General features: G+C 70.5%; 176 protein-coding genes and 1 tRNA gene (1 of these 177 cut by a window edge). 83 read left to right on the plus strand and 94 right to left on the minus strand.

The window, feature by feature from the left end:
- The 10 genes from RUR49_RS16650 to RUR49_RS16695 all read right to left on the minus strand — a co-directional run.
- Window positions 1-708: the 5' portion of an esterase-like activity of phytase family protein gene (locus RUR49_RS16650; RefSeq protein ID WP_409147508.1), read on the minus strand. It extends 675 nt beyond the left edge of the window; the window shows 708 of its 1383 coding nt (coding positions 1-708); its start codon is at window positions 706-708; its stop codon lies beyond the left edge, outside the window.
- Between the two features lie 151 nt (window positions 709-859).
- Window positions 860-1813 (minus strand): dicarboxylate transporter/tellurite-resistance protein TehA, encoded by a 954-nt coding sequence (locus tag RUR49_RS16655; protein ID WP_409147509.1) that lies wholly within the window; start codon window positions 1811-1813, stop codon window positions 860-862.
- 180 nt (window positions 1814-1993) lie between these two features.
- Window positions 1994-3394, minus strand: coding sequence for an adenosylhomocysteinase (gene ahcY, locus RUR49_RS16660; protein WP_409147510.1), 1401 nt, complete (start codon window positions 3392-3394; stop codon window positions 1994-1996).
- A gap of 222 nt (window positions 3395-3616) precedes the next feature.
- Window positions 3617-4684, minus strand: a complete 1068-nt coding sequence (locus tag RUR49_RS16665) for an ABC transporter ATP-binding protein (RefSeq protein ID WP_409147511.1) — start codon at window positions 4682-4684, stop codon at window positions 3617-3619.
- Window positions 4685-4757: 73 nt separating this feature from the next.
- The gene (locus tag RUR49_RS16670; RefSeq protein WP_409147512.1) at window positions 4758-5861 is read right to left on the minus strand and encodes an ABC transporter ATP-binding protein; all 1104 of its coding nucleotides are present in this window, start codon (window positions 5859-5861) and stop codon (window positions 4758-4760) included.
- Window positions 5858-6088, minus strand: a complete 231-nt coding sequence (locus RUR49_RS16675) for a hypothetical protein (RefSeq protein ID WP_409147513.1) — start codon at window positions 6086-6088, stop codon at window positions 5858-5860. Before RUR49_RS16675 ends, RUR49_RS16670 begins: the two co-directional genes overlap by 4 nt.
- Entirely contained in the window at window positions 6085-7044 is a 960-nt protein-coding gene (locus RUR49_RS16680) for a carbohydrate ABC transporter permease (RefSeq protein ID WP_409147514.1), read from the minus strand. Before RUR49_RS16680 ends, RUR49_RS16675 begins: the two co-directional genes overlap by 4 nt.
- A gap of 1 nt (window position 7045) precedes the next feature.
- Window positions 7046-7936 carry a carbohydrate ABC transporter permease gene (locus tag RUR49_RS16685; protein ID WP_409147691.1) on the minus strand — a complete coding sequence of 297 codons (891 nt, stop codon included), beginning with the start codon at window positions 7934-7936 and terminating at the stop codon, window positions 7046-7048.
- Between the two features lie 125 nt (window positions 7937-8061).
- Window positions 8062-9372, minus strand: coding sequence for an ABC transporter substrate-binding protein (locus tag RUR49_RS16690; protein WP_409147515.1), 1311 nt, complete (start codon window positions 9370-9372; stop codon window positions 8062-8064).
- Between the two features lie 328 nt (window positions 9373-9700).
- A complete protein-coding gene (locus RUR49_RS16695) occupies window positions 9701-10348 on the minus strand; it encodes a TetR/AcrR family transcriptional regulator (RefSeq protein ID WP_409147516.1) in 648 nt (215 codons plus the stop codon).
- A 132-nt stretch (window positions 10349-10480) separates the two neighbouring features.
- Here RUR49_RS16695 and RUR49_RS16700 point away from each other — a divergent pair, with 132 nt between their 5' ends.
- Genes RUR49_RS16700 through RUR49_RS16710 form a run of 3 tightly spaced genes read left to right on the plus strand, consistent with a single transcriptional unit; the run spans window position 10481 to window position 12978 of the window.
- A complete protein-coding gene (locus tag RUR49_RS16700) occupies window positions 10481-11680 on the plus strand; it encodes a Tm-1-like ATP-binding domain-containing protein (RefSeq protein WP_409147517.1) in 1200 nt (399 codons plus the stop codon).
- A gap of 6 nt (window positions 11681-11686) precedes the next feature.
- Complete coding sequence (locus tag RUR49_RS16705) at window positions 11687-12529, plus strand: phosphoenolpyruvate hydrolase family protein (protein WP_409147518.1); 843 nt, start codon at window positions 11687-11689, stop codon at window positions 12527-12529.
- A gap of 26 nt (window positions 12530-12555) precedes the next feature.
- The gene (locus tag RUR49_RS16710; protein WP_409147519.1) at window positions 12556-12978 is read left to right on the plus strand and encodes a cupin domain-containing protein; all 423 of its coding nucleotides are present in this window, start codon (window positions 12556-12558) and stop codon (window positions 12976-12978) included.
- 21 nt (window positions 12979-12999) lie between these two features.
- Here RUR49_RS16710 and RUR49_RS16715 read toward each other — a convergent pair whose 3' ends face one another.
- From RUR49_RS16715 to RUR49_RS16725, 3 genes are all read right to left on the minus strand, one after another.
- Window positions 13000-14160 carry a M24 family metallopeptidase gene (locus RUR49_RS16715; protein ID WP_409147692.1) on the minus strand — a complete coding sequence of 387 codons (1161 nt, stop codon included), beginning with the start codon at window positions 14158-14160 and terminating at the stop codon, window positions 13000-13002.
- Between the two features lie 220 nt (window positions 14161-14380).
- Window positions 14381-14968: a DJ-1/PfpI family protein gene (locus tag RUR49_RS16720; RefSeq protein WP_409147520.1), complete on the minus strand. Its 588-nt coding sequence runs from the start codon at window positions 14966-14968 to the stop codon at window positions 14381-14383.
- 121 nt (window positions 14969-15089) lie between these two features.
- Window positions 15090-15749, minus strand: coding sequence for a GntR family transcriptional regulator (locus RUR49_RS16725; protein ID WP_409147521.1), 660 nt, complete (start codon window positions 15747-15749; stop codon window positions 15090-15092).
- 138 nt (window positions 15750-15887) lie between these two features.
- Between RUR49_RS16725 and RUR49_RS16730 the strand changes: the two genes are divergently transcribed.
- The 3 genes from RUR49_RS16730 to RUR49_RS16740 are packed head-to-tail and all read left to right on the plus strand — an operon-like array spanning window position 15888 to window position 19049.
- On the plus strand, window positions 15888-16907 hold the full coding sequence (locus RUR49_RS16730; RefSeq protein ID WP_409147522.1) for an Ldh family oxidoreductase: 1020 nt from the start codon (window positions 15888-15890) through the stop codon (window positions 16905-16907).
- 54 nt (window positions 16908-16961) lie between these two features.
- The gene (locus tag RUR49_RS16735) at window positions 16962-18185 is read left to right on the plus strand and encodes an iron-containing alcohol dehydrogenase (RefSeq protein WP_409147523.1); all 1224 of its coding nucleotides are present in this window, start codon (window positions 16962-16964) and stop codon (window positions 18183-18185) included.
- 18 nt (window positions 18186-18203) lie between these two features.
- On the plus strand, window positions 18204-19049 hold the full coding sequence (locus tag RUR49_RS16740; protein WP_409147524.1) for an alpha/beta hydrolase: 846 nt from the start codon (window positions 18204-18206) through the stop codon (window positions 19047-19049).
- Between the two features lie 28 nt (window positions 19050-19077).
- Here RUR49_RS16740 and RUR49_RS16745 read toward each other — a convergent pair whose 3' ends face one another.
- Together RUR49_RS16745 and RUR49_RS16750 are read right to left on the minus strand one after the other, a co-directional pair.
- Entirely contained in the window at window positions 19078-19764 is a 687-nt protein-coding gene (locus RUR49_RS16745; protein ID WP_409147525.1) for an EAL domain-containing protein, read from the minus strand.
- A 157-nt stretch (window positions 19765-19921) separates the two neighbouring features.
- On the minus strand, window positions 19922-20767 hold the full coding sequence (locus RUR49_RS16750; protein WP_409147526.1) for a sugar phosphate isomerase/epimerase family protein: 846 nt from the start codon (window positions 20765-20767) through the stop codon (window positions 19922-19924).
- A gap of 395 nt (window positions 20768-21162) precedes the next feature.
- On the opposite strand from RUR49_RS16750, the gene RUR49_RS16755 reads away from it, so the two are divergent.
- The 4 genes from RUR49_RS16755 to RUR49_RS16770 all read left to right on the plus strand — a co-directional run bounded on the left by RUR49_RS16755 (window position 21163) and on the right by RUR49_RS16770 (window position 25083).
- Complete coding sequence (locus tag RUR49_RS16755; protein ID WP_409147527.1) at window positions 21163-22050, plus strand: sugar phosphate isomerase/epimerase family protein; 888 nt, start codon at window positions 21163-21165, stop codon at window positions 22048-22050.
- Between the two features lie 128 nt (window positions 22051-22178).
- A complete protein-coding gene (locus RUR49_RS16760; RefSeq protein WP_409147528.1) occupies window positions 22179-23348 on the plus strand; it encodes a mandelate racemase/muconate lactonizing enzyme family protein in 1170 nt (389 codons plus the stop codon).
- A 3-nt stretch (window positions 23349-23351) separates the two neighbouring features.
- Window positions 23352-24098, plus strand: a complete 747-nt coding sequence (locus RUR49_RS16765) for a FadR/GntR family transcriptional regulator (protein WP_409147529.1) — start codon at window positions 23352-23354, stop codon at window positions 24096-24098.
- A gap of 4 nt (window positions 24099-24102) precedes the next feature.
- Window positions 24103-25083 carry a hydroxyacid dehydrogenase gene (locus RUR49_RS16770; RefSeq protein ID WP_409147530.1) on the plus strand — a complete coding sequence of 327 codons (981 nt, stop codon included), beginning with the start codon at window positions 24103-24105 and terminating at the stop codon, window positions 25081-25083.
- 115 nt (window positions 25084-25198) lie between these two features.
- Here the strand turns inward: RUR49_RS16770 and RUR49_RS16775 are convergent, their stop codons facing one another.
- Window positions 25199-25660 (minus strand): DUF302 domain-containing protein, encoded by a 462-nt coding sequence (locus RUR49_RS16775; RefSeq protein ID WP_409147531.1) that lies wholly within the window; start codon window positions 25658-25660, stop codon window positions 25199-25201.
- A gap of 355 nt (window positions 25661-26015) precedes the next feature.
- On the opposite strand from RUR49_RS16775, the gene RUR49_RS16780 reads away from it, so the two are divergent.
- On the plus strand, window positions 26016-26489 hold the full coding sequence (locus RUR49_RS16780; RefSeq protein ID WP_409147532.1) for an OsmC family protein: 474 nt from the start codon (window positions 26016-26018) through the stop codon (window positions 26487-26489).
- 309 nt (window positions 26490-26798) lie between these two features.
- On the opposite strand, the gene RUR49_RS16785 is transcribed toward RUR49_RS16780, so the two are convergent.
- From RUR49_RS16785 to hemC, 5 genes are all read right to left on the minus strand, one after another.
- Window positions 26799-26874, minus strand: a tRNA-Thr gene (locus tag RUR49_RS16785).
- Between the two features lie 211 nt (window positions 26875-27085).
- Complete coding sequence (locus tag RUR49_RS16790; RefSeq protein ID WP_409147533.1) at window positions 27086-29113, minus strand: heme biosynthesis HemY N-terminal domain-containing protein; 2028 nt, start codon at window positions 29111-29113, stop codon at window positions 27086-27088.
- A 97-nt stretch (window positions 29114-29210) separates the two neighbouring features.
- Complete coding sequence (locus tag RUR49_RS16795) at window positions 29211-31097, minus strand: hypothetical protein (protein ID WP_409147534.1); 1887 nt, start codon at window positions 31095-31097, stop codon at window positions 29211-29213.
- A gap of 113 nt (window positions 31098-31210) precedes the next feature.
- Window positions 31211-31954: a uroporphyrinogen-III synthase gene (locus tag RUR49_RS16800; RefSeq protein ID WP_409147535.1), complete on the minus strand. Its 744-nt coding sequence runs from the start codon at window positions 31952-31954 to the stop codon at window positions 31211-31213.
- A 9-nt stretch (window positions 31955-31963) separates the two neighbouring features.
- A complete protein-coding gene (hemC, locus tag RUR49_RS16805) occupies window positions 31964-32920 on the minus strand; it encodes a hydroxymethylbilane synthase (protein WP_409147536.1) in 957 nt (318 codons plus the stop codon).
- 124 nt (window positions 32921-33044) lie between these two features.
- Between hemC and tsaD the strand changes: the two genes are divergently transcribed.
- The 3 genes from tsaD (at window position 33045) to leuB (ending at window position 36448) form a co-directional block, all read left to right on the plus strand.
- Complete coding sequence (gene tsaD, locus RUR49_RS16810; RefSeq protein WP_409147537.1) at window positions 33045-34121, plus strand: tRNA (adenosine(37)-N6)-threonylcarbamoyltransferase complex transferase subunit TsaD; 1077 nt, start codon at window positions 33045-33047, stop codon at window positions 34119-34121.
- A 13-nt stretch (window positions 34122-34134) separates the two neighbouring features.
- The gene (locus RUR49_RS16815; RefSeq protein ID WP_409147538.1) at window positions 34135-35151 is read left to right on the plus strand and encodes an NAD(P)H-dependent glycerol-3-phosphate dehydrogenase; all 1017 of its coding nucleotides are present in this window, start codon (window positions 34135-34137) and stop codon (window positions 35149-35151) included.
- 181 nt (window positions 35152-35332) lie between these two features.
- Window positions 35333-36448: a 3-isopropylmalate dehydrogenase gene (leuB, locus tag RUR49_RS16820; RefSeq protein ID WP_409147539.1), complete on the plus strand. Its 1116-nt coding sequence runs from the start codon at window positions 35333-35335 to the stop codon at window positions 36446-36448.
- A 313-nt stretch (window positions 36449-36761) separates the two neighbouring features.
- On the opposite strand, the gene RUR49_RS16825 is transcribed toward leuB, so the two are convergent.
- Window positions 36762-39953, minus strand: a complete 3192-nt coding sequence (locus RUR49_RS16825; protein ID WP_409147540.1) for an efflux RND transporter permease subunit — start codon at window positions 39951-39953, stop codon at window positions 36762-36764.
- 3 nt (window positions 39954-39956) lie between these two features.
- Entirely contained in the window at window positions 39957-41348 is a 1392-nt protein-coding gene (locus RUR49_RS16830; protein ID WP_409147541.1) for an efflux RND transporter periplasmic adaptor subunit, read from the minus strand.
- A gap of 282 nt (window positions 41349-41630) precedes the next feature.
- On the opposite strand from RUR49_RS16830, the gene pcaF reads away from it, so the two are divergent.
- The 3 genes from pcaF (at window position 41631) to RUR49_RS16845 (ending at window position 45299) form a co-directional block, all read left to right on the plus strand.
- Window positions 41631-42833 (plus strand): 3-oxoadipyl-CoA thiolase, encoded by a 1203-nt coding sequence (pcaF, locus tag RUR49_RS16835; RefSeq protein ID WP_409147542.1) that lies wholly within the window; start codon window positions 41631-41633, stop codon window positions 42831-42833.
- A 142-nt stretch (window positions 42834-42975) separates the two neighbouring features.
- On the plus strand, window positions 42976-43779 hold the full coding sequence (locus tag RUR49_RS16840; RefSeq protein ID WP_409147543.1) for a thermonuclease family protein: 804 nt from the start codon (window positions 42976-42978) through the stop codon (window positions 43777-43779).
- Between the two features lie 101 nt (window positions 43780-43880).
- Window positions 43881-45299: a M48 family metalloprotease gene (locus RUR49_RS16845; protein WP_409147693.1), complete on the plus strand. Its 1419-nt coding sequence runs from the start codon at window positions 43881-43883 to the stop codon at window positions 45297-45299.
- Window positions 45300-45314: 15 nt separating this feature from the next.
- Here the strand turns inward: RUR49_RS16845 and phnF are convergent, their stop codons facing one another.
- Window positions 45315-46079, minus strand: a complete 765-nt coding sequence (gene phnF, locus RUR49_RS16850) for a phosphonate metabolism transcriptional regulator PhnF (protein WP_409147544.1) — start codon at window positions 46077-46079, stop codon at window positions 45315-45317.
- Window positions 46080-46296: 217 nt separating this feature from the next.
- On the opposite strand from phnF, the gene RUR49_RS16855 reads away from it, so the two are divergent.
- The 3 genes from RUR49_RS16855 (at window position 46297) to RUR49_RS16865 (ending at window position 49106) form a co-directional block, all read left to right on the plus strand.
- Window positions 46297-47142, plus strand: a complete 846-nt coding sequence (locus tag RUR49_RS16855) for an EamA family transporter (RefSeq protein ID WP_409147545.1) — start codon at window positions 46297-46299, stop codon at window positions 47140-47142.
- 105 nt (window positions 47143-47247) lie between these two features.
- The gene (locus RUR49_RS16860) at window positions 47248-47970 is read left to right on the plus strand and encodes a DUF1045 domain-containing protein (protein ID WP_409147546.1); all 723 of its coding nucleotides are present in this window, start codon (window positions 47248-47250) and stop codon (window positions 47968-47970) included.
- Window positions 47967-49106 (plus strand): alpha-D-ribose 1-methylphosphonate 5-triphosphate diphosphatase, encoded by a 1140-nt coding sequence (locus RUR49_RS16865; protein ID WP_409147694.1) that lies wholly within the window; start codon window positions 47967-47969, stop codon window positions 49104-49106. The genes RUR49_RS16860 and RUR49_RS16865 overlap by 4 nt, the downstream gene beginning before the upstream one ends.
- Window positions 49107-49110: 4 nt before the next feature.
- Here the strand turns inward: RUR49_RS16865 and RUR49_RS16870 are convergent, their stop codons facing one another.
- Window positions 49111-50061 (minus strand): site-specific tyrosine recombinase XerD, encoded by a 951-nt coding sequence (locus tag RUR49_RS16870; protein WP_409147547.1) that lies wholly within the window; start codon window positions 50059-50061, stop codon window positions 49111-49113.
- A gap of 146 nt (window positions 50062-50207) precedes the next feature.
- On the opposite strand from RUR49_RS16870, the gene RUR49_RS16875 reads away from it, so the two are divergent.
- Complete coding sequence (locus RUR49_RS16875) at window positions 50208-50378, plus strand: hypothetical protein (RefSeq protein ID WP_409147548.1); 171 nt, start codon at window positions 50208-50210, stop codon at window positions 50376-50378.
- 239 nt (window positions 50379-50617) lie between these two features.
- Window positions 50618-51196, plus strand: coding sequence for a hypothetical protein (locus tag RUR49_RS16880; RefSeq protein ID WP_409147549.1), 579 nt, complete (start codon window positions 50618-50620; stop codon window positions 51194-51196).
- A 35-nt stretch (window positions 51197-51231) separates the two neighbouring features.
- Here RUR49_RS16880 and RUR49_RS16885 read toward each other — a convergent pair whose 3' ends face one another.
- From RUR49_RS16885 to RUR49_RS16900, 4 genes are all read right to left on the minus strand, one after another.
- Window positions 51232-51747, minus strand: a complete 516-nt coding sequence (locus RUR49_RS16885; RefSeq protein ID WP_409147550.1) for a GcrA family cell cycle regulator — start codon at window positions 51745-51747, stop codon at window positions 51232-51234.
- Window positions 51748-51981: 234 nt separating this feature from the next.
- A complete protein-coding gene (locus tag RUR49_RS16890) occupies window positions 51982-52293 on the minus strand; it encodes an RNA-binding S4 domain-containing protein (protein ID WP_409147551.1) in 312 nt (103 codons plus the stop codon).
- Window positions 52294-52337: 44 nt separating this feature from the next.
- Window positions 52338-55910: a helicase-related protein gene (locus tag RUR49_RS16895; RefSeq protein WP_409147552.1), complete on the minus strand. Its 3573-nt coding sequence runs from the start codon at window positions 55908-55910 to the stop codon at window positions 52338-52340.
- Window positions 55911-56344: 434 nt separating this feature from the next.
- Window positions 56345-57163, minus strand: a complete 819-nt coding sequence (locus tag RUR49_RS16900) for a DUF3108 domain-containing protein (protein WP_409147553.1) — start codon at window positions 57161-57163, stop codon at window positions 56345-56347.
- Window positions 57164-57521: 358 nt separating this feature from the next.
- Here RUR49_RS16900 and RUR49_RS16905 point away from each other — a divergent pair, with 358 nt between their 5' ends.
- The 13 genes from RUR49_RS16905 (at window position 57522) to RUR49_RS16965 (ending at window position 66765) form a co-directional block, all read left to right on the plus strand.
- Complete coding sequence (locus RUR49_RS16905; protein WP_409147554.1) at window positions 57522-58397, plus strand: urease accessory protein UreD; 876 nt, start codon at window positions 57522-57524, stop codon at window positions 58395-58397.
- Window positions 58398-58518: 121 nt separating this feature from the next.
- Window positions 58519-58821, plus strand: a complete 303-nt coding sequence (locus RUR49_RS16910) for an urease subunit gamma (protein ID WP_409147555.1) — start codon at window positions 58519-58521, stop codon at window positions 58819-58821.
- A 59-nt stretch (window positions 58822-58880) separates the two neighbouring features.
- On the plus strand, window positions 58881-59756 hold the full coding sequence (locus tag RUR49_RS16915; protein ID WP_409147556.1) for a hypothetical protein: 876 nt from the start codon (window positions 58881-58883) through the stop codon (window positions 59754-59756).
- A 103-nt stretch (window positions 59757-59859) separates the two neighbouring features.
- Window positions 59860-60111 carry a DUF1272 domain-containing protein gene (locus RUR49_RS16920; protein WP_409147557.1) on the plus strand — a complete coding sequence of 84 codons (252 nt, stop codon included), beginning with the start codon at window positions 59860-59862 and terminating at the stop codon, window positions 60109-60111.
- A 36-nt stretch (window positions 60112-60147) separates the two neighbouring features.
- The gene (locus RUR49_RS16925) at window positions 60148-60453 is read left to right on the plus strand and encodes an urease subunit beta (protein WP_409147558.1); all 306 of its coding nucleotides are present in this window, start codon (window positions 60148-60150) and stop codon (window positions 60451-60453) included.
- A gap of 62 nt (window positions 60454-60515) precedes the next feature.
- Entirely contained in the window at window positions 60516-60785 is a 270-nt protein-coding gene (locus RUR49_RS16930; protein ID WP_409147559.1) for an AbrB/MazE/SpoVT family DNA-binding domain-containing protein, read from the plus strand.
- Window positions 60786-60797: 12 nt separating this feature from the next.
- Complete coding sequence (locus RUR49_RS16935; RefSeq protein WP_409147560.1) at window positions 60798-61196, plus strand: PIN domain-containing protein; 399 nt, start codon at window positions 60798-60800, stop codon at window positions 61194-61196.
- A gap of 13 nt (window positions 61197-61209) precedes the next feature.
- The gene (gene ureC, locus RUR49_RS16940; protein WP_409147561.1) at window positions 61210-62922 is read left to right on the plus strand and encodes an urease subunit alpha; all 1713 of its coding nucleotides are present in this window, start codon (window positions 61210-61212) and stop codon (window positions 62920-62922) included.
- A gap of 73 nt (window positions 62923-62995) precedes the next feature.
- Window positions 62996-63799, plus strand: coding sequence for an AbiJ-NTD4 domain-containing protein (locus RUR49_RS16945; protein WP_409147562.1), 804 nt, complete (start codon window positions 62996-62998; stop codon window positions 63797-63799).
- A gap of 17 nt (window positions 63800-63816) precedes the next feature.
- Window positions 63817-64527: an urease accessory protein UreE gene (locus RUR49_RS16950; protein WP_409147563.1), complete on the plus strand. Its 711-nt coding sequence runs from the start codon at window positions 63817-63819 to the stop codon at window positions 64525-64527.
- The gene (locus RUR49_RS16955) at window positions 64511-65335 is read left to right on the plus strand and encodes an urease accessory protein UreF (RefSeq protein ID WP_409147564.1); all 825 of its coding nucleotides are present in this window, start codon (window positions 64511-64513) and stop codon (window positions 65333-65335) included. The genes RUR49_RS16950 and RUR49_RS16955 overlap by 17 nt, the downstream gene beginning before the upstream one ends.
- Window positions 65336-65376: 41 nt before the next feature.
- Window positions 65377-65988 (plus strand): urease accessory protein UreG, encoded by a 612-nt coding sequence (gene ureG, locus RUR49_RS16960; protein ID WP_409147695.1) that lies wholly within the window; start codon window positions 65377-65379, stop codon window positions 65986-65988.
- Between the two features lie 45 nt (window positions 65989-66033).
- Window positions 66034-66765 (plus strand): hypothetical protein, encoded by a 732-nt coding sequence (locus tag RUR49_RS16965; RefSeq protein ID WP_409147565.1) that lies wholly within the window; start codon window positions 66034-66036, stop codon window positions 66763-66765.
- Window positions 66766-66799: 34 nt separating this feature from the next.
- Here RUR49_RS16965 and RUR49_RS16970 read toward each other — a convergent pair whose 3' ends face one another.
- Window positions 66800-67321 carry a MarR family winged helix-turn-helix transcriptional regulator gene (locus RUR49_RS16970; protein ID WP_409147566.1) on the minus strand — a complete coding sequence of 174 codons (522 nt, stop codon included), beginning with the start codon at window positions 67319-67321 and terminating at the stop codon, window positions 66800-66802.
- 167 nt (window positions 67322-67488) lie between these two features.
- On the opposite strand from RUR49_RS16970, the gene RUR49_RS16975 reads away from it, so the two are divergent.
- A complete protein-coding gene (locus tag RUR49_RS16975) occupies window positions 67489-67908 on the plus strand; it encodes an organic hydroperoxide resistance protein (RefSeq protein ID WP_409147567.1) in 420 nt (139 codons plus the stop codon).
- 114 nt (window positions 67909-68022) lie between these two features.
- On the opposite strand, the gene RUR49_RS16980 is transcribed toward RUR49_RS16975, so the two are convergent.
- From RUR49_RS16980 to RUR49_RS17000, 5 genes are all read right to left on the minus strand, one after another.
- A complete protein-coding gene (locus RUR49_RS16980) occupies window positions 68023-68958 on the minus strand; it encodes an ABC transporter substrate-binding protein (RefSeq protein WP_409147568.1) in 936 nt (311 codons plus the stop codon).
- A 115-nt stretch (window positions 68959-69073) separates the two neighbouring features.
- Complete coding sequence (locus RUR49_RS16985; RefSeq protein WP_409147696.1) at window positions 69074-70078, minus strand: ABC transporter permease subunit; 1005 nt, start codon at window positions 70076-70078, stop codon at window positions 69074-69076.
- A 59-nt stretch (window positions 70079-70137) separates the two neighbouring features.
- Window positions 70138-71703 carry a sugar ABC transporter ATP-binding protein gene (locus RUR49_RS16990; RefSeq protein ID WP_409147569.1) on the minus strand — a complete coding sequence of 522 codons (1566 nt, stop codon included), beginning with the start codon at window positions 71701-71703 and terminating at the stop codon, window positions 70138-70140.
- Window positions 71700-73199 carry an FGGY-family carbohydrate kinase gene (locus RUR49_RS16995; RefSeq protein WP_409147570.1) on the minus strand — a complete coding sequence of 500 codons (1500 nt, stop codon included), beginning with the start codon at window positions 73197-73199 and terminating at the stop codon, window positions 71700-71702. Before RUR49_RS16995 ends, RUR49_RS16990 begins: the two co-directional genes overlap by 4 nt.
- Window positions 73200-73278: 79 nt before the next feature.
- Window positions 73279-74055: a class I fructose-bisphosphate aldolase gene (locus tag RUR49_RS17000; protein WP_409147571.1), complete on the minus strand. Its 777-nt coding sequence runs from the start codon at window positions 74053-74055 to the stop codon at window positions 73279-73281.
- Between the two features lie 221 nt (window positions 74056-74276).
- Here RUR49_RS17000 and RUR49_RS17005 point away from each other — a divergent pair, with 221 nt between their 5' ends.
- Window positions 74277-75116, plus strand: a complete 840-nt coding sequence (locus tag RUR49_RS17005) for a DeoR/GlpR family DNA-binding transcription regulator (protein ID WP_409147572.1) — start codon at window positions 74277-74279, stop codon at window positions 75114-75116.
- A 185-nt stretch (window positions 75117-75301) separates the two neighbouring features.
- Here RUR49_RS17005 and RUR49_RS17010 read toward each other — a convergent pair whose 3' ends face one another.
- The 3 genes from RUR49_RS17010 to RUR49_RS17020 are packed head-to-tail and all read right to left on the minus strand — an operon-like array spanning window position 75302 to window position 76613.
- Complete coding sequence (locus RUR49_RS17010; RefSeq protein ID WP_409147573.1) at window positions 75302-75631, minus strand: type II toxin-antitoxin system HicB family antitoxin; 330 nt, start codon at window positions 75629-75631, stop codon at window positions 75302-75304.
- Complete coding sequence (locus RUR49_RS17015) at window positions 75628-75888, minus strand: type II toxin-antitoxin system HicA family toxin (protein WP_409147574.1); 261 nt, start codon at window positions 75886-75888, stop codon at window positions 75628-75630. Before RUR49_RS17015 ends, RUR49_RS17010 begins: the two co-directional genes overlap by 4 nt.
- A gap of 35 nt (window positions 75889-75923) precedes the next feature.
- A complete protein-coding gene (locus RUR49_RS17020) occupies window positions 75924-76613 on the minus strand; it encodes a D-lyxose/D-mannose family sugar isomerase (RefSeq protein ID WP_409147575.1) in 690 nt (229 codons plus the stop codon).
- A gap of 145 nt (window positions 76614-76758) precedes the next feature.
- Between RUR49_RS17020 and RUR49_RS17025 the strand changes: the two genes are divergently transcribed.
- Window positions 76759-77607 carry a sulfotransferase gene (locus RUR49_RS17025; RefSeq protein WP_409147576.1) on the plus strand — a complete coding sequence of 283 codons (849 nt, stop codon included), beginning with the start codon at window positions 76759-76761 and terminating at the stop codon, window positions 77605-77607.
- Here RUR49_RS17025 and aguB read toward each other — a convergent pair.
- The 6 genes from aguB to RUR49_RS17055 form a co-directional block, all read right to left on the minus strand.
- Window positions 77574-78461 carry an N-carbamoylputrescine amidase gene (aguB, locus tag RUR49_RS17030; RefSeq protein ID WP_409147577.1) on the minus strand — a complete coding sequence of 296 codons (888 nt, stop codon included), beginning with the start codon at window positions 78459-78461 and terminating at the stop codon, window positions 77574-77576. The genes RUR49_RS17025 and aguB overlap by 34 nt on opposite strands.
- Window positions 78461-79492, minus strand: a complete 1032-nt coding sequence (locus RUR49_RS17035; RefSeq protein ID WP_409147578.1) for a histone deacetylase family protein — start codon at window positions 79490-79492, stop codon at window positions 78461-78463. Before RUR49_RS17035 ends, aguB begins: the two co-directional genes overlap by 1 nt.
- Window positions 79493-79618: 126 nt before the next feature.
- Window positions 79619-80668, minus strand: coding sequence for an extracellular solute-binding protein (locus RUR49_RS17040; RefSeq protein ID WP_409147579.1), 1050 nt, complete (start codon window positions 80666-80668; stop codon window positions 79619-79621).
- A 98-nt stretch (window positions 80669-80766) separates the two neighbouring features.
- Window positions 80767-81579: an ABC transporter permease gene (locus tag RUR49_RS17045; protein ID WP_409147580.1), complete on the minus strand. Its 813-nt coding sequence runs from the start codon at window positions 81577-81579 to the stop codon at window positions 80767-80769.
- Entirely contained in the window at window positions 81576-82457 is an 882-nt protein-coding gene (locus RUR49_RS17050; protein WP_409147581.1) for an ABC transporter permease, read from the minus strand. Before RUR49_RS17050 ends, RUR49_RS17045 begins: the two co-directional genes overlap by 4 nt.
- A gap of 31 nt (window positions 82458-82488) precedes the next feature.
- Window positions 82489-83568 (minus strand): ABC transporter ATP-binding protein, encoded by a 1080-nt coding sequence (locus RUR49_RS17055; RefSeq protein WP_409147582.1) that lies wholly within the window; start codon window positions 83566-83568, stop codon window positions 82489-82491.
- 397 nt (window positions 83569-83965) lie between these two features.
- Here RUR49_RS17055 and RUR49_RS17060 point away from each other — a divergent pair, with 397 nt between their 5' ends.
- Window positions 83966-85588, plus strand: coding sequence for a peptide chain release factor 3 (locus RUR49_RS17060; protein ID WP_409147583.1), 1623 nt, complete (start codon window positions 83966-83968; stop codon window positions 85586-85588).
- A 33-nt stretch (window positions 85589-85621) separates the two neighbouring features.
- On the opposite strand, the gene RUR49_RS17065 is transcribed toward RUR49_RS17060, so the two are convergent.
- A complete protein-coding gene (locus tag RUR49_RS17065; protein WP_409147584.1) occupies window positions 85622-86512 on the minus strand; it encodes an alpha/beta hydrolase in 891 nt (296 codons plus the stop codon).
- Window positions 86513-86742: 230 nt separating this feature from the next.
- Between RUR49_RS17065 and RUR49_RS17070 the strand changes: the two genes are divergently transcribed.
- A complete protein-coding gene (locus tag RUR49_RS17070) occupies window positions 86743-87210 on the plus strand; it encodes a thermonuclease family protein (RefSeq protein ID WP_409147585.1) in 468 nt (155 codons plus the stop codon).
- Between the two features lie 37 nt (window positions 87211-87247).
- Here RUR49_RS17070 and RUR49_RS17075 read toward each other — a convergent pair whose 3' ends face one another.
- Entirely contained in the window at window positions 87248-88879 is a 1632-nt protein-coding gene (locus RUR49_RS17075) for a Na/Pi cotransporter family protein (protein WP_409147586.1), read from the minus strand.
- Window positions 88880-89052: 173 nt separating this feature from the next.
- On the opposite strand from RUR49_RS17075, the gene RUR49_RS17080 reads away from it, so the two are divergent.
- Window positions 89053-89391, plus strand: coding sequence for a hypothetical protein (locus RUR49_RS17080; protein ID WP_409147587.1), 339 nt, complete (start codon window positions 89053-89055; stop codon window positions 89389-89391).
- Between the two features lie 78 nt (window positions 89392-89469).
- Window positions 89470-90984, plus strand: coding sequence for a hypothetical protein (locus RUR49_RS17085; RefSeq protein WP_409147588.1), 1515 nt, complete (start codon window positions 89470-89472; stop codon window positions 90982-90984).
- Between the two features lie 482 nt (window positions 90985-91466).
- On the opposite strand, the gene acs is transcribed toward RUR49_RS17085, so the two are convergent.
- On the minus strand, window positions 91467-93413 hold the full coding sequence (acs, locus tag RUR49_RS17090) for an acetate--CoA ligase (protein WP_409147589.1): 1947 nt from the start codon (window positions 93411-93413) through the stop codon (window positions 91467-91469).
- A 239-nt stretch (window positions 93414-93652) separates the two neighbouring features.
- Between acs and RUR49_RS17095 the strand changes: the two genes are divergently transcribed.
- Window positions 93653-93952, plus strand: a complete 300-nt coding sequence (locus tag RUR49_RS17095; RefSeq protein ID WP_409147590.1) for a BrnT family toxin — start codon at window positions 93653-93655, stop codon at window positions 93950-93952.
- 25 nt (window positions 93953-93977) lie between these two features.
- A complete protein-coding gene (locus RUR49_RS17100) occupies window positions 93978-94196 on the plus strand; it encodes a BrnA antitoxin family protein (RefSeq protein WP_409147591.1) in 219 nt (72 codons plus the stop codon).
- 28 nt (window positions 94197-94224) lie between these two features.
- On the opposite strand, the gene RUR49_RS17105 is transcribed toward RUR49_RS17100, so the two are convergent.
- On the minus strand, window positions 94225-95049 hold the full coding sequence (locus tag RUR49_RS17105; RefSeq protein WP_409147592.1) for an alpha/beta fold hydrolase: 825 nt from the start codon (window positions 95047-95049) through the stop codon (window positions 94225-94227).
- 209 nt (window positions 95050-95258) lie between these two features.
- Between RUR49_RS17105 and RUR49_RS17110 the strand changes: the two genes are divergently transcribed.
- Window positions 95259-95948 carry a hypothetical protein gene (locus tag RUR49_RS17110; RefSeq protein WP_409147593.1) on the plus strand — a complete coding sequence of 230 codons (690 nt, stop codon included), beginning with the start codon at window positions 95259-95261 and terminating at the stop codon, window positions 95946-95948.
- Window positions 95949-96079: 131 nt separating this feature from the next.
- Here the strand turns inward: RUR49_RS17110 and RUR49_RS17115 are convergent, their stop codons facing one another.
- Entirely contained in the window at window positions 96080-96676 is a 597-nt protein-coding gene (locus tag RUR49_RS17115) for a hypothetical protein (protein WP_409147594.1), read from the minus strand.
- A gap of 504 nt (window positions 96677-97180) precedes the next feature.
- Between RUR49_RS17115 and RUR49_RS17120 the strand changes: the two genes are divergently transcribed.
- The 6 genes from RUR49_RS17120 to RUR49_RS17145 all read left to right on the plus strand — a co-directional run bounded on the left by RUR49_RS17120 (window position 97181) and on the right by RUR49_RS17145 (window position 103807).
- Window positions 97181-98452, plus strand: coding sequence for an aspartate aminotransferase family protein (locus RUR49_RS17120; RefSeq protein ID WP_409147595.1), 1272 nt, complete (start codon window positions 97181-97183; stop codon window positions 98450-98452).
- Window positions 98449-99402, plus strand: a complete 954-nt coding sequence (gene argF, locus RUR49_RS17125; protein ID WP_409147596.1) for an ornithine carbamoyltransferase — start codon at window positions 98449-98451, stop codon at window positions 99400-99402. The genes RUR49_RS17120 and argF overlap by 4 nt, the downstream gene beginning before the upstream one ends.
- Window positions 99403-99424: 22 nt before the next feature.
- Window positions 99425-100438, plus strand: a complete 1014-nt coding sequence (locus tag RUR49_RS17130) for an Hsp33 family molecular chaperone (protein WP_409147697.1) — start codon at window positions 99425-99427, stop codon at window positions 100436-100438.
- Between the two features lie 92 nt (window positions 100439-100530).
- Window positions 100531-101817 (plus strand): efflux RND transporter periplasmic adaptor subunit, encoded by a 1287-nt coding sequence (locus tag RUR49_RS17135; RefSeq protein WP_409147597.1) that lies wholly within the window; start codon window positions 100531-100533, stop codon window positions 101815-101817.
- Window positions 101818-101825: 8 nt separating this feature from the next.
- The gene (locus tag RUR49_RS17140) at window positions 101826-102593 is read left to right on the plus strand and encodes an ABC transporter ATP-binding protein (RefSeq protein WP_409147598.1); all 768 of its coding nucleotides are present in this window, start codon (window positions 101826-101828) and stop codon (window positions 102591-102593) included.
- Entirely contained in the window at window positions 102590-103807 is a 1218-nt protein-coding gene (locus RUR49_RS17145) for an ABC transporter permease (RefSeq protein WP_409147599.1), read from the plus strand. The genes RUR49_RS17140 and RUR49_RS17145 overlap by 4 nt, the downstream gene beginning before the upstream one ends.
- 17 nt (window positions 103808-103824) lie before the next feature.
- On the opposite strand, the gene RUR49_RS17150 is transcribed toward RUR49_RS17145, so the two are convergent.
- The 3 genes from RUR49_RS17150 to RUR49_RS17160 form a co-directional block, all read right to left on the minus strand.
- Window positions 103825-104124 (minus strand): type II toxin-antitoxin system RelE/ParE family toxin, encoded by a 300-nt coding sequence (locus tag RUR49_RS17150; protein ID WP_409147600.1) that lies wholly within the window; start codon window positions 104122-104124, stop codon window positions 103825-103827.
- 4 nt (window positions 104125-104128) lie between these two features.
- On the minus strand, window positions 104129-104404 hold the full coding sequence (locus RUR49_RS17155; protein WP_409147601.1) for a type II toxin-antitoxin system ParD family antitoxin: 276 nt from the start codon (window positions 104402-104404) through the stop codon (window positions 104129-104131).
- 87 nt (window positions 104405-104491) lie between these two features.
- Window positions 104492-105127: an alpha/beta family hydrolase gene (locus RUR49_RS17160; protein ID WP_409147602.1), complete on the minus strand. Its 636-nt coding sequence runs from the start codon at window positions 105125-105127 to the stop codon at window positions 104492-104494.
- Window positions 105128-105588: 461 nt separating this feature from the next.
- On the opposite strand from RUR49_RS17160, the gene RUR49_RS17165 reads away from it, so the two are divergent.
- Both RUR49_RS17165 and RUR49_RS17170 read left to right on the plus strand, forming a co-directional pair.
- A complete protein-coding gene (locus tag RUR49_RS17165) occupies window positions 105589-107580 on the plus strand; it encodes a glycosyltransferase family 2 protein (protein ID WP_409147603.1) in 1992 nt (663 codons plus the stop codon).
- Entirely contained in the window at window positions 107577-108107 is a 531-nt protein-coding gene (locus RUR49_RS17170) for a hypothetical protein (protein ID WP_409147604.1), read from the plus strand. The genes RUR49_RS17165 and RUR49_RS17170 overlap by 4 nt, the downstream gene beginning before the upstream one ends.
- 43 nt (window positions 108108-108150) lie before the next feature.
- Here the strand turns inward: RUR49_RS17170 and RUR49_RS17175 are convergent, their stop codons facing one another.
- Together RUR49_RS17175 and RUR49_RS17180 are read right to left on the minus strand one after the other, a co-directional pair.
- A complete protein-coding gene (locus tag RUR49_RS17175; RefSeq protein ID WP_409147605.1) occupies window positions 108151-108996 on the minus strand; it encodes a c-type cytochrome in 846 nt (281 codons plus the stop codon).
- A gap of 108 nt (window positions 108997-109104) precedes the next feature.
- Window positions 109105-110526, minus strand: coding sequence for a cation diffusion facilitator family transporter (locus tag RUR49_RS17180; protein WP_409147606.1), 1422 nt, complete (start codon window positions 110524-110526; stop codon window positions 109105-109107).
- A gap of 210 nt (window positions 110527-110736) precedes the next feature.
- On the opposite strand from RUR49_RS17180, the gene RUR49_RS17185 reads away from it, so the two are divergent.
- Both RUR49_RS17185 and RUR49_RS17190 read left to right on the plus strand, forming a co-directional pair.
- Complete coding sequence (locus RUR49_RS17185) at window positions 110737-113082, plus strand: mechanosensitive ion channel family protein (protein WP_409147607.1); 2346 nt, start codon at window positions 110737-110739, stop codon at window positions 113080-113082.
- Between the two features lie 155 nt (window positions 113083-113237).
- Window positions 113238-114443 carry a porin gene (locus RUR49_RS17190; protein WP_409147608.1) on the plus strand — a complete coding sequence of 402 codons (1206 nt, stop codon included), beginning with the start codon at window positions 113238-113240 and terminating at the stop codon, window positions 114441-114443.
- 232 nt (window positions 114444-114675) lie between these two features.
- Here RUR49_RS17190 and serA read toward each other — a convergent pair whose 3' ends face one another.
- The 6 genes from serA to htpX form a co-directional block, all read right to left on the minus strand.
- Window positions 114676-116262, minus strand: a complete 1587-nt coding sequence (gene serA, locus RUR49_RS17195) for a phosphoglycerate dehydrogenase (RefSeq protein WP_409147609.1) — start codon at window positions 116260-116262, stop codon at window positions 114676-114678.
- 205 nt (window positions 116263-116467) lie between these two features.
- Window positions 116468-117640, minus strand: a complete 1173-nt coding sequence (locus RUR49_RS17200; protein WP_409147610.1) for a phosphoserine transaminase — start codon at window positions 117638-117640, stop codon at window positions 116468-116470.
- 79 nt (window positions 117641-117719) lie between these two features.
- Window positions 117720-119354 carry a bifunctional phosphoribosylaminoimidazolecarboxamide formyltransferase/IMP cyclohydrolase gene (purH, locus tag RUR49_RS17205; protein WP_409147611.1) on the minus strand — a complete coding sequence of 545 codons (1635 nt, stop codon included), beginning with the start codon at window positions 119352-119354 and terminating at the stop codon, window positions 117720-117722.
- A gap of 133 nt (window positions 119355-119487) precedes the next feature.
- Window positions 119488-121221 carry a heparinase II/III family protein gene (locus RUR49_RS17210; RefSeq protein ID WP_409147612.1) on the minus strand — a complete coding sequence of 578 codons (1734 nt, stop codon included), beginning with the start codon at window positions 121219-121221 and terminating at the stop codon, window positions 119488-119490.
- 198 nt (window positions 121222-121419) lie between these two features.
- Window positions 121420-122814, minus strand: coding sequence for an RsmB/NOP family class I SAM-dependent RNA methyltransferase (locus tag RUR49_RS17215; protein WP_409147613.1), 1395 nt, complete (start codon window positions 122812-122814; stop codon window positions 121420-121422).
- The gene (gene htpX, locus RUR49_RS17220; RefSeq protein WP_409147614.1) at window positions 122811-123848 is read right to left on the minus strand and encodes a zinc metalloprotease HtpX; all 1038 of its coding nucleotides are present in this window, start codon (window positions 123846-123848) and stop codon (window positions 122811-122813) included. Before htpX ends, RUR49_RS17215 begins: the two co-directional genes overlap by 4 nt.
- 156 nt (window positions 123849-124004) lie before the next feature.
- On the opposite strand from htpX, the gene RUR49_RS17225 reads away from it, so the two are divergent.
- Window positions 124005-124232: a DUF1674 domain-containing protein gene (locus RUR49_RS17225; protein WP_409147615.1), complete on the plus strand. Its 228-nt coding sequence runs from the start codon at window positions 124005-124007 to the stop codon at window positions 124230-124232.
- A gap of 134 nt (window positions 124233-124366) precedes the next feature.
- Window positions 124367-125254 (plus strand): LysR substrate-binding domain-containing protein, encoded by an 888-nt coding sequence (locus RUR49_RS17230; RefSeq protein WP_409147616.1) that lies wholly within the window; start codon window positions 124367-124369, stop codon window positions 125252-125254.
- Window positions 125255-125257: 3 nt separating this feature from the next.
- On the opposite strand, the gene RUR49_RS17235 is transcribed toward RUR49_RS17230, so the two are convergent.
- From RUR49_RS17235 to RUR49_RS17250, 4 genes are all read right to left on the minus strand, one after another.
- Complete coding sequence (locus RUR49_RS17235; RefSeq protein WP_409147617.1) at window positions 125258-126487, minus strand: aspartate aminotransferase family protein; 1230 nt, start codon at window positions 126485-126487, stop codon at window positions 125258-125260.
- Window positions 126488-126495: 8 nt separating this feature from the next.
- On the minus strand, window positions 126496-127782 hold the full coding sequence (locus RUR49_RS17240) for a TRAP transporter large permease (RefSeq protein WP_409147618.1): 1287 nt from the start codon (window positions 127780-127782) through the stop codon (window positions 126496-126498).
- Window positions 127779-128297, minus strand: coding sequence for a TRAP transporter small permease (locus tag RUR49_RS17245; protein ID WP_409147619.1), 519 nt, complete (start codon window positions 128295-128297; stop codon window positions 127779-127781). The genes RUR49_RS17240 and RUR49_RS17245 overlap by 4 nt, the downstream gene beginning before the upstream one ends.
- A 122-nt stretch (window positions 128298-128419) precedes the next feature.
- Window positions 128420-129415 (minus strand): TRAP transporter substrate-binding protein, encoded by a 996-nt coding sequence (locus tag RUR49_RS17250; RefSeq protein ID WP_409147620.1) that lies wholly within the window; start codon window positions 129413-129415, stop codon window positions 128420-128422.
- Between the two features lie 203 nt (window positions 129416-129618).
- Here RUR49_RS17250 and RUR49_RS17255 point away from each other — a divergent pair, with 203 nt between their 5' ends.
- The 6 genes from RUR49_RS17255 (at window position 129619) to RUR49_RS17280 (ending at window position 134988) form a co-directional block, all read left to right on the plus strand.
- Window positions 129619-130329 carry a hypothetical protein gene (locus RUR49_RS17255; RefSeq protein WP_409147621.1) on the plus strand — a complete coding sequence of 237 codons (711 nt, stop codon included), beginning with the start codon at window positions 129619-129621 and terminating at the stop codon, window positions 130327-130329.
- A 130-nt stretch (window positions 130330-130459) separates the two neighbouring features.
- Window positions 130460-131179 carry a hypothetical protein gene (locus tag RUR49_RS17260; RefSeq protein ID WP_409147622.1) on the plus strand — a complete coding sequence of 240 codons (720 nt, stop codon included), beginning with the start codon at window positions 130460-130462 and terminating at the stop codon, window positions 131177-131179.
- A gap of 383 nt (window positions 131180-131562) precedes the next feature.
- Entirely contained in the window at window positions 131563-132036 is a 474-nt protein-coding gene (locus tag RUR49_RS17265) for a TRAP transporter small permease subunit (protein WP_409147698.1), read from the plus strand.
- Window positions 132033-133358 (plus strand): TRAP transporter large permease subunit, encoded by a 1326-nt coding sequence (locus tag RUR49_RS17270; protein ID WP_409147623.1) that lies wholly within the window; start codon window positions 132033-132035, stop codon window positions 133356-133358. The genes RUR49_RS17265 and RUR49_RS17270 overlap by 4 nt, the downstream gene beginning before the upstream one ends.
- 84 nt (window positions 133359-133442) lie before the next feature.
- The gene (locus RUR49_RS17275; protein WP_409147624.1) at window positions 133443-134510 is read left to right on the plus strand and encodes a TRAP transporter substrate-binding protein; all 1068 of its coding nucleotides are present in this window, start codon (window positions 133443-133445) and stop codon (window positions 134508-134510) included.
- Window positions 134511-134673: 163 nt separating this feature from the next.
- Window positions 134674-134988 carry a hypothetical protein gene (locus RUR49_RS17280; RefSeq protein ID WP_409147625.1) on the plus strand — a complete coding sequence of 105 codons (315 nt, stop codon included), beginning with the start codon at window positions 134674-134676 and terminating at the stop codon, window positions 134986-134988.
- Between the two features lie 96 nt (window positions 134989-135084).
- On the opposite strand, the gene lepA is transcribed toward RUR49_RS17280, so the two are convergent.
- On the minus strand, window positions 135085-136890 hold the full coding sequence (gene lepA / locus RUR49_RS17285; protein ID WP_409147626.1) for a translation elongation factor 4: 1806 nt from the start codon (window positions 136888-136890) through the stop codon (window positions 135085-135087).
- 196 nt (window positions 136891-137086) lie between these two features.
- Here lepA and panB point away from each other — a divergent pair, with 196 nt between their 5' ends.
- Both panB and panC read left to right on the plus strand, forming a co-directional pair.
- On the plus strand, window positions 137087-137920 hold the full coding sequence (panB, locus tag RUR49_RS17290) for a 3-methyl-2-oxobutanoate hydroxymethyltransferase (protein ID WP_409147627.1): 834 nt from the start codon (window positions 137087-137089) through the stop codon (window positions 137918-137920).
- A gap of 14 nt (window positions 137921-137934) precedes the next feature.
- Window positions 137935-138768, plus strand: a complete 834-nt coding sequence (gene panC / locus RUR49_RS17295; RefSeq protein ID WP_409147628.1) for a pantoate--beta-alanine ligase — start codon at window positions 137935-137937, stop codon at window positions 138766-138768.
- 43 nt (window positions 138769-138811) lie between these two features.
- Here panC and RUR49_RS17300 read toward each other — a convergent pair whose 3' ends face one another.
- From RUR49_RS17300 to dapB, 3 genes are read right to left on the minus strand one after another with little or no spacing between them, the layout of a single operon-like run.
- Entirely contained in the window at window positions 138812-139357 is a 546-nt protein-coding gene (locus tag RUR49_RS17300) for a GNAT family N-acetyltransferase (RefSeq protein ID WP_409147629.1), read from the minus strand.
- A gap of 31 nt (window positions 139358-139388) precedes the next feature.
- Window positions 139389-140009 carry a 2,3-bisphosphoglycerate-dependent phosphoglycerate mutase gene (locus RUR49_RS17305; RefSeq protein WP_409147630.1) on the minus strand — a complete coding sequence of 207 codons (621 nt, stop codon included), beginning with the start codon at window positions 140007-140009 and terminating at the stop codon, window positions 139389-139391.
- 30 nt (window positions 140010-140039) lie between these two features.
- Entirely contained in the window at window positions 140040-140843 is an 804-nt protein-coding gene (dapB, locus tag RUR49_RS17310; RefSeq protein WP_409147699.1) for a 4-hydroxy-tetrahydrodipicolinate reductase, read from the minus strand.
- Between the two features lie 138 nt (window positions 140844-140981).
- Between dapB and RUR49_RS17315 the strand changes: the two genes are divergently transcribed.
- From RUR49_RS17315 to RUR49_RS17325, 3 genes are all read left to right on the plus strand, one after another.
- Complete coding sequence (locus RUR49_RS17315) at window positions 140982-141224, plus strand: CopG family ribbon-helix-helix protein (protein ID WP_409147631.1); 243 nt, start codon at window positions 140982-140984, stop codon at window positions 141222-141224.
- Entirely contained in the window at window positions 141221-141505 is a 285-nt protein-coding gene (locus tag RUR49_RS17320) for a type II toxin-antitoxin system RelE/ParE family toxin (protein WP_409147632.1), read from the plus strand. The genes RUR49_RS17315 and RUR49_RS17320 overlap by 4 nt, the downstream gene beginning before the upstream one ends.
- A gap of 68 nt (window positions 141506-141573) precedes the next feature.
- Window positions 141574-141909 (plus strand): MliC family protein, encoded by a 336-nt coding sequence (locus RUR49_RS17325; RefSeq protein WP_409147633.1) that lies wholly within the window; start codon window positions 141574-141576, stop codon window positions 141907-141909.
- A gap of 157 nt (window positions 141910-142066) precedes the next feature.
- Here the strand turns inward: RUR49_RS17325 and RUR49_RS17330 are convergent, their stop codons facing one another.
- The 4 genes from RUR49_RS17330 to mutS form a co-directional block, all read right to left on the minus strand.
- On the minus strand, window positions 142067-142360 hold the full coding sequence (locus RUR49_RS17330) for a DUF1330 domain-containing protein (protein ID WP_409147634.1): 294 nt from the start codon (window positions 142358-142360) through the stop codon (window positions 142067-142069).
- 44 nt (window positions 142361-142404) lie between these two features.
- Window positions 142405-142857: a hypothetical protein gene (locus RUR49_RS17335; RefSeq protein WP_409147635.1), complete on the minus strand. Its 453-nt coding sequence runs from the start codon at window positions 142855-142857 to the stop codon at window positions 142405-142407.
- 2 nt (window positions 142858-142859) lie between these two features.
- A complete protein-coding gene (locus RUR49_RS17340; RefSeq protein ID WP_409147636.1) occupies window positions 142860-143219 on the minus strand; it encodes a type II toxin-antitoxin system death-on-curing family toxin in 360 nt (119 codons plus the stop codon).
- Between the two features lie 104 nt (window positions 143220-143323).
- Window positions 143324-146065 (minus strand): DNA mismatch repair protein MutS, encoded by a 2742-nt coding sequence (gene mutS, locus RUR49_RS17345; RefSeq protein WP_409147637.1) that lies wholly within the window; start codon window positions 146063-146065, stop codon window positions 143324-143326.
- Window positions 146066-146203: 138 nt separating this feature from the next.
- Here mutS and RUR49_RS17350 point away from each other — a divergent pair, with 138 nt between their 5' ends.
- Window positions 146204-148483: an NADP-dependent malic enzyme gene (locus RUR49_RS17350; protein ID WP_409147638.1), complete on the plus strand. Its 2280-nt coding sequence runs from the start codon at window positions 146204-146206 to the stop codon at window positions 148481-148483.
- A 93-nt stretch (window positions 148484-148576) separates the two neighbouring features.
- Here the strand turns inward: RUR49_RS17350 and dps are convergent, their stop codons facing one another.
- The 3 genes from dps to RUR49_RS17365 form a co-directional block, all read right to left on the minus strand.
- Window positions 148577-149059 carry a DNA starvation/stationary phase protection protein Dps gene (gene dps, locus RUR49_RS17355; RefSeq protein ID WP_409147639.1) on the minus strand — a complete coding sequence of 161 codons (483 nt, stop codon included), beginning with the start codon at window positions 149057-149059 and terminating at the stop codon, window positions 148577-148579.
- 173 nt (window positions 149060-149232) lie between these two features.
- Window positions 149233-149895 (minus strand): FMN-binding negative transcriptional regulator, encoded by a 663-nt coding sequence (locus RUR49_RS17360; RefSeq protein WP_409147640.1) that lies wholly within the window; start codon window positions 149893-149895, stop codon window positions 149233-149235.
- 379 nt (window positions 149896-150274) lie between these two features.
- On the minus strand, window positions 150275-150592 hold the full coding sequence (locus RUR49_RS17365; protein WP_409147641.1) for a DUF1127 domain-containing protein: 318 nt from the start codon (window positions 150590-150592) through the stop codon (window positions 150275-150277).
- 85 nt (window positions 150593-150677) lie between these two features.
- Between RUR49_RS17365 and RUR49_RS17370 the strand changes: the two genes are divergently transcribed.
- A complete protein-coding gene (locus RUR49_RS17370) occupies window positions 150678-151373 on the plus strand; it encodes an ArsR/SmtB family transcription factor (protein ID WP_409147642.1) in 696 nt (231 codons plus the stop codon).
- Between the two features lie 81 nt (window positions 151374-151454).
- Here the strand turns inward: RUR49_RS17370 and RUR49_RS17375 are convergent, their stop codons facing one another.
- Entirely contained in the window at window positions 151455-152378 is a 924-nt protein-coding gene (locus tag RUR49_RS17375) for a manganese catalase family protein (RefSeq protein WP_409147643.1), read from the minus strand.
- 232 nt (window positions 152379-152610) lie between these two features.
- Between RUR49_RS17375 and hisB the strand changes: the two genes are divergently transcribed.
- Genes hisB through hisA form a run of 4 tightly spaced genes read left to right on the plus strand, consistent with a single transcriptional unit; the run spans window position 152611 to window position 155114 of the window.
- Window positions 152611-153204 (plus strand): imidazoleglycerol-phosphate dehydratase HisB, encoded by a 594-nt coding sequence (gene hisB, locus RUR49_RS17380; RefSeq protein WP_409147644.1) that lies wholly within the window; start codon window positions 152611-152613, stop codon window positions 153202-153204.
- 19 nt (window positions 153205-153223) lie between these two features.
- Window positions 153224-153730 (plus strand): DUF2628 domain-containing protein, encoded by a 507-nt coding sequence (locus tag RUR49_RS17385; protein ID WP_409147645.1) that lies wholly within the window; start codon window positions 153224-153226, stop codon window positions 153728-153730.
- Window positions 153727-154377 (plus strand): imidazole glycerol phosphate synthase subunit HisH, encoded by a 651-nt coding sequence (hisH, locus tag RUR49_RS17390; RefSeq protein ID WP_409147646.1) that lies wholly within the window; start codon window positions 153727-153729, stop codon window positions 154375-154377. The genes RUR49_RS17385 and hisH overlap by 4 nt, the downstream gene beginning before the upstream one ends.
- Window positions 154374-155114, plus strand: a complete 741-nt coding sequence (gene hisA / locus RUR49_RS17395; protein ID WP_409147647.1) for a 1-(5-phosphoribosyl)-5-[(5-phosphoribosylamino)methylideneamino]imidazole-4-carboxamide isomerase — start codon at window positions 154374-154376, stop codon at window positions 155112-155114. Before hisH ends, hisA begins: the two co-directional genes overlap by 4 nt.
- 10 nt (window positions 155115-155124) lie before the next feature.
- Here hisA and RUR49_RS17400 read toward each other — a convergent pair whose 3' ends face one another.
- The 5 genes from RUR49_RS17400 to RUR49_RS17420 form a co-directional block, all read right to left on the minus strand.
- Entirely contained in the window at window positions 155125-155478 is a 354-nt protein-coding gene (locus RUR49_RS17400) for a DUF6717 family protein (protein ID WP_409147648.1), read from the minus strand.
- Window positions 155479-155563: 85 nt separating this feature from the next.
- Complete coding sequence (locus RUR49_RS17405; protein WP_409147649.1) at window positions 155564-156940, minus strand: sugar porter family MFS transporter; 1377 nt, start codon at window positions 156938-156940, stop codon at window positions 155564-155566.
- Window positions 156937-158445: a nitrilase-related carbon-nitrogen hydrolase gene (locus tag RUR49_RS17410; RefSeq protein ID WP_409147650.1), complete on the minus strand. Its 1509-nt coding sequence runs from the start codon at window positions 158443-158445 to the stop codon at window positions 156937-156939. Before RUR49_RS17410 ends, RUR49_RS17405 begins: the two co-directional genes overlap by 4 nt.
- 100 nt (window positions 158446-158545) lie before the next feature.
- The gene (locus RUR49_RS17415; protein WP_409147651.1) at window positions 158546-159499 is read right to left on the minus strand and encodes a hypothetical protein; all 954 of its coding nucleotides are present in this window, start codon (window positions 159497-159499) and stop codon (window positions 158546-158548) included.
- A 91-nt stretch (window positions 159500-159590) separates the two neighbouring features.
- The gene (locus RUR49_RS17420) at window positions 159591-160382 is read right to left on the minus strand and encodes a DeoR/GlpR family DNA-binding transcription regulator (RefSeq protein ID WP_409147652.1); all 792 of its coding nucleotides are present in this window, start codon (window positions 160380-160382) and stop codon (window positions 159591-159593) included.
- 134 nt (window positions 160383-160516) lie between these two features.
- On the opposite strand from RUR49_RS17420, the gene RUR49_RS17425 reads away from it, so the two are divergent.
- From RUR49_RS17425 to RUR49_RS17455, 7 genes are all read left to right on the plus strand, one after another.
- Complete coding sequence (locus tag RUR49_RS17425; RefSeq protein ID WP_409147653.1) at window positions 160517-161797, plus strand: aspartate aminotransferase family protein; 1281 nt, start codon at window positions 160517-160519, stop codon at window positions 161795-161797.
- Between the two features lie 23 nt (window positions 161798-161820).
- Window positions 161821-163350 (plus strand): aldehyde dehydrogenase family protein, encoded by a 1530-nt coding sequence (locus RUR49_RS17430; RefSeq protein WP_409147654.1) that lies wholly within the window; start codon window positions 161821-161823, stop codon window positions 163348-163350.
- Between the two features lie 5 nt (window positions 163351-163355).
- The gene (locus tag RUR49_RS17435) at window positions 163356-163973 is read left to right on the plus strand and encodes a BMC domain-containing protein (RefSeq protein WP_409147655.1); all 618 of its coding nucleotides are present in this window, start codon (window positions 163356-163358) and stop codon (window positions 163971-163973) included.
- Window positions 163970-164452: a hypothetical protein gene (locus RUR49_RS17440; RefSeq protein WP_409147656.1), complete on the plus strand. Its 483-nt coding sequence runs from the start codon at window positions 163970-163972 to the stop codon at window positions 164450-164452. The genes RUR49_RS17435 and RUR49_RS17440 overlap by 4 nt, the downstream gene beginning before the upstream one ends.
- On the plus strand, window positions 164452-164703 hold the full coding sequence (locus RUR49_RS17445; protein ID WP_409147657.1) for a EutN/CcmL family microcompartment protein: 252 nt from the start codon (window positions 164452-164454) through the stop codon (window positions 164701-164703). Before RUR49_RS17440 ends, RUR49_RS17445 begins: the two co-directional genes overlap by 1 nt.
- An 84-nt stretch (window positions 164704-164787) precedes the next feature.
- Window positions 164788-165075, plus strand: a complete 288-nt coding sequence (locus RUR49_RS17450) for a BMC domain-containing protein (RefSeq protein WP_409147658.1) — start codon at window positions 164788-164790, stop codon at window positions 165073-165075.
- A 103-nt stretch (window positions 165076-165178) separates the two neighbouring features.
- Complete coding sequence (locus RUR49_RS17455; protein WP_409147659.1) at window positions 165179-165886, plus strand: microcompartment protein; 708 nt, start codon at window positions 165179-165181, stop codon at window positions 165884-165886.
- A gap of 7 nt (window positions 165887-165893) precedes the next feature.
- On the opposite strand, the gene RUR49_RS17460 is transcribed toward RUR49_RS17455, so the two are convergent.
- The 6 genes from RUR49_RS17460 to RUR49_RS17485 all read right to left on the minus strand — a co-directional run bounded on the left by RUR49_RS17460 (window position 165894) and on the right by RUR49_RS17485 (window position 170674).
- Window positions 165894-166211 carry a type II toxin-antitoxin system RelE/ParE family toxin gene (locus RUR49_RS17460; protein ID WP_409147660.1) on the minus strand — a complete coding sequence of 106 codons (318 nt, stop codon included), beginning with the start codon at window positions 166209-166211 and terminating at the stop codon, window positions 165894-165896.
- The gene (locus RUR49_RS17465) at window positions 166199-166450 is read right to left on the minus strand and encodes a CopG family ribbon-helix-helix protein (protein WP_409147661.1); all 252 of its coding nucleotides are present in this window, start codon (window positions 166448-166450) and stop codon (window positions 166199-166201) included. Before RUR49_RS17465 ends, RUR49_RS17460 begins: the two co-directional genes overlap by 13 nt.
- A 72-nt stretch (window positions 166451-166522) precedes the next feature.
- Window positions 166523-167329 carry an ABC transporter permease gene (locus RUR49_RS17470; protein WP_409147662.1) on the minus strand — a complete coding sequence of 269 codons (807 nt, stop codon included), beginning with the start codon at window positions 167327-167329 and terminating at the stop codon, window positions 166523-166525.
- A gap of 1 nt (window position 167330) precedes the next feature.
- On the minus strand, window positions 167331-168245 hold the full coding sequence (locus RUR49_RS17475; RefSeq protein WP_409147663.1) for an ABC transporter permease: 915 nt from the start codon (window positions 168243-168245) through the stop codon (window positions 167331-167333).
- Window position 168246: 1 nt separating this feature from the next.
- Window positions 168247-169347, minus strand: a complete 1101-nt coding sequence (locus tag RUR49_RS17480; RefSeq protein WP_409147664.1) for an ABC transporter ATP-binding protein — start codon at window positions 169345-169347, stop codon at window positions 168247-168249.
- 181 nt (window positions 169348-169528) lie between these two features.
- Window positions 169529-170674, minus strand: coding sequence for a PotD/PotF family extracellular solute-binding protein (locus RUR49_RS17485; RefSeq protein ID WP_409147665.1), 1146 nt, complete (start codon window positions 170672-170674; stop codon window positions 169529-169531).
- A gap of 288 nt (window positions 170675-170962) precedes the next feature.
- On the opposite strand from RUR49_RS17485, the gene RUR49_RS17490 reads away from it, so the two are divergent.
- Both RUR49_RS17490 and fabG read left to right on the plus strand, forming a co-directional pair.
- Window positions 170963-171970, plus strand: a complete 1008-nt coding sequence (locus RUR49_RS17490; protein ID WP_409147666.1) for a phosphotransferase enzyme family protein — start codon at window positions 170963-170965, stop codon at window positions 171968-171970.
- A 76-nt stretch (window positions 171971-172046) separates the two neighbouring features.
- The gene (gene fabG, locus RUR49_RS17495; RefSeq protein WP_409147667.1) at window positions 172047-172835 is read left to right on the plus strand and encodes a 3-oxoacyl-ACP reductase FabG; all 789 of its coding nucleotides are present in this window, start codon (window positions 172047-172049) and stop codon (window positions 172833-172835) included.
- Between the two features lie 75 nt (window positions 172836-172910).
- On the opposite strand, the gene paaE is transcribed toward fabG, so the two are convergent.
- From paaE to RUR49_RS17530, 7 genes are all read right to left on the minus strand, one after another.
- On the minus strand, window positions 172911-173996 hold the full coding sequence (gene paaE, locus RUR49_RS17500) for a 1,2-phenylacetyl-CoA epoxidase subunit PaaE (protein WP_409147668.1): 1086 nt from the start codon (window positions 173994-173996) through the stop codon (window positions 172911-172913).
- Between the two features lie 56 nt (window positions 173997-174052).
- On the minus strand, window positions 174053-174601 hold the full coding sequence (paaD, locus tag RUR49_RS17505) for a 1,2-phenylacetyl-CoA epoxidase subunit PaaD (protein ID WP_409147669.1): 549 nt from the start codon (window positions 174599-174601) through the stop codon (window positions 174053-174055).
- Window positions 174601-175377: a 1,2-phenylacetyl-CoA epoxidase subunit PaaC gene (paaC, locus tag RUR49_RS17510; protein ID WP_409147670.1), complete on the minus strand. Its 777-nt coding sequence runs from the start codon at window positions 175375-175377 to the stop codon at window positions 174601-174603. The genes paaD and paaC overlap by 1 nt, the downstream gene beginning before the upstream one ends.
- Window positions 175378-175469: 92 nt before the next feature.
- Complete coding sequence (paaB, locus tag RUR49_RS17515) at window positions 175470-175757, minus strand: 1,2-phenylacetyl-CoA epoxidase subunit PaaB (protein WP_409147671.1); 288 nt, start codon at window positions 175755-175757, stop codon at window positions 175470-175472.
- A 384-nt stretch (window positions 175758-176141) separates the two neighbouring features.
- Window positions 176142-177149: a 1,2-phenylacetyl-CoA epoxidase subunit PaaA gene (gene paaA, locus RUR49_RS17520; RefSeq protein WP_409147672.1), complete on the minus strand. Its 1008-nt coding sequence runs from the start codon at window positions 177147-177149 to the stop codon at window positions 176142-176144.
- Between the two features lie 394 nt (window positions 177150-177543).
- On the minus strand, window positions 177544-178473 hold the full coding sequence (gene paaX / locus RUR49_RS17525) for a phenylacetic acid degradation operon negative regulatory protein PaaX (protein WP_409147673.1): 930 nt from the start codon (window positions 178471-178473) through the stop codon (window positions 177544-177546).
- A 244-nt stretch (window positions 178474-178717) separates the two neighbouring features.
- Window positions 178718-179188 carry an Lrp/AsnC family transcriptional regulator gene (locus RUR49_RS17530; protein ID WP_409147674.1) on the minus strand — a complete coding sequence of 157 codons (471 nt, stop codon included), beginning with the start codon at window positions 179186-179188 and terminating at the stop codon, window positions 178718-178720.
- Window positions 179189-179485 lie beyond the last annotated feature (297 nt).

The following is a 179485-nucleotide window of genomic DNA, read 5'->3' on the forward strand; positions in this document are numbered from 1 at the left end:
AGCGGGGTGGTCGGGCGAGCGCACCGCGACGCCGTCGACCATCGTCTCGTGGAAGGCCTTCGCGCGGCCGTCACGGCCGAACTCGACGAGGAAGGGGCCGAACTCGTCACCGACGAAGAACGAGTCGCCGACCGGCTGGATCGACTCGACGTCGAGGTCGGCGCCGGTGAGGTAGCGGCTGTCGCTGCTCTCGGTGGCGATGCGGTAGGGGAGGACCTTGTCGGGATCGGAGAGGAAGATCGTCTCCTCGATCGTCACAGAGCCGGCGTCCCAGTCCGGGCGCAGGCGGTGGACGATCAGCATGGCATCGGGCGAGTTCGCCTTGGCGCCGAAGCCGTTGTCCTGAATCACCCAGTAGGAGCCGTCGCCGGCCGGCTTGATGCCGGAGAAGCCCTGCACCGGCTGGCCATCGAAGGGCGTTGCCATGCCGGTCAGGCGCGGTGCGTCCTTCGACGACAGGAAGCTCGAGCCCGGCACGCTGCCGACGGCATCGACGCGGCGGGCGTCGGGCGCGGTGTACTTGCCGGAGATCGCGAGGTCGGCGGGGGCGTCCGCCGGCGGCGCGACGAAGGTGGCGGCGGGCAGCACCGCGTGCCCGGCGAGCGTCGCGGGGAACGTGTCGTCGGCCAGAGCGGGGGCAATGCCGGCGGGGGCGGCAAAAATGGCAATGGCCAGCGCGGACGCCAGCGTTCGAACGATCGAGGTCATCGGCGGGTCTCCCAGGAGCGGATGCCGGCGGGGGCTGCCGGTCGGCCGCTTATGGGGACGGGAGACGACGCTCGTGTCTCGGTTGCGCGACGCGTCCGTGACGGTGGGGCGGGGCGGAACGGGGGGCGGCCGCGCGCGCCGTTGTCCCGGATCAGCGCGGCTGTGGCGCGGGCACCAACCGGCCCTGCGCGAGCCGCAGCAGCGTTGCGGCCGACAGGGCCGCGATCGAAACGTTGGCGAGGACGAAGAGGGCAATGGCGATCCAGTCCACCACCCCCGGTGCGCCGCGGCCGACGAGCAGGATCGCCGAGAGAGGCGCCGCCGTCAGCCCGAAGGAGAACGCCCACCAGCTCGGGGCGAAGCCGTTCGCCGCCACCCACGGCAGCAGGCGGGCGATGACCAGCATCAGCATCAGGCCGTAGCCGAGGAGCGCGTAGTCGAACGGCCCGGGCGTTCCTGAGCTGACGGCGAGCCAGGCGACGAGGCCGACCACCGGCGGGGCGAGCTGGATGCCGATCAGCGGCCGGATCGCCGGCGCCATCGGCTCGTGGCTGAAGAAGCGGGCCCAGATTGTGGATTCGATCGCGAGCCAGGAGAGCATGCCGGCGCCGAAGAACATCAGCCCGACCTCGGGAAGCCGCATGGCGCCCAGCGCGATGGTGGCGGCGAAGTTGCCGGCGACGAGCGGCAGATAGAGCACCGGCGTGATCATCGGCGCAGGCAGGGTGCCGAGCCAGAGGCCGCCGACCCGCCAGGCGATGTAGACGACGTGGCCGGCGAGACCGACCGCCAGCAGCGTCCAGGCAAGCGCCTCGCTGTAGGGCCTGACGGCGCCGACCATCAGCAGTGTCGCGACGAAGACGAGCCCGACGAAGCAGCACTGCACGGGGTGCTCGAGCTCGGCCTTCACGGCCTCGAAATTGGCGATGCAGCGGGCGATGAAGCTGATGGCGAGGATCCCCCAGACGAGGGCGGCGAGCCCGAGCACGACCTCGCCGATCAGCGGCGGAACGCCCCAGACGGTGGCGGCGGCGCGCCAGCCGGCGCCGAGGCCGGCGAGCCCGAGGACGATCGCGAACAGGGACGACGGCAACCGGGTCAGCATCGGCGAGCTCCACCAGGCACGGGAGACGCGAGGCTTACGACACCCGGTGGCCGTCGACAAAGGGCTGTCTGCGGCGAAGGTCGGTCGAGACGATGGCGGTGTCGGAAACGGCGAGGGGCGGCCCAAGGCCGCCCCTCTGTCTGGTGTCCGGCCTCGGCCGGAGAGCTCGGGTCCGCTCGCTCAGTACTTGTAAAGCTCGGACTTGAACGGGCCGGACTGCGAGACGCCGATGTAGGCGGCCTGCTCGTCCGAGAGCTTGGTCAGGCTGGCGCCGAGCTTGGCGAGGTGCAGGCGCGCGACCTTCTCGTCGAGGTGCTTCGGCAGCACGTAGACCTTGTTCTCGTACTGACCGGGGTTGGTCCACAGCTCGATCTGGGCGAGCGTCTGGTTGGTGAACGACGCCGACATCACGAAGCTCGGATGGCCGGTGGCGTTGCCGAGGTTCACCAGCCGGCCCTGGGAGAGCAGGATCATCCGGTTGCCGGCGGGGAACTCGATCAGGTCGACCTGCGGCTTGACGTTCTTCGACTTGAAGTTCTTCAGGCCGGCGACCTGAATCTCGTTGTCGAAGTGGCCGATGTTGCAGACGATCGCCATGTCCTTCATGGCGCGCATGTGATCGACGGTGATGACGTCCTTGTTGCCGGTGGCGGTGACGAAGATGTCGGCGGTGCCGACGACCTCCTCGAGCGTCTTCACGTCGTAGCCGTCCATCGCCGCCTGCAGGGCGCAGATCGGGTCGATCTCGGTGACGACAACGCGCGCGCCGGCGCCGGCGAGCGACTGCGCCGAGCCCTTGCCGACGTCGCCATAGCCGCAGACGACGGCAACCTTGCCGGCCATCATCACGTCGGTGCCGCGGCGGATCGCGTCGACCAGGCTCTCACGGCAGCCGTATCGGTTGTCGAACTTCGACTTCGTCACGGAATCGTTGACGTTGATCGCCGGGAACGGCAGCTCGCCCTTCTTCTGCAGCTCGTAGAGGCGGTGCACGCCCGTCGTCGTCTCCTCGGAGACGCCGCGGATGTTCGCCTTCACCTTCGAATACCAGCCGGGGTTCTTGGCGAGGCGGGCCTTGATGGTGGCGTAGAAGAACTCCTCTTCCTCGTTCTTCGGATTGTCGAGAACGGAGGGATCGGTCTCGGCCTTGGAGCCGATGAGGACGAGCATCGTCGCGTCGCCGCCGTCGTCGAGGATCATGTTGGCGGTTTCGCCATTGCCCCAGTCAAACAGCCGGTCGGTGTAGTTCCAGTATTCCTCGAGCGTCTCGCCCTTGACGGCGAACACCGGGATGCCGCGGGCGGCGATCGCGGCAGCGGCGTGGTCCTGGGTGGAGTAGATGTTGCACGACGCCCAGCGGACCTCGGCGCCGAGCTCGACCAGCGTCTCGATGAGCGCGGCGGTCTGGATCGTCATGTGCAGGGAGCCGGCGATGCGGGCGCCCTTCAGCGGCTTCGAGGGCCCGTACTCCTCGCGGGTGGCCATCAGGCCGGGCATCTCGGTCTCGGCGATGTCGAGCTCGGTGCGGCCCCAGTCGGCGAGGGAAATGTCCTTGACGACATAATCGGTGAAGGTGGTCATCGGCGGCTCCGCAAACGGCTCTGGCGAACGCGGCGCGGCGCTCCGGCGGGCCCGCACGACAAGGCGCACGGCACCGCCGCGGCGTCCGCCGCAACGTGGCGCGGTTATAGGCGCCCCGGCGGATCGCTTCAATAAGGATATAACGATTTCTTTATATCAGAATGGAGCGAAGCCGTTCCATTCCAACGTCCCGGTGCGGCGGAGGCCGGTTTTCCGAGGCTCTCAGGCCGCCGAGAGGTTCCGTCCCGAGGTGCGGTCGAACAGGATGATCTTCTCGGGATTCCACGAGAAGCCGACGCTCTCGTCGATGCGCGGATGCTGGGTGGCGGGTGCCGTCAGCCGCACGAAGGCGTCGCCGGTGGCGAGCGTGACGATCTTCTCGACGCCGTGGTCCTCGATGTCGTGGACGCGCGCCTTGGCCGGCGCCTCAGGATCGAGCCGGAGGTGCTCCGGGCGGACGCCGAAGGTCACGGGACGGCCCTCGTGGGCGGCCGCGACGGAGATCGGCAGCGAGAAGCCGGCCTCGGTGACCGCCGCACCGTCGCGGACGGCACCGTCGAGGAGGTTCATCGGCGGCGACCCGACGGAGCGCGCGACGAAGGTGTTGGTCGGCCGGGCGTAGATCTCCGAGGGCGTGCCGACCTGCACGAGGCGGCCGCGATCGAGCACGCCGATGCGGTCGCCCATCGACATCGCCTCGACCTGGTCGTGGGTGACGAACAGGAAGGTGGCGCCAAGCGTGATCTGCAGGCGCTTCAGTTCGGTGCGCAGCGCCTCGCGCAGCTTGGCGTCGAGCGCCGACAAGGGCTCGTCCATCAGGAAGACGCGGGGCTTGCGGACGATGGCGCGGCCGATCGAGACGCGCTGCATCTCGCCGCCCGACAGACGGTCGGTCTTGCGCTCGAGCAGGTGCTCGATGCGCAGCGTGCGGGCGACGCGCTCGACCCGCTCCTGGATCTCGGCCGGAGGGACGCGGCGGATCTTCGACTTCAGCGGGAACTCGAGGTTCTCCCGCACGGTGTAGCGCGGGTAGAGCGAGTACTGCTGCAGCACCAGCGCGACGTCGCGCTCGGCGGCACCCCAGCCGCCGACATCGACGCCGTCGATCAGCACGGTGCCGTCGTCCGGTTTCTCGAGACCGGCGACGATCCGCAGGGTCGTCGTCTTGCCGGCGCCGGTCTCGCCGAGCAGCACGAAGAACTGGCCGTCGGCGATCTCGAGGTCGAGGTTCTTCAGGGCGGCCTTGCCGCCGAAGGTCTTGGTGACGTTCCTGAGCTCGATGTGCGCCATGACTAACGGAACTCCCGGCGAACGGACGGTGCGGGGACGGCCGGCGCCGGCGACCTCCGGCGGTGGTCCGCGATCACAGTCTCACCCCGAGCGACTGGCCGCTGGCGGTGTCGAAGAAGTGCGCCTGCGCCGGGTCGATGCGGGCGTGCACGCGCTCGCCCGCCGCCGGCACGAAGCCGGCCGACGTCCGCGCCCTCAGCATCGCCTCGCCCACCTTGAGGTCGACGATGTCGTAGGAGCCGAGCGGCTCGATCAGGTGCACCTCGACCGGGACGTAGCCGTCGCGGGCCTCGCGGGAGACGAGCACGCCCTCCGGCCTTATGCCCATGGCGAGACCGCCGTTGGCGTGGCCGTTGAGGCGGCCGAGGAGCTCGCGCGGGAAGGCGAAGCCGGGGGTGGCCGGATCGACGGCGACGCTGACGGCACCGCCCTCGTCGCGCACCGCGGCGGGCGAGACGTTCATCACCGGGCTGCCGACGAACTGCGCGACGAACAGGTTCTGCGGCCGCGAGTAGACCTCCTCCGGGGAGCCCACCTGCTGCAGCACGCCCTCGTGCATGATGACGATGCGGTCGGCGAGGCTCATCGCCTCCACCTGGTCGTGGGTGACGTAGATGGTGGTCGACCCCTGCTTGAGGTGGAGCCGCTTGATCTCGGCGCGCATCTCCTCGCGCAGCTTGGCGTCGAGCGCGCCGATCGGCTCGTCCATCAGCATCGCCTTCGGCTGGCGTACCAGGGCGCGGCCGATGGCGACGCGCTGCATGTCGCCGCCCGACAGTGCCGAAGGGCGGCGATCGAGCAGGTCGGTGATGCGCAGCACCCGCGCGATCTCGCGCACCGAGGTGTCGATCTCGGTCTTCGCCATGCGCGTGGCACGCAGCGGGAAGGCGATGTTCTCGTAGACCGTCATGTGCGGGTAGAGCGAGAACGACTGGAACACCATGGCGATGTCGCGGTCGGAGCACTTCAGGTGCTGCACCGGCTTGCCGTCGATGAGGATGTCACCCTCGTCGATGGTCTCGAGCCCGGCGATGGCGCGCAGCGTCGTCGTCTTGCCGCAGCCGGACTGGCCGAGCATGACGATGAACTCGTTGGGTGCGATGGTGAGGTTCAGGTCCTTGATGACCTGAACGGGGCCGAACCACTTCTGGATGCCCCGAAGCACGATCTCGGTCATCCGTGGCCTCCCTCGCGTGCCGCGTGGCCTTCGCCCTCGGCGTCCGGCCGCGGCGGCGGCGGGATCTTGATGGTGATCATGAAGCCGACGAGCCCGATCAGGATCAAAGTCACCCCGTAGCGGTGCAGGAAGAAGTTCCAGGGCTGGCAGAGCGCGATGATCCCGAAGATCATCAGGCCCTGCATCGCCGGATGCAGGAAGCGGTGGTTGAACGCCCGGAAGCTCATTTGCGGATCGCTCCGAAGCTCATGCCCCGCAGCAGGTGGCGGCGCAGCAGGAAGGTGAAGATCGCCACCGGCAGCAGGAAGAGGAAGGTTCCGGCCGCGATCACCGTCCAGTCCGGCAGGCCCGAACCGACCTGGCTCGGGATGAAGGGCGGCGCCGTCTGGGCGTCGCGCCGCGTCATGATCAGGGCGAAGACGTACTCGTTCCAGGCGGTGATGAAGCAGAACACGGCGGTTGCGGCGATGCCCGTCGCCGCCTCCGGCAGCACCACCTTGAAGAAGGCCTCCATGCGGGTGTAGCCGTCGACGAGCGCCGCCTCCTCGTATTCCTTCGGGATCTCGTCGATGAAGCCCTTCATCAGCCAGACCGAGAAGGACAGGTTGAAGGCGGTGTAGAGGATGATCAGCCCGATGTGCGTGTCGTTCAGCCCGAACGTCCGGTACATCAGGAACATCGGGATGGCGACCACCACCGGTGGAAGCATGCGTGTCGACAGGATGAAGAACAGCCAGTCGCTTTCGCCCTTCACCTTGAATCTCGAGAATCCGTAGGCGGTGAAGGTGCCCATGCCGACGGCGAGGACCGTCGAGATGATCGCGACGATCAGCGAGTTCATGAATCGGTCGGGATAGCCCGAGAGCTGCACCTCGCCCTTGCCGTCGCGCACGACCTTCTCGCCGCCGTCGAAGACGAGGCGCTCCCACCACGGGGCGGCGGCATATTCCTCCGGCGTCGGCTGCTCGCGCAGCTGCGAGCGGCGCAGCATCAGCTTCACGAACGGCGAGATTTCCGGCGTGAAGACGATCGTCGGCGGCACCGTCGTCGCCAGGTTGCGCGGCTTGAAGGAGGTCGAGACGATCCAGTAGATCGGCGCCAGGAAGATCATCGTCACGATCAGGACCGAGACGATGGCGAGCCTGTTGAGCGTCCGCTCGCCCGTTGTCTGAACGGCGGCCATCTCAGCGCTCCTTCACTTTGTTCAGGTACTTCACGTAGATATTGGTGATGGCGATGACCATGATCAGCATGATGTAGGCGAGCGCGCAGCTTAAGCCCGTCTGCCATTCCTGGAACGCCATCTTGTAGAGGCGGATCGAGATCACCTCCGTCGTCGGCTGGCTCGTCAGGATGTAGGCGAGGTCGAAGGTCTTGAACGCCTCCATGGTGCGGAAGATGATCGCGATCATCAGGATCGGCGCGACCAGCGGCAGCGTGATGCGGAAGAAGGTGTAGAGCGGCCCGGCCCGATCGATTGCCGCCGCCTCGTAGAGATGCTTCGGCACCGCCGACAGCCCGGCGAGCGAGAGCAGCATGACAAAGGGCGACCACATCCAGATATCGGTCAGCGCGACGGCGTAGAGGGCGACGTCGGGGTTCGACAGCCACTCGAAGCGGCCGAGGCCGAGGGCATAGTTGATGATGCCGAACGACGGGTCGTAGAGCAGCTTCCAGAACAGCCCGACCACCGCCATCGACAGCATCATCGGCAACAGCAGCAGCGTGGTGATCAGCCCCTTGAAGGGGATCTCGCGGTTGAGCAGCATCGCCACGCCGAACCCGACGATGACCTGGCCGGTGACCGAGACGATCACGTACTTCGCCGTGATGGCGAAGTTGTTCCAGATGAACGGGTCGTTGAGGAGCGTCCGGTAGTTCTCGAGGCCGACGAAGTTCCAGGAGGCGTTGGTCGAGGCCCGGAAGTCCGTGAAGGAGTAGCCGAGAGAGTAGAGCAACGGGAAGATGTTGAAGACGATCAGGAAGACGATCGTCGGAATGATGAACAGGTTCCGGATGGCGAGGTCGCTCATGCCCCGCCGCGCCGCCCGCGAGTGCGGATCGAGCGTCGTCATCGTCAAAGTCGTCAAAACCCTGCTCCTCCCAGAGCGCCCGATGCCCGCCGGTTCCGGTGCGACGTCGTGCAAGCCGCTACGGGGGGGCGGCGCAAGGCCGTCCCCCCGCAAGGGTCAGTTCCGCCTTACTGGAAGCGGTTGTACTTCTTGAAGGTGGTGTTCCAGTCGCCCGCGAGGTTGTCGAGGGCTTCCTTCGCCGTACCCTGGCCAGCCGTCACGTAGGGATAGACGCGCTGGTTCATCTGGATGAGCAGCTCGGCATATTCCGGCGTCGCCCAGAAGTCCTTCACCTTGAACATCGTCTCGTAGAAGGCCTTGTTGTAGGGCGTCGCCTCCTGGAACTCGGCGCTCTCGAGAACCGCCGTGTTGCAGGTGTAGCCCCCGAGCTCGGCCCAGCGCTTCTGCGTCGAGTCCTTGACGAACCACTCGAGGAACTTGAAGGCCTCTTCCTGGTTCTCCGAATAGGAGACGATCGAGATGCCCTGGCCACCGAGCGCGGCGAACTGGGCGCCGGTCGGCCCCGCCGGGTTGGCGAAGAAGCCGGTGGACTTGGCGTTCGGGTTCGACGCCTCATTCACCAGGGCGGGGAAGAAGGCGAAGTAGTTCATGCTCATCGCCGCCAGGTTCTCGGTGATCGCCTGGTTGTTCTCGACGAAGAAGGCCTTGGCCCAGCCCGGCGGCGTGAAGCCGTAGAGCTCGCGATACATCTCCAGCGCCGCGATGTTCTCGGGCGAGTTGATGATGCCGTCGACCTTGTAGGTGACGTAGTCGCCGAGCTCGCCGCCATAGGAGAAGATGGCATTCTCGACGCCCATCACCAGGCCGTCATACGAGTTGTCGGTGTAGATGGCGATGCCGTAGCGGCCCTGGTCCGGGCGGTGGAAGAACTCGGCGATGTCGCGCATCTCGGCCCAAGTCTTCGGCGGGGCGAGATCGTAGCCGTACTTCGCCTTGAAGGCTTCCATCTCCTTCGGGTCCTCGAACCAGTCCTTGCGATAGGACCAGCCGACGGCGTCACCCTCAGCCGGGATCGACCAGTATTTGCCGGAGTTGGAGGGGTATTCGGAATAGTACTTGACGGTGGCGGGCGCCATCGTCTCGTTCAGCTTGTGCTTGTTGAAGAAGTCGGTGAGGTCGACATAGTGCCCGGCCTCGGAGGCGGCGCCGATCCACTGTGAGTCGCCGACGACCATGTCGTAAGCGGAGCCGCGGGCGTTGAACTCGGTGAACGCCTTGGTCTGGAAGTCGGCCCACGGGGTGGTCTCGACCGTGACCTTCACGCCGGTCTCGGCCTCGTACTCGTTCGCCAGCTCCTGCAGGTAGTTGGCCGGATCCCACTCCGCCCAGAAGATCGTCAGCTCCTGCGCCGACGCGCTCCCGACGAAGCCGAGCAGCGATGCCCCCGCTATCAGTCCCTTCAGAAATCCTTGCGCCATCATGTGTCCTCCCACTGTTTCTGTTTTTTCGTTCGGGCCTGCCGGCGAAAGCGCCCGGCCCGACGAAGCTTGCCACCCGAATGCAGCCTGCGTCGCCTCCCGCGCCGCTTCAGGACGTTGCCTGAAGGCAGAACTCGCTCCCTAAACTGGTAGTACCAATCAACGGCCTCCGTCAAGTCTCAACTCACGGGTGGATCCGCTTTCCATCAAGAATTCAGGCAAGTAACGCCGCGTATTTGATGGAAAAACCTCAGGACGCCCATCCGCAAGGCCGCCGATCCAGCTCGGCCGCCGCAGCGGGCAAAGCGGCCCTCAGGGAAGAATTGGTCTAGCCAGATGGACCTTTCTCCCGCTCGGCGACGGCGGCGCGGACGAGCGTTGCGGCGGCCCAGGTCGCCACCTCCGCCGCCGCCCCGCCGTCGAGGTTCCACATGTCCTTCAGCACCACCAGCGCCTCGACGCCGAAGATCAGCGACAGCGCCTGGGCGAGGCGGTCGATCTCGGCCGGCGGCAGTTCCCCCTGAAGGGGACGCAGCGCCTCGCGCAGCAGCACGATGCGGTGGCCGCGCCGGAACGGCGGCACCGCCGGTGGCGTCCCGGCCCGGTGCTGCGCCCACTCGTCCAGCGAGAGCTTCAGCGCCGCCTTGAAGGTCGCCTCGAAGGCCTCGAGGCGCGGCAGCGATGTGCGCAACAGGTCCGCGACGCGCTCGGCCGCATCGTCCGAGGCGGAGCTCCAGTCGAGGATCGGCCCGAGCGCCTCGTCGACCACCGCCTCGACCAGCGCCGCCTGGCTCGGAAAGTAGCGGTAGGCGGTGGCGCGCGACACCTCGGCCGCCTCCGCCACCTCGCTCACCGAGGGGATGGCGCCGGCCTGCATCAGCCGGCTCGCCGTCGCCAGCATGAGGCGGCGCGTGCGCGCCTTTGGCCCGCGCTCGCGGACCCCGGCATCGGCGCTCGATTGACCTGAGACGACCATATCAATACGATACTGTCGTCTCATGCGTGCTGACAAGGGCCGACTTGGTGGGTTGCGCCGACTTGGCCGGGCGCGCCGGAATGGACGGGACGGGGCACGGGCACCAGGCCGGAAGCCCCGCGGGGAGGGACGGTGCGGCGCGTCTACGTCGTCGGAACCCACGACACCAAGGCCGAGGAACTGGCCTTTCTCGCCGACCTCGTGGCTGCCGCAGGGCTGCCCGTGGTGCGGGTGGATGTCGGCACGCGGCCGCTCACGGGCGATGCCGTCGATGTCACCGCGGCCGAGGTCGCCGCCCACCATCCGGACGGCGCCGGCGCCGTGCTCGGCCTCGACGACCGCGGCACGGCGGTCGCCGCCATGACCGAGGCCTTCGCCCGCTTCGTCGCGAACCGCGACGACATCGGCGCGATCGTCGGCCTCGGTGGCGGCGGCGGCACGGCGATCGTCACCGCCGGCATGCGTCGCCTGCCCTACGGCGTGCCGAAGCTGATGGTCTCGACGCTCGCCTCCGGCGACGTCTCCCCTTACGTCGACATCTCCGACATCCTCTTCATGCCGGCGGTCACCGACATGGCCGGCCTCAATGGCCTGAGCCGCGTCATCCTGCACAACGCCGCCCAGGCGATCGCCGGGATGGCGCGTCACCCGGCTCCTGCGCGAGCCGGCAAGCCGTCGATCGGCCTGACGATGTTCGGCGTGACGACGGCCTGCGTCACGGCGATCGTCGAGCGGCTCGGCGCCGACTACGACTGCATGGTCTTCCACGCCACCGGCACCGGCGGCCGCTCGATGGAGAAGCTCGCCGACAGCGGGCTCCTCACCGGGGTCATCGACATCACCACCACCGAGGTGTGCGACCTGCTGCTGGGCGGCGTGCTGCCGGCGACCGAGGACCGCTTCGGCGCGATCGCTCGCACGCGCCTTCCCTATGTCGGCTCCGTCGGTGCGCTCGACATGGTGAACTTCTGGGCCCCCGACACCGTGCCCGCCGTCTTCCGCGACCGCACCCTCTACCGCCACAACCCCAACGTCACGCTGATGCGCACGACTGCCGAGGAGTGCCGTCGCATCGGCGCCTGGATCGGCGAGCGCCTCAACGCCTGCGATGGCGAGGTGCGCTTCCTCATTCCGGAGAAGGGCGTCTCGTCGCTCGATATCGACGGCGGCGCGTTCTTCGACCCGCAAGCCGACGCCGTGCTGTTCTCCGCCCTGGAGGACACCGTCCGCCAGACCGAGCGGCGCCGCATCGTGCGGCTGCCGCTGCACATCAACGACCCCGCCTTCGCCGCCGCCGCGGCGACCACTTTCCTCGACATCTCGCAACGGTGAGCCACGATGCCCGCGATCCCCCGCCAGGACCTTCTCGACCGCTTCCGCGCCCTGATCGCCGAGGGGCGGCCGATCATCGGCGGCGGCGCCGGCACCGGCCTCTCCGCCAAGTCGGAGGAGGCCGGCGGCATCGACCTCATCGTCATCTACAACTCCGGCCGCTATCGCATGGCCGGGCGCGGCTCCGCCGCCGGCCTGCTCGCCTACGGCAACGCCAATGAGATCGTGAAGGAGATGGCGGTCGAGGTGCTGCCGGTGGTGAAGCGCACGCCGGTGCTCGCCGGCGTCAACGGCACCGACCCGTTCGTGCTGATGCCGCAGTTCCTCGCCGAGCTGAAGGCGATGGGCTTCTCCGGCGTGCAGAACTTCCCGACCATCGGCCTCTTCGACGGCACCATGCGCCAGAGCTTCGAGGAGACCGGCATGGGCTACGGGCTCGAGGTCGACATGATCGCCACCGCCCATGGCCTCGACATGCTGACCACCCCCTACGTCTTCAATCCCGATGAGGCCGTCGCCATGACCAAGGCCGGCGCCGACATCGTCGTCGCCCACATGGGCGTCACCACCGGCGGCACGATCGGTGCCTCCTCGGCGAAGACGCTGGAGAGCTGCGTCACCGAGATCGACGCCATCGCGGCGGCGGCCCGCAGCGTCCGCGCGGACGTCATCGTGCTCTGCCACGGCGGCCCGATCGCCATGCCCGAGGACGCCCGCTTCATCCTGGAACACTGCGACGGCGTGCACGGCTTCTACGGCGCGAGCTCGATGGAGCGGCTGCCGGCGGAGGCGGCGATCCGCGACCAGACCGCCCACTTCAAGTCCCTCGCGCTGAAGACGCGCGCCTGAGACCCCGAGCGACGGAGATCCTGACGATGGCGAAGGCTGGTGACGCGTATTTCGCATTTCCGCACCAGGTTGAGGCGTTCGGCTTCGACTGGGGTCGGCTGGCTCTGACGGTCGGCCCGGACGTGAACGGGGCCGGGCGCTTCTCGGGTGGCGTCGTCGACGTCGCGCCGGGGATGGGCCATGCCCGCCACAACCACCCCGGCGCCGAGGAGATCATCTTCGTCGTCTCCGGCACCGGCGAGCAGATGGTGGAGGACGACGAGGGCCGTCCGATCACCCGCGACGTCGGTCCGGGCTGCACGATCTATGTTCCCGAGAGCCGCTACCACGCGACCCTCAACACCGGCCCGGGGCCGATGCGGCTGTTCGTCGTCTACTCGCCGGCCGGGCCGGAGCTCGCGCTCCGCGACCTGCCGGACTTCCGCATCATCCCGCCCGAGGCGGGCTGACGCGGACCTGCTCGAACCGGTTCAGGCGGTGCCGCCGCGGTTCCAGCCGCGGCCGGCCTCGCCGAACATCTCATAGCCGTCGGCGGTGACGGCCAGCGTGTCCTCGAGCTTGATGAAGCCCCGCGTCGGGTGGAGCATCGTCGTCTCCACCGACAGCACCATGCCGGCCTGCAGAGGGTGAGCCGCGTCGACGCCTTCGTAGGTGACCGGGTGGTTGGTCATCAGGAACGGCGCCTCGTGGCTGATCAGTCCCATGCCGTGGGCGAAGAAGTCGGTGAAGGCCGCGACCTTTGAGGCCTTCAGGACGCCCTCCGCGTGGGCGATGACGTCGCCGCCGAGGGTGCCGGCGCGGATCTTCGAGAAGGCCGCCTGCTGCACCGCCTCGACCTCGGCGAGCAGATCCTGAAGCTCCGCGTCCGGCTCGCCGAGCACGCCCATCCGACAGAGATCGCCGATGTAGCCGTGGAAGTTGCCGCCGGAATCGATCGACAGCACCTCGCCCGGCTGCCACGCCTGCGGTGACGCGGCGCGGTTGTGGCTCGCCCCCAGCGTCAGCAGGCAATACTCGAACTGCAGCCCGCGGTTGGTCTCCTCGCGCCGCAGCCGCTCGATGATGTCGGTCTTGGTGGAGCCTTCGCGCGCACCGGCGATCGTCGCCATCATCGCCTCGGTGATGAGCTCCGAGGCGGACTTCAGCAGCGCCAGTTCCGCCGGTGTCTTCACCGCCCGAAGTCGTTCGAGCGTGTGGGTGGCGTCGACGAAGGCCGCGCCCTCCAGGCGCTCGGAGAGCATGCGGTAGGCGTCGAGCGGCAGGAAGCCGGGCTCGATGCCGATGCGGGCGCCAGCCTTGCCGAGCTTCGCCACGTGGTCGGCGGCGCGGGTGGCCGCGTCGGTCGATCCCCACGTCTCGGCGTGCACCGCCGGCGTCCAGAACGGCCGGTTGTGATGCTCGCCGCCCTCCATGCGGTTGGCGACGAAGGCGGAATTCTCCGGCTTGCCGCGCTCGTAGACGACGACCGGCAGGTAGCGGCTGTGGCCGATCGCATCCATCGCCGAGAAGAAGATGAACCGGTAGCCGCCGAGCAGATACTGGGTGTTGTGCTTGGAGGTGGCGAGCAGGACGTCGATGCCGGCCGCGTCCATCAGCGCGTCGAGGCGGTCCGTGTCGAACGGAACCGGGATCGCCGCACCCTGCGATGCCGCCCCTGCCTGAGATGGCACGTGCTTCACGTGGGATCCTCCCTCTGATGACCGCGAGGCTTACGCCCTCTTGAGGCGACGCCTTCTCTGGTCGGACCAGTTAGGCACAACGCTGGCGGGTCGTCCAGCGCGGGCGGCAGGGCGATCGGCCCGCCCGCCGGCCGTCATCGGAGGGCGCCGGACCGGCGCCCTCCGACGTTCGTCAGGTGTGCCTGATCTCGGTGCCGAGCACCTTCAGGCACTCGCGCATGAAGGCCGCCAGGGCCGTCCAGCCCTTGGCCGAAACCATCGTGCCGTCGACGAGGGCCTCGGTCGGCGACAGGTCGACATAGGCGCCGCCGGCGAGCCGGACCTCGGGCTCGCAGGCGCCGAGCGCGCCGACCCGCTTGCCCTTCACGACGCCATCGACGGCAATCAGGATCTGCACGCCGTGGCAGATCGTGAAGATCGGCTTGTTCGCCTCGTGGAAGTGCCGGACGATCGCCTGGATGCGCTTGTCGGTGCGGATGTACTCCGGCCCGCGCCCGCCGGCGCAGTAGACGGCGTCATACTGCTCGGGCTTCACCTCCGAGAATGACTTGTTGATGACGAAGTCGTGCCCGAGCTTCTCGGTATAGGTCTGATGGCCCTCGAAGTCGTGCAGCGACGTCTTCAGGATGTCGCCGGCGTTCTTGTCGGGGCAGATGACGTGGACGGTATGGCCGACGGCCTCCATGCCCTGCTGGAAGACGAAGATCTCGTATTCCTCGGTGAAGTCGCCCGTCAGCATGAGGATCTTCTTGCCAGGCATCGAACGGTTCCTTCCCAAACTGTCGCTCTAGAGCGTTACGCGTTGTCGTTGCCCCGCGGCGGGGGATCGTGATGCACCGGCCGGGGCCGGCGGGTCGTCGGGGCGGCGGCGGGCGCCGCCGTCAGAGGTCGAAGGCCGGCAGCAGCCGCTGACGTGAGCGGGCGATGTGGTCGTGCATGGCGGCCTTGGCGGCGGCGCCGTCGGCGCTCGTGAAGGCATCCAGCAGCGCCTGGTGCTCCGTCAGCGCCTCCTCGGTGACGCGGGCGTGGAACATCAGCCGGAAGATGTGGAAGTGCGTGTGCTGGTGGGCCAGCGTGTGGCGGATCAGCTCGTTGCCGGCGAACTCCAGAATGCGGTCGTGGAAGACGGCGTCCTGGCGGGCGAAGGCCGAGTAGCGGCGGCGGGCGTCCTCGTCGCTGCCGCCCGACATCATGTCGGCAAGGTCGCGCAGGGCCTCGAGCCGCTCGCCCGTCATCGCCTCGGCGGCACGGCGGGCGCTGTCGGGCTCGAGCAGCAGGCGCAGCTCGTAGAGCTCGTCGAACTGCCGCCGTGAGATCTGCGGGGCGGCGCTGTAGCCGATCAGGTGGGTCTTCACCACCAGCCCCTCGCCCTCGAGGCGACCGAGCGCCTCGCGGATCGGGGTGTGCGAGACCTGCAGCTCGCGGACGAGATTGTCGACGGTGATGCGGGCGCCGGGCGCGATCTTCAGGCCCATCAACTGGGCGAGGAGCGCCTCGTACACCTTCTCCGCCAACCCGTTATGGCGCTGGATTGCCGTCATGTCCGCGCGGCGGTCCTCGAATTTCGGGGCTGCTCGGCTGTCACTTCGCATGGCCGCCCCTTGACAGGTCAGACAGCTAGCACGATGCTCCGCGCCAATCAATACGATATCCTATACGATCCGATATTGGGTAGGGCGATGCGGATATCCAGTCCCGAGGCACTCGATCTCGCCGCCCTGCTGCTGCGCCAGCGCGGCGTTCCGCCAGCGCACGCCGACCTGCAGGCGGCCGTGCTCGTCGGCGCCGAGCGGAAGGGTCACCCGTCGCACGGCCTGCAGCGGCTGCCCCGCCTGCTCCTGCGCATCGAGCGCGGGCTGATCGACCCGGCGGCGGAGGGCGCGTTCGTCTGGCGCGCCGCCGCCTTCCTCTCAGGCGACGGCGAGAACGGCCTCGGGCCGGTGGTGGGGGAAAAGGCGATCGGGCTGCTGGCCGAACGCATCGGCGAAACCGGCATCGCCGTCGCTGCGGTCCGCAACGCCAACCACCTCGGCATGCTCGCCCACTATGTCGAGACGATCGCCGCGCACGGCTGCATCGGCCTCGCGCTGTCCTCCAGCGAAGCGCTGGTTCACCCGCACGGCGGCACGCGGGCGCTGCTCGGCACCAACCCGGTCGCCGTCGCCGTGCCTGTCGCAGATGCGCCGCCGTTCGTCGTCGACCTCGCCACCAGCGTCGTCTCGATGGGCAAGGTCCATCACTACGCCGCCACCGGCGCGCCGCTCGAGCCCGGCTGGGCGAAGGACGCGGACGGCCGGCCGACCACCGATGCGACGCAGGCAAAGGCCGGCGCCATCGCCCCCTTCGGCGGCGCCAAGGGCTACGCGCTCGGCCTCGCCTTCGAGCTGCTGGTGGCGGCGCTCGCCGACAGCGTGCTCGCCCCCGACGTCGCCGGCACGCTCGACGCCGAGCGGCCCTGCAACAAGGGCGACGTCTTCATCATGATCGACGCGGCACGCTCGCCCGGCGTCGCGCAGCGGCTCGCCGCCTACCTCGACGTCCTTCGCGCCAGCCCGCCCGAGACGGCCGGCGTGCCCGTCTCCGTCCCCGGCGACGGCGCCCGCCGCCGCGCCGAACGGGCCGACCAGGACGGCTTCGAGATCGCCCCCGCTTTGCTCGCCACGTTGCACGACCTGTCGCGGGCCGGCTGTCCGGCCTGACGCCTTCCAGAAACGACTGCACCTCAAACCGCAGCACGCGCGAGGACCCAGCCGATGAGCCTGTTCGCCGCCCTCCGGCTTCCCCGCGAGATCCTCTTCGGTGCCGGCCAGTCCGACGCCGTCGGTACCGTCACCGCCCGCCACGGCAAGCGGGCGCTCGTCTGCACCGACGCCCGCTTCGCCGGCACGGACGCCTTCGCGCGCATGATCGGAGCCCTGGAGTCCGCCTCCCTCACCGTCTCCGTCTTCGACGCGGTCGAGCCGGACGTGCCGACCGGTAATGTCGCCGCCAGCGTCGCGCACGCCCGCGGCTTCGCGCCGGACGTCGTCGTCGGCATCGGCGGCGGCTCGTGCCTCGACATGGCGAAGTGCACCGCGCTCCTCGTCCGCCACGGCGGCACGCTCGGTGACTACTACGGCGAGTTCCGCGTCCCCGGCCCGACGCTACCGGTCGTCGCCGTGCCGACCACCGCCGGCACCGGCGCCGAGGTCACCCCCGTCGCCGTCGTCTCCGACGAGAGCCGCACCCTGAAGGTCGGCATCTCCAGCCCGTGGCTGATCCCCGTCGCCGCGATCTGCGACCCGGACCTGACGATGACCTGCCCGCGCGGGCTGACGGCGATCGCCGGGGCGGACGCGCTCACCCACGCCATCGAGGCCTACACGGCGGTGCGCCGCGACGCCGACGCGGCGCTGCCGCAGAGCCGCGTCTTCGTCGGCAAGAGCGCCCTCAGCGACCACTTCGCGCTGCTCGCCATCCGCCTCCTCGGCGCCAGCCTGGAGCGCGCCTGCGCGGACGGGTCGGATGCGGCGGCGCGCGCCGACGTGATGCTGGGAGCGCTCGCCGCCGGCTGCGCCTTCGGCACCGCCGGCACCGGCGCGGCGCACGCCGTGCAGTACCCGGTCGGCGCCGTCACCGGCACGCCGCACGGCCTCGGCGTCGCGGCGATGCTGCCCTTCGTGATGGCCTACAACCGGCCGGCGGCGCTGTCCGAGTTCGCCGACATCGCCGACTGCCTCGGCCTGTCGCCCTCCGACGGCTCCCCTGAGGGCAGGGCCGAGGCCGCGATCGCCGAGGTCGCGCGGCTGTTTTCGGCGATCGGCATTCCCGCCGACCTGAAGGCGCTCGGCCTGCCGGCGGACCGCCTCGACTGGACGGCCGAGCAGGCGAGTGGCATCGACCGGCTGGTGAAGAACAACGCCCGCCCGATCGACCCCGCCGAGATGCGCCGCCTGGTCGGCGCCGCCTATGAGGGGCGCCTGTCGGCCGTCGGCTGAACGAGAGAGACCGAGCCGTTGACCACGGACCCCTTCCGCACCCGCGACCACGTCGCCGACTTCGACGATAAGATCGTCGCCTACCGCGACCGCAGCGCGGCGACGCGGGCGCGGCTGCGCACCGTAACGGTGCGCACCGGCGACGCCGAGGGCGAGGCGCTCGACCTGTTCTTCCCCGGCCCCGACACCCACGCAGGGGCGGGTGATGCGGCCCGGCCGGTGCACCTGTTCATCCACGGCGGCTACTGGCGGATGTTCTCGAAGGACGACTTCTCCTTCGTCGCCGACACCGTCACCGCGGCCGGCGCCATCGCCGCCGTGCTCGACTACGCGCTGATGCCGGCGGTGCGGCTTTCCGACATCGTCGGCCAGGTGCGGCGGGCGCGGCGGTGGATCGCCGACACCATCGCAGACCACGGCGGCGACCCGGCCCGCGTCACCGTCTCCGGCCACTCGGCCGGCGCGCATCTGGCGACCTTCCTGCTCACCGCCGACCAGCCGGACCCGGTCGCCGGTGCGCTCCTTCTCGGCGGCCTCTACGACCTCCGCCCGCTGCAGTCGTCCTTCCTAGAGCCCCTGATCGGCCTCACCGACGACGAGGTCGCGACGCTCTCGCCGATCGACCACCGCCACAGCCCGGCCACCCGCGTGCGGGTGCTGTGGGGCGCCCGCGAGACGCCGCCGTTCCACGAGCAGGGGAGGGCCTTTGCTGGCCACCTTCGAGATCAGGGCGCGGATGTGGTCGCCGTGGCCCTCGCCGACGCCGATCACATGAGCAGCGCCCTCGATCTCGGCTCGCCGGAGACAGAGGCAGGTCGCCACCTCGTCGCGCTGATCGAAGGGGAGGGGGACCGTCAACCCTGACGGGCCGCGACCCTGCGGCGGACCGTTTCTACGGCCAGTCCGGCTCGGCGAGGGCGGCGAAGGCGGGCTTCGCGAACAGGTAGCCCTGCATCAGCCGCACGCCGAGATCGCGCAGGCAGCGGTACTCGCCGACAGTCTCGACGCCCTCGCAGATCACCGCGATCTCGAGATCGTGCAGCATCCGCAGCACGTTCGCGACGATCGCCCGCCGCGCCCGGTCGCGGTCGACGTCGCGCACGAGGTCCATGTCGATCTTGACGAAGTCCGGCTGGAACCGGGCGAGCAGCCGCAGGCCCGAATAGCCGGAGCCGAAGTCGTCGATCGCCGTCTTGAAGCCGATCGCCCGGTAGGCGTTGAGGATGCCGAGCAGGTGCGCGGTGTCGACGCGCTCGGTCTCGGTGAACTCGAACAGGATGTTCTGCAGCGGAAAATTTGCCCGCCCGGCGGCGAGCAGCGTCTGGCGGATGCAGGCGCGCGGCTCGTAGACGGCGTTGGGCAGGAAGTTGATCGACAGCAGCGCGCCGTCGTCGGCGAGGCCGAGGCCGGCGGCGAGATCGATCGCCGTCGTCCGGCAGAGCTGGTCGAAGGCATAGCGGCTGTCGTCGGAGATCTGCGACAGCACGAAGCCGGCGCCCTCGCCCGCCGCGCCGCGCACCAGCGCCTCCTGGGCGAGGACCTTGCGTTCCACCACGTCGATGATCGGCTGGAAGGCCATCGAAATCGGCTGCTCGAACCGGGCACCGTCCCGGCACGCCTGACACCCACTCGCCATTCGCTCGAAACTTTCCGATCGCTCCTTCCACCCGCCACTCTTGGTACTGCCTGGGCTTGCTTGCGCCAAGATGCCCAACGAGCGGCTGTCCGCCGCCCCGTCAGGCGTCGAGGTGCGCCCGGATGTGTCGGTATCCGTCGCGGTAGACCGCTTCCGGGCTCTCCGACAGGTCGCGCCAGATCTTCGCCGCTGCGGCGAGGTCGGGCAGGGCGCGGCCGAAGGCCTCGATGGTCAGCCAGTCGTCGTAGCCGCTGGCGTGGATGGCGGCGAACGTCTCCGCCCACGGGATGTTGCCGCGCCCCGGTACGCCGCGGTCGTTCTCGGAAATGTGGATGTGGACGATGTCGGGCAGGTTGCGGGTGAAGGCGCCGATCGGATCGGCTTCCTCGATGTTGGCGTGGAAGGTGTCGTACATCGCCCGGATGTGCGGGTGGCCGATCTCGGCGAGGTGCTCCGACAGCCCGTCCATGGTGTTGACGAGGTAGCACTCGAAGCGGTTGAGGGCCTCCAGCCCGACCGTCACCCCGCGCGCCGCGGCGTGGTCGCCGATGGCGCGCTGCACGTCGACCGAGCGGGCGAACTCCTCGGCCGTCGGCCCGGTGCCGGAGAAGTGGCCGAGGGTGGAGTGCAGCGGCCCGCACAACGTCTTCGCGCCGAGCGCCGCGGCGCAGTCGATCACCCGGCGCATATAGGCGACGCCTGCCGCCCGCGTGGCCGCATCGGCGCCGATGAGGTTGTTGGTCGGATCGCCCATGGCCGACACCGCGGTCCGCTCCAGGCCGATCTCGTCGAGGAGGTCTGCCGTGCGGCGATAGTCGTCGGGGCTGCCCTCGAAGATCGGGATCTCGACGCCGTCGAAGCCGGTCGCCTTGAGGTCGCGCAGGATCGCCTCGTGATCCCGCGTCACCCGCGTCGTCCACAGGAACATGCACATGCCGATCTTCATGGCGGCTTTCCTCCCCGTGCCCCGCAGTCCGGCATCGTGCCGGCTGCGCCGCGCGCCGCCGGTTATCCGGTCGCTGCGGAAGCGTGAGCCAACCCGGTGAGAACGCGGGACGGCCCGTCGCATCTGGTATGACCAAATGGACAGGAGGGGTCAACGGGGATGCAGACTGCTAGTCGCTGGCAAGGCACGGAAAACTGCGATAAATTGTTTTAAATCAATGTCGTGATGCAGCAACGGGTCATCCCGTCCGCCCGCCTTGCACCATGATCACGAATGGGCTAGAGCTTCCACCAACGGGTTTGGTCGCACCAGTTGACCGTCGCGTTCGCGACCAGAAAAACCATCCGACGGCCTGCGGGCCCACCCACGATCGGTTCTCGGGAGGAATCGGGCAGATGCATCTTTCCACGCACAACTGGATGCGGGCGGAACCGCTCGAGATGACGCTGAAGCGCATCAAGAAGTTCGGCTACGAGTCGATCGAGATTTCCGGCGAGCCCGCCCAGTATGACGTGAAGACCACCCGCGCGCTGCTGAAGGAGCACGGCATCCGCTGCTGGGGCGCCGTGACGCTGACGCTCGGCGAGCGCAACCTCGCCGCCCGGGACGAGGGCCAGCGGGCGCGCTCGGTCGACTATGTGAAGAGCGTCATCACCATGGTCTCCGAGCTCGAGGGCGAGATCATCACCCTCGTGCCGGCCACCGTCGGCAAGGTCGTTCCCGACGGCACCGAGGAGGAAGAGTGGAAGTGGGTGGTCGAGGCCACCAAGGAGTGCTTCGCCCACGGCAAGGCGAAAGGCGTCAAGATCGCCGTCGAGCCGCTCAACCGCTTCGAGACCTACCTGTTCAACCGCTGCGCCCAGGCGCTGGCGCTCGCCGACGCGGTGTCGCCGGAGTGCGGCGTCTGCCTCGACGCCTTCCACCTCAACATCGAGGAGGAGGACATGTACGAGGCGATCCGGCTCGCCGGGAAGCGCCTGTTCGACTTCCACGTCGCCGACAACAACCGCTTCGCCGCCGGCCTCGGCCATTTCGACTGGGCGAAGATCGTCGGCACGCTGAAGGAGATCGGCTACGACGGCGCGCTGACGAACGAGTTCGTCGCCCCCGTCGACCGCACCCCGGCGGCCAAGTATCCGCACATGGTCGAGCGCAACCCGGTCGACATCCCGCCCGAGCAGCTGAAGTTCATCCAGGACCACGGCTCGAGCCTGCTCACCGAGGAGTTCTACTCCGACCAGATGCGCATCACCGCCGAGACGATCCTGCCGCTCATCCGGTAGGCCGCGGGAACGACTTTGGGGGAAGCGACTGGGCGGGAACGACTGGGGCAGGACCGCGACCATGCAGGCAACAGCCACCGACCACCGCCGCGCCGGACTCCCGGCGCGGGCCACGCGCGGGCTCTGAGATGCGCATCACCTCGGTCCAGGCATGGTGGGTCCGCATCCCCATCGAGGCGAGCCGCCAGCACCGCAGCGACTTCGGCCGACTCACCACCTTCGACGCGGCGATCCTGCGCATCGAGACCGACGACGGCCTCGTCGGCTGGGGCGAGGGCAAGAACGCTGCCGGCAGCGCCGGCACCTATGCGGCACTCGTCCACATGCTCAACCACGAGGTCGCGCCGCGCCTGATCGGGCGCGATCCCGCCGACATCGTGCAGATCTGGGAGATGCTCTACAACGGCGTGCGGTCCGAGACGGCCGCGCTCTCCGGCCACGCGATGCCGGAACTGTCGCGCCGCGGCCTCTCGGTGGCGGCGATCAGCGCCGTCGACATCGCCCTCTGGGACATCCTCGGCAAGTCGCTCGGCCAGCCGGTCTGGCGCCTGCTCGGCGGCCGCAAGGCCGACCGCCTGCCGGCCTACGCCTCCGGCGGCTGGGCCCCGGCCGAGACGATCGGCGAGCAGCTGAAGTCCTACATCGCCGCCGGCGGCTTCCGCTCGGTGAAGATGCGCGTCGGCGCCATGGACGGCGCGCCGCACGTCTCCGCTGCCCGCGTCAAGGCTGCCCGTGCCGCGCTCGGGCCGGACGTCGAGCTGATGGTCGACGCCCACGGCACCTACACCGTCGCCGGCGCCAAGCGCTTCCTGCACCTCGTCGCCGACTGCGACCTGGCCTGGTTCGAGGAGCCGGTGATCGCCGACGACAAGGCCGGCATGGCCGAGGTGCGCGCCGCCGGCTGCGTGCCGATCGCCGCGGGCGAGTCCGAGGCGACGCGCTTCGCCTTCCGCGATCTCGCGTTGCTGAAGGCGGTCGACGTCTTCCAGCCCGACCCCGCCTTCTGTGGCGGCATCACCGAGGCGATGCGCATCGGCGCGCTGGCGAGCGCCTTCAACCTCCGGCTCTCACCCCATCTCTGGGCCGGTGCGCCTTGCTTCTTCGCGGGCCTGCATGTATGCGCGGCCTCTCCGGCGAGCTTCGTGATCGAGTACTCGCTGGGCGCCAATCCCATGATCCACGACCTTGTCGAGGACGATGTTTCGGCGAAGGACGGCATGATCGCCATCCCGGACGGGCCCGGCCTCGGCTTCACCATCGCGGAGAGCTTCCTGGAGGCGCACGCGCAGAGGAGCTGAGCCATGAAGGAGAACAACCTCCTGCCGGACCTCGCCGCGTATCTCTACGCGCAGTCGACGTCCGAGAGCGGCCGGCTTCCCTCCGAGCGGGAGCTCGCGGAGCACTTTTCCGTCAGCCGTGGCCAGATCCGCGAGGTGCTGGCGATCCTCGAGGCGATGCGCATCGTCGAGCGGCGCGCCAAGTCCGGCATCTACCTCACCACCAACCAGGCGAGCGTCGAGGCGATGGCGCTGTTCGCCCGTGCCGGCGTGCCGCTCGATCCGATCCAGATCTACGAGACGGTGGAGCTGCGCAAGATCCACGAGATCAAGGCGGCCGAGCTCGCCTGCTCGCGCGCCACCGAGGACAACTACGAGCGGCTGCGGGAGATCCTGCGCCTGTCGGAACAAAGGCTTGCCGCCGGCGAGGGCCTGGCGCGCCAGGACCGCGACTTCCACCTCGAGATCGTCCGCGCCACCCAGAACAGCGTCTTCCACAAGGTCTGCAGCGTCTACTACATGATGGGCGAGCACCGCCTGCCGGTCTATTTCGGCGACCTCGATCGCTCGCGGCGCAGCCACGCCGAGCACGTGCAGATCTTCGAGGCGCTGCTGCGCCGCGACGGCAACCTCGCCCAGGCGCTGATGAGCGCCCACCTGCAGGGGGCGGAGAGCTACTGGAAGGGTCTGATCGGCTCGGCGCAGGCCGAGGCCGCGGCGGCCGCAGCGGCGGCCACGCCGGTGGCGGCCCCGGCGCTGGCGCGGGCCTGAACCGATGCCGCGCATCCTCTCGACCCACGCGCTGCACCCCCGCGCCGCGGCCATGCTGCAGGGCGCCGGCGACCTCGTCGTGGCGAGCGCGCCCGACCCCGAGACGCTGCGTCGTGAGGGGCGCGACGCCGACATCATCATCGTCCGTGCGCCGCTGCCCGAAGCGCTGTTCGCCGAGGCGCCCCACCTCCGGGCGGCGATCCGCCACGGCGCCGGGCTCGACATGATCCCGATCGAGGCGGCGACCCGCGCCGGCGTGCTCGTCGCGAACGTCCCGGCGGTGAACGCCATCACGGTGGCGGAGCACGTCTTCCTGGTGACGCTGGCGCTGCTGCGGCGCTTCCGGCAGGTCGACGGTGACCTGCGGTCTCGCGGCTGGGCCGCCGGCCGCGCCCACGCCGATCACGGCCGCGACCTCGCCGGCCGCACCTTGGGCATCGTCGGCATGGGCGCCGTCGGCCGCGCCATCGCCCGCATCGCGCAGCACGGCTTCGGGCTCGACGTGGCGGCCTTCACGCGAACGCCGGCAAACGTGCCGGAGGGGGTGCGGGCGCTCGACCTCGACGCGCTCGTTTCGACCGCCGACGTGCTGGTGCTGTGCTGCCCGCTGACCCCCGAAACGCGCGGCCTGATCGGCCCCGAGCGCATCGCAGCAATGAAGCCCGGGGCGCTCCTCGTCAACGTCGCCCGCGGCCCGGTCGTCGACGAGGCCGCGCTCGTCGCGGCGCTGCAGGCCGGCCGCATCGGCGGCGCCGCCCTCGACGTCTTCGACACCCAGCCGCTGCCGAACGACCACCCGCTGCTGTCGCTCGAAAACGTCGTGCTGACACCGCACATGGCCGGCATCACCGAGGACTCGATGATGCGCATGGGCGCCGGCGCGGCCGAGGAGGCGATCCGCATCCTCGCGGGCCGGCTGCCGCTGAACCTCCGCAACCCCGAGGTCGAGGCGCGCTACCGCCAGCGCTGGCCGGCGCCGGCTTAAAATCTGCCACGGCAGTGCTGCCCCCTCTTCGCGTCCGCGAGCCGGCGCCTCCGGGATCTGCGCCCGTCGTGACCCACCGCCCACCCAGGCGCCGGGCCGGCCGCGACGGCCGCCCCTACTGCAGGGCGCGGGCGGCGATCGCGGCGAAGATGATGTCGAGTTCGGTCGCCACCGCGGCGAGCTCGGCGCCGCCTTCGTCGGCGTAAGGCGCGAACACGAAGGACGGCGTCTTGTAGGAGAGCGTCGAGCTGCCGTCCGGTCGCTCGGTCACGTAGAAGCGGATCGGCGCCTCGATCATCGCCGCCTCGCTTGCTTGCAGCGCGCGGATCGCGAAGTCCGGCCGGAAGACGCCGACGACGCGATTGCCGGGTAGGGTCACGCCCCGGGCCGCGGCGGCCTCCGTCGGACCGGCCTCCGTGACGACGCCCATCTTCTCTGCGGCCACCGCCGCCTTCAGATCGGCGAGTAGGACCGAATAGCTCTTCGGGCTGTTGGCGACGAACCAGCCCGGCCGTGGCTCGAGGGCGAAGGCGGCGGTCGTGACGAGGATCATGGCGAGGGCGACCAGCATGGGCATTGATCTCTCCTGCAATCTGTAGCGGGCGCAAGGCCCGGAGTCCCGCGGCCTCGATCCGCCGCCGCCCGCTTGGGCAGCATACGGCCGATCGCGCCAGCGACCGACCGACGCCAGCGGCCTTCTCCACGAGCTGGGCGAGCACGACCACCCACACCGCCCGCCGGTCGGCAGGCTCCGATTGTCTTTTAGAGCGATTGCTCTAGAAAAGACCGCGGTCACCGACGGTGGAACGATGGGTTTGCGCCGGGGCGCCGACCCCGGGTCCGGGCGCGCTCCCGCGAGCCCCCCGGTTCGCCGTCAGAGGCCGCCCGCGAGCGCGAACGCGCCGTCGAGATCAACAGGAGAGGAAACCACCATGGCAGCCGTCCGCATGAAGACGACCGTCACCCAGCGCCTCGAGGCGACCTGCCCGACCCATTCGCGTACGGAGATCGCCGTGCGCGACGTCACGTCGGTCATCGACGAGCCCCTGGAGCGTCACGGCACCAACCTCGGGCCGACGCCGACGGAGACGCTGATCTGCGCCCTCGTCGCCTGCACCAACGTCATCGGCCACAAGTGCGCCGCCAAGCACGGCGTCGACTTCGCGGCAATGACCATCGGCGCGGAGTGGCAGCTCGACCGGCGCGGCACCCAGTTGATGGAGGAGGTGGACGTCCCCTTCATCAAGATCCGCCTCACCATCGACGTCACCACCGACGCGGACGAGGAGGCGATCGAGAAGGTGAAGGCGGACCTGCACCGCTTCTGCCCCCTCGCCAAGGTGGTGCGGGCCGCCGGCACGGAGCTGGAAGAAGTCTGGACCGTGCACCGCCCGACGGGTGGGTGACCGGTTCAAGGCGCAGGTGATCTGCGGGCAGTCGCAGTGCGGGCGACGGCTGGAGCGGTGGCCGTCATGAGGCCGGACGAGCTCGCCCCGGGGGAGGGCGCCGCCAATCCAAGGCGGCGACCGTCCGGGCTCGGAGCGCCACCCGGCACGCGGCGCGTCCGCTTCGATCACATCGCGGGGCGTCGCCACGAACCCGGGTCCTGTGGCCCGTGACCGAGACGAGTGCTGCGGGGCGCGCGACCAGAAGGGCGAGCACCATCTGCGGTGCTCGGACGCGTCATTCGGGGATGAGGAAAATCCGGGAAGGGGTGGTGCCGCTTACAGGACTCGAACCTGTGACCCCATCATTACGAATGATGTGCTCTACCAACTGAGCTAAAGCGGCTTAACCATCACGGCCCCACCTCACCCTATCGGGCGAATGTGGCCGCAGCGGGCGCAGGCGCCCGCTCGACGCGGGTGAGATACAGGCTCGCGCCCGCCCGCGCAAGTCTCCGTCCGAATGGATCGGGCCCCGGGCAGGCTTCGACGCCCGCGCGTTCCAGGGCTACCGCCGGCCGCCCGATGGCCCGGCGGATCGTATCCGACCCGGCCGCTCAGAACAGCCGGACCTTCGGGCGGGCGGTGGTGGTGTCGTCCTCGGCGGTCACCGGCCCGGGATCGTCCGGGGAGTGGGCGAGGGGAAACTCCACCAGCCGTGGCCCCTGGCGGGGATCGGCGGGCGCAACCGGGCTCGGCTCGCGATCGCGCGCCCAGTAGGGCTTGCCCGGATCGCCGGGAGGGGCGCCGTCAGGGGAGGACGGCATCACCAGCACCTCGCGGGCGGCCGGCGCAGCCTCCGTCGTCGACCCGCCCGTCGCCCGGCCCGTCGCTGGCTCGCTGCCGCCGGCGATAGCGGCGGCCGGCGGGGAGGGTGCGGCAGGACCGGCGCCACTTGTCCCGGCGTTCGCGGTTGCCGCGCTCCCGTCCGTCTCCTGGCCGGCGAGGGCGGTATGGCCGTGGGGACGTGACCAGAAGGGCTTGCCGGCCGCCGCATCCGACGGCGTCGACGCGGGCGTCACTGCAGGCTCGATCGCGGGGGTGGCGACGGCAGCCGCCATCGGCGGTAGAGGCGACGGCGCGGCGACTGGCGCCGGAGCGGACGCGCTCATGATGCCACGCGGCGCCGGGGTGCTGCTGGCTGCGCCCGTCGACGTGGTGGCCGGGGCGCCACGACCGGCCGTCGGCTCCGCCACGGGGGCCGCCGGCGCGGTGGTGGCGGCGAGGATCGGCGGCGGCTCCGGAGCGGGCTCCGGCGGGGCGAACAGCGCCTCGTCGACCAGCGGCCCGGTGCTGCTGCCGATCGCCTCGATCGGCACCTTCCATTCGAAGGCGTCGAGGCGACCGGTCGCCGGCGACACCGGCGCCCAGTGCTCTGAGGTGACGCCGTCGGCGGTCCACACCGGATCGCGCGGGGCGCGAACGGCGCGCGACAGCCACTCGCGAACCCGGCCGCGGTCGCCGTGCTCGGCCTCCTCGAGATCGGCCATCAAGAGGCAGGCGCGCTGGCTCGGCCGCTCGGCGAGCACGGCGCGCAGTTCCTCCCGCGCCGCCTCGAACTCGCGCGCGTCGATGGCGGCGCGCGCCACCGCGAGCCGGCCCTCGGCGTCGCCGGGCTTGAGGGCGGACAGCGCCCGCATGCGCTTCAGCCGGTCGCGCCCAGCCTCGCCGGGTCGCACCAGGGAATAGGCCTCGGCGAGCTCGGGATGCGGCGCCCGACGCCACGTCGCCTCGATCACCTTGGTTGCCCTGCGCGGATCGTTGAGGCGGGCGAGCACCCGGCCGGCGACGCCGGCGGCGGGCACGAGGTCACTCGCGAGGCCGTGGGCCTCCAGCGCCAGCGCCCGCGCCCGCTCGGGGGCGGCGGCCTCGAGCTCGAGCGCCCGGGCGGTCAGCAGCACGGCCTTCATCCGCTTCGCCGTCGGCTTGTCGACGAGGCCGTTGTGGGCGTTCTTGTCGAGGATGGCGATGGCGCCTTCCCAGTCACGGACGGCGGCGGCGTGCTCGAAGCGGGCGCGGCCGGCCCACGGCAGGCCGGGGGCGATCGTCGCCGCCTCCTCGGCATAGTGCCAGGCAGCGTCCGGCTCGCCGGCGCGCACCGCCTCGACATAGAGCCCGTGCAGGCCGAGCGCCCGGGTCTCCGGGTCCTGCAGCATCGCCTCGAAGGCCGCTCGGGCGGCGGCGCTGTCGCCCGTCAGCTGCGCCGTCTGCGCCTCCAGGAAGCGCGTCGCCGGGTCGCGCGGCAGCAGGCGGCGCGCCTCGGTCATGTAGCGGCGGGCAAGCTTGGCGTCGCCGGCGCCGACGGCGACGAGGCCGCGCGACAGTGCCGTGTGACCCTTGTTCTCGCGACGGCGGCCGAGATAGCGGCGGAACAGCGACGGCGCACGGAAGAGGCCGCGCAGGAACGCCCACACCACCAGCGTCGCGGCCAGCAGCGCCAAGAGCGCCACGGCGGCCACCATCAGCGAGGTGTCGAGCCGCCAGCCCTGCCAGTCGATCGTCACCGTGCCCGGCCGGTCGGCGAGCCAGGCGGCGCCGACCGCGACGGCAAAGACCACGGCGAAATAGACGAGAATGCGGATCATCGGCGGCGTTCCGGTCTGGCGGTCGAGAGGGCGAGGGACCTCGACGCGAAGGGTAGCGACGGCACTGGCAGTATCGGCAGAAGTTCGGGCGCGGCGGTCACTCCGTCGCTCCGTTCAGGCGGGCGAGCACCGTCGCCTCGACGCGGGCGAAGGCCGCCTCGGCGGCGATGCGCTCGGCGAGGCCGGTGCCGAAGCGGGGCGCGGCGGCGCGCACCGGCTCGGGCAGCGCGGAGAACGCCGCCTCGGCGGCGGCGAGATCGCCGGCAGCGAGCGCGGTCGTCACCGCCTCGATGCCGAGGGCCACCGGATCGCCGGAGTCGACGCTCGTCGGCCGGATCGACACGAGCGACTGCGCGCCCGAGAGCAGCGCGTCGAGGGGACCGGCCTCGGCCGGCGCGGCTGGTGTCGGGGCGGTTGCGGCGAGCATCGCCGGCTTCTCGAGCGCCAGCATCGCCGCGAGCGCGGCGCGGGTCGGGACGCCGGTCTCGGCCGTCGGCGACAGCGCCGCGACGTCCTCAGAGCCCTCAAGCCGCGGCGTCAGCGCGGCGAGCTCCGCCGCATAGGGCCGGCCCGCCTCCAGCGCCTCGCCGAGCCTGAGGGTCGCAAACGCGACCGCGGCGGGTCCGCGCGCCTGCTCGGCTGGATCGGTCGCTTCCAGCGTGCCGAGCCGCTCACCCAGAGCGGCAACGGCGGCGGTGGCCGCGTCGCGGGCGCCGTCGAGCGCCGTCAGCTGTTCGCCGATCGTGGCAAGCTGCTGCTCGAGGGCGTCGAGGCGACCATCGAGGCGGTCGTCGAGGGCGGCGAGCTGTTCGCCGGCGGTGCGGTCGACCGTGGCGATGCGCTCGCCGAGCTGGGTGTCGAGGGCGCCGACGCGCTCATCGAGTGCGGAGAGCGCCGCCGGGTCGGCGGTGGGGGCCGCGGCCGGCGCGGCGGCGAGCTTCTCGACCTCGCTGGTGAGACCGGTCAGGCGGTCACCCAGGGCCGCGACGCTCGCCTGCAGGTTGGCGGCGTCGGCGGAGCCTGCGCCCGGAATCGCGGCGGACACCTGCTCCTCGAGCGCCGAGAGACGCTCGGACAGCGCCGCCTCGTCGGTCGGCGGCACGGCGGCGGCGGCGAGGGCGTCGACGCGCGTGCTGAGCTCACTCACCGCCTCGCGCAGCGCGGCGGCGGCGTCCGGGTCGGACGCGGGGGCGGCGGATACGGCGGCCGACAGGGCGTCGACGCGGGCGGCGAGCTCGTCGGCGCCGGCGTCCGTCGACCGCGGCAGCGGCACGATGCCGTAGTGGGTGACGGCCAGCGCCCCGCCGAGCCCGACGACGCCACCGATCAGCGCCGCCGCGACCAGTCCGCCGACACCGACGCCACGACGCGACGCGGCGGCGGTCGGCGGGACGGTGGTGGAAGCGCCGGTGGAGGACGCCCCGGTCGACGACTTGGCGCCCGCCGGCGTCCCGGCGTCCGGCGTCTTGGTGTCCACAGACGTCTTCGTGTCCGAGACCAACTTGCTGTCGATCGACGCCTTGGTGTCCGCAGCCGATTTCCCGTCGGCTGTCGGTTTGCCGTCTGCAGCCGTCTTCATCTCACCCGACGCCTTGGTCGGCGGGACGGCGGTCGCGGTGGAGGCGGGCTTCGAGCCGGGGGGCGCAGACGGACCTGGAGACGCGGCCGCGCCCGTGGTCGCGCCGGAGGCGCCCGGCGGCGGTGTCGTCGCCGGCTTGTCGGTGGTGGCCGCGGCCTCGGGCTTGCCGGCCACGCCGCCGGTAGGCTTGCCGTCGGGTGGCACGGCCGGGCCGCCCTTGGAGGTTGCGGCGGGCGGCGACACCGTCGCCTCTGCCGGAGGGGCGCCGGCCGGGTCCTTCGCCGCTCCGGGCGCACCGGCCGGGCCGGTCGCCGGCACCTCGGTCGCCGTGAGCTCGATGGTCGGGGGGCGGGCGCCGCCGGTGCGCTTGTCGGTCCGCCCGTTGCCGTCGCCGGTCGCTGCCATGTCGTCGCCGTCCTCCAGATCGGCCCCGCCCGTCGCGGGCGGAACCGATGATCTCGGGGCTTTATACACGCTGGGACCCCCGGGCGGCGACCGGACGGATCGCCACCCTCGTGTCACACCTCGCGGGGAACCCCCTGCAACAACGCGAATAGCGCGTTTTCGTTCGGTTCTGCGGCGGCGCAAAGATCGCGCACGCCCGCGGCGGCGAGCGGCGCCAGCACCGCCTTGGAGAGGCCGAGGCACGGCAGAGCCGCCAGCGCATCGGCGAGACCGTCCGCCGCAGCCGCGGCCACGAGCGCCACCGCGGTCCGTTCCGAATAGACCAGCGCCGCATCGAGGTCGCCCGCCGCCAGCGCCGCGGCGGCGGGGGCGCTGAGCCGCGTCGCCGGCACCGCCTCGTAGACGACGATGGTGGAGACGGAGTAGCCCGCCATCGCGAGGTCGCCGGCGAGGTCGCCCGCCCTGACCGCCCCGCCGAGATGAAGGATCGCCCCGTCGCCCGGACGGACATACTGGCGGATCAGCCGCACGAGATCCCCGACAGCACCGTCGGCCGACAGCACCTGTTCGAAGCCGGCCGCCCGCGCCGCCTCGGCGGTTGCGGCGCCGACGGTGAAGACGGGAACGGCGAACAGGGCCTGGAGATCGGGACGGACCCGCGCCAGCGCCGCCGTCGCCTCCACCGCCGTGCGGCTCGTCAGCGCCAGCGCGGCGGCATCGTCGAAGCCGATGTGGACGTCGGCGCGCGGCTCGACCCGCAGCATCGGCGACAGCACCGGCGCGTGGCCGAGCGCCGCCAGCGCCGCCGCGGTGCCGGCGGCGTGCGGCTGCGGTCGGGTGACGAGTAGCCGCGCCACGGCCGGCGCTCAGTCCGGATCGAAGAAGCCGGCGCCGGCGCGCGCCTTCAGCTCGGCACCGGCCGACGCACCGAGGGCGACGGCGTCGGCAATCGGCGCCTCGACGCGGATCGCGTGGGTGGCGCTGCCGTCCGGCCTGAGGATCAGGCCGGAAAACGCGACTTGGCCGTCGGCCACCGTCGCGTGGCCGGCGATCGGCGTGCGGCATGAGCCATCGAGGGCATCGAGGAAGGCGCGCTCGCAGGCGAGCGCCACGGCGGTGTTGTCGTCGAGGATGGCGGCGAGGCGGGCGCGCAGCGCCGTGGCATCGGTGCGGGTCTCCACCGCGATCGCCCCCTGGCCGACGGCCGGCGGGAAATCGTCGAGCGACAGGATCTCGGTCGCGACATGGGCGGCGTCGAGGCGCTTCAGCCCGGCGAGCGCCAGCAGCGTCGCGTCGACCTCGCCGCGCTCGAGCTTGGCGAGACGGGTCTGGACGTTGCCGCGGAAGCTGACGACCGAGAGGTCTGGCCGGAGGTGGCGCACCAGCGCGCCGCGCCGGAGCGAGGCCGTGCCGACGACGGCGCCGGCGGGCAGTTCCGCCAGCGTCGGGGCGGTGCGGCCGACGAGCACGTCGCGGACGTCCTCGCGCGGCAGGTAGCCGGTGAGGATCAGGCCGTCCGGCAGCTTCGTCGGCATGTCCTTCGCCGAATGCACCGCAAGGTCGAGGGTGCCGTCGAGGAGCCCCGCCTCGATCTCCTCGGTGAACAGCCCCTTGCCGCCGATCTCGGAGAGCGGCCGGTCGAGGATGCGGTCGCCGGCGGTGGAGACGACGACAATCTCGTGCGTCTCCTCCGGCACGCCCTCGGCGGCGGCCAGCAGGGCGCGGACCATGTGGGCCTGGGCGAGCGCGAGGCGGCTGCCGCGCGTGCCGATGCGCAGCGGCCGGGTCTGGACATCGGTCGAATGGGTTCGCGTCGATTGCACGGTGCGTCCCGCGTCTGCTAGTCCGCTCGACGGAGCGGCCCTCCCGTCCGCATCCCTATCGGCGGGCGCCGGGCCTGTCCATCCGCCGTGACGCGGGAAAGTGTCCGAACGCTGGAGGCCGCCTTTGATCGTGCTCGGCATCGAGACGAGCTGCGACGAGACCGCCGCCGCCGTGGTGCGCCGCGAGGCCGACGGCCACGGCGCCATCCTGTCGAGCCTCGTGCGCGCCCAACTCGCCGAGCACGCCCCCTATGGCGGCGTCGTGCCGGAGATCGCGGCGCGCGCCCACATCGCCGTGCTCGACCGGCTGATCGCCCAAGCGATGGCGGAGGCGGGCGTCGGCTTCGACGCGCTCGCCGGCGTCGCCGTCACCAGCGGTCCCGGCCTCGTCGGCGGCCTCGTCGTCGGCGCCACGACAGGCAAGGCGGTGGCGCTGGCGGCGGGCAAACCCTTCGTCGCCGTCAATCACCTCGAGGCCCACGCGCTGACGGCGCGGCTGACGGACGGAGTGACGTTTCCCTACCTCGCGCTGCTCGTCTCCGGCGGCCACACGCAACTCCTCGAGGTGCGCGGCGTCGGCGACTATGTCCGCCTCGGCACCACCATCGATGACGCGCTCGGCGAGGCCTTCGACAAGACGGCGAAGCTGCTCGGCCTGCCCTATCCGGGCGGACCGGCGGTGGAACGCGCGGCAGCCTCAGGGAACCCCGCTCGCTTCGCGCTGCCGTTGCCGCTGCACGACCGGCCGGGCCTCGATTTCTCCTTCGCCGGTCTGAAGACGGCGGTGCGGCTTGCCGCCGAGCGCGCCGCGCCGCTGTCGCCACAGGACGTCGCCGACCTCTGCGCCTCGTTCCAGGCGACGGTGGCGGCGATCGTCGGCCGGCGGGCGGAGCGGGCGCTTACGGGCTTCCGGGAGCGCCGGCCAGGCACGCCGCCGGTGCTGGTGGTGGCCGGCGGCGTGGCGGCGAATGGCGCGATCCGGGCTGCGCTGTCGGCGGCGGCCGCCAAGTCCGGTGCCCGCCTCGTCGCGGCGCCGCTGGCGCTCTGCGGCGACAACGCCGCGATGGTCGCCTGGGCCGGTGCGGAACGGCTGGCGCTCGGGCTGACCGACGCGCTCGACGCGCCGATCCGGCCGCGCTGGCCGCTCGACGCCAACGCCGCCCCGATGCACGGCGGCGGCCGCCTCGGAGCCCGCGCATGAGGGGCGACGCCCGATGATCGACGCCCGCGAGATCGCCGGCGAGCCGGTGCTGACGATCGACCGTGTCACTGTCGTCGGCGGTGGCGCCTGGGGCACGGCGCTGGCGCTGGCCGCCGCCCGCGCCGGCCGCGACACGGTGCTCGTCGTGCGCGACGCCGCCGTCGCCGAGGCGATCAACACCCGACGCGAGAACCCGGCGCGCCTGCCGGGCCTCGTCCTCGACCCGCCGATCCACGCCACGACGGACCTCGCCACCATCGCCGGGGCCGACGCCGTCATCCTCGCCGTGCCGGCGCAGGCGACCCGCTCTGCTGCCGAGGTGCTGGCGCCGTTCCTCTCACCCGGCACCCCGGTGGTGCTCGCCGCCAAGGGCATCGAGCGGGCGAGCGGCGCGCTCCTCGCCGACGTGCTGGCGGAAGCCGCGCCCGGCGCGGTGGCGGCGGTGCTGTCGGGGCCGAGCTTCGCCGTCGACGTGGCGCGCGGGCTGCCGACGGCCGTCACCATCGCCTGCGCCGACGGCGCCATCGCCGACGCGCTCGCTGCCGCGCTCGCGAGCCTCGCCTTCCGCCCCTACGCCTCCACCGACGTCGTCGGCGTCGAGGTCGGCGGCGCGCTGAAGAACGTGCTCGCCATCGCCTGCGGCATCGTCGTCGGCCGCGGCCTCGGAGCGAGTGCCCAGGCGGCGCTGACGGCGCGCGCCTTCGCCGAGATGGGCCGCCTCGCCGCGGCCCTCGGCGGCCGGCCCGAGACGGTCACCGGCCTCTCCGGCCTCGGCGACCTCGTGCTCACCGCCTCGAGCCGGCAGTCGCGCAACTTCTCCTGCGGCATCGCCCTCGGCGAGGGCCGTCCGCTCTCCGACCACGGGCCGCTGGTGGAGGGCGCCCTGACGGCCCCGGTCGCCGCGGCGCTGGCCACCACGCTCGGCGTCGAGCTGCCGATCACCGCGGCGGTGGCGGCAGTGGTGGAGGGGCGGCTGTCGATCGACGCCGCCATCGAGGGGCTGCTCGCCCGCCCCCTGAAGCGCGAGTGAACGCGGGCTCGCGACACCCGACATCGCTGCCCGTCCGGGCTCGCGTGGGCGTCCCGGCGTGCCGTGTACACACGGCCTTGCGCGTCCGCGAGCCAGGGGCTACCGCTGCCGGCCTATCCATCCAAGAGGCAGCGGCTGCCGCTGCCGACCGATCATCCACCGAGCCTGCGGAGTGACGAGAATGGCGACCCACAAGCTGCTGCTGCTTCCCGGCGACGGCATCGGCACCGAGATCATGGCCTCGGCGCGCCAGGTGATCGCCTGGTTCGACGCGCGGCTGGGTGCCGGCACCTTCGCCCTCGAGGAGGACGTCGTCGGCGGCGCCGCCTACGACGCCCACGGCAAGGCGATCAGCGAAGCGGCGATGGACAAGGCGATGGCCACCGACGCCGTGCTGTTCGGCGCCGTCGGCGGCCCGAAGTGGGACGGCGTGCCCTATGACGCGCGCCCCGAGGCGGGCCTGCTGCGCCTGCGCAAGGACCTCGCGCTGTTCGCCAACCTGCGCCCGGCGATCTGCTACCCGGCGCTCGCCGACGCCTCCTCGCTGAAGCGCGAGATCGTCGAGGGCTTGGACATCCTGATCGTCCGCGAGCTCACCGGCGGCGTCTATTTCGGCGAGCCGAAGGAGATCCGCGATCTCGGCAACGGCCAGAAGCGCGGCATCGACACGCAAGTCTACGACACCTACGAGATCGAGCGCATCGTCCGCGTCGCCTGCGACCTCGCCCGCACGCGGGGCAAGAAGGTGACGTCGTCGGAGAAGCGCAACGTCATGAAGTCGGGCGTGCTGTGGAACGAGGTCGCGACCCGCGTCGGCCGCGACGAGTATCCCGACATCACCCTCGATCACATGCTCGCCGACAACTGCGGCATGCAGCTCGTCCGCTGGCCGAAGCAGTTCGACGTCATCGTCTGCGACAACCTGTTCGGCGACATGCTGTCCGACATCGCGGCGATGCTGACGGGCTCGCTCGGCATGCTGCCGTCGGCCTCGCTCGGAGCGCCGGACACCCGCACCGGCCGCCGCAAGGCGATGTACGAGCCGGTGCACGGCTCGGCGCCCGACATCGCCGGCACGGGGGCGGCCAACCCGATCGCGATGATCGCGTCCTTCGGCATGGCGCTGCGCTATTCGTTCGGTCTGGTGGCGGAAGCCGACCTCCTCGACAAGGCGATCGCCGCGGCGCTGGAGACGGGCGCCCGCACCCGCGACATCGGCGGTGGCGGCGCGACCCTCGTCGGCACCGACGGCATGACGGCGGCGATCCTCAAGGCGCTGGACGAGCTGTCGGCGTAAGGGGCAGGGGCCTCGCGTCGGGCACCACGCGTCCCTCCCCTGCCAGGGGGAGGGACAGACCGCGAAGCGGTCAGGGTGGGGCCTGTCAAATCCAAACGCAGGTTCGTCTTGGGATTGACGGGCCCCCACCTGCCGCGCCTGACGGCGCGGCTGTCCTCCCCCCTGGCAGGGGGAGGACACGTCGGCGAACGCTGAAGCGCCGCACGCCGCGCTTCCAGCGCGGCGCCCCCTCCGGCCGGCTGCGCCGGCCACCTCCCCCACAAGGGGGGAGGGGAAGGAGCCTCCCCCCTGTCAGGGGAGGGACCCGTCACAGTCAGTGCGCCGGCACCGGAGCCGCCCCGCCGTGCCCTGCGGCCGGCGGCTCGTCCTCGTTCTTGCCGTGGCGCATGCCCTCGTCGGGGATGCCGAAGGTCTTGTCGCCCATCCACTGGAACAGCACGTAGAGCCCGGGGATGACGATGATCCCGAAGATGGTGGCGAACGTCATGCCACCGATCACCGTCATGCCGAGATGGATGCGCGAGTTGGCGCCGGCGCCGGTCGCCAAAGCGAGCGGCAACAGGCCGATGATGAAGGCGAGCGCCGTCATCAGCACGGCGCGGAAGCGCATGTGCGCGCCCGCGATCGCCGCGTCGTAGCGCGTTCGTCCCGCCTCGCGCTGTTCCTTGGCGAACTCGACGATCAGGATGGCGTTCTTCGCGGCGAGGCCGATCAGGAGCACCAGTCCGATCTGCGCGTAGAGGTCGCTCGGCAGGCCCGTCACCGTCAGCGTGATGACGGCACCGAGGATCGCCACCAGCACCGACAGCATCACCGCGAACGGGATCATCCAGCTCTCGTACTGGGCGACCAGGAACAGGTAGCCGAACAGCACCGCGAGGGCGAAGATCATGCCGATGTTCCCGGCCGCCGCCACCTCCTGGTAGGTCATCGACGACCATTCGTAGGTGTAGCCGGCCGGCAGCACCTTCGCCGAGAGCTCCTTCATCGCCGCGATGGTGTCGCCCGAGGAGTAGCCGGGAGCCGGGCTGCCGGTGATCTGCGCCGCCGGGAACAGGTTGTAGCTGTAGACGACGTCGGAGCCGACGGTGGTGGTGACGGTGGCCAACGTCGACAGCGGCACCATTTCGTTGTTGCTGTTGGCGACGTAGAGACGCCCGATGTCGTCGATGGCGTTGCGGTACTGCTGGTCGGCCTCGATGTAGACCTGATAGGTCTGGTTGTTCAGGTTGAAGTTGTTGATGAACAGCGACCCCAGCATGGCCTGCATGATCTGGAAGACGTTGCTCACCGGCACGCCGAGGCTCTGGGCCTTGGTGCGGTCGAGGTCGAAATAGAGGCGCGGCACCGAGGCGGAGAAGGTCGAGAAGGCACGCGAGATGCGCGGGTCCTGATTGGCGGCGACGACGAGGCCGCCGAGGACCGCCGCGAGCTCCTGGCCCGACTGGCCGCCGATCGCCTCGAGGCGATAGTCGAAGCCGTTGGCCTGGCCGACGCCGGGGATCGGCGGCGGCCCGAACGGCAGCAGGTTCGCCTCCGGGATCGTCTGGAAGCCGCCATAGAGCGTGCGGGCGATGCCGTTCGCCCACAGGTTCCGCGTCGGCCGCTCGTCCCACGGCTTCAGCACGAGAATGCCGAAGCCCGAACTCGCCGCCGGGGCGCTGGTCAGCATCGAGTAGCCGGAGATGCCGATGACGTTGTCGATGCCGTCGGTCTTCAGGGCGATGTCGGTGACGTCGGTGATCACCTTCTGGGTGCGCGGCAGCGCCGCGCCGGGCGACAGCGAGGCGTCGACGAACAGCACGCCCTGGTCCTCGTCCGGCAGGAAGCCGGTCTGCAGGCGGTCGAACAGCACGCCGGTGGCGCCACCGACCGCGATGATGATGATCAGCGCCACCAGCGACCGCCGGGCGATCAGCCCGACGAGGCCGACATAGCCGTTGCGCGTCTTGTTCAGCCCGGTATTGAACCAGGCGAACGGTCCGCGCGTGTGCTCCTTCGGCTTGCGCAGGATGAGCGAGCAGAGCGTCGGCGACAGAGACAGCGCGTTGATCGCCGAGATCGCCACCGCGGCGGTGATCGTCACGGCGAACTGCCTGTAGAGCTCGCCGGTGATGCCGGGCAGGAAGGCGACCGGGCCGAACACGGCGAACAGCACGAGCGTCGTCGAGATGATCGGGCCGGTGACCTGCTCCATCGCCTTCAGCGAGGCCTCGCGGGGACCGAGCCCCTCTTCCTCCATGACGCGCTGGACGTTCTCGACGACGACGATGGCGTCGTCGACGACGAGGCCGATGGCGAGCACGATGGCGAAGAGGTCGATCGTGTTGAGCGAGAACCCGGCGGCCGAGAGCACGACGAACACGCCGATCAGCGACACCGGGATGGTGACCGCCGGCACGATCGTCGCCCGCCAGTCCTGCAGGAAGATGAACACGACGATCATCACGATGATCGCCGCTTCGACCAGGGTGTGGATGATCTCCTCGATCGAGGCCGACACGAACAGGGTCGAGTCGTAGATCACCTCAGCCTCGACGTCGGCCGGGAAGCGCGACTTCAGCTCCTCCAGCGTCCTGCGGACCTCGGCGGCGACGGAGAGCGCGTTGGCGTCCGTCGACTGGTAGATGCCGAGGGTGACGGAGGGCTTGTTGTTGAGGGTCGAGGTCTGTGTGTAGACCTGCGCCCCGAGTTCGACCCGGCCGAGATCCTTCACCCGCACGACGGCCCCGTCGTCGCCAGTGCGCACGATGATGTTGCCGAACTCCTCGGTGGTCTTGAGGCGGCCGAGCGTCTCGATCGTGTACTGGAACACCTGGTCGTCGCCGATCGGCGGGCCACCGATCTGGCCGACGGCGGCCTGGATGTTCTGGCTCTGGATGGCGTTGGTGATCTCGTCGATGGTGATGCCGAGCGCCGTCAGCCGGTCCGGCACCAGCCAGATGCGCATCGCGTAGTTCAGCTGGCCGAAGATCGTCGTCGAGCCGACACCCTCGAGGCGGGCGATCGGGTTCTGGATATTGACCGTCGTGAAGTTCGACAGGAAGACCGGGTCGTAGGTGCTGTCCGGCGAGGAGATGGCGACGGCGAGCAAGAGGTTCGTCGACTGCTGCTGCGTCGTCAGGCCCTGCGTGATCACCTCGCTCGGCAGCTGCGATTCCGCCTGCGAAACGCGGTTCTGCACGTTGACCTGGTTGATGTCCGGGTCGGTGCCGATGGCGAACGAGACCTGCAGGGTGTAGGTGCCCGAGGAGGTCGAGGTCGAGGACATGTAGAGCATGTTCTCGACGCCGTTGACCTGCTGCTCGATCGGGCTCGCGACCGTCTCGAAGATCGTCTCGGCGTCGGCGCCCGGATAGGTGGCCGACACCTGCACCACCGGCGGGGCGATGTTCGGATACTGCGCCACCGGCATCGAATAGAGCGCAAGCGCCCCGGCGATGGTGATGACGATCGAGATGACCGCGGAGAGCCGCGGCCGTGCGATGAAGGTCGCGGAGAGCATGGCTCAGTTCCCCGGCTGGGTGGCGGGCTGAGCGGTCCCGGTCGCGGGTGTTGCGGGCGGCGCGGCCGCCGGCGCGGGCGTGGTGGATGCCGGGGCAGCCGGTGCCGTCGTCCCGGAGGAGGCGGGCGCCGCAGCGGCGGGGGCAGCCGCCGCCGGCGTGAGCGTCGGCACGCTACCGGCGGTCTGGTTCGCCGGCATCTGGCGGGGGTCGACGACCATGCCGGGGCGCACCTTCTGGACGCCCTCGACGATGATCACCTGGCCCTCGGTGAGGCCGCCGGTGACGACGTAGTTGGTGCCGGTCTGGGCGCCGGTGGTGAGACGCGTCTGCTGCGCGCGGTTCTGCGCGTCGACGGTCAGGACGTACTGGCCGTCCTTGTCCTCGAGCACGGCGGCGATCGGCACCACCAGCGATTCCTGCTTGGTGTCCTGCTGCACCGAGACGGTGACGAAGCCGCCGGGCAGCAGCAGCTCGTTCGGATTGGGGAAGTCGGCATAGATCGGCAGGGTGCCGGTCGTCTGCGAGATCTGGTTGCCGATGAAGGCGATCTTGCCGGGGTGATCGTAGGACTTGCCGTTGGAGAGCAGCAGCGTCGGCGTGAACGTCTGGTGCGCCTGGCCCGGCTGCAGGCGGGCGGCCTGGATCTGCTCGGCGACCTCGGTGTACTGCGCCTCGGAGATCGAGAAGACCACCCGCATCGGGTCCATCTGGACGACGGTGGCGAGCGTGCCTGTGGCGGTGTTGACGAGGTTGCCCTGGGTGACGTTGGTGTCGCCGATGCGCCCGTCGATAGTGGAGGCGATGTCGGTGTAGGAGAGGTTCAGCTTCGCCGTCTCGATCTGGGCGTTCGCCTGGGCGATCGAGGCCTTGGCGGATTCGACGTCGGCGGCGGCCTTGTCGCGCTGCGCCTGCGCGGTGTCCTGCACCGCCTGGCTGACGGCGCCGGACTTCACCAGCGCGATCTGCCGGTCGAGGGTGAGCTGTGCCTCCGCGAGCGAGGCGTTGGCCCCGGCGAGCTGGGCGTTGGCGGCGGCGAGCTGGCCGTTCGCCTGGTCGAGCTGCGCCTGGAAGGGCGCCTTCTCGATCGTGTAGAGCGCCTCGTTCGCCTTGACGTGCGAGCCTTCCTGGAAGAGCACGCCGGTGAGGAACCCCTCGACGCGCGCCACCAGGTTCAGCGTCTGGATCGCCTGGATGCGGCCGACATACTGGAAGCTCTGGGTGACGTCCTGCCGCGTCACGGGGGCGACGATCACTGCCGGCGGTGGCGGGGTCGCGGCCGTCTGGGCGAGGGCGGGACCAGTCGACAGGGCGAGGCCCGCCGTCAGGAGCCCGAAGCAGACCATACCGAATTCGAATGGCCGCCGCTGGCGCCGTCCACGGACACTATGAAACACCGGCGAACCCTCCCCGCGGTCATCGCCTCCGTGATAGCCAAGCGCGAAGCGAAAGGGAATTGCCTGATCGCGCGAAGCCCGCCGCCGCTCCGGATGACACCGCCTTGTGTTCGCGCGGTCACGGTGGTGCTGAAGCAACGCCGCGGCCGCTGGCGGGGAGCGATTGAGCCGTGGGCGCCCGTGCGCTATGAGACTTTCAACGTCGAACGACCGTTCGGTCAATGAATGGTGCGACACAGCTTCCGCGCCGACGGGCGACGGGGCGCATCCGGAGGACAGTTCATGCGCGAGGCATACATCGTCGACTTCGTCCGCACGCCGATCGGCCGGTTCGGCGGCGCGCTCTCCGGCGTACGCACCGACGATCTCGCCGCCGTGCCGATCCGCGCCCTGCGCGAGCGCCATCCCGGTATCGACTGGGCGGGTGTCGACGAGGTGATCTACGGCTGCGCCAACCAGGCCGGCGAGGACAACCGCAACGTCGCCCGCATGGCGGCCCTGCTCGCCGGGCTCCCGGTCGAGGTGCCCGGCACGACGGTCAACCGCCTCTGCGGCTCGGGGATGGACGCGGTCGCCATCGCCGCCCGCCAGATCAAGTGCGGCGAGGCCGAGCTCATCATCGCCGGCGGCGTCGAGTCGATGTCGCGGGCGCCGTTCGTGATGCCGAAGGCCGACACCGCCTTCTCGCGCCACGCCGAGATCCACGACACGACGATCGGCTGGCGCTTCGTCAACCCGTTGATGAAGAAGCTCTACGGCGTCGATTCGATGCCCGAGACCGGCGAAAACGTCGCCGAGGACTTCCAGGTGTCGCGGGCCGACCAGGACGCCTTCGCGCTGCGCTCGCAGCAGCGCGCCGGCGCCGCACAGGCCTCCGGCCGCCTCGCCGAGGAGATCGTCCCGGTCACCATCTCGGGCCGCAAGGGCGACACCGTCGTCGCGGTGGACGAGCACCCGCGGGCATCCACGACGCTGGAGCAACTCGCCAAGCTGCCGACGCCGTTCCGCGCCGGCGGCACGGTGACGGCCGGCAACGCCTCCGGCGTCAACGACGGTGCCGCGGCGCTGCTGATCGCCTCGCCGGAGGCGGTGGCGCGCTACGGCCTGACGCCGATCGCCAGGGTCTCCGGCGCCGCCACCGCCGGTGTCGCACCGCGCATTATGGGCATCGGTCCGGCGCCGGCGACGCTGAAGCTCGTCGAGCGGCTCGGCATCAAGGTGTCCGACTTCGACGTCGTCGAGCTCAACGAGGCCTTCGCCAGCCAGGGCCTCGCGGTGCTGCGTCAGCTCGGCCTCCCCGACGACGGCGAGCACGTCAACCCGAACGGCGGTGCCATCGCCCTCGGCCACCCGCTCGGCGCTTCCGGCGCCCGCATCGTCGGCACGGCGGCGCTGGAAATGCGCGCCCGCAACGGCAAGCGGGCGCTCGCGACCATGTGCATCGGCGTCGGCCAGGGCATCGCGCTCGCCATCGAGCGCGCCTGAGACGCGGTCGCGCTGGCGATCGAGCGCGCCTGAGACCGCGGCACGCCGAACGTCGTCGCTCGTCGCCCCGCCAAGCGGCCGCTTTCGGGCCAGCCCCCGCGGCTGTAACATGGCCGCCGAGCGTCCGATCGGAGGAGCGCCGGTGCCGCGCTTGTGGGGCGTCGTCGGGGCGATGTCTGCCTTTGTGGCCGGGCTCGGCCTCGCGCCCGCCGCTGCCGCTCCCGTTTCGATCTGCGTGCCGCCGGCAGGACCGATCGCCGCCGTCTCGGACGTTGCCGCGCCGTTCGAGTTGCGGCTCGCCGACGGCACCCTTGTCCGTGTCGCCGCCGTCGGCCTCGCCGCCCCGGGTGAAGGCGAGGCGGCCTCCGCCGCGGCCCTGCGCGACCTCGTCTCGCACGGCCCGGTGCGTCTCGACGCCGCTCCCCCGCAGTTCGATCGCTACGGCCGCCGGGTCACCCGCGTCGCCTTGGCCGACGGCACGGACCTCGCCGAGCGCCTGCTTGCGGCGGGCGTGGCGCTCGTCGGACCCGCCCCGCGCGACGCTGCCGACGGCCCCTGCCGGGCCCGCCTGCTCGCCGCAGAGGCGGCGGCCCGTGTCGCCCGGCGCGGCCTGTGGGCAGACGGGACGCTCGCCCTCGAGGCCGCCGCCGACCCCCTCATCATCACCCGCGCGGGTCGCTACGCGATCGTCGAGGGCCGGGTCGTCAGCCTCGGGAAAGCCGGACGGACGCGCTATCTCAACTTCGGGAGGCGGTGGAGCCTTGATTTCACCGCGACGATCGCCGAAAGCGAAGGGGCTTGGCCGCGCGGCTGGGGAATCGGCCCGGTCGCGCTGGAAGGATCCCGCGTACGCGTGCGCGGCTGGCTCGAAGCGGACGATGGCGGTCTCGTGCGGCTCGGCCGCCCGGAAGATCTCGAGCGTCCGGACGGGCCGGCGCCGCGATGAGGACGAGTGAGCGTCGAGTGAGGGACGTCGTCTCTTGGGTCGCCGGAGAGGCGTGCCGTCCAGCCGGCTGGCTGACGGCGGCGGCGCGTCGGCTCGCCTTGATGACGGCGCTCGCGCTGGCCGGCTGCGCCGGCAGCCAGGATCTGGCCCAGCCGACGATCTCGACCCCCGTCACCGCCGATCCCACCGCCGCCCCCCCCGCCGACGTGACGCTCGGCGCCCGCGAGCACCCGCGGCTGGTGATGGCCTATGGCGGCGTCTATTCAGACCCGAAGGCGGAGCGCGCCGTGGCGCGCGTCGTCGGCCGGCTGGTCGCCGCCTCCGACGACCCGTCGCGCACCTACCGCATCACCATCCTGAATTCCCCGGCGATCAACGCCTTCGCCCTGCCCGGCGGCTATCTCTACGTGACCCGCGGCCTGCTGGCGCTCGCCGACGACGCCTCCGAGCTCGCCGCCGTTCTCGCCCACGAGATGGCACACGTCACGGCGAACCACGCCATCGCCCGCCAGCGCCGCGCCGAGGCGGCCGCCGTGGTCAACCGCGTCGCCGCCACCGTCGTCGGCGACCCGACGGTGGCCCGCGAGACGATGGCGACCACGCAGATGTCGCTCGCCCGCTTCAGCCAGACGCAGGAGCTCGAGGCGGACCAGATCGGCGTGCGCACGCTCGCCCGCGCCGGCTTCGATCCCTTCGCCGCGGCGCGCTTCCTCGAGGCGATGTCGCGCTTCGCCTCGCTGAAGGACGCCACCGCCGGCGACAAGCCCGATTTCCTGTCCTCGCACCCGGCCACACCCGAGCGCGTCGCGCTCGCCGTGCGGGCGGCGCGCCAGGTCGGCGGCACCGACATCGGCGAGCGCGACCGTGACGCCTATCTCGCCAGCCTCGACGGCATGCTCTATGGCGACGATCCCCGCGAGGGCTTCGCCCGCGGCCGCGCCTTCCTGCACCGCGAACTCGGCATCGCCTTCACGGTGCCGAACGGCTTCTTCCTCGAGAACACCTCGAAGGCGGTGCTCGCCAGCGACGGCGGCAAGATCGCCATGCGCTTCGACGGCGTCGAGGTGCCGGAGGCGATGTCGCTGCCGGACTACCTCGCGTCTGGCTGGGTGAAGGGGCTGATCCCCGACAGCGTCCGCTCGCTGGAGGTCAACGGCGCGCCGGCGGCCACCGCCTCGGCGATCTCCGAGGGCTGGTCGTTCCGCATCGCCGTCGTCCGGGCGGGTTCGCGCGTCTACCGCTTCATCTTCGCCACCGCCTCGCCGACAGGCGGCTTCGAGACCGGCTTCATGGAGACGGTGAAGAGCTTCCGGCGGCTGACGCCGGCTCAGATCGCCGATCTGAAGCCGCTCAGGGTGCGCATCGTCCGCGTCGGCGCCGGCGACACCATCGAGTCGCTGGCCGGCCGCATGGGCGGCATCGACGCGCCGCTTCGCCGTCCGCTCTTCATGGTGATGAACGCGGTGAAGACGAACGACGACCTCAAGCCCGGCATGGCCGTGAAGATCGTCGCCGAATAGCCGTTCCAGGCCAGGTCAGGCGGAGACGGTCAGTTCGATCCGGTCCGCCGCAAAGCGCGTGTGGCCGCACTCGAGCGGCTCGCCCGCCGGGTCCCCGTCGACGCTCTCCGTCACCAGCACCGGCGCGCCGGCGGGCAGGCCGAGCCGCAGGGCATCCTCGGCGTCGGCGAGGGCGGCGCGGATGCGGGTCTCCAGCCGGACATAGTCGGCGATGCCGCAACGCGCGAATGCCGCCGTGTAGGAGCCGGTCTCGGCGATCAGCGCTGGGAAATCCGGGAAGCGATCCGCCGACAGCCAGCCGGTGGCGACCGAGATCGGCTCACCGTCGACGACGCTCATCGTCTCGATGCGGTGCAGCCGCGCGCCCGGCGAAAGCCGCAGACGCTGCGAGAGCGCCGGTGTCGCGGGCTCGATCACCGCCCCGAGGAGGATGCGGCCGGGCGTGCGCGACGCCGCCTCGACGGCGGCGGAGAACCGCGTGCGGCGGCCGATCGGATAGGGCAGGGGTCGGTCCGCCACGAAGGTGCCGCGGCCCTGATCCGCCCGCACCAGCCCATCGGCGGCGAGAGCGGCAATGGCGCGGCGGAGCGTGTGGCGGTTGACACCGAAACGCAGCGCGAGTTCGGCCTCCGTCGGCATCCGCTCGCCGCTCGCGAGCACGCCGGAGGCGATCTCGTCGCGGAGCGCGTCGGCGATCTGCCGCCAGGCGGAGACGCCGCTGCCGCGCACCACGGACGGTGCCTCCGTCAGTCCCCGAGCGGCCGGCTCATCCTTCCCCAAGCGCGTCTCCGTTCGTTCGCCGGCGAAAAATATTCATCTAGTCTTATAGACAAATTCGCGCCGCGCGTCCATGGTTCCGGTCATCCGGCCCGCCTGCGCGCCGCGGAGCGCCGCCCGAGCAGGGCGAGGCTCCCCAAGGGTGCCCCAACAAAGGGCGAAACCCGGCGCGGGAGGCCCGTGGCGGCGACCGCCGCCGGCGCCGGATGGAGTATCCTCGATGTCGTTCGGCGTCCTCCTCGTGCTGATCTTCGCGGCGGCGCTGCACGCCGGCTGGAACGCCGCGGTGAAGAAGGTCGACGACCGCGAGGCGGCGGCGATCGCGGTCGCCGGCGGCGGCGGCATCGTCGCCATCGCGGCGCTGCCCTTCCTGCCGCCGATGGCGCCGGAAGCCTTCGTCTATGTCGTGATCACCAGCCTCGTGCACATCCTCTATTTCGCGCTGCTGTCGCGCGCCTATCGCGGCGCCGATTTGTCGGTCGCCTACCCGCTGATGCGCGGCCTCGCGCCGATCCTCGTCACCGCCTTCGGCGCCGTCGTGCTGTCGGAATACACGGGCGTCGTCGGCTTCCTCGGCGTCGTGCTCGTCTCGCTCGGCGTCATCGCTCTCGGTCTCGAGGGACTGCGCGCCGGCCGCTCGGGCCGGCCGGCGCTCGGCGCGGCGCTCCTCAATGCCGCGATCATCGCGAGCTACACGCTGGTCGACGGCGTCGGCGTGCGGCTCTCCGGCGAGGCCGCCACCTATGCCGCGTGGGTGATGGTCGCCTCCGGCGTCACCAACACCGTCTGGTCGCTCTTGCGCCAGGGCGCGCCGTTCGCGCGGCGGCTCGTCCGCCATGCCGCGGTCGGCGTCGTCGGCGGCACGATGTCGGGGGTCTCCTACGGCCTCGCCCTGTGGGCGATGACGGTGGCGCCGATCGGCTTCGTCTCCGCCGTGCGCGAGACCTCGGTGCTGTTCGCGGCGGCGCTCGGCGCCACCGTGCTGCACGAGCGCTTCGGGGCCTTGCGCTGGGCGGCGGCGGCCTTCGTCGTCGCCGGCCTCGTCGCGGTCAAGGCCGGCGGCTGAAGGCGGGGGACCCGCGCCTCCGCAATCTCCGCCGGTCGCATCGTCACGGTTGCCCTGATAGAAGGGCGCGCCGGCGATCGTCGGCGAGGAGGCCCGCGACCCGAGATGCGTCACGCCGTCTACTACGCGCCACGCGATACCGCGCTGCTCGCCCGCCTCGGCGCCCGCTGGCTCGGCCGCGACGCTGCCGACGGTCGCGCCCTGAAGCAGCCGGAGATCGACGGCCTCAGTGGCCCGGAGTTCGAGGCGGCCACCGCCTCGGCCCGCCGCTACGGCTTTCACGCCACCCTGAAGCCACCCTTCCGCCTCGCCGACGGGCACACTGCCGCCGCGTTCGAGGCGGCCGTGGAACGTCTCGCCGCGACGCTGCCGGCCGTGACCATCCCGAGCCTCGAACTCGCCCGCCTCGGCGGCTTCATCGCGCTGGTGCCGTCCGCGCCCGTGCCGGCCTTGGACGCCCTCGCAGGCCGCGTCGTCGCCGATCTCGACGGCTTCCGGGCGCCACCCACCGCCGACGAGATCGCCCGGCGCCGCCCCGCCACCCTTTCGCCGCGCGAGCGCGAGATGCTGGAAAAGTGGGGCTACCCCCACGTCTTCGAGGAGTTCCACTTCCACATGACGCTGACCGACGCGCTGCCGCCGGCCCTCGGCGACCGGCTCGCCGCCGCGGCGGCACGCCATTTCGCGCCCGTGCTCGGCCGGCCGGTGCTGGTCGATGCGCTCACCGTGTTCGTCGAGCCGCGCCCGGCCTCCCCGTTCCTGATCACCAAGGCGCTGCCGCTCGCCGGCGCCGGTCGCCGCTTCGCCAGCATCGGAGGCGGCGCCTGATGGACGAGCAGGTTCTCACCGGCGCTCGCATCGTCCTCGACGACCGTGTTGTCGAGGGAGCCGTGGTCGTGCGCGACGGCGTCATCGTGGCGATCGACGAGGGCCGCACGGCTGTCGGCGAGGACCTCGGCGGCGACTATCTGTTGCCGGGCCTGGTCGAGCTCCACACCGACCATCTCGAGAGCCATTTCCGCCCGCGGCCGGGGGTGCACTGGAACCCGATCGCGGCGCTGCAGTCGCACGACGCCCAGGTGATCGGCGCCGGCATCGTCACGGTCTTCGACGCACTGCGCGCCGGCGACGCCGACGAGCGTCCGCTCGGGCGCGACTCGCTGCTGCTCGCCGACGCCATCGCGTCCGCCCGCGCCGACGACCGGCTGAAGGCCGACCACTTCATCCACGTGCGCTGCGAGATCTCCTCGCAGCAGCTCCTCGCCGACGCCGAGCCGCTGTTCTCGACCGGCGCCGTCCGCCTCGCCTCGCTGATGGACCACACCCCTGGCCAGCGCCAGTTCGCCCGGCTCGACGCCTACCACCGCTTCTACCCGGAGAATGCCCGCCTCTCGCCGGCCGAGCAGGACGCCTTCGTCGCCGAGCGTCTCGCGGCTGCCGCCCGCATCGTCGCGGCGAACCGGCCGGCGATCGTGGCGATGGCGCACGCCGGGGGCGCGATCCTCGCCAGCCACGACGACGCGACGCTTGTCCACGTCGAGGAGGCGGCGGCCGACGGCATCGCCATCGCCGAGTTCCCGACGACGGTGGAGGCGGCGGCCGCCTCCCGCGCGGCCGGCATGAAGGTGCTGATGGGTGCGCCGAACGTCGTGCGCGGCGGCTCGCACTCCGGCAACGCCGCCGCTGGCGATCTCGCCCGTGCGGGGCTGCTCGACATCCTGTCCTCGGACTACGTGCCGTTCTCGCTGATGCAGGCGGTATTCCTGCTGCCGGAGACGGTGCCGGGGATGGACCTCGCGGGCGCCGTCCGCCTCGTCACGCGCGTGCCGGCGGAGACGGTTGGATTGAACGACCGCGGCTCGATCGCGCCCGGCCGGCGCGCGGATCTCGTGCGCGTCCGCCACCAGCCTGGAACGGTGCCGGTGGTGCGGGCTGTGTGGCGCGAGGGCGTGCGCGTCGCCTGATTGACTAGCCGGCCCGTCGCGATCGTGCCGATTTCGGTGCCGCCGCGAGGTCCGCGAGTGGGTGGTGCTCGCCGACGAGGGCGGTCAGTCGCTCGTCGAGTACGTGGGTGTAGATCTCCGTCGTGGCGATGTCGGCGTGGCCGAGCAGCGCCTGCAGCGAGCGGAGATCGGCGCCGCCGGCGAGCAGGTGGCTCGCAAAAGCGTGGCGCAGCACGTGCGGCGACACCCGCGCCGCCGGGATGCCGGCGAGCGCCGCGATGCGCTTCAGGTCGCGGGCGAAGGCCTGGCGGGTGAGGTGGCCGCTCTCGCCGTGCGAGGGAAACAGCCACCGCCCCGCCTTGCCGCCGGCGAGAACGCGGAATGCCATGATCGCCGCCTTCGAGCGCGGGCTGAGCGGCACCATGCGTTCGCGGCCGCCCTTGCCGCGCACCACCAGCGCCTCGAGCCCCGGCCGCGCCGCCGCCGCCGGCAGTGCCACGAGCTCCGACACGCGCAGGCCCGTGGCGTAGGCCGTCTCGACGAGGGCGACCAGCCGCGCTGCCCTGAGCCGCGCCACCGGCGTGGTGTCCTCGGCCACCGCCTGTTCGCCGGCAGCGGCGAGGATGGCGCGCATCTCGCTCTCCGACAGCAGCTTCGGCAGGGGGCGACGGCGCTTCGGGCTGTCGATCGGTCCGGTCGGGTCGTCTGTGCGCACACCCTCGGCGAACAGGAAGCGGTGGAAGCGGCGCAGCGCCGACAGCCGCCGGGCCTGCGAGGTGGCGGCGAAGCCACGGTCGTTGAGGTCGGCGAGGTAGGCGCGCACGTCGTCGGCGCTCGCGCCCGAAACCGAAGCGTCGGCAAGGAAGCGGGCGAAGTCCTCGAGGTCGCGGCGATAGGCGTCGAGCGTGTTCTTCGCCGCGCCGCGCTCGGCCGACATCATCTCCAGGAAGCTCTCGATCAGATGGCCGTCGCGCACGCGGGTGGTTCCTCTCGCCTTCACAGAGCATGGCTGCTTTCCGGTCAACGAGGCGTTGCCGAAACGCGATGTCGTGCTACCTTTTTGACAGGCTGGGCTGACGGCGCCGCCAAATCGCCGGCGCCCGCTTCTGGAGGAGGATCGACATGACCCGACTGACCGCCCCTCTCGCCGCCCTCGCATTGCTCGCCGCGGCGTCCGTGCCGGCCGTCGCCTGCCCCTACGGCAAGGCCGAGACCACCGCGTCCGGCCCCACGATGCCGATCACCACGGCGCAGGGCCCGATGACGCCGGTGCCGACCACCACTGCGCAGTAATCTCTTCGCCGCCGCTCTGCGGCGGCGTGAGACGAGAGCGCCCGCCCGGTCCTCACCGGGCGGGCGTTTTGCTTTCTCTGCAGCGACGCGCGACGCCTGCGTGACCCGCGGACCCTCCCGGCGCCCTCCGCCGATGACCGCGACGTGACTTGCCGTGAGCGGCAGGCGAAGCGGAGAGTGACGGCAACGAACGGCGAAGCCGTCGCCGGATCGAGGGAGGCGTCGAGGGGAGGCCGACAATGATCGCGATCGTGCGGACGAGAATGGCGGTGGGGCTGCTGGCCGCCACCGGCCTGTGCAGCGTCACCGGGACAGCACTGGCAGACGGCCACTGCGCCCCGCAGCCCTACTGGCAATATGTCGGGTCGGCGGCGACGTCGTTCGAGCGCAATGCCCGCTTCGAGCTCGGCAACGGCTCGGTGCGCCAGGTCTCCAACGATCTTACCGTCTTCACCTGGTCGTGGCGCGACGACGGACTGCGCACCTGCACCAACCTGTCGCCGGCGACGCTGACGGACGGCACCTCGAACACCATCGTCCTCGGCGAGCGCTGCACGGAGACGCCGATCCCGCCGGAGAACCTCGAGCATTCCTGCATCGGCGACGTCACGGCGGCGACGGCGGCGGGCGAGCGGCCGTTCGCCTACTCCTCACTGTCCTATTCCTCGCTCGCCTATGACGGCGAGGAGGTGGTGGCGAGCTACGTCACCACCTGCGTCGCCAAGATGGCGATCAAGGACCCGAGGAAGCCCGCTCTCACCCAGCGCGCGCCGGACGTGGAGTGCCTGCGCGAACAGATCTGGCCGGACGCGAAGTAGCTTCCGGCCGGACCGTCCGGGCGTGTGATCAAAGATCAGTGATCGCGGTTGTGGCCGCGGTCGCGGCGGCGCTCGGCCGGCTGGTAGGCGATGCGGGCGTGCGTCGTGCAGTAGGGCACGCCGGTGTCCGAGCGCCGGCCGCAGAAGGTGAAGCCTTCGCTGCCGGGATCGCCGATCGGCCAGCGGCAGGTCTGCTCGGTCAGCATCATGATGGTGACGCGCTGGCCGATCGAGACCACCTCGCCCATCGGCTCGGGCTCCGGCCGCGTCGCCACCACATAGGCGGGCTCGGCCGTGGCGAGCGCCGTGTTGCCGACGGCCGCGACCGTCGGGCGCGTGCTGCGGCGGACCATCGGCGCGGGCTTCGGCTTGTGGGCCGGCGCCATCGAGGGCTGGCCGGTGCGGGCGCGGCCGGAGAGGCCCAGCCGGTGGATCTTGCCGATCACGGCGTTGCGCGTCACCTCGCCGAGGGAGGCGGCGATCTGGCTGGCGCTGAGGCCGTCCGTCCACAGGCGCTTCAGCGTATCGACCCGCTCGTCGGTCCAGGACATGTCGCCTCATCCTTCCGTATCGAAACCGGACTCCGAATCCGAGAGCGCCGGGCGACGGGAGCCCGCCTGACGCTACAGGGGTGGTGTCGGGAACTTTCGAGTGCGACGGACACGATATGTCGTGTCGGTACGCCCGGACGCTACAATATGCCGTGACTCTCTGACAAGAGTCGGCGGCCGCCTGTGACGGCGTGAAGGGGGTTTTCCCCAGCGAAGGTCAGTTTGACGAGCGGCTCACTCGCCTTCGTCGCCGCCGTCGGCGTCGTCCCCGCTCGGCGGTGCCGGCGAGCGGTCGAGGGCGAGCCCCGCAACGGACTTGGCGTCGCCCCGGCGCTCGGCGAAGCCGATCACCTCCAGCACCCGCACGCGGCTTCCGACGACGACGGTGAGGACATCGCCAAGACGCACCAGCCGGTCGGCGCTGGTGACGCGGTCGCGGTTGACCCGCACCTTGCCCGCCTCGACGAGCGCCTTGGCCAGGGGCCGTGTCTTCACCACGCGGGCGAACCACAGCCACTTGTCGAGACGCTGCGCCGCGATGGTCATGAGGCGAGCATCACGGCGCAACGGTCACGGGGCGCGGCGGCGGGTCACCGCTCCTTCGCCCGCCGCTCGAGATCGGCCTTCAGCGCCGCGAGCGCGGCAAAGGGCGAGTTCGGATCGGGCTGGCGGCCGCGGCCAGTGTCGCGGGGGCGGTCGTCGCGGGGGCGATCCTCGCGCGGCCGGTCGTTCCTCGGGCGGTCCTCACGGGGGCGGTCGTCGCGCGGGCGGTCACCGCGCGGACGATCGTCGCGCGCCCGCTGACCCTCGGGCCGATCGCCGCCGGGACGGCCACCACTGCGGCCCTCGGCCGGACGGCCCTGGCCCTGCGGCGGGCGTCCACGGCGGTCGTCGCCGCGCGGACGGTCGGGACGGCGGTCCGGGCGCGCCTCGCCGGCGGCCGGTGCCTCGCCGGGGGCGCCAGTGGCGGCCGGGGCGTTCTCGGCCCGGCGCGGGCCGCGGTCGCCGCGGCGCTCGCCACTCCGGTCAGCCTGACGGTCGCGGTTGCCACGGTGGCGCGGCTCGCCGCGCCGCTCGGGACGGCCGGGGCGCCAGACCTCGACCAGGACGGGCTCGGCAGCGGCGTCGGCCGCGACCGGCTCGCCGTCGGACGTCTCGGAGACAGCCGCGGCCTCGGCGGAAGCCACGGCTTCGGCGGAAGTGGTTTCCTCGGAGACTGCGACGTCCGCAGCTGCAGCGGTTTCTTCAGACGCGTCAGTGACTTCGGACGCCGATGTCGCTTCGGACGCGGGTACTTCGACGGCAGTGTCGACCGGAGCGGCGACCGCTTCGGTGGAAGTCGTGGCGTCGTCTGGCTCGACCTTCGGCTCGAACTCCTCCGAAGCGGCCTCCATCTGGGCGGCTTCCGACAGGTCGCCGTCTCCCTCAGCGGCTTCCGCGGCCTCGGCGACCGGGCCCTCGGCGCTCTCAGTCGCCACCGGCGGCTCGCGGTCTTGCTCGGGCGTGGCCGACGCTTCGATCGCATCCGCCGCCTCGGTGCCGACGTCGTCCGGAGTGGCGGTCTCGGCCTCCGTTGCGGCGGTATCGAAGGTCGCCGCGGTCGCGGCATCCGCGTCGACGGCCTCCGGCGCGACGGCGGCATCCGCCGTCGACGGCGTCGCCGCCGGGGTCTCCGGCGCGCGCACGGGCAGCGGGCGGCGGTCCATGCGGTAGCCGAGGCCGCGCAGGATGGAGGCGAAGTCCTCGCCCGAGCAGCCGACCAGCGACGTCATCCGCACGGTCGCCATGAAGCCGCCGGCCGGGTGGGCGCCGTCGGGCATCGGCCCGGCCTCGGGACCCGGCCGCCAGGCGAGGATCGGCCGGATGAGGTCGGCGAGGCGCTCGAGGATGTCGATGCGCACCGCGCGGCCGCCGCAGGCCTTGAAGCCGCAGACGCGGTAGAGGTCGACCGGCACCGCCGGGTCGACCGGGATAGAGGTGCGTCCGGATGCGGAAAGCTGCGGCACCTCCAGCAGGCCCGGCACGTCGAGGCTCGCGTGCTTCAGCGCCCAGAGCTCGGCGAGCAGCCGGCTCGGCGCCGGCTTCAGGAGCGCCGGCACGAACAGGTGATAGGCGCCGAAGCGCACGCCGAGCGAGCGCAGGCCCGCCCGCGCCGCCTGGTCGAGGCCCTTGATGTCCTCGGCGATCGCCGGACGCTCGACGACGCCGAGCGCCTCGGCGATGCGGAAGGCGATGCCGCGCGGCAGGCCGGGCAGCTCGGTGGCGTTGCGCAGGTCGATGAGCGGCTTCAGCAGCGTCTCGACCTGGGTCTTCAGCCAGGTGCCGAGCCGCGTCTGCACCTTCTCGCGCGACGCGCCGGTGAGCTGGTCGTCGGCGAGGACGACGAAGCCGGGCGTCAGCACGTCGTCGCCGGGAATGAGCTTGGCCACCGGCTCGCCGAGCCAGCGGATCGCCCCGTCGGCGGCGAGCACCAGGTCGCTGTCGGCGGCACGGCCGAGGCGGTCGGCGCGCGCGTCGATCTCGCCCGCGAGCGCCTTGGCGGCGGCACTGCGCAGTGCCTTGACCTCCGGGCCATCGCCGCCGCCACCACCGGTGTCGGCGACGAAGCGGAAGCCGGCGAGGCGTCCGACGTGCTGGCCCTCGACGGAGACATCTCCCGCCGGCGTGATCTCCGCTTCGAGCATCGCGTTTTCTCTCAGGCGTTTCATCAGGACGCTCGTTCGCCGGTCGACGAAGCGGCGGGTCAGCCGTTCGTGGAGGGCGTCGGAGAGTCGATCCTCGACATCTCGTGTGACACCGCGCCAGTGCGCGGGATCGGCGAGCCAATCTCCACGATTGGCGACATAAGTCCATGTCCGAACGTGCGCGATCCGGTTGGAAAGCGCATCGATGTCGCCGTCGGTGCGGTCGGACTGGTCGACCTGACGGGCGAACCAGTCGTCCGGTATCCTACCCGATCGGGCGATGAAGCCGTAGAGGGCGAGGACGAGATCGGCATGGTTGGCCGGTGCGATGCGCCGGTAGTCGGGCACCTGGCAGACGTCCCAGAGCAGCGAGACGCGGGCCCGCGTCGAGGCGAGCGCCCGGATATCCGGGTCGCGGGCGGCATAGTCGAGGCTGACGGAATCCTCGGCCTGGGGGGCCCGCGTCAGGCCCTCCTGGCGCGGCGGCTCGTCGAGCGAGCGGCGGAGCGCGTCGAGGGAGGCGAAGTCGAGATCGGGATTGCGCCACTGCAGCACCCTGAGCGACTGGAAGCGGTGGCTCTCCAGCGCCTCGACCATCTCGTTGTCGAAGGGGGCGACGCGGCCGGTGACCCCGAAGGTGCCGTCGCGCATGTGGCGGCCGGCGCGCCCGGCGATCTGGCCGAGCTCGGCGGCGTTGAGGGCGCGGTACTGGTAGCCGTCGAACTTGCGGTCGCCGGCGAAGGCAACGTGGTCGACATCGAGGTTGAGGCCCATGCCGATCGCGTCGGTGGCGACGAGGAACTCGACGTCGCCCGCCTGGAACAGCTCGACCTGGGCGTTGCGGGTGCGTGGGCTGAGCGAGCCGAGCACCACCGCCGCGCCGCCGCGCTGGCGGCGGATCAGTTCGGCGATGGCGTAGACCTCGTCGGCCGAGAAGGCGACGATGGCGCTGCGGGCCGGCAGCCGGGTGATCTTCTTGGAGCCCGCATAGGCGAGCACCGACATGCGTGGCCGCGTCACCACGTTGAGGCCGGGGATCAGCTTCTCCAGCATCGGCCGGACGGTGGTGGCGCCGAGCAGCAGCGTCTCGTCGCGGCCGCGGGAATTCAGGATGCGGTCGGTGAAGACCCGGCCGCGCTCGAGGTCGCCGGCGAGCTGGACCTCGTCCACCGCCAGGAACGACACGTCGGCGTCGCGCGGCATCGCCTCCACCGTGCAGACGGTGAAGCGCGGCGCCGGCGGCACGATGCGCTCCTCGCCGGTGACGAGGGCGACGGCATCGGCGCCGACGCGGGCGGCGACGCGGTTGTAGACCTCGCGCGCGAGAAGCCGCAGCGGCAGGCCGATGAGGCCGCTGCCGTGTGCGATCATGCGCTCGATCGCGAGGTGTGTCTTGCCGGTGTTGGTCGGCCCGAGGACGGCGGTGACCGAACGCGAACGGACGACGGAGGCGGACGCGGATCTCGACTCGACGTTCATCGACTTCCCAGGCCGGCCGGTTGGACCCGGGCGGCGGGTGGAGTTACCGGCTGCCTCATAGCACAGCCGGGCAGCGGCGCTCCAGAATTACGGGGGCTTCCATGGGTGTCCACGTTCGCTCCGTGGCGTCGCGCCGCCGACAGTACAACGCGCGTCGAAGCGAATCGGAACGACTCTGGAACGAATCCGGCCCGAATCGACGACTCGCGCCGAGTCCGGCTTTGTTCCCTACGAGACTTGGCGAAGACTCTGTCCCGACCTACGACATCTTGCGTTTTCTGGGTGCGGCCGGAGAACGACTCGGCGTCCCCGAACGAGTTGTCGCGAGGACTCCGATCGGCCCGCGAGTCAAGCGAGCGAAACGAGCCGTCTTTCGCGCAAAAAAACTGCGTGGCCGCGCGTGAATGGGGACAGTCGACGGGCTCGCTGGTGGGTCAGTCGGCGGTCGTGGTCACGGCGGTGACCGTCGGGCCGGTGATCTTGAGATCGGTCGCCTCGACCACCAGGGTGCCGCGCATGGTGCCGACGGAGACGCGGTAGGGCACGAGCAGGGTGGTGCCCGGGATCGGCGCCAGCCACGCCTCCAGCGCCCGGTTGTTCTGCATGTAGCGCACCGACTCCTTGTTGCGCTTGTGGCCGGAGACCGGGACCCAGCGGGCGGAGCAGACGACGACGGTGCCCTTGTAGGACTTCGTCTCGACCGTCTTGGTGCCCTGGTAGGTGAGCGGCACGTCGAAGCGCGTCCAGCCGTCGAAGATCGGCAGCGTGCGGGCGCAGGCGGCGGGGCCGGTGGCGTCCTCGACGGAGCGCACCGGCATGACGACGGCGCTGACAGGGTCGAGCACGCCCTTCCAGTGCTTCGACTGCACCGGCACGACGTCGCGGTGCGGCTTCGTCGGCGGGTCGGCGGAAACCGACTTCAGCGTGCCGGACGCAAGGTCCATGCGCACCGAACTCGACTTCTCGCTGTTGCTCGCCTCCATCGTGTAGCGCGTCGGCAGCACGGAGCCGCCCTTGAGCCAGCCGGCCGCCTGGGCGTCGACCTTTTCGGAGGAGAAGATGCGCGCGAGCGAGGCGGGCCGCATCGCCACCTTGGCGGAATAGGCGCTGCCGTCGATGACGAGGGAGAGCTTGCCCTGGGCGAACGACATCCCGCTGAAGGAGATGTCGTAGATGGCGCCGACCTTGGCGCTGTCGGCCAGCGCCGGAGCGGCGGACAGCACCGGCGCGGCCACGAGGGCAGCGAGCGCCACGGCGTTGGTCGCGGAGCGCCGGACTGCCCTGAGCGGGGCGAGGACCCGAGGATGACGAGAGCTCACAGTGTCCTCCGCTGTCGCCGGCAACCGGGGGTCTGGGTCCGAGAGAACGGACTTGGCCCGAAAGAACGACGGTCCGGCGGGAATGCGCCGAATCTTGGGCCCCAGCATTGCGACCCGCATGGTAAGCGCCCGGTTAACGTCGGGACGATGGCGTCCCTACGGTATCTCGCGTGGCGACAGTGCCGCCCGACCTCGGCTACGCTGGCGGCGATCTTGCTTGCCGGGCCGCTGCACCCGCCGAGCCCGCTAGCACGCCCGTGCCGCGTTCCCGCGCCGTCAACCGGACCCACTGATGACCGCCGCCGTCGCCAGAACCGCGACCACCACTGCCCCCGACGCCACCCGGCTGGAGCGGGCGCGGGGGATCGTGCGGCTCGGCTTCATCGGCGACGCGGACGGCGCGACGCGGCTGACGACGCTCTACCAGGCCGGCTCCGGCAAGGCGCGGCTGCCGCGCGCACCCGCCGGGGCGCCGCCGCTGGCGGTGTTGCTCAACACCGCCGGGGGGCTCACCGGCGGTGACCGATTCCTCACCGAGGTGTCGACCGGCGACGGTGCCGCGGCGGTGGTGACGACGCAGGCGGCCGAGCGGGTATACCGGCGCTTGAGCGGGACCGCGCGGGTCGAGACGCGGTTGACGGTCGGCCGCGGTGCCCGCCTGTCGTGGTTGCCGCAGGAGACCATCGTCTTCGACGGCGCGGGCCTCGAGCGCTCGCTCGACGTCTCGATCGCCGCCGGAGCGCAGGTGCTCGCCTGCGAGGCGATCGTGCTCGGCCGCGCGGCGATGGGCGAGACGGTGCGCACCGTCGAGGTGCGCGACCGCTGGGACATCACCATCGACGGTCGCCTCGCCTTCGCCGACCGGCTGCGGCTCGTCGGTGACGCCGAGGCGATCCTCGCGGGGCCGGCGACCGGCGGTGGCGCGCGCGCGTTCGCGACGCTGGTCGTCGCCGGGGAGGGTGCGGCGGAGCGGCTCGACGCGGTGCGTGGCGCGATCGACGCGGCGGTGGAGGCGGCCGGTGGCGGTGTCGAGGCGGGCGCGAGCGCGCTCGACGGCGTCGTTGTGGCGCGCCTTATCGCAAGCTCGGCGACGCCGTTGCGGGTGACGCTGACCCGGCTCCTCGCAGAGCTCGAGGGCCGGCCGCTGCCGAGGGTGTGGTCGTGCTGAAAACGTGGCTAGTGTGCCCGCGGGATGGGCACGTGCGGCCGATGCCGGATAGGTGGGGGCCGGGCTCGGTGCCCGGTCGGCGGATACGGAGTGAAACTCGGATGACTGTGGAGCGACGCGGATGAACCTGACGCCCCGCGAAAAGGACAAGCTGCTGATTTCCATGGCGGCGATGGTGGCGCGCCGGAGGTTGGAGCGCGGCGTCAAGCTGAACTACCCGGAAGCGATCGCGCTGATCTCCGACTATGTCGTCGAGGGCGCCCGTGACGGCCGCTCCGTCGCCGACCTGATGGAGGCGGGCGCCCACGTCGTCGGCCGCGCCCAAGTGATGGAGGGCATCGCCGAGATGATCCACGACGTGCAGGTGGAGGCGACCTTCCCCGACGGGACGAAGCTCGTCACCGTCCACCACCCTATCCGCTAGCCGGCATGGCCCCTCGTCGCCGCCTTGCGCCGCCGTGCCGCTGTCCGCCCCTCCGGGCGATGGCCGTGGGCGCAATGGCGGTGGCGGCGGCGCTTGTGGTCGGCCTCTGGCCGGCACGGGCGGCGTCGGACGGGCCGCGAAAGCTGCCGTCGCCGATGGTCGGCGTCACCCTCGACACTGTCGCGCACCTGCCGGAGACGATCGAGGCGCTCGCCGCCCTGCCGGTGATGCCGGTGGCGCGCGTTGTCTTCGATCGCGGGCCAGTCTCGATGTACACCGCCGCGGTCGACGAGCTGCGCCCGGTCGCCTTCCTGATGGGCGAGCTCGTCGATTCCTCCGACTTCCGCCGCTACTCGCTCGCCGCCTACCGCGCCCGCACGCGCAGCTACTACGCCGCCCTCGGCGACCAGATCGACCTGTGGGAGATCGGCAACGAGGTGAACGGCGAGTGGCTCGGCCCGACCAGGGACGTCGTCGCCAAGCTCCGCGCCGCCTTCCGCCACGTCGAGGGGCAGGGCGGCAGGACGGCGATGACGCTCTATTTCAACCAGGACTGCTGGGAGAAGCGCGACCACGAGATGTTTTCGTGGACGGAGAAAAATGTGCCGGCGGAGATGAAGGCCGGCCTCGATTACGTGTTCGTCAGCTGGTACCCGGACGACTGCCGCGGCGTCATGCCGGACTGGCCGGCCGTGTTCGCCCGGCTGCGGACGGTGTTTCCGACGGCGAAGCTCGGCTTCGGCGAGATCGGCCGCGACCGCAAGGCGCCGCGCGCCGCGAAGGCGCGGATGGTGCGGGACTTCTACGGCATGGAGCGGCTCGGGCCGCGCTTCGTCGGCGGCTATTTCTGGTGGTATTTCGCCGAGGAGATGGTGCCGAAGACGAAGCCGCTGTGGCGGACGCTCAGCGAGACCGTGGCGGCGACCGCGCCGTAGCGCGGGCTGTCCCACGTTGCTGTGGTGGAAGTTTGGGCTGGGCCGAAGCCGGGATCGGGACGAAACTTGCATGCGGCGCTGCCGCCGACGGGAGGGGGAACGGATGCTGGAGCTTCGGCCGAACTGCGAGTGCTGCGACCGCGACCTGCCGCCGGACGCTGCGGACGCGATGATCTGCACCTTCGAGTGCACCTTCTGCGCGGACTGCGCCGCGCGCGAATTCGGCGGACTCTGCCCGAACTGCGGCGGCGAACTCGTCCGCCGGCCGGTACGTCCCGCCGGCAAGCTCGCCCGCTTCCCGGCCTCGACCGAGCGCGTGCTGCGGGCGGCGCCGTGCGGCGATCGCGCGGCGTGAGGCTTCCGAGCGATGCCCCGTCCCCAAGGAGAGCCCATGATCCCCGGTGAACTGATGCCCGCCGAGGGCGAGATCGAGCTCAATGCCGGCCAGCCGACGGTGGCGATCGAGGTGTCGAACACCGGCGACCGGCCGGTGCAGGTCGGCAGCCACTACCACTTCTTCGAGACCAATCCGGCGCTCGCCTTCGACCGCGACCAGGCCCGCGGCTGCCGCCTCGACATTCCCGCCGGCACCGCCGTCCGCTTCGAGCCGGGCCAGTCGCGCACCGTGACGCTGGTGCCCTATCGCGGCCTGCGGGTGGTCTACGGGTTTCGACAGGGAGTGATGGGGGCGTTGTGAGTTGTTATCAGGCAGCGTTTACCTTACATTTTTGGCAATGTAAGGCATCTGGAGTTGAGCCAATGCGTCGCTTCGCGATGACGGTGACGTCGAAGGGGCAGGTGACGCTGCCGGCAGGATATCGCCGCATGGTGCGGGCCGAACCCGGTGATCAGTTGGAGATCATCGTGGAGGACGATGGGCAGGCGAAGCTTCGGAAGAAGTCCGGCCGCCTCGCCGACCACTTCGGCTCGCTCGCAGACTATGGCGGGGGACCCACGACCCGGACTGACGAGACGGTGGCGGCAATAGATTCCGCCATGGCCGAGCAGGACGCGCGCAGCCGGCGCTAGGGGGACGGCGGGGTGATCGCCTTCGACACCAACATTCTCCTGCGCATCGTCCTGTCGGACGACGAGAGGCAGTCCCCGGTGGCACGGGCGCTAGCCCTGAAGGCCAGCCCGGACGAGCCGGTGTTAATCAGCGTCGTCGTGCTGGTGGAGTTCGTATGGACCCTGATTCGCCAGAAGAAGGTGCCCCGGGACATCGTCGTCGCGGAACTGGAGACGCTGCTGCTTCGTCCGGACGTGCTGATTGAATCCGTCGACGCCGTCGAGGTGGCGCTTGGCCACTTCCGGTCCGGCAAGGCGGACTTCTCCGACTACCTGATCGCGGAACTGGGCCGCACGGCCGGCGCAACGACGACCTACACCTTCGACACGGACGCCCGCGATGCACCGGGCTTCACGCTCCTCACCGCCTGACGAGGCACCGACCATGCCCTTCAAGATGCCCCGTGCCGACTACGCCCACATGTTCGGCCCGACGGTCGGCGACCGACTCCGGCTCGCCGACACCGAGCTCGTCATCGAGATCGAGAAGGACTTCACCACCTATGGCGAGGAGGTGAAGTTCGGCGGCGGCAAGGTGATCCGCGACGGCATGGGGCAGAGCCAGGTGACGCGCCACGGCGGCGCGGTCGACACGGTCATCACCAACGTCGTCATCGTCGACCACTGGGGGATCGTGAAGGCCGACGTCGGCCTGCGCGACGGCCGCATCGTCGGCATCGGCAAGGCCGGCAACCCGGACGTCCAGCCTGGCGTCGACATCATCGTCGGCCCGTCCACCGAGGCGATCGCCGGCGAGGGCAAGATCCTCACCGCCGGCGCCATGGACTGCCACATCCACTTCATCTGCCCGCAGCAGATCGAGGAGGCGCTGATGTCCGGCGTCACCACCATGCTGGGCGGCGGCACGGGGCCGGCGACAGGCACCAACGCCACGACCTGCACCCCCGGCGCCTGGCACATCGGGCGGATGCTGCAGGCGGCGGACTCGTTCCCGATGAACCTGTCGCTGTCCGGCAAGGGCAACGCCGCGCTGCCGGCGGCGCTGGAGGAGCAGGTGCACGCCGGCGTCGGCTCGCTGAAGCTGCACGAGGATTGGGGCACGACGCCGGCGGCGATCGACTGCTGCCTGTCGGTGGCGGACGACCTCGACGTGCAGGTGATGATCCACACCGATACGCTGAACGAGTCCGGCTTCGTCGAGGACACGGTGGCGGCGATCAAGGGCCGCACCATCCACGCCTTCCACACCGAGGGCGCCGGCGGCGGTCACGCGCCGGACATCATCAAGGTCTGCGGGCTGCCGAACGTCATCCCGTCCTCGACCAACCCGACCCGGCCCTACACCGTGAACACGCTCGAGGAACACCTCGACATGCTCATGGTCTGCCACCACCTCGATCCGGACATTCCCGAGGACGTCGCCTTCGCCGAGAGCCGCATCCGCAAGGAGACGATCGCGGCGGAGGACATCCTGCACGACATGGGCGCCTTCTCGATCATCGCCTCCGACAGCCAGGCGATGGGCCGCGTCGGCGAGGTCCTGATCCGCACGCTTCAGACCGCCCACAAGATGAAGGTGCAGCGCGGCGCGCTCGCCGAGGACAAGGGCCGCGGCAACGACAATTTCCGCGTCCGCCGCTACATGGCGAAGGTGACGATCAACCCCGCGATCGCCCACGGCATGGCCCAGCACATCGGCTCGGTGGAGGTCGGCAAGCTCGCCGACCTCGTCCTCTGGTCGCCGGCCTTCTTCGGCGTGAAGCCGGACCTCGTCCTCAAGCTCGGCATGATCGCCGCCGCCCCGATGGGTGATCCGAACGCCTCGATCCCCACCCCGCAGCCGGTCCACTACCGGCCGATGTTCGGCGCCTATGGGCGGGCGATGACGGAATCCTGCGTCACCTTCGTCTCGAAGAACGCGCTCGAGGCCGGCGTCGCCGAACGGCTGAAGCTTGCCAAGCACGTGCTGCCGATCGAGAACGTCCGCGGCATCGGCAAGAAGGACATGGTGCTGAACGACGCGCTGCCGGAGATCGAGGTCGATCCCGAAACCTACGAGGTGCGCGCGAACGGCGAGCTCCTCACCTGCGCCCCGGCCGACGTGCTGCCGATGGCGCAGCGCTACTTCCTGTTCTGAGTTCCATTGCGCTACTCTCACCGGCCGGAGACTTGGAGCACGCTGGAAATCAGGGTAGGGGCACGAGACTCAAATGCGTTTTTCCGATCGCATTGGCGCGACAACACCAAGAACGATATTACAAATTGATTCTATGGACGATAATCTTAGGAATATGCTTTGGGAATTGGTCGATTCGAATCTGGCAGTGTCTGACTATCACAGAAGCAATATTTACAAGTTAATTTGGGTTGGCTTTTTTAGGAGACCATCAGACACATGCCCTCTTTCCGACCAAAAATCGAAGAAGTCCCTGAGAGATTGGGTATTTGCATGTGAGTGGTACGAACTGTTCAATTTTCTCGAATATCTTTACCGATATGTGAAATTCAATATTGATACTTTGAACTATATTCTCGAGCAAGAGCTATCCGCTTACAGATTTATTGACAGCAAGTTTATCCCAATTACAGATGAAGTCGAAATTCGCGCAATAGAATCCGCACTTTCAGGTGGGGCGCCGGAAGGCGCCCGCGCTCACCTAAAGGCTGCCCTAGCTCATTTCGCCCGTCGACCGCATCCTGATTTGAGGAACTCTGTTAAGGAAGCAATATCCGCTGTTGAGAGTGCGGCGCGAATTGCTTCTGGAAAAGATAAGGCGACACTTGGAGACGCGCTTAAGGCAATAGATCCTTCCTCGAATTTGCATCCGGCCTTTAAAGAGGCAATGAATAAACTTTACGGCTATGCCAGCGACGAGGATGGAATACGGCATTCACTTTTAGTGAGTTCAGCAAAAGTGACATCAGATGATGCTCAATTTATGTTAGTCGTGTGCAGCGCGTTTGTTAGCTACATTACTGCTCGACAGTCGCACCTATCGAGGCACGCGGGATGATTCGGGCAACTACCTTCGTGAGTGACACTAGTCAGAGCATCATCGCCGACACGGTGGTGCTCGATCGCGAGGACCGCCACCGCCGCCGCATGGCGATGACGGGGGAGGGCGGGCTCGCCTTCCTGCTCGACCTCGCCGAAGCGACGGTGCTCGCCGACGGCGACGGGCTGGTGCTGGAGGACGGGCGGATCGTGCGGGTGCGCGCGGCGGAGGAGGACGTGGTGGCGATCACCGCCGCCTCGCCGGCGGAGCTCGTCCGCATCGCCTGGCACCTCGGCAACCGCCATCTGCCGACGGAACTCCACCCCGACCGGCTGGTGATCCGCCGCGACCACGTCATCGAGGCGATGGTGGAAGGCCTCGGCGGCCGCCTCGCGCCAGCGCGCGCCGCCTTCCGCCCCGAGGGCGGAGCGTACGGGCTCGGTGCGGTTCATGGCCACGAGCACGGCTCGCATGGGCATGAGCCGCATGGACATGCGCACTCGCACGGCGACCATGACCATCATCACGCGGCGGATGACGGCCACCATCACCACCACGGCGGCCACGGACACGCCCACCAGCATGGCGGTCCGTCGCACACACACGATCCGGTGCCGTCGCTGGCGGTCGCCGCGGAGCTCGCGGCGAAGGCGGCGGTCGTTCCCGATCACGACGACCACGGCTATTGCGCGCCCGACGAGGCGACGGGGGGACGCTGCGGCGGCGGCCATGCGCACGGCGGCTGAGCGCGCTCTGAATGCATCCAACCCGGACCTGGCCGCACCAGCACTGGCGCCGGGCGGGGCCGAAGGGCCGTGCGTCACCCCGCCAACGCTCGCGGCGGACGGGGCGTCCGCCGCGCCCTCGGCCATCCTGCAGACGCTGATCCTGCAGACGTGGCTGTCGCCCGCCTTCCCGGTCGGCGCCTTCGCCTACAGCCACGGGCTCGAATGGGCGGTCGAGGACGGCACCGTCCGCGATCTCGGCAGCCTCACGGCCTGGCTCGACGGCGTCGTCCGCCAAGGCACCGGCCGCTCCGACATGATCCTGCTCGCCCACGCCTGGCGCGCCGTCGCCGCCGACGACGATGCGGGGCTCGTGAGCGTCGCGGCGCTCGCCGCGGCGCTGCAGCCGACCCGCGAACGGCGGCTCGAGTCGCTCGCCCAGGGCGAGGCCTTCCTCAAGGCGGTACGCCAGACGTGGCCGGGCGATGGCGTCGAGGCCGTCGTGGAGCGGCTGGCGGCGGCCGGCCTGCAGGCGGCGCTACCGGTCGCCGTCGGCGCGATTTCCGCAGCCCACCGGCTTGCTTTGCCGGCTACTATCGCATCTGCGCTCACTGCTTTCGTGGCTAACCTTTCCTCGGCCGCCGTCCGCCTTGTGCCGCTCGGCCAGACCGACGGCCAGCGCGCCGTCGCCGCCCTGATGCCGGTGGTAATCGCCGTCGCCTCCGAGGCAGAGGCCGCCACGCTCGACGACATCGGCGGCGCCAGCCTGCGCGCCGACATCGCGTCTGCCCGCCACGAGACCCAGTACACGAGGCTGTTCCGCTCATGACCGCGACGCTCGCGCCGACCCCGTTTCCCCTCCGCCCGGCGATGTCGCCGCACGGGCCGCTCCGCGTCGGCGTCGGCGGCCCGGTCGGCTCCGGCAAGACGGCGCTGATGGATGCGCTCTGCAAGCGCCTGCGCGACCGCTTCGAGCTCGCCGCCATCACCAACGACATCTACACCAAGGAGGACGCCGAGTTCCTGACCCGCTCCGGGGCGCTGGCGCCGGAGCGCATCCTCGGGGTGGAGACCGGCGGCTGCCCGCACACGGCGATCCGCGAGGACGCCTCGATCAACCTCGCCGCCGTCGCGGACCTCAACGCCCGCTTTCCCGGCCTCGACCTGATCCTGATCGAATCCGGTGGCGACAACCTCGCCGCCACCTTCTCGCCGGAACTCGCCGACATCACGATCTACGTCATCGACGTCTCCGCCGGCGACAAGATCCCGCGCAAGGGCGGCCCGGGCATTACCCGTTCCGACCTCCTCGTCATCAACAAGATCGACCTCGCGCCGATGGTCGGCGCCTCGCTCGAGGTGATGGACCGCGATGCTAGCCGGATGCGCGGGGCGCGGCCGTTCGTCTTCACCAACGTCAAGTCGGGCGAGGGTGTCGACGACGTCGTCCGCTTCGTGGAGACTGCCGGCGGGCTCGGCTGACGGCGGTCGGGGGACCGCCACACGGGCCCGGGAGAGGCCAGCAGAATGCACAGTCCCGCCGCAGGCACCGCCCCGCGCAGTTTCGGTGCGCGCGCGCTCGCGTTCTTCCTGCACGAATTCCGCCAGGTGCTGCCGCCGACGATCTTCTTCGCCGTCGGCTTCAACATCATCGTCTTCACCCAGCGGCTCATCCTCGCCGAGTACATGATCGAGTTCTCCGGCTACCTCGTCGCCGTGGTGATGGCGCTGGTGGTCGGCAAGGCAGTGCTGGTCGCCGACAAGATGCCGTTCCTGCGCGTCTTCGACCACGCGCCGCTGATCGCGCCGATCCTGTTCAAGACGCTCGTCTACTGGCTCTTCGTGTTCATTGCCCGGCTGCTCGAGGCGCTCGCCCACTATGTCTTCGAGACGGGCGGCCTGGGCGGCTTCGGCACCCACATGGTCGAGCACTTCTCGTGGAACCGGTTCCTCTTCATCCAGACGTGGATCCTCGTGCTGTTCCTGCTCTACTGCACGGCGGCTGAGATCTCGGGCCTGCTCGGCGATGGCGAGCTGTTCCGCGTCTTCTTCCGCTACCAGCCGAGCGAGCTGAAGCGGACGCGGCGGCAGCGGGCGCGGGCGCTCGTCCGCCTCGCCGCCCTCGGCCGCCGGCACACGGCGGCGGACTTCCGTGATCCCGACAGCGCCGTGCACCAGGAGACCGTGGCGCTGATTGAGGCCCTCGCCTCCGACGCTGCGAAGCAGGCGCCTGCGCCGGGGCCATCCGGCAGGGCGTGAGGACCGTCGCCCCGAGGGGTGAGCGGCCTCCGCTTCAGGCGACGGCGTCTGACGTCGCGGCGGGCCCGGCTTCGGCGTCCTCGATTGCCGCGTCGAGGGCGAGCCGCAGGCCGTCGATCTCGCGACGCAGGCGCTTCAGCTCGCCGACATCGAGGCCGAGACGGCCTGCAATCACCGTCGGCAGGCCGGCGGCCTCGGCCCGCAGCGCCCGGCCGGCGTCGCTGAGGGCGATGCGCACCTGCCGCTCGTCCTCGGCGTCGCGGCTGCGCGTCACCAGGCCGGCGGTGGCGAGGCGCTTCAAGAGCGGCGTCAGCGTGCCGGAATCGAGGCCGAGCCGCTCGCCGATCGCCTTCACCGTCAGCCCGTCGCGCTCCCACAGCACCAGCATGACCAGGTACTGCGGATAGGTGAGCCCCAGCCGCTCGAGCAGCGGCCGGTAGGTGCGCGAGAAGGCGTGCGACGCCGCGTAGACGGCGAAGCACAGCTGATTGTCGAGCGCCAGCGCGCCCGCATCGATCGCGCTGCGCCGGGTGGCGGCCTCGTCTGAGTGCGGCATGGATTCCAGAGCCTCCATCCCCGTCATAGCGCGGCCATTTCGATTGCGCAAAATCCAATCGGGGTCATCACATGCGGTGTTGACAGCATCCAATTAAATTGCGCACAATGCAACTGTCTGGCCGGGAGCGTCGTTGCGTCCGGTCGAAACGAAAAGGGAGATGTCACATGGCCAGCGTCTATACGGCGGAAGCCTCTGCCACCGGCGGCCGCGACGGCCGCGCCGTCTCGAACGACGGTGTCGTCGACGTGAAGCTCGCGGTGCCGAAGGAGATGGGCGGCGGCGGCGGCGGTGCGAACCCCGAGCAGCTTTTCGCCGCGGGCTTCTCGGCCTGCTTCCTCGGCGCCGTGAAGTACGTCGCCGGCAAGGACAAGATCAGCGTGCCGTCGGAAGCCAAGGTTACCGGCCGCGTCGGCATCGGCCCGCGCGACGACGGCACCGGCTTCGGCCTCGAGGTCGACCTCAAGGTGTCGCTGCCGGGCCTCGACAAGGCGACGGCCGAAAAGCTCCTGAAGGACGCCGAGATCGTCTGCCCCTATGCGCACGCGACGAAGGGCAACATCCCGGTCCGTATTTCGCTCGCCTGAGCGGCCACTCCGGATCCCGTCCGCGGGCGCCGGGAGAGCGGAAGACGAAAAACGGAAAACGCCGGCCGGATCGCTCCGGCCGGCGTTCTCTATTGCGACATGATCAGGCGGAGATCAGCGCGCCGCCGTCCAGCCCTGATACTCGCCGAGGTTCTCCGAGGTGATCAGCTTCGGCTCGAGCAGCACGACGGCCTCGGCCGGCTTGTTGCCCTTCAGCACCTCGGCCGCCATGTCGAGCGCCTGGCCCGCCATCGTGTAGGGGTCCTGCGAGGCCGACGCCTTGATCAGCGAGGTGCCGGACTTCAGCTCCGCCTCGATGTCGGGCGCGCCGTCGACTGCGGTGATGATGAACTCGCTGCGGCCGAGCTGCTTCGCCGCCAGGTTCACGCCGATCGCCGTCGGGTCGTTGATGGCGAAGATCGCGTCGACCTTCGGGAAGCGCGTCAGCAGCGACTGGCCCACCGCAAAGCCGCCGTCACGCGAGCCCTTGGCGTCCTGGTTGTCCGACAGGATCTTGATGTCGGGATACTTGGCGAAGGTCTCCTTGCAGCCGTTGACGCGGTCGACGATCGACGACACCTGCGGCCCGTTGACGATGATGACCTCGCCCTTGCCGTTCAGGTGATCGGCCAGATACTGGCAGGCGATGGCGCCGGCCTTGACGTTGTCGGTCATCACCGTGACGTCGGCGCCCTTCGCCGACACGTCGAAGGCGCCGACGACGATGCCAGCCGCCTGGGCCTTCTTGATCGCCGGCTCGATCGCCACCGGATCGACGGCGTTGATCATGATGACGTCGACGCCGGCGGCGATGAAGTTGTCGATCTGGGTGAACTGCTTGTTGAGGTCGTAGTCCGACGAGGTGTTGGTGAAGCTCGTGTCCGGATTGATCTTCTTGGCCGACGCCTCGATGCCCTTGATGGTGGCGACGAAGAACGGGTTGCCGAGCGAGCCGACCGAGATGCCGACGGTGTTGAGGTCCTTGGCGGCGGCCGGGGCCGCCACGGCGGCGGCGACGGCGAGGCCGATCGCGATGCGGGAAAGCGTCATCTTCTGTCTCCTCCGGTGGTGATATGCGGCGGCCCGCCTTGGCGCGGGGTTCGCCTCGCTTCGTGGTCCTTGCGACGGCCGCGCAGTGCGCGGACGCCGTCCGTCCGGGTGACGATCAGGTCCGCCCGCCGTGGCTGAGGCGGTAGCGGTCGAGCGCGACCGCCCCGATGATCACCAAGCCCTTGATGATGTACTGCCAGATGTCCGAGACACCGACGAGGATGAGACCGTTGGTCAGGATGGCGATGATCAGCGCGCCGATCAGGGTCCCCCAGATCGAACCGATGCCGCCGGTGAAGGAGGTGCCGCCGAGGATGACGGCGGCGATCGCATCGAGCTCGTAGCTCATGCCGAGTTGCAGGCCGTTCGCCGCATAGAGGCGGGCGGCCGCCATCACGCCGCCGAGGCCGGCGAGGAGGCCTGCGGCGCCGTAGACGAAGAGCAGGATCTGCCAGACCTTGATGCCGGCGAGGCGGGCCGCGTCGGGATTGCCGCCGACGGCATAGATGCGGGTGCCGAGCACGGTGCGGCGCAGGATGATCCACGAGACGATCACCACCGCGAGGGCGATGATGACGAGCCACGGCACGCCGAACAGGGTGCCGTTGCCGATGAAGGCGAACGGCAGCTCGGGATTGAACACCGTCGTGTCCTCGCCGAGCAGCCGCGCGACGCCGCGCACGGCCGTCAGCGATCCCAATGTGACAATGAACGGTGGAAGGTTCGCGAGTGCGATCAGCGCGCCGTTGATGAGCCCGAAGGCGAGGCCGACGGCGAGCGCCGCGGGCACGCCGAGCATCCCCCAGTCGGGGATCAGCGAGCCCATGATCGCGACCATCGCCGAGGCAGCGAGGATCGAGCCGACCGACAGGTCGATGCCGCCGGTCAGGATCACGAAGGTCATGCCGGCGGCGAGCACCACGTTGATGGAGGCCTGCTGCGCGACGATCGAGATGTTCTGCCAGCTCATGAAGCGGCCGCTCATCAGCTCGAAGGCGATGCAGATGATGATCAGCACCGGCAGCATGCCGAGCACCTGGATCATCTGGCGCATCGAGCCGCGCCGCGATTCCCTGAGCGCCGTCGCCTTCGCCGCCTCACCCGCGCCGCCGCTGCGCATCTCCGCCATCGCCGTTCCCTCCGAAACCGCCCCTTTTTGCCGGGGCGTTATTCCTCGCCTCACGCCGCCCGCTGCACGTCCGCCCCTGTCGCCACCGCCATGATCGCCTCCTGGGTGATCGGCGCCTCCGGCGTGCCCGTGACCTCGCCGGCGATGGTGCCGTCGCGCATGACGAGCACGCGGTCGCAGGTACCGAGGATCTCCGGGAGTTCGCTCGAGATCACCACGATGCCGTTGCCGGCACGGGCCAGCGCATCGATCAGCCGGTAGATCTCCGATTTCGCGCCGATGTCGATGCCGCGCGTCGGCTCGTCGAGGATCAGCACCTTCGGCTTCGTCTCGAGCAGCCGCGACAGCAGCACCTTCTGCTGGTTGCCACCCGACAGCGCCCCGACGTTGAGGCCAGTGTGCGGCGCCCGGATCGACAGCGCCTTCATCGCCGCATCGGCGCGCTCGCGGGCGCTCTTGCCGTTGAGGAAGCCGCCCGGCCGGGCGTCGCGGGCGATCACCTCAAGGTTGATGTTCTCGCGGATCGTCATGTCCAGGAAGACGCCGAGCGCCTTGCGGTCCTCGGTCAGGTAGACGAGGCCGGCGTCGACGGCGTCGAGCGGCCCGTCGATCCGGCGCTCGCTGCCGTCGATGAAGACGCGGCCGGTCGTCTTGCGGTCGGCGCCGCAGACGAGGCGCGCGAGCTCGGTGCGGCCGGAGCCGACGAGCCCGGAGAGGCCGACGACCTCCCCCGCCCACACCTCGAAGGAACAGTCGTGGATGCGCCGGCCGTCGCCGACGTTCTCGACCTTCATCAGCACCGCCCGGTCGTGCGGCGGGGCGCGGTGCTCCTTGGCGAAGAAGGACGAGAGCTCGCGCCCGACCATCATCCGCACCAGCTTCTCGGCGCTGATCTCGGCCCGCTCGAGGGTGCCGATGTAGGCGCCGTCGCGCAGCACGCTGACGCGGTCGGAGAGTTCGTAGACCTCGCCCATCCGGTGGCTGATGTAGATGATGGCGATGCCTTCCGACTTCAGCTGCCGGATCACCGCGAACAGCCGCTCGGTCTCGTGGGTCGACAGCGAGGTGGTCGGCTCGTCCATGACGAGGATGCGCGAGCGCGCCGCCACGGCGCGGGCGATCTCGACGAGCTGGCGCTCGGCGATGGACAGGTCGCCGACCTTGGTGGTCGGCAGGAAGGGCGCGTCGAGGCGGGCGAGCACCGGCGCGGCGGCCGCCGCCATCGCCTTGCGATCGATCAGGCCGTTCTTCGACATCTCCTCGCCGAGGAACATATTCTCGGCGACCGTGAGGTTCGGGGAGAGCGCCAGCTCCTGGTAGATGATGGCGATGCCGTTGCGGCGGCCGGCGAGCGGGCCGTCGATCACCGCCTTCTGGCCGCCGATCCAGATCTCGCCGCCGGGATCGGCCTGGTAGGCGCCCGACAGGATCTTCATCAGGGTCGACTTGCCGGCGCCGTTCTCGCCCATCAGTGCGTGGATCTCGCCGCCATAGGCCGCGAAGGAGACGCCCGACAGCGCCTTCACGCCCGGAAACGTCTTCGAGATGTCGCGCATCTCGAGCACCGGCACGCCGGCGGAGGCGGGAGCGAGACGCGGATCCTCGGTGGCCGTCATGGTGCGACCTCCTTCCAGGCGGGGGCGAGGGTGTCGATCAGGGTGCGATAGGCGGCGTAGCGGCGGTCGAGCTTCGCCCGCAGCACCGGATCGGGGGCGATCAGGCGGTCGATGCGGGTGTCGGCGGCCGCGGCGGCGGGGCTGGCGAAGCGGCCGATGACGGCTCCGGCGACCAGCGCCGCGCCGCGCGCGCCGAACTCGCTGCCAGCCGGCACTTCCAGCGTCAGGCCGAGGGAGGCCGCGAAGATCTCCGACCACGCCTTGCTCTTCGCCGCGCCGCCGGCGAAGCGCACCGCCACCGGTGGCTCGCGCACAGACAGCAGGCGCTCGAGGTGGCGGCGATGCTCGAAGGCGACGCCCTCGTAGAGCGCGCGGACGGCATGGCCGAGGCGATGCCAGCTCGAAAAGCCGAGGAAGCTGCCGCGCGCCGCCGAGTTGTCGATGGCGCCATTGAGGAACGGCAGGAAATAGACCGGCGGCCCGTCCTCGGGCGCCTCGGCGACGAGGCGGTTGCAGAAGCCGTGCAGATCGGCCGCGTCGCCGGCGACGGGCTTCAGGAAGGCCTCGATGAACCACTCGAGCGAACTCGCGGACGTCGGGCTGCCCTCGATCGCCAGCCACTCGCCGGGCTGCAGCCCGTGCGAGCAGATCAGCACGCTGCCATCGGTGACGGGCGCCGGCAGGAACGCCTGGTGCAGGCCCCACGTGCCCGACATCACGACGATGCGGTCCTCGTCGACGGCGCCGGTGCCGTACATCACCGCGAGGTTGTCGCAGCAGCCGGCGGTTACGGGGGTGCCCGCCCGGAGCCCCGTCTCGGCCGCGGCCTTCGCCGTGACCGTGCCGGCGACCGTCAGTGGCTCGAGCAGGGGTGGCAGCAGCCGCACGCTGCCGCCGAGGCCGAGGTCGCCCATCAGGCCCGTCGCATAGGTGCGGTCGAGCCCGACGAGCGAGCCGGTCGACTGGTCGGTGACCTCGGCGGCGAGTTCGCCGGTGAGCCGCAGGCGCAGGAAGTCCTTGCACATCAGCGCCGCGGCGGAGGCCTGCAGCACCTCCGGCCGGTGACGGCCGAGCCAGGCCAGGATCGGCGCCGGCTTGCCCGGCCACAGCGTCTGCCCGGTGCGGGCGAGGTGCTCGGCGCCGAGGCCCTCCCCGACCCACTCGTCGCAGATGCCGGCGGCGCGGATGTCGGAGGCGAGGATGCCATTGGTGGTGGGACGGCCGGCGCCATCGACCAGGAATAGCCCGTTGCCGAAGCCGGTGACGCCGACGACGGCGATGTCGTCGGCGGTGACGCCGGCGCTCGCCAGCGCCCGTGGCACCGCTTCGCCGACGTGGCGCCACATCTCCTCGGGGTCGCGCTCGGCATGGCCGGCGTGCGGCGATAGGAAGCGCGGGGTGCGGGCGGCCACGCCGACTTCCTCGCCCGACGCGGAGAACACCGCGGCCTTCACCGCGGTGCCTCCGGCGTCGATGCCCAGGAAGAAGTCGGCCATGAATCGAACCCTCGACCCCTCGATCCCTAGGGATCGGACCGTGCGCGCCGGGGGGCGCCTTCGGTTAGGCGTACGCGACTTAAGCGTGAACGAGGCGGTGCAGCATCGCCGCGACTTCGGCGACGTCTTCGCGCTGCCAGACGTTCCGTCCGAAGATGACACCGCGGGCGCCGCCGGCAATAGCGCCGCGGGTGAAAGTCTCGACCGCGGCGCCGTCCTGGGTGGCGCCACCGAGCACCAGCACCGGCACGGGGCAGGAGCCGGCGATGCGCCGCATGCCCTCTTCGCTGCCGGGATACTGCGTCTTGATCGCGTCGGCGCCGAGCTCGGCGGCGATGCGGCTCGTCACCGCCAGCCGCTCGGCATCCTTCTGGTCGGCGTTGCGGCCGCCCCAGAGCACCGCTTCGACGATCAGCGGCAGGCCGACATCGTGGCAGCGCCGCGCCGCCTCCGCCACCGCGGAGATGTTCTCCGCCGCGTATTCCGGGTCCTCGAAGCCGTCGATCAGGCACATCACCGCCGCGTCGGCGCCGAGCTTCGCGGCGTGCTCGGGGTCGAGCACCATGCGATAGAGCTCGGTGCCGGCCTTCCGGAACTCGGCGACCATCGGATAGTCGATGCGGGCGACGATCGACGGCGCCCCGGCGAAGCCGAACTTCTCGCCGCAGTGCTTGATGAGTCCCGGTCCGATCAGCACCGCCTCGGGCCGTGTCGACAGGATGCGGTCGAGTGTGGCCGATGCGTCGTCGGCGTGGGGGCTCGGGCCCTCCAGCAGCGTCCGGTCGAAAGCCACCATGAACGAGCGTCCGGTGTCCTTGCGGAACAGACGCCCGAGACGCACGCCGATGCCGGACATGCTACCCTCGCTTGTTTTCCTCGGTGGCGGCCGGCCGATGGCTCAACCGCTCTTCTTGTCGTTTCGAAGTTTGCATATCGAAAGCTGCTTGTCGAGACGGATTCAGAGAATGCTGCGAAGCGTCAGGGATTCTGCCGCATTGCAGCACATCCGACCCCTTTCGCTCCCTTGCGAATGGGTAGAGAGTGGCTTTCAATAACGAAAACCTGGAGGGGCGCCCGATGAGCGAAGCGCAACGCAGCGAGCCGTTGCCGGCGGGCGGGGCCGGCGACACCCTCGCGTCCGGCGAGCGCCGCCAGCGCATCCTGTCGCTGGTCCGGGCGCGCGACTTCGTGCGCATCCAGGACCTCTCCCGCCAACTCGGCGTCTCCGAGGTGACGATCCGCTCCGACGTCGACGCGCTCGCCCGCGACGGCGGCCTGAGACGCGTGCGCGGCGGCGTCATGCGCGTGCTGCAGACGGTGCCGGAGCTTCGCTACGAGGCGCGCAGCACAGACCGGCTCGCCGAGAAGAAGGCGATCGCCGCCGCCGCCGTGGCGATGCTGTCGGACGGCGACAGTGTCATCCTCGACGCCGGCACGACGACGATGGAGATCGCGCATGCGCTCGCCGACCGCACCGACCTCACCGATCTCACGGTCTTCACCGCCGGCCTCAACGTCGCGCTGGCGCTGGAGAGGGCGATCCCGCGCATCCAGGTGATCGTCACCGGCGGGGCGCTCCGGCCGCAACAGCATTCGCTGGTGGAGCCCCTGTCGACGCTGGTGCTCGAGCGCATCCGTGCCGCGATCGGCTTCGTCGGCTGCAACGGCATCGACCCGTCGCTCGGCATCATGTGCATGAGCCTGCCGGATGCCGGGCTGAAGCAGGCGATCATCGCCGCCTCGCACCGCTCGATCATCGTCGCCGACGCGTCGAAGTTCTCGCAGACTTCGCTGGTCCGCTTCTGCCCCTTCGAGGAGATCGACATGGTCCTGACCGCCGGCACCCCGGATCCGGCCGCGGTGGGGCTTGTCGCGGAAGCCGGCGTGGAGGTGCGGGTGGCGGAGGCGGTGGGGTAGGGGGGTCGGGATTTTCCGAAACTACCCGCGGTCAATCGACCGGCTGGCACCACCCCGAAGGCAATTTTTGCTGGGTCAATGCTCTGCCACCCTCCCCCTCCAGGGGAGGGTGGATCACCTTACCGCGCCCGCTCCATCCGCGCCGTCATCACCCGGCTCGCCCCGGCGATGACGGACGGAGGTTCTTAGCCGAGCGCCTGCTGCAGTGCTTTCGCCACCCATTTGTTGAGACTGACGCCGTCACGTTTGGCGGCGACTGCCGCTGCACGGTGCAGGTCGGGCTCGGTGCGGACAACGAAGCGACCGGAGAACGGACGCTCAGGCGCTTCGCCTCGGGAGGCACAGAAGTCGAGATAGTCGTCGACGCTGTCGGCCAACGCAGCCTGCAATTCCTCGACCGAACGGCCCTCAAAGGTCACCACATCCCGCAGACCGACGAGTTCGCCATGGAAGCACCCTGCATCGGCATCGAACTCGAAGATCGCCTCGTAGCCTTTGTAGTTCATGGTGTTCATGGCTTGATCCCTGCCTCCGCGAGGAAGCGGCGCACCGATTTCAGCGCGCCCTTGTCCGTCTCCTTACGTGGATGCGGTCGATGAAAAACCGCTCTCACGCCCTTTAGCGCGACGCGCATTCGCGACCCACGGCCTTCCGTAACCTCGCCTCCGAGCGCGATGAGAAGGGCCTCGACATCGCGCCATGCGACATCCGCGCGGACAGGCTCCGCAAAGATCGCCGAGAGGGTCGCACGATGTCGACCAGCGAGGCTCATAACAATCTAGTATCAGAAAATAACATCACAAGCACTCAGGCAGCGCCCAGCACCCCATACTCGCTGACCAGCAGGCGCCGGGAGGGCACGTCCTCCTCGATCAACGGGAAGCGGGCGACGGGTTCGGCGAAGACGTTGTCCGTCACGTCGTCGTTGACGGTCGAGACCTCGCCGACGAAGACGTCGCCGCCCTCGCCCCAGAAGGCGTGCCAGACGCCGGGAACAAGCGTGACGCTCTCGCCCGGGCCGAGGCGGATGATGTCGCCGCCGGACAGCCGCCGCTCGAAGCCATCGGTCTCGACCGTGACCGGCACAGCGCGGTCGACCCGGCCGGCGGCGTCGCTGCCCATCAGCTTGATGGCGAGCGTGCCGCCACCGCGGTTGATGATGTCCTCGGTCTTGGTGACGTGGGTGTGCATCGGCGTCAGTTGGCTGTCGCGGACGATCATCGCCTTCTCGGCGTAGACGCGGCCGCCGCCGGCCTTGAGGTCGGACAGGCTGCCGTTGCGGACGGTGAACAGCAGCAGGCCGCACTTGCCGAAGTCGCCGCGGCCGTAATCGGTGACGTCCCAGCCGAGCCGGCCGGATAGCAGCCGCCCGGCCTCGCCGCGGCGCTTCCGCCATTCGTCCGGTGTCCACCAGGCGAACGGCGGCAGCTTCTGGCCGTGGCGGTCGAAGAAGGCTTCGGCCTCCTCCAGGATGCGGTTGATCTCGGAACGCTTCACCTGACGTCTCCCGGGCGCCGTTGGTCGGTCTCGCACCAGCTTTTCCCGACGGCGTGCGGCGCGCAAGCCACATCGGCCGGCTTGACAGCACGGCGGGGGCGCCGCAATCCGACCGACCGGGACGGCTGCCGGGGCGAACGGGACTATGGGAGACACGGACAATCGGCCGATCATCGTCGGCGGGTCGGGGGGATCGGGCACCCGGGCGCTGGCGGAGTTTCTATACCGCAACGGAGTCGACCTGCCGCGCGACCGCACCGTGGCCAACGACTGTCGCCGCTTCACGGAATTCCTCCGCCAATGGGTAGAACCGGTGCTGACGGCCATCCGCCGGGTCGACTACCGCGCCGAGGACCTGCCCGAAAGCCTGCGCCGGCCGATGTCGGACCATCTCACGACGACGCTTGAAGCGATGCGCGCCAGCCTCCAACACGAGGGCAAGCCGCGCTGGGGCTGGAAGTGCCCGCGCACGGTGTTCGTGCTGCCGGTGATCGCCGAGCGCTTCCCGGATCTCGTTTTCGTCCATCTGGTCCGCGACGGCCGGGACATGCTGTCGTCGAAGAACGACAACCAGGCCCGGCGCTTCTCCGGCCTGCTCACCGGCCTCGCCCATGAGGCCGATCCGGCGGTCGCGATCGCCGCCACCTGGACGCGCGTCAATCTCGGCCTCGCCCGCTACGGCGAGGCGGTGCTCGGCCCCCGCTATCTGCGCCTTCGCTACGAGGACCTGTGCGGGGCCGACGGCGACGCCCGCCGCGCCGTGCTCGACCGCCTCGGCCTGCCGACCCGCAAGCTCAACGGCATCTTCGAGGCCTCGAGCCGTGCCGACGCGTGGCGCCGCGAGGATCCGCGCGCCGTCGCCAGCGCGCATCGCGCCCTGGCGCCCGGCCTCTCGGCGTTCGGCTACATCGACGCGGCCGAGGCGGCGGCGCTGGAGGATGGAGCCGATGCGGCCGGCGCTCAGCCGCCGTCGAGGGTCATCAGCGGGGCGTAGAGGTCGGGGCGGCGGTCGCGGAAGAGGCCCCAGCCGGCGCGCTGGGCGGCGATGGCATCGAGGTCGAAGGTCGCCGTCAGCACCGCCTCGCCGCTGCGCTCGGCGCAGGCGAGCATCTCGCCGGTGGGGCCGGCGATGAAGGACGAGCCGTAGAAGGTGATCTCTGTGCCGTCGGGCCCGCGCTCGCTGCCGACGCGGTTCGCCGCCGCGATGGGTGTGAGGTTTGCCGCCGCGTGGCCGCGCATCACCATCTGCCAGTGGTCGCGGCTGTCGATCGTGGGGTCCGGCGGCTCGGAACCAATCGCGGTCGGATAGAGGATGAGCTCCGCCCCCTTCAGCGCCATCGCCCTGGCTGCTTCCGGGAACCACTGGTCCCAGCAGATGCCGATGCCGATCCGGCCGAAGCGGGTGTCGAAGGCCCGGAAGCCGGTATCGCCGGGGCTGAAGTAGTACTTCTCCTGGTAGCCGACGCCGTCCGGGATGTGGCTCTTGCGGTAGCGCCCGGCCTCGCGCCCGTCGGCGTCGAGGAGCACGACCGAGTTGAAGTAGGCTCGGTTCGCCTTCTCGAAGACACTGACCGGGATCACCACGCCGAGTTCGGCGGCGAGCTTTGCGAAATGCGCGACCGTCGGGTGGCCGTCGAGCGGGCGGGCGCGGGCGAACTCGCCCGGCCGCTGCTCGCAGCAGAAATAGAGGCCCTCGAACAGTTCCTGCACGAGCACGACGTTGGCGCCCGCGGCGGCGGCCGCCCGCACCAGCCGCTCGGCGGTGGCGACGTTCTCGGCGATGTCGTCCGTGCAGGCGAACTGCACGACGCCGAGGGTGACGTGACGACCGGTGACCGTGCGCGCCATCAGCGGTCCTCGAAGCCGGCGAGCACGCCGACGGCGTTGACGCCGATCTCGGCCACCGCGTAGCCGCCCTCCATGACGAAGAGCGTCGGCAGCCCGAGGGCGGCGATGCGGGCGCCCATGCGCGGATAGTCCTCCGTCCGGAGCTTGAAGTGGCTGATCGGGTCCTTCTCGAAGGTGTCGACGCCGAGCGACACCACCACCACGTCCGGCGCGTAGGCCGCGACCTTGTTGCAGGCGTCGTCCAGCGCCGCGCCCCAGGCGGCGTAGGTGGTGCCGAAGGGGAGGGGATAGTTGACGTTGAAGCCCTCGCCGGCGCCGGCGCCACGCTCGTCGGCGTGGCCGAGGAAGAACGGGTACTCGGTCAGCGGGTCGCCGTGGATGTTCAGCACCATCACGTCGGCGCGGTCGTAGAAGATCTCCTGGGTGCCGTTGCCGTGGTGATAGTCGACGTCGAGCACGGCGACGCGGGCCGCCCCCTGGTCGCTGAACCACTGCGCCGCCACGGCCGCGTTGTTGATGAAGCAGTAGCCGCCCATGAAGGCGGACCCGGCGTGGTGGCCGGGCGGCCGGCAGAGGGCGAAGGCCGAGCGCTCGCCCTCCTTGACGAGGGTCGCCGCTGTCAGCGCGCAGTCGAGCGAGCCTTGGACCGCGGCCCACGTTCCGGCGACGATCGGCGCGCCGGCGTCCAGCGAATAGTAGCCGAGCAGGCCGTCGATGCAGGCCGGCGGCACGTCGCGCCGGAGGCCCGGCACCGGCCAGCACATCGGCAGCGCCGCGGTGTGGCGGTCGGTCGCCGCCCACATCTCCCACGCCCGCGACAGGAACTCGAGATAGCCGGCATCGTGGACCCGGTGCGCTGCGGCGAGGCCGTGCGGATCGGGTGGCAGGATCGGGCCGAGCGCCACCGCCTCGACGCGGGCGCGGATGTATTCCGCCCGGACCGGCTTCTCGAAGCCCGGCGTCATCACGCCGCCGGCGACCTCGAAGTAGCCGGTGTGGCCGAGATGGGCGGTGGAATAGATCGTCTTCATGGAAACGCACGCCTCTCACAGGAAAAGGGTCTCCTCCCCCGCGGAGCGGGAGAGGACGGCCGCCCCGTGGGGCGGCAGGTGGTGGGGATGCGCCGGTGAGGGATCACCCTTGGCCGGCGCCGCGCCTCATTTCTTCAGGCGCGTCCAGACGCGGTCCATCAGCTGGATCGCCTCCTCGGAGCAGGCGGGCGTGAACACCACCTTGAGGTCGGCCGGCGGCGACAGCTCCGGCGCGTCCTTCATCGAGGCTTCGAAGAACTCTTCGCTGCCCACCACCGCGTTGGAATACTTGGTGAAGTTCGACTGCAGCGCCATGTTCTCCGGCTGCATGATGAAGCTCACGAACTTGCGGGCGTTCTCCGGGTTCTTGGCGCCGGTGGGCACCACGACGTTGTCCATCCAGCCGACGACGCCCTCCTTCGGATAGACGTACTTCACCGCCGGATTGAGCTCGCGCGAGCGCATCGCCGCGCCGTTCCACTGCTGGTGGACGACGGTCTCCCCGGTCGCCTGGCGCTCGATGATGCCGTCGGAATTATAGAGCTTCACCGCCGGCGCCTGGGCGGTGAGGAGGTCCTGGACCTTCTTCATGTTGGCCGTGTCGGTCTGGCAGGGCGGCATGTCGAGATAGACCTGGGCGAGGCTCATCACCTCGGAGGGCGAGTTGAACATGCCGACCTTGCCGGCGAGCTCCGGCGGCGGCTCGAACAGCACCGACAGGCTGTCGGTCGGGCCCTTGTAGGCGTCGGTGTTCACCGAATAGGAGGTCGTGCCCCAGTTCCACGGGATCGAATAGGCGTTCTCAGGATCCCACACCGGCTTCACCCAGCGCGGATCGAGGTTGGAGAAGCCCGCGAGGGTGGGCGCATCGATCTTCTCGACGAGGCCTTCGCTCGAAAAGATCGGCACGAAGTCGGAGGAGACGACGGCGATGTCGTAGCCGGCCGAGCCCGACTTCAGCTTGGCGAGGAGCGTCTCGTTCGAATCGTAGGTGTCCAGCGTCACCTTGATGCCGGTCTCCTTCTCGAACTTCGCGATCAGCTCCGGCGACGTGTAGTCGGTCCAGTTGTAGATGAAGAGATCGCCCTCGGCGCGCGCGGTGCCGGCGGCGAGCGTCAGGGCAAAGGCGAGCGCCGTGCCCTTCAGGGTCTTTCGGTTCAGGGTTTTGGACTTCATGGTGCCGTTCCCCATCCTATGGATCATCGTTGCGTCCGAACTTCGCTGCGTTCGAATTCCCTGTCGCGCCGCGTGCGCCTTGCCCGTGCGGGTCGCCGTCAGTGGCCCACCCTGCCGCCCCGCCGCATCACCAGATAGGCGGCGAGCACCACACCCACGGAAAGGGCGAGCAGCAGCGTCGCCGCCGCATTGGCCTCCGGCGTCACGCCGAGACGGAGCATACCGTAGAGGTAGACGGGAAGGGTCGTCGAGCCGGCTTCCGCCACCATCAGCGTGATCAGGAAATCGTCGAGCGAGACGATGAAGGCGAGCATGGCGCCGGCGACGATGCCGGGCATGAGCAGCGGCAGTGTCACCCGCAGGAAGACCTGGCGCCAGTCGGCATAGAGGTCGCGGGCGGCGTCCTCGACGTCGCGCGGCATGTCGCGCAGCCGCGCCCGGATCGGCAGCAGCGCGAACGGGATGCAGAAAACGATGTGGGCGATCGCGACGTTGGCGATGCCGAGGCGGAGCCCGATCGTCGAGAAGAACACGAGGGTGGCGATCGCGGTGACGATCTCCGGCACGACCAGCGGCAGCGCCATCAGCGATTCCGCCGCCGGCTTGCCGAAGAAGGCGCGGCCGCGCTCGAGCGCGATCGCGGCCGGCACGGCGAGCGCGGTGGCCACGACCGTCGCCGAGACGGCCACCGTGATCGAGTTCCACCCGGCCCGGCGGAGGTCGGAGTTGGCGAGCGCCTTCTCGAACCACTGCAGCGAGAAGCCGCCCCACACCATCGCGAGGTTCGACGCATTGAAGGCATACGCGACGAGCACCACCAGGGGTGCGTAGAGGAAGACCAGCACCAGCACCGTCAACGTGCCGAGCCCCGGCGTCGCCCGCCAGTCGAAGCCCTTGGCTCCCCGCTTCATGGCGCCACCTGCCCGGCCCGCCGTCGCGCGGCGATGACGAGCGCGACCAGCACGAAGGCCATCAGGATCATCGCGGCTGCCGCACCGAACGGCCAGTTGCGCGACGAGGTGAACTGCAGGTGGATCAGACTGCCGATCATCAGCTTGCGGCCGCCGCCGAGGAGGTCCGGCGCCAGGAAGGCGCCGAGCGCCGGCACGAAGACGAGGATGGTGCCGGCGGCGACCCCGGCCTTCGCGAGTGGCCAGACGACGTAGCGGAAGGCGGCCCAGCGGCCGGCGTAGAGATCGTGCGCCGCCTCCACCAGCCGCGGGTCGAGGCGCTCGAGCGTCGCGTAGATCGGCAGCACCATGAACGGCAGGAAGGAGTAGACGAGCCCGAGCAGGATCGCCTCGTTCGAATAGAGGAAGGTGATCGGCTCGCTCGTCACGCCGGTGCCGATCAGCGCCGCGTTGACGAGCCCCTGGTCGCGCAGGATCAGCACCCAGCAATAGGTGCGGATCAGGAGGTTGGTCCAGAACGGGATGGTGATGGCGAGGACCAGCAGGTCGCGGGTCGCCTTGTCCCGGCAGGCCATGAACCAGGCGACCGGCAGGCCGATCAGCACCGAGAGCACCGTCGTTGCGGCGGCGAGTGCAATCGAGCGGGCGAAGATGACGAGGTAGGTGTCGTCGAAGATCAGGCTGTCGTCGAGGTCGCGCTCGAACAGGAAGCGGACATAGGCCTCCCCCGTCACCGGCAGGCGGACGCCGCCATAGGCCCCGGCGGTGAGGAAGGAATAGGCGCCGGCGATCAGCATCGGCGCGACCATGAAGACGAGGATGACGCCGAGCGCGGGCGCCAGCAGCGGCAGCGTGCGGACGCGTGCCGTGCCGCTCATCGCGCCGTCCCAGGATCGCGCGCCGGAGCGGTCACGGGCGCGGCCCCGCCGTGTCCTCGGCGACGGGCCGCTCGGCCTCCTTCGCCCAGCGCGCCACCACCGCCGAACCGGCCTCGACCCCCGGCGCGGCATCGCGCAGGCGCGCCTTGATCGCCGTCCCGCCCGCGAGCGTCACCTCGTAGAGCACGTCGGAGCCGAGGAAGGTCATCGTGGTGACGGTACCCGGCAGGCCCTCAGCCGCGCCGGCCTCGCCGGCGCGGACAAGCTGCACCCGCTCCGGGCGGATCGCGACCGTGCCGCCGGGCCGGCCGACGAGCTCGCCCGGCAGGAGGTTCGCCTCGCCGATGAAGTCGGCGACGAAGCGGGTGGCCGGTCGGTCGTAGATCTCCGCCGGCCCGCCGATCTGCAGCACCCGGCCGGTGCTCATCACGGCGATGCGGTCGGACATCGCGAGCGCCTCCTCCTGGTCGTGGGTGACGAGCACGAAGGTGACGCCGGTCTCGCGCTGCAGGCGCTTCAACTCGCCCTGCATCTCGCGGCGGAGCTTCTGGTCCAGCGCCGACAGCGGCTCGTCGAGGAGGAGGAGGCGCGGCGCCGGCGCGAGCGCCCGGGCGAGCGCGACGCGCTGCTGCTGGCCACCGGAGAGCTGCGCCGGCCGCCGGTCGGCCATCGCCTCGAGCTTGACGAGCGAAAGCACGTGCCGGACCCGCGCGGTGATCTCGGCCCTCGGCTTACCGAGCCGCTCGAGCCCGAAGGCGACGTTCTCGGCCACGCTCATGTGCGGGAACAGCGCATAGGACTGGAAGACGGTGTTCACCGGCCGCCTGTGCGGCGGCAGTTCGGTGAGGTCGCGGCCGTCGAGGCGGATGACGCCGGCGCTCGGGTGCTCGAAGCCGGCGACGAGGCGCAGGAGCGTGGTCTTTCCGCAGCCGGAGGGGCCGAGGAGGGTGAAAAACTCGTTCTCGAAGATCGACAGCGATACGGCGGCGAGCGCGACGACCGAACCGGGGCCGCTGCCGAAGGCCTTCGTCACCCCGGCCACCTCGACGAGGGTGCGGGGCTGCGCGGCCGGCGATCGGCGGTCGTCGATCGCTGCGGCCGGATGCGTCATGCCCTGTCCCCTCGACCGCCAGCGGCGGCGTGAGGGGAATTTGGGCATGCCCGAAAGGCGGGCGTCAAGGGTGGTGAGGGGCAGAGAGAGTGAGGACGGGTGGCGGCTGGCGAGGCACGTCCCTCCCCTGCCAGGGGGAGGGACAGGCGACCGCAGGTCGCCAGGGTGGGGCCTGTCAATCCGAACAGAGACGTCGGTGAGGTCATACCCGTGATTTTCACGGGCCCCACCCTGACCGCTTCGCGGTCTGTCCCTCCCCCTGGCAGGGGAGGGACGTTCGCACCGCTCTGCCCCAACCCCCAAACCCTTCCCTTTCCCGTCGTCGCCCTGTAGCCATCCCTCAACACCCGGCGGCGCCCGCGCGCCCGCCTTCGCCATCGCACAGGACGCCCGACCGATGCTCTCCCCCGACGCCGCGCCCGCCGACGAGCGGGTCTCGCCGCTCGCCGCCGAGATCGCCCGGCGGCGCACCTTCGCCATCATCTCCCACCCGGACGCCGGCAAGACGACGCTGACCGAGAAGCTGCTGCTCTACGGTGGCGCCATCCAGCTCGCCGGCCAGGTGCGCGCCAAGGGCGAGAACCGCCGTACCCGCTCCGACTGGATGTCGATCGAGCGCTCGCGCGGCATCTCGGTCGTCACCTCGGTGATGACCTTCGAGGTGGAAGGCCACGTCTTCAACCTGCTCGACACGCCGGGCCACGAGGACTTCTCGGAGGACACCTACCGCACGCTCACTGCGGTCGATTCCGCCGTCATGGTGATCGACGCGGCGAAGGGCATCGAGGCGCGCACCCGCAAGCTGTTCGAGGTCTGCCGGCTGCGCGACATCCCGATCGTCACCTTCATCAACAAGATGGACCGCGAGGGCCGTGATCCCTTCGAGCTCATCGACGAGATCGAGAAGACGCTGGCGCTCGACGCGACGCCGGTGACGTGGCCGATCGGCCGCGGCCGCGACTTCGTCGGCACCTACGACCTCGCCACCCGCCGGGCCCGCCTGATGGCGCCGGGCGAGGGCGAGACGACGCTCGACCCGCTCGAGCCGCTGGACCTCGCCGCCAAGGTCGGCGACGAGCGCGCCACCCAGCTCGCCGAGGACATCGAGCTGATCGACATGGCCTGCAAGCCGTTCGACCTGCAGTCGTTCCGCGAGGGCCACATGACGCCGGTGATGTTCGGCTCGGCCATCAAGAACTTCGGCGTCCGCGACCTGATCGAGCGGCTCGCCGCCGACGCGCCGCCGCCACGCGACCAGCCGGCGGACCGGCGCGTCGTGGCGGCGACCGACCCCGGCATGAGCGCCTTCGTCTTCAAGATCCAGGCGAACATGGACCCGAACCACCGCGACCGCATCGCCTTCGCGCGCGTCTGTTCGGGCCGGCTCCGGCGCGGCATGAAGGCGCTGCACGTGCGCACCGGCAAGATGGTCGGCCTGCACACGCCGCAGTTCTTCTTCGCCCAGGACCGCTCGCTCGCCGAAGAGGCCTTCGCCGGCGACGTCGTCGGCATCCCCAACCACGGCACGCTCCGGATCGGCGACACGCTGACCGAGGGCGAGCCGCTCGCCTTCACCGGCCTGCCGAGCTTCGCCCCGGAAATCCTGCGCCGCGTGCTGCTGTCGGACGCGATGAAGGCGAAGAAGCTGCGCGAGGCGCTGCAGCAGCTCGCCGAGGAGGGCGTCGTGCAGGTGTTCCGCCCGGTCGACGGCTCGCAGCCGCTGGTCGGCGTCGTCGGGCCGCTGCAGCTCGACGTGCTGGTCGAGCGGCTCTCGGCCGAATACGGCCTGCCGGTGCGGCTGGAAAAGAGCCGCTACGACCTCGCCCGCTGGATCGTCGCCGACGACAAGTCTGCCCTCGACAAGCTGATGGAGGCCGAGCGCGGCGCGATCGCCGAGGACGTCGACGGCGACCCGGTGTTCCTCGCCACCTCGCAGATCAACCTGCGCCTCACCGGCGAGCGCCACGCGGGCGTGAAGTTCCGCGAGACCAAGCAGTACGCGATGGCCCCCGCCGCCTGAGGGCGGCGGCCTTCCTGCGGGCGGCGCGGCCGCCTAGCCGGCGTCCCAGACGCCGCGCAGGAAGGCCCCCGCGCGCTCCAGCGCCCGTCCGCCGGCCGACAGGTGGCCGCGGAACAGGTGCCAGACGTGCACCATCTCCGGCCACACCTCGAGCGTCACCGCCACGTCCGCCGCGCCGAGCTGGCCGGCGAGCGCGACCGAATCCGCGAGCAGCGTCTCCGCCGAGCCGACCTGGATCAGCACCGGCGGCAGGCCGCGGAAATCGCCGCCGAGCGGCGAGGCGAGCCGCGGGATCGGGTCGGCGCCGGCGATGTAGTCCGCCGCCACGTCGAGCAGATAGGGCCGCTGGATGATCGGGTCGATGTCGGCCTTGCTGACATAGGTCTCGCCGCGGCAGGCGAGGTCGACCCACGGCGCGATGACGAAGGCGGCACCCGGCAGCGGCTCGCCGGCGTCGCGGAGAGCCAGCAGCGCCCCCATCGTCAGCCCGCCGCCGGCGCTGTCGCCGGCGATCGCGATGTCGTGTGGCGCAAAGCCCTCGGCGAGCAGGAAGCGGTAGGCGGCGAGGGTGTCGTCGAGGGCGGCCGGGAACGGATGCTCCGGCGCCCGCCGGTAGTCGATCGCGAGCGTGCGCGCCCCGGCGGCGCGGCCAAGCGCGGTGACGAGCAGGCGGTGGCTGGCGATCGAGCCCGCCACGAACGCGCCGCCGTGCATGTAGAGGATCGCCCGCTTCGCATCCGCTGCCGGCGTCTCAGACCACTCCGCCGGCACGCCGTTCGCCGTCACCGGCGTCAGCGTCACGCCCGCCTCCAGCGGGTAGAGAGTGCCGAAGGAATCGAGCCGCTCGCGCCGGCCGGCGAGGTCCGGCGGCCGGGGCCGCGAGGCCATCAGGGCCCGGAAGGCGGCGATCTCGCTGTCGGCCATGGCCATCACTCCCCCGGCGTGGCGATCGCGCCGTCGCCTCGGATTGTTTGATTCCCTGCGGCGGCAGTCTCGCCCGTTCGCCGCGCCGGCGGAAGCCTCCCGTCGTTGGGTGCGACCCGCCTTCACGCTGCGACGTCCACCCGAGGGGCGCGCTTGACAGCAGGAACGCATTCCTGCCATGGAAGCGTATGTTCCGTATTTGTTCCTACATCACTCCCGGGCGACCTGCCTTGCTGCCGGAGCTGCGGCGCGCGCCGGCAGCGGCCCTCAAGGCGCTGCTGATCGCCGGGATGCTGCTCGCCGCGGCGCCCGCCGGCCGCGCGGGCGAGCGGCTGTCCGGGCCCTTTGCGGCCACGGTCGAGCGGGTGATCGACGGCGATTCGCTGGCCGTGCGGGTGAACGTCTGGCTGGGGCTGGAGGTCTCGACGATCGTGCGCCTGCGCGGCATCGACGCGCCCGAACTCGCCGGCCGCTGCCCGGAGGAGCGCCGGCGCGCCGTCGCCGCGCGCGACGCCCTCGCGGGGCTGGTCGCTGGCGGCTCCGTCTCGCTCGCCGCGGTGGAGACCGACAAGTACGGCGGCCGCGTCGTCGCCGACGTCGCCGACGGCAGCGGCCGGGCGCTTGGTCCCGCCCTGGTGGACGCCGGTCTGGCGCGCCCCTACGACGGCGGCCGCCGCGCCGGCTGGTGCCGGTCCTGACGGCGGCCGGGGGCGCGCCGCCAGGGCGCGCCGGTCCTCAGGCTCCGGCCGGCGCCTGCGGCTCGGGGTCGGCCAGCGGATCCTCCACCGTTGCGGCGATGTAGCCGGCGACGCGGTCGAAATCGCGGATGATGTCGACGACGGTGGCGCTCACCTGGGCGGGCATCACCTGCCCCGTCTGCAGGGTAGCGAAATGGTGCTCGCCGGCCCGCACCACCGCCGCCCCGAGGTCGACCTCGAGGGCGATGAGGGATGCTGGCGGTGCTGCCGCCTCGGCCGCGAAGGCGGCTGCGGCATCGCGGACCCCGTCGGCGAGGCGGCCGGCGAGCTCGACCACAGCCGGATCGGCGGCGACGGCGGCGCGCACCGTTGGCCGGCGGCGGACGTAGCCGAAGGCGTCCATCACCGCCTCGCCGGCGCGGTCGAGGTTGCCGACGAAGCCGAGCGTCTCGATCAGCCGGGCGCGGTCGCGCGGCGCGAACTCGGCATGGTCGAGGCGGTCGAGATAGTCGCGGGTGGCGGCGGCGAGGCGGGTGACGATGTCGCTGCCGCGCGTCACCGTCTTCTCCGCCGCGGCGTCGCCGGCGACCGCGGCGGGCAGCGCGGCAAGCATCCGCGCCAGTGCCTCGGCGATGCGGCCGCCCTCGCGCCCGGCTGCACCGATCGCGTCGCTCGGCAGCGCGATCAGCGCGGCATCGAGGAACTTCGGGGCGGTCGAGTCGGCCGGCGCCGGCCGCGACGGGAACAGCCGCTCCAGGAGCCGCGCGAACGGTCCGAGCAGCGGGAAGAAGACGAGCGCCGCGATGAGGTTGAAGGCGGTGTGGAAGTTGGCGATGCGGCGGTCCGCGTCGGGATCGAGATCACTGACGCCCGGCACCAGCAGCGGCAGCAACGGCAGCACGACGAGGCAGGCAAGCAGCCGGTTGAGGAAGTTGCCGACGGGCACGCGCCGCGCCGCCGGGTCGCGCCCGCCCGGGCTCTCCAGCACCGGGTTGATGGCGGTGCCGAGGTTGGCGCCGAGCACCATGGCGAGCGCCCCCTCGAGGGGCACCATGCCGCTGGTGGCGAGGGAGGCGATGAGCAGCACCGTGGCGACGCTGGAATGCGCCACCCAGGTGAACAATGCTGCCGCCAGCATCGCGAGAAGCGGGTGGCCGCCGATGGTCTCGATCGCCGCGTCGACCGCCGGCATGGTCTCCAGCGGCGTGATCGCCGCCACCATGCGGTCGAGCGCCATCAGCACCAGGCCGAGCCCGATGGCGACGCGGCCGAGATCGTGCAGGCGCTTGGTGCCGGCGCGGCGGAACAGCACGACGCCGGCAAGGAACAGCAGCGGCACCACCGCCATCACGTCGAAGGTGAGGAGCTGCACGATCAGCGTCGTGCCGACATTGGCGCCGAGCATGGCGGCGAGCGCTGGCACGAGGTCGATCATGCCGGCGCCGGCGAAGCCCGAGACGATGAGCCCGGTGGCGGTGCTCGACTGCAGGATGGCGGTGACGCCGAGGCCGGCGGCGAAGGCCTTTGCCCGCGTCCCGAGCCCGACCGCCAGCACCTTGCGCAAATCCGCCCCGAGCGCCCGCTCCACCCCGGACTGCACCATGTGCACCCCCCAGAGCAGCAGCGCGACATAGCCGGCGAGATCGACGAGGGCGAGGAGGGCGGTCATGGGGGGCGTCCGGGCTGCAGCGGTCAGGACGGCCGCCGACGTGACTGTGATCAGAAAGGGGCCAGAGCGACAATCAGGAATGAAACAACCGGAAATGGCTTTCTGGGCGGCGTGATACACGTTATAAGGGTGTTGATGGCTTCGGGTGCATCTGCTGGTCGCGAGGGAAGGCCATGACCGTGCTCGCCGCGCTTGCCGGGTTTTTTCTGTATCTTTCTCTCGAAAATTTCTGGCCTCGCTCGGCCGGCCGCGGGCGGGAGAATTCATTCAGGGACAGTGGCTGTTTCAAGCTCGCGCTCGCCGTGCTGGCGCTCGTGTCCAGCGTGACGATCATCTTCGCCTCCGCGGTTTATCAGGCCGGGAACGATGAGGGCGGGTTCAGGCTGCTTTATTCCGTTGGCCGTGAACTTTCGCGGCCGTGGGTCAACATTTCAGTAATTTTCTTCGTCATTGGCGGGTGGGTGGCAGTTCATCGGCACGACATCCTGAATTTTCTGAAGAAGAAGCTTTGATGTCAGACACAAGCTAATCGCCGGAGCGGGGGTTATGTTTTGGCCGAAGAGAGACCAATCGCCACGACTATGTGGCTGATGCTTACGATCGCGCTTCTTCCGGTCGTGTTCGCCCTCGTGGTACCGATGCTGCCGGAACTGGTCCAGCGGATCGAGAGGATCAAGTTCGGATCGTTCGAGGCCAGCATGGCGAGTGACCGCATCGCCGCTGGAACCGCCTCGGCGATCATCAGCGAACGGTCATCCCAGGAATTCGACTTTGATCTCGAAGCGTGGGCGAACTACGAGGAGCGCCGCGCGCGGAACCGGTTCATCGAGGAATTCTTCACCGGCAACACGTCGTCGGAGGACAACTTCGCGGTAGTCCACGACGCTCTGATCGGCCCCCTGTCGCAACTGCTGCAGTGCCAGAGGGTCGCCGGCGTTGGCCATCCGGAGAACATCATCCTGCTCGACCGGATGATCCTGATCTTGTCGGATCGGAAGGTGTTCGATGGAGTGCTGAAGACCGCCGCGCGACGCGAGGACGCCGGCCTGCCCTGGTCCTTCGCGCCCGGGCCGCCGGCGCGCGTGGTCATCGACGAGACGATCGCGGCTGTGGACCGCATCGAGGGCCTGCTGAAACTGACCGGCCATCTTCAGACGCACGCCTTCGCGCCCGGCCGGGAGGCGAGCGAGACGGCAAGCGACCCGTGCGGCGCGATCGCCCTTCGCGACGGCCTGCGCCGCGTCCACCTGACGGGGGATCCGGTGGGCCGGGTGGAAGGCGCTTTCCAGGATGGCCACCTCAGCGCGTTCGTCGCCACGTTGATCATTGTCCGCGGAGCGGGGACGGATGCCGCCCTGACGCGAGCGTCGCGCGAGCTGTGGCTCGTCACCGAGCGCAACGCGATCGACTTCGAAAATGGCCAAGCCGGTCTTTCACCGATCGAGGTCTTCAACGTGCGCTGGATCCTCGGGCGGGCGATGCTGCGCGCGCGCTGGGACGTGGAGGCCGTCCATGCCCAACTCGACGGTGCGCGCGTCGCCGTCTACTGCATGATGAAGGCGATGCGCACCGAACGTGCAGACGACGACGTCAGCAATTCCCCGTGTCAGGGATGGCGGACGAAGAAGCAGGCCAACAGCGACAGCAATGCCTATGCGATCGCCCTCGGCGAATCGTTCCGCCCGCTCGTCCTGACCGATATGCTCATGCTGGCGCATCAGTACAGCCTGGAGGGGTTGATGGTTCCGCCGGAGACTGCGGATCGCGCGCGAAAGGCGAGCGAGGCCTTGGCCAAGTTCGCCGACGAGTGGAGCGGGTTTTCCGATCATGCGGACCCTACAACCAATCGGCGAAACCGAATACTCGCCAACGCGATCGCGAGCGTTCAGATGTTCAGCATCGTCAATGCAAACGACGAAAACATTCTCGATGAACCAACATGCAGACGGGCCGGACGCAGAATGGAAAGAGTCTTGAAATTCTGGGAAGACGAGGAGGAAGTGTCGAGGCTTAGGGGTGAAATCGGCAGCCATGCTTTGCCATGGATGCTGGCGCAGAAGTACACGAAATACATCAAGGCCACATGCAAGGCGGTCGAGGATTGAAGGGATATCGGCGTGGTCGTTCGGTGCCAGATTCTTTGGGGCAAAGTTCTCCACCCCGGTCAGAGCGGCGTCCGCCCGCCTTTGGGCACAGCGGCGTGTCCGGCTTACGCGAGAGGCCGGGAGCGGCGCGGCAACTCGCGATGCCCCGCCGCTCCACATGCCGCGACTATGGCATGCCCGTCGCTAGGCTCACGGAGGTCCGCCCGTCTGCAGATTCTGCGCGGTGGCAAGAATCGGAGCGAGCGTCACGGTGAGCGTGACGGCGAGCAGCCACATCGCCGTGAGCAGTCTGGTCATGACCAAGCCCTCTCTCGGTTGATGGCAACGGCCTCAGGATACCACGCCCACCCCCAGTGAAACAACCTAAGAGAGCTGTGCAACCAAATACAACCAAAAATCAGCCCTGCGCTGAAATCAGGTTGTCCGGTGCTGTTGCCGGTGGCTGCAAAGAGGCCCGGGCGCAGGCCTCCGGATCAGCTTCCCTACCCCGCCTTGCGGTTCTGCCGGTTGCCGATGAGGTCGTCGACGACGCCCGGATCTGCCAGCGTCGAGGTGTCGCCCAGCGCGTCGAACTGGTCTTCGGCGATCTTGCGCAGGATGCGGCGCATGATCTTGCCGGAGCGGGTCTTCGGCAGGCCGGGGGCGAACTGGATGAGGTCGGGCGAGGCGATCGGGCCGATCTCCTTGCGCACCCAGGTGACGAGCTCCTTGCGCAGCTCCTCGCTGGGCTCGATGCCGGTCATCAGCGTCACGTAGGCATAGATGCCCTGGCCCTTGAGGTCGTGCGGATAGCCGACGACGGCGGCCTCCGACACCTTCGGGTGGGCGACCAGCGCCGACTCGATCTCCGCCGTGCCCATGCGATGGCCGGAGACGTTGATGACGTCGTCGACGCGCCCGGTGATCCAGTAATAGCCGTCGGCGTCGCGCCGGCAGCCGTCGCCGGTGAAGTAGGCGCCCTTGTAGGTCGAGAAGTAGGTGGTGACGAAGCGCTCGTGGTCGCCATAGACGGTGCGCATCTGCCCCGGCCACGAGTCGGTCAGGATGAGGTTGCCCTCGCAGGCGCCCTGGAGCTCCTTGCCCTCCGCGTCGACCACCGCCGGCTGCACGCCGAAGAACGGCCGCGTCGCCGAGCCGGGCTTCAGCGCCGTCGCGCCGGGCAGCGGCGTGATCAGGATGCCACCGGTCTCGGTCTGCCACCAGGTGTCGACCACCGGGCAGCGGGCGTCGCCGACGACGTTGTAGTACCAGAGCCAGGCTTCCGGATTGATCGGCTCGCCGACCGAGCCGAGAATGCGCAGGCTCGAGCGTGAGGTCTTCTTCACCGGCGCGTCGCCGGCGCCCATCAGGGCGCGGATCGCCGTCGGCGCGGTGTAGAAGATGTTGACCTTGTGCTTGTCGATGACTTCCCAGAACCGGCTGTTCGTCGGCGAAGTGGGAATGCCCTCGAACATCAGCGTGGTGGCGCCGTTCGCGAGCGGCCCGTAGACGATGTAGGAGTGGCCGGTGACCCAGCCGACGTCGGCCGTGCACCAGTAGATCTCGCCCGGGCGGTAGTCGAAGACGTACTGGTGCGTCATCGACGCATAAACGAGATAGCCGCCGGAGGTGTGCAGCACGCCCTTCGGCTGGCCGGTCGAGCCGGACGTGTAGAGGATGAACAGCGGGTCCTCGGCGTTCATCTCCGCCGGCGGGCACTCGGCGGCGACGTTCTCGGCCGCCTCGTCGTACCAGACGTCGCGACCGGGGGTCATCGACACCTTGCCGCCGGTGCGGCGCACGACGATGACGGTCTTGCAGCCGGTGACCTTCTCGAGCGCCGCGTCGGCGTTCGCCTTCAGCGGCACCGGCCGGCCGCCGCGCAGGCCCTCGTCGGCGGTGATCAGCAGCTTCGAGCGGCAGTCGGCGATGCGGCCGGCGAGGCTGTCGGGCGAGAAGCCGCCGAACACCACGGAATGGATGGCGCCGATGCGCGCGCAGGCGAGCATCGCATAGGCCGCCTCGGGGATCATCGGCAGGTAGATCGTCACCCGGTCGCCCTTGGCGACGCCGTGCGCCTTCAGCACGTTGGCGAAGCGGCTGACGTGTTCCTTCAGCTCGCGGTAGGTGATGACCTTGTGATCTTTCGGGTCGTCGCCTTCCCAGATGATCGCCGGCTGGTCGCCCTTCGTCGCGGCATGGCGGTCGACGCAGTTGGCCGAGACGTTCAGCGTACCGTCCTCGAACCAGCGGATTGCGACGCGGTGCGGGTCGAAGGAGGTGTTCTTCACCTTCGTGTAGGGGCGGATCCAGTCGATGCGCTTGCCGTGCTCGCCCCAGAAGCCGTCGGGGTCGCGGATCGAGCGCTCATACATCGCCCGGTAGCCGGCCTCGTCGACGAGGGCGGAGGCGGCGACGTCCGCCGGCACGGGGATCACGGTGTCGGTCATCGAGGGCTCCTCCCCACGGCACCGTTTGCGGCGCCCCTTCAGTCTCGTTTGGGCGAATTATATGCGCGGCGCGCGCACGGCCGTCCACCGCTGCGGGGCTCGACTTTGGTCGCGCGTGCGCCTTGGCCGCAACCCTCGCCCTTCGCGGCGTCGATGTCCTTGCGGCGGATCAAGAGGGGTGCAACGTCCGACCTTGCAAAGCGTGTACACGGATGTGTACTATGGCCAAGGGGGCTGTGATGGATGACCTGTTCTTCGAATGGGACGAGGAGAAGGCCGCCTCGAACCTGTCGAAGCACGGGGTTTCATTTCTCGCAGCCGCTGCGATTTTCGATCATGAGGTTATCGACCGCATCGACGATCGCGAGGACTACGGCGAGTTACGGCACGTCGCGCTCGGCCGGTGCGGGTCGACGGTTCTCAGGGTGGTCTACACGTGGCGGTCAGAGCAGACGATCCGCCTGATCTCGGCACAGAAGGCAGGGCGCCATGAGCGGGAAATCTACTATCGTTCGATCTTCGGCGCGCGAAGTCCGTGAGCGGCTGGCCGGCGGCGAAACAGGCGTGCGGGACGATGCTCCCGAGGCCGCGTCCCTGGGTGCCGAGTTCTGGGCGAGCGCGCGCGTCGTCGTGCCGCCGGGCAAGGCGTCGGTGCACCTGCGCGTCGATCAGGACGTGCTCGACTGGTTCAAGGCTCAGGGGAGTGGCCACCTCACCCGCATGAACGCCGTGCTGCGTGCCTACTATGAGGCGCACTATGAGGCGCACAAGCCGAAGGGGTGAGCGCCAACGCCGCGAGAGGTCCGTCCCATCACCCCCGCGCCGCCGCGACGAAGTCGGCGAGCTCGCGGTCGAAGCGCTCGGGGTCCTCGAGGAATGGCGAGTGGCCTGCGTCCGCGAAGACGGACAGCCGCGCGCCCGGCCACAGGCGCGCGTGGTGCTCGGCCATCGTCGTCAGCGTGACGCGGTCGCGGCCGCCGTGGACGACGAGGCCGGGCAGGTCGAGGCGGGCGATCAGGTCGTCGTTGTCGAGCGGCGGTCGCTTGAACAGGCCGCGGCGCACAAACGGCGGCACCATCGCGTTGTAGCCGAGCATCAGGCAGAATTCCTCCGCGCTCGGTTCCTCCGCCATGCAGGCGCGGATGAAGCCCGACAGCGCCGCGACGCTCTCGGCCGCGTCGTCGGAATAGAACCCGCCGAGCAGCGGCAGGAACGCGTCGCCGCGGAACTTCAGCATCTCCGCCCCGATCTTCGACGAACCGGCGACCATGACGAAGCCGCCGAGCGCGGCGCCGCCGGCGAGGCGCAGATAGTCGAGCGTGACGATGGTGCCGTAGGACCAGCCGACCACCACCGGCCGGTCGAGGGCGAGCGCGTCGATGACGGCGGCGACGTCGGCTGCCCACAGCGCGCCGTCGTCGTAGCCGGTCTCCGGCTTGTCGGAGAGGCCGTGGCCGCGCAGATCGAGGCGGACGAGGCGGTGGCCGGCGAGACGGCCGTCGTCGAACTGGCGGCGCCACGAGAGCCGGCCCTGGCTGAAGCCGTGCAGGAAAAGGATCGGCGGCCCGGCCGGATCACCCGCTTCCTCGACGTGGAGGCCGCAGCCGCCGCCCCCGATCACCCTGTGCGTGCGCATCCCGCCTCGCTGATTCCGCATCGTCCGCCACAATAGCGACGCGGTGTGGCGCTCATCGTCAAGCGGCCGGTGCGTCCGGCCGGGCGCGACCGTTGCGTTTTCCGTGCCCCGGCCTAATGTCCGCCCGCGGTGCGCGATCGGGGGCGGTCGGCGGACCGGCCCACTCCGTGCCGCCGGGGGCGGCGCAACCCTTTCAGGAGCCTACCTCCATGAAGATCGCATTCCTGGCGGCCTCGCTCGGGCTCGCCGTCGCTTCGACGTCGGCGTTCGCCCAGGACGCTGCCGCGCCCGCCGCGCCGGCGCCGCAGGGCGGCCCGCCGATCCAGCTGATGTTCGTCCAGCAGGCCGACGGCATGACGTTCGACGGCGACCGCACGCTGACGCTGACCGGCGTCGCGCCGGCCACGACGTTCTTCTCCGACCGGCCGCAGCGCATGGTCGGCCACATCAACCAGGACCATTTCGTCAAGCTGTGGGGCGCCGAGAAGGACGGCTTCAAGGCCGATCCGCCGAACGCCGCGCTCTCCCTCGTCAACGACAACGGCCAGCCGATCGTCATCGAGATCGAGGACGTCGAGGCGGCGTCCGCCGATTCGCTCACCTACACGATCAGCGTGCTCGAGGGCGAGTTGCCGGCGACCGGCGGCCCGGTGGCGCTGTTCATCGACCCGTGGGTCGCGCACGGCGGCGGCTGGGGTGGCGGCTGGCATGCCGGCGGCTGGGGCTATCACGGCCCGGGCTGGGGCGGTGTCGCGGCCGGTGTGGCCGTTGGTGCCGCGGCTGGCGCGGCGATCGGCGCGGCGGCGGCTTCGCCGACCGTCGTGGTGGCACCGCCGCCGGTCAACTGCGCCTACAGTCCCTATTACAACCAGCCCGTCTGCAAGGGCGTGGTGTACTGAGCCTTACCCACGGCGCATCCGCGACATGACGTCAGGGCCCCCGCTTCGGGGGCCCTGTTCGTTTCCGGAGAGCCCGGCCCCCGCTTCTCGGGGGCCCTGTTCGTTTCAGGCCGCCGCGGCGGGCGCGGACGTCACTGGTGCAGCTTCAGCGCCATCGCCTCGATGTAGGTGAGCTGGAAGAGATCGCCCGGCTGCACGCCGGCCATGTCGCCGGCGACCTCGTCGTTCGCCGCCGGCATGATGCGCACCAGGCCGTCGGCGCCCTTGAACATCACCGTGCGGGCGGCCGGGTCGACCTCCACCAGCATGGCGTTCTCCACCACCTGCGTGGCGAAGAAGTTCTGCGGCAGGGCCACGCCGAACACCGAGGCGTCGACGACGTCGGTATCGAGGCGGCCGATGGTGCCCGTCTGCGCCTTCTCGAGGTCGATGATCGTGCCCGGCACGACGGAGACGTCGACGTGGTCGTTCGGGCGCACCTGCTCGAGGCCGACGACGAAGGGCGCCACGGCGTAGGCGAACTGGTTGCCGTTCTGCGCCTTGACGATCACTTCGCGCGTCGGCAGGTCGACCTTCACCACCGTGACGATGAAGGACTGCACCGCCACCGTCCCGATGCCCGGGAGCGTCAGCGAGGTGACGGCGGCGAGCGCGGCGGAGGCGCCGCCGGCGAGAAGGGCGGCGGCGAGGGCGACGGCGACGCGGCGGCGGGCGGGCTTCATCGGCATGGTTGGTCCTCGTGCGATGGTGGCGGGGGGCGAATGCTGCCGCCATCAAGCAACCGCGCGGCGGGCCGTCAATCGATTCGGCGCACCGAGACGCGGGTGCGATGTTTGCCGCGGTCCCTCTCTCTCGGCATCTCTTCGGTCTCCCTCCCGAACCATCCCCCTCGGGGGTCATTCCCGGGCTTGTCCCGGGAACCCATCCCTCACCGCGTGCACTCCGCCCAACGCCGTCGCCCCGTTAGCGGCGGCGTCGCGTGGGTTCCCGGGACAAGGCCGGGAATGACCCCATGAGAGGGCGGCGAAAGAAGGATCGCGGCTGCCCGCGCATCTCTCCATGCAAACTACCCCACCATTGACAGACCAGCCCCCCTGCGGCTTAAAGGTCGCGTGGACGTGCCGCCTCCCGGGGCGGCACGATTTGTTTTCGGGGGCCCGTCGCCGCCGGCGCCTCGACCGACGCGGCTGATCCCCGGAGTTCTCACGAGCCGGAGCGAGAGGCCCGCGGCCATGTCCAGCGGCAACACTGCCAAGATCGAGACCGTCCCCACCGCTGCGCCCCTCGGCGCGGCGTCGGAGCACCTGTTCCGCACCTTCGCGCGCGTCGATCTCGCCTTCGAGCGAGGCGAGGGTGCGTGGCTGGAGGGTTCCGACGGGCGACGCTATCTCGACTTCGGCGCCGGCATCGCGGTGAACGCGCTCGGCCATTCCCATCCCCACCTCGTCGCGGCGCTGCAGGAGCAGGCGGCGAAGGTCTGGCACGTCTCCAACCTCTACCGCATCCCGGATGGCGAGAAGCTGGCCGACCGGCTGACGGCGGCGAGCTTCGCCGACCGCGTCTTCTTCACCAATTCCGGCGCCGAGGCGCTGGAGGCGGCGATCAAGACCGCGCGCCACTACCAGTATGCGGAAGGCCGCCCAGAGCGGTTCCGCATCATCACCTTCGAGGGCGCCTTCCACGGCCGCACGCTCGCCACCATCGCCGCCGGCGGCCAGGAGAAGTACCTCGAGGGCTTCGGCCCGAAGGTCGAGGGCTTCGACCAGGTGCCGTTCGGCGACCTCGCGGCGGCGGAGAAGGCGATCGGGCCGGAGACGGCGGCGATCCTCGTCGAGCCGATCCAGGGCGAGGGCGGCATCCGCCCGGCGCCGGCCGGATTCCTGAAGGGGCTCAGGGCGCTGTGCGAGAAGCACGGGCTGCTGCTCGTCTATGACGAGGTGCAGTGCGGCATGGGGCGCACCGGCAAGCTGTTCGCCTACGAGTGGCCGGGCGTCGCCCCGGACATCCTCGCCACCGCCAAGGGCATCGGCGCCGGCTTCCCGCTCGGCGCCTGCCTCGCGACCGATGCCGCGTCGGCCTCGATGACGCCGGGCACCCACGGCACCACCTTCGGCGGCAATCCGCTGGCGATGGCGGTCGGCAACGCCGTGCTCGACGTCGTGCTGGCGCCGGGCTTCCTCGACCAGGTCGTCGACACTGGGCTTCTCCTGAAGCAGCGGCTGGCGTCGGTGGTCGATTCCCACTCCCGCGTCTTCGAGCTCGTGCGCGGCGAGGGCCTGATGCTCGGCCTGAAGGCGCGCCCGCCCGCCGGCGAGGTGATGGCGGCGCTCCGCGCCGAGGGGCTGCTCTCGGTCGCCGCCGGCGACAACGTCGTCCGCCTGCTGCCGCCGCTCACCATCGGCGAGGCCGAGCTCTCGGCGGCGATCGAGCGGATCGAAGCGGCGGCCGTGCGCGTCGAGGCGGCGCTCGACGCGGCGGCGAGGCCCGCGGAGGGCGCGTCGTGACGGGGACGACACCGGCCGCGCGGCACTTCCTCGACATCGACGCGATCCCGGCGATCGAGCTCCGGCGCATTCTCGACGACAGCCGGCGGATGAAGGCGGAGCGCGCCGGCAAGCGGCGCATCCCGCCGTCCGGCGAGGGCCCGCTCGCCGGCCTCGTGCTGGCGATGGTGTTCGAGCGGCCGTCGACCCGCACGCGCGTCTCCTTCGACGTCGGCATGCGCGAGCTCGGCGGCGAGACGATCATGCTGACCGGTGCCGAGATGCAGCTCGGCCGCGGCGAGACGATCGCCGACACGGCGCGCGTGCTGTCGCGCTTCGTCGACGCCATCATGATCCGGATCCTGGACCACGCCGCCCTCGTCGAGCTCGCCGAGAACGCCACGGTGCCGGTGATCAATGGGCTGACGAAGGTCTCCCACCCCTGCCAGATCATGGCCGACGTGCTGACCTTCGAGGAGCACCGCGGGCCGATCGCCGGTCGCAAGGTGGCCTGGGCGGGAGACTACAACAACGTCCTGCAGTCGTGGATGCACGCCTCCGCGCCGCTCGATTTCGAGCTGCGCATCGCCACGCCGCCGGAGCTCGCGCCGCCGGCCGATCTCGTCGCCGCGGCGCGTGCCGCCGGTGGCCGCATCGTCGTCACCACCGACCCCTACGAGGCGGTCGACGGGGTCGACTGCGTCGTCACCGACACCTGGGTGTCGATGGGCGACAAGGAGCGCGAGCGCCGCCACAACCTCCTGAAGCGCTATCAGGTCGACGAGCGCCTGATGGCGGCGGCGGCCAAGGACGCGATCTTCATGCACTGCCTGCCGGCGCACCGCGACGAGGAGGTCACGGCCGCCGTCATGGACGGGCCGCAGTCGGTGGTGTTCGACGAGGCGGAGAACCGCCTGCATGCCCAGAAGGGCATCCTCGCCTGGTGCCTCGCCGACGCGGTGGCCCGGTGAGCCGGGCGGTGAGCGGAGCACGCTGTTGACGGACGTGGATGTGACGGGCGCCGAGGCGGCCCCTGGTGACCTGGTGCTGCCGTTTTCGGTGGCGCCGCTCGACGTGCGCGGCCGCGTCGTGCGGCTCGGGCCGGCGGTCGACGCCATGCTCGCCCGCCACGCCTATCCGCCGGCGGTGTCGCGGCTTCTCGGCGAGGCAATCGCGCTGACCGCGCTTCTGGGCGCGTCGCTGAAGTTCGACGGCCGCTTCTCCCTGCAGACCTCCACCGACGGGCCGGTCGACCTCATCGTCGTCGACTTCTCCACGCCGGACGCGCTGCGCGCCTACGCCCGCTTCGACGCCGACCGTGTCGCGGCGGTGGCGGAGGCGACCAGCGCCGGCAGCAAGCCCGACGCCGGCCTGCTGATCGGCAAGGGCCATCTCGCGATGACCGTCGACCAGGGCACGGCGGCGAGCCGCTACCAGGGCATCGTGCCGCTCGACGGCGACGGGCTCGAGGCGGCTGCGCACCGCTATTTCGAGCAGTCCGAGCAGATCCCGACGCGGGTGCGCCTCGCCGTCGCCGAGGTGATGAGCCGTCGCCCCGGCGAGGCCCCGGCGCACGCCTGGCGAGCCGGCGGCATCCTCGTGCAGTTTCTCCCTGAGGCGCCCGACCGCCTCGCCCACCGCGACCTCGATCCCGGCGACCGCCCGGAGGGCGACGACGAGAACGAGGTGTCCGACGATGCCTCGGACGACGATGCCTGGGTGGAAGCGCGCGCCCTCGTCGAGACCGTCGAGGACATCGAGCTGACCGACCCGGACGTGACGCCGGAGCGGCTGCTCTACCGGCTCTTCCACGAGCGCGGCGTTCGTGTCTTCGATCCGCAGCCGCTCGCCGACCGCTGTCGCTGCTCGCGCGAGCGCGTCTTCGGGGTGCTGAAGGGCTTCTCGCCCGAGGAGCGTGCCGAGATGGTCGTCGACGGGGCGATCGAGGTAACCTGCGAGTTCTGCTCGACGCGCTACCGCTTCGCGGCGGAAGAGGTGATCGACTGAGGCCCGCACCGCCGTAGGGATTCCCCGGCGGCTGCGTATAGAATGGGTCGGCGGCCGGCAGTCCCGGCCGGGCCGCTCGACGGAGCGCCCCGATGTCGTCGACCCGCACCTTTCTTCGTTTCGCCGTGGTGATCGCCGCGCTCGCCGGCGCCGGCTTCGCCGTCGTTCAGGCCGTCGGCGGACCCGAGCAGACGCCCGCCCGCTACCGCACCGATGCCGCGACGCGCGGGCCGATCGAGGCCGCCGTGCTCGCCACCGGCACGCTCGCCCCCGTTGTCACCGTCCAGGTCGGCAGCCAGATCTCCGGCCAGATCATCGCGCTCGAGGCCGACTTCAACTCCGCCGTGACGAAGGACCAGGTGATCGCCCGCCTCGACCCGGCGAGCTACCGTGGCAAGCTCGACCAGGCGGAAGCGGATCTCGCGGTGGCCGAGGCGACGATCAGCGCCAAGGCGGCGGCGATGGCAGCCGCCGAGGTGGACGTTCGCACCGCCCGCAATGCGCTGGCCGACGCCGAGCAGACCCACGACCGCACCCGACGCCTGTCGGTCGCCGGCCACGCCACCGAGCGCCAGCTGCAGCTCGACGCCTTCAGCCGCTTGCAGGCCGAGGAGGCGATCGGCAAGGCCGAGGCGCAGATCCGGATGGCCGAGGCCGACCTCGCCGTGGCGCGCGCCCAGGTGGAGCAGAAGCGGGCGGCCGTGGCCATCGCCCGCACCGACCTCGACCGCACGGTGATCCGCTCGCCAGAGACCGGCGTCGTCGTCAACCGGCAGATCGACATCGGCCAGACGGTGGCGGCGAGCCTGCAGGCGCCGATCCTGTTCGAGATCGCCCGGGATCTCCGCGAGATGCGGCTCGAGGCAAGCGTCGACGAGGCCGACATCGGCCGCGTCGTCCCCGGCCAGGCCGTCACCTTCACCGTCGACGCCTTCCCCGACCGCAGCTTCGAAGGCGTCGTCGAGCAGATCCGCAAGGCGCCGACGGTGGTCTCCAACGTCACCACCTATACGGTGGTGGTGGCGACCGCGAATCCCGACATGGACCTCTTGCCGGGCATGACGGCGAGCGTGCGCATCGTCGAGGCGCGCCGCGAGGACGTCCTCAAGGTACCGGCCGCGGCGCTGCGCTTCCGCCCCGAGGGCGCGCGGCGGGGCGGCGCTAATGCCGCCGCCGACGGCGCCGCCAAGGCGTCGGGCCCGGCGGTCTATGTGCTCGGCGCCGGCGGCGAGGCCGTTCGCCGGCCGGTCGAGACGGGCCTCGTCAGCGATGGCTTCGTCGAGGTGACGTCCGGCCTCGAGCCGGGCGAGGCGGTGATCGTCGGCGCCGACGGGGCGGACGGCAAGCCGCGCCGGCCGCGCTCGATGTTCGGCTTCTGAGCCGCGCTATGTCCGGCCGAGGTTCCGCACCCGCCATCGTCGCCGCCGAGGCGATCGGCAAGCGCTACCGCACCGGCGCCGTCGAGGTGGCGGCGCTGGTCGACGTCTCGTTCACCGTCGCGCCCGGCGAGTTCGTCGCGGTGATGGGTCCCTCCGGCTCCGGCAAGTCGACCCTGATGAACGTGCTGGGCTGCCTCGACCGGCCGACATCCGGCCGGCTCCTGATCGGCGGTGCCGACGTGGCGACGCTCGACGCCGATGCGCTGGCGGAGCTGCGGCGCCGGACTGTCGGCTTCGTCTTCCAGTCCTTCAACCTGATGCCGCGGCTGTCGGCGCGCGACAACGTCGCGATGCCAACCGTCTATGCCGGGCTGCCGGTGCGTGAGCGCAAGCGCCGGGCGGAGGCGCTGCTTGCCGCCGTCGGCCTCGCCGACCGTGGCCACCATCGCCCGACCGAGCTCTCCGGCGGCCAGAAGCAGCGCGTCGCGATCGCACGGGCGCTGGTCAACGACCCGAAGCTCATCCTCGCCGACGAGCCGACCGGCGCCCTCGACAGCCGCACCGGCCTCGAGATCCTGGCGCTCCTGCAGAAGCTCAACCGCGAGGACGGGCGCACGGTGGTGCTCGTCACCCACGATCCCGGCATCGCCCGCCATGCCGGCCGGGTGCTGCGCTTCCACGACGGCCGCCTCGTCGCCGACGAGCGCACCGACGCGCCGCTCGACGCGAGGACGGAGCTCGCCGCCCTGCCGCCGCCAGCGGAGGCCGCGGCATGACGGTGCTCGACAGCCTGCGGGCGGCGATCGCAGCCCTTGGCGCCAACCCGCTCCGCAGCGTGCTGACGACGCTCGGCATCATCATCGGTGTTGCCGCCGTCATCGTCATGGTGGCGATCGGCTCCGGCGCCCGCTCGCGCGTCGATGGCGTCATCCAGAGCCTCGGCTCGAACCTCATCCAGGTGCTGCCGGGCGCGCGCAGCTTTTCCGGCGTGCGCGCCGCCTCCAACCTCATCACCGAGCGCGACGTGCCGGCGATCCGCGCCGGCGCGCCCGACGCCGTGCTGATCGCCCCGTTCGTGCGCGGCACCTCGCAGATCATCGCCGGCAACCAGAACTGGCCGACCACCGCCTTCGGCGTCACCGACGAGTTCTTCGCCGCGCGCGAGTGGTCGATCGGCGAGGGGCGGCTGTTCGAGCCGACGGAGATGCGCGGCGGCAAGGTGGTGGTGCTCGGCGCCACGGTGGCGCGCGAGATGTTCCCCGACGGCTCGCCGATGGGCCAGGTGGTGCGGGTCAACCGGGTGCCGTTCACCGTCGTCGGCGTGCTCGCCGAGAAGGGCCAGACGCCGTTCGGACAAGACCAGGACGACGCGGTCTTCGTGCCGCTCGACACCGCCCGCCAGCGCCTGTTCGGCCGCTTCGCCAGCCGTCCCGACATGGTCGACGGCATCACCGTGAAGGGCGCCTCATCGGAGACGCTTGGCAAGCTCGAGGCGGACCTGCACGAGGTGCTGAGCGAGCGCCATCCGCCGACCGACGCCGGCGAGGGCTACAACATCCGCAACCTCGGCCAGCTGCTCGAGGCGCAGGCGAGCACCTCGCGGGTGCTGGCGCTGCTGCTCGCCGCCGTCGCCTCGATCTCGCTGGTCGTCGGCGGCATCGGCATCATGAACATCATGCTCGTCTCGGTGACCGAGCGGACGCGCGAGATCGGCCTGCGCATGGCGGTCGGCGCACGGCGGCGGGATATCCTGTCCCAGTTCCTCGTCGAGTCGGTGGTGCTGGCGTTCGCCGGCGGGCTGATCGGCGCGGCGCTCGGCATCGGCGCCTCGGTGGCGATCGCGCGGGCGGCCGAGTGGCCGGTGCTGGTGGAGCCGTCCGCGGTGGCGCTCGCCTGCGGCTTCGCGGCGGCCGTCGGCGTGTTCTTCGGCTACTACCCCGCCCGCAAGGCGAGCCGCCTCGATCCGATCGAGGCGCTCCGGTACGAATAGTGACAGCAGGCGCCGTTTCAGTCGAATTCACCGCGCCAGTTTCGACCGGCATAGAAGACGCCGAGAATGGTGACGGTATCGTTTTCCACCATGTAGGTGATGGTTGCACGGCCGCGATAGACGAGTGCGCGGACGCCGCGTTCCGGTTTTCCAACCGGCGTCCCGCGGCGCGGGAAATCCGCAAGACCGTCGCAGTGACGTTCAAGCCCGCCCACGAAGGCTTCTGCTGTCTCGACCGACGAACCCTCTGCAACGAACCTCAAGATGGCGGCGAGATGATCTTCTGCGTCAGGCGTATAGACGACGCGATGGGCCATCGGCCTACGGTCGGCTTCTCAGGATTTGCAGCTCCTCGGCGATGCGGGCACGGACTTGCTCCCCAGACCGCGCCTTCTCCGGATGTGCCTTGATGTCGTCCTGCGCCGGGTAGACGACCTCCTGCAGCCACGACTCGAAGGACTCTTCGCGCTGTTCGAGCGCGATCAGGCTCTCGTGGATGACGTCGGCTTCGGATTTGAAGCGCTCGCCGTCCACCTTGGCCCGAAGCTTGGCCAACAAGTCGGCCGGGAGCATGACTTCGTCGGGCGTAGTCGTCATCGCGATCGTCCCTCCGATGGTGACGACACGCTACTGCGAAACGTAGCCCCAGTGAAGGCAGCGCCAGCATATCCGCCGGATCTGCCCCTACCCCAGCACCCCCGCCGCCGCCTTTGCCGCCGCCTCGATGTTGCCGTTCCACGTCGCCGGCGACGCGCCTGTCGGGGCGAGGTCGTGGTTGCCGTTCTCGCTCCAGACGATCGTGACGAGCGGCGGCAGCGTGTAGGTCGCCACCTCCTTCTCGTCGCCGTAGGGGTCGCGGGTACCCTGCACGATGAGGGCCGGGATGCGCAGTGCCTTCAGGGGGCCGAGGCGCAACTTCTCCGGCTGGCCGGTCGGGTGGAAGGGGTAGCCGAGGCAGACGACGGCCTTCACCCGCGAGTCGAGGTCCGGCAGCCCGCCGACCATCGCGGCGACGCGCCCACCCATAGACTTGCCACCGATCAGGACCGGCCCCTCGCTCTCCGCCAGAACCGTCTCGAGTGCCGCGGTGAACTCCGGCACCACCGTCTCGGCCTTCGGTGGCGGCCGGCGCACGCCGTCGATCCGGCGCTGCGCCATGTAGCCGAACTCGAAGCGGACGACGTCGAGCCCCGCCTTGGCGGCGTGGACGGCGAAGCGCTGCATGAACTGGGTGTCCATCGCGGCACTCGCCCCGTGGGCGAGCACGAGCGTGCCGCGGCGCGGCGGGACGGCGGCATCGCGCAGGAACGATTGGCTCACGTCTCGGTCTCCCCCTCGGCTGCGGCACGTGCCCCGATGGCTGCGACGGGATCGTCGCGGCACCATTCCACCGGAGCCGTTCGCGCCGGAACCCTTAGCAGGCCGGCTGGGGCGAGAGAACGGCGCGCGCGGGGGACCCGTGGCGCTTCGCGTCAAAGATTCTCATGTGACGCCCGACAGCCCCCGATTGCACGGGCCGCCTCCGTCTGCCACACTTCGAGCCAGCGTATGGGGGGATGCGCGTGGAGGCGTGGCGGCACAGTTCCGGCAGGCCCGGGCAGGGGGGTGTCGTGCGCGGCGCCGTCCGCAGGCGCCTCGGCATCGGCGCCATTCCTGCCCTCGGCGCGGACGCTCCACCGCCCGGTTCCCCATCGACACGTCGCGCGACGACCCATCTTCAGCAGCCCCGTGCGCCGACGGCTGACGTACCCCCGACGTCCGTGCCGGACGCCGAGCTCTCGATGTTCGCGCACGGCGAATTCGCGCTCGCCGGACCCGCGTCCGCGCCCCCGACGCAGCTCGACCGGATGGCCGCGGCCCTCGGCGTCGGCGTCGCAACGGCCGAGGATCTCGCCGCCGGCGCCGGACGCCTCGTCCGCGTCGACCGACCCGACGGCGAGGCGGTGACGCTGATCGCCGTCGGCTACGGCGAGAGCGGCCCGATCCTGGCGGTTCCCGCCAATCCGGCGCGGCTCGGGGACCTCGCGCGCATTCTCGCGGTGGAGCCGGCGGCCGCGCGGCGCATTCGTCTCGCCGATCCGGACGCTTTCGCCGCCGCCCTCGCCGCCGCCGATGCCGCCGCGGTTGCCGATCCAGACACGCCGGACGATGCGCATGACGGGGTCACGTCGGGCGCCTCGGAGGGGGAAGTCGACGACCCTCGGCCGTGGAACAGACCCGCGGCTTCGCCCGACACCCTGCGCCGTCCGGCGCTGCGCGTCGTCGGCACGCGGCGCGTCGAGGCGGCGCTCGACGGCTTCCGGGCCGCCGCCGGCGGCTGCGGGGCCGAGCGGACGGTGACGGCCCGGCAACTGGCCGCCCTAGGGGCGATCATCGCAGTCGCAATCGGGGCGGCAACCCTCGCCCCGGCGACGATCACCGGACTGACGGTCTGCCTGGTCGCCATCTGTTTCGTCGGGTTCGCGGCCCTGCGCGTGGCGGCGGCGATCGGTGCGGTGGGAGGCGGCTTCCAGCCGCCGGCCCTGCCTCTGGCCGACATCGACCTGCCCGTCTACACGGTGCTGGTGCCGCTGCACCGCGAGGCGCGCGTCGTGCCGCGGCTCTTGCCGGCGCTCTGTGCGCTCGACTACCCGGCCGACAAGCTCGACCTCAAGCTCCTCCTCGAGGCGAGCGACCGCGAGACGATCGCCGCCGTCGAGCGCCACCCGCTCGCCCATCGCTTCGACGTCGTGACGGTGCCGAAGGTCGGGCCGCTCACAAAGCCGAAGGCACTCGGTGTCGGCCTGACGCTCGCCCGCGGCAGCCTGGTGACGATCTTCGACGCCGAGGACCGCCCCGATCCCGACCAGTTGCGCCGCGCCGCCGAGACCTTCGCCGCCGCCGGCCCCGCGCTCGCCTGCGTGCAGGCGCGGCTCGCCACCGACCACGCCGGCGACACTTGGGTGACGGCGATGTTCGCGCTCGAATACGCCATGCTGTTCGACGCGGTGCTGCCCTGGCTCGCCAGCCACCGGCTGCCGTTCCTGCTCGGCGGCACCTCCAACCACTTCTCCAGGTCGGCGCTGCTGGCGGTTGGCGGCTGGGATGCCTTCAACGTCACCGAGGACGCCGACCTCGCGGTGCGCCTCGCGCGCCGCGGCTACGCCTCGACGGTGATCGCCTCGACCACCCACGAGGAGGCGCCGCTCGAGGTGGCCGCATGGCTGAAGCAGCGCTCGCGCTGGTACAAGGGCTGGCTGCAGACGGCGCTCGTTCACGGGCGGGACCTCCGCGGCCTCACCCGCGGCGTCGGCATCGACGGGCTGGTGGCGCTGGGGCTGCAACTGATCGGTGCTCTCGTCACCGTCGTCGCCTATCCGGTCTCCTGGTTCCTCGTCGCCGGCTACACCGTCGGCGCGCTGCCGTTCGGGCCGGACGGCAGCTTCGCCGACGACCTGCGCTTCGCCCTCGTCGTCACCGCCTTCTTCGGCGGCCAGGCGGCGATGGCGCTCCTGGCGCTCGCCGCACTCAGGATGCGGCCGAACGCCATCCGGCCGCTCGCGCTCATCTGGCTGCCCTTCTACTGGTGGCTGCACGCCTTTGCGCTGGCGCTCGCCGTCATCGACCTCGTCCGCCGCCCGCACTTCTGGGCGAAGACCGAGCACGGGGTGGCGAAGCGCCCGGCAGGCCGACGGGGCGGGCCCGCGCCAGCGCAGGGGTGCGAGGGCTCTGGCGTGGGCGCGGTCTCGGCGTCACACTCGCCCCGAAGAATCGAGGGGGAGGAACCCGCATGATCGATCTCGGGAAAGTCGCGGGCCGGATTTCGGCACTGCTGTTCGTGATGGTGCTGGCCGGTGGCCTTGCGGCGGCAACCGCGGTCGCCGCCGAATCCCGTCCCGATGCGTGTCCGAAGGGTGACGTCTGTCCCGCGACCGGCCCGGCACCTGCAAATGCGGCCGCGAGCAGCGGCAAGCCGCGACCCTCGGTGGAGACCCCCGTCCGGGAGCCCGCCGCCAGGAACAGCAAGTCGCTGCGCTGGAACATCCAGAACCGCACTGGCCGGAGACTCGAGCTGCAATTCTATTCGGCGGATCGGAACTGGGTTTGGCCGAGTTCGAACCGCGTCTATCTCCTGCCGGACAGCCAGCGCTATTCGATCAACATCAGCTGCCGGAAGAACGAGAAGATCTGCTATGGCGCCTGGCTGGCGAGCAACACCCGGACCTACTGGGGCGTGGGCTATCGCGGCAGGCAGAGTTGCCGTGGGTGCTGCTACATCTGCGGGCGCGGGCAGACACCCCTGATCAAGCTCGTCTGGTGAGGCCGGCGTCGGCCGCCGCCCTCCCGTCGCAACCGCTTTCCGATCACTCCACCGCGGGCACCGTGCGCAGGTAGGCGACGATGTCGGCGACGTCGGCCGCCTTCAGCTTCGCATAGAAGCCGTAGCCCATCGGCGGCTTCAGCTTGGCGCCGTCACGGCCGATGCCCTCGGTGATCGCTCGCGCGATCTCCGCGTCGGTCCAGTCGCCGAGGCCCTTCGCGGTGATGTTCGGCGCCACCGAGACGCCCCACGGGCCCGGGAACTCCATCCCGCCCGCTCCGTATCCGCTCGCGAACTCCGGCTCGCCGTGCGGGCCGCGGCTGGTGTGGCATTCCATGCAGTGGCCGATGCCGACGAGGTATTTGCCGCGACCCTCCGGGGTGGAAAGATCGGTGGCAGTGGCCGGCTGTTCGAAGCCGGGCGGCGGCTCGGCGCGGATGATCTGGCGGTAGTCCGGCGGCGGTACGGCGTGTTCCACCGGCGCGACGGTGCGCAGGTAGGCCACCAGCGCATCGAGGTCGGTGGGCGTCATCACGCGATAGAAGGCGGAGGGCATGATCGGCGCGAGCGGCACGCCGTCCGGGCGGACGCCACCGACGATCGCCGTCTTGAGCTCCGCGTCGCTCCACGCGCCAACGCCGGTGGCCATGTCTTGGGTAATGTTGGAGGCGTGCGCCGTGAACGGTGGCGCCTCGAACTTTGTGCCGCCGGCGAGCGTCATGCCCACCTCAGGCCCGTTCGGCCCCATCGGCGTATGGCAGTTGCCGCAGGCGAGGATCGAGTTGACGAGATAGTCGCCGCGCTCAAGCGGCGTCTCCGCGGCGGCGGGCAGGACGGTTACGGCGAGCGTGGCGGCGACGAAGGCGGCCCAGGGCCGGGGTGCGCTCATTTGTCTTGATTCTCCGCGCAGGGGCGGGAGCGGTCTAGCGCCGCGGCGCGAGCTTTTCCAATTCGAACTCGGTCGCTCTCTTCCAATCTTCGTGAACGGCGGGCCGGCTCAGGCCCGCGGCTCGGCGTGGACGATCATCCGCCGGACTTCGGGGACGCGGCGTCGGAAGCCGCGCTCGAGCGCGTCGACGGCGTCGTGCACCTCGGCGACGGTCTGGCCGGGCTGCGCGAAACAGTGGCAGGTGACGAACAGCCCCTCGTCGTTCACCCGCACCCGCACGTCGTGGACGAAGGCAAGCCGCCCGGTCTCGGCGGCGAGCTCCGACAGGATGCCCGAGAACGTCATGCGGGTGACGGCGCCGGCGTCGCGCGCGCCGAGGCCCGCCGTCAGCATCGGCTCGATGTGGCTCTCCACCTCGATGTCCTCGCCGAGCTCGCGCCGCACCGCCGTCTCCAGGCCGCTCGCCACGTCGTGGGCGGTCGAGAAGCTCATCGCGCCGTCGACCTCGAGGTCGAGGCTGACGGAGAGCTGCTCGCCACTGTCGTCGGGTCTGGCGAGGTGCTGCACGGTGACGTGGTGGACGGCGAGGCCGCGCCGCGCCGCGATCAGCATCACCTTGTCGAACACCGTCTCGTCGTCGAGCGCCACCGGATGGGCGGTGACGGTGACGTCGGCGTTCGGATAGGCGCTGCGGATCGCCTCCTCGAAGCGCGCCTTGATGGCGTCGACGCGGTCGAACGGCAGCGTCCGGCGGACGGTGACGTCGACGGCGGCGAACAGCGTGGCGCCCGACAGGCGCACCCGCGCCCGCTTCAGGGCCAGCACGTCCTCGCTGTCCTCGGCGAGCTTCTCGATCGTCTCGACGACGCCGGCGGGCGCCGTGTCGACGAGCGTGTCGATGGTGCGGCGGGCGAGGCGGATGCCGTTCCAGCCGATGAAGCCGGCGATGATCAGCGCCACCAGCGCATCGGCCGCCGGCAGGCCGAAATAGACGCCGGCGAGGCTGAGCAGCACCAGTGCCGAACTCACCATGTCGGTGGTGAAGTTGAGGGCGTCTGCCTCGAGCGCCTCCGAGCCGGTCTCCCGGGCGACGCGCTTCAGCATGCGGGAGCGGAAGAAGTCGGCGACGATCGAGACGACGAACAGGCCGGCGACCCACCACGTCACCTCGAACGGCTCGCCGCCATAGAAGAGCTGCTTGCCGGCCTCCACCACGAAGGCGATGCCGGTGGCGATCAGCAGCCCCGTTTCGATCAGGGCCGCGACGCTCTCGACCTTGGCGTGGCCGAAGTGGTGGTCGCTGTCGGGCGGCTTGTCGCCGACGCGCACGGCGTAGAACGTCAGCGCGCTGGTGCCGAGGTCGAGAACGGTCTGGGCCGCGTCGGAGAGGATCGCGAGGCTGCCGGTGGCGAGCCCGACGATGCCCTTGGCGATGGCGAGCACCAGCGACACGGCGATCGAGATCGCCACCGCGCGCTGCTTGCGCCGGCTCACCGCCGCGCCCTTGTGCGAGCCGTCCGCGCTCGTCATCGCCAGACACCGACCTTTGCAACAGGCGGCGCCGGGGGGACGGCGCCGCGCGCCGATTGACGGCCAGATGGTCTGCCTGTCAAGCGTCCCGGCCCTGTGCGCAGGCGGGCTCGGGAGAGGACGGCGAGTGCCCGGGAGGGCAAGCTCGGGGGGAACCCGATCGCGCTCCGGGGACTTTGCGTTGTGGGGATTTTAGGAGTTTTCGTCTCGATGCCGGTTGGTGCCCGTTCGCCTCTTCGCCTCGCCGTTTCCGTTTCGACGTGGTCTCGCCCGCTTCTCGGCCTGTTCGCCGTGGTGCTCCTTTCGGCACCGCTGCTCCTCGCCATCCCGACTTCGGCGCAGACGGTGCTGCCGCCCACCGCGCCCACAGAGACGACGACCGAGGCGGCGACGCCGTCGGCCGCCGAGGTCGACGCGCTGGTGGCCGAGATCGAGGACCCGGAGCGGCGGGCGGAGCTGGTGCAGCGGTTGCGGCTGCTCACCGCCGCACAAGGGGATGCCGCCCCCCAATCCTCCGCCGACTTTTCCTCCGTCGGGGCGGAGGCCGTGGCGTACGCCGCGTCGGTGTTCTCGGGCGTCGAAGAGGCCATCGGCCGGCTGGAGTTCGCCGTCACCGCCCTGCCCACTGTCGGGAACGAGGTCGTCGCGACCCTCTCCGATCCGGTGAAGCGCGTCGCTGCCCTGGACGGCGCGGCCCGCCTCGCCGGCGCGATCGCAGCCGCCCTTCTCGCCTGGTTCGTCGTCGCCTGGCTGCTCGGCCGGCTGCGCGACATGCTCGGCCGGCGGGCCGCGGGCGCTTCCTGGCCGGCGCGGGTGATGATCGCAATCACGCGGCTGGTGCTGGACCTGCTGCCGATCGGCGCCTTCGTCGCCGGCGGCTTCCTGGCGCTGGGCGCCCTGCAGCCGAGCCGCCCGGTGGAGGCGCTGGCGCTCACCATCCTCAACGCCGGCGCCGCCACGGGCGTGCTGTCGGCGCTGGTGCGCATGGTGCTCGCCCCGAAGACACCGGCGCTGCGGGCCGTGCCCGCCGGCGACGAGACGGCGATTCGCCTGCACAAGTCGCTGGTGCGCACCGCCGCCTTCGCGATCTGGGGCTACCTGTTCGTCGGCTCGCTCTGGCTGCTCGGGCTGACGCCGGCGGTGCGCTGGGGGCTGCTGTTCATCCTCGGCGTGCTGGTCGCCGTGGTGGCGATCCGCTTCGTGCTGCGCTGGCGCGCGCCGTTCGCGCTCTGGCTCTCTACCCACGTGCCCGACGGGCGCTGGTACTCGGCGCCGGCGCGGCGTCTCGCCGGCAACTGGCACCGCATCGCCATCCTCTACATCGTGCTGGTGACGGCGGTGTTCGCCCTGCAGATCACCGGCGGCTTCGTCTTCCTCGTCCGCGGCACGCTCGTCACCGTGCTGGTGCTCGCCCTGGTGCCGCTCCTCGCCAATCGCGCGGGAGCCGTCCTGGATCACTCCGACCTCGGCGTGCCAGTGCTGGCGACGCCGCGCGGCCAGCGCTACCGGGGGCTTCTGAAGCGGTTGGTGGTGGTGCTGCTGTGGATCGCCGGCATCGTCGCCCTGCTGGAGGGCTGGCACCTCGGCATCCTCGGCTTCGTGCAGTCGGATGCCGGGGCGACGCTGGTGGCGGTGCTGACGCGCATCCTCGTCGTCTTCGCCGGCGGCTTCATCGCCTGGGAACTCGCCAACATCGTGATCGAGGGCAAGCTCAACGCCGCCTCGCCGCGCAAGGCGCTCGGCCAGCGCGGCCGCACGCTGCTGCAGTTCCTGCGCAACGTCGTGATGGTGGTGATCCTGCTGATGGTGACGCTGATCGTGCTGTCGGAAATCGGCGTCGACATCGGCCCGCTGCTCGCCGGTGCCGGCGTCATCGGTCTCGCCGTCGGCTTCGGCGCGCAGACGCTGGTGAAGGACGTCATCACCGGCCTGTTCATCCTGATGGAGGACCAGGTGCAGGTCGGCGACGTCGTCGACCTCAACGGCAACGCTGGCGCCGTCGAGGCGATGACGATCCGCACCATCCGCCTGCGCGACTTCTCCGGCACCGTGCACGTCATCCCGTTCTCCAGCGTCGACCGGGTGAAGAACCTGACGCGCGGCTTCGCCTACTCGGTGTTCGATGTCGGCGTCGCCTACAAGGAGGACATCGACAAGGTGGCAGAGGTGCTGAAGCGGCTCGGCGAGGAGCTGCGCGCCGACCCGCAGTTCTCGCCGCTGCTCTTGGGCGACCTCGAGATCTTCGGCCTCGACTCGTTCGGTGCCTCGGCGCTCATCGTCAAGACGCGCATCAAGACGCTCGCCGGCAGCCAGTGGACGATCACGCGGGAGTTCAACGGCCGCATCAAGCGCGCCTTCGACGCCGAGGGCATCGAGATCCCGTTCAACTACCAGACGGTGACGCTGCCGACCGGCCCGGACGGCAAGACCATCCCGATCCCGCTGGAAGTCGTCGGACGGCGCCGGCCCGCGGCGGAACGCCCCGCCTCGGCGGACTTCCGGACCCCGCAGGCGCGCGGCGACGAGGCGCCGGCGACGCAGGTGGGCGGGGGCTGACGACACGGGACGTCGCAGTGGGCGATGCGGCGCGCCTCCTGCGGGGGGCTCGCCAGCGGACCGTTTCCTGCATCGTCATCGCCGCGTTACCTCGCTGGCGTTTCCTGCATCGCACCGGTGGCTCGGGCCGCCGCGCGCCCTCGCGAGGATACGCCATGCGCCGGATACTCCGCCGGACGAAGACGCTCGTTGCGGCCGCTGCCGCCTGTGCGGGAGCGGCGTCGCTCCCGCCGGCCCTTGCCGCCGACGTGCCCATGGCGGCCGAGCCGGTCGACTATGTTCGCGTCTGCGACGCCTTCGGTTCGGGCTTCCTGTACGTGCCGGGCACCGAGACGTGCTTCCGCGTCATGGGCCGGGTCCGCGCCGACTACCGCGTCTACGGCAGCGACCAGGCCTATGGCGGCCCCGGCTTCTATTCGAATTCTGCCGATGGCTATGTCTTCCGGGCGCGCGGCTACCTCTACCAGGATAGCCGCACCAACACCGAATACGGCCTGCTGCGCACCTACAGCGAGATCTGGTTCACCGTCGACACCAATGCCCCCGACACCGCCGTCTTCATCCGCAACGCCTATATCCAGTTCGGCGGCCTGACGGCCGGACGCGGCACATCGTTCTACGACCTTTACTTCGGCGATACCTTCAACACCGTCTTCAAGATGGCGGGGATGGGCAACCCGGACTTCGCCACCAACCTCGTCGGCTACACCGCCGACTTCGGCTCCGGCTTCTCGGCGACACTGGCGCTGGAAGACACGGTCTATCGCCAGTCCGGCATCCAGTCCGCCGCCGGCATCACCGACCAGGGTGGTGTGCGCGTTCCCGACGTCGTCGCCAACATCAACCTCAAGCAGGACTGGGGCGTCGCGCAGCTGATGGCCGCCACCCACGAGGTGCGCACCTCGACCGGCCGGGCCGACTCAGAGCTCGGCTACTCCGTCGGCGCCGGCCTCATCGTCAACCTGCCGATGATCGCCAAGGGCGACCGCATCGGTATCCAGGGCGGCTACGCCGACGGCGCGCTGATGTATGTCGGGCCGCAGGCACAGGGGCCGTCGGTGGTCGACGGCGTCGTCCGCAATGGCAACCTGAAGCTCACCAGCGCCTGGGCGATCGGCGCGAGCGGCATCCATTTCTGGACGGCGGACTGGTCGTCGGCGCTCGGCGCGTCCTACCTCGACGTGCAGGCGCCGAATCCCGGCACGGACTTCTCCAACATCGACCTGCAGGGCAACCTCGTCTTCCGCCCGGTGAAGGGCCTGCAGATCGGCACCGAGGTGGAGTGGAAGTACGTCCAGCCGGACAAGGGCGCCGACCGGAATGGACTGGTCGGGATGCTCCGGGTGCAGCGGGATTTTTGAAGTCTTCCTTCTCCGGACTTCGCCGACGATTGCGATCGTCTCCTTCTCCCAGCCTTGCTGGGAGAAGGTGCCCGAAGGGCGGATGAGGGCCGCGCGGAACGCGCGGAAGGGGCCGCTGACGCGCAACGGGATCGCCGCATTCCGGCACCCTGCGGGTGCCGGCCCTCATCCGGCCCTTCGGGCCACCTTCTCCCGCTGTCGCGGGAGAAGGGAAGGCCCCGCCTTCCTCGCCTCAGAATTTCAGCGGCTTCGCCTGGCGGACCAGCGGCAGCTTTTCCACTGTGGCGAGGATCTCGGCCGGGATCGGGCCGTCGACCTCGACGAGGCAGATTGCGTCCTCGCCCGGGCCGGTGCGGCCGAGGTTGAAGGTGGCGATGTTCACCCCGGCGTTGCCGAGCGTCATGCCGAGCGCGCCGATGAAGCCCGGCTTGTCCTCGTTCGTCACGTAGAGCATGTGCGGGCCGATCTCGGCCTCCATGTTGATGCCCTTGATCTGGATGAGGCGCGGCTTGCCGTCGGAGAACACCGTGCCGGCGACCGAGCGCTCCTGCGTGTCGGTCTTCACCGTCAGGCGCATGTAGCTCTCGTAGGCGCCCTGCTGCTCGCGGCGGACTTCTTCCACCTGGATGCCGCGCTCGCGCGCCAGCACCGGGGCGGAGACCATGTTGACGTCCTGCAGCAGCGGCCGGAACAGGCCGGCGAGTGCCGCCGCCGTCAGCGCGCGGGTGTTCATGCCGGCGACCGCGCCCTCGAACTCGATGCGCACGCCGGTGAGGCCGGTCTCGGTCAACTGGCCGGCGAACGAGCCGAGCTGCTCGGCGAGGCGGACGAACGGCACCAGCCGCGGCGCCTCTTCCGCCGAAATCGACGGCATGTTGAGGGCGTTGGTCACCGCGCCGTCGATCAGGTAGTCGGCCATCTGCTGGGCGACCTGCAGGGCGACGTTCTCCTGCGCCTCGGTGGTGGAGGCGCCGAGGTGCGGCGTGCAGACGAGGTTCGGCGCGCCGAACAGCACGTTCTCCTTGGCCGGCTCGGTCGAGAACACGTCGATGCCGGCGCCGGCGACCTTGCCCGAGTCGAGGGCGGCGCGCAGGTCCTCCTCGACGATCAGCCCGCCGCGGGCGCAGTTGACGATGTAGACGCCGTCCTTCATCGCCGCGATCGCCTTCGCATCGATGATGTTCTTCGTCTTCTCGGTCATCGGCGTGTGCAGCGTGATGAAGTCGGCACGGGCGAACAGCTCCGGCAGCTCCACCTTGTCGACGCCGAGGTCGAGCGCCCGCTCCTCCGACAGGAACGGGTCGTAGGCGACCACCTTCATCTTCAGGCCGATGGCGCGTTCCGCAACGATCGAGCCGATGTTGCCGCAGCCGATGATGCCGAGCGTCTTGGCGGTGAGCTCGACGCCCATGAAGCGGTTCTTCTCCCACTTGCCGGCCTGGGTGGAGGTGTCGGCGGCGGGCAGCTGGCGGGCCACGGCGAACAGCATCGCCACCGCGTGCTCGGCGGTGGTGATCGAATTGCCGAAGGGCGTGTTCATCACGATGATGCCCTTCGCCGTCGCCGCCGGGATGTCGACATTGTCGACGCCGATGCCGGCGCGGCCGATCACCTTGAGGTTCTTCGCCTCGGCGATGATCTTCGCCGTCACCTTGGTGGCCGAGCGGATGGCGAGGCCGTCGAACTGGCCGATGATCTCGGCGAGCTTGTCCTTGTCCTTGCCGAGCTCGGGCTCATAGGTGACGTCAACGCCGCGATCCTTGAAGATCTTCACAGCGGCGGGAGAAATCTGGTCGGAGATGAGGACTTTCGGGGCCATCGGGGCCTCCTGCTTTGACGAATGAAGAGGGTCGTCATCCCGGACAAGGGAGGCGAAGCCGACCGCCGATCCGGGACCCAGCGTCAGAGTCCGCGCCGGAGGCGCGGCTCAAGCGTCGCGCTTCGCGCGACAAGTCTTCCGCTGGCTCCCGGATCGCTTCGCGTTGCTTCGCGTCCGGGATGACGGCGAGGATCGTGGAAGAGCGTCAGGCCGCCTGCTTCAGGCCGGCCTTTTCCTGGGCGAAGGCCCAGTCGAGCCAGGGGACGAGGGCCTCGAGGTCGGCGGTCTCGATCGTCGAGCCGGCCCAGATGCGCAGGCCCGGGGGCGCGTCGCGGTAGGCGCCGATGTCGTAGGCGACGCCCTCCTTGTCGAGCCGGGCGGCGAGTGCCTTGGCGAAGGCCTCCTGGCCCTTGGCGTCGAGCGCCGTAACCTCGGGGTCGACGATCTTCAGGCACACGCTGGTGTTCGAGCGCGTCTCCGGCACGGTCGCGAGGAAGTCGACCCACGGCGTCGCCGCGACGAAGGCGTCGAGGACGGCGAAGTTGCGGTCGGCGCGGGCGACGAGGCCGGTGAGACCGCCGCACGCCTTCGCCCAGTGCAGGGCGTCGAGATAGTCCTCGACGCACAGCATCGACGGCGTGTTGATCGTCTCGCCCTCGAACAGGCCCTCGGTGATCTTGCCGCCCTTCGTCATGCGGAAGAGCTTCGGCAGCGGCCAGGCGGGGGTGTAGGTCTCGAGCCGCTCGACCGCGCGCGGCGAGAGGATGAGGATGCCGTGCGCCGCCTCGCCGCCGAGCGCCTTCTGCCAGGAGAAGGTGACGACATCGAGCTTGTCGAAGGGCAGCACCTGCGCGAACGCCGCCGAGGTGGCGTCGCAGATCGTCAGGCCGGCGCGCTCAGTGGGAATGAAGTCGCCGTTCGGCACGCGCACGCCGGACGTGGTGCCGTTCCAGGTGAAGACGACGTCGTGGTCGAAGTTCACCGTCGAGAGATCGGGGAGGGCGCCGTAGGGCGCCTTGATGACGCGGGCGTCGGTCAGCTTCAGCTGCTTCACCACGTCGGTGACCCAGCCCTCGCCGAAGCTCTCCCAGGTGAGGAGGTCGACCGGGCGGGCGCCGAGCATCGTCCACATCGCCATCTCGACGGCGCCGGTGTCGGAGGCCGGAACGATGGCGATGCGATAGTCGGCCGGGACCTCGAGGAGGTCGCGGGTCATGTCGATGGCGAGCTTGAGCTTGGTCTTGCCGATCTTGGCCCGGTGGGAGCGCCCGAGGGCGGCGTCCTGGAGGGCTTCGAGGGTCCATCCGGGGCGCTTGGCGCAGGGGCCGGACGAAAAATAAGGCGTCTCCGGCCGAAGGCCGGGCTTCACAGCGGTCATGTGTCCATCCTCACAGATGGGCGCCTCTCGTTGGGGAGAGGTGTCCCGCCGCCGCGTCTACGCCTCAACCCCGTCACGGTCAATGGCGGAAGTGGCGGACCCCCGTGAGCACCATCGCGAGGCCCTTCTCGTTCGCCGCCTGGATCACCTCGTCGTCGCGCATCGAGCCGCCCGGCTGGATGACGGCGGTGGCGCCGGCCTCGGCGGCCGTCAGCAGGCCGTCGGCGAACGGGAAGAAGGCGTCCGAGGCGACCACCGAGCCGATGGTGGCCGGCTCCGCGTGGCCTGCCGCCACTGCGGCGTCGCGCGCCTTCCAGGCGGCGATGCGGGCGGAATCGACGCGGCTCATCTGGCCGGCGCCGATGCCGACGGTGGCGCCGCCCTTCGCATAGACGATGGCATTCGACTTGACGTGCTTGACCACCCGCCAGGCGAAGCGCAGGTCCGCCCACTCCTGCTCGGTCGGCGCGCGCGCCGTCACCACCTTGAGGTCGAGGTCGTCGACGACGGCATTGTCGCGCGACTGCACGAGCAGGCCGCCGGCGACGGAACGCACCATCAGCCCGGCCGCCCGCGGCTCGGGAAGGCCGCCGGTGACGAGCAGGCGGAGGTTCTTCTTGGCGGCGACGATCGCCACCGCCTCGTCGGTGGCGCCGGGCGCGACGATCACCTCGGTGAACACCTCCACGATGGCGCGCGCGGCCTCGGCGTCGAGCGGCCGGTTGAGCGCGACAATGCCGCCGAAGGCCGAGACCGGATCGCAGGCGAGCGCCTTGCGGTAGGCGTCGAGCAGGCTCGAACCCTCGGCGACGCCGCAGGGATTGGCGTGCTTGATGATGGCGACGGCCGCCGTCACCTCCGGGTCGAACTCGCCGACGAGCTCGAAGGCGGCGTCGGTGTCGTTGACGTTGTTGTAGGAGAGCGCCTTGCCCTGCAGCTGGCGGGCGGTGGCGACGCCTGGCCGGTCGCTGCCGGCAAGGTAGAAGCCGGCGCGCTGGTGCGGATTCTCGCCATAACGCATCTGTTCGGCCAGCCGGCCGCCGAAGGCCGCAAACGTCGGCATCTCCGCGGCGCCGGGCGACTGCGTGCTGACGTCCTCGGCAAACCAGGCGGCAATCGCCGCGTCATAGGCCGCGGTCCTGGCAAACGCCTTGGCGGCGAGCTTGCGGCGCAGCGCCGTGGTGGTGGCGCCGTCGTGGGCCGCGAGGTCGTCGAGCACGGCGCCATAGTCGGCGGGGTCGACGACGACGGTGAGGTAGGCGTGGTTCTTCGAGGCGGCGCGGATCATCGCCGGCCCGCCGATGTCGATGTTCTCCACCACCGCCGAGCGGGCGGCGCCGGCCGCCACCGTCGCCTCGAACGGATAGAGGTCGACGACGAGGAGGTCGATCGCCGGGATGCCGTGGGCTGCCATCGCCGCGGCGTGCTCGGGGTCGTCGCGCACGCCGAGGAGGCCGCCGTGCACGGCCGGGTGCAGTGTCTTCACCCGCCCGTCCATGATCTCGGGAAAGCCCGTCAGCGCCGACACGTCGACGACGGTGACGCCGCCGGCGGTGATGGTCTTCGCCGTGCCGCCGGTCGAGACGATCTCGACGCCGCGCGCGGCGAGCGCAGCCGCGAACTCGACGACGCCGGTCTTGTCGGAGACGGAGAGGAGCGCGCGGCGGAGCGGCACCCGGTCGGGCGTGGCGATCTGCTTGACCGTGACGGACATGGGGGCTCGGCTCCGGCGGCGGGGAAGGTGCGTGGCGGTTAGCACGGAACCGGCGGGACCGGAACCGCTGCTGACGCGGGCCGGCCATGCGCGGCGCTCCGGCCGTGCGCTTCCGTTCGAACCGGGCTACCGCTCAGACCAGCGTCGGCCCCTCGTCCCCGCCGCGGCCCGTGCGGCGCGCCGCGCGCGGCTTGCCCTCCGCCTGCAGTTCCAGCCGCCAGCCGAACTCCGGCACCAGCCGGGCGCGGCCGTAAAGCACGATCTGCTCGCTGCGCCGCGGCCCCTGCAGGCCGGCGAGGAACACCGACGGCTCCAGCATCGCCTCGGTGCCCAGCGCGACGAAGCGCCAGGCCTCGCCGTCGGGTGCCACCAGCACCACCGAATCGCCGCCGAGCGAACGGCTCGCCCGGATCGAGGGGTGAAGGTGGAAGCGCACGGCGAAGCGGTCGGCGTCCGGGCGGGCGCCGCCGCCGACCGGGCTCAGGCGGTCGGTGCCCTCGATCAGCTCGCCGGATGCGTGCAGCAGTAGCACGCGCTCGGCGATCAGCCCGAAGCGGCGGGCATAGCCGTCGTGGCGGGCAACGATGGCGACGCCGTCCGGCCCCTCCTCACGCTGCGCCTCGACAATGCCCGGCCCGTCGACGATCGGCGCGCCGACCCAGCGCACCAGCCGCGGCGTCGTGACGATCTTCGCCGTCGAGGCGTCCTCGACGACGATCGTCGAGTGGGCGGCGGTCAGTCGGCAGGCGCGGCGCCAGTCGCTGCGCATCTGGCCGGGGGCGCCGCAGTTGACGATGAAGAGGTTGCGGCCCGAGCTCATCTCGAAGGCGAGCGTGCCGGCGTGGGCGTGGCCGCTGGCGGCGATCGGCGGCGGCCGGCCGACATCGGCGACCACCACCGTGCGTCCGGCCTCGAGGCGCTGGTAGCCGGAATGGCTGGCGTTGAGCGGCGGCGCGCCGCGGGCGTCGTCATAGGAGAGCACGGTGGCGAGCAGCCCGTGCGGCGTCGCGCCCATGCCGTTGAAGCGGGCGAAGGTGCCGTCGCCGAGGCGGAAGAAGCGCAGCATCGGCAGCATGCGGTCGATGGCGCCCATCACCGTCGAGCTCGGCGTCACCGCCCGCGCCGACAGCGCCTGGCGGATCGGCAGGAGATCGACGAGGAGTTCCAGCACCGCGCCGGGATCGCGCGAGACGTGGCCGCCGTCAGGCAGCACCTGGCGCTCGAGCGTGCGGTCGAGCCCCCGCAGGGCGATGCGCAGCAGCCGCTCCTGGCCGGAGATCGACACGCCGGCGGCGACCAGCGCGAGGCGCGCCTGCAGCTGCGGCAGCGTGTCGGGCATGTCCTCGATGCCGGCGCGCAGGCGGCGCACCTCGCGCCCGAGCGCCTTCAGGAAGCGGTCGTAGAACGCACCGTCGCAGCCATCGAGGATCAAGGGCGACTGCGACAGCCACGACAACAGCCGCCGCGCCGCCACTTCCGGGCGGCGGGCGATCGGCGAGAGCTTGCCGCTGGTGCGGATCCAGTCGTCGACGAGGGCGCGGGCGTTCTGGCGGGCGATGACGGTGTCGGCGGCGCGCAGATGGCGCAGCCAGCCGAAGCCATGCAGCACCCGCTCCCACTCCTCCGTCGGCGGTTCCACCTCGAAGGGCGAGCGCCCGCCGACCTCGACGACCTGGCCGGAGAACACGAAGACGCCGCCATAGATGTCGGCGGCCACCGTCGGGTCGGTGGTGCGGATGTCCTGCGGGGCGATCAGCAGCCGGTCGGGCGCCGGCGTGACCAGGCCGGTGCCGACGAGGCCGAAGGCGCGGACGCGCGCCCGCAGGGCGGCGGCACCGCGCTGGGCGGCGAGCCTCCACACCCGCATCCGGCGCGCCCGTCCCGGCCCCATACCCTGTCCCGCTCCAACGCCTCGTCCCGACCCGGCGCGAGCGCGCCCGGCCTGTCGTTGCCGATTCTAGCCGGCAATCCTTACCGCAAGAATTCCGCCGCGACCCCCGTCGCCGACTTCACGACACCGCGTAGTGCCGCCATGACCTAACTGAAAGGCAGTCGGGTGGCGCCGTCAGGCCGCGACGCGGCGCAACCGGGCGGCGAAGAAGCCGTCGCAGCCGGAGAGTCGCGGGTCGGCGGCGGCAAGATGACACGGCAATGTCCGCACGTCGCCCTCCGCCGTCACGGCTTCTGTGAGCCCGCCGATCTCGTCGGCCGTCACCGGCACCCGCTCCACCGGCGCGCCGGAGGCGATGAGCCGCGCGATCTGCGCCTCGCCCTCCTCGGGCTCGAGCGAACAGGTGGCGTAGACGAGGAGGCCGCCGGGCTTCACCCAGTCGATCGCCCGCATCAGGAGCCGGCCCTGCAGGGCGGCGAGCGCGGCCACGTCCTTCGGCCCCTTCGTCGAGCCGATGTCGGGGTGCCGGCGGAGTGTGCCGGTCGACGAGCACGGCGCGTCGAGCAGCACGGCGTCGAACTCTTGCGGCGGCGGCAGGTCCTGCACGTCGCCGGCAATCAGCTCCGCCGGCAGGCGCAGCCGGGTGAGGTTCTCCGACAGCCGGATCAGCCGCTCGGGCGAGGCGTCGACGGCGGTGACGCGCGCACCGGCCGCGGCGAGCTGGGCGGTCTTGCCGCCGGGCGCCGCGCAGAGGTCGGCGACCGTCAGCCCCGAGACGTCACCGAGGAGCTTGACCGGCAGCGAGGCGGCGGCGTCCTGCACCCACCAGCCGCCCTCGTCGAAGCCGGGCAGGGCCTCGATGCGTCCGTGCGAGAGAAGCCGCACGCCGCCGGTCGGCAGCACGCTGCCGCCGAGGCGCTCGGCCCAGCCGGCGGCGTCGGACGTGACCGACACGTCGAGCGGCGGCTCGACCAGCAGGATTTCGGCAATGGCCCGCACGGTGTCGGCGCCGTAGGCCGCTGTCCAGCGCTGGCGCAGCCAGGTCGGCAGGTTGAGCATCGCAGCGTCCTGGCCGGCGAGGATCTCCTCGCGCTGGCGCACCAGGCTGCGCAGCACGCCGTTGACGAGGCCCGCCCACGGCGCCGTGGTGCGGTCGGCGTTGGCGAGCGTCACGGCGAGCGAGACGGCGGCGTGGGCCGGCACCTCTAGGAAGAGGATCTGGGCCGCGGCGGTGACGAGGATCGGCCGGATGTCGACCGCCTTCTTCGGCAAGGGCTTCGCGATCAGCCGCTTCAGGGCGGCGTCGATCTGGCCGCGGCGGCGCAGCGATGTCGCGACGATCTGGCGGACGAGGGCACGGTCGCGGTCGGGCAGGCGGGCGAAGGCGGGCGTCGCCGCCTCGCCGCCGAAATCGACGTGCTGGCCGGCGAGCGCCCCGCCGACGATGGCGGCTGCGAAGCGACGGGCCGGCAGGCCGGGAACGTCGTCGACCGCCGGCGGTCGCGATTTTCCCGACGGACCAGACTTATGGGACGGGCGGGGCCTGGCGGACGCGGAGGTGTCGGTCATGCCCAGGGGCCGCGTCGCGTGCCGCTCGGCGGCACGGTGCGGCCGCGACCGCGGACGTTCTCCCGGTGGCGTCCGCCGCCCCAAGGGCCCGACGGCTGTCCGCCGGCCGGCATGGCGCCGGCCGCCCCACGAGACTGGCCGTAGCCGGCCGACGGCGCAAAGCCGGCCCCGCCGCCACCGCCCGTCGAGCCCATCGTGCCGGCGAGCTGGCGCAGCGCGGCGATGCGGTTCTCGGTCGCCGGATGGGTCGAGAACAGGTTGTCCATGCGGGCGCCCGACAGCGGATTGACGATGAACATGTGCGCCATCGCCGGGTTCGCCTCGGCCGGCTCGTTCTGCAGGCGCTGGGCGCCGGCCTGCAGCTTCGCAAGCGCTGACGCCAGCGACATCGGGTTGCCGCAGATCTCCGCGCCCATGCGGTCGGCCGCATACTCGCGGGTGCGGCTCACCGCCATCTGCACCAGCATGGCGGCGAGCGGGGCGACGATCATCGTCACCAGCATGCCGATCCAGCCGAAGTGGTTGTTGCTGTCGCGATTGCCGCCGAAGAAGAAGGCGAAGTTCGCCAGCATCGAGATGGCGCCGGCGATCGTCGCGGTGATCGTCATGATCAGCGTGTCGCGGTTCTTCACGTGGGCGAGCTCGTGCGCCATCACGCCCGCGACCTCGTCACGGGAGAGCAGGTTGAGCAGGCCCGTGGTGGCCGCGACGGCGGCGTTCTCGGGGTTGCGGCCGGTGGCGAAGGCGTTCGGCTGGTCCTCGTGGATGAGGTAGACCTTCGGCATCGGCAGCTCGGCCCGTGCCGCGAGCTGGCGCACCATGGCGAACAACTCCGGCGCCTGGCTCTCGTTCACCTCGACGGCGTGGTTCATCGACAGGACGAGCTTGTCGGAGTTCCAGTAGCTGAAGAAGTTCATGGCGATCGCGACGAAGAGCGCGATCATCATGCCGGTCTGGCCGCCGATCATGAAGCCGACGCCCATGAAGATCGCCGTCATCGCGGCGAGGAGGAGGGCTGTCTTGGCGAAGTTCATGGCGGCTCAGGGTCCTCCGGGGATGAGATCGGGTCGGTGTCCGGCCGCGGGCGTGACCGCGGTTCGCAACGACCTATATGATGGGAGCCGCCCCGGGTAGCTGCAAGCCTGCCGCCGCCCGCGCCAAGGTCGAAATCAGTAAGATCGAGTGCCGCGATGAGCCCCGTCGAGCCTGCCGCCTCCGCCTCCCCCGCCGCCCCCGAGACGCCCACCGAGGCTGCCCCGCGGCCGCTGTCGGCCGCGGCCGAGCGGGCGCTGGCGGAGGCCGCCGAGCGCCGCCGTCTCGCCGAGGAGGCGCGTCCGCGCGAGATCGGCGGCCGCGGCGGCCTCGAGCCGGCGCGCTACGGCGACTGGGAAGTGAAGGGCCTCGCCTCCGACTTCTGAGGTCGCCGGCGAGGGTAAGGGCAGCATGCCAGCGAACGGCTCGCTGGCTCCGGGCCCCCCGGTTTCGCTTCTCGTCCCCGCTGTGCTTTGATCGCCCCGACGCGGCACCGGCCGCCGCGGGCGAGCCACAACCCATGCGCCACTTCGATCCCGAGACGCTGGCGGCGTTCGTCGCCGTCGTCGACACCGGCAGCTTCACCGCGGCGGCAGCGCGCCTCGGCAAGACGCAGGCGGCGATCTCGATCGCGGTGACGCGATTCGAGGAGCGCCTCGGCCGGCGTCTCCTGGAGCGCAAGCCGCGCGGCGTGCGGCTCACCGACGCCGGCGAGACCTTGATCGGCTACGCCCGGCGGATGCTGGCGCTGGAAGACGAGGCGTTCGCGGCGCTGTGGCCGGAGGAGGTCGCCGGCCGCCTGCGCATCGGCATGCCGGACGACTACCAGGCGGTGTTCGGGCCGGCGCTGATCACCCGTTTCGCCGCCGAAAACCCGCGGGTGCGCCTCGAGATCATCTGCGACTTCTCCGAACGCCTCGAGCCGATGGTGGCGGCGGGCGACCTCGACCTCGCCATCGTCACCCGCGAGCGCGGCAGCGTCGCCGGCGAGCTCCTGCGCCGCGAGCCGCTCGTCTGGTGCGCCGCCACGGCCCAGGCGCCGGAGCGGCTCGACCCCTTGCCATTGGCCCTCTTCCCGGACCATTGCCGTGCCCGCCCGCGCATCCTCGCCGCCCTCGACAAGGCCGGGCGGCGCTGGCGGATCGCCTGGACCTCGTCGCACCTGCCGTCGATCGAGTCCGCCGTGACGCTCGGCATCGGCATAACGGCCCTGCCGGAATCGGTGGTGGCGCCGACGCTGCGCCGGCTCGGGCCCGCCGACGGCCTGCCGGAGCTGGAGCCGCTGGAGCTCGCGGTCATCACGGCCGAGCTCGCCGGCCCGCCGGCGCGGCGGCTTCGGACCTTCGTGCGCACCAGCTTCGGCCGTCTCGACCCCGCCGACGCGCCGCGGGCGGCTGAACCAGCCTGACGGTCAGGCGAGCGCGGCGGCGGCCGCCTCGAAGGCCTCGACCATCTCCGCTTCCGCCGCGTCGTCGTGGGCGAACGACAGGTAGAGCCGGCCGAACGGCGACGGCATGGTGACGACGCCGTGCCGGCGCAGCGCGGCGTGCAGCCGCTCCGTCCGTCCGCCATCGACGGCGGCGATGGCGGCGGCGTAGTCGCGGGGCGGCTCGGCCGTGAACCACGGCGTGAAGACCGTTCCATAGCCGGCGGTCGAGGCCGTCACCCCGGCGCGGGCAAGCGCCCGTACGAGGGCGGCGCGCAGCCGGTCGCCGCGGGCCAGCAGCGCGCCGTAGTCGGCCTCGGCCAAGAGCCGCATCGAGGCGACGACGGCGGCGCTCGCGACCGGGTTGCCGCTGTAGGTGCCGGCGCGCACGGCACGCCCGTCCTCGGCGGCCGCCATCAGGTCCCGGCGACCGACGACGGCGGCGACCGCGATGCCGCTGCCGATCGCCTTGCCGACGGTGGCGAGGTCCGGATCGAGCCCGTAGGCGTGGCTGGTCAGGCCCGGCGCGATGCGGAAGCCCATCAGCACCTCGTCGGCTATGACGAGGGCGCCGTGGCGCCGCGCGACGGCCTGAAGGTGGGTGAGGTAGCCGGGCTGCGGCAGCACGCAGCCGGCGTTGGCGAGCATCGGCTCGACCAGCACCGCGGCGATGCCTGGATCGTCGGCGAACAGCTGCTCGACGTCGGCGAAGTCGTTGTAGCGGAGGAGCGTCGTGCGATCGCTGCGGGGGCGGATGTTCGCCCGCATCGCGGCTTCCGGCGCGCCGGCGTTGCCGAAGGCGACGTCGTCGTACCAGCCGTCATAGCCGGCGGCGAACTTGGCAATCCGCGGCCGGCCGGTGACGGCGCGGGCGATGCGGGCTGCGAGGTGCACCGCCTCCGAGCCGGTGTTGACGAAGACGACGCCGTCGAGCGCGCCGGTGCGGGCGGCAAGCGCCGCCGCGGCCTCTTCCTCCAGCGCGTGCGGGAAGGCCGGCATCGGGCCGTTGTCGAGGGCGGCGCGCACCGCCTCGAGCACCGCCGGATGGCCGTGGCCGACCATGGTCGCGCCGAAGCCCAGCGCGGTGTCGACATAGCGGCGGCCGGTGGTGTCCCACACGTACGGGCCGGCCGAACGGGTGACGACGAACGGCGCGCCGTCGAGCGCCGGCAGGGCGCGGCCGGCACTGGAGATGCCGCCGATGAGGTGACGCATCGGCTCCATCATCCGGCCATCAGCCGCGGCAGCCATTCCGACAGGCCGGGCACCAGCGCCAGCAGCGCCAGCACGACGGCGCTGGCGAGCCAGAACGGCACCAGCTCCTTCGACACGGCGCCCATGTCGACGCGGGCGACGTTGCAGACGACGAAGATGTTGGTGCCGACCGGTGGCGTGAACAGCCCGACGCCGAGCGCCACCGTGAAGATGACGCCCGTCTGGAACGGCCCGAGGCCGCTCGCCAGCGCGATCGGCGTCAGGATCGGCGCGAGCACGATCAGCGCCGGGCCGAGGTCGATCCACAACCCGACGAAGACGAGCACGGCGATGATCAGCGCGATGCGCGCGGCGTCGGACACCTCCAGCGCGGTCAGCCAGCCGGCGACGTCGGCGGGTACCTGCTCGACGGTAAGGATCCAGGCGAAGGGCGTGGCGAGTGCCATGATCATCATGATGGCGCCGGTGGTGGCGACGGTCTCGACCGCCGACGGCCACAGCGCCGCCAGCGGCAGCTCGCGGTAGACCAGCGTGCCGACGACGAAGGCGTAGACGACGGCGAGCGCGGCCGCCTCGGTGGTGGTGGTGAGGCCGGTCAGGATGGCGGCGAGCAGCAGTACGGGCATGGCGAGCGCCGGCAGCGCCTGGACGGTGTCGCGGGCGATCGTGGCCGCGTCGGCACGGGTCTCCTCGCCGCGGTAGCCGCGGCGGCGGCCGATGATCCAGGTGGTCACCATGAAGCTCGCGGCGAGCAGGATCCCCGGCAGGATGCCGGCGACGAACAGCCCGGCGATCGAGGTGTTGGTGACGACGCCGTAGATGATGAAGACGACGCTCGGCGGCACGATGATGCCAAGCGTGCCGGAGGCAGCGGTGACGGCGGCGGAGAAGGCGCGCGGATAGCCCTTCGCCTCCATCGCCGGGATCATCACGCCGGCCACCGCGCCGGTGTCGGCGGTGGCCGAGCCGCTGACGCCGCCATAGACGAAGGCGGTGGCGACGTTGACGAGGCCGAGCCCGCCGGTGAAGCGGCCGAACAGGTGACCGGCGACAGCCATGATGCGGCGCGTCAGGCCGCCGCGGTTCATCAGCTCGGCGGCGAACAGGAACAGCGGCACGGCGGCGAGCGAGATCGAGTCGGCGCCGCGGATGGTCTGCTGGGCGAACCACGCGAGCGGCATTCCGAGGTCGCCGAAGAAGAGCGCCACGAGGCTCGCGAGCCCCATCGCCCACACCACCGGGATGCCGGCGAGAAGCGCGACCATGAAGCCGCCGATGAGAAGCACCACGGTCATCGGCGCGTGTCCTCCGCCGGCGAGCGGCGCAGGACGCCGGCGAGGCGGGTGAGCGCGATCAGCACGGCGGCCACCGCGAAGACGATCAGCGGCAGCGATGAGACGGCCCCCGGCCAGCGCAGCAGGGGCGTCGGCACCATGCCCGAGCGCTGCAGCACGGCGAGCCCGCTCGCCAGCAGCGCGCCGGCGACGACGAGCAGCGCCAGCGCCGAGACGACCGAGAGCGCCTTGCGGGCGCGCGCCGGCGCCGCGTCGACGACGAGCGAGAACGCGACGTTGTCGCCGCGCAGCTCCGCATAGGCGACGCCGAGGAAGGTGGTCCACAGGAAGGCGATGCCGGCGAGCTCGAACGACCACTCGAAGCCGGCGACCGAGAAGTAGCGGGCGAGGATGCCGGCGAGCGTGCTCGCGAGCGTCACGGCGAAGGCCGCGACGCCGGCGGCGGCGAGCAGGCCGGCGAGGATCCGGCGCGGCCTGCCGGCGGGCCCCCCCGGGGAGCCGGCGGTGTCGGTCATGTGGACCTCGGGCAGTGGCGGGACGGCACGGCCGCCGCGCCGGTGGCGCGACGGCTCTTCGGTCCGGGAGACAGCCGGCCCGTCATGGGCCGGCAGCGGCGGTCAATCGTCGGTGGCGGCGTTTACTGGCCTGCCGCGGCCTTGCGGACGTTGGCGACGAAGTCGGCGCCCCACTCCTGGCCGAACTGGGCATAGACCGGGTCGACCTTGGCGCGGAAGGGCGCCGGGTCGATCGCCTCGATCTCGATGCCCTTGCCCTTCAGCTCGGCGATGACGCCGTCATAGACGCCGCCGAGCTCGGCCCGGTACCAGGTGGTGGTCTCGGCCGCCGCCTTGTCGACCGCGGCGCGCTCGGCCTCGGTCAGGCCGTCATAGCGGGCCTTGTTCATGAACCAGTAGTTCGGCGTCCAGATGTAGTTCGACAGCGAGACGTGCTTGACGATCTCGTACCACTTCTGGTCGTAGAAATCGCGCAACTCCGGCTCGACGCCGTCGACGACGTGCGACTGCAGCGCCGTGTAGACCTCGGAGAACGGGATCGACTGCGGCAGCGCGCCGAGCGCCTTCATGGTGGCGAGGATCACCGGGTTCGGCGGCGTGCGCAGCTTCACCCCGGCCATGTCCTCGGGCACGACGATCTGCTTGTCGATGGTGGCGAACTGCCGGAAGCCGCTGTCGAGCGCGCCCAGCATGTGGAAGCCGTTGTCGCCGCCGGTGGCGAAGACTTGCCTGCCAACCGGGCCGTCGAGGAAGGCGTGCGCCGCCTTGGCGTCGGCGAACAGGAAGGGCAGCGTCACGACGTTGAGCTTCGGGTCGATGGCGTCGGCGACGCCGCCGAGGCCGATGTCGATCGAGCCGGCGCCGACGCCGTCGGCGATCGGCCCCTCGTCACCGAGCTGCGCGTCCGGATAGATGCGCACCGTCAGCGAGCCGCCGCTCTCGGCCTTCAGCTTCTCGGCGAACATCTCCGCCGCCTTGTTGATCAGGCTGCCGGCGCTCGAGGCGTGGGCGAGCTTCAAGGTCGTCTCGGCCGCCGCCGGCTGCAGGAGCGCGAGCACGGCGCCGAACGACGCCGCAAGGGCGGCCGCGCGCAGGCTGAAGGGCTTCGGGTTCGACATGGGGTCCGCCTCTGGTTCACCGTCGGGATTGCGGCGATTGTCGGCGGATCGTGGCGCGAGGGCTCATTAAACTTCGCAATGGAGGGATAAACGGCTGTTCGGTGGGCCGACGCTCCATTTTCGGAGCGGATCCGCGAGGACTTTCACCACCTGCCACCGTAGACCCTCGTTACCGCCACTCCGTGGCCAGGGGGAGTTTCGTCATGCTCGCGTCCGCGCTCTCGAACCTGCGTGCTATCCTGTCGTCGACCGTCGTCGCCGTGCTTCTCGCGCTGGCGCTCGCGGCGCCGACCGCAGCGGCCACCGACGCCGCGGCTCCGACCGCCAAGTCACCGCTGATCGTCTGCGAAAAGCAGACCTACGCGCTCTGCCTGACGGCGAAGTGCTTCGTCTTCGACGGCGTCTCCTACTGCAAGTGCGACGTCAAGAAGGGCGACAGCGTCAGCATCCCGCTCACCTACAAGGGCGGCGACGTCTGCTCGGTCAACGCTGACGGCGTCGGCAACGGCTACATGGTGTCGACCTTCAGCCTGCCGAAGAGCCTGACGAAGGGCGGCGACCAGGCGCTCTACACCTGCCCGGCCGAGAGCTCCACCGGCGCCTACGCGCAGTGCGACGGCGGCATCTGCTTCCGCAGCACCCAGGGACAGGAGTTCCCCGGCCTCGGCAAGCTGAAGGGCGGCGAGATCGTCTGTTCCTGCCCGATCACCACCGCGGATCCGTCGACGGCGAAGACGGGCTACCAGATCGTCGGTCCGTACCCGTGCGAGAAGAGCTTCTTCAAGTATTGCAAGGGCAAGGTCGCCAACGACGACACCGGCTCGACGATCTATGTCGGCGCGCCGACCGGCTCGGCCCGGCTGTCGACCAAGACGCTCTACGGCAAGGTGCCGCCGCTGAACCACTGCGAGTGAGGAGTGGCGGTCCGGCCAGCCTCCGCCGGCCGGACCGCAGGATCTTTCCGGGTGTCGCGACGGACTTTCCCCTCCACGCCGTATAGGGTGGGGGACTGAGACGGCCTGTGCGGCCGCGGGAGTAAAGAAAATGATGAAATTTCTGATTTCGATAAAGAATTCGCTGCGGCCGGTGCTCTGGTCGCTGGCACTCCTCGGCGCGCTCTCGGTGCTGGCGCCCACCGCGCCGTTCGCCGCCACTGAGGCGACGGCGGCCACGTCCAAGGGCTTCCAGATCTGCGAGAACCAGACCTATGCGCTCTGCGCCACGGCGCGCTGCTTCGTCTTCGACGGCGTCGCCTACTGCAAGTGCGACGTCGAGAAGGGTGACAGCATCTCGCTGCCGTTCAACACCAAGGAAGGCAACGTCTGCGACATCAATGCGGACGGCGTCGGCAACGGCTACATGGTGTCGACCTACAGCCTGCCGCCTTCGGTGAAGAAAAAGGGCGGCGACCAGGCGATCTACACCTGCCCGGCCGAGACCTCGAACGGCGCCTACGCGCAGTGCGACGGCGGCATCTGCTTCCGCAGCACGCAGGGCCAGGAATTCCCCGGCCTCGGCAAGGTCGCCAAGGGCGAGATCGTCTGCTCATGCCCGATCACCACCGGCGACCCGTCGACCGCCAAGGTCGGCTTCCAGATCGTCGGCCCCTATCCCTGCGAGAAGAGCTTCTTCAAGAACTGCCAGGCGCCGAAGACGTCCGACAAGACCGGCAAGTCGATCTATGTCGGCGCCGCCACCGGCACGCCGCGCATCCTCACCAAGGAACTCTACGGCCGCGTGCCGCCGCTGAACCACTGCGAGTGAGGCGAACGCCACAGCCGACCAGTCCGGGCGCCGCGTCGCGCCCGGACGGCGACATGACGTAGGTCGCGGCGGGATCGTCCCCGCACTTTCCCTTTCATCTTCGCTTCCCCCATCTCCGACCTTCGGGTGAGGCGCGAAGCGCCGAATGCGGCTTGACGGTGGGTTTCGATCTGAAAAGATCGCCCGGTCTCGACGAAGGAGCCGGGGGTTGACGCATCGCAGTTCGTGGTACCCGGGCCGGTCGCACCCGGCCCGGTTCGTTTTTGCGGGTCGCTGCGGCGTGACGGAGGGCGGTGACGCCGGGGCGGTCCATCGTGCCTAGGGCCGTCGTCGCCTTCGTGCGCGCGGTCGATGCCCTCAACAAGGCGGTCGGCCGCTTCGCCATGGGCCTGTTCTTCGTGCTCGCGGCGATCATGCTCTACGCCGTCGCCTCGCGCGCCTTCCTCGGCCAGCCGGTGAACTGGGCGCTGGAGATGTCGCAGTTCGTGCTGTCGGCCTACTATCTGCTCGGCGGCGCCTACGCGATGCAGATGGGCAGCCACGTGCGGATGGACCTCATCTACGGCGCCCGCACGCCGCGCACCCGCGCGATGATCGACGCCTTCACCATCCTCTTCGTCATCTTCTATCTGGGTGTGGTGATCGCCGGCGGCCTCTCCAGCACCGAGTACGCCCTCACCTACGGCCAGAAGAACTACACCTCCTGGGCGCCACCGATGTGGCCGATCAAGATGGTGATGACGCTCGGCGTCTTCCTCGTGCTGCTGCAGGCGCTGTCGAACCTGTGCAAGGACATCGCGCTCCTGCGCGGCACGCCGATCGGCCAGCCGTCGATCGACAGGAATCCGGCCGCATGAGCCCGGAACTGATCACCCTCTTCATGTTCGCGACGATGATGGTGCTGCTCCTGACGGGGCAGTTCGTCTTCGGCGTCATCGGCTTCGTCGGTGCGGCGGCGGCCCTCGCCTTGTGGGGCGCCGGCTCCATGGAGATGCCGTTCAACGCCGCCATCCAGGTGATGAACTGGTTCCCGCTGATCACCGTGCCCTTCTTCGTCTTCATGGGCTTCATGTTCTCGGAGTCCGGCGTCGCAAACAATCTCTACCGGATGTTCCACATCTGGTTCGGCTCGGTGCGCGGCGGCTTGGCGCTCGGCACGCTCGGGCTGATGGTGGTGATCTCCTGCATGAACGGCCTCAGCGTCGCCGGCATGGCGATCGGCGCCACGGTGGCGCTGCCGGAGCTGCTGCGCCGCGGCTACGACAAGACGATGGTGACCGGCGTGATCCAGGGCGGCTCCTCGCTCGGCATCCTGATCCCGCCGAGCGTCGTCCTGGTGCTCTACGCGATGATCGCCCGCCAGCCGGTGCTGCAGCTCTGGCTCGCCGGCGTCGGCCCGGGCCTGCTGATGGCGACGTTCTTCGGCATCTACATCTATGTGCGCTGCCGCCTGCAGCCGCACATGGGCCCGGCGATGCCGGCCGAGGAGCGGGCGGCGATCACGCCGCGCGAGAAGCTCGTCGCGCTGCGCGCCGGCATCCTGCCGCTGCTCGTCTTCGGCATCATGATGGGGCTGTTCATCGGCGGCTACACGAGCCTGGTCGAGAGCTCCGTCGTCGGCGCGCTGCTCGCGACGCTCGCCGCCGCCGTCTCCGGCCGGCTCACCTTCAAGGTACTGGCCGATACCAGCCGCGGCACGCTCGGCATCAGCTGCATGTTCCTGTGGATCATCCTCGCAGCCCTCTGCTTCGGCGCCGTCTATGACGGCCTCGGCGCGGTGAAGGCGATCGAGGGCCTGCTGCTCGGCAGCCTGGACCTCGACCCGTGGACGATCCTCGTGCTGATGCTGCTGTCGTTCGTCATCATGGGGATGTTCCTCGACGACACGGCGATGCTGGTCATCGTCGCGCCGCTCTACATCCCGCTGGTGCTGAAGCTCGGCTTCAACCCGATCTGGTTCGGCATTCTCTACACGATCACCTGCCAGATCGCCTACATCACCCCGCCGTTCGGCTATAACCTGTTCCTGATGCGGGCGATGGCGCCGCCGGAGATCACGCTCGGCGACATCTATCGCTCGGTGGTGCCGTTCGCGCTGATGATGGTGCTGACGATCCTCATCCTGATGGCGTTCCCGCAGGTCGCCCTGTGGCTGCCGAACCTCTACATGGGCCGCTGACGCCGGCCCCCTGTTTTTCCGGACGGTGGGCCGTCGGCCCCCGTCTCCACGGTCCCGCCGCGCGGGCAACAAAGGGGAAGAGCAATGAGCGAAACCAAGCGCCTCAGCAAACGCCAGTTCCTGAAGAACGCCGGCCTCGCCGGCGCCGGCGCCGTCGGCGCCACGACGCTCGCCGCGCCCTACGTCAAGGCGCAGAGCCCGATCAAGTGGCGCCTGCAGACCTACGCCGGTCCGGCGCTCGCCGAGCACGTCATCAAGCCGTCGATCGACGCCTTCAACAAGGCCGCCAACGGCGAGATGACGATCGAGCTCTACACCGCCGACCAGCTGGTGCCGCAGGGCGAGCTGTTCCGCGCCGTCCAGCAGGGCACCATCGACGCCGCCCAGAGCGACGACGATTCGATGGCCTCGCCGGTCGACGTGGCGGTGTTCGCCGCCTACTTCCCGTTCGCTTCGCGCTACAGCCTCGACATCCCGGCGCTGTTCCACAACTACGGCCTCAACGACATCTGGAAGGAGGCCTACGCCGAGGTCCCGGGCGTCGAGTGGCTCGGTGCCGGCTCCTGGGATCCCTGCAACTTCGTCACGACGAAGCCGATCCGCAGCGTCGCCGACCTCAAGGGCCTGCGCGTCTTCACCTTCCCGACGGGCGGCCGCTTCCTCGAGCGCTTCGGCGTGGTGCCGGTGACGCTGCCGTGGGAGGACATCGAGGTCGCCATCCAGACCGGCGAGATCGACGGCGTCGCCTGGTGCGGCGCCACCGAGGCCTACACCGTCGGCTGGGCCGACATCACCAAGTACTACCTGACCAACAACATCTCCGGCGCCTGGTGCGGCTCCTACTTCGCCAACTCCGACCGCTGGGCCGAGCTGCCGGAGCACCTGAAGACGCTGTTCCAGCTCTCCATGGACAGCTCCAACTACTACCGGCAGCACTGGTACTGGTGGGGCGAGGCGCACTACCGCGTCACCGGCGGCAAGCTCGAGCTCACCACCATCCCGGAGGCGGAGTGGCACCAGGTGGAGGAAGAGGCGCTGAAGTTCTGGGACGAGATCGCCCAGCGCAGCCCCCGTGACGCCAAGGTGGTCGAGATCCTGAAGACCTACGCCGCCACCATGCAGAAGGCCGGCGCGCCCTACCGCTACGGCTGATCCGACGCCCGCCGCTCCCGGCCGATTGTGGCCGGGAGCGGCCGGTGCCGAAATTTGCGGCATCGCGTGATCCGGTTCGCGCCAGACGACGTAGACCCTCCTTGTCCGCGCGGGAGCGACCACACCCGCTCCAGCGCCCTGCCGGATGAGTTGGGGTGGCGCCATGAAGGGAAACTACGCGTCCAATGATGTGTCCGCCGATTATTCGGCCGACCGCATCTCATTCGAGACGTCGGCGGTGGTGCTGATCGCCGATCTCCTGGAACGATCCTACATCGAGACCGTCGCTCGCTACGCCGAGGACGACCCGGCCCGCGCCCACGCGGCCCTCGACGCGACCCTGCACCTCGTCGAGCAGGCCGTCGGGATGCGCGAGGCGATGTCTGAATCCCGCATCGACCGCACCGTGCTGCAGATCGTCCGGGCCAGCCTCACGGTCGTCGTCGACAACGCGAGAGCCCGCATCCCGACGGGGTGAGGGCGGGGCAAAGCACGAATTCGCCTCGCCCACAGCGGGGCTCAGTGGCGTCGGCGGTCTGGGCGTGTGCGTTGCGCGTGGATGACGGCGCGCGGCCTAGACGTCCACCTTCAGGGCGGCGATGAACGCCTCCTGGGGGATCTCGACGCGGCCGAACTGGCGCATGCGCTTCTTGCCCTCCTTCTGCTTGTCGAGGAGCTTGCGCTTGCGGGTGGCGTCGCCGCCGTAGCACTTCGCCGTCACGTCCTTGCGGAGCGCCCGGATCGTCTCGCGGGCGATGATCTTGCCGCCGATCGCCGCCTGCACCGGAATCTGGAACATGTGCGGCGGGATCAGTTCCTTCAGCTTCTCGCACATCGCCCGGCCGCGCCGCTCCGCCTGGGTACGGTGGACGAGCATCGACAGCGCGTCGACCGGCTCGGCGTTGACGAGGATCTGCATCTTCACGAGGTCGCCCGGCTGGTAGTCGGTCAGCTGGTAATCGAAGGAGGCGTAGCCCTTCGAGATCGACTTCAGACGGTCGTAGAAGTCGAACACCACCTCGTTCAGCGGCAGGTCGTAGGTCGCCATCGCGCGCTTGCCGACGTAGCTCAAGTCGACCTGCACGCCGCGGCGCTCCTGGCAGAGCTTCAGCACCGAGCCGAGATAGTCGTCGGGGGTGAGGATCGTCGCGCGAATCCACGGCTCGGCGATCTCCTCGATCTTCACCGGATCCGGCATGTCGGCCGGGTTGTGGAGCTCGAGTTCGGTGCCGTTGGTCTGGGTGATCTTGTAGACCACCGACGGCGCCGTCGCGATCAGGTCGAGGTTGAACTCGCGCTCCAGCCGCTCCTGGATGATCTCGAGATGCAGCAGGCCGAGGAAGCCGCAGCGGAAGCCGAAGCCGAGCGCGGCGGAGGACTCCATCTCGAAGGAGAAGCTCGCGTCGTTGAGGCGCAGCCGCCCCATCGCCGACCGCAGGTCTTCGAAGTCGGCGGCATCGACCGGGAACAGCCCGCAGAACACCACCGGCTGGGCCGGCCGGAAGCCGGGCAGCATCTCGGCGGCGGGCTTCTTCTCGTCGGTGATGGTGTCGCCGACGCGGGTGTCGGCCACTTCCTTGATGGAGGCGGTGAAGAAGCCGACATCGCCGGGGCCGAGCGCCTCCATCGCCACCATCTTCGGGGTGAAGACGCCGAGGCGCTCGACCTCGTAGGCGGCGTCGGTGCCCATCATCAGGATGCGCTGGCCCTTGCGCATCTTGCCGTCGATGACGCGCACCAGAACGACGACGCCGAGATAGGCGTCGTACCAGCTGTCGACCAGCATCGCCTTCAGCGGCGCGTCGACGTCGCCCTGCGGCGGCGGCAGGCGGGTGACGATCGCCTCCAGCACGTCGTCGATGCCGAGGCCGGTCTTGGCCGAGATCATCACGGCGTTGGAGGCATCGAGGCCGATCACCTCCTCGATCTGCTCCTTGATGCGCTCGGGCTCGGCGGCGGGCAGGTCGATCTTGTTGAGGATCGGCACGATCTCGTGGTTGTTGTCGATCGCCTTGTAGACGTTGGCGAGCGTCTGCGCCTCGACGCCCTGGCTGGCGTCGACGACGAGCAGCGAGCCCTCGCAGGCTGCGAGCGAGCGCGACACCTCGTAGGCGAAATCGACGTGGCCCGGCGTGTCCATGAGGTTGAGAACGTAGGTCTTGCCGTCCTTCGCCGGATACTCGAGGCGCACCGTCTGCGCCTTGATGGTGATGCCGCGCTCGCGCTCGATGTCCATGGAATCGAGCACCTGATCCTTCATCTCGCGGGCGGTGAGGCCGCCGGTGCGCTGGATGAGGCGATCGGCCAACGTCGACTTGCCATGGTCGATGTGGGCGATGATCGAGAAGTTGCGGATGAGCGGCTGCGGGGCACGGGTCATGGCGTGCCAGATAGCACCCGACCCCCGGCGCGCCAAGCGGCGCACACGCTGAAGGGCGCGGTTCGCATGCCATGGCAACGGCCGCCGCCGATCGGCGTTGAATATGCCGCAGTGCAGCGTTACAAATTCGTGATCGCCGAGCGAGAGGTCGCCAACGCTCGGCGGACAAAACAGACGGCGGCCGGGACGAGCCAAGATGAGCGCAGCGGGACGGTCGCACCGGGTCACCGCACCGGAAGTCGCGGCCCGGAAAGGCGGTGAGCCTGTCGTCGTCTTGACCGCCTACACGGCGGCGACGGCGAAATTCCTCGATCCGCACGTCGACGTGCTGCTCGTCGGCGACAGCCTCGGCATGGTCGTCTACGGCTTCGACTCGACCGTTGCGGTGACGCCGGAGCTGATGATCGCCCACGGTGCCGCCGTCGTGCGCGGCTCGCAGACCTCGCTCGTCGTCGTCGACCTGCCGTTCGGCAGCTACCAGGAGAGCCCGGAGCAGGCCTTCCGCACCGCAGCACGCATCATGGCGCAGACCGGCTGCGGCGCGGTGAAGCTCGAGGGCGGCGCCGAGATGGCCGAGACCGTCCACTTCCTCACCCAGCGCGGCGTGCCGGTGATGGGCCACGTCGGCATGACGCCGCAGGCGGTGAACACGCTCGGCGGCTTCCGCGCCCGCGGGCGCACGGATGCCGAAGCGATCAAGATCCGCGACGACGCCCGCGCCATTTCCGAGGCCGGCGCCTTCTCCGTCGTGCTTGAGGCGATGCTGGAGCCGATCGCCCGCCAGATCACCGCGGAGCTGCCGATCGTCACCATCGGCATCGGCGGCTCGCCGGCCTGCGACGGCCAGGTGCTCGTCAGCGAGGACCTCGTCGGCCTGTTCGACGACTTCAAGCCGCGCTTCGTCAAGCGCTATGCCGAGCTCGGCGCGCAGCTGTCGGAGGCGGCCGCCGCCTATGCGGCCGACGTCAAGGCGCGCCGCTTCCCCGGGCCGGAGCACGTCTTCGGCACGCCGAAGAAACAGACCGCCTGAGCCGACGGACCATCATGGACGTCGTCCGCACCGTCGCCGATCTGCGGCGCCGCCTGCCGCTGGACGCGGGGCCGCGCGGTTCCTGCGCGCTCGTGCCCACCATGGGCAACCTGCACGAGGGCCATCTCGACCTCGTGCGCGTCGCCAAGGCCCGCGGTGGCCGGGTCGCCGTCTCGATCTTCGTCAACCCGCTGCAGTTCGCCCCGAGCGAAGACTTCGACCGTTATCCACGCACGTTCGAGGCGGACCTCGAGAAGCTCGGTGCCCTCGGCGTCGACGTCGTCTACGCGCCAACGGTCGCGGAGATGTATCCCGAGCCGCAGACGGTGCGCGTCGTGCCGCCGCCGGCGCTGACCGACATCCTGGAAGGCGCCGTCCGGCCCGGCTTCTTCACGGGCGTTGCCACCGTGGTGGCGAAGCTGTTCCTGATGGTGCGCCCGGCGGTCGCGGTGTTCGGCAAGAAGGACTACCAGCAGCTGCGCGTCGTCGAGGCGATGGTGCGGCAGTTGTCCATGGGCGTCGAGATCGTCGGGGTCGAGACGGCGCGCGCCGACGACGGCCTCGCCCTGTCGTCGCGCAATGGCTACCTCACGGCGGCCGAGCGCGCCGAGGCGGCGGCGCTGCGGCGCTCGCTCGTCTCCGCCGCCGCGAGCTTGCGCGCCGGCGAAAGCATCGGTGGCGTCGAGGCGGATGCGGCGGGGGCACTCACTGGCCGCGGCTGGCATGTGGATTACGTCGCGGTGCGCCGCCGTAGCGATCTCGCCGAGCCGCAGCCGGGCGACCCCCTCGTCATCGTCGCTGCCGCAAAGCTCGGCGCGACGCGGTTGATCGACAACATCGAGGTGTGAGAGTGGCCTCCGCACCGCTTGCGCGGATCGCGCGTGCCGCGCCTCAGCCGTCCAGCCGCTTCCAGTAGAAGCGCGTCGCGCACTCGCCGCCGTCGGGCCACAGCGCATAGCCCGGCACCTCGCCGACCGGCTGCCAGCCCATCCGCTCGTAGAGCGCCTCGGCGCCGCCGCCGACGGCGGTGTCGAGAACGAGCAGCGAGCGGCCGTGCAGCGCCGCCTCGATCTCGAGCTGGTGCATCAGCGCTGTGCCGAGGCCGTGGTTGCGGGCGGCGCGGTGGACGAGCAGCTTCGACACGTCCGCCCGGTGCGGCTGGTTCGGCATCGGCGCGAAATTCAGCTGCGCCGTGCCGACGACGAGGCCGTCGACCAGGGCGGCGAGGCAGATGCGCTCGCCGCGCCCGACCGCATCGGCGACGGCGTGCCAGTAGGGCACGGCGTCCTCGATCGCATAGGGCAGCATGAAGCCGACGGAGGCGCCGCCCTCGACGCAGTCGGCGAGCACCTCGGAGAGGCCGCGGGCGTGCTCGCGGATCGCCTCTTCGGTCAGCGAGCGGATCTCGATCGCGGGGGCGGCGACGACGTCTTCCACGGCAGCCTCCTCAGGCGGGCGGGCGGGAGGATCAGGCGGCGAGGTCGCGCTTCTCGGCGATGCGGCCCTCGGCGTCGAGGCGGTAGATGATCGGCGAGCCCGTCGCGAGTTCGCGCGCCACGATCTCCTCGCCCGACAATTCCTCGAGGTCCATGATGATCGAGCGCAGGCTGTTGCCGTGGGCGGCGACCAGCACCCGCTCGCCGGCCTTCACCCGCGGCAGGATCTCCTTGTGGAAATAGGGCAGCGTGCGGGCGGCCGTGTCCTTCAGGCTCTCGCCGCCGGGCGGCGGCACGTCGAAGGAACGGCGCCAGATGTGCACCTGCTCCTCGCCGAAGCGGGCGCGCGCGTCGTCCTTGTTGAGGCCGGTGAGCTCGCCATAGTCCCGCTCGTTGAGCGCCGCGTCGCGGATCGTCGGCAGGTCCGCCTGGCCGAGCTCCTGGAGCATGATCCGGCAGGTCTCCTCGGCACGCGACAGCACCGAGGTGTAGGCGACGTCGAAGGAGAGGCCCGCCGCCTTCAGCGCCAGGCCTGCGGCGTGCGCCTCGGCGACGCCCTTCTCGGTCAGCCCGACATCGCGCCAGCCGGTGAACAGGTTCTTCAGGTTCCACTCGCTCTGGCCGTGGCGGACGAGCACGAGGAGACGGTCCATGCGGGGTGATCCTTCCTTGATGTCGGCAGCCTAGTCTGAAAGCCCGAGCACGTCGGCCATCGAATAGAGGCCGGGCTTGCGGCCGCGGCCCCACAGCGCCGCCGTGACGGCGCCCTTGGCGAACAGCTCCCGGCTCTCGGCGCGGTGGGTGAGCTCGATGCGCTCGCCGTCGCCGGCGAGGATGACGGTGTGGTCGCCGACGACGGACCCGCCGCGCAGCGCCTGGAAGCCGATCGCCCCCGCCGGCCGCGCGCCAGTGTGGCCGTCGCGAGCCCGCACGGCCACATCCCGCAGCGCCACGCCGCGGCCGGCCGCGGCCGCCTCGCCGAGCAAAAGCGCCGTGCCCGAGGGCGCGTCGACCTTGTGGCGATGGTGCATCTCGACGATCTCGAGGTCGAACTCGGGACCCAGCGCCCGCGCCGCCTTGCGCACCAGCGCGGCGAGCAGGTTGACGCCGAGGCTCATGTTGCCGGACTTCACCACCACCGCGTGGCGCGAGGCGGCCTCGATGCGGTCGTCGTCGGCGGCGCTGCAGCCGGTGGTGCCGATGACGTGGACGATGCGCGCCTGCGCGGCGAGTTCGGCGAAGTGCAGGGTCGAGGCGGGGCTCGTGAAGTCGAGCACGCCCTCGGCCGCCGCGAACAGTGGCAGCGGGTCGTCCGACAGCGCGATGCCGTTCGCCGGCAGGCCGGCGAGCACGCCGGCGTCCTCGCCGAGGTGGGGCGACCCCTCGCGCTCGACGGCACCGGCGAGCGTCACGCCCTCGGTCGCGGCGATCGTGCGCACCAGCGCCCGGCCCATCCGGCCGGCGGCTCCGACGACGACGAGGCGCATGGGGGTCATGGGGCGGGATCCGGGGGACACTGTGGCTGTCGCGACCGCTCATAGCAGCCGCGGGCGGTGAGGCAAAGGCGGGGTGGCTGTTTCGAGGCTGCAGCCATGCCGCTATACTGCGGGGCGATGGAGAGCCCGATGCAGACCACGCTGACCGCCCAGATCGACGAGGACCTCGAGGTCCGGCTCAGCCGGCTCGAGGCCGCTACCGGGCGCTCCCGCGACAGCATCGTGGCGGAAGCCCTCGGGGGCTTCGTGCAGTCCGAAGAGGCGTTCGTCGCCGCCGTCGAGGCGGGGCGTGCCGACGTCGCCGCGGGCCGCGTCGTCTCCCATGAGGCGGTCGTGGAAACGTTCGAGCAGATCATCGGGCGCCGGCGGTGACCATCCGGTGGTCGCAGGCCGCGTCCACCGACTTTGCCGGCCAGATCGCCTGCATCCACGCTGAGAGGCCGCGTGCCGCCGAGCGCGTCGGCCGCCTGATCCTCGACCAGATCGAATCCCTTTCGGCTCACCCTCGGCGGGGTCGGATCGGTCGTCTCGCCGGCACGCGGGAACTCGTGGTCGCGCCGTTCGTCATCGTCTACGAGATCGACCCCGCGGGGAGCGTCGCCGTCGTCCGTGTGCTGCACGGGCGCCAGAACTGGCCGGAGGAGCAAGAATGATCGTGTCGGGTTTGCGCAACCGATTGGCGAGGCTCGCGTCGCGAACGCCCGCCTTGTTGATCCCCGCGATGTGCACGACGATCGCCCTCGCCACGCCCGCGACGGCCGCTGACGTGACCCTCATGCTCGATGCGCCCGAAGCGGAGGCGTTGAGCGTCAACTATCGCTGCGAGGGCAGCTCGGCGACGATGACGGTCGAGTACATCAACGCCGGCGAGGATTCGCTGGCGATGGTGCCGGTCGAGGGCGGGCGGCGCGTCATGGTTGCGGTGCTGGCGGCCTCCGGTGCCCGCTATGCCGGCGGCGCCTTCGTCTGGTGGACGAAGGGCCGGGAAGGCTCGCTCTACGACCTGCGCCAGGGCGAGGACGCCGACCCGGTCGCCACCTGCACCGAGCAGGAGTAGGCGCGGGAAGGCGCCCGCCGGGGGATGGGTGCGGACTGCCGGAGCCGAGTCCGCGGCGCCCCCTCCCTGCCCTCCCCCGCGAGGGGGGAGGGTTCGCGCCGGAGACGAGGGAAAGGCCCAATCCTGAGATCTCGAGGGATAGGCCCGCTCGTGGGCCTCAGTCCGGCAATCCCTCGACGATGACGATCTCGCCGGCCGACACCGGCAGGCGGTGTTCTCGCGCCGCCTGATATTCCGGTGAATTCCAGCAATCCTGCGCCGCCTGGACGGACGGGAACTCGATGATGACGTTGCGGGCGCGGTTCGTCCCCTCCATCGGGAAGGTGGCGCCGCCGCGGGCGAGGAACTTCGCGCCGTACTTCTCGAAGGCCGGCACGGCGCCGGCGACGTAGCGCTTGTAAATCTCGGGGTCGGCAACGTCGATGCGGGCGATCCAGTAGCCCTTCGGCATACAAATTCTCCTTTGGAATCAATGATACTGTCAAATATTGTATCTCACCTATAGGCAAGCCGCCGCAGAGGCTCCTCGTACTCCCCAATTAGAACGCTGAGAGGATCGGCATTCTTGAAAAATACTTGCGCATCAACGCCGTTATCCGGAATCAATCCCGTAGATTTTCTAACTGTAGAAATCGCATTCCTTGAGACTTCCTTGCTCCAACCAGGAAATCCGATCTGAGAAACTCTCACCTGCCCCTTGTACACATTTATGTAGTTGCCGCTTGGATTATCAAGTGAGCATCCGTGCTTTCCCAGCAAATTCTGAAGTTCATTGAATGTCACTATATATGACATCTTGTTATCCTGTTTACGAAACATGCTTTTAAACTTCGGCGATATCTCTGTTATTTCCATGCTTCGGCCATTCGCTCTGTTAAAATCAGCAATTTCTATCATGAAATCTTCAACATACGTGATATCAACTGAAGGGGTGTAGCCATTCTCCATCATTAAAAAACCGAACTGAGAAAGGCTGTTCTCTTATTCGCATCATGAAAGGGATGATCATTAATTAGGCCAAATATTAGAGATGAAGCAACTTCCCATAGATCTTCATATACAAACTCTCCTCCAGCCGAAGCGAGCTGTCTTCCAACAGCTGAGGACAGTAGATTAAAGTCTCTAGGTCCAAATCCCGCGATACCCTCTCCCAAGTTCAAGAAATGATCGCAGATCAAATAATGTGCATCAATCACATCTTCACAAGTGAGATGCGGCCTATCTCCTGAATAGTCAATTTCGTCAATTTTCTCCAGATAGTGTCGATAATTCAGTGCAAGTTTCGGAGACAATGATGATTCGTCAAGCATTATGCTAAATCTCCCCGAAGTGTTCTATTTTGTTCAAGAGTATTAATGAGATAGGGCATCGTTCATGAGCTTAGGGTAGGCGGAGGCATTGTGGATGCGTGAGATCATTCTGGTCGCTTCATACTCTTACTACGGGCGGCCTTCAGGCGATAGAGCGCCTCCAGCGCGGCGCGCGGGGTCAGGTCGTCGGGGTGGATCTCGTCGAGCACCGCCAGCGCCGGGTCGGGCGGCACCGGTGTGGACGTCGGGCGGGCGGGTGCGGAAAACAGCGGCAGGTCTTCGAGCGCCGCCGAGGGCGTGCCGGTGCGGCCGGCCGATTCGAGCCGCGCCAGCACCGCCTTGGCGCGGGCGAGCACCGGCGCCGGCAGGCCGGCGAGGCGCGCCACCTGGATGCCGTAGGAACGGTCGGCGGCGCCCGGCACGATCTCGTGCAGGAAGACGACGTCGCCCTTCCACTCCTTCACCTTCACCGTGGCGTTGGCGACGCGCGCGAGCCGCCCGGCGAGCGCGGTCAGCTCGTGATAGTGGGTGGCGAACAGCGTCCGGCAGCGGTTGGCGCCGTGCAGGTGCTCGATCGCTGCCCAGGCGATCGACAGGCCGTCATAGGTGGCGGTGCCGCGGCCGATCTCGTCGAGCACGACGAGCGAGCGCTCGGTGGCGAGGTTGAGGATCGCCGCCGTCTCGACCATCTCGACCATGAAGGTGGAGCGGCCGCGGGCGAGGTCGTCGGCGGCGCCGACGCGGCTGAACAGGCGGTCGATGACGCCGATGTGGGCGTCTGCCGCCGGCACGTAGGAGCCGGCCTGGGCGAGCACGGCGATCAGCGCGTTCTGGCGCAGATAGGTCGACTTGCCGCCCATGTTCGGGCCGGTGACGATGACGAGCCGCCCGTGCGCCTCGCCCGCCGGCGGTCCGAGGTCGGCATCGTTGGGCACGAACGGGTCGGCCGCCTCGCGCCGCAGCGCCGCCTCCACCACCGGGTGCCGGCCGCCGGCGACGCGGAAGGCGAGCGAACGGTCGACCACCGGCCGCGTCCAGCGCTCGCGCTCGGCGAGGTCGGCCAGCGCCGCCGCGACGTCGAGGGTGGAGAGCGCGGCTGCCGCCTGCTTCAACACGTCGGAGGCCGCCACAACCGCCTCGACGAGGGAAGCGAACACCGTCAGCTCGATCGCCAGCGCCCGCTCGGCGGCGCCGGCGATCTTCTGCTCGAGCTCGGCGAGCTCGGGCGTGGTGAAGCGCACGGCGCCGGCCATCGTCTGGCGGTGCACGAAGCGGTGCGAGCCAAGCGGGGCTGCGAGCAGCTTCTCGCCGTGCGCCTGCGGCGTCTCGACGAACCAGCCGAGCACGGCGTTGTGGCGGATCTTGAGCGCCCGGATGCCGGTCTCCTCGGCATAGGTCCCCTGCAGACGGGCGATCACCTGCCGGCTCTCGTCACGGAGCGCCCGGGCCTCGTCGAGGTCGGCGCGATGGCCGGGGCGGACGAAGCCGCCATCGCGCTTCAGGTGCGGCAGGCTGTCGGCAAGGGCATCGGCGAGCGTCGCCGACAACGTCTCCGGCAGCGCCACGAGCGCGGCCCGCGCGTCCGCGATCTCCTGCGGCGCGTCGGCGGCGTCGAGGGTCGCGGCGGTCTCGGCGGCGGCGGCGAGCCCGGCGGCGACGGCGCCGAGGTCGCGCGGCCCACCCCGATCGAGGGCGAGGCGCGACAGCGCCCGGGCGATGTCCGGGGCACGGGCGAGGTCGGTCCGCAGGGCGGTTCGGCGATCGGCTTCTGCGAGGAGCCAGCCGACCGCGTCGTGGCGGTGGCCGATCTCGGCGGTATCGGTGAGGGGGCTCGACAGCCGCTCCGCCAGCAGCCGCGCGCCGCCGCCGGTGACGGTGCGGTCGACGGCTGAAAACAGCGAGCCGGCGCGCTCGCCGTTTTGCGTGCGGGTGATCTCGAGGCTCGACCGCGTCGCCGCGTCGATCGCCATCGCGGCGCCGGCGGTCTCGCGGCGCGGCGCGTCGAGCGGCGGCCGCGCGCTCAACTGCGTGCGCTCCACATAGGAGAGCGCGGCGGCGGCGGCCGACAGCTCGCTGCGCGTGAAGGCGCCGAAGCCGTCGAGCGTCGCGACGCCGTAGAAGCGGGCGAGGCGCTCGGCGGCGCTGGCGCCGTCGAAATGGACGCGCGGCAGCGGCGTCACCGCGGTCGCGGGATTTCGCCCCGGCAGCGCCCGCAAGAGCGGCGCGAGGACCGCGTCCGCCAGCAGCCCGTCGGGCACCAGGAGTTCGCGCGGCTCGATGCGCGAGAGTTCGCCCGGCAGCGCGGCCAGCGCCACCTCGCCGACGCGGAAGGCGCCGGTGGAGATGTCGATCCAGGCGAGCCCGAGCGGGCCGTCGCCGCCGCCGAGCCGCGACAGCGCCGCGAGCCAGTTCGGCCGGCCGGCGTCGAGCAGCGTCTCCTCGGTGATCGTGCCGGGGGTGACGAGGCGGACCACGTCGCGGCGGACCACCGACTTCGCGCCGCGCTTCTTCGCCTCGGCGGGGTCCTCCAGCTGCTCGCAGACGGCGACGCGGTGGCCGAGTGCGATCAGCTTCTGCAGGTAGTCGTCGGCGGCGTGGATCGGCACGCCGCACATCGGGATGTCGTCGCCGAGGTGCTTGCCGCGCTTCGTCAGCGCGATGCCGAGCGCCCGGCTCGCCACCTCGGCGTCGCCGAAGAACATCTCGTAGAAGTCGCCCATGCGGTAGAACAGCAGGCAGTCGGGGTTCGCCGCCTTGATCTCGATGTACTGCTCCATCATCGGCGTCGGGCGGGCGACGACGGGTGCATCCTGGGGAGCGGGAGCGTCTTCGGGGAGGGATCGCATGGCGGCGCGACGCTAGCAGAGTGAGCGCGCCGTTTCACCGCCGGGCGGCTTGTGGCCCGAACGAGCCGTGGATAAGGTCGCCCCCCTTTCCGAAATTCGAGGCCGGCACGGCCCGCCCCCCCAAGGAGTTTCCATCCGATGGCAGCGAGTGACGGCCCGACGCGGCCCGGCCTGGCCTTCACCGACCGCGAAGCGCTGCAGTTCCACCAGATGGGACGGCCCGGCAAGATCGAGATCGTCGCGACCAAGCCGATGGCGACGCAGCGCGACCTGTCGCTCGCCTATTCGCCGGGCGTCGCCGTGCCGGTGCGCGCCATCGCCGAGGACCCGAGCCGCGCCTTCGACTACACGATCCGCGGCAACCTCGTCGCCGTGATCACCAACGGCACCGCCATCCTCGGCCTCGGCAACCTCGGCGCGCTGGCGGCGAAGCCCGTGATGGAAGGCAAGGCGGTGCTGTTCAAGCGCTTCGCCGACGTCGACTCCATCGACCTCGAGGTCGACACCGAGAACGTCGACGAGTTCGTCAACTGCGTGCGCTTCCTCGGACCGTCCTTCGGCGGCATCAACCTCGAGGACATCCGCGCGCCGGACTGCTTCATCATCGAGAGCCGCCTGCGCGAGATCATGGACATCCCGGTGTTCCATGACGACCAGCACGGCACGGCGATCATCGCCGCTGCGGGCGTCATCAACGCGCTGCACCTCACCGGGCGCGAGCTGAAGACGACGAAGATCGTCTGCAACGGCGCCGGCTCTGCCGGCATCGCCTGCATCGAGCTCATCAAGGCGCTCGGCGTGCCGCACGAGAACGTCATCCTCTGCGACACCAAGGGTGTCGTCTACCAGGGCCGCACCGAGGGCATGAACCAGTGGAAGTCGGCGCACGCCGTCCCCACCGACAAGCGCACCCTCGCCGAGGCGATGGAGGGTGCGGACGTCTTCTTCGGCGTTTCGGTGAAGGGCGCGCTGACCGACGAGATGGTCCGCTCGATGGCGCCGAACCCGGTCATCTTCGCCATGGCGAACCCGGATCCGGAGATCACCCCGGAGGAGGTCGCGGCCGTCCGCGACGACGCCATCATGGCGACCGGCCGGTCGGACTATCCGAACCAGGTCAACAACGTCCTCGGCTTCCCCTACATCTTCCGCGGCGCGCTCGACGTGCGGGCGACGACCATCAACGACGAGATGAAGATCGCCGCCGCCCACGCGCTCGCCATGCTCGCCCGCGAGGACGTGCCGGACGAGGTCGCCGCCGCCTATCGCGGCCATCGCCCGCGCTTCGGGCCGCAGTACATCATCCCGGCGCCGTTCGACCCGCGCCTCATCTCGGTGGTGCCGCCGGCGGTGGCGAAGGCGGCGATGGAGACCGGCGTCGCCCGCCGGCCGATCGTCGACATGGCCGCCTATGTCGAGCAGCTGTCGGCACGTCGCGACCCCGTCGCCGGCACGCTCGCGCGCGTCTTCACCAAGGTGCGCCAGCAGCCGAAGCGCGTCGTCTTCGCCGAGGGCGAGGAGGAGGCGGCGATCCGCGCCGCCGCGAGCTTCGTCGTGCAGGGCCTCGGCACCGCCATCCTGATCGGCCGCGAGGACATCGTCCAGGCGAACGCGAAGGCTGCCGGTGTCGAGATCCGGCCGGGCATGGAGATCGCCAACGCCCGCGTCTCGAGCCGCAACCGCGACTATGCGGAGTTCCTGTTCGCCCGCCTGCAGCGCCGTGGCTTCCTGCTGCGCGACTGCCAGCGCCTGGTGAACACCGACCGCAACTATTTCGGCGCCCTGATGGTGGCGCTGGGCGACGCCGACGCGATGGTGACGGGCTCGACCCGCCACTACGCCTCGACGCTGGAGGCGGTGCGCCGCGTCATCGACGCCAAGCCCGGCCACCGGCCGATCGGGTTGTCGATGGTGCTGGCGCGCGGCCGCACGGTGCTCGTCGCCGATACCGCCGTGCACGAGACGCCGACGGCGGAAGAACTCGCCGAGATCGCCGTCGAGGCGGCCCACGTCGCCCGCCGGCTCGGCTACGAGCCGCGCGTCGCGCTGCTCGCCAGCGCCACCTTCGGCCAGCCGCCGACGGACAGCGCCCGGCGCGTCCAGGAGGCGATGGCGATCCTCAACCGGAAGCGGGTGGACTTCGAGGTGGACGGCGAGATGTCGGCCACGTCCGCTCTCAGCGCCGAGCTGCTTACCGCCTATCCGTTCGCGCGCCTCTCCGGCCCGGCGAACGTGCTCGTCATGCCGTCGGCGGACGCCGCCTCGATCGCCACCGGCATGCTGCGCGAACTCGGCGGCTCGACGGTGATCGGGCCGCTGGTCGTCGGCCTCGACAAGCCGGTGCAGATCGTCCAGCTCGGCGCCAAGGATTCCGAGCTCGTCAACATGGCGGCGATCGCCGCCTTCAACGTCACCTGAGCGAAGGCCTCTCCCGCTGCGGGAGAGGCCGTCATCCGGGCCGCTACCGGCCGCCCCTCCTCCGCAGCGGGGGAGGGGCCGTCTCCGGTGCGATCAGGCGTTGCCGGGTAGGTGCGCCTCGATGAACCACAGTGCCTTGTCGACGCCGCGCGATACCTGCGTCAGCACGTCGGCCGAGGTCGGGTCGCCGGCTTCGCCGACCGCCTCGATGTCCTTGCGCACGGCGTTGGCGAAAGCGCCGTAACGGTCGGCGAGCGCCGTCAGGTGCGCCTCGATGCCCTTCGCGTCAGCCGGATAGGCGGGAAGCGAGGTCGCGCCCGAAACGCCCTGCAGCGTGCCCTGCGGCGTGCCGGCGAGCTGCGAGACGCGCTCGGCCATGGTGTCGACGTGGTCGTCCATCTCCCCGCGCAGGGTGTCGAGCATCTCGTGCACGGCGATGAACTGCGGCCCGCGGACGTTCCAGTGGGCGTGCTTGATGGCGAGCCCGAGATCGATGGCGTCGGCCATGCGGGCGCTGAGCGCCGCGATGGCGGCCTTGCGGGCGTTGTCGTGGATCGAGTTGCGGGTCGTCGGCATCGTCGGGCTCCCGTTGTTCGCGGCCGTTCCGAGCCGGGCGGCCGCGTCAGCCGCTACAATAAACCCTCGACGGGACGGTGACAGCGGCCTGATCGCCGTCCTGCCATGCGTTGGCTGCCATGCGTCGGCGCGACCGGGTCGGACGGCGTCGGCGGTGCCTGCCGGGGGGCTCGTCAGCCGCGCTCGAGCCCGCCATAGGTGGCGACCAGACCGGCCATCGCCGCACCTGCCTCTCCGGCCGCCGCGAGGCCCTCCGCGACGCCCCGCCGGTCGGCCTCCGGCCGGTTCTGGCTGACCTTCCATTTCCCATCGATGCGCTCAATGGGGATCTCCAGCCCGACGATGCCGCGCTTCTGCATCTCGACATAGCGCGCCGGCGCATCCGACACCGCCCACGGCACCGGCCGGCCGCCTTCGTGCACGACGGTCAGCGCCTCGATCTGGCGGGAGAGCCAGGCATCGTCCTCGACGACCCGCGGCCGTCCGCGCACCTGCACGATGGCATAGTTCCAGGTCGGCACGACCTTCCCCGTCTCCCGCTTCGTCGCGTACCAGGACGGCGTCACGTAGGTGTCGGCGCCCTGGAAGACGATCAGGGCCTCGCCGCCGGTCCCGTCGCCGTCCAGAAAGTCCCGCCACTGCGGGTTGGCACGGGCGACGTGCGCGCGCAGCGTCCCGCGGGGAGCGGCCTCGTCGGCGTCGTGCAGCAGGAACGGCACCGGGTTCGCCGACAGGCCGTCGGCGCCGGAGGAGATCAGTAGTCCGAGCGGGTGGGCCCGGATCAGCGCGTGCTGGACCTCGAGCCGCTCCTCGCGGAAATGCTCCGGCTGGTACATCGCGGCGGCGTCCTCGGGGCGGGATGGTGGCGGTTCGCGTCACCTTAGCAGGCAGCGTCAGCCCGGAGCAGAGGCTCGATCGACCCCTCGCTTCCCCGCAGTGCCGACCTTGGTTGCTCGCGTTCGTCCGGGGCCGAGGGATCCCTTGACTGTTGCGCCCGCGGCCCCCCCTCCGACCGGCTTCGCCGGCCACCTCCCCCGCGAGGGGGGAGGGTTCGCGCCGAGATTGGGTCAGGTGGTTTGACAAATCCCCAACGCAGACCCTCCCCCCTCGCGGGGGAGGGTAGGGAGGGGGGGCGCCGCGGGCTCTGCTGTCGAGAGTGATTTCCGAGTGTGCAGCCATCCGACAAACGCCCGCCCCACTCACCGCAGCCCCTTGTCACCTCCGCCGCCCCGCCCGGCGCCGCTCGGCCGCCGACGCGTCCAGCATCCCCGTCGGGTCCGGCGTGCGCGGGTCGAACAGCGCAACATGCACGTCGGCGCGGGTGAGGCCGATGTCGGCGAGGCGGTCGTCGTCGAGGTCGAGCAGGTCGAGGGTGGCGCGGCGGTTGCTGCGGATGCGCCACAGCCGCCCGGCGCCGGCGAGCAAGGCGCCGGCAATCCGCCGAAGCCTTTCGGCGACACCGCCGCTGGCGCTCGGACAGCCGCGGGGGAAGGTGAAGCGGGCGCGGCGGCCGGCGGTGCGGGGCATGGTCATGGCGGCGTCTCCGGAGCGGCCGGGGTGGCCTGATCCCGCACCCTAGGCTCTTGCCGGACGTCGATAGTTCGGCCATGATCGAACCATGAAAGACGGACCCGTCATCGCCGCCGTCGCCGCTCTGCTCGGCGATCCCGCCCGTGCCAACATGCTGACCGCCCTGATGGACGGCCGGGCGCTGACCGCCAGCGAGCTCGCCGGCGAGGCGGGCGTCGGTCTGCCGACGGCGAGCGGCCACCTGTCGAAGCTCGAGGCGGGCGGCCTCGTTGCGGTCGAGAAGCAGGGCCGCCACCGCTATTTCCGTCTTTCCGGCAGCGACGTCGCGGCGGTGCTGGAAGGCCTGATGGGGCTCGCGGACCGCACCGGCGCGGTGCGCACCCGGCCAGGGCCGAAGGAACCGGCGCTGCGGGTCGCCCGGCTCTGCTACGATCACCTCGCTGGTGAGCGCGGCGTCGCGCTGCTCGATGGCCTGCGTCGCCGCGGCGTGCTGGCCGAGCACGACGGCGAACTCGCGCCGACCCCCGCCGGCCGAGCCTTCCTCCGTGATTTCGGCATCGATCTCGCGCCGCTCGCGGGCAAGCGCCGGCCGCTCTGCCGCGCCTGCCTCGACTGGAGCGAGCGCCGCCACCACCTCGCCGGCTCGCTCGGAGCCGCGCTTCTGACGCGAATGGCTGAATTGAGCTGGCTAAAGGTCGGCGAAACCGGCCGCATCGTCGCCTTCACGCCGGCCGGTGAGCGCGCCTTCGCGGCGACGTTTGCGGCCGAGAGCCCGGACCCCTGACGCAAGACGGCCCGCCACCCCGGGGGGCGGCGGGCCGCGGTCTCGATCAGCCGTACGCGACCGGTCGATGGTGCGACGGCCTCAGCGCGCCTTCTTGGTCAGCTTCTGTGCGACTTCGAAGAGCTCCTCCGGCGCGTAGTCCGGGGTGAAGGCCGACGGGACGCCGCCGAGCTGGTGGATCTTGCCACCGTCCGGCATGCCCTCGACCACCTCGAGCTCGCCCGGCGGGTCGCCCGGCAGCGCCATCTCGCCGTTGCCCCAGATGCCCGACATCTCCTTGTAGTCCTTCGGGCTGAACGTATAGAGTCGGCAGTGGCTACCCTCGGCGAGGTACTTCTGCGCCTCGGGAATCCGGTCGAGATTGATGTTGGGCGTCGGCAGCATCTTCTCGATCGCCACGCCGGTGATCTGCTTCAGGGCGAGCGCATAGGCGTGGGCGTGGACGGAACCGCGCACCAGCAGGTAGCCGCAGACCTCGCGGCCGGTCGGGTCGGTCAGGCTCTCATAGACGCGCAGCTTGTGCAGCCGGGCGCCGCACTCCAGGTGGAAATTGTGCAGGAGGTCCGCCACGACGTTGCCGGTGGTGGTGACGAAGTCGTTGTTCCACGAGGCGCCGTTGCTGTTGATCGGCACCGCGCCGCCGGCGTGCGAGTAGAAGCCGCCGGCGAGCCTGATGTCCTTCATGTCCTCGAACGGGGCGCCGGAGATGTCGCCGCCGTCCTCCTCGTCGGCGCCGGTGTCCGGGCCGTTGTTCAGCATCGCCACGCCATTGCTGACGAGCTCGACGTGGCCGAGCTCTTCCGCCGTGATGGCCGCGACGAGGCTGTAGAACGGCCGCAGCTTCGCCTTGCTGCGGAAGTTGAAGCTCTGGAACATGTAGTTGCCGAGCGTGGACATCTCGCCGTACTTGCCCCCGAGGAGTTCCTGCAGGGCGGCGCCGGCGTTGGGGTCCTGCCGTTTCGGGGCGGGTAGATCGATCTGCAGCTTGTCGACACGGAGAAACATCGGGGCGTCCTTCGTCTGGGTCTGTCGCGGTCCAATCGGCCGATCGACCCGATGTTCCGTGTCGACGCAAAGAAGCCGGACGGGCCGCCGGGCGCGGGCGGCGCCGTCGCCCCGCCACAGCCCGTGCCGGCAGCGGCTTTCACCACCCCGCCCCCTCTGTTAGAAGGGCGGGCCCGTGCCCCCGGACCCAACCCGGAGCGGCGCCATTCCACGACCGGGAGCGACGAGGACGATGCGGACGGCGCGCGTCGAGCGCAGGACGAACGAGACCGAGATCACCGTCACCGTCGACCTCGACGGAACGGGGAAGGGCAGCTTTTCGACCGGCGTCGGCTTCTTCGACCACATGCTCGACCAGCTCTCCCGCCACTCGCTCATCGACATGAGCGTGACGGCGAAGGGCGACCTGCACATCGACGACCACCACACGGTGGAGGACGTCGGCATCGCGCTCGGCCAGGCGATCCTGAAGGCGCTCGGCGACCGCCGCGGCATCGTCCGCTACGCCCACAGCTACCTTCCGATGGACGAGGCGCTGACGCGCGCCGCCGTCGACGTCTCTGGCCGGCCGTTCCTGGTGTTCAACACGACGTTCCCGACGCCGAAGATCGGCACCTTCGACACCGAGCTGGTGCAGGAGTTCTTCCGGGCGTTCGCGATGAACGCCGGCCTGACGCTGCACGTCGAGACGCTCTACGGCGCCAACAGCCACCACATCGCCGAGAGCTGCTTCAAGGCGGTGGCGCGGGCGCTGCGCACGGCGGTCGCCGTCGACCCGCGCACCGCCGGCGAGATCCCGTCGACGAAGGGGCGGCTCGGCGACTGACGCCGGGCGAGGACCGATCATGGCCGTCTTCACCGTTCACGAGCCGCCGCCGTCCGGCGACCTGATGCGCGATGCCGAGCGCGTCACCTTCGTCCGCGACGGCTTCTCGTGGGCGGCCTTCCTGATCCCGCTCCTCTGGCTCCTCTGGCACCGGATGTGGCTGGTGCTCGTGCTGTGGATCGCCATCGTCGTCATCGTGCAGTGGGGCGCCTCGCTCGTGGGCGAGCCGGCGCCGCTGGTCGCCGCCCTGGCGATCGCGCTGGTGATGGGCTTCGAAGCGAGCAGCCTGCGCCGCTGGACGCTCGAGCGCCGTCGCTTCCGCTTCGCCGGCGTCGTCGCCGGCACCGACCGCAGCGAGTGCGAGCGCCGCTTCTTCGCCGACTGGGAGGGCGGCGCACCCGTCGCGCCGACCTCCGGCACCTCGGCCCCGCCCGCGACGGTGCCGCGCGTCTACGCGTCCTCGCGGCACGAGGGCGACGAGGCCCAGGTCCTCGGTCTCTTCCCCACCTCGGAGCGTTCGCGATGAGCGTCGCCATCGTCGACTACGGCTCGGGCAACCTGCGCTCGGCCGAGAAGGCGTTCGAGCGCGCCGCCCGCGAGGCGGGGCTCGGCATCGCCATCGCCGTCACCGCCGATCCCGCCGTGGTGGCGCGCGCCGAGCGCGTCGTGCTGCCGGGCGTCGGCGCGTTCGCCGACTGCCGTGCCGGCCTCGACGCCGTCCCCGGCATGGTCGAGGCGCTGCGCGAGGCGGTGGAGGTGCGCGGCACGCCGTTCCTCGGCATCTGCGTCGGCATGCAGCTGATGGCCGAGCGCGGCCTCGAATACGTCACCTCCGAGGGCCTCGGCTGGATCCCCGGCGACGTGGTGCGCATCGAGCCGTCGGACCCGACGCTGAAGGTGCCGCACATGGGCTGGAACACGCTGACGCTCGTGCGCGACCACCCGGTGTTCGCCGGCATCGAGACCGGCCCCGCCGGCCTGCACGCCTATTTCGTGCACTCGTACCATCTCGCCGCGACGGACCCCGACACCATCGTCGCCACCACCGACTACGGCGGCCCGGTGACGGCGGTGGTGGCGCGCGACAACCTCGTCGGCACGCAGTTCCATCCCGAGAAGAGCCAGCACCTCGGGCTCGCCTTGATCTCCAATTTCCTGAAGTGGCGCCCGTGATCCTGTTTCCCGCCATCGATCTGAAGGAAGGCCGCTGCGTCCGCCTCGTGCGCGGCGAGATGGCGTCCGCCACCGTCTTCAACGACGACCCGGCCGCCCAGGCGCGCGCCTTCGCCGACGCCGGCTTCTCGTGGCTGCACGTCGTCGACCTCGACGGGGCGTTCGCCGGCGAAAGCCGCAACGGCGCGGCGGTGGAGGGCATCCTCGCCGCCACCGGTCTGCCGGTGCAGCTCGGCGGCGGCATTCGCGACATGGCCGCGATCGAGGGCTGGCTCAAGCGCGGCGTCCGCCGCGTCATCCTCGGCACCATCGCCGTCCGCGATCCGGAGCTGGTGCGGCGGGCGGCCAAGGCTTTCCCTGGCCGCGTCGTCGTCGGCATCGACGCCAAGGGCGGCAAGGTAGCGGTGGAAGGCTGGGCGGAGACATCCGAGATGGCCGCCGTCGACCTCGCCCGCGCCTTCGAGGACGCCGGTGTGGCGGCGATCGTCTACACCGACATCGACCGCGACGGCCTCCTGAAGGGCCTCAACCTCGCGGCTACGCTGGAGCTCGCCCGCGCGGTCTCGATCCCGGTGATCGCCTCGGGCGGCCTCGCCGGCCTCGACGACGTGCGCCAACTGCTCGCGCCGGAGGCTGCGATCCTCGAAGGGGCCATCGCCGGCCGCGCCCTCTACGACGGCCGCCTCGTGCCGTCGGAGGCGCTGGCCCTCGTCCGCGCCGCCCGCGCCGCAGCCTGAGGCGGACGTCTCAGGCGGCGCCGTCGCGCTCCCGCACTGCCACGAAAAGCTTCGGCGGCGGGGCATCGAAGTACTTGAGCAGGGCCGGGCAGAGCCAGCCTTCCGCGTCGAGCGCCGTCGAAAAATAGACGTTGCCGCTCCGGTCCGGCCGGCGCCAGTCGAGCTCGAACTGGCTGCCGGGGAAGGCGTTCGACGAGAACACCATGACGAACCCGTTATGGGCGTCGCGCAGCCCGGCGACGATCTTGTCGATCATCGTGTCGGCACCGCCGACGAACGGCTCCTGGACCAGTCCCCGAGCGGGATCGTCGAACACCCACATGCCATGCAGACGGTAGGGTGCGATGACGTTGATGCTGTTCATGGGCGGCACCCCTTTCGGCGCCGCCTGTTTCTCCGGCCGGCCCGCGGCCGTCAAGTGCAACGATCGCGGGAGGCGCCTCTCGGCCTCACGCCCGCCCGAACGCCGCGAACGGCCGGCCGGCGGTGAGGTGGGCTTCGATGTCCTCGAGGCTCGCCCCGCGCGTCTCCGGCACGTAGCGCAGCGTGAAGAACACGCCGAGCGCGCAGACGATCGCGAACAGGCCGAACACCACCGACAGCCCCACCGCCTGCAGCAGCACCGGGAAGGAGAACACGACCAGCGCGTTGAAGCCCCAGTTCGCCACCGAGGCGAGGCCCATGCCGGGGCCGCGCACGGCGAGCGGGAACACCTCCGCCATCATGATCCACGGCAGCGGCCCGATGCTGATGGCGAAGGCGGCGATGTAGACGACGAGCCCGATCAGCGCGACCCAGCCGAGGTCGCCGCTGCCGCTGGAGGCGGCGACCGCGATGGCGGCCAGGCTCACCGCCGTCCCGAGGAAGCCGATGACGAGCAGCGAGCGGCGGCCGATGCGGTCGATGATGATCATGCCGACCACCGTCATCGCGACGTTGACGACGCCAATACCCACCGTCGCCAGCATCGCGCCGGCGTGGGTGTCAAAGCCGGTCAGGCCGAACACGGTGGGGGCGAAGTAGATCACCGCGTTGATGCCGGAGAGCTGCTGCAGCAGGAACAGCCCCATTGCCACGATCAGCGCCGGCCGCACCGTCGGCGACAGCAGCGACGGGCCGCCGGTGCCGCGCCTCTCCTCGACGAGCCGCGCCTCGATGTCGGCGAGCTCTTCCTCCACCGCCCGGTCGTTCTCGGGCACTTCCGCGAGCCGGGCCGCGACGCGGCGGGCCTCGTCACGCCGGCCCTTCTGCATCAGCCAGCGCGGCGTGTCGGTCAAAAGCGCCATGCCGACGCCGAGCGCCACCGCCGGCACGATGCCGGCGGCGAACATCCACCGCCACGAGTCGGTCGGGTCGTCGGGCGTCAGCATGATGACGATGTCGTCGATGAAGTAGGCGCCGAGGATGCCGAGGGTGATGGCGAGCTGGTAGGCGGCGACCAGCGTGCCGCGCTTCTCGGCCGGGGCGCATTCGGCAATGTAGAGCGGTGCCGTCATCGCCGCCGAGCCGATGGCGAGGCCGAGCACCAGGCGCGCCATCGTCAGCGAGAACACGCCGCCGGCGAGCGCCGCCCACAGCGCGCCGAGGACGAACAGGATGGCGGCGGCGAGCAGCACGCCGCGGCGGCCCATCGGGCCGGCGAGGTATCCGGCGGCGAGTGCGCCGACCAGCGCGCCGAGCGGCACCGCCGCCGTCATCAGCCCCTCGGCCGTCGCCGTGATGGTGAAGTCCTGCTTCAGGGGCGCCAGCGCCCCGGCGATGACGCCCTCGTCGAAGCCGAACAGGAAGCCGGCGATGGCCGCGACTGCGGCGACGATCCAGATCATGATTTCCCCCGAGCCTTTTCTTCTTCGCGCCGTGCCATCAGGGCGGCACCGATGAGAAGGATCGCCGCCGCCAGCGAGAGCATGGCGAACCAGTCGCCGAAGCGGGCATAGAGCGTGTTGCCGCGCCCGACCGGCACCGTCGCCTGGATCGCTGTCGTCTCGGTGTGACTGGTGAGCTTTGCCGCCAGCACGCGGCCGCGGTCGTCGCTGAGCGTCAGCATGCCCCACTGGCCGTTGCGCGCCACCGCGAAGCCGCCGCTGACACCGGCTAAGATGGCGACGCGAGCGTGGTGCCAGGCGTCGACGTCGAAATCGAGCGCCGGCACTGCCATCAGCCCCACCCCCTGGCGGGAATAGCCGCGCCACTTCGCCGGGAAGTCCATGTCGTGGCAGATGGTGACCCCCCACGGCGCCGAGCGGTCGGTCATCACCAGCGGCGCCGTGCCCGCCGTGTAGCGGCCCTCGAGCCCCGGGATCAGGTATTCCTTGACGTAGGCGACGGGCGACGTCGTGCCCGGCGCGAACAGCCGCGCGGTGTTCTTGGCGCCACCGCCGGTGTCGGTCTCGGTGAAGCCGGCGAGCACCGACAGGCCGTTGCGGTCGGCGATCGACTGGAAGTGCGAGAAGGCCCTGTCGACGAGGTCCGGGCCGATCGCGGCGAGCTTCTCCGGCAGCACGACGAGCTCGACGCCGGTGCCGGCGAGTGCGTCGAGTGGCGCCTCGTAGGCCTGGATGGCGGCCTCCACGGCGGCCGCGGAGGTGGCGTCCAGGATGGTCTCGTCGGTCGGCGGCGCCACCACCGCGACGACCGCCTGCCGCTCGCCGGCGGTGTCGCCGAGGCGCAGGCTGCCGCCGACGAAGGCGAGGAGGACGCAGGCCGCCGGCACGACGAGGCAGGCGACCGCCTGCCGCGGCCGGTCGCGCAGCAGCCAGGCGGTGGCGAGGCCGGCGGGCACCATCATCACCAGGAAGACGACGCCCCACGGCCCGGTGACGGCGGCGATCTGCACGAGCGGCAGGATTTCCACCTGCGTGTAGGCGAGGCTGAAGCCGGCGTCGCCGCGGCGGGCGAGGAAGACGATGTACTCGTAGCCCGTCCACAGCGCCGGGAAGGCGAGGAGCGCCGCCGGGTGCCGCAGCCTGAGCGCGGCGAAGCGCGCGAGCACGACGATGACGGCGGCGGCCGCGGCATAGGCGACGATCGGGCCGACATAGGTAACGGGGTCGATGCCGTAGCCGAGATAGACGAGGACGTTCTGGCTCTCGACCGCGAAGCCGTGGTGGATGAAGACGTTGGTCAGCCCGGCGGCGACAGCGGCAAAGGTCGCCACCGCCGTGACGACGACGCCGCTACCGGTGGCGAGCACCAGCAGCGGCAGCGGCGCCAGCCACGGCGCCCACCAGTCGTAGTTGTCGCCGATGGCGAAATACCAGAGCCCGGCGGAGGCGACGAAGAGGATCGCCTGCATCGCCGGGGAGAGCGCCGGTCGCGTATGTCCCGTCATGCCGGCCCCGAATCCTCGTCAGCGGTGCGGACGATAGCCGATCCGCGCGTCGCCGTGGCGGGCAATTTCCTGTGCGCGAACACCGTCGTGCGCCGGGCCGTCAGCCGGCGATCAGCCGGTCGAGCGCCATGCCGATGGCGCCGGCCTCGACGGTGTCGGCGGCGATCGTCAGGCCGATGCCGGGGGCGACGAGGAAGGCGAGCAGGCTCTCGGCCGCCGCCTGCGACCCGCTATAGCCGAGCGCCGCGAGCTCGTCGGCGAGGTCGGTGGCGTCGGCGTCGATGTAGCGTGCCCGCGCCTCCAGCGCCTCGGCCCCGATCGCCCGGTCGCGGATGAAGACGATGCGGCAGGCGGTCGGCCGCGCGTCCGGATCGTGCAGGGCGTTGCCGCAGAACAGGCCGCCCACGAGGCTGCCGGGCGGGGCCGGCACGATCAGGGCGAAGTAGAACAGCCGTCCTGTCGAGCCGCAGTTGACGGTGCACTGCGCGGTGCGGCCATCGACGGTGAGGCGCCCGCTCATCTCCACCGTCTGCCCGAACAGGTGCTCGCGATAGCTCAGCGCCAGCGCGCCGCCGGGGCGGGCGGTGATGTCGACGGGCCCCGTGATCAGGCTGCCGCGCCGGGTGCTCGCCCAGGCCGGCGAGATCGCGAGATAGCGCCCGACGAGGATGTGCTCGCTGCGCCAGGAGGCGCCCCCCGGTGCGGCCTCCGCCTCGTCCCGCGCGCCACCGGCGGCGATCCCGGCGATCGTCTCCTCGCTCAGGAAGACGTGCGGTCGCAGCGCCTCGGCCAGCGCCTCGAAGCTCGCGGCGGCGAGGAACTGCGGCGAAAGCCCGAGGCCGAGCACCGCCGCCCAGTCGTCATAGACGCTGGAGAGCCGCGGCCGCGCCTTGCCGCGCATCCACTTGTAGGCGTTCTCCACCGTGAAGGCGGTGGCCGGATTGACGGCGGCGAAGCGGCCGCACAGCTCCTTGCCGGTGGTGCAGCCCAGCGCCGCGGCCGTCAGCTGCAGCTTCATCGCGAGCTGGTCGTTCGGCCTCGGCACCGTCGGCATCGGTCAGCGCAATCCCCCGCCGGGCCGCCCCGGCGGCGCGCCCCGATTCGGCGACGCTACGGGAACGACGGGAGCCGTCAACCGACTTTGGCTACGGGTGGGACGAACCCACCAGCACCGCGGCGCTCGCCTCCTCCAGTGCTGCGGCGAGGTCGCCGTCGGGGGCGCGGTCGCTGACGAGGGTCGTCGTCGCCGACCAGGCGCCGTAGACGACGAGCGATGGCCGGCCGAACTTGCCGTGGTCGGCGAGCACCAGCGTCTCCGCCGCCCGCCGCATCATCGCCCCGTAGACGAGGCCCGGCGCCATCGAGGCGTCGTTCGGGCCCTCGTCCGACAGGCCGGATGCGCCGAGTACCGCCTTGTTGGCGTGGAAGCGGGCGAGGGCCTCGATGGTGTCGGCGCCGTGGATCAGCCCCTCGCGGCCGTCGTACTTGCCGGGCAGCATCAAGACCTCGATGCGCGGGTTCGCCGACAGCGCCATGGCGATCGAGAAGGCGTGGGTGATGACGGTGAGCGGCATCTCGCGGGCGGCGAGCTCGCGGGCGAAGTGCAGCGTCGTGGCGCCGCCGCCGATCATCAGGATGTCGGTCGCCTCGATGCGGTCGGCGGCGGCGACCGCGATGGCGCGCCGCTCCTCCACCATCAGCGCCTGCCGCTCGGTGAGCGCCGGCTCGAAGGTGACGGGCCTGACCGCGCCGCCATAGGTGCGGCTGATCAGGCCGCGCTCGTCGAGCTCCGCGAGGTCGCGCCGGATCGTCTCCGGCGACACCGTCAGCCAGTCGGCGAGCTCGTGCACCCGCATCGCCGGCGAGCGCCGGAGCGCGGCAAGGATGACCTCCTGCCGCCCGGCCTTGCCCGTCCGCTTCACCGCAATGCCCGGCATTCTGCCTCCGATCGCCCGAAGTCCAACAAATTTGTGACGAATGGGGCGGCATGTCCACGCCGAAGTGCGCTTTACAACATTTTTTTGTTGGAGTACGGTCATTTCACGCTTGGCTTCCAGCAGCGAGCTGCCCGATGTATGACTACGGCCTGTTCCGCTACGAGTCGAAGGAGGACCTCCTCGACACGGCGATCCGCTACTGGAATCCCGACAAGACGAAGTTCTGGCAGAAGCTCGGGGTCGATCTCGTCATCGACCGGCGCGAGGGCTACTTCCTCTACGACATGAGCGGCCGCCGGCTGATCGACCTGCACCTCAATGGCGGCACCTACAACTTCGGCCACCGGAACCCTGAACTCGTCGAGACGCTGAAATACGCGCTCGATTATTTCGACATGGGCAACCACTGGTTTCCGTCCGTCGCCCGCTCGGCGCTGGCGGAGGAACTGGTCGGCATCTCGCCGGGGCTGAAGTACGCGGTGTTCGGCGCCGGCGGGGCCGAGGCGGTCGAGATCGCGCTGAAGAGCGCCCGCTTCGCCACCAAGCGCCGCAGGATCCTGTCGATCTACAAGGGCTACCACGGCCACTCCGGCCTCTCGGTGGCGACCGGCGACGACCGCTTCTCGAAGATCTTCCTCGCCGACCGGCCGGAAGAGTTCGAGCAGGTGCCGTTCAACGATCTCGCCGCCATGGAGCGCGCCCTTTCCGGCCGCGACGTCGCCGCCCTCATCATCGAGACGATCCCGGCCACCTACGGCTTCCCGATGCCTGATGACGGCTACCTGCCGGCCTGCAAGGCGCTCTGCCAGAAGTACGGCACCGTCTACATCGCCGACGAGGTGCAGACCGGGCTGATGCGCACCGGCGAGATGTGGGGCTGGCAGGCCTATGGCGTGCAGCCGGACATCTACGTCACCGCCAAGGGTCTCTCCGGCGGCCTCTATCCGATCAGCGCCGCCGTCGTCGACGAGCGCTGCGGCGACTGGCTGAACATCGACGGTGCCGCTCACATCACCACCACCGGCGGCGCCGAGCTCGGCTGCATCGTCGCGATGAAGGTGCTGGAGATGCTGCAGCGCCCGGCCGTGGTCGCGAACGTCGCCGCCGTCACCGAGTTCTTCGCCACCGGCATGGCCGAGATGATGCGCCGCCACGGCGACATCTTCTCCGGCGTCCGCCAGAAGGGCGTCGTCCTCGGCCTCGAGTTCGACCACCCGGAGGGGGCCGTGCACGTGTCGCGCGCGCTCTACGAGCACGGCGTCTGGGCGATCTTCTCCTCCCTCGACAAGCGCGTGCTGCAGTTCAAGCCGGGCGTGCTGAAGAGCGTCGAGCTCTGCGAGGAGATCCTCGACCGCTTCGACGCGGCGATGCCGCGCGCCCGCGAGCTGATGCACGCCGCCCGCAAGGCCGCCTGAGACTGGCGATCCGGAGACCCGCGATGCCGCACGTTGCCGACGAGCCGCTGATGAAGGTGCCGGACGCCGCTCTCGAGCGCGGCCGGATGATGCTCGGGCGCGCCCGCTGGGCCGCCTCCCGCCTCGCCCAGATGGACCGGGGCGCGATCCAGAGGATCGTCCAGGCGGTCGCCGAGGCCGGCCACGCGAAGGCGCGCACCTTCGCCGAGGCTGCCGTGCGCGAGACCGGCTACGGCGTCGTCGAGCACAAGGTGATGAAGAACGAGGCGTGCTCGCGCGGCCTCGTCGAGCTCTATCGCGGCGAGGACTTCGTCTCCCCTCGCATCGACGCCGACAAGAAGATCGTCGAGCTGCCGCGCCCGGCCGGCGTCGTCTTCGCGCTGATCCCGGTCACCAACCCCGTCGCCACCGTCTACTTCAAGACGCTGCTCGCGCTGATGACGCGCAATGCCGTCGTCCTCAGCCCCCACCCGGGCGCGAAGGGCGTCTGTACCGAGGCGGCCCATGTGCTTGCGGCGGCGGCGAAGGCCGCCGGCGCGCCCGACGGCGCCATCCAGGTGATCGAGGAGCCGACAATTCCGCTGATCGAGGCCTTGATGCGCGACGAGCGCGTCGACCTCATCGTCGCCACCGGCGGCCCGGCGGTCGTCAAGGCCGCCTACCGCTCCGGCAACCCGGCGATGGGCGTCGGCCCCGGCAACGCGCCGGTGCTGGTCGACGACACCGCCGACGTGACGGAAGCCGGCAAGCGCATCGTTGCCTCGAAGTCGTTCGACAACTCGATCCTCTGCACCAACGAATCGACGGTTCTCGCCTACGCCTCGATCGCCGACCGTTTGCTCGCGGCGATGAAGGCCGCCGGCGCCCACATCTGCACGCCGGCCGAGACGGAGAAGGTCCGCGCGCTCCTGTTCCGCGACGACGGCTTCAACACGGCGATGATCGGCAAGGACGCCGCCCTGATCGCGAAGGAGGCCGGCTTCTCGGCGAACGGCGCCAAGATCCTCGTCACCCCCGTCACGCTCGTGCAGCCGGAAGAAAAGCTCGTCCGCGAGAAGCTCTGCCCGGTGCTGGCGTTCGCCCGCGTCGACGGCCTCGACCAGGCGATCGCCTCGGCGCGCTCGATGATGCGGCGCAGCGGCAAGGGTCACACGGCCGGGGTGCATTCCAAGCGCGAGGCGACCATTCTGGCGTTTGCCGCCGCGGTGCCGGCGCTGCGCTTCGCCGTCAACGCCGGCTGCTCGCTCGGGGCGTCGGGCTTCGAGACCAACCTCGGCCCGTCGATGACGATCGGTACGGGATTCGCCGGCGGCTCGTCGATCGGCGACAACCTGACGCCGCACCACTTCGTCCACTTCGCCCGCATCGCCTACAACAAGGCGGCGAGCGAGGCCTTCGGCGACTTCCGCGGCCTCGACCCGCTCGACCTGCCGAAGCCCTCGGCGCCACCGCGCTTGGTCGCTTCCGGCGGCGGTGACGCGGATGCCGAGGCGCTCCGCCGCGAGCTTCGCAAGATCATTCTCGAAGAGCTCAACGCCGTGCTGGCGGCCTGACGGACATGGCCACACTCCGCTCCTTCATCTTCATCGACCAGCTGCAGCCGCAGACGATGTGCTTCATGGGCACGTGGATCCGCGGCTCGCTGCCGCGCACCGGCATGGCGGCGCAGATCGTCGAGGTCGCCCCCGGTCTCGACATCGAGGCGCTCACCGACACCGCGCTGAAGGAGGCCGAGGTGCAGGGCGGCATCCTCGTCGTCGAGCGCCAGTTCGGCTACCTCGAGTTCCACTCCCGCTCGACGTCGGCGGTGAAGGCGGCGGCCGCCGCGGTGCTGCGCCATCTCGGCGTCGAGGCCTCGGCGGCGATGAAGCCGAAGATCCTCGCCTCGCAGATCGTCAGCCGCATCGACCCGCTGCACGCCTTCCTGATCAACCGCAACAAGGGCGGCTCGATGGTGCTGGCCGGCGAGACGCTGTTCGTGCTCGAGGCCGAGCCCGCCGCCTACGCCATCCTCGCCTGCAACGCCGCGGAGAAGGCGGCGACGGTGAAGGTCGTCGACTACCGGATGATCGGCGCCACCGGCCGGCTCTACCTGTCCGGCACGGAATCGGAAGTGAAGGCGGCCGCCGAGGCGGCGATCGCGGCCCTCGAGCTCGTGGCGGAGGCGGCGCGATGAGCGAGGCCGAACTCAGGGCGATGGTCCGCGAGGTGCTGCGCGAGGCCCTGGCGAGCCGCAAGGGCGGGCCGGTCGCCGCGCCGAACGGCTCGGCTGCTGCCATTCAGAAGGCGCCCGTCCCGCACGCCGCACCCGGCGCCGCGACACCTGCCGTCGAGCCGGTGGCAATCACGTCGGATGCCGACCTCGCGAGCTTCGTCCGCCGCCTCACCGCGCTGCTCGACGATCCGGCGACGGGGTCCACCATCCGCGCCGGCCGCCATCGCTTCTCGCTCATCGGCGGCCGGGCCGCCGCATCCGCACCCACTGCCGCACCCGTCGCTCCGGCCGCCGTCGTGCTGTCGGGCACCGTCACCGAGGCCAAGATCGTCGCCAACGCCAAGGCCGTCACCATCGTGCTCGCCCCGGGCGCCGTGGTGACGCCGCTCGCCCGCGACAAGGCGAGGGCGCTGGGGCTCAAGCTGGAGGCACGACGCTGATGCTGCGCGCAACCGTCACCGGCCGCGTCTGGTCCACCAAGCGGCTCCCCGAGATGCCCGCCGGCACCATCCTCGAGGTGGTCATCGACGGCTCGACCTCGCGGCTTCTCGCCTTCGATCCGCTCGGCTGCGGCGAGGGCGAGCAGGTCGTCATCGCCACCGGCTCGGTCGCCGCCGGCTGGTTCCCCGGCAAGGCCCCGCCGATCGACGCTCTGATCGTCGCATCGATCGACGAGGGCGCGAAGTCCTGATCGCGAAGTCCTGAGCCGACGAGTCCTGAGCCAGCAAGTCCTGAACAAGACCCACGAACCGAACGCCCACCCAAGGAGGGACAGATGTCCAGCAACGCCATCGGAATGATCGAGACCAAGGGCTATGTCGCTGCGCTCGCCGCCGCCGACGCCATGGTGAAGGCCGCCAACGTGACGATCATCGGCCGCGAAGAGGTCGGCGACGGCCTGGTCGCGGTGATCATCAACGGCGACGTCGGCGCGGTGAAGGCCGCCACCGAGGCGGGCGCGGAAGTCGCCGGCCAGGTCGGCACCCTCGTCTCCGTGCACGTCATCCCGCGTCCGCACGCCGACGTGGCGAAGCACTTCACCGCGGGCATGTCGGCGAAGTGATTGCTGGCCGCCGGCCTCTGGCCGGCGCCAGCCTGCGGCGGATGCCGACGGCGGCCGAACGGCCGCGCCGGTCGGCAGGCCCTTGATCCTCAGGGAGAACAGCGTGGCGAGAACGCCCACGAAGCGCGCCGCCCCGGCGGCCGCGGACCCCGCCCCGACGCCGGCCGCGCCGGCGCCGAAGCGCGGCGACCTGCGCGTCTACCTGACGGTGGCCGACCTGCAGCCGCAGTTCGCCGCCTACATGGGCACGCCGACCCGCGCCCGCGGCTATCCGCCGTTCGCCGGCCAGCACGCCCTCATCATCGAGGTGGCGCCGGGGCTGATGATCGAGCGCGTCATCGACCTCGCCCTCAAGGCCGACCCGGACCTCGAGCCGGGCATCCTGTTCGTCGAGCGCCAGTTCGGCATCCTCGAGCTTCACGGTGACGATCCGGCGAAGCTGCAGGCGGCGGGCGCGGCCATCCTCGCCGGCATCGGTGCCGGCGACGGCGAGCAGCTGAAGCCCCGTGTCCTCTATGCCGACATCATCGAGGACATCTCCGACCAGCACGCGGTGATCATCAACCGCAACCGCCAGGCCTCGATGATCCTGCCGGGCGAGACGCTGCTCGTCTGCGAGATGGTGCCGGCGCTCTATGCCGCGATCGCCGCCAACGAGGCCGAGCGCGCCGCGCCGAAGCTGACGCTCGTCGACGTCCAGATGATCGGCGCCGCCGGCCGCATCTACATGTCCGGCAAGACGGCCGACGTCGAGCGCGGCCTCGCGACGATCGAGACGGTCCTCGCCGCCATCGGCGGCCGCGAGGGCTGAGGGGCGGTCAGCCGCCCTTCATCCGGTCGCGCAGGACCTTCGCCAGATCGCGGGACGTGTGAAACACCGCCAGGATCGTCACTGCCTCGGGGCCGACCTCGTACACGATGAGATAAGGCAAATCCGGGATGCTGAGTTCGCGCGTCTCCGGATGGCGCCCAGGGCGCCCCAGGGCCGAGAAGGCGGGCAGTTTCTCCGCCACACGGACGATGGCACGGTAAAAGAGCTCCGCCGCGCGCGGATCGTCGAAGGCGATGTAGTCGACAATCTCTTCCAGATCGCGGGCTGCAGGCTCGGCTATGACCAGCCGCTTCAACGCGTCCAACCGTGCTTCGCGGGGATGCCTGCGAAGACCTCATCGGCTGGCGTGACACGGCCCTCGCGGGCAGCCGCGACGCCGTCCTTGATCCGCTCCATCTGCCAGGCGTTGGCTTCGAGATACTGCTCGATCGCCTGGTTGACGATGTAGTTGCGGGACCGATCCATCGCACTCGCCAGCGCGTCGATCTCGGCCACCTTGCTGGTGCGGATGGTGATCGGTTCGGATGCAGCGCGCGACGACACGGTGTGCTCCTTTGTAATCATCTGTAATCATACGGCAGAGCGACCGCCGCGACAAGGCCCTCGCCCGCTCCTTCACCCGCCGCTCTGCTGCCGCCGCCGCGCGACCGTCAGCGCGATCCAGCCGAACATCAGCGCCAGGGCCGCGCCGATCGTGCTCATCGTGCCCAGCGTCGGCACCATCGGCGTGTAGCCGGCGACCATCTTGGCGTAGAGCCACTCCGGCACCGTCGAGTCGGCCCCGGTCGTGTAGAGCGATAGCGGGAAGTTGCCCCACGAGAGCAGGAAGGCGAACAGCGCGCCCGACCAGATGCCCGGCCACAGGATCGGCAGCGTCACCTCGCGCATCACCTGCCAGCGGCTGGCGCCGAGGTCGAAGGCGGCCTCCTCCAGCGTCGGGTCGAAGGAATAGACCTGGGTTGCGATGACCAGCGTCACCACCGGCACGATCCAGACGAGATGGGCCACCACCGCCGTCTGCCAGGAAAGGGGTATGCCGACGGCGTTGAACCAGAGCAGCAGCGCCAGCCCCAACACCGGCTGCGGGAAGAAGATCGGCAGGAGCACGATCTTCTGGAAGGTCCGCCGGCCGAGCCAGTTGTAGCGGGCGAAGGCGAGCGCGCCGAAATAGCCGATGACAACCGCGACCACCGTCACGCACGCCGCCACCAGCAGCGACGTGCGCACCAGCTGGCCGATCTCGATCGAATCGAGCGTGCGCGTCCACCAGTCGGTCGACCAGGCGCGGATCGGGAAGGTGAAATAGCGGCCCTTGCCGAGCGAGGCGAGCGCCCCGCAGGCGACGGGCATGTAGATCGCCACCACCACGAAGGCGGTCCAGGCGGCAATCAGCGCCTTGGTGCGCTTCGTCGTCTGCTCCATCTCACCGCCTCCCGAGGATGCGGTCGAGGTCGAGCTTCGACAGCGCGATCAGCGTCACCGCGGCGATGATCAGCATGAGCAGCACCGCCAGCGCCGACCCGAGCGGCCAGTTCTGCGCGTAGGTGAAGGCGATCTCGATGTCGTGGGTGATGACGATGATCGACTGCCCGCCGAGCACCTTCGCCTCGGCCACCGCACCGACCGCCAGCACGAAGGTGAGGAGCATGCCGACCATGATGCCGGGCATGGCGAGCGGCAGCTCGACCTCGCGCCAGATCTGCAGGCGGCTCGCGCCGAGATCGCGCGCAGCCTCGATCAGGTCGCGCGGCACCAGCGACAGGCCGAGCGTCATCGGGAACAGCATGAACGGCAGGTAGACGTAGACCATGCCGAACAGGATCGCGCCGGGCGTGAACAGCACCTCCGGTCCGGCGCCGTCGAACAGCGTCTTCAGCGTGCCGTCGAGCACGCCGCCCTTGATGAAGAACAGCACCCAGCCATAGAGCCGGACGTTCTCGGAGATGAACAGCGGGAAGACGAACAGCACCGAGACGAGGCCCGACCAGCGGCCGAACAGGCGGGCGAGGCCGTAGGCGATCGGGTAGGCCACCACCGCCAGCGCCGCCACCGTGAAGGCAGCGAGCGCCAGCGACCAGGCGAACGACATCCACACGGTGTTCGCCGGATCGAAGATCGAGGCGAAGTTTTCGAGCGTGAAGGTCTGGAACACCGTGAACGAGCGCGGCTCGGCGAACGAGTACGCGATCACGGTGACGAGCGGCGCAACGAAGCCGAGGACGAGCAGGATCCCGACCGGCAGCGCGCAGCGCGCGCCCGCCGAGAGCAGCTTGAGGCTCCGTTCGTTGGCGGGAGCCGGTGCGACAGCGGCCGGGCTCGCGGTGTCGGCGACGCTCATCTCACGCCTCGACCACGATGGCGTCGCGGGCGTCCCAGCCGATCAGCACCGGCTGGTCGAGCCCGCCGGTCCAGGCGTTGCGCCGCGACTGCTCGACGATCACCACCTTGTCGCCGACGCGCACCTGGTACTGCATGCGCGAGCCGAGCGAGTACTCGTTGTAGACGATACCGGAGAGGTGGTTGTCGGCGTCCTCCGGCTTGTCGAGAAAGCGCACCACCTCTGGCCGCACGACGACGAAGGCGTCGCCTGGGGGCGCGTCGGCCGACAGCGTGAAGGTGCCGGGCAGGTCGACGCCCTCGTGGCCGCCGTCGGGACGCCGGCGGACGCCGATGACGTTCACCTCGCCCATGAACTCGGAGACGAACTTGTCCTTCGGGCGGTTGTAGATCTCCTCCGGCGTGCCGACCTGCACAAGCCGTCCGGCGCGCATGACGCCGATGCGGTCCGACATCACCATCGCCTCCTCGAGGCTGTGGGTGATGTAGATGAAGGTCTTGCCGGTGTCCTTGTGGATGTCCTTCAGCTCTTTCTCGAGCGTTTTCCGGAGCTTGTAGTCGATCGCCGACAGCGGCTCGTCGAACAGCAGGATCTCCGGATCGTAGGCGAAGGCGCGGGCGAGCGCGACGCGCTGGCGCTCGCCGCCCGAGCACTTCATGACGTTCTTGTCGAGATAGCTCTCCGGCAGCCGCACCATGCGCATCAGCTCGAGCGCGCGGGCGCGCCGCGTGGCCCTGTCGACGCCGCGCATCTTCAGCGGGAAGGCGATGTTGTCGCCGACCGTCTTGTGCGGGAACAGCGCCAGCGACTGGAAGACGAGGCAGGTCGGACGGCGGTTCGGCGGCAGGTCGTTGACCCGCTCGCCGCGCAGCACGATGTCGCCGCTGGTCGGTCGCTCCATGCCGGCGAGCATCCGCAGCACCGTCGTCTTGCCCGAGCCGGAGGGGCCGACGATGGTGAAGAACTCGCCCTCGCCGACATCGAGGTCGATGGACTCGACGGCGACGAAGCTCTCGAAGGTCTTGCGCAGCCCGACGAGCTGCAGGATCGGCCGGCCGGAAACGGCCTTGTCGGCGTGACGGAACTGCAGGGTACTGGTCATCGCTTCGTCGTTCTCGGGGAATCGGTCAAGGCGGCCGCCGCCAGGGCGACCACCGGGCGCCGGGCCGCCGTCCGCCAAGGGCCTTGCAAGCGGCGGGCCGCCGCTGCCGCCATGGCTCTCGCCGCAGAGGATCCAGCGGATCGGCGGGACGTGAGCGCCCCGCCGATCAACGATCCGGTCCTCAGCCGCGGGCGCGCTTGGCGGCCGTCATCAGATCGAGCGCCGCGTCGTAGTCCGGCACGATGTCGTACTCGACCGAGCGCGCCATCTCCTCCTCCAGCGAATCCCACTGGATGGCGTCGAGCTCTTCCTTGGTGAACAGCTCGAAGCACTTCGGGTCGCCCATCTGGCAGACGGGGTTGAAGGTGCCCTCGGCGAACGCCACCGTGTGCGCCACGTCCGGCGCCTGTACGTACTCAAGGAACTTCGAGGCGAGCGGCGACAGGTTCGGGTTGTTCACCGTCGAGGTGATCTCGATCCAGGCGATGCCGCCCTTGCCGTCGATCGGGCCCTTCAGCGGCGTCACGGCGCGCAGGTTCATGTAGCCGTCGGCGCGCGCCGGCGAGACCGAATAGGTGCCGCCCGTCATCTGAAGGTCGATCTCGCCGGAGATCAGTGCCTGGTTCATCGTCGCGATGTCGCCGATCAGCTTGGCGCCCTTGAAGACGCGCTTCGCCGTCTCCTCGAACTTCGCCATCTCCTCCGGCGTGTGCTCCTTGAACGGATCGATGCCGGCGATGATGAAGATGTTGAAGACGTTCCAGTCGTCGGATTCGAGGATGCCGTACTTGCCGGCGAGCGAGGCGTCGTTGAACAGCTCCCAGCCCTGCTCCTCGGCGGTGGCGCGGCTGATCTTGTCGGTGTTCACCACGAACGAATAGGGCCCGAAGCGCTGCGGCATGCCGAGCAGTTCACTGCCGTCGTCGCTCATCGCCCACTTGTACGGCGCCTTGAACGCCGGGAGCATGGTGTCGAAGTAGGGCTCGAAGGTCGCCTTATCGAGCGGCTTGATCAGCTTCTCGGGCCACATCACGTCGCGGGCCCAGGGATTGTTGACGTTGATCAGGTCCCACACGTTGGTCTCGCCGGCGCGCAGCCGGTTGATCATCGTGGGGTCGTTCGTCAGCGATTCCGCGCGCACCGTGGCGCCCTCGGCGCTGCGGAACGGGTCGAGCACCTGGGCGGAGTTGTAGCCCTCCCAGCACAGGATGTTCAGTTCCTTCTCGCGGGCCGCAAGGGCGTGCCCGGCGAAGCTGCCGGCCCCCCCGAGGGCGAGCGCCCCGGTTCCCATCAGCTGCAGCACCGTCCGCCTCGAGAACGTCGTCATGCCGGTCTCCTATCGCTCAGGAAGGTTATGTCGATCAGTGACTTCGGGCTGGCTGCGCGTGCCCGGCGCCGTCCCGGGTCGCGGCCCGAAACAGGGGTGCCGCCCTCCCGAAAGCCCCCCGACGAGCCGGCCCCGCACACTCCCGAATGTTGGGTTCCTCACCTCTGCTGTTGGAGGCTACACGAAGCTCTGTGGGCTTTACAACATGATTCCCGGACGCCATTCTGGCCTCCGAGGCGCCGTCGAGAGCGCCATTTCGGCGGCGCGCGGGTGCCGGGGGACGGGTGGATGGCGGACGGCGGCGAGTACAGTCCGGAGGCCCTCGTGGACCTCGAAGCGATGGTCCGCGACGGCCTCGGGCGCTGGGGCCTCGGTGCCGGCTCGACGATCACGCTCCTGAACGTCTCGGAAAACGCCACCTACCGCCTCGACGACCCGGCGGACGGTCGCCGCCTCGTGCTCCGCGTCCACCGCATCGGCTACCGCGACGAGCCGCAGATACGCTCCGAGCTCGCCTGGATCGAGGCGCTCAGGGCCGACCACGTCGTCGAGACGCCGGCCCCGATCGCCGCCCGCGACGGCTCGTTCGTGCAGCGCCTCGTCTCGCCCGGCGGCCGGCCCGACCGCTTCGCCGTCGCCTTCGATTTCGTCACCGGCCGCGAACCCGACCAGGCCTCCGACCTCGTCGGCTGGTTCCGCAAGCTCGGCCGCATCACCGCGCAGATGCACGAGCATTCGCGCCGCTGGCAGCGGCCGGCGGGCTTCGTCCGCGACGTCTGGGACTTCGAGACGATGCTCGGCGACAAGCCGCACTGGGGGCCCTGGCGCGCCGGGCTCGGCCTCGATGATGCCGGCCGTGCCCACCTCGGCCGCGCCGTCGACCTGATCGGCCGCAGGCTCGAGCGCTTCGGCAAGACGCCCGCCCGCTACGGCCTCATCCACGCCGACCCCCGGCTCGCCAACCTCATGGTCGACGGCGACCGGCTCTCCGTCATCGACTTCGACGACTGCGGCTTCTCGTGGTTCGTCTACGACTTCGCCTCGGCCGTCTCGTTCTTCGAGCACGACCCGATCGTGCCGTCGCTGATGGACGCCTGGGTCGAGGGCTACCGCACGGTGGCGCCCTTGTCGCAGGAGGAGGCGGAGGAACTGCCCGTCTTCGTCATGCTCCGCCGCATCCTGCTCGTCGCCTGGGTCGCCTCGCACGCCGAGACGCCGACCGCCCAGGAGATGGGCACCGCCTACACCGACGGTGCGCTGACAATGGCCGAGGACCTGCTCGCCCGCTACGGCTGAGCGCCGCCGGCGCGCCGGAACGGTAATCCTGGGAAAGCCCACACTCGGACCCACGCACACTACCAAGGAGAACGCCATGTTCGCTTCGCTCGCCGGCCGCACCGTGATCGTCACCGGGGGAAGCAAGGGCATCGGCCGCGGCATCGCGCTCCGCTTCGGCCGGGCCGGCTGCAAGGTCGCCGTGGTATCGCGAACCCTGGCCGACGCCGAGAAGGTGGTCGGCGAGATCACCGCCGCCGGCGGCACGGCCGCGGCCTTCGTCGCCGACGTCTCCGACGAGGCGGCCACGAAGGCGATGGCGAAGGCGGTGCTCGACCGCTTCGGCTCGATCGACATCCTCTGCGCCAACGCCGGCATCTTCCCGGCGGCGAAGCTCGGCAAGATGACGCTGGCGGACTTCGACCACGTCATTAGCACCAACCTGCGCAGCACCTTCCTGTCGGTCGACGCCTGCCTGCCGGCGCTGAAGGCGAGCGGCCACGGCCGCATTGTGCTGACCTCGTCGATCACCGGGCCGATCACCGGCTATCCCGGCTGGTCGCACTACGGGGCGAGCAAGGCCGGCCAGCTCGGCTTCATGCGCACGGCGGCGATCGAGCTCGCGCCGTCGAACATCACCGTCAACGCGGTGGGGCCCGGCAACATCCGCACGGAAGGGCTCGATGGGCTCGGCCCGGAGTACATCGCCAAGATGGAGGCGTCGGTGCCGATGAAGCGGCTGGGTACGGTCGAGGACATCGCCAATGCGGCGCTGTTCTTCGCCAGCGACGAGGCGGCCTACGTCACCGGCCAGATGATCGTCGTCGACGGCGGCCAGATCCTCCCCGAGTCACTCGGCGCGCTGGAAGAGATGGACGCCGGCTGAGGGCTTCGAGGCTCACTCGCAGTCTGACGCGGGTGGAATTATCTCGTGCCGGGCGCCGCTGAGCGGCGCCCGCTGTCACATCGCGTCGTAGTCGACCGTCACGCGCTCGGTGGTCGGCTTCGCCTGGCAGGTCAGCACGAAGCCGGCCTCGAGCTCCCAGGGCTGCAGCGAGTAGTTGACGTCCATCACCACCGCGCCCTCGGTCACCTTCGCCCGGCAGGTGCAGCACATGCCGCCCTTGCACGAATAGGGCAGGTCGAGGCCGGCCCGCAGCGCCGCGTCGATCACCGCCTCGCCCTCGGCCACAGGCACGTCCGTGCGGATGCCGTCGACGACGATGGTGGCGACCGCCTTCGGCGCCTCCGCGGCGATCACCGTGGCGGGGCGGCGCGGGGCGGTGGCGACGGCGCCGTCGGCGGGGGTGAAGCGCTCGACGTGCACCGCCGCGCGCGGCAGGCCGGACGCGAGCAGCGCCGCCTCGACGCTGTCGAGCATGCCGGCCGGGCCGCAGACGAAGGCCTCGTCGACGCCGCCCGGCACCATCGCGGCGATCAGGAGCTTCGCCTTGTCGCCGTCGAGGCGGCCGTTGAGGATCGAGATGTCCTGGGTCTCGCGCGACAGCACGTGGAAGACCGACAGCCGATCGAGGTGGCGGTCCTTCAGGTCCTCGAGCGCCTCGCGGAAGATGATCGAGCCGGTGGCGCGGTTGCCGTAGAACAGGAAGAAGCGGCTCTCCGGTTCGCGCGCGAGAACGGTGCGGATGATCGAGATCACCGGCGTGATGCCCGAGCCGCAGGCAAAGCCCACATAGGTCTTCTTCACCGCCGGCGCCGGGGCGTGGGTGAAGCGGCCCATCGGCGGCATCACATCGACAACGTCGCCGGGCTTGAGGCCCGCGTTCGCGAACGACGAGAAGGCGCCGCCGTCGACGCGCTTCACGGCGATGCGCAGTTCGCCGTCGTCGAGGCCCGACGAGATCGAGTAGGAGCGCCGCACCTCCTCGCCGTCCATCACCGTGCGCACCGTGAGGTACTGGCCGGGGGTGAAGGCGAAGGTCTCCTTCAGCGCCTCGGGCACGGAAAACGCGATCGACACGGCGTCGGCCGTCTCGCGGCGGAGGTCGCGGATCTGCAGCTGATGGAAACGCGGGGCGGGCGCCATGACGGGCCTCCAGGACTTTCTGTTCGGGTCTCGTGTCCGGGCGTTTCGTCGGCCGGTCACAGGCACTTGAAGTGGTCGAAGGGCTCGCGGCAGGCCCGGCAGCGCCACAGCGCCTTGCAGGCGGTGGAGCCGAACTCGGCGAGCTTCTCGGTATCGGTCGAGGCGCAGCGCGGGCAGGCGATCGTCTCGACGCCGAACAAGGCGCGGCGCGAGGCCTTCGGCGGCGGCGGCGCGATGCCGTACTCGGTGAGCTTGCGGCGGCCCTCGGCGGTGATCCAGTCGGTCGTCCACGCCGGCGACAGCACCGTGCGGACGCGGGCGTCGGGCAGGCCGGCACGGGCGAGTGCCGTCTCGACGTCGAGCGCGATCATCGCGGTGGCCGGGCAGCCGGTATAGGTCGGCGTCAGCAGCACCTCGAGGCTGCCGTCGGCGGCGATCTCGACGCCGCGCAGCACGCCGAGGTCTTCGAGGTTCAGCACCGGCACCTCGGGGTCGAGCACGGAAGCCGCCGCGGCCCAAGCGCGGGCGCGCAACCCTTCGGATCCGGCACGGGCGCCCTCGCCGGCGGCCGGCGCGGGGCCCGGCTCGACGAGACGGGCGGCCATCACCACGTCGCTCCTGGATAGGTGCGCGGCAGCGACTGCATCTCGGCCAGCAGGTGGCCGAGATGCTCGGTGTGGCGGCCGCTGCGACCGCCCGTCTGCACGCCGAGCCCGGCCGGCCGCGTCAGCGTCGCCTCGCCAAGCACGGCGTCGATGGTGGCATCCCAGGTCGCCCGCAGGCTCGCCGGGTCGACGGCGGCACCGGTCTCGACGACGGCGCGCTCCATCGCGTCGACCTCGAAGAGCTCGCCTGTGTAGATCCACAGGGCCTCCAGCGCGTCGGCGGCGCGGGCGTGGCTCTCCTCGGTGCCGTCGCCGAGGCGGATCAGCCATTCGGCGGCGTGGCGGAGGTGATAGGCGCTCTCCTTCTCCGCCTTGGCGGCGATCTCGGCGAGCCGCGGGTCGGTCGAGGCGGTCATCGCCCGCCAGTAGGGGTCGACGAAGGCGGCGTAGAGGAACTGCCGGACGATCGTCTCGGCGAAGTCGCCGTTCGGCTGCTCGACCAAGAGCAGGTTGCGGTACTGGCGGCTGTCGCGCAGGAAGGCCAGCGCATCCTCGCCGTGGCCCGAGCCCTCGATCTCGCCGGCATAGGCGTAGAGGGCGCGGGCCTGGCCGATCAGGTCGAGGGCGACGTTCGCGAGCGCGATGTCCTCCTCCAGCATCGGCGCATGGCCGCACCACTCCGACAGCCGGTGGCCGAGCACCAGCGCATCGTCGGCGCGCCGGAGCACGGTGCCGACGAGGGGCGTCTCGGAGAGGGTGATCGAGGTGGTGGGCATGGGACGGGTTCCGGCAGTGGGCAGTGGGCAGTCGGCAGTCGGCAGTCGGCAGTGGGGCGGCGTGCCGTGATGGGACGCGCTGCCCCTTCGGCTCACATGTGGCCGACTTCGTCGGGGATTTCGTAGAAGGTCGGGTGGCGGTAGATCTTCGAGGCGGTCGGCTCGAACATCATCTCCTTCTCCGACGGGTCGGAGGCGGTGATGGCGTTGGACGGCACCACCCAGATCGACAGCCCCTCGCCGCGCCGCGTGTAGACGTCGCGCGCCGCCTGCAGCGCCATCTCGGCGTCCGCCGCATGCAGCGAGCCGACGTGCTTGTGCGACAGCCCGTTGCGGGAGCGGATGAACACCTCCCAGAGCGGCATCCTGGCTTCGGTCATGGCGATTGTCCTCGTCGTTTCCTGTCCGGCCGCTGCGGCATTGCACGAGGGCGAGAGCCGCGTCGCCGTCATGGCCACTGTTCTTTCAGTCGTCATGCCCCGGCTCGACCGGGGCATCCATCCGAGTCGTCACGCCCGGATGGATCGCCCGGTCAAGGGCGATGACGGAGGAGAGGGATTGAGGCGCCCACTTCCCCTACCGTAGTCATTCCCGGGCTTGTGCCGGGAACCCATGGCTCTCGGCTGGACGCCTCGTCTGCGGTTCTACTCGTCTGACCCATCACCCGCGGCACCGGATGGGTTCCCGGGACAAGCCCGGGAATGACTGCGGAGAGGGCGGAGGGGGCAGAGGCTGTTCGAACCTTCGCCCTTGCCGCGCAGCCCTCAGGCCGCCCGCTTCTCCGCGTCCGCCTTCCGCGCCCGGCGCTTCTCGGCGTAGGCGAGCGCCGCCTCGCGGACCCAGGCGCCGTCGGCGTGGGCCTTGCGGCGCACCCGCAGGCGGTCGCGGTTGCACGGGCCGTTGCCGGCGAGCACCTGGCGGAACTCCTCCCAGTCGATCTCGCCGAAGCGCCAGTGGCCGGTCGCCTCGTCGAAGGCGAGCTTCGGATCGGGGATCGTCAGCCCGAGGAAGTGCGCCTGCGGCACGGTGGCGTCGACGAACTTCTGGCGCAGCTCGTCATTGGAGAAGCGCTTGATCTTCCAGCGGGTCGAGGCGTCGGAATGCTGGCTCTCGCCGTCCGGCGGGCCGAACATCATCAGGCACGGCCACCACCAGCGGTCGAGCGCATCCTGGGCGAGCGCCTTCTGCTCGGCCGTCCCGGCCGAGAGCGTCAGCATGATCTCGTAGCCCTGGCGCTGGTGGAAGCTCTCCTCCTTGCAGATGCGGATCATCGCCCGCGCATAGGGTCCATAGGAGCAGCGGCAGAGCGGGATCTGGTTCATGATCGCCGCGCCGTCGACGAGCCAGCCGATGGCGCCGATGTCGGCCCAGGTCAGCGTCGGATAGTTGAAGATCGAGGAATACTTGGCCTTGCCGGACAGGAGCTGGTCGACCACCTCCTCGCGCGACACGCCGAGCGTCTCGGCGGCGGCGTAGAGGTAGAGCCCGTGGCCGCCCTCGTCCTGCACCTTGGCGAGCAACGCGGCCTTCCGCTTCAGCGACGGCGCGCGGGTGATCCAGTTGCCCTCCGGCAGCATGCCGACGATCTCGGAATGGGCGTGCTGGGAGATCTGACGGACGAGGGTGCGCCGGTAGGCCTCGGGCATCCAGTCGTTCGGCTCGATGCGCTGTTCATCGTCGATCCGCGCCTGGAAGGCGGCGGACTTCGCCGTCTCCTCCGCGCTGAGCGGCTGCGCGACGGCATCGCGCGCGTTGAGGGCCTGAGTGTACATCGGCACGCTCCTCCCGAAGGCTTGTTGGCCTCAATATGTCACGGAATTTTTCAAGTTCAAGTTTTTTCGTAACACGTTTGGGTGGGCATCGGGTTCGGGTGCGAGTGAGGAGATGGCGACCGGGCCTGCGGCCGCGGACACGGCCTGTCCTTGGTCCCCTGCTCTCACCTCTCTCTCGTCATCGCCCGGCTTGACCGGGCGATCCATCACGAGCGAACACGGCTGCCGTCTCCGGGTGGATGGATGGCCCGGTCAAGCCGGGCCATGACGGCGCGAGGATTGCGTCAGTCGACGTTGCGCACGCCGGGCTCGCTTCCTGGCAACGACGTTCCAGGGCGACTTGGTTCCAGAGAGACTTGGCAAGCGCCGGGACGCCTTGGTCAAGGCGCCCCCCTCACCCTCCCTCACCGAACCTCCGGTAAAACCCGGAATCCGGCGGCGGCAGCGGGCCGTGGTCGTCGACGGCGTTCGCATCGAGCCAGCGCTCGGACGCCGGCGCCAGCCGCCGGTAGACGGTGGCGCAGAGCGACCGGGCGGCGGGCGCCGGCCAATCGTCCGGGCACAGCGCGGCCGGCAGCAGAGGGTCCTTGAGGATGGCGCGACGATATTCGTGGACTAGCAGGATGCGGGCGATCAGCGCCTCGAGATCGGTGAACGCCACCCCGCCCTCGAGCGCCGCCGCCACCGGGCCGACGGCGTCGACGACATGAGCGTAGCGCTCGGCCACCTCCGAAAGCGGCCAGGCGAGGGCCGCCAGCCGCCGCAGCGTCTCCGGCTCCCCCGTCGCCGTCAGCACCAGCGCACCGTCGTCACTGTCCGCTGAAAGCGCCCCGAGAGGATCGTCGACGCCGGTCCCGAGCAGGGCCGACGCGCCCCCACCCCTCTCCGGCGTCACCGCCACCGTCGGCGCGAGCGTGCCCCAGCCGGCGTCCGTGAGCGCGCCCCGCAGGGCCGCCCGGTCGCCGTTCGGCCCCATCACCGCGAGCTTGAGCGCGCCGGTCCACGGCGCCGGCGCACCGCCATAGATGCGGCGGGTGGCGTCGGCGAAGGTGGCGCGGCCCTTCTCCGACAGCCGGTAGTAGCTGTTGCGGCCGATCTTCTCGCGCATCAGCCAGTCGTCGGCGGACAGCCGCGACACCGCCGTGCGCACGACCCCGTCGCCGACCCCCATCGCCTTCAGGATCTCCACCAGCGTGCCGAGCCACACCGTGCCGCCGCGCGGCACGACGGCGTCGCCGAAGATCGTCACGATCAGCGAGCCGGTGCGCGACGGCGCGGCGGCAAGACGGCCGAGCAGGGACGAGAGGATGGAGGCGGGCGGCATCGGGGCTCCGGCTAAGATCGCGCCGCGCATATCACGCGCACCCCTCGGCCGTCATGGCCCGGCTTGACCGAGCCATCCATCCCAGCACCGACAGGCGTTGGCACTCGCGATGGATCGCCCGGTCAAGCCGGGCGATGACGACTGGAGAAGGGCTGGCGATGTGGCCGACCTCACTCGACACACTGGAACGATGATGGTGCGCAGTCGCGTTGCAGCATAGCACACGGGCAGCCCCTCCCGACGATCAACCGATCGGCAGCACGCTCGTGTACTTCACCTGGCCGAGGGCAAAGCTCGATTCGATCGACTGCACGCCGTCGAGGCGCGTCAGCTTGCTCTTCAGGAACTGCTCGTAGGCCTCGAGGTCCGGCACGACGACGCGCAGCAGATAGTCGCGCGGGCCGGTCATCAGGTAGCACTCCAGCACCTCCGGCCAGCGGGCAATCGCCGCGGCGAAGCGGTCGAGCTCCTCCTCGCGCTGGCGCTCGAGCTTCACCGAGACGAAGACGCTCACCGGCAGCCCGACTGCCTTCTGGTCGACGACGGCGACATAGCGGCGGATGATGCCCGCCTCCTCCAGGAGCCGGATGCGCCGGAGGCACGGCGAGGCGGTGAGCCCGACCCGCTCGGCGAGCTCCTGCGCCGTGATCCGCCCCTCCTGCTGCAGCACGGTGAGGAGTTTTCGGTCGATGGCGTCGAGGGTGGGGGGTGTCATGGGGTGTTCCGTTCGGGGCGTGGAGGCGCGGTGTCCTTGCTCTTCATCAACGGTCGTCATCCCGGCCCAGCGAGGCGAAGCCGAGTGCCGAGCCGGGACCCAGCGGACGAATCCGCGCGGGACGCGCGGCTCAAGCGTCGCGCTTCGCGCGACCACTGTTGCGCTGGGCCCCGGATCGGCGCTCGCCTGCGGCTCGCTTGTCCGGGGTGACGCCGACGGAGAGACAGGACGGCAGATCGCTGCGGCCCGTGCCGTCGGCCGTGTCCTCGAACCACTCCGCCGGGCAACCCTCAACCC

It is taken from the genome of Pseudoxanthobacter sp. M-2 (assembly GCF_046156265.1).
In the GTDB taxonomy this organism is placed as follows: domain Bacteria; phylum Pseudomonadota; class Alphaproteobacteria; order Rhizobiales; family Segnochrobactraceae; genus CAMDHY01.

Excerpts from the sequence above, each read along its gene's own strand:
- RUR49_RS17365 (WP_409147641.1), bottom strand. The coding sequence starts at position 150,592 with ATGACCATGCCCCGCACCGCCGGCCGCCGCGCCCGCTTCACCTTCCCC.
- RUR49_RS17110 (WP_409147593.1), top strand. The coding sequence starts at position 95,259 with ATGAAGATCGCATTCCTGGCGGCCTCGCTCGGGCTCGCCGTCGCTTCG.
- RUR49_RS16750 (WP_409147526.1), bottom strand. The coding sequence starts at position 20,767 with ATGAAGATCGGCATGTGCATGTTCCTGTGGACGACGCGGGTGACGCGG.
- RUR49_RS17015 (WP_409147574.1), bottom strand. The coding sequence starts at position 75,888 with ATGAGCCTCGCTGGTCGACATCGTGCGACCCTCTCGGCGATCTTTGCG.
- RUR49_RS16845 (WP_409147693.1), top strand. The coding sequence starts at position 43,881 with ATGACGGCGCTCGCGCTGGCCGGCTGCGCCGGCAGCCAGGATCTGGCC.
- RUR49_RS16880 (WP_409147549.1), top strand. The coding sequence starts at position 50,618 with ATGATCGCGATCGTGCGGACGAGAATGGCGGTGGGGCTGCTGGCCGCC.
- RUR49_RS16920 (WP_409147557.1), top strand. The coding sequence starts at position 59,860 with ATGCTGGAGCTTCGGCCGAACTGCGAGTGCTGCGACCGCGACCTGCCG.
- RUR49_RS17065 (WP_409147584.1), bottom strand. The coding sequence starts at position 86,512 with ATGGCCGACAGCGAGATCGCCGCCTTCCGGGCCCTGATGGCCTCGCGG.
- RUR49_RS17135 (WP_409147597.1), top strand. The coding sequence starts at position 100,531 with ATGTCGTCGACCCGCACCTTTCTTCGTTTCGCCGTGGTGATCGCCGCG.
- RUR49_RS17200 (WP_409147610.1), bottom strand. The coding sequence starts at position 117,640 with ATGACCGCTGTGAAGCCCGGCCTTCGGCCGGAGACGCCTTATTTTTCG.
- RUR49_RS17410 (WP_409147650.1), bottom strand. The coding sequence starts at position 158,445 with ATGACGGGACATACGCGACCGGCGCTCTCCCCGGCGATGCAGGCGATC.
- RUR49_RS17400 (WP_409147648.1), bottom strand. The coding sequence starts at position 155,478 with ATGAACAGCATCAACGTCATCGCACCCTACCGTCTGCATGGCATGTGG.
- RUR49_RS17250 (WP_409147620.1), bottom strand. The coding sequence starts at position 129,415 with ATGTCGAACCCGAAGCCCTTCAGCCTGCGCGCGGCCGCCCTTGCGGCG.
- RUR49_RS16970 (WP_409147566.1), bottom strand. The coding sequence starts at position 67,321 with ATGCCGCACTCAGACGAGGCCGCCACCCGGCGCAGCGCGATCGATGCG.
- ureC (WP_409147561.1), top strand. The coding sequence starts at position 61,210 with ATGCCCTTCAAGATGCCCCGTGCCGACTACGCCCACATGTTCGGCCCG.
- RUR49_RS16875 (WP_409147548.1), top strand. The coding sequence starts at position 50,208 with ATGACCCGACTGACCGCCCCTCTCGCCGCCCTCGCATTGCTCGCCGCG.
- RUR49_RS16670 (WP_409147512.1), bottom strand. The coding sequence starts at position 5,861 with ATGACCGAGATCGTGCTTCGGGGCATCCAGAAGTGGTTCGGCCCCGTT.
- RUR49_RS16760 (WP_409147528.1), top strand. The coding sequence starts at position 22,179 with ATGCGCATCACCTCGGTCCAGGCATGGTGGGTCCGCATCCCCATCGAG.
- RUR49_RS17080 (WP_409147587.1), top strand. The coding sequence starts at position 89,053 with ATGACCGTGCTCGCCGCGCTTGCCGGGTTTTTTCTGTATCTTTCTCTC.
- RUR49_RS17005 (WP_409147572.1), top strand. The coding sequence starts at position 74,277 with ATGAGCGAAGCGCAACGCAGCGAGCCGTTGCCGGCGGGCGGGGCCGGC.
- RUR49_RS17170 (WP_409147604.1), top strand. The coding sequence starts at position 107,577 with ATGATCGATCTCGGGAAAGTCGCGGGCCGGATTTCGGCACTGCTGTTC.
- hisH (WP_409147646.1), top strand. The coding sequence starts at position 153,727 with ATGAGCGTCGCCATCGTCGACTACGGCTCGGGCAACCTGCGCTCGGCC.
- RUR49_RS17280 (WP_409147625.1), top strand. The coding sequence starts at position 134,674 with ATGAAGGGAAACTACGCGTCCAATGATGTGTCCGCCGATTATTCGGCC.
- RUR49_RS17095 (WP_409147590.1), top strand. The coding sequence starts at position 93,653 with ATGGATGACCTGTTCTTCGAATGGGACGAGGAGAAGGCCGCCTCGAAC.
- hisB (WP_409147644.1), top strand. The coding sequence starts at position 152,611 with ATGCGGACGGCGCGCGTCGAGCGCAGGACGAACGAGACCGAGATCACC.
- RUR49_RS17475 (WP_409147663.1), bottom strand. The coding sequence starts at position 168,245 with ATGAGCGTCGCCGACACCGCGAGCCCGGCCGCTGTCGCACCGGCTCCC.
- RUR49_RS17155 (WP_409147601.1), bottom strand. The coding sequence starts at position 104,404 with ATGACGACTACGCCCGACGAAGTCATGCTCCCGGCCGACTTGTTGGCC.
- RUR49_RS17140 (WP_409147598.1), top strand. The coding sequence starts at position 101,826 with ATGTCCGGCCGAGGTTCCGCACCCGCCATCGTCGCCGCCGAGGCGATC.
- RUR49_RS17340 (WP_409147636.1), bottom strand. The coding sequence starts at position 143,219 with ATGCTTGACGAATCATCATTGTCTCCGAAACTTGCACTGAATTATCGA.
- RUR49_RS16665 (WP_409147511.1), bottom strand. The coding sequence starts at position 4,684 with ATGGCGCACATCGAGCTCAGGAACGTCACCAAGACCTTCGGCGGCAAG.
- ureG (WP_409147695.1), top strand. The coding sequence starts at position 65,377 with ATGTCGCCGCACGGGCCGCTCCGCGTCGGCGTCGGCGGCCCGGTCGGC.
- RUR49_RS16725 (WP_409147521.1), bottom strand. The coding sequence starts at position 15,749 with ATGACGGCAATCCAGCGCCATAACGGGTTGGCGGAGAAGGTGTACGAG.
- RUR49_RS16945 (WP_409147562.1), top strand. The coding sequence starts at position 62,996 with ATGCGTTTTTCCGATCGCATTGGCGCGACAACACCAAGAACGATATTA.
- RUR49_RS17385 (WP_409147645.1), top strand. The coding sequence starts at position 153,224 with ATGGCCGTCTTCACCGTTCACGAGCCGCCGCCGTCCGGCGACCTGATG.
- acs (WP_409147589.1), bottom strand. The coding sequence starts at position 93,413 with ATGACCGACACCGTGATCCCCGTGCCGGCGGACGTCGCCGCCTCCGCC.
- RUR49_RS17485 (WP_409147665.1), bottom strand. The coding sequence starts at position 170,674 with ATGACGACGTTCTCGAGGCGGACGGTGCTGCAGCTGATGGGAACCGGG.
- RUR49_RS17420 (WP_409147652.1), bottom strand. The coding sequence starts at position 160,382 with ATGCCGGGCATTGCGGTGAAGCGGACGGGCAAGGCCGGGCGGCAGGAG.
- RUR49_RS17330 (WP_409147634.1), bottom strand. The coding sequence starts at position 142,360 with ATGCCGAAGGGCTACTGGATCGCCCGCATCGACGTTGCCGACCCCGAG.
- RUR49_RS16980 (WP_409147568.1), bottom strand. The coding sequence starts at position 68,958 with ATGACGCTTTCCCGCATCGCGATCGGCCTCGCCGTCGCCGCCGCCGTG.
- RUR49_RS17490 (WP_409147666.1), top strand. The coding sequence starts at position 170,963 with ATGGCGGACGGCGGCGAGTACAGTCCGGAGGCCCTCGTGGACCTCGAA.
- ahcY (WP_409147510.1), bottom strand. The coding sequence starts at position 3,394 with ATGACCACCTTCACCGATTATGTCGTCAAGGACATTTCCCTCGCCGAC.
- RUR49_RS16680 (WP_409147514.1), bottom strand. The coding sequence starts at position 7,044 with ATGGCCGCCGTTCAGACAACGGGCGAGCGGACGCTCAACAGGCTCGCC.
- RUR49_RS16925 (WP_409147558.1), top strand. The coding sequence starts at position 60,148 with ATGATCCCCGGTGAACTGATGCCCGCCGAGGGCGAGATCGAGCTCAAT.
- RUR49_RS17185 (WP_409147607.1), top strand. The coding sequence starts at position 110,737 with ATGCCGGTTGGTGCCCGTTCGCCTCTTCGCCTCGCCGTTTCCGTTTCG.
- RUR49_RS16755 (WP_409147527.1), top strand. The coding sequence starts at position 21,163 with ATGCATCTTTCCACGCACAACTGGATGCGGGCGGAACCGCTCGAGATG.
- RUR49_RS17010 (WP_409147573.1), bottom strand. The coding sequence starts at position 75,631 with ATGAACACCATGAACTACAAAGGCTACGAGGCGATCTTCGAGTTCGAT.
- RUR49_RS17450 (WP_409147658.1), top strand. The coding sequence starts at position 164,788 with ATGTCCAGCAACGCCATCGGAATGATCGAGACCAAGGGCTATGTCGCT.
- RUR49_RS17180 (WP_409147606.1), bottom strand. The coding sequence starts at position 110,526 with ATGACGAGCGCGGACGGCTCGCACAAGGGCGCGGCGGTGAGCCGGCGC.
- RUR49_RS17105 (WP_409147592.1), bottom strand. The coding sequence starts at position 95,049 with ATGCGCACGCACAGGGTGATCGGGGGCGGCGGCTGCGGCCTCCACGTC.
- RUR49_RS16915 (WP_409147556.1), top strand. The coding sequence starts at position 58,881 with ATGGCCGTGGGCGCAATGGCGGTGGCGGCGGCGCTTGTGGTCGGCCTC.
- RUR49_RS17040 (WP_409147579.1), bottom strand. The coding sequence starts at position 80,668 with ATGAAGTCCAAAACCCTGAACCGAAAGACCCTGAAGGGCACGGCGCTC.
- RUR49_RS17415 (WP_409147651.1), bottom strand. The coding sequence starts at position 159,499 with ATGCCGACGGTGCCGAGGCCGAACGACCAGCTCGCGATGAAGCTGCAG.
- RUR49_RS17150 (WP_409147600.1), bottom strand. The coding sequence starts at position 104,124 with ATGGCCCATCGCGTCGTCTATACGCCTGACGCAGAAGATCATCTCGCC.
- RUR49_RS16770 (WP_409147530.1), top strand. The coding sequence starts at position 24,103 with ATGCCGCGCATCCTCTCGACCCACGCGCTGCACCCCCGCGCCGCGGCC.
- paaE (WP_409147668.1), bottom strand. The coding sequence starts at position 173,996 with ATGGCGCCCGCCCCGCGTTTCCATCAGCTGCAGATCCGCGACCTCCGC.
- panC (WP_409147628.1), top strand. The coding sequence starts at position 137,935 with ATGGACGTCGTCCGCACCGTCGCCGATCTGCGGCGCCGCCTGCCGCTG.
- RUR49_RS16860 (WP_409147546.1), top strand. The coding sequence starts at position 47,248 with ATGCGTCACGCCGTCTACTACGCGCCACGCGATACCGCGCTGCTCGCC.
- RUR49_RS17025 (WP_409147576.1), top strand. The coding sequence starts at position 76,759 with ATGGGAGACACGGACAATCGGCCGATCATCGTCGGCGGGTCGGGGGGA.
- RUR49_RS16695 (WP_409147516.1), bottom strand. The coding sequence starts at position 10,348 with ATGGTCGTCTCAGGTCAATCGAGCGCCGATGCCGGGGTCCGCGAGCGC.
- RUR49_RS16855 (WP_409147545.1), top strand. The coding sequence starts at position 46,297 with ATGTCGTTCGGCGTCCTCCTCGTGCTGATCTTCGCGGCGGCGCTGCAC.
- RUR49_RS16890 (WP_409147551.1), bottom strand. The coding sequence starts at position 52,293 with ATGACCATCGCGGCGCAGCGTCTCGACAAGTGGCTGTGGTTCGCCCGC.
- RUR49_RS16655 (WP_409147509.1), bottom strand. The coding sequence starts at position 1,813 with ATGCTGACCCGGTTGCCGTCGTCCCTGTTCGCGATCGTCCTCGGGCTC.
- RUR49_RS17240 (WP_409147618.1), bottom strand. The coding sequence starts at position 127,782 with ATGACCGTGGTGCTTCTCATCGGCGGCTTCATGGTCGCGCTTCTCGCC.
- RUR49_RS17275 (WP_409147624.1), top strand. The coding sequence starts at position 133,443 with ATGAGCGAAACCAAGCGCCTCAGCAAACGCCAGTTCCTGAAGAACGCC.
- RUR49_RS16995 (WP_409147570.1), bottom strand. The coding sequence starts at position 73,199 with ATGGCCGACTTCTTCCTGGGCATCGACGCCGGAGGCACCGCGGTGAAG.
- htpX (WP_409147614.1), bottom strand. The coding sequence starts at position 123,848 with ATGAACTTCGCCAAGACAGCCCTCCTCCTCGCCGCGATGACGGCGATC.
- RUR49_RS17235 (WP_409147617.1), bottom strand. The coding sequence starts at position 126,487 with ATGCGTCACCTCATCGGCGGCATCTCCAGTGCCGGCCGCGCCCTGCCG.
- RUR49_RS16790 (WP_409147533.1), bottom strand. The coding sequence starts at position 29,113 with ATGATCCGCATTCTCGTCTATTTCGCCGTGGTCTTTGCCGTCGCGGTC.
- RUR49_RS16705 (WP_409147518.1), top strand. The coding sequence starts at position 11,687 with ATGCCCGCGATCCCCCGCCAGGACCTTCTCGACCGCTTCCGCGCCCTG.
- RUR49_RS16990 (WP_409147569.1), bottom strand. The coding sequence starts at position 71,703 with ATGACGGCCACCGAGGATCCGCGTCTCGCTCCCGCCTCCGCCGGCGTG.
- fabG (WP_409147667.1), top strand. The coding sequence starts at position 172,047 with ATGTTCGCTTCGCTCGCCGGCCGCACCGTGATCGTCACCGGGGGAAGC.
- RUR49_RS17440 (WP_409147656.1), top strand. The coding sequence starts at position 163,970 with ATGAGCGAGGCCGAACTCAGGGCGATGGTCCGCGAGGTGCTGCGCGAG.
- RUR49_RS16975 (WP_409147567.1), top strand. The coding sequence starts at position 67,489 with ATGGCCAGCGTCTATACGGCGGAAGCCTCTGCCACCGGCGGCCGCGAC.
- RUR49_RS17435 (WP_409147655.1), top strand. The coding sequence starts at position 163,356 with ATGGCCACACTCCGCTCCTTCATCTTCATCGACCAGCTGCAGCCGCAG.
- RUR49_RS17405 (WP_409147649.1), bottom strand. The coding sequence starts at position 156,940 with ATGATCTGGATCGTCGCCGCAGTCGCGGCCATCGCCGGCTTCCTGTTC.
- RUR49_RS17480 (WP_409147664.1), bottom strand. The coding sequence starts at position 169,347 with ATGACCAGTACCCTGCAGTTCCGTCACGCCGACAAGGCCGTTTCCGGC.
- lepA (WP_409147626.1), bottom strand. The coding sequence starts at position 136,890 with ATGACCCGTGCCCCGCAGCCGCTCATCCGCAACTTCTCGATCATCGCC.
- RUR49_RS17115 (WP_409147594.1), bottom strand. The coding sequence starts at position 96,676 with ATGCCGATGAAGCCCGCCCGCCGCCGCGTCGCCGTCGCCCTCGCCGCC.
- RUR49_RS16685 (WP_409147691.1), bottom strand. The coding sequence starts at position 7,936 with ATGACGACGCTCGATCCGCACTCGCGGGCGGCGCGGCGGGGCATGAGC.
- RUR49_RS17225 (WP_409147615.1), top strand. The coding sequence starts at position 124,005 with ATGAGCCCCGTCGAGCCTGCCGCCTCCGCCTCCCCCGCCGCCCCCGAG.
- RUR49_RS17360 (WP_409147640.1), bottom strand. The coding sequence starts at position 149,895 with ATGTACCAGCCGGAGCATTTCCGCGAGGAGCGGCTCGAGGTCCAGCAC.
- RUR49_RS16745 (WP_409147525.1), bottom strand. The coding sequence starts at position 19,764 with ATGGCCTTCCAGCCGATCATCGACGTGGTGGAACGCAAGGTCCTCGCC.
- RUR49_RS17145 (WP_409147599.1), top strand. The coding sequence starts at position 102,590 with ATGACGGTGCTCGACAGCCTGCGGGCGGCGATCGCAGCCCTTGGCGCC.
- RUR49_RS16905 (WP_409147554.1), top strand. The coding sequence starts at position 57,522 with ATGACCGCCGCCGTCGCCAGAACCGCGACCACCACTGCCCCCGACGCC.
- RUR49_RS16765 (WP_409147529.1), top strand. The coding sequence starts at position 23,352 with ATGAAGGAGAACAACCTCCTGCCGGACCTCGCCGCGTATCTCTACGCG.
- RUR49_RS16985 (WP_409147696.1), bottom strand. The coding sequence starts at position 70,078 with ATGCGCAGCGGCGGCGCGGGTGAGGCGGCGAAGGCGACGGCGCTCAGG.
- RUR49_RS16955 (WP_409147564.1), top strand. The coding sequence starts at position 64,511 with ATGCGCACGGCGGCTGAGCGCGCTCTGAATGCATCCAACCCGGACCTG.
- RUR49_RS17085 (WP_409147588.1), top strand. The coding sequence starts at position 89,470 with ATGCTTACGATCGCGCTTCTTCCGGTCGTGTTCGCCCTCGTGGTACCG.
- paaB (WP_409147671.1), bottom strand. The coding sequence starts at position 175,757 with ATGACCGAAGCCAGGATGCCGCTCTGGGAGGTGTTCATCCGCTCCCGC.
- RUR49_RS16895 (WP_409147552.1), bottom strand. The coding sequence starts at position 55,910 with ATGAACGTCGAGTCGAGATCCGCGTCCGCCTCCGTCGTCCGTTCGCGT.
- RUR49_RS16885 (WP_409147550.1), bottom strand. The coding sequence starts at position 51,747 with ATGTCCTGGACCGACGAGCGGGTCGATACGCTGAAGCGCCTGTGGACG.
- RUR49_RS17000 (WP_409147571.1), bottom strand. The coding sequence starts at position 74,055 with ATGTCCGGCATCGGCGTGCGTCTCGGGCGTCTGTTCCGCAAGGACACC.
- RUR49_RS17230 (WP_409147616.1), top strand. The coding sequence starts at position 124,367 with ATGCGCCACTTCGATCCCGAGACGCTGGCGGCGTTCGTCGCCGTCGTC.
- RUR49_RS17245 (WP_409147619.1), bottom strand. The coding sequence starts at position 128,297 with ATGACCGACACCGCCGGCTCCCCGGGGGGGCCCGCCGGCAGGCCGCGC.
- RUR49_RS17165 (WP_409147603.1), top strand. The coding sequence starts at position 105,589 with ATGTTCGCGCACGGCGAATTCGCGCTCGCCGGACCCGCGTCCGCGCCC.
- RUR49_RS16910 (WP_409147555.1), top strand. The coding sequence starts at position 58,519 with ATGAACCTGACGCCCCGCGAAAAGGACAAGCTGCTGATTTCCATGGCG.
- paaX (WP_409147673.1), bottom strand. The coding sequence starts at position 178,473 with ATGCCGCCCGCCTCCATCCTCTCGTCCCTGCTCGGCCGTCTTGCCGCC.
- paaA (WP_409147672.1), bottom strand. The coding sequence starts at position 177,149 with ATGTACACTCAGGCCCTCAACGCGCGCGATGCCGTCGCGCAGCCGCTC.
- RUR49_RS16720 (WP_409147520.1), bottom strand. The coding sequence starts at position 14,968 with ATGCCTGGCAAGAAGATCCTCATGCTGACGGGCGACTTCACCGAGGAA.
- RUR49_RS17255 (WP_409147621.1), top strand. The coding sequence starts at position 129,619 with ATGCTCGCGTCCGCGCTCTCGAACCTGCGTGCTATCCTGTCGTCGACC.
- RUR49_RS17375 (WP_409147643.1), bottom strand. The coding sequence starts at position 152,378 with ATGTTTCTCCGTGTCGACAAGCTGCAGATCGATCTACCCGCCCCGAAA.
- RUR49_RS16780 (WP_409147532.1), top strand. The coding sequence starts at position 26,016 with ATGGCAGCCGTCCGCATGAAGACGACCGTCACCCAGCGCCTCGAGGCG.
- RUR49_RS17210 (WP_409147612.1), bottom strand. The coding sequence starts at position 121,221 with ATGCGGGTGTGGAGGCTCGCCGCCCAGCGCGGTGCCGCCGCCCTGCGG.
- RUR49_RS17050 (WP_409147581.1), bottom strand. The coding sequence starts at position 82,457 with ATGAGCGGCACGGCACGCGTCCGCACGCTGCCGCTGCTGGCGCCCGCG.
- RUR49_RS17055 (WP_409147582.1), bottom strand. The coding sequence starts at position 83,568 with ATGACGCATCCGGCCGCAGCGATCGACGACCGCCGATCGCCGGCCGCG.
- paaD (WP_409147669.1), bottom strand. The coding sequence starts at position 174,601 with ATGGCCGCCCGTCTCGTCGAGCCGGGCCCCGCGCCGGCCGCCGGCGAG.
- RUR49_RS16710 (WP_409147519.1), top strand. The coding sequence starts at position 12,556 with ATGGCGAAGGCTGGTGACGCGTATTTCGCATTTCCGCACCAGGTTGAG.
- RUR49_RS17335 (WP_409147635.1), bottom strand. The coding sequence starts at position 142,857 with ATGGAGAATGGCTACACCCCTTCAGTTGATATCACGTATGTTGAAGAT.
- RUR49_RS16825 (WP_409147540.1), bottom strand. The coding sequence starts at position 39,953 with ATGCTCTCCGCGACCTTCATCGCACGGCCGCGGCTCTCCGCGGTCATC.
- mutS (WP_409147637.1), bottom strand. The coding sequence starts at position 146,065 with ATGCGATCCCTCCCCGAAGACGCTCCCGCTCCCCAGGATGCACCCGTC.
- RUR49_RS16930 (WP_409147559.1), top strand. The coding sequence starts at position 60,516 with ATGCGTCGCTTCGCGATGACGGTGACGTCGAAGGGGCAGGTGACGCTG.
- RUR49_RS16965 (WP_409147565.1), top strand. The coding sequence starts at position 66,034 with ATGCACAGTCCCGCCGCAGGCACCGCCCCGCGCAGTTTCGGTGCGCGC.
- RUR49_RS17425 (WP_409147653.1), top strand. The coding sequence starts at position 160,517 with ATGTATGACTACGGCCTGTTCCGCTACGAGTCGAAGGAGGACCTCCTC.
- dps (WP_409147639.1), bottom strand. The coding sequence starts at position 149,059 with ATGCCGACGACCCGCAACTCGATCCACGACAACGCCCGCAAGGCCGCC.
- RUR49_RS17430 (WP_409147654.1), top strand. The coding sequence starts at position 161,821 with ATGCCGCACGTTGCCGACGAGCCGCTGATGAAGGTGCCGGACGCCGCT.
- RUR49_RS16690 (WP_409147515.1), bottom strand. The coding sequence starts at position 9,372 with ATGGCGCAAGGATTTCTGAAGGGACTGATAGCGGGGGCATCGCTGCTC.
- RUR49_RS17035 (WP_409147578.1), bottom strand. The coding sequence starts at position 79,492 with ATGAAGACGATCTATTCCACCGCCCATCTCGGCCACACCGGCTACTTC.
- paaC (WP_409147670.1), bottom strand. The coding sequence starts at position 175,377 with ATGCCCACCACCTCGATCACCCTCTCCGAGACGCCCCTCGTCGGCACC.
- RUR49_RS17270 (WP_409147623.1), top strand. The coding sequence starts at position 132,033 with ATGAGCCCGGAACTGATCACCCTCTTCATGTTCGCGACGATGATGGTG.
- leuB (WP_409147539.1), top strand. The coding sequence starts at position 35,333 with ATGGCGACCCACAAGCTGCTGCTGCTTCCCGGCGACGGCATCGGCACC.
- RUR49_RS17060 (WP_409147583.1), top strand. The coding sequence starts at position 83,966 with ATGCTCTCCCCCGACGCCGCGCCCGCCGACGAGCGGGTCTCGCCGCTC.
- RUR49_RS17215 (WP_409147613.1), bottom strand. The coding sequence starts at position 122,814 with ATGACCGACACCTCCGCGTCCGCCAGGCCCCGCCCGTCCCATAAGTCT.
- purH (WP_409147611.1), bottom strand. The coding sequence starts at position 119,354 with ATGTCCGTCACGGTCAAGCAGATCGCCACGCCCGACCGGGTGCCGCTC.
- panB (WP_409147627.1), top strand. The coding sequence starts at position 137,087 with ATGAGCGCAGCGGGACGGTCGCACCGGGTCACCGCACCGGAAGTCGCG.
- RUR49_RS17325 (WP_409147633.1), top strand. The coding sequence starts at position 141,574 with ATGTGCACGACGATCGCCCTCGCCACGCCCGCGACGGCCGCTGACGTG.
- RUR49_RS17265 (WP_409147698.1), top strand. The coding sequence starts at position 131,563 with ATGGGCCTGTTCTTCGTGCTCGCGGCGATCATGCTCTACGCCGTCGCC.
- RUR49_RS17530 (WP_409147674.1), bottom strand. The coding sequence starts at position 179,188 with ATGACACCCCCCACCCTCGACGCCATCGACCGAAAACTCCTCACCGTG.
- RUR49_RS17370 (WP_409147642.1), top strand. The coding sequence starts at position 150,678 with ATGAAAGACGGACCCGTCATCGCCGCCGTCGCCGCTCTGCTCGGCGAT.
- serA (WP_409147609.1), bottom strand. The coding sequence starts at position 116,262 with ATGGCCCCGAAAGTCCTCATCTCCGACCAGATTTCTCCCGCCGCTGTG.
- RUR49_RS17190 (WP_409147608.1), top strand. The coding sequence starts at position 113,238 with ATGCGCCGGATACTCCGCCGGACGAAGACGCTCGTTGCGGCCGCTGCC.
- RUR49_RS17045 (WP_409147580.1), bottom strand. The coding sequence starts at position 81,579 with ATGAAGCGGGGAGCCAAGGGCTTCGACTGGCGGGCGACGCCGGGGCTC.
- RUR49_RS16735 (WP_409147523.1), top strand. The coding sequence starts at position 16,962 with ATGAGCCTGTTCGCCGCCCTCCGGCTTCCCCGCGAGATCCTCTTCGGT.
- pcaF (WP_409147542.1), top strand. The coding sequence starts at position 41,631 with ATGCGCGAGGCATACATCGTCGACTTCGTCCGCACGCCGATCGGCCGG.
- RUR49_RS17445 (WP_409147657.1), top strand. The coding sequence starts at position 164,452 with ATGCTGCGCGCAACCGTCACCGGCCGCGTCTGGTCCACCAAGCGGCTC.
- RUR49_RS17470 (WP_409147662.1), bottom strand. The coding sequence starts at position 167,329 with ATGGAGCAGACGACGAAGCGCACCAAGGCGCTGATTGCCGCCTGGACC.
- RUR49_RS17260 (WP_409147622.1), top strand. The coding sequence starts at position 130,460 with ATGATGAAATTTCTGATTTCGATAAAGAATTCGCTGCGGCCGGTGCTC.
- RUR49_RS17315 (WP_409147631.1), top strand. The coding sequence starts at position 140,982 with ATGCAGACCACGCTGACCGCCCAGATCGACGAGGACCTCGAGGTCCGG.
- RUR49_RS17305 (WP_409147630.1), bottom strand. The coding sequence starts at position 140,009 with ATGGACCGTCTCCTCGTGCTCGTCCGCCACGGCCAGAGCGAGTGGAAC.
- RUR49_RS17120 (WP_409147595.1), top strand. The coding sequence starts at position 97,181 with ATGTCCAGCGGCAACACTGCCAAGATCGAGACCGTCCCCACCGCTGCG.
- RUR49_RS16795 (WP_409147534.1), bottom strand. The coding sequence starts at position 31,097 with ATGGCAGCGACCGGCGACGGCAACGGGCGGACCGACAAGCGCACCGGC.
- dapB (WP_409147699.1), bottom strand. The coding sequence starts at position 140,843 with ATGCGCCTCGTCGTCGTCGGAGCCGCCGGCCGGATGGGCCGGGCGCTG.
- RUR49_RS16815 (WP_409147538.1), top strand. The coding sequence starts at position 34,135 with ATGATCGACGCCCGCGAGATCGCCGGCGAGCCGGTGCTGACGATCGAC.
- RUR49_RS17075 (WP_409147586.1), bottom strand. The coding sequence starts at position 88,879 with ATGACCGCCCTCCTCGCCCTCGTCGATCTCGCCGGCTATGTCGCGCTG.
- RUR49_RS16775 (WP_409147531.1), bottom strand. The coding sequence starts at position 25,660 with ATGCCCATGCTGGTCGCCCTCGCCATGATCCTCGTCACGACCGCCGCC.
- RUR49_RS17175 (WP_409147605.1), bottom strand. The coding sequence starts at position 108,996 with ATGAGCGCACCCCGGCCCTGGGCCGCCTTCGTCGCCGCCACGCTCGCC.
- RUR49_RS16675 (WP_409147513.1), bottom strand. The coding sequence starts at position 6,088 with ATGAGCTTCCGGGCGTTCAACCACCGCTTCCTGCATCCGGCGATGCAG.
- RUR49_RS16730 (WP_409147522.1), top strand. The coding sequence starts at position 15,888 with ATGCGGATATCCAGTCCCGAGGCACTCGATCTCGCCGCCCTGCTGCTG.
- RUR49_RS17350 (WP_409147638.1), top strand. The coding sequence starts at position 146,204 with ATGGCAGCGAGTGACGGCCCGACGCGGCCCGGCCTGGCCTTCACCGAC.
- aguB (WP_409147577.1), bottom strand. The coding sequence starts at position 78,461 with ATGGCGCGCACGGTCACCGGTCGTCACGTCACCCTCGGCGTCGTGCAG.